At 68.8% G+C, this 222447-nt stretch carries 201 protein-coding genes, 1 tRNA gene, 1 other RNA gene and 44 pseudogenes (2 of these 247 cut by a window edge); 116 read left to right on the top strand and 131 right to left on the bottom strand.

All coding sequences use genetic code 11. The features are described from left to right. A pseudogene (gene istB, locus K6K41_RS13025) lies at window positions 1-167 on the top strand (IS21-like element helper ATPase IstB); it begins 563 nt to the left of the window's first position. Here istB and K6K41_RS13020 read toward each other — a convergent pair. From K6K41_RS13020 to K6K41_RS12965, 13 genes and pseudogenes are all read right to left on the bottom strand, one after another. Continuing rightward, a complete protein-coding gene (locus K6K41_RS13020; RefSeq protein ID WP_261405378.1) occupies window positions 151-585 on the bottom strand; it encodes a hypothetical protein in 435 nt (144 codons plus the stop codon). The pseudogene istB and the gene K6K41_RS13020 overlap by 17 nt on opposite strands. Beyond that, window positions 582-1157 (bottom strand): hypothetical protein, encoded by a 576-nt coding sequence (locus K6K41_RS13015; RefSeq protein ID WP_261405377.1) that lies wholly within the window; start codon window positions 1155-1157, stop codon window positions 582-584. Before K6K41_RS13015 ends, K6K41_RS13020 begins: the two co-directional genes overlap by 4 nt. Window positions 1158-1261: 104 nt before the next feature. Next, window positions 1262-1702, bottom strand: a complete 441-nt coding sequence (locus tag K6K41_RS13010) for a S8 family serine peptidase (protein WP_261405376.1) — start codon at window positions 1700-1702, stop codon at window positions 1262-1264. Beyond that, the gene (locus K6K41_RS13005; RefSeq protein ID WP_261405375.1) at window positions 1696-2016 is read right to left on the bottom strand and encodes a S8/S53 family peptidase; all 321 of its coding nucleotides are present in this window, start codon (window positions 2014-2016) and stop codon (window positions 1696-1698) included. Before K6K41_RS13005 ends, K6K41_RS13010 begins: the two co-directional genes overlap by 7 nt. 13 nt (window positions 2017-2029) lie before the next feature. Then, on the bottom strand, window positions 2030-3190 hold the full coding sequence (locus tag K6K41_RS13000; RefSeq protein ID WP_261405374.1) for a hypothetical protein: 1161 nt from the start codon (window positions 3188-3190) through the stop codon (window positions 2030-2032). Then, window positions 3120-4172, bottom strand: coding sequence for an AAA family ATPase (locus K6K41_RS12995; protein WP_261405373.1), 1053 nt, complete (start codon window positions 4170-4172; stop codon window positions 3120-3122). The genes K6K41_RS13000 and K6K41_RS12995 overlap by 71 nt, the downstream gene beginning before the upstream one ends. After that, the gene (locus K6K41_RS12990; RefSeq protein WP_261405372.1) at window positions 4169-4534 is read right to left on the bottom strand and encodes a hypothetical protein; all 366 of its coding nucleotides are present in this window, start codon (window positions 4532-4534) and stop codon (window positions 4169-4171) included. The genes K6K41_RS12995 and K6K41_RS12990 overlap by 4 nt, the downstream gene beginning before the upstream one ends. Before the next feature lie 860 nt (window positions 4535-5394). Further along, a complete protein-coding gene (locus K6K41_RS12985; RefSeq protein ID WP_261405371.1) occupies window positions 5395-6996 on the bottom strand; it encodes a hypothetical protein in 1602 nt (533 codons plus the stop codon). Window positions 6997-7716: 720 nt separating this feature from the next. Further along, a complete protein-coding gene (locus K6K41_RS12980) occupies window positions 7717-9315 on the bottom strand; it encodes a TniB family NTP-binding protein (RefSeq protein ID WP_261405370.1) in 1599 nt (532 codons plus the stop codon). A gap of 332 nt (window positions 9316-9647) precedes the next feature. Beyond that, window positions 9648-9995: a hypothetical protein gene (locus K6K41_RS31005; RefSeq protein WP_487308367.1), complete on the bottom strand. Its 348-nt coding sequence runs from the start codon at window positions 9993-9995 to the stop codon at window positions 9648-9650. A gap of 2 nt (window positions 9996-9997) precedes the next feature. Then, window positions 9998-10294 carry a hypothetical protein gene (locus K6K41_RS12975; RefSeq protein WP_261405369.1) on the bottom strand — a complete coding sequence of 99 codons (297 nt, stop codon included), beginning with the start codon at window positions 10292-10294 and terminating at the stop codon, window positions 9998-10000. A 41-nt stretch (window positions 10295-10335) separates the two neighbouring features. Then, window positions 10336-10950 carry a hypothetical protein gene (locus tag K6K41_RS12970; protein ID WP_261405368.1) on the bottom strand — a complete coding sequence of 205 codons (615 nt, stop codon included), beginning with the start codon at window positions 10948-10950 and terminating at the stop codon, window positions 10336-10338. Between the two features lie 39 nt (window positions 10951-10989). Beyond that, window positions 10990-12171 (bottom strand): annotated as a pseudogene (locus K6K41_RS12965) (IS3 family transposase). A gap of 72 nt (window positions 12172-12243) precedes the next feature. Here K6K41_RS12965 and K6K41_RS12960 point away from each other — a divergent pair. The 4 genes and pseudogenes from K6K41_RS12960 to K6K41_RS12945 all read left to right on the top strand — a co-directional run bounded on the left by K6K41_RS12960 (window position 12244) and on the right by K6K41_RS12945 (window position 14380). After that, the gene (locus K6K41_RS12960; RefSeq protein ID WP_261405367.1) at window positions 12244-12480 is read left to right on the top strand and encodes a hypothetical protein; all 237 of its coding nucleotides are present in this window, start codon (window positions 12244-12246) and stop codon (window positions 12478-12480) included. Next, entirely contained in the window at window positions 12477-12668 is a 192-nt protein-coding gene (locus tag K6K41_RS12955; RefSeq protein WP_261405366.1) for a hypothetical protein, read from the top strand. The genes K6K41_RS12960 and K6K41_RS12955 overlap by 4 nt, the downstream gene beginning before the upstream one ends. 84 nt (window positions 12669-12752) lie before the next feature. Beyond that, window positions 12753-13608, top strand: a pseudogene (locus tag K6K41_RS12950) (cytochrome b/b6 domain-containing protein). Continuing rightward, window positions 13605-14380, top strand: a pseudogene (locus K6K41_RS12945) (molybdopterin-binding protein). Before K6K41_RS12950 ends, K6K41_RS12945 begins: the two co-directional pseudogenes overlap by 4 nt. 298 nt (window positions 14381-14678) lie before the next feature. Here the strand turns inward: K6K41_RS12945 and K6K41_RS12940 are convergent. The 13 genes and pseudogenes from K6K41_RS12940 to K6K41_RS12880 form a co-directional block, all read right to left on the bottom strand. Further along, window positions 14679-14843, bottom strand: a complete 165-nt coding sequence (locus K6K41_RS12940) for a hypothetical protein (RefSeq protein WP_261405365.1) — start codon at window positions 14841-14843, stop codon at window positions 14679-14681. Window positions 14844-15046: 203 nt separating this feature from the next. After that, window positions 15047-15280, bottom strand: coding sequence for a hypothetical protein (locus K6K41_RS12935; protein WP_261405364.1), 234 nt, complete (start codon window positions 15278-15280; stop codon window positions 15047-15049). 19 nt (window positions 15281-15299) lie between these two features. Then, window positions 15300-15599, bottom strand: a complete 300-nt coding sequence (locus K6K41_RS12930; protein ID WP_261405726.1) for a hypothetical protein — start codon at window positions 15597-15599, stop codon at window positions 15300-15302. 238 nt (window positions 15600-15837) lie between these two features. Beyond that, a complete protein-coding gene (locus K6K41_RS12925; RefSeq protein WP_261405363.1) occupies window positions 15838-16422 on the bottom strand; it encodes a class I SAM-dependent DNA methyltransferase in 585 nt (194 codons plus the stop codon). Beyond that, window positions 16412-17113 carry a PIG-L deacetylase family protein gene (locus K6K41_RS12920; protein ID WP_261405362.1) on the bottom strand — a complete coding sequence of 234 codons (702 nt, stop codon included), beginning with the start codon at window positions 17111-17113 and terminating at the stop codon, window positions 16412-16414. The genes K6K41_RS12925 and K6K41_RS12920 overlap by 11 nt, the downstream gene beginning before the upstream one ends. Further along, window positions 17110-18216: an acyl-CoA dehydrogenase family protein gene (locus tag K6K41_RS12915; protein ID WP_261405361.1), complete on the bottom strand. Its 1107-nt coding sequence runs from the start codon at window positions 18214-18216 to the stop codon at window positions 17110-17112. The genes K6K41_RS12920 and K6K41_RS12915 overlap by 4 nt, the downstream gene beginning before the upstream one ends. Continuing rightward, window positions 18213-19244 (bottom strand): glycosyltransferase, encoded by a 1032-nt coding sequence (locus K6K41_RS12910; RefSeq protein WP_261405360.1) that lies wholly within the window; start codon window positions 19242-19244, stop codon window positions 18213-18215. Before K6K41_RS12910 ends, K6K41_RS12915 begins: the two co-directional genes overlap by 4 nt. Beyond that, on the bottom strand, window positions 19241-20140 hold the full coding sequence (locus K6K41_RS12905; RefSeq protein WP_261405359.1) for a glycosyltransferase: 900 nt from the start codon (window positions 20138-20140) through the stop codon (window positions 19241-19243). The genes K6K41_RS12910 and K6K41_RS12905 overlap by 4 nt, the downstream gene beginning before the upstream one ends. Before the next feature lie 68 nt (window positions 20141-20208). Further along, the gene (locus K6K41_RS12900; RefSeq protein ID WP_261405358.1) at window positions 20209-22305 is read right to left on the bottom strand and encodes a catalase; all 2097 of its coding nucleotides are present in this window, start codon (window positions 22303-22305) and stop codon (window positions 20209-20211) included. 14 nt (window positions 22306-22319) lie between these two features. After that, window positions 22320-23330, bottom strand: a complete 1011-nt coding sequence (locus K6K41_RS12895; RefSeq protein WP_346433446.1) for a glycosyltransferase — start codon at window positions 23328-23330, stop codon at window positions 22320-22322. A 564-nt stretch (window positions 23331-23894) separates the two neighbouring features. Then, window positions 23895-25022 carry an extracellular catalytic domain type 1 short-chain-length polyhydroxyalkanoate depolymerase gene (locus K6K41_RS12890; protein ID WP_428978601.1) on the bottom strand — a complete coding sequence of 376 codons (1128 nt, stop codon included), beginning with the start codon at window positions 25020-25022 and terminating at the stop codon, window positions 23895-23897. A 52-nt stretch (window positions 25023-25074) separates the two neighbouring features. Then, a pseudogene (locus tag K6K41_RS12885) lies at window positions 25075-25490 on the bottom strand (CopG family transcriptional regulator). A 173-nt stretch (window positions 25491-25663) separates the two neighbouring features. Continuing rightward, window positions 25664-25945, bottom strand: a complete 282-nt coding sequence (locus K6K41_RS12880; protein ID WP_261405355.1) for a hypothetical protein — start codon at window positions 25943-25945, stop codon at window positions 25664-25666. 392 nt (window positions 25946-26337) lie between these two features. Here K6K41_RS12880 and K6K41_RS12875 point away from each other — a divergent pair. The 7 genes and pseudogenes from K6K41_RS12875 to K6K41_RS12845 all read left to right on the top strand — a co-directional run bounded on the left by K6K41_RS12875 (window position 26338) and on the right by K6K41_RS12845 (window position 32798). Then, a pseudogene (locus K6K41_RS12875) lies at window positions 26338-26941 on the top strand (class I SAM-dependent methyltransferase). 13 nt (window positions 26942-26954) lie between these two features. Next, window positions 26955-27443, top strand: a pseudogene (locus K6K41_RS12870) ((2Fe-2S)-binding protein). Continuing rightward, a complete protein-coding gene (locus tag K6K41_RS12865) occupies window positions 27440-28195 on the top strand; it encodes a molybdopterin cofactor-binding domain-containing protein (RefSeq protein ID WP_261405354.1) in 756 nt (251 codons plus the stop codon). Before K6K41_RS12870 ends, K6K41_RS12865 begins: the two are co-directional and overlap by 4 nt. Before the next feature lie 38 nt (window positions 28196-28233). Beyond that, window positions 28234-29625: a xanthine dehydrogenase family protein molybdopterin-binding subunit gene (locus K6K41_RS12860; RefSeq protein ID WP_261405353.1), complete on the top strand. Its 1392-nt coding sequence runs from the start codon at window positions 28234-28236 to the stop codon at window positions 29623-29625. Window positions 29626-29642: 17 nt separating this feature from the next. Then, window positions 29643-30557 (top strand): SDR family oxidoreductase, encoded by a 915-nt coding sequence (locus K6K41_RS12855; protein ID WP_261405352.1) that lies wholly within the window; start codon window positions 29643-29645, stop codon window positions 30555-30557. A 97-nt stretch (window positions 30558-30654) separates the two neighbouring features. Next, window positions 30655-31395, top strand: coding sequence for a response regulator (locus tag K6K41_RS12850; protein ID WP_261405351.1), 741 nt, complete (start codon window positions 30655-30657; stop codon window positions 31393-31395). Beyond that, complete coding sequence (locus K6K41_RS12845; RefSeq protein ID WP_261405350.1) at window positions 31392-32798, top strand: sensor histidine kinase; 1407 nt, start codon at window positions 31392-31394, stop codon at window positions 32796-32798. Before K6K41_RS12850 ends, K6K41_RS12845 begins: the two co-directional genes overlap by 4 nt. Window positions 32799-32948: 150 nt before the next feature. Here the strand turns inward: K6K41_RS12845 and K6K41_RS12840 are convergent, their stop codons facing one another. Both K6K41_RS12840 and K6K41_RS12835 read right to left on the bottom strand, forming a co-directional pair. Then, on the bottom strand, window positions 32949-33602 hold the full coding sequence (locus tag K6K41_RS12840) for a response regulator (RefSeq protein WP_261405349.1): 654 nt from the start codon (window positions 33600-33602) through the stop codon (window positions 32949-32951). Further along, window positions 33599-35050 carry a HAMP domain-containing sensor histidine kinase gene (locus tag K6K41_RS12835; RefSeq protein ID WP_261405348.1) on the bottom strand — a complete coding sequence of 484 codons (1452 nt, stop codon included), beginning with the start codon at window positions 35048-35050 and terminating at the stop codon, window positions 33599-33601. The genes K6K41_RS12840 and K6K41_RS12835 overlap by 4 nt, the downstream gene beginning before the upstream one ends. A 157-nt stretch (window positions 35051-35207) precedes the next feature. On the opposite strand from K6K41_RS12835, the gene K6K41_RS12830 reads away from it, so the two are divergent. Next, the gene (locus tag K6K41_RS12830) at window positions 35208-35771 is read left to right on the top strand and encodes a DUF3280 domain-containing protein (RefSeq protein WP_261405347.1); all 564 of its coding nucleotides are present in this window, start codon (window positions 35208-35210) and stop codon (window positions 35769-35771) included. Window positions 35772-35863: 92 nt separating this feature from the next. Here K6K41_RS12830 and K6K41_RS12825 read toward each other — a convergent pair whose 3' ends face one another. The 7 genes and pseudogenes from K6K41_RS12825 to K6K41_RS12795 all read right to left on the bottom strand — a co-directional run bounded on the left by K6K41_RS12825 (window position 35864) and on the right by K6K41_RS12795 (window position 40550). After that, the gene (locus tag K6K41_RS12825) at window positions 35864-36109 is read right to left on the bottom strand and encodes a hypothetical protein (RefSeq protein ID WP_261405346.1); all 246 of its coding nucleotides are present in this window, start codon (window positions 36107-36109) and stop codon (window positions 35864-35866) included. 134 nt (window positions 36110-36243) lie between these two features. Next, window positions 36244-37122 (bottom strand): PhnA-like protein, encoded by an 879-nt coding sequence (locus K6K41_RS12820; RefSeq protein ID WP_261405345.1) that lies wholly within the window; start codon window positions 37120-37122, stop codon window positions 36244-36246. A gap of 90 nt (window positions 37123-37212) precedes the next feature. Continuing rightward, window positions 37213-37395 carry a CsbD family protein gene (locus K6K41_RS12815; RefSeq protein WP_261405344.1) on the bottom strand — a complete coding sequence of 61 codons (183 nt, stop codon included), beginning with the start codon at window positions 37393-37395 and terminating at the stop codon, window positions 37213-37215. 171 nt (window positions 37396-37566) lie between these two features. Further along, complete coding sequence (locus K6K41_RS12810) at window positions 37567-39027, bottom strand: helix-turn-helix transcriptional regulator (protein WP_261405343.1); 1461 nt, start codon at window positions 39025-39027, stop codon at window positions 37567-37569. 184 nt (window positions 39028-39211) lie between these two features. After that, a complete protein-coding gene (locus K6K41_RS12805; RefSeq protein WP_261405342.1) occupies window positions 39212-39430 on the bottom strand; it encodes a hypothetical protein in 219 nt (72 codons plus the stop codon). Between the two features lie 209 nt (window positions 39431-39639). After that, a pseudogene (locus K6K41_RS12800) lies at window positions 39640-39993 on the bottom strand (alpha/beta fold hydrolase); the annotation flags it as partial. Next, the gene (locus tag K6K41_RS12795; protein WP_261405340.1) at window positions 39942-40550 is read right to left on the bottom strand and encodes an alpha/beta fold hydrolase; all 609 of its coding nucleotides are present in this window, start codon (window positions 40548-40550) and stop codon (window positions 39942-39944) included. The gene K6K41_RS12795 and the pseudogene K6K41_RS12800, both read right to left, overlap by 52 nt. A gap of 179 nt (window positions 40551-40729) precedes the next feature. Between K6K41_RS12795 and K6K41_RS30420 the strand changes: the two genes are divergently transcribed. From K6K41_RS30420 to K6K41_RS12760, 10 genes and pseudogenes are all read left to right on the top strand, one after another. Next, window positions 40730-40849 (top strand): DCC1-like thiol-disulfide oxidoreductase family protein, encoded by a 120-nt coding sequence (locus K6K41_RS30420; RefSeq protein ID WP_428978583.1) that lies wholly within the window; start codon window positions 40730-40732, stop codon window positions 40847-40849. Between the two features lie 120 nt (window positions 40850-40969). Further along, window positions 40970-41101, top strand: coding sequence for a hypothetical protein (locus K6K41_RS12790; RefSeq protein WP_261405339.1), 132 nt, complete (start codon window positions 40970-40972; stop codon window positions 41099-41101). A 92-nt stretch (window positions 41102-41193) separates the two neighbouring features. Continuing rightward, the gene (locus K6K41_RS12785; protein ID WP_261405338.1) at window positions 41194-41589 is read left to right on the top strand and encodes a DUF427 domain-containing protein; all 396 of its coding nucleotides are present in this window, start codon (window positions 41194-41196) and stop codon (window positions 41587-41589) included. Window positions 41590-42118: 529 nt separating this feature from the next. Then, window positions 42119-42271: pseudogene (locus tag K6K41_RS30415) on the top strand (hypothetical protein); the annotation flags it as partial. Between the two features lie 214 nt (window positions 42272-42485). Next, a complete protein-coding gene (locus K6K41_RS12780) occupies window positions 42486-42746 on the top strand; it encodes a hypothetical protein (RefSeq protein WP_261405337.1) in 261 nt (86 codons plus the stop codon). Beyond that, on the top strand, window positions 42743-42949 hold the full coding sequence (locus K6K41_RS30410) for a hypothetical protein (RefSeq protein WP_261405922.1): 207 nt from the start codon (window positions 42743-42745) through the stop codon (window positions 42947-42949). The genes K6K41_RS12780 and K6K41_RS30410 overlap by 4 nt, the downstream gene beginning before the upstream one ends. Continuing rightward, window positions 42904-43812, top strand: a pseudogene (locus K6K41_RS30405) (PAS domain-containing protein); the annotation flags it as partial. The gene K6K41_RS30410 and the pseudogene K6K41_RS30405, both read left to right, overlap by 46 nt. Before the next feature lie 39 nt (window positions 43813-43851). Continuing rightward, entirely contained in the window at window positions 43852-44307 is a 456-nt protein-coding gene (locus K6K41_RS30400; protein WP_428978582.1) for a hypothetical protein, read from the top strand. After that, window positions 44268-44732, top strand: coding sequence for a response regulator (locus tag K6K41_RS30395; RefSeq protein WP_428978581.1), 465 nt, complete (start codon window positions 44268-44270; stop codon window positions 44730-44732). Before K6K41_RS30400 ends, K6K41_RS30395 begins: the two co-directional genes overlap by 40 nt. 247 nt (window positions 44733-44979) lie before the next feature. Further along, window positions 44980-45414, top strand: a pseudogene (locus tag K6K41_RS12760) (pyridoxamine 5'-phosphate oxidase family protein). A 195-nt stretch (window positions 45415-45609) separates the two neighbouring features. Here the strand turns inward: K6K41_RS12760 and K6K41_RS12755 are convergent. After that, a complete protein-coding gene (locus tag K6K41_RS12755; RefSeq protein WP_261405921.1) occupies window positions 45610-45903 on the bottom strand; it encodes a hypothetical protein in 294 nt (97 codons plus the stop codon). Between K6K41_RS12755 and K6K41_RS12750 the strand changes: the two genes are divergently transcribed. The 5 genes and pseudogenes from K6K41_RS12750 (at window position 45802) to K6K41_RS12735 (ending at window position 48538) form a co-directional block, all read left to right on the top strand. Then, window positions 45802-46218 (top strand): CopG family transcriptional regulator, encoded by a 417-nt coding sequence (locus K6K41_RS12750; protein ID WP_261405336.1) that lies wholly within the window; start codon window positions 45802-45804, stop codon window positions 46216-46218. The genes K6K41_RS12755 and K6K41_RS12750 overlap by 102 nt on opposite strands. A 29-nt stretch (window positions 46219-46247) precedes the next feature. Next, a pseudogene (locus tag K6K41_RS29485) lies at window positions 46248-46889 on the top strand (CE1 family esterase); the annotation flags it as partial. Between the two features lie 94 nt (window positions 46890-46983). Next, the gene (locus K6K41_RS29480; RefSeq protein ID WP_315855189.1) at window positions 46984-47448 is read left to right on the top strand and encodes a CE1 family esterase; all 465 of its coding nucleotides are present in this window, start codon (window positions 46984-46986) and stop codon (window positions 47446-47448) included. Between the two features lie 684 nt (window positions 47449-48132). Further along, window positions 48133-48303, top strand: a complete 171-nt coding sequence (locus K6K41_RS12740) for a hypothetical protein (protein ID WP_261405335.1) — start codon at window positions 48133-48135, stop codon at window positions 48301-48303. 34 nt (window positions 48304-48337) lie between these two features. Beyond that, entirely contained in the window at window positions 48338-48538 is a 201-nt protein-coding gene (locus K6K41_RS12735) for an HAD family hydrolase (RefSeq protein ID WP_261405920.1), read from the top strand. Here K6K41_RS12735 and K6K41_RS12730 read toward each other — a convergent pair. After that, window positions 48535-49720 (bottom strand): annotated as a pseudogene (locus K6K41_RS12730) (IS3 family transposase). The gene K6K41_RS12735 and the pseudogene K6K41_RS12730 sit on opposite strands and share 4 nt — an antisense overlap. Window positions 49721-49907: 187 nt before the next feature. On the opposite strand from K6K41_RS12730, the pseudogene K6K41_RS12725 reads away from it, so the two are divergent. The 5 genes and pseudogenes from K6K41_RS12725 to K6K41_RS12705 all read left to right on the top strand — a co-directional run bounded on the left by K6K41_RS12725 (window position 49908) and on the right by K6K41_RS12705 (window position 53312). Continuing rightward, a pseudogene (locus tag K6K41_RS12725) lies at window positions 49908-50607 on the top strand (SDR family oxidoreductase). 67 nt (window positions 50608-50674) lie between these two features. Further along, the gene (locus K6K41_RS12720; protein WP_261405334.1) at window positions 50675-50971 is read left to right on the top strand and encodes an I78 family peptidase inhibitor; all 297 of its coding nucleotides are present in this window, start codon (window positions 50675-50677) and stop codon (window positions 50969-50971) included. 181 nt (window positions 50972-51152) lie between these two features. Then, window positions 51153-52154: a TonB-dependent receptor plug domain-containing protein gene (locus K6K41_RS12715; RefSeq protein WP_261405333.1), complete on the top strand. Its 1002-nt coding sequence runs from the start codon at window positions 51153-51155 to the stop codon at window positions 52152-52154. After that, window positions 52054-52647: pseudogene (locus tag K6K41_RS12710) on the top strand (TonB-dependent receptor); the annotation flags it as partial. The gene K6K41_RS12715 and the pseudogene K6K41_RS12710, both read left to right, overlap by 101 nt. Beyond that, on the top strand, window positions 52578-53312 hold the full coding sequence (locus K6K41_RS12705; protein WP_315855224.1) for a TonB-dependent receptor: 735 nt from the start codon (window positions 52578-52580) through the stop codon (window positions 53310-53312). The pseudogene K6K41_RS12710 and the gene K6K41_RS12705, both read left to right, overlap by 70 nt. A gap of 1234 nt (window positions 53313-54546) precedes the next feature. On the opposite strand, the gene K6K41_RS12700 is transcribed toward K6K41_RS12705, so the two are convergent. The 5 genes and pseudogenes from K6K41_RS12700 to K6K41_RS12680 all read right to left on the bottom strand — a co-directional run bounded on the left by K6K41_RS12700 (window position 54547) and on the right by K6K41_RS12680 (window position 59228). Beyond that, the gene (locus tag K6K41_RS12700; RefSeq protein ID WP_261405332.1) at window positions 54547-56112 is read right to left on the bottom strand and encodes a hypothetical protein; all 1566 of its coding nucleotides are present in this window, start codon (window positions 56110-56112) and stop codon (window positions 54547-54549) included. A gap of 125 nt (window positions 56113-56237) precedes the next feature. Continuing rightward, entirely contained in the window at window positions 56238-57191 is a 954-nt protein-coding gene (locus tag K6K41_RS12695) for an acetyl-CoA carboxylase carboxyltransferase subunit alpha (protein ID WP_261405331.1), read from the bottom strand. A 136-nt stretch (window positions 57192-57327) separates the two neighbouring features. Then, window positions 57328-58053: a hypothetical protein gene (locus K6K41_RS12690; protein WP_261405330.1), complete on the bottom strand. Its 726-nt coding sequence runs from the start codon at window positions 58051-58053 to the stop codon at window positions 57328-57330. A 35-nt stretch (window positions 58054-58088) separates the two neighbouring features. Next, a pseudogene (locus K6K41_RS12685) lies at window positions 58089-58983 on the bottom strand (tyrosine recombinase). A gap of 38 nt (window positions 58984-59021) precedes the next feature. After that, on the bottom strand, window positions 59022-59228 hold the full coding sequence (locus tag K6K41_RS12680; protein ID WP_261405329.1) for a hypothetical protein: 207 nt from the start codon (window positions 59226-59228) through the stop codon (window positions 59022-59024). A gap of 165 nt (window positions 59229-59393) precedes the next feature. Here K6K41_RS12680 and K6K41_RS12675 point away from each other — a divergent pair, with 165 nt between their 5' ends. The 6 genes and pseudogenes from K6K41_RS12675 to pgm all read left to right on the top strand — a co-directional run bounded on the left by K6K41_RS12675 (window position 59394) and on the right by pgm (window position 66632). Further along, window positions 59394-60026, top strand: coding sequence for a shikimate kinase (locus K6K41_RS12675; RefSeq protein WP_261405328.1), 633 nt, complete (start codon window positions 59394-59396; stop codon window positions 60024-60026). Next, window positions 60023-61150: a 3-dehydroquinate synthase gene (aroB, locus tag K6K41_RS12670; RefSeq protein WP_261405327.1), complete on the top strand. Its 1128-nt coding sequence runs from the start codon at window positions 60023-60025 to the stop codon at window positions 61148-61150. Before K6K41_RS12675 ends, aroB begins: the two co-directional genes overlap by 4 nt. Window positions 61151-61273: 123 nt before the next feature. Further along, entirely contained in the window at window positions 61274-62182 is a 909-nt protein-coding gene (gene cysD, locus K6K41_RS12665) for a sulfate adenylyltransferase subunit CysD (protein WP_261405326.1), read from the top strand. A 190-nt stretch (window positions 62183-62372) separates the two neighbouring features. Beyond that, window positions 62373-64273: pseudogene (cysN, locus tag K6K41_RS12660) on the top strand (sulfate adenylyltransferase subunit CysN). A 124-nt stretch (window positions 64274-64397) separates the two neighbouring features. Further along, window positions 64398-64904 carry a retropepsin-like aspartic protease family protein gene (locus tag K6K41_RS12655; RefSeq protein WP_261405325.1) on the top strand — a complete coding sequence of 169 codons (507 nt, stop codon included), beginning with the start codon at window positions 64398-64400 and terminating at the stop codon, window positions 64902-64904. 78 nt (window positions 64905-64982) lie between these two features. Further along, window positions 64983-66632: a phosphoglucomutase (alpha-D-glucose-1,6-bisphosphate-dependent) gene (gene pgm, locus K6K41_RS12650; protein ID WP_261405324.1), complete on the top strand. Its 1650-nt coding sequence runs from the start codon at window positions 64983-64985 to the stop codon at window positions 66630-66632. A 390-nt stretch (window positions 66633-67022) separates the two neighbouring features. On the opposite strand, the pseudogene K6K41_RS12645 reads toward pgm, so the two are convergent. Beyond that, window positions 67023-68226: pseudogene (locus K6K41_RS12645) on the bottom strand (acyl-CoA dehydrogenase). A 134-nt stretch (window positions 68227-68360) separates the two neighbouring features. Here K6K41_RS12645 and K6K41_RS12640 point away from each other — a divergent pair. After that, window positions 68361-69440, top strand: a complete 1080-nt coding sequence (locus K6K41_RS12640) for a glycosyltransferase family protein (RefSeq protein ID WP_261405323.1) — start codon at window positions 68361-68363, stop codon at window positions 69438-69440. Continuing rightward, a complete protein-coding gene (locus K6K41_RS12635; protein ID WP_346433455.1) occupies window positions 69373-69627 on the top strand; it encodes a hypothetical protein in 255 nt (84 codons plus the stop codon). Before K6K41_RS12640 ends, K6K41_RS12635 begins: the two co-directional genes overlap by 68 nt. Before the next feature lie 69 nt (window positions 69628-69696). Here K6K41_RS12635 and K6K41_RS12630 read toward each other — a convergent pair whose 3' ends face one another. From K6K41_RS12630 to K6K41_RS12595, 8 genes are all read right to left on the bottom strand, one after another. Continuing rightward, window positions 69697-69969, bottom strand: a complete 273-nt coding sequence (locus K6K41_RS12630) for a hypothetical protein (RefSeq protein WP_261405321.1) — start codon at window positions 69967-69969, stop codon at window positions 69697-69699. A gap of 22 nt (window positions 69970-69991) precedes the next feature. Then, complete coding sequence (locus tag K6K41_RS12625; protein ID WP_261405320.1) at window positions 69992-70204, bottom strand: hypothetical protein; 213 nt, start codon at window positions 70202-70204, stop codon at window positions 69992-69994. After that, complete coding sequence (locus K6K41_RS12620) at window positions 70156-71253, bottom strand: KpsE/RkpR family capsule polysaccharide export protein (RefSeq protein WP_261405319.1); 1098 nt, start codon at window positions 71251-71253, stop codon at window positions 70156-70158. The genes K6K41_RS12625 and K6K41_RS12620 overlap by 49 nt, the downstream gene beginning before the upstream one ends. Before the next feature lie 59 nt (window positions 71254-71312). Continuing rightward, a complete protein-coding gene (locus K6K41_RS12615; RefSeq protein WP_261405318.1) occupies window positions 71313-71639 on the bottom strand; it encodes a hypothetical protein in 327 nt (108 codons plus the stop codon). Then, the gene (locus tag K6K41_RS12610) at window positions 71618-71869 is read right to left on the bottom strand and encodes a P-loop NTPase family protein (protein ID WP_261405317.1); all 252 of its coding nucleotides are present in this window, start codon (window positions 71867-71869) and stop codon (window positions 71618-71620) included. Before K6K41_RS12610 ends, K6K41_RS12615 begins: the two co-directional genes overlap by 22 nt. A gap of 288 nt (window positions 71870-72157) precedes the next feature. Then, a complete protein-coding gene (locus K6K41_RS12605) occupies window positions 72158-72547 on the bottom strand; it encodes a response regulator (RefSeq protein WP_261405316.1) in 390 nt (129 codons plus the stop codon). Between the two features lie 3 nt (window positions 72548-72550). Next, window positions 72551-73114, bottom strand: coding sequence for a hypoxanthine phosphoribosyltransferase (hpt, locus tag K6K41_RS12600; protein WP_261405315.1), 564 nt, complete (start codon window positions 73112-73114; stop codon window positions 72551-72553). Window positions 73115-73131: 17 nt separating this feature from the next. Then, entirely contained in the window at window positions 73132-73998 is an 867-nt protein-coding gene (locus K6K41_RS12595; protein ID WP_261405314.1) for an MJ0042-type zinc finger domain-containing protein, read from the bottom strand. Between the two features lie 172 nt (window positions 73999-74170). On the opposite strand from K6K41_RS12595, the pseudogene K6K41_RS31000 reads away from it, so the two are divergent. From K6K41_RS31000 to K6K41_RS12565, 7 genes and pseudogenes are all read left to right on the top strand, one after another. Beyond that, a pseudogene (locus tag K6K41_RS31000) lies at window positions 74171-74314 on the top strand (ATP-binding cassette domain-containing protein); the annotation flags it as partial. 8 nt (window positions 74315-74322) lie between these two features. Next, window positions 74323-74742: a cell division ATP-binding protein FtsE gene (locus tag K6K41_RS30995; RefSeq protein WP_487308372.1), complete on the top strand. Its 420-nt coding sequence runs from the start codon at window positions 74323-74325 to the stop codon at window positions 74740-74742. Between the two features lie 57 nt (window positions 74743-74799). Beyond that, the gene (locus K6K41_RS12585) at window positions 74800-75795 is read left to right on the top strand and encodes a cell division protein FtsX (protein ID WP_261405313.1); all 996 of its coding nucleotides are present in this window, start codon (window positions 74800-74802) and stop codon (window positions 75793-75795) included. Between the two features lie 224 nt (window positions 75796-76019). Beyond that, window positions 76020-76142: a hypothetical protein gene (locus K6K41_RS12580; RefSeq protein WP_261405312.1), complete on the top strand. Its 123-nt coding sequence runs from the start codon at window positions 76020-76022 to the stop codon at window positions 76140-76142. Continuing rightward, a complete protein-coding gene (locus tag K6K41_RS12575; protein ID WP_315855223.1) occupies window positions 76136-76582 on the top strand; it encodes a YdcF family protein in 447 nt (148 codons plus the stop codon). Before K6K41_RS12580 ends, K6K41_RS12575 begins: the two co-directional genes overlap by 7 nt. A 74-nt stretch (window positions 76583-76656) precedes the next feature. Beyond that, window positions 76657-77385, top strand: coding sequence for a lysophospholipid acyltransferase family protein (locus K6K41_RS12570; RefSeq protein ID WP_261405311.1), 729 nt, complete (start codon window positions 76657-76659; stop codon window positions 77383-77385). 71 nt (window positions 77386-77456) lie between these two features. Beyond that, window positions 77457-77966 (top strand): hypothetical protein, encoded by a 510-nt coding sequence (locus K6K41_RS12565; protein ID WP_261405310.1) that lies wholly within the window; start codon window positions 77457-77459, stop codon window positions 77964-77966. On the opposite strand, the gene K6K41_RS12560 is transcribed toward K6K41_RS12565, so the two are convergent. After that, a complete protein-coding gene (locus K6K41_RS12560) occupies window positions 77867-78421 on the bottom strand; it encodes a gamma-glutamylcyclotransferase (protein ID WP_261405309.1) in 555 nt (184 codons plus the stop codon). The two genes, K6K41_RS12565 and K6K41_RS12560, sit on opposite strands and share 100 nt — an antisense overlap. Before the next feature lie 124 nt (window positions 78422-78545). Here K6K41_RS12560 and K6K41_RS12555 point away from each other — a divergent pair, with 124 nt between their 5' ends. Next, window positions 78546-79586, top strand: a complete 1041-nt coding sequence (locus K6K41_RS12555; protein WP_261405308.1) for a DUF2125 domain-containing protein — start codon at window positions 78546-78548, stop codon at window positions 79584-79586. A 153-nt stretch (window positions 79587-79739) separates the two neighbouring features. Here the strand turns inward: K6K41_RS12555 and hemA are convergent, their stop codons facing one another. The 3 genes from hemA to K6K41_RS12540 all read right to left on the bottom strand — a co-directional run bounded on the left by hemA (window position 79740) and on the right by K6K41_RS12540 (window position 83902). Then, a complete protein-coding gene (gene hemA, locus K6K41_RS12550) occupies window positions 79740-80969 on the bottom strand; it encodes a 5-aminolevulinate synthase (RefSeq protein WP_261405307.1) in 1230 nt (409 codons plus the stop codon). A gap of 92 nt (window positions 80970-81061) precedes the next feature. After that, entirely contained in the window at window positions 81062-82732 is a 1671-nt protein-coding gene (locus K6K41_RS12545) for an ABC transporter permease (protein WP_261405306.1), read from the bottom strand. A gap of 147 nt (window positions 82733-82879) precedes the next feature. After that, window positions 82880-83902: a Fe(3+) ABC transporter substrate-binding protein gene (locus tag K6K41_RS12540; protein WP_261405305.1), complete on the bottom strand. Its 1023-nt coding sequence runs from the start codon at window positions 83900-83902 to the stop codon at window positions 82880-82882. A gap of 458 nt (window positions 83903-84360) precedes the next feature. On the opposite strand from K6K41_RS12540, the gene dapB reads away from it, so the two are divergent. The 3 genes from dapB (at window position 84361) to K6K41_RS12525 (ending at window position 87160) form a co-directional block, all read left to right on the top strand. Beyond that, complete coding sequence (gene dapB / locus K6K41_RS12535; protein ID WP_261405723.1) at window positions 84361-85167, top strand: 4-hydroxy-tetrahydrodipicolinate reductase; 807 nt, start codon at window positions 84361-84363, stop codon at window positions 85165-85167. 94 nt (window positions 85168-85261) lie between these two features. Beyond that, window positions 85262-85900: a 2,3-bisphosphoglycerate-dependent phosphoglycerate mutase gene (locus tag K6K41_RS12530; RefSeq protein ID WP_261405304.1), complete on the top strand. Its 639-nt coding sequence runs from the start codon at window positions 85262-85264 to the stop codon at window positions 85898-85900. Window positions 85901-86014: 114 nt separating this feature from the next. Continuing rightward, window positions 86015-87160 carry a TraB/GumN family protein gene (locus tag K6K41_RS12525; RefSeq protein WP_261405303.1) on the top strand — a complete coding sequence of 382 codons (1146 nt, stop codon included), beginning with the start codon at window positions 86015-86017 and terminating at the stop codon, window positions 87158-87160. A 3-nt stretch (window positions 87161-87163) separates the two neighbouring features. On the opposite strand, the gene K6K41_RS12520 is transcribed toward K6K41_RS12525, so the two are convergent. The 3 genes from K6K41_RS12520 to K6K41_RS12510 form a co-directional block, all read right to left on the bottom strand. Then, entirely contained in the window at window positions 87164-87385 is a 222-nt protein-coding gene (locus K6K41_RS12520; RefSeq protein ID WP_261405302.1) for a hypothetical protein, read from the bottom strand. A gap of 75 nt (window positions 87386-87460) precedes the next feature. After that, window positions 87461-87862: a type 1 periplasmic-binding domain-containing protein gene (locus K6K41_RS12515; protein WP_261405301.1), complete on the bottom strand. Its 402-nt coding sequence runs from the start codon at window positions 87860-87862 to the stop codon at window positions 87461-87463. 28 nt (window positions 87863-87890) lie between these two features. Beyond that, complete coding sequence (locus K6K41_RS12510) at window positions 87891-88460, bottom strand: penicillin-binding protein activator (RefSeq protein WP_261405300.1); 570 nt, start codon at window positions 88458-88460, stop codon at window positions 87891-87893. A gap of 391 nt (window positions 88461-88851) precedes the next feature. Between K6K41_RS12510 and rsmI the strand changes: the two are divergent. The 6 genes and pseudogenes from rsmI to K6K41_RS12480 all read left to right on the top strand — a co-directional run bounded on the left by rsmI (window position 88852) and on the right by K6K41_RS12480 (window position 93921). Beyond that, window positions 88852-89791 (top strand): annotated as a pseudogene (rsmI, locus tag K6K41_RS12505) (16S rRNA (cytidine(1402)-2'-O)-methyltransferase). A gap of 3 nt (window positions 89792-89794) precedes the next feature. After that, window positions 89795-90160: a YraN family protein gene (locus K6K41_RS12500; RefSeq protein WP_261405299.1), complete on the top strand. Its 366-nt coding sequence runs from the start codon at window positions 89795-89797 to the stop codon at window positions 90158-90160. Between the two features lie 14 nt (window positions 90161-90174). After that, on the top strand, window positions 90175-91131 hold the full coding sequence (gene gshB / locus K6K41_RS12495; protein ID WP_261405298.1) for a glutathione synthase: 957 nt from the start codon (window positions 90175-90177) through the stop codon (window positions 91129-91131). A 181-nt stretch (window positions 91132-91312) separates the two neighbouring features. Continuing rightward, a pseudogene (mepA, locus tag K6K41_RS12490) lies at window positions 91313-92181 on the top strand (penicillin-insensitive murein endopeptidase). Between the two features lie 82 nt (window positions 92182-92263). Beyond that, entirely contained in the window at window positions 92264-93430 is a 1167-nt protein-coding gene (gene metX, locus K6K41_RS12485; RefSeq protein WP_261405722.1) for a homoserine O-acetyltransferase MetX, read from the top strand. Window positions 93431-93456: 26 nt separating this feature from the next. Continuing rightward, window positions 93457-93921: a VOC family protein gene (locus K6K41_RS12480; protein ID WP_261405297.1), complete on the top strand. Its 465-nt coding sequence runs from the start codon at window positions 93457-93459 to the stop codon at window positions 93919-93921. Between the two features lie 22 nt (window positions 93922-93943). Here K6K41_RS12480 and K6K41_RS12475 read toward each other — a convergent pair whose 3' ends face one another. The 3 genes from K6K41_RS12475 to K6K41_RS12465 all read right to left on the bottom strand — a co-directional run bounded on the left by K6K41_RS12475 (window position 93944) and on the right by K6K41_RS12465 (window position 96610). Next, the gene (locus K6K41_RS12475) at window positions 93944-94459 is read right to left on the bottom strand and encodes a hypothetical protein (protein ID WP_261405296.1); all 516 of its coding nucleotides are present in this window, start codon (window positions 94457-94459) and stop codon (window positions 93944-93946) included. Window positions 94460-94568: 109 nt separating this feature from the next. After that, window positions 94569-95939 carry a sensor histidine kinase gene (locus tag K6K41_RS12470; protein WP_261405295.1) on the bottom strand — a complete coding sequence of 457 codons (1371 nt, stop codon included), beginning with the start codon at window positions 95937-95939 and terminating at the stop codon, window positions 94569-94571. After that, window positions 95936-96610 (bottom strand): response regulator transcription factor, encoded by a 675-nt coding sequence (locus K6K41_RS12465; protein WP_261405294.1) that lies wholly within the window; start codon window positions 96608-96610, stop codon window positions 95936-95938. The genes K6K41_RS12470 and K6K41_RS12465 overlap by 4 nt, the downstream gene beginning before the upstream one ends. A 350-nt stretch (window positions 96611-96960) precedes the next feature. On the opposite strand from K6K41_RS12465, the gene K6K41_RS12460 reads away from it, so the two are divergent. The 3 genes and pseudogenes from K6K41_RS12460 to K6K41_RS12450 all read left to right on the top strand — a co-directional run. After that, window positions 96961-97956: a DMT family transporter gene (locus K6K41_RS12460; protein ID WP_261405293.1), complete on the top strand. Its 996-nt coding sequence runs from the start codon at window positions 96961-96963 to the stop codon at window positions 97954-97956. 259 nt (window positions 97957-98215) lie between these two features. Beyond that, window positions 98216-99012, top strand: a pseudogene (locus tag K6K41_RS12455) (glucose 1-dehydrogenase). Continuing rightward, a pseudogene (locus K6K41_RS12450) lies at window positions 99005-100798 on the top strand (glycoside hydrolase family 15 protein); the annotation flags it as partial. The pseudogenes K6K41_RS12455 and K6K41_RS12450, both read left to right, overlap by 8 nt. Window positions 100799-101065: 267 nt before the next feature. Here K6K41_RS12450 and K6K41_RS12445 read toward each other — a convergent pair. After that, window positions 101066-101356 (bottom strand): YggT family protein, encoded by a 291-nt coding sequence (locus K6K41_RS12445; protein WP_261405721.1) that lies wholly within the window; start codon window positions 101354-101356, stop codon window positions 101066-101068. 244 nt (window positions 101357-101600) lie between these two features. Between K6K41_RS12445 and K6K41_RS12440 the strand changes: the two genes are divergently transcribed. Next, a tRNA-Ala gene (locus tag K6K41_RS12440) sits at window positions 101601-101676 on the top strand. 70 nt (window positions 101677-101746) lie between these two features. Here the strand turns inward: K6K41_RS12440 and K6K41_RS12435 are convergent. Then, on the bottom strand, window positions 101747-102562 hold the full coding sequence (locus K6K41_RS12435; RefSeq protein ID WP_261405292.1) for a class I SAM-dependent methyltransferase: 816 nt from the start codon (window positions 102560-102562) through the stop codon (window positions 101747-101749). 11 nt (window positions 102563-102573) lie between these two features. After that, window positions 102574-103518, bottom strand: coding sequence for a metal-dependent hydrolase (locus K6K41_RS12430; protein ID WP_261405291.1), 945 nt, complete (start codon window positions 103516-103518; stop codon window positions 102574-102576). Between the two features lie 317 nt (window positions 103519-103835). Here K6K41_RS12430 and K6K41_RS12425 point away from each other — a divergent pair, with 317 nt between their 5' ends. Then, window positions 103836-104345 carry a CYTH domain-containing protein gene (locus K6K41_RS12425; protein WP_261405290.1) on the top strand — a complete coding sequence of 170 codons (510 nt, stop codon included), beginning with the start codon at window positions 103836-103838 and terminating at the stop codon, window positions 104343-104345. A 66-nt stretch (window positions 104346-104411) separates the two neighbouring features. On the opposite strand, the gene K6K41_RS12420 is transcribed toward K6K41_RS12425, so the two are convergent. The 4 genes and pseudogenes from K6K41_RS12420 to K6K41_RS12405 all read right to left on the bottom strand — a co-directional run bounded on the left by K6K41_RS12420 (window position 104412) and on the right by K6K41_RS12405 (window position 107463). Further along, entirely contained in the window at window positions 104412-104618 is a 207-nt protein-coding gene (locus tag K6K41_RS12420; RefSeq protein ID WP_261405289.1) for a TOBE domain-containing protein, read from the bottom strand. Then, window positions 104615-105404: pseudogene (locus tag K6K41_RS12415) on the bottom strand (ABC transporter ATP-binding protein). The gene K6K41_RS12420 and the pseudogene K6K41_RS12415 overlap by 4 nt, the downstream one beginning before the upstream one ends. Continuing rightward, window positions 105401-106444: a FecCD family ABC transporter permease gene (locus K6K41_RS12410; protein WP_261405288.1), complete on the bottom strand. Its 1044-nt coding sequence runs from the start codon at window positions 106442-106444 to the stop codon at window positions 105401-105403. The pseudogene K6K41_RS12415 and the gene K6K41_RS12410 overlap by 4 nt, the downstream one beginning before the upstream one ends. Beyond that, entirely contained in the window at window positions 106441-107463 is a 1023-nt protein-coding gene (locus K6K41_RS12405) for an iron ABC transporter substrate-binding protein (protein ID WP_261405287.1), read from the bottom strand. Before K6K41_RS12405 ends, K6K41_RS12410 begins: the two co-directional genes overlap by 4 nt. A gap of 131 nt (window positions 107464-107594) precedes the next feature. On the opposite strand from K6K41_RS12405, the gene K6K41_RS12400 reads away from it, so the two are divergent. Beyond that, complete coding sequence (locus K6K41_RS12400) at window positions 107595-109976, top strand: heavy metal translocating P-type ATPase (RefSeq protein ID WP_315855186.1); 2382 nt, start codon at window positions 107595-107597, stop codon at window positions 109974-109976. Window positions 109977-110154: 178 nt separating this feature from the next. Here K6K41_RS12400 and K6K41_RS12395 read toward each other — a convergent pair whose 3' ends face one another. The 3 genes from K6K41_RS12395 to K6K41_RS12385 all read right to left on the bottom strand — a co-directional run bounded on the left by K6K41_RS12395 (window position 110155) and on the right by K6K41_RS12385 (window position 112425). Next, on the bottom strand, window positions 110155-110967 hold the full coding sequence (locus K6K41_RS12395; protein ID WP_261405286.1) for a hypothetical protein: 813 nt from the start codon (window positions 110965-110967) through the stop codon (window positions 110155-110157). Between the two features lie 105 nt (window positions 110968-111072). Then, window positions 111073-111858, bottom strand: coding sequence for a 3-hydroxybutyrate dehydrogenase (locus tag K6K41_RS12390; RefSeq protein WP_261405285.1), 786 nt, complete (start codon window positions 111856-111858; stop codon window positions 111073-111075). Window positions 111859-111984: 126 nt separating this feature from the next. Next, the gene (locus K6K41_RS12385; protein ID WP_261405284.1) at window positions 111985-112425 is read right to left on the bottom strand and encodes a YciI family protein; all 441 of its coding nucleotides are present in this window, start codon (window positions 112423-112425) and stop codon (window positions 111985-111987) included. 141 nt (window positions 112426-112566) lie between these two features. On the opposite strand from K6K41_RS12385, the gene K6K41_RS12380 reads away from it, so the two are divergent. After that, entirely contained in the window at window positions 112567-113934 is a 1368-nt protein-coding gene (locus tag K6K41_RS12380) for a DUF4832 domain-containing protein (RefSeq protein ID WP_261405283.1), read from the top strand. A 261-nt stretch (window positions 113935-114195) separates the two neighbouring features. Here the strand turns inward: K6K41_RS12380 and pnp are convergent. The 9 genes and pseudogenes from pnp to rimP all read right to left on the bottom strand — a co-directional run bounded on the left by pnp (window position 114196) and on the right by rimP (window position 125109). Then, window positions 114196-116409, bottom strand: a pseudogene (pnp, locus tag K6K41_RS12375) (polyribonucleotide nucleotidyltransferase). Window positions 116410-116697: 288 nt separating this feature from the next. After that, a pseudogene (rpsO, locus tag K6K41_RS12370) lies at window positions 116698-116987 on the bottom strand (30S ribosomal protein S15). 17 nt (window positions 116988-117004) lie between these two features. Further along, a pseudogene (truB, locus tag K6K41_RS12365) lies at window positions 117005-117932 on the bottom strand (tRNA pseudouridine(55) synthase TruB). Between the two features lie 170 nt (window positions 117933-118102). After that, window positions 118103-118525 (bottom strand): annotated as a pseudogene (rbfA, locus tag K6K41_RS12360) (30S ribosome-binding factor RbfA). A gap of 9 nt (window positions 118526-118534) precedes the next feature. Next, the gene (locus tag K6K41_RS12355; protein ID WP_261405282.1) at window positions 118535-118837 is read right to left on the bottom strand and encodes a hypothetical protein; all 303 of its coding nucleotides are present in this window, start codon (window positions 118835-118837) and stop codon (window positions 118535-118537) included. A gap of 408 nt (window positions 118838-119245) precedes the next feature. After that, window positions 119246-122035 carry a translation initiation factor IF-2 gene (infB, locus tag K6K41_RS12350; protein ID WP_261405281.1) on the bottom strand — a complete coding sequence of 930 codons (2790 nt, stop codon included), beginning with the start codon at window positions 122033-122035 and terminating at the stop codon, window positions 119246-119248. A gap of 57 nt (window positions 122036-122092) precedes the next feature. After that, window positions 122093-122788 carry an RNA-binding protein gene (locus tag K6K41_RS12345; RefSeq protein ID WP_261405280.1) on the bottom strand — a complete coding sequence of 232 codons (696 nt, stop codon included), beginning with the start codon at window positions 122786-122788 and terminating at the stop codon, window positions 122093-122095. 3 nt (window positions 122789-122791) lie between these two features. Continuing rightward, window positions 122792-124405: a transcription termination factor NusA gene (nusA, locus tag K6K41_RS12340; protein ID WP_261405279.1), complete on the bottom strand. Its 1614-nt coding sequence runs from the start codon at window positions 124403-124405 to the stop codon at window positions 122792-122794. 5 nt (window positions 124406-124410) lie between these two features. Then, window positions 124411-125109 carry a ribosome maturation factor RimP gene (rimP, locus tag K6K41_RS12335; protein WP_261405278.1) on the bottom strand — a complete coding sequence of 233 codons (699 nt, stop codon included), beginning with the start codon at window positions 125107-125109 and terminating at the stop codon, window positions 124411-124413. Between the two features lie 283 nt (window positions 125110-125392). Between rimP and K6K41_RS12330 the strand changes: the two genes are divergently transcribed. Further along, window positions 125393-125803 carry a diacylglycerol kinase gene (locus K6K41_RS12330; protein ID WP_261405277.1) on the top strand — a complete coding sequence of 137 codons (411 nt, stop codon included), beginning with the start codon at window positions 125393-125395 and terminating at the stop codon, window positions 125801-125803. Between the two features lie 175 nt (window positions 125804-125978). On the opposite strand, the gene K6K41_RS12325 is transcribed toward K6K41_RS12330, so the two are convergent. The 3 genes and pseudogenes from K6K41_RS12325 to ffs form a co-directional block, all read right to left on the bottom strand. After that, window positions 125979-126299: a YbaB/EbfC family nucleoid-associated protein gene (locus K6K41_RS12325; RefSeq protein WP_261405276.1), complete on the bottom strand. Its 321-nt coding sequence runs from the start codon at window positions 126297-126299 to the stop codon at window positions 125979-125981. A gap of 13 nt (window positions 126300-126312) precedes the next feature. Then, window positions 126313-128086, bottom strand: a pseudogene (locus K6K41_RS12320) (DNA polymerase III subunit gamma/tau). A gap of 205 nt (window positions 128087-128291) precedes the next feature. Next, window positions 128292-128389, bottom strand: an RNA gene (gene ffs, locus K6K41_RS12315) — signal recognition particle sRNA small type. A 69-nt stretch (window positions 128390-128458) separates the two neighbouring features. On the opposite strand from ffs, the gene nudC reads away from it, so the two are divergent. Next, window positions 128459-129364, top strand: coding sequence for an NAD(+) diphosphatase (nudC, locus tag K6K41_RS12310; RefSeq protein WP_261405275.1), 906 nt, complete (start codon window positions 128459-128461; stop codon window positions 129362-129364). Between the two features lie 180 nt (window positions 129365-129544). Here nudC and K6K41_RS12305 read toward each other — a convergent pair. The 3 genes and pseudogenes from K6K41_RS12305 to K6K41_RS30990 all read right to left on the bottom strand — a co-directional run bounded on the left by K6K41_RS12305 (window position 129545) and on the right by K6K41_RS30990 (window position 131682). After that, window positions 129545-130428, bottom strand: a pseudogene (locus K6K41_RS12305) (prephenate dehydratase). Beyond that, window positions 130425-131165 (bottom strand): 3-deoxy-manno-octulosonate cytidylyltransferase, encoded by a 741-nt coding sequence (locus K6K41_RS12300; RefSeq protein WP_261405274.1) that lies wholly within the window; start codon window positions 131163-131165, stop codon window positions 130425-130427. The pseudogene K6K41_RS12305 and the gene K6K41_RS12300 overlap by 4 nt, the downstream one beginning before the upstream one ends. Before the next feature lie 22 nt (window positions 131166-131187). Beyond that, window positions 131188-131682, bottom strand: coding sequence for a hypothetical protein (locus K6K41_RS30990; RefSeq protein ID WP_487308366.1), 495 nt, complete (start codon window positions 131680-131682; stop codon window positions 131188-131190). On the opposite strand from K6K41_RS30990, the gene K6K41_RS30985 reads away from it, so the two are divergent. The 14 genes and pseudogenes from K6K41_RS30985 to typA all read left to right on the top strand — a co-directional run bounded on the left by K6K41_RS30985 (window position 131667) and on the right by typA (window position 148226). After that, window positions 131667-132938 carry a c-type cytochrome gene (locus tag K6K41_RS30985; RefSeq protein WP_487308365.1) on the top strand — a complete coding sequence of 424 codons (1272 nt, stop codon included), beginning with the start codon at window positions 131667-131669 and terminating at the stop codon, window positions 132936-132938. The two genes, K6K41_RS30990 and K6K41_RS30985, sit on opposite strands and share 16 nt — an antisense overlap. A 191-nt stretch (window positions 132939-133129) precedes the next feature. Beyond that, window positions 133130-134998 carry an extracellular solute-binding protein gene (locus K6K41_RS12280; RefSeq protein WP_261405272.1) on the top strand — a complete coding sequence of 623 codons (1869 nt, stop codon included), beginning with the start codon at window positions 133130-133132 and terminating at the stop codon, window positions 134996-134998. Between the two features lie 167 nt (window positions 134999-135165). Then, window positions 135166-137077: pseudogene (locus tag K6K41_RS12270) on the top strand (extracellular solute-binding protein). Between the two features lie 61 nt (window positions 137078-137138). Then, window positions 137139-137456, top strand: a pseudogene (locus K6K41_RS12265) (endonuclease domain-containing protein); the annotation flags it as partial. Window positions 137457-137628: 172 nt separating this feature from the next. Further along, window positions 137629-138744 carry a microcin C ABC transporter permease YejB gene (locus K6K41_RS12260; RefSeq protein WP_261405270.1) on the top strand — a complete coding sequence of 372 codons (1116 nt, stop codon included), beginning with the start codon at window positions 137629-137631 and terminating at the stop codon, window positions 138742-138744. Between the two features lie 309 nt (window positions 138745-139053). Then, window positions 139054-140253: an ABC transporter permease gene (locus K6K41_RS12255; protein WP_261405269.1), complete on the top strand. Its 1200-nt coding sequence runs from the start codon at window positions 139054-139056 to the stop codon at window positions 140251-140253. Continuing rightward, window positions 140250-141874 (top strand): annotated as a pseudogene (locus K6K41_RS12250) (ABC transporter ATP-binding protein). Before K6K41_RS12255 ends, K6K41_RS12250 begins: the two are co-directional and overlap by 4 nt. After that, window positions 141871-142176 (top strand): annotated as a pseudogene (locus tag K6K41_RS12245) (NUDIX hydrolase); the annotation flags it as partial. The pseudogenes K6K41_RS12250 and K6K41_RS12245, both read left to right, overlap by 4 nt. Before the next feature lie 109 nt (window positions 142177-142285). Further along, the gene (locus tag K6K41_RS12240) at window positions 142286-142501 is read left to right on the top strand and encodes an NUDIX hydrolase (protein WP_261405919.1); all 216 of its coding nucleotides are present in this window, start codon (window positions 142286-142288) and stop codon (window positions 142499-142501) included. A 61-nt stretch (window positions 142502-142562) separates the two neighbouring features. Beyond that, window positions 142563-143063 (top strand): MmcB family DNA repair protein, encoded by a 501-nt coding sequence (locus K6K41_RS12235; RefSeq protein WP_261405268.1) that lies wholly within the window; start codon window positions 142563-142565, stop codon window positions 143061-143063. Between the two features lie 183 nt (window positions 143064-143246). Continuing rightward, entirely contained in the window at window positions 143247-143636 is a 390-nt protein-coding gene (locus K6K41_RS12230) for a hypothetical protein (RefSeq protein WP_261405267.1), read from the top strand. 38 nt (window positions 143637-143674) lie between these two features. Continuing rightward, window positions 143675-144907: an argininosuccinate synthase gene (locus K6K41_RS12225; RefSeq protein WP_261405266.1), complete on the top strand. Its 1233-nt coding sequence runs from the start codon at window positions 143675-143677 to the stop codon at window positions 144905-144907. Window positions 144908-144960: 53 nt separating this feature from the next. Further along, on the top strand, window positions 144961-146403 hold the full coding sequence (locus K6K41_RS12220; RefSeq protein ID WP_261405265.1) for a hypothetical protein: 1443 nt from the start codon (window positions 144961-144963) through the stop codon (window positions 146401-146403). After that, on the top strand, window positions 146400-148226 hold the full coding sequence (typA, locus tag K6K41_RS12215; RefSeq protein ID WP_261405264.1) for a translational GTPase TypA: 1827 nt from the start codon (window positions 146400-146402) through the stop codon (window positions 148224-148226). Before K6K41_RS12220 ends, typA begins: the two co-directional genes overlap by 4 nt. Before the next feature lie 62 nt (window positions 148227-148288). Here typA and K6K41_RS12210 read toward each other — a convergent pair whose 3' ends face one another. From K6K41_RS12210 to tsaB, 7 genes and pseudogenes are all read right to left on the bottom strand, one after another. Continuing rightward, window positions 148289-148630 carry a hypothetical protein gene (locus K6K41_RS12210; protein WP_261405263.1) on the bottom strand — a complete coding sequence of 114 codons (342 nt, stop codon included), beginning with the start codon at window positions 148628-148630 and terminating at the stop codon, window positions 148289-148291. Window positions 148631-148820: 190 nt separating this feature from the next. Next, the gene (locus K6K41_RS12205) at window positions 148821-149018 is read right to left on the bottom strand and encodes a hypothetical protein (RefSeq protein WP_261405918.1); all 198 of its coding nucleotides are present in this window, start codon (window positions 149016-149018) and stop codon (window positions 148821-148823) included. A 22-nt stretch (window positions 149019-149040) separates the two neighbouring features. Beyond that, a pseudogene (locus tag K6K41_RS30980) lies at window positions 149041-150677 on the bottom strand (transglycosylase domain-containing protein); the annotation flags it as partial. A gap of 595 nt (window positions 150678-151272) precedes the next feature. Beyond that, window positions 151273-153042, bottom strand: a complete 1770-nt coding sequence (olsA, locus tag K6K41_RS12195; protein WP_261405262.1) for a lyso-ornithine lipid O-acyltransferase — start codon at window positions 153040-153042, stop codon at window positions 151273-151275. 7 nt (window positions 153043-153049) lie between these two features. Then, entirely contained in the window at window positions 153050-153427 is a 378-nt protein-coding gene (locus tag K6K41_RS12190) for a Fur family transcriptional regulator (protein WP_261405717.1), read from the bottom strand. Window positions 153428-153589: 162 nt separating this feature from the next. After that, the gene (locus tag K6K41_RS12185; RefSeq protein WP_261405261.1) at window positions 153590-153841 is read right to left on the bottom strand and encodes a GNAT family N-acetyltransferase; all 252 of its coding nucleotides are present in this window, start codon (window positions 153839-153841) and stop codon (window positions 153590-153592) included. A 292-nt stretch (window positions 153842-154133) separates the two neighbouring features. Further along, the gene (tsaB, locus tag K6K41_RS12180) at window positions 154134-154808 is read right to left on the bottom strand and encodes a tRNA (adenosine(37)-N6)-threonylcarbamoyltransferase complex dimerization subunit type 1 TsaB (RefSeq protein ID WP_261405260.1); all 675 of its coding nucleotides are present in this window, start codon (window positions 154806-154808) and stop codon (window positions 154134-154136) included. A 76-nt stretch (window positions 154809-154884) separates the two neighbouring features. On the opposite strand from tsaB, the gene K6K41_RS12175 reads away from it, so the two are divergent. Further along, complete coding sequence (locus K6K41_RS12175) at window positions 154885-155271, top strand: DUF1801 domain-containing protein (protein ID WP_261405259.1); 387 nt, start codon at window positions 154885-154887, stop codon at window positions 155269-155271. 7 nt (window positions 155272-155278) lie between these two features. Here K6K41_RS12175 and K6K41_RS12170 read toward each other — a convergent pair whose 3' ends face one another. Both K6K41_RS12170 and K6K41_RS12165 read right to left on the bottom strand, forming a co-directional pair. Then, window positions 155279-155605: a DMT family transporter gene (locus tag K6K41_RS12170; protein ID WP_261405258.1), complete on the bottom strand. Its 327-nt coding sequence runs from the start codon at window positions 155603-155605 to the stop codon at window positions 155279-155281. Further along, entirely contained in the window at window positions 155602-156246 is a 645-nt protein-coding gene (locus K6K41_RS12165; RefSeq protein ID WP_261405257.1) for an FMN-dependent NADH-azoreductase, read from the bottom strand. Before K6K41_RS12165 ends, K6K41_RS12170 begins: the two co-directional genes overlap by 4 nt. An 87-nt stretch (window positions 156247-156333) precedes the next feature. On the opposite strand from K6K41_RS12165, the gene K6K41_RS12160 reads away from it, so the two are divergent. Continuing rightward, window positions 156334-157182: a LysR family transcriptional regulator gene (locus K6K41_RS12160; protein ID WP_261405256.1), complete on the top strand. Its 849-nt coding sequence runs from the start codon at window positions 156334-156336 to the stop codon at window positions 157180-157182. Between the two features lie 29 nt (window positions 157183-157211). Here the strand turns inward: K6K41_RS12160 and K6K41_RS12155 are convergent, their stop codons facing one another. Together K6K41_RS12155 and K6K41_RS12150 are read right to left on the bottom strand one after the other, a co-directional pair. Further along, window positions 157212-158183 carry an NADPH:quinone oxidoreductase family protein gene (locus tag K6K41_RS12155; protein ID WP_261405255.1) on the bottom strand — a complete coding sequence of 324 codons (972 nt, stop codon included), beginning with the start codon at window positions 158181-158183 and terminating at the stop codon, window positions 157212-157214. A gap of 13 nt (window positions 158184-158196) precedes the next feature. Continuing rightward, a complete protein-coding gene (locus K6K41_RS12150) occupies window positions 158197-158745 on the bottom strand; it encodes a sigma-70 family RNA polymerase sigma factor (RefSeq protein WP_261405716.1) in 549 nt (182 codons plus the stop codon). Between the two features lie 325 nt (window positions 158746-159070). Between K6K41_RS12150 and K6K41_RS12145 the strand changes: the two genes are divergently transcribed. After that, window positions 159071-159634 carry an invasion associated locus B family protein gene (locus tag K6K41_RS12145; RefSeq protein ID WP_261405254.1) on the top strand — a complete coding sequence of 188 codons (564 nt, stop codon included), beginning with the start codon at window positions 159071-159073 and terminating at the stop codon, window positions 159632-159634. Between the two features lie 131 nt (window positions 159635-159765). Here K6K41_RS12145 and K6K41_RS12140 read toward each other — a convergent pair whose 3' ends face one another. From K6K41_RS12140 to acnA, 5 genes and pseudogenes are all read right to left on the bottom strand, one after another. Next, complete coding sequence (locus tag K6K41_RS12140; protein WP_261405253.1) at window positions 159766-160155, bottom strand: DUF2794 domain-containing protein; 390 nt, start codon at window positions 160153-160155, stop codon at window positions 159766-159768. 65 nt (window positions 160156-160220) lie between these two features. Continuing rightward, a complete protein-coding gene (locus K6K41_RS12135) occupies window positions 160221-161258 on the bottom strand; it encodes an alpha/beta fold hydrolase (RefSeq protein WP_261405252.1) in 1038 nt (345 codons plus the stop codon). 10 nt (window positions 161259-161268) lie between these two features. Further along, window positions 161269-161799 (bottom strand): DUF1223 domain-containing protein, encoded by a 531-nt coding sequence (locus K6K41_RS12130; protein ID WP_261405251.1) that lies wholly within the window; start codon window positions 161797-161799, stop codon window positions 161269-161271. Then, window positions 161780-162094 carry a DUF1223 domain-containing protein gene (locus tag K6K41_RS12125; RefSeq protein ID WP_261405250.1) on the bottom strand — a complete coding sequence of 105 codons (315 nt, stop codon included), beginning with the start codon at window positions 162092-162094 and terminating at the stop codon, window positions 161780-161782. Before K6K41_RS12125 ends, K6K41_RS12130 begins: the two co-directional genes overlap by 20 nt. Window positions 162095-162299: 205 nt before the next feature. Further along, window positions 162300-164983: pseudogene (gene acnA / locus K6K41_RS12120) on the bottom strand (aconitate hydratase AcnA). Between the two features lie 329 nt (window positions 164984-165312). On the opposite strand from acnA, the gene ccmA reads away from it, so the two are divergent. After that, the gene (ccmA, locus tag K6K41_RS12115) at window positions 165313-165924 is read left to right on the top strand and encodes a heme ABC exporter ATP-binding protein CcmA (protein ID WP_261405249.1); all 612 of its coding nucleotides are present in this window, start codon (window positions 165313-165315) and stop codon (window positions 165922-165924) included. Window positions 165925-165986: 62 nt separating this feature from the next. Here the strand turns inward: ccmA and K6K41_RS12110 are convergent, their stop codons facing one another. After that, window positions 165987-166505: a PepSY domain-containing protein gene (locus tag K6K41_RS12110; RefSeq protein ID WP_261405248.1), complete on the bottom strand. Its 519-nt coding sequence runs from the start codon at window positions 166503-166505 to the stop codon at window positions 165987-165989. Window positions 166506-166597: 92 nt separating this feature from the next. On the opposite strand from K6K41_RS12110, the gene ccmB reads away from it, so the two are divergent. From ccmB to K6K41_RS12090, 4 genes are all read left to right on the top strand, one after another. Next, window positions 166598-167251, top strand: a complete 654-nt coding sequence (ccmB, locus tag K6K41_RS12105) for a heme exporter protein CcmB (protein WP_261405247.1) — start codon at window positions 166598-166600, stop codon at window positions 167249-167251. Window positions 167252-167523: 272 nt separating this feature from the next. Next, complete coding sequence (locus tag K6K41_RS12100) at window positions 167524-168285, top strand: heme ABC transporter permease (protein WP_261405715.1); 762 nt, start codon at window positions 167524-167526, stop codon at window positions 168283-168285. Then, a complete protein-coding gene (gene ccmD, locus K6K41_RS12095; RefSeq protein ID WP_261405246.1) occupies window positions 168282-168440 on the top strand; it encodes a heme exporter protein CcmD in 159 nt (52 codons plus the stop codon). The genes K6K41_RS12100 and ccmD overlap by 4 nt, the downstream gene beginning before the upstream one ends. After that, window positions 168437-169042, top strand: coding sequence for a DsbE family thiol:disulfide interchange protein (locus K6K41_RS12090; protein ID WP_261405245.1), 606 nt, complete (start codon window positions 168437-168439; stop codon window positions 169040-169042). The genes ccmD and K6K41_RS12090 overlap by 4 nt, the downstream gene beginning before the upstream one ends. Before the next feature lie 123 nt (window positions 169043-169165). On the opposite strand, the gene K6K41_RS12085 is transcribed toward K6K41_RS12090, so the two are convergent. From K6K41_RS12085 to K6K41_RS12075, 3 genes are read right to left on the bottom strand one after another with little or no spacing between them, the layout of a single operon-like run. Further along, window positions 169166-170839, bottom strand: a complete 1674-nt coding sequence (locus K6K41_RS12085) for a thiamine pyrophosphate-binding protein (RefSeq protein ID WP_261405244.1) — start codon at window positions 170837-170839, stop codon at window positions 169166-169168. Window positions 170840-170843: 4 nt separating this feature from the next. Further along, window positions 170844-171635, bottom strand: a complete 792-nt coding sequence (locus K6K41_RS12080; protein ID WP_261405243.1) for an SDR family NAD(P)-dependent oxidoreductase — start codon at window positions 171633-171635, stop codon at window positions 170844-170846. Next, window positions 171632-172948 (bottom strand): capsule polysaccharide biogenesis protein, encoded by a 1317-nt coding sequence (locus K6K41_RS12075; protein WP_261405242.1) that lies wholly within the window; start codon window positions 172946-172948, stop codon window positions 171632-171634. The genes K6K41_RS12080 and K6K41_RS12075 overlap by 4 nt, the downstream gene beginning before the upstream one ends. A 482-nt stretch (window positions 172949-173430) precedes the next feature. On the opposite strand from K6K41_RS12075, the gene K6K41_RS12070 reads away from it, so the two are divergent. The 4 genes and pseudogenes from K6K41_RS12070 (at window position 173431) to K6K41_RS12055 (ending at window position 177471) form a co-directional block, all read left to right on the top strand. Beyond that, window positions 173431-174705 (top strand): capsular polysaccharide export protein, LipB/KpsS family, encoded by a 1275-nt coding sequence (locus K6K41_RS12070; RefSeq protein WP_261405241.1) that lies wholly within the window; start codon window positions 173431-173433, stop codon window positions 174703-174705. Continuing rightward, window positions 174702-176180 (top strand): LTA synthase family protein, encoded by a 1479-nt coding sequence (locus K6K41_RS12065; RefSeq protein WP_261405240.1) that lies wholly within the window; start codon window positions 174702-174704, stop codon window positions 176178-176180. Before K6K41_RS12070 ends, K6K41_RS12065 begins: the two co-directional genes overlap by 4 nt. Before the next feature lie 272 nt (window positions 176181-176452). Continuing rightward, window positions 176453-176698 (top strand): annotated as a pseudogene (locus K6K41_RS30380) (polysaccharide biosynthesis/export family protein); the annotation flags it as partial. 107 nt (window positions 176699-176805) lie between these two features. Then, a complete protein-coding gene (locus K6K41_RS12055; RefSeq protein WP_261405238.1) occupies window positions 176806-177471 on the top strand; it encodes an SLBB domain-containing protein in 666 nt (221 codons plus the stop codon). Between the two features lie 7 nt (window positions 177472-177478). On the opposite strand, the pseudogene K6K41_RS12050 reads toward K6K41_RS12055, so the two are convergent. Together K6K41_RS12050 and K6K41_RS12045 are read right to left on the bottom strand one after the other, a co-directional pair. Then, window positions 177479-178457, bottom strand: a pseudogene (locus tag K6K41_RS12050) (beta-ketoacyl-ACP synthase III). Continuing rightward, window positions 178454-179720: pseudogene (locus K6K41_RS12045) on the bottom strand (adenosylmethionine--8-amino-7-oxononanoate transaminase). Before K6K41_RS12045 ends, K6K41_RS12050 begins: the two co-directional pseudogenes overlap by 4 nt. A 184-nt stretch (window positions 179721-179904) precedes the next feature. Here K6K41_RS12045 and K6K41_RS12040 point away from each other — a divergent pair. Next, window positions 179905-181068: a mechanosensitive ion channel family protein gene (locus tag K6K41_RS12040; protein WP_261405237.1), complete on the top strand. Its 1164-nt coding sequence runs from the start codon at window positions 179905-179907 to the stop codon at window positions 181066-181068. Between the two features lie 72 nt (window positions 181069-181140). Here the strand turns inward: K6K41_RS12040 and K6K41_RS12035 are convergent, their stop codons facing one another. From K6K41_RS12035 to K6K41_RS12000, 8 genes and pseudogenes are all read right to left on the bottom strand, one after another. Further along, the gene (locus tag K6K41_RS12035) at window positions 181141-181575 is read right to left on the bottom strand and encodes a hypothetical protein (RefSeq protein ID WP_261405236.1); all 435 of its coding nucleotides are present in this window, start codon (window positions 181573-181575) and stop codon (window positions 181141-181143) included. A 55-nt stretch (window positions 181576-181630) separates the two neighbouring features. Then, entirely contained in the window at window positions 181631-181897 is a 267-nt protein-coding gene (locus K6K41_RS12030; protein WP_261405235.1) for a hypothetical protein, read from the bottom strand. 162 nt (window positions 181898-182059) lie between these two features. After that, window positions 182060-183493 (bottom strand): homospermidine synthase, encoded by a 1434-nt coding sequence (locus K6K41_RS12025; RefSeq protein WP_261405234.1) that lies wholly within the window; start codon window positions 183491-183493, stop codon window positions 182060-182062. An 88-nt stretch (window positions 183494-183581) separates the two neighbouring features. Beyond that, window positions 183582-184052, bottom strand: coding sequence for a DoxX family protein (locus K6K41_RS12020; protein ID WP_261405233.1), 471 nt, complete (start codon window positions 184050-184052; stop codon window positions 183582-183584). Then, complete coding sequence (locus K6K41_RS12015; RefSeq protein ID WP_261405917.1) at window positions 184049-184576, bottom strand: hypothetical protein; 528 nt, start codon at window positions 184574-184576, stop codon at window positions 184049-184051. The genes K6K41_RS12020 and K6K41_RS12015 overlap by 4 nt, the downstream gene beginning before the upstream one ends. Before the next feature lie 24 nt (window positions 184577-184600). After that, window positions 184601-184827 (bottom strand): annotated as a pseudogene (locus tag K6K41_RS12010) (HvfC/BufC N-terminal domain-containing protein); the annotation flags it as partial. A gap of 4 nt (window positions 184828-184831) precedes the next feature. Continuing rightward, window positions 184832-185681, bottom strand: a pseudogene (bufB, locus tag K6K41_RS12005) (MNIO family bufferin maturase). A 66-nt stretch (window positions 185682-185747) separates the two neighbouring features. Continuing rightward, window positions 185748-186038: a BufA1 family periplasmic bufferin-type metallophore gene (locus K6K41_RS12000; protein WP_261405232.1), complete on the bottom strand. Its 291-nt coding sequence runs from the start codon at window positions 186036-186038 to the stop codon at window positions 185748-185750. A 201-nt stretch (window positions 186039-186239) separates the two neighbouring features. On the opposite strand from K6K41_RS12000, the pseudogene K6K41_RS11995 reads away from it, so the two are divergent. From K6K41_RS11995 to K6K41_RS11975, 5 genes and pseudogenes are all read left to right on the top strand, one after another. Then, a pseudogene (locus K6K41_RS11995) lies at window positions 186240-186759 on the top strand (sigma-70 family RNA polymerase sigma factor). Further along, the gene (locus K6K41_RS11990) at window positions 186756-186881 is read left to right on the top strand and encodes a hypothetical protein (protein WP_261405231.1); all 126 of its coding nucleotides are present in this window, start codon (window positions 186756-186758) and stop codon (window positions 186879-186881) included. Before K6K41_RS11995 ends, K6K41_RS11990 begins: the two are co-directional and overlap by 4 nt. Window positions 186882-186918: 37 nt before the next feature. Next, window positions 186919-187389 carry an NrsF family protein gene (locus tag K6K41_RS11985; RefSeq protein ID WP_261405230.1) on the top strand — a complete coding sequence of 157 codons (471 nt, stop codon included), beginning with the start codon at window positions 186919-186921 and terminating at the stop codon, window positions 187387-187389. Window positions 187390-187547: 158 nt separating this feature from the next. Next, on the top strand, window positions 187548-187946 hold the full coding sequence (locus K6K41_RS11980) for a hypothetical protein (protein ID WP_261405229.1): 399 nt from the start codon (window positions 187548-187550) through the stop codon (window positions 187944-187946). Between the two features lie 29 nt (window positions 187947-187975). Continuing rightward, window positions 187976-188110 (top strand): hypothetical protein, encoded by a 135-nt coding sequence (locus tag K6K41_RS11975; RefSeq protein ID WP_261405228.1) that lies wholly within the window; start codon window positions 187976-187978, stop codon window positions 188108-188110. Between the two features lie 78 nt (window positions 188111-188188). Here K6K41_RS11975 and K6K41_RS11970 read toward each other — a convergent pair whose 3' ends face one another. The 5 genes from K6K41_RS11970 to K6K41_RS11950 form a co-directional block, all read right to left on the bottom strand. Continuing rightward, a complete protein-coding gene (locus K6K41_RS11970; protein ID WP_261405227.1) occupies window positions 188189-188737 on the bottom strand; it encodes a GNAT family N-acetyltransferase in 549 nt (182 codons plus the stop codon). A gap of 116 nt (window positions 188738-188853) precedes the next feature. After that, a complete protein-coding gene (locus K6K41_RS11965; protein WP_261405226.1) occupies window positions 188854-190029 on the bottom strand; it encodes a type III PLP-dependent enzyme in 1176 nt (391 codons plus the stop codon). A 588-nt stretch (window positions 190030-190617) separates the two neighbouring features. Beyond that, window positions 190618-191238 (bottom strand): biliverdin-producing heme oxygenase, encoded by a 621-nt coding sequence (locus K6K41_RS11960; RefSeq protein WP_261405225.1) that lies wholly within the window; start codon window positions 191236-191238, stop codon window positions 190618-190620. A gap of 75 nt (window positions 191239-191313) precedes the next feature. Then, a complete protein-coding gene (locus tag K6K41_RS11955) occupies window positions 191314-192141 on the bottom strand; it encodes a calcium-binding protein (protein WP_261405224.1) in 828 nt (275 codons plus the stop codon). 61 nt (window positions 192142-192202) lie between these two features. Further along, entirely contained in the window at window positions 192203-194323 is a 2121-nt protein-coding gene (locus K6K41_RS11950; protein ID WP_261405223.1) for a TonB-dependent hemoglobin/transferrin/lactoferrin family receptor, read from the bottom strand. Window positions 194324-194987: 664 nt separating this feature from the next. Here K6K41_RS11950 and K6K41_RS11945 point away from each other — a divergent pair. The 5 genes from K6K41_RS11945 to K6K41_RS11925 all read left to right on the top strand — a co-directional run bounded on the left by K6K41_RS11945 (window position 194988) and on the right by K6K41_RS11925 (window position 199253). Continuing rightward, on the top strand, window positions 194988-195113 hold the full coding sequence (locus K6K41_RS11945) for a hypothetical protein (protein WP_261405222.1): 126 nt from the start codon (window positions 194988-194990) through the stop codon (window positions 195111-195113). A 148-nt stretch (window positions 195114-195261) separates the two neighbouring features. Continuing rightward, window positions 195262-196893, top strand: a complete 1632-nt coding sequence (locus K6K41_RS11940) for an OpgD/OpgG family glucan biosynthesis protein (RefSeq protein ID WP_261405221.1) — start codon at window positions 195262-195264, stop codon at window positions 196891-196893. Between the two features lie 240 nt (window positions 196894-197133). Continuing rightward, window positions 197134-198366: a bifunctional glutamate N-acetyltransferase/amino-acid acetyltransferase ArgJ gene (gene argJ, locus K6K41_RS11935; RefSeq protein ID WP_261405220.1), complete on the top strand. Its 1233-nt coding sequence runs from the start codon at window positions 197134-197136 to the stop codon at window positions 198364-198366. A gap of 246 nt (window positions 198367-198612) precedes the next feature. Continuing rightward, window positions 198613-199017, top strand: coding sequence for a (deoxy)nucleoside triphosphate pyrophosphohydrolase (locus K6K41_RS11930; protein ID WP_261405219.1), 405 nt, complete (start codon window positions 198613-198615; stop codon window positions 199015-199017). A 38-nt stretch (window positions 199018-199055) separates the two neighbouring features. Continuing rightward, on the top strand, window positions 199056-199253 hold the full coding sequence (locus tag K6K41_RS11925) for a Flp family type IVb pilin (RefSeq protein ID WP_261405218.1): 198 nt from the start codon (window positions 199056-199058) through the stop codon (window positions 199251-199253). Window positions 199254-199263: 10 nt separating this feature from the next. Here K6K41_RS11925 and K6K41_RS11920 read toward each other — a convergent pair whose 3' ends face one another. The 3 genes from K6K41_RS11920 to K6K41_RS11910 all read right to left on the bottom strand — a co-directional run bounded on the left by K6K41_RS11920 (window position 199264) and on the right by K6K41_RS11910 (window position 202627). Beyond that, window positions 199264-200313: a DUF1963 domain-containing protein gene (locus K6K41_RS11920; RefSeq protein WP_261405217.1), complete on the bottom strand. Its 1050-nt coding sequence runs from the start codon at window positions 200311-200313 to the stop codon at window positions 199264-199266. 35 nt (window positions 200314-200348) lie between these two features. Next, entirely contained in the window at window positions 200349-201227 is an 879-nt protein-coding gene (locus tag K6K41_RS11915; protein ID WP_261405216.1) for a methyltransferase domain-containing protein, read from the bottom strand. A gap of 143 nt (window positions 201228-201370) precedes the next feature. Then, window positions 201371-202627 (bottom strand): SAM-dependent methyltransferase, encoded by a 1257-nt coding sequence (locus K6K41_RS11910; protein ID WP_261405215.1) that lies wholly within the window; start codon window positions 202625-202627, stop codon window positions 201371-201373. Between the two features lie 74 nt (window positions 202628-202701). Between K6K41_RS11910 and K6K41_RS11905 the strand changes: the two genes are divergently transcribed. The 4 genes from K6K41_RS11905 to K6K41_RS11890 all read left to right on the top strand — a co-directional run bounded on the left by K6K41_RS11905 (window position 202702) and on the right by K6K41_RS11890 (window position 205340). After that, a complete protein-coding gene (locus K6K41_RS11905; protein WP_261405214.1) occupies window positions 202702-203487 on the top strand; it encodes a ComF family protein in 786 nt (261 codons plus the stop codon). 129 nt (window positions 203488-203616) lie between these two features. Continuing rightward, window positions 203617-203826: a glutaredoxin 3 gene (gene grxC, locus K6K41_RS11900; protein ID WP_261405714.1), complete on the top strand. Its 210-nt coding sequence runs from the start codon at window positions 203617-203619 to the stop codon at window positions 203824-203826. Between the two features lie 189 nt (window positions 203827-204015). Then, entirely contained in the window at window positions 204016-204888 is an 873-nt protein-coding gene (locus K6K41_RS11895) for a carbon-nitrogen hydrolase family protein (protein ID WP_261405213.1), read from the top strand. Continuing rightward, window positions 204885-205340, top strand: a complete 456-nt coding sequence (locus tag K6K41_RS11890) for a DUF1178 family protein (RefSeq protein ID WP_261405212.1) — start codon at window positions 204885-204887, stop codon at window positions 205338-205340. Before K6K41_RS11895 ends, K6K41_RS11890 begins: the two co-directional genes overlap by 4 nt. A gap of 187 nt (window positions 205341-205527) precedes the next feature. Here the strand turns inward: K6K41_RS11890 and ubiG are convergent, their stop codons facing one another. Continuing rightward, window positions 205528-206283 carry a bifunctional 2-polyprenyl-6-hydroxyphenol methylase/3-demethylubiquinol 3-O-methyltransferase UbiG gene (gene ubiG, locus K6K41_RS11885; RefSeq protein WP_261405211.1) on the bottom strand — a complete coding sequence of 252 codons (756 nt, stop codon included), beginning with the start codon at window positions 206281-206283 and terminating at the stop codon, window positions 205528-205530. 119 nt (window positions 206284-206402) lie between these two features. On the opposite strand from ubiG, the gene K6K41_RS11880 reads away from it, so the two are divergent. The 7 genes and pseudogenes from K6K41_RS11880 to K6K41_RS11850 all read left to right on the top strand — a co-directional run bounded on the left by K6K41_RS11880 (window position 206403) and on the right by K6K41_RS11850 (window position 214907). Continuing rightward, window positions 206403-207653: an aspartate kinase gene (locus K6K41_RS11880; RefSeq protein ID WP_261405210.1), complete on the top strand. Its 1251-nt coding sequence runs from the start codon at window positions 206403-206405 to the stop codon at window positions 207651-207653. A gap of 100 nt (window positions 207654-207753) precedes the next feature. Further along, window positions 207754-210025 (top strand): annotated as a pseudogene (ptsP, locus tag K6K41_RS11875) (phosphoenolpyruvate--protein phosphotransferase). A gap of 8 nt (window positions 210026-210033) precedes the next feature. After that, window positions 210034-211132, top strand: a pseudogene (gene prfA, locus K6K41_RS11870) (peptide chain release factor 1). Next, entirely contained in the window at window positions 211129-211977 is an 849-nt protein-coding gene (gene prmC, locus K6K41_RS11865) for a peptide chain release factor N(5)-glutamine methyltransferase (RefSeq protein WP_261405209.1), read from the top strand. Before prfA ends, prmC begins: the two are co-directional and overlap by 4 nt. 351 nt (window positions 211978-212328) lie before the next feature. After that, window positions 212329-213324 (top strand): DUF4167 domain-containing protein, encoded by a 996-nt coding sequence (locus K6K41_RS11860; RefSeq protein ID WP_261405208.1) that lies wholly within the window; start codon window positions 212329-212331, stop codon window positions 213322-213324. A 297-nt stretch (window positions 213325-213621) separates the two neighbouring features. Further along, window positions 213622-213774, top strand: a complete 153-nt coding sequence (locus K6K41_RS11855) for a hypothetical protein (protein WP_261405207.1) — start codon at window positions 213622-213624, stop codon at window positions 213772-213774. Then, window positions 213741-214907 carry an MFS transporter gene (locus K6K41_RS11850; RefSeq protein ID WP_261405206.1) on the top strand — a complete coding sequence of 389 codons (1167 nt, stop codon included), beginning with the start codon at window positions 213741-213743 and terminating at the stop codon, window positions 214905-214907. Before K6K41_RS11855 ends, K6K41_RS11850 begins: the two co-directional genes overlap by 34 nt. A 164-nt stretch (window positions 214908-215071) precedes the next feature. On the opposite strand, the gene K6K41_RS11845 is transcribed toward K6K41_RS11850, so the two are convergent. After that, complete coding sequence (locus tag K6K41_RS11845; protein ID WP_261405205.1) at window positions 215072-215548, bottom strand: GFA family protein; 477 nt, start codon at window positions 215546-215548, stop codon at window positions 215072-215074. A 162-nt stretch (window positions 215549-215710) separates the two neighbouring features. Next, window positions 215711-216478 carry an MOSC domain-containing protein gene (locus K6K41_RS11840; protein ID WP_261405204.1) on the bottom strand — a complete coding sequence of 256 codons (768 nt, stop codon included), beginning with the start codon at window positions 216476-216478 and terminating at the stop codon, window positions 215711-215713. A 248-nt stretch (window positions 216479-216726) separates the two neighbouring features. On the opposite strand from K6K41_RS11840, the gene clpB reads away from it, so the two are divergent. Continuing rightward, a complete protein-coding gene (clpB, locus tag K6K41_RS11835) occupies window positions 216727-219327 on the top strand; it encodes an ATP-dependent chaperone ClpB (RefSeq protein ID WP_261405203.1) in 2601 nt (866 codons plus the stop codon). A 48-nt stretch (window positions 219328-219375) separates the two neighbouring features. On the opposite strand, the gene K6K41_RS11830 is transcribed toward clpB, so the two are convergent. From K6K41_RS11830 to K6K41_RS11815, 4 genes are all read right to left on the bottom strand, one after another. Then, window positions 219376-220257 (bottom strand): glycosyltransferase family 29 protein, encoded by an 882-nt coding sequence (locus K6K41_RS11830; RefSeq protein ID WP_261405202.1) that lies wholly within the window; start codon window positions 220255-220257, stop codon window positions 219376-219378. 11 nt (window positions 220258-220268) lie between these two features. Then, window positions 220269-220604, bottom strand: coding sequence for a hypothetical protein (locus tag K6K41_RS11825; protein WP_261405201.1), 336 nt, complete (start codon window positions 220602-220604; stop codon window positions 220269-220271). A gap of 211 nt (window positions 220605-220815) precedes the next feature. After that, complete coding sequence (locus tag K6K41_RS11820; RefSeq protein ID WP_261405200.1) at window positions 220816-221496, bottom strand: M23 family metallopeptidase; 681 nt, start codon at window positions 221494-221496, stop codon at window positions 220816-220818. Continuing rightward, on the bottom strand, window positions 221436-222447 hold the 3' portion of the coding sequence (locus K6K41_RS11815; protein ID WP_261405199.1) for a hypothetical protein. Its footprint extends 392 nt past the window's final position; only the last 1012 of its 1404 coding nucleotides appear in the window; its start codon lies off the right edge, out of view — the gene reads right to left on this strand; the stop codon is at window positions 221436-221438. The genes K6K41_RS11820 and K6K41_RS11815 overlap by 61 nt, the downstream gene beginning before the upstream one ends.

The following is a 222447-nucleotide window of genomic DNA, read 5'->3' as shown; positions in this document are numbered from 1 at the left end:
TTTACGAGCAGACCTCGATCATCGTCACCACCAACCTCGCCTTCGGGGAATGGCCGAGCGTGTTCGGCGACGCCAAGATGACCACCGCGCTGCTCGACCGGCTCACCCACCACTGCGACATCGTCGAGACCGGCAACGAAAGCTGGCGCTTCAAGAACCGCGCCTGAGCTCCGTCCCAGACCCCAGCCCACTGGACGTCGATCCCGCCGACGCTGCGCAACCCCGACCAGCTCCGCGCCGGCGGGATCGACACCGCTCACCCAGCTTCAGGGGGTCAACATTGGACGCCGATAGAGGGTCAAAGTTCAGTGCCGATTGACAGATGGTCTCTCTCTTGAGCGTTTCGTCGGCTGCGATCTCTGCAAGGGGAACGATCGGCAGACGGTCCCCGCCGGTCTGGTCGATAAAGCCGAAAATCGCGTTGGTGCCCAAGAACGGCCGGTCGGACCCGAAGCCCCATCCCTGAGGCGCGCCGCCGTGAGGCGTCAGTTCGTCGGCCCGGCGGTCGTCGCCGATCAGCTTCAAATAGTCGATCACGCCCTGCAGGCTTTCGGCGCCGAGGCTGTCGTCTGCGTTGAAACTCATGATCGCCTCGCTCTGACCGCAACGCCTGCACGCGCCCGCAACTCAAGTTCCTGCCGGATTTCCTGATAGATGTCGGCCCGGATGGTGTCGGCGGTCTCGAAGCTGACAGCCAAGGCGTAGGGCGCGTCAACCTGATTGAACGCTGTGGTCTCCGCCATGGCCTGGACGCCGATCATGAAGCTCGACCGACTACGGAAGGGGACTGCCTTTCGTCCGTCGAGAACGGAATGAAACAAGGTTCCCTTCCCGCAGTGTCGGTGATCAGGCTGAACCACATTGGTTCGATCGACGCCCTCCCAGAAGTGGGACTTCCCTTCATCGTCAGTGACCACCAGTCGAATGGATCGCGGCGAGGCGGCGCTGACCCTGACGGGTGAGCTCCAAGCGAGCGTGACCGTGATGCGCCGGAGTTCGGCCAACGACGACAGGGAGTCGGGAAGCGGGATCCGATACTCGTGCCGGCGGTCGTTGCGCAGCGTGGCGTCGGCAAGCATCGTCACGCGATGGGCGGAGCCACTGATCACGCGGTCCACATCCGGTTCGCCATAGCCAAGAAACTGGGAGATCGCCACGCGGCGACGGTAGTTCGAGGTCGCGGCCGCAGGCGGATAAAGCCCATCAAGGTGATGGCCGATGTCTCCCCAAGAGCAACCATGCGCAAGTAGGCATTTCAGGATCACGGCCCTGGTCGATCGGTTACGCCCCGAACCTCACCGGTCACGGGTGGGATATCATCGAGCGCTTCGGCGATGCGGATGGCGTCCCGGGTCGCGAGCGCCGCGGCGTTGCTGGTCCCGCTCGAGCGCTGTGTACGATCGCGGCGTCCGCCACGCGTGTCCGGAATGGCCGCTCTCTGCCCGACTCCTTCGATCTCCTGACTGAAGACCTCGAGACCTGATGGCGTGACGCGCGCCCGCGCCGCCTGACGTCCGCCCGGCATCACAAGATCAGGCTTGATCGAGCCGCCGATACCGGTGCCGAGGCGCGATCCGAGATTGGTCATCCGCAGCGTGCCGAAGGGGTCGATCGCCGCGCCTGTGAAGGCTCCAGGGCCGGCGAAATCGCTGTGGAGCGCCCCGACGGTCAGGCTGTTGCACGACTGTGCGGGGCTCAGCACCGGGCGCGTGGCTCGCGCCCGCTCGAGTGCTGTGAGGATAGCCTCGGTGCGGGCGTCGGCCGTGGCGCGCCCGAAATCGGCGAGATTGGCGAACCGTCCAGCGGGAGGCCATCTTGCGCGTTTCCGGCGCTGACGATGAATAGCACGTTGTACCGGTGAGATAGGTAGTCGAGGAGCCTGCTCCAGTGACTGGCCCGACGCTCGAATGGCGAGTGCATGTCGCCGAGCGAGTGATTGATGATCAGCACGTCCGGCCCGACGGGCTCGCGGCCGCCGACACCTTCCTTCAGGGCGCGTACGGCGCGCTCGATCATTCCAACGGCGAGCTTATCGGTCGGGGTGTGTTCCGGCGAACCGTTCGCCGGAGAGGCGAGAACGGGCACGACAAGAAGCGTTCGGCCGAGCGGGGCGCGTGGCCGCCGTCGAGGTCGCCGTGAATGACGAGCGACGCCATCTGGGTGCCATGCATGCGCCGGTGAGAAGGGGCCTCGGCCGGCGCCACGTCGATTGGGTAGACGTCGATCCGATTACGCAGCAAATCGTGGTTTTCAATCGGAAAGCCATCGAGCAACGCGGCGATCGGAGCGCGCGTGTCGGGCTCCGTAGGAGCGCGCGGTCGACCGCCTCCAGAGGATCGCGCTCACTCGGGGGATGAGGTGAGAAACTCTGCGGTCGAACGACCATGACCTCGTCTGCGGTCGCAAGCGGCCCGGCGCGCTCGATCAACGCGAGGGCTTGCCTGACAGGCAGTTCGACGAGCGCCGCATGATACTGGATGGGCTCCAGCAGCACGCGATCGAGAACCCGTCCGTCGGCGGCCGCGACCTTGGCCTGGAACGCCTCCATTCGAGCTAACCGCACGATCGGATCTTCACGAAACCAGAGATCGAATTCGATGCGGACAGCGCCTGTCGGATTGCGGCGAATCTGGTCCTGCAGGATCGTACGGGTCCATTGGTCGATCCGGTCTTCGGCGCTCCACGATCTGATCACGTTCAGCGTGGCGAAGATCTGCCACCACTTGCCGTAGCCTTGTGGAGCCGGCTCCTGTGCCGTGAACGCTGTCCAAAGACGCAGGAGCGTTTGGAGCGCCTCGCGTGACGGCATCAACGCGTAGAGGCGAGGATCTGCGGCGACGGCAGGATCGACGAGATCCTCTTCGTCAGAGACGTTGTCGTTTCCGTCAGCGCCCTGTTCAAGCATCCACGCGAAGCCGAGCCTTCTGGCTTCGCGGGCGAAGTTTTGAACGCTGTTCTTCAGCTCCAGAACGAGGACCCGATCCGGAACGATCCGGTTGGGTTCGGCGGCGATGTCGACGCCGGCCTCGATGTCGTCGAGCGTCCGACTTAGCCGCTCGAACTCGCCGCCAAATCGCGTGGTCTGAGTTTCAACGGTCTCCCGAGGCCTGCGACGTCGATCAGGTGCTCCCGGAATCCTCCTCACCCGCTCCGAAGGATGCAATTTGAGGATCGGTCTTTCGGTCGGCATCACGTTGGCCCTTCGATGGCTCGAAGCGCTTGCGCCACCGCTTTAAGGTCAAGCGAATGGCGTCGGACCAACTCGCGTTCACGCCCGACAGCACAATCCTCCGTTGCACGTCGAGCGCGAACTGTTCAATCTCGGAAAAGCTCTTTCCCCGAAAGTTTTTGGCCAATCCCTCGAATTCAACGGCACAATCCTTAGGCGCATCGCGAAATGCGCTTTTGAGCCATGACGCCAGTTGCGCCTGGGTTGGATTGGGCATCGTCAGCCGCAGCTCGAACCGCCGCCACACGGCGCGATCGAGCAGTTCCGGATGGTTGGTTGCGCACACGAGCAGGACGTGAGGCGGTAAGGCATCGAACTGCAACAAGAGCGAACTGACGACGCGCTTGATCTCGCCGGTCTCATGAATGTCGCCGCGTTCTTTGCCGATGGCGTCGAACTCATCGAAGAAGATGACGCAGGGCGTCGTTGCGACGAACTCCATCACCGCCGAGATCTTGGAGGCCGTCTCGCCGAGGAAGCTTCCGACGATCGCCTCGTAACGCAGCACGTAGAGCGTCAGACCGAGCTCGGTTGCAAGCGCCTCCGCGAGAGAGGTTTTCCCGTTTCCAGGCGGGCCGACGAGAAGGACGGTGTGCCTGGGGGAAAGCGAGTTCGCGTAGAGCAGCTCGACGTTTTCGTGTTCCTGGCGAAGCTCGTCGAGTTCTTCGCGCGTGTCCTTCGACAGCATCAGATCGTCGAACCGCCGTCGCGGGACGATCTCGTGCAGCAATCCGGCGACGCTGTCGGGCAACCGCAGCGACGGCAGGCTCAGGCTAGCGGCGCCGCCGACCGCCTCGATCACGTTCGCCAGCCGCTTCGCGAAGGTGTGCTGCTGTTTCGCCTTCGCTTCTTCGGCGAGAGCCCGGACGGTTCTCTTCACCATAGAGCGATCGCCGGACGCGCCGGCTTCGGCTAACGAAAGAACGAGGTCGCCTCGACTCATGCCCGATCTCTCTTGTCAGCCTGAGGCTCGGTGAGCCGACCGCCGCGAAGTGTCGAAGCTGTTGCTATCAAAGCGTGCAACACCTTCTCGAACGAGGCAAGGTCCCGTTCCGTTATTTGATCAAATTGTTCCGTTTTAGAGCTCTTTTTCGGCTCTTGGTCCGAGAGGGCTTTGCGGATGCGCGCAGCTGTCTCGCCGGTGACGCGGCCGGTTTTGAATGCGCGATCGAGGGTCGACTTGCCGATCTCGAGAAGCCTGGATGCGCGCGAAACTCCGCCGCTCTCGCAAACGAAGCGGTCGAGCTGGGTTTTGAGCTCGCTGTCGGGGGAGACCTTAGGCATGGCTGGTTGTTTCATCACCATGAGAATGCGTCAATCCGAAAAATACGGAACATAACAGATCAAAACGGAACATCGGTTCTCGAACATTGGTCGACGGGCGACGGGGGCTTCGGTCCTTAGACGCTCCAACTCTCGGAACGCACGATCGGCGCCAGATGGTCTGGATGACGTCGAGGCGAACCGCGTGTCGACTAAACGCGATCGTGCGTCTAGGGCGCGAGGCGTCGAAGCATCGCGTATTTCTACTGAAATACGGCGATCCCCAAAGTCCTCAGAATTCAGCAGTTTTTAGCCCGTCAGACTCGGCTTTGTGAAATAGGCGCTCCCAGACTCGTTATTTGAGAAACTGGACTCAGGTAATCTGCAGGTCGCGCCCTAATAATCTCAATGAGTTAGCGAGTGGCCACGACTCAGGAATTCAGAAAAAGGACAGCGGGCCGGTGTAGAATATCTCAAATAACGAGTCTACATCAGAGAAGACGAGTCGTAAAAGGTATAAAGCTATGTCCGCGTCAATGTATGACCATACCTTTAACCAGCTGTTAGAGCAATGCGTTCAATTTTATGAAACTTCTGACCTGCTACGGCAGGCCAACTTACCCCAAGGTCTTTATTGTATTTTGCAACGGATGCTAGTGATACATCCACGTCAAACGTTACCCTAATCCATTCTTGAACAGTCTTTCGTGAGAGGCCAGGCTCTCCGCCCCTTATTCTGTCTGCCACGCTTTGGCTAAATATTTTTAATTCCGCCTTCTGTGGCTCGGTCAGTTTAGACAAAACCTTACGGTCTGTTGGCCACTCAAGTCCTGTTCGACGCACAAGAGCCGAGATGCTCTTCACGTCGTAATCGATTCCAAATTCGCGCTTCACAAAATCAACTAATTTGGATTGACTGATACGCTGGTCGTTGTCTTTTTGAGAGATGTATCTTTGAATCTCGACCTCAAACGCGTCACGTTGTGCGGCGTCAAGCTTACTCTTGGCAGTCTTTCTGCGCGAAACGTGAAATTGTACGCCTCTCTTTCGAGCCGAGAAACAGAACAGCTGAACAGTCTGTACCCCAATTCTTCATACAGACTATTGAAGTTGCGACCCTTTAATATCTCTATCAGAATCTTCAGTTGTGTAGCCTTTTGCGGCGGCAATTGATCAAGCAATCTCTCCGCATATGGAAGCGTCATATCCACAGGAACATTGAGGTATTGAAGCTGTGCGATACTTAGCGGCGTTATCGCAGCCCCAATGCCGCGATATTTTTTGACCCATGCACGAATGACCGCCTCGACGTCCTCGCGTTTATAGATGACGGGGCGGCCATTCCCGATCATTTCGACGCCAGCTTCAGCCAGCCACTTCGGAATGATCTTTAGCGCCAACCCGAGTTCGGCTGACAGAGCGGCCGCCGTCACATAGTTCTCCTTAAAGCGGCGAAGTTCCTGCTGCTCCAAGATCGCGACAGGCGGAATCGTGGCCGACTCGCTTGTCTGAACGATGTTCAGACGAGCGAGTTCTAGGGCCTTGCTCGCCCGGATTCCGTGGCTGGCCAGCACAGCCGTCAGCGAGGGTCCCGATCCGCCTTCTTTTTTCGGAAGCTGAGCGCCTAACCGCCGTCGGCACAGCATCCATCTCAGTCCAAGCCGAGTGGTTTCACGATTGAGGGTAATGATCGGCACGCTCCCATCCTCAATCAGCCCCAACGTCCTGTTCCATCCAACAATGCCGCCGCCGAGGAGTTTGACCGCAGCGGAGAACCGAATCGCGGTCGACCCTTGCGGCGACTGCATGCGAGCTTCGACGGAGGCCAACCAGGTGCGCCAATCCGATTCGGACACCCTTCCGGGCCCGAGCATCCTCTCGACGAGCGCAGAAGCGGGCCTAATGACGCCCCGCTCGATCAAGCTGGTGAAGACTCCCCTGGGCATCCCGCTCTCGGTTATAAGAAGGGTCATCGCCTTGGCGTCGCGCATTCCGGCGACCAAGGCCTCGACCGCGGCTCTGTCATACGCGCTGACGACTACCCCGCGCCCGACCCGAAGCTCCTGGAGAGGAAGCATTTTCCTGGCTGCGAACTTGCTCGGCGCGGTGGCGAGGAGTTCTTCCGACGACATGGTCTGGTCGCACCAACGCAGGAGGGTGATGGTGCTGGTTTTCCGGTCAGAAGCTCGGTACCGCGATCGATAGAAGCGCCCAAACCTCTCTTCAAAAAGAGCGGCCGTCGCCTCCCCGGAAATGGCCGGGTCAACCAGATCGTACAGCGCTCCTAGTTCGGTTCGCGCCGGCGATTGGGATGGCGCATGTTTGGCCTTCTCTCGGATCTCGCTCAAAAGATCCTCGAGATATTCATCCAGCTCAAGCAGCAGCCGGAAGCCGGTAGCCATGATATCGGGTGCGGTTTTCTCCGAAGCCCCTCGCGACAGACGTGTTCGGAGTTCCTTCGCCCGAGGATTGTGGATCGACTCCATCGCGAGCCCGAGCAGCATCGACGTGTGCCAGATCTCTCCGGAATCCAAGCTTTGGACATAGGCGGGCAAGCGTGCCCGAGATTGCTCGCGAACGAGAGCCGAGTGAGAAACGAGATTGGCTAAGGGGACGAGGTCCGCGAGCAGCGACGGGTGAGCCCGTTTTGCTTCACGTTCTCGGAGGTCGAAATCGCAGTAGTGACAATGGCATACCGAATTTCCGCGCCAGGCGAGCGCTCGGTTGCGTCGTGGGCACTTGGAGATCAAGACTTCGTGGGACTCTGGGCAGATGCCCAGATGCACAAGATCCCAGGCAATCCGATGAAAGGGGGCTTTCCGCAGCGAGGAAGGCACGGCTCGCCGGATCGTCGAAAGAAAGCTCGAACGCAGAACGACGCCATTGAACACTGAGAATTGGTGGCTCTGACAAGCGCGTGCGACGGGCAGATACATCCGAGCGCGGATTCCGTCGATCGGATGTCCTGCTGTCTCGGCGACAACCTGCGCTTGGTCCTCGAGCCAGGGGATCTGGTCAGGACTTTTCCCCTGAGCTCCAAGGGGTCCATCAGGGCGGTAAAGTGGGAGTGCCCGGACACTCCCACCATTCGCGTCAAGATGCTCAGTAAGCTCTCGCCGCTGAAGGGCGCCACGCGGTCGCGCAACGTCCCTGCGGACAAAACGAAGCGAAAATCCGATTGCAGGGACGCCGGATCGACGCCCCGGCTGTCGGCCGCGGCGGCGTCAATCAAACGATTCCTCCCATTCTTCGGTCCAAACCTGTTCGATCCGAGGCGGGGTTGCGGTCCTGAAGGGATTTACCGCTTTCGCGTCGGAGAACGCCCACATGCTGTCGAACGCTTCAGCGAAGATCTCGCGAGATAGCGTCGGCTGGTCTCCATTGAGCATCGCCTGGATGGCGGTCAGCTGCAGGAGCCGAGCCGTGGCGCCGGGATAACCCCGGGACGCTGCATGGATCCGCTTCGCCAAATCGAGCTTGTGAAGGTCGGACCGATGGAAGCCAGCGACCTGCTGCAGCTTCTCGTCAAACGTTGCAAGATAAGTTCGGTATAGCTGCCAGTCCGCAGCGTCGTCGTCGGCTGCGGCGTAGGGCTTGATCTCGAAGTGGTGATCGCTGCGCCCGACCAGGTGGCCATTCCGGCGGAAGATGCGTCGGGCGCGGGTCGTCCCGACCAACAGGATCCCACATGTGCCCGAGATCTGATTCAGCAGGTTCTGAATCCAGTCGGACACATTATGAGCGACCCGGCCTCGGTCTTTCGCGACGAGGCGCTGGATCTCGTCGATAATCAGTAGCTTCGTCTCGCGCCGGCGGATCGCCTTGGTGATGAGGGTCTGCTTGTAGGCGCCGTCGCCTCGAGACGGATTCATGTCCCCCAGGGCGTTCAGGATCGCCATGCCCAACGATGAGGTGCCGGTCCCGCTCGGAGTTTCGACATAGACGATCGGCATCTTTTCGGTCGCGACCTCCGGGTCCGGCATGAAGGCCGAACGGAACTCCTGGATGATTGTTGTCTTTCCGCCTCGTGTAGGGGCCGTAAGCGAGGCGCCGGCGTTGTCGCCGGTTCCGGTCGCGGTCTGCATGAAAAGCCGGATTTCCTTTATCCCTTTGATCGTCCGGTCATTCTGGATGCGGATAGCTTTTACGGCGTTGATGCGCGCGGCAAACCGTTCAGCGAATTCGTCGTAATCTTTGCGTTCAATCGTATCGATAACTTCACTCACCACCAATACTCCGAGAAGTGGAACCGAAACGGTTCGAAAGCACGAGTCGAGATCGTCATTCTCTGGCGAAGAATTGGCCGCAGGTGGCGCTATAATTGCTAGAGAAGATTTCGTAACAGGCGACTCCAGCGGCTTCGGATCCCCATCGGCCGCCGATTTCTTGCGTTGTTTCTTTGTGGCCGATTTGCCTGGCTCGATTATGAGCGTGTCGGCCGTTTCAAAAGCCGGTGCGGCCATGGTCGGCACAGTGATGACGTTTTCGACGGACGAGCTCGAGGTCTCGATTGCGATCACCGGTATTGAGCCTGGAGAGCCCCGTTGGGATCCGAGCCGCGAAAAACGAGCTTCATAGGACTTGGCCAATCCGGTCTGGATCGCCTCATGGACCGCTTCCATGAGTTCAAGACGTGTCCGCATCAGATCCTTGTAGCTTTTCGGATCGCGATCCCTTTTGCGGTTTTCGTCTTGGATAATCTTGTGTTGCCAGAGCGATATGCCTTTGGCGTATTCGTCCTCGCAGTGCAAGGGCAGATAAGTACCGTTTGGATGGAGAATATATATTGTTCCGATATCTGTTGGATCGAATCGGAATTTCACGCGTAATTTTGCTTTCCCGCAGCTTCGAGGACGGACGAAACAGTTGAACTGTTTCGATAGGCAAGGTTTTGATATCGGATGCCGGATCGTGACAGCATGCCATCAGCGTGCCGCGAAAGAACAACCTTCAGATCAGAGATGCGCTCCGGCATCTGATCCGATGCTTCTCAGTGCCTTCGATCCAAACGTTTTTCCGGCGTGCAGCCGATCGTACGGTTCTTGGCTTTACAGTAATCCTGAGTCAGCCACTTTAGGAAAAGAAACTGGAAGGTGTCGAACGACATCGACATTGTCTTGCGAGGGTCATATCGCTGTCTCGTAATTTCTTCGGACTACCGTAAGTCGTTCCCGGAAGACGATGCAGGAACGTAGTGTTGAGCGTTCTGAAAAAGCGCTCGATAATGCCTTTGTACTTGGGCGTCCGCACAGGCGACGTCTCGAGATCCCGAGTTCCGCGCAAGCGCGCGGGAGGGAACCGATGACCTCTTTCGCGTTGTCAGCCACCAACTTGAGCGGCAAGCCAGCCGCGCGCCAGTCGGCCTTGATACCCTTATACTTGGCGAATAAGTCGGTCTTCGGCGCGACGGCCTGTGGAGGCACATCATCACCGAGTAAACACTCGGCGGTTCAAATCCGATGTAATAGCCAACCGGATAGCGTGAATAAGCGTCGATCGCCATGGTCAGCCAGGACGGCCACCGCAAGGGAGGCTCGTCTGATCTTCGAAGAGCATCCAGTCATCGATCTTCGTATGATCGATGATGATCGTTTCCAGCGGACGCGTCGCTTCCGGCGCGACTTTCAGCGGCTTCATCATCTGGTCGGCGGCGCGCTTTCCAATGCGTAGCCGGAGGGTTCTGTAGAACGGGTGCTCCGCGATCCTTCGATGGATCGTCATCGGCGACGGAGTGGCGATCCGCTCAGCGCTTCCGAGGTCTTCGTTTCTCCGCGCAATCTCGCCGACGACGGCCTCGATCACAGCGGACGCCGGGAGCTGCTGCTGATTCAGGAAGACGAGCTTTATGCAATCCTGAATGATGTTTCCGCTTCGGGGTCGACGCCTTTCTTCCGACCTCGCAGTTCCTCGAATGAACGCATGGCCCTGAGGGGACGACGGCCGCCGACGCCGCGGGTCCTCAGCCATGTGAGCAGCGTTCTCCAGTCTGGCTTCACATCGTGGCCGTTCTCGGCGGCCACATGTTCGATGAGAGGGACAAGTCCGCGTTCGGTCTTAACCACGGGATTTGCGTCGAAGGCGACGCAGTAGGCGTGCCGCCACTCCGCCTTCGTCGTCTTCTCCGGCGGAAGAGTTTCGAGGGATCTCTCAGCTTCCTTGCGAAACTTGACCGGAAGCACGCTCCAGTCGCGGACGACGATGCGACCGGCGCGATAGCGATCGAGAAATTCGCTTTCCCTAAGGGTTTTCCGCTTGGCGTTCTCTTCGTCGTCGAAAGCGAAGCGGCCGTCGTCCAGCAGACGCGCGAAGAGATGGTTCCGGCCATCGATCTCGACGACCCCATTCTTACGCAGGCGCAAGTTCAAAGAGACGTCTTCGAGTTCGGCCAGCCGAGAAGCGGATCGGGCGTCAAACATTCTCAGGCTGTCCTTGACGTACGATGTTGCCGAGGCGATCACGATACTGGCCGGCCCCCATCGAGTGGTCCGGTTGGAATGTTAGTTCATGAGCGGCGCTGACGCGACGGTTGGTGTGGCCGGCGGAGCTGGTCGGGGTTGCGCAGCCGGCCATAGCGCGACCTCTGGCGCGGGCGGCCTGTAGCCGAGCGCCGAGTGTGGGCGGATGGCGTTGTAGTGCCGCCGCCAGGTTTCGATCACGGCCTTGGCCTCGGCGAGTGAGGAGAAGATCTCGCCGTTGAGAAGCTCGTCGCGGAGCCGAGCGTTGAAGCTCTCGCAGTAGCCGTTCTCCCAAGGGCTGCCGGGCTCGATGAAGGCAGTCCTCGAGCCGACGGCGACGATCCACTCGCGGACGGCCTTGGCCGCGAACTCCGGGCCGTTGTCCGACCGGATGTGGCCCGGCGCGCCGCGGAGAATGAACAGGTCTGACAGGACGTCGATGACGTCGGTCGACCTGAGCCTCCGCCCGATCCGGATCGCCAGGCATTCGCGCGTGAACTGGCTGCGCCGACCTTCGGTTCGTCGATCACGTTGAGCTCCTGAACTTGCGGCCGTCATGCGTCCGATCCTCGACGAAGTCGTAGGACCAGTGGTTCGGCCGCTCCGGCCGCAGCCGCACGCATGAGCCGTCGTTGAGCCACAGCCGCCCCGCTTGGGTTGCTTCGTCGGAACCTTCAGCCCCTCACGTCGCCAGATCCGCTCGACCCGCTTCAGGTTCACGACCCAGCCGGCGGAGCGCAGCAGAGCCGCGATCCGCCTGTAGCCGTAACGGCCATACTGGACAGCCAGCGCGACGATGTCGGCGGTCAGCGCCGCCTCGTCGTCGGGCCGCGTTGGGACCTTCCGCTGTGTCGATCGGTGGGCCGAGCACAAGGCAAGCACGGCGCTCCGTCACGCCGAGCTTGCTCACCACACGATCGACGCAGTCGCGGCGACGGGCGGGGCTGATCAGTTTCCCCGAGCTGCCTCCGCCAGGATCATCTTGTCCAGCGTCAGGTCCGACACCGCTCGACGAAGCCGGGCGTTCTCGGCCTCCAGCTCCTTCAGGCGCTTCACCTGGTCGCCCTTCAGCCCGCCATACTCGGTGCGCCAGCGATAGAACGTGACTTCGGTCACCCCGATCGACCGGATCGCTTCCGCGACCGGCCGACCTTGCGCGGTCAGAACCTCGACCTGCCGCAGCTTCGCGACGATCTCTTCAGGTGCGTGCCTCTTCCTCGGCATCGTTCAGTCCTCCACATGGCCAAAAGCCATACATCAGGGAGGACCACTTCTCAGGGGGCAGACCAGACGCCGGTGGCGCTTGAGGTGGTAATCTTCCCCGAAGCGATGCGCGGCACAGGCGAGGGTCATTACCCCTGGGACGAGATCGAAGACACGACCGTTTCCTCGGGCGGATCAAAGACCAAGAGCGCCATGACCAATGGCACGGTCAAAACGCAGAAGTCGGGCGGCGCGACCACGGAGAGCGCGATGACGAACGGTTCGATCAAGTCGAGCACGGCGCGGGCGGTGAAAAGACGATCGACGTGACCTACGACAATGGTCAGTCCAAGACCATCAAGGTCCCGCCGACCGCGCCGATCGTCACCTTCGAGAAAGCCGACAAGTCGATCGTTATGAAGGGCGCTCCCGTTTTCTCCATCACGACCCGCGACGGCGAGACCCTGAGCGCCCGGGCGGTCGCGATCGGAAAGGACGGCGTCGTGCCGCCGATGTAACGAAACCCGCGGCTCCATCGAAACGTCTGATGAGATCCTTGCAACGCCGGCCGGCGATATCGCCGGTCGGCCAGGAGCAGCTTGATGGCGACGACCAAAGCGGCTGAAACCGGAACGCAAGCCTCCGGGGCTCGCTGGGTGTTTCGGCATCCGGCGACGATTCGGATCGCGCATTGGGTCAACGTCGTCTGCCTGGCCGTGCTGCTGCTCAGCGGGCTTCAGATCTTCAACGCACATCCCGCGCTCTACTGGGGGCACGTCTCCCTTCGACACCCCGCTCGTGGCGATGACCGCGACCGAAACGGAGCCGCCGCGAGGCGTCACGACGGCGTTTGGGCAGAGCTTCGACACCACCGGTGTGCTCGGCGCGTCGAAAGACGCCGACGGGGAAATCATCGGCCGTGGCTTTCCCTCATGGGCGACTTTGCCGAGCTACCAAAGCCTCGCGGAGGGGCGGAGCTGGCACTTCTTCTTCGCCTGGCTCTTCGTGCTGAACGGCCTCGTCTATCTCGGCTATGGCGTGGCGAGCGGACAGCTTAGGAAACGGCTGGTCCCATCGGGTGATCAGCTTCGCCATATCGGCGCCAGCGTCATCGAGCACCTGCGCTTCCGCTTCCCGAAAGGCGAAGAGGCGACGCGCTACAACGTGCTGCAGAAGCTGACCTACCTCGTCGTCGTTCTGGGTCTTCTGCCGTTGCAGCTACTCGCCGGCCTTGCTTTGTCGCCCGGCTTCAACGCAGCGGCGCCTTGGGTGATCGACCTCTTCGGAGGCCGGCAGTCAGCCCGCACCATCCATTTCGTTCTCGCCAACCTGCTTGTCCTGTTCGTCCTCATACACGTCGCCATGGTTGTGCTCTCAGGGTTCTGGAACAACGTCCGCGGCATGCTGACGGGCTGGTTCCGGATCGAGCGAACGAACCCGTCGGGAGATCAGGCATGAGCCGCACCCTGAGCCGTCGCGCCGTCCTGCTCGGCGGCTCCGCGGCCGGCGCATCGCTGCTCGCAGGCTGTGACCAGCTTGGGCAGATGCCCTGGGTTCGTCGTACGCTCGAGGCCGGCGAAGACGCCAGCCTCTTCGTCCAGCGGACGATGCTGACGCAGCAGTCGCTCGCCCGGGAATACGCCGAGGCCGACATCTCGCCTTGGTTCAAGCCGAACGGCACGATCGACCCAGTCGACGAGGACTACAAGGCGCTCGTCGCGCGGAACTTCGAGGGTTTTAGGCTCAAGGTCGGCGGCTTGGTGGAGACGCCGCTCGATCTGTCGATCGAGGATCTCCGAAGGCTGCCGTCGCGCACGCAGATCACCCGCCATGACTGCGTGGAGGATGGAGCTGCATCGGCAAGTGGACCGGCGCTCCGCTCGCCGCGCTCATCGAGAAGGCGCGGCTGAAGCCGCAGGCGCGGTATGTCGTGTTCCACTGCGCGGACACGATGGAGAACGCCGAGGACGGCTCGCCAGTCCGCTACTACGAGAGCGTCGATCTCGTGGATGCCGTCCACCCGCAAACGATCCTCGCCTACGAAATGAACGGCCAACCGCTGAAGGTCGAGCACGGCGCGCCGCTCAGGCTGCGGGTGGAACGTCAGCTCGGCTACAAGATGGCCAAATACGTCATGAGGATCGAAGCCGTCGCCAGTTTCGACGAGATCGGCGGCGGAAAGGGCGGCTATTGGGAAGACAATGGATACGCCTGGTACGCTGGCATCTGAGCAATCTCCGGATATGTATTTATATGTATCAATATTCGTTCCGCTCGTTCTAAAAAAATATAATCCAGAATTTTACGCGCGATGAGAAACAAAAATCTCAGAGCTTCGTATTGTTAAATGACTGACGTCATTTCGGTCGCTTATTCGAGTGGTCCGAGCGGGCGCAGCATTGCTGGGCTTCACTGATCTCTCTCGTTTAAGTCCTCAAATAATAAGGAAACGTCATGACCTTCAAAAATATCTTCACGACCAGCGCCGCCGCAGCCCTGCTCGCTGCCTCGACCTCCTTCGCCATGGCTCAGGCCACCGGCACGGAAAACAACGCAACCAGCGGCTCGCAGACCGACGGGATGAAAATGAAGGACTCGTCTGGCTCGATGAAGAGCGAGATGAAGGGCGGCTCGTCGTCCGGATCGATGGAGATGAAGGGCGAGAAGCCGACCTCCGCCGGCAGCTCCGACAATCAGGCCAAGGATCTCCGCGGCCATAGCGAAACCCCTACGACCGGCTCTGGCAAGTAAATCACCTAGGTTGACTCATGCGCTCCGCCGGCGTCTCCGGTGGAGCGCTACAGCGTCTTGAGAAACTTGAAGCCTGCGTGCCCCTGCTTGGCGGAACTCGGCGATGTCATTGTCGCTTCCCCCGGTTATCGTCCGTTCGCCGGACTTAGCGCCGACGGATCACTTCGTCTGCAAGCGTAATGAGGCCGCGCGCTTCGAAGGCGTCGAGCCAACCACGCATCGGCCAGACGCCCCACTTCGCGTGAAACGTCTCTGCGTTTCGAAGAATGTCGTTGAGATGTTCGATTGGCGGATCGGACACCGGATGATGCTGATGGAAGGCCCCGGGTCCCGCCATCAGAAGCAACGGCAGACCTGAGGCTTTTTGCGCGAAACCCAAAGTCGGTGTCTTCGGCGCCTTAGCCGGTGAACGCCTCGTCGAAGCCGCCCAAGGCCGCGAAGCGATTGCGCCGAATCCCGAAGGCCAGCGACCAGAACAGGCCGGCGTTCGACTCCTTCGACAGCCCTGAAGTCGGGAACGGTCGCACCGGATGCGGCGCCCCTCTACGGATCAGATCGTCCTCCCGCCAAACCTTACGGGCGTCTTCGGGTCCGAGATAAAGCACTTCCGGGCAGATCAGCGCATCGTGGGCGCCGAGTGTCTCCGACATCGCGGCGACGAGGCGTGCGGCGGGGATGCAATCGACGTCGAGGAACAGGAGATGGTCATGCTGGGCGCTCGACGCCGCGCGGTTCGGGCGGCGGCCAGCGGTAGGCCCTCGCCTGCGATCCTTTCCCTGCGGACCGGGAAAGGTGTTTCGGGGAGTTCATCCGGCGCCCCGCCCATATCGACAATGACGAGTTCATCGGGCGGGAGATCGCTGCGCCTCAAACCTTCTATGAGGTTCGCCAGATGGCCGGCGCGGCCTTTTGCGAGCGTGAGGACGCTGAGGCCTGTCAACGCCGACGCCAGAGGTCGAGCCGGTACTGGGCTGCGCGCTCGGCTCGCAAGACCTCGGGGCCGCCCTCAAACCCTGCGCTCAAGCCTTCAACAGCCTCGTCGGCCGTCTGTGGATAATCGGTCTCACCGGTCCAATGGACCATAAGAAGCTCGCCGTCGATCGCCAGATGGCTGAGCAGCCAGGCGGCCGCGAGGGCTAGATCATCGCTCCCCCAGTAGTAGGCCACCTCGGACAGCACCACGAGATCGAAGCGGCAGTCGACCGGGGCATCGAGCGGGAACGTCATCCGCTGGACGCGGACATTCTTCAGATCCGCGCAGCGCTCACGGGCGCGGTCGAGCGCGGTCGCGCTGGCGTCGATCGCGAAAAGCTCGCGGGCATGCGCTGCGAGCCTGCGGGTGAGCACGCCGTTGGCGCATCCGACCTCGAGCGCACGGAGATATCGACGACTGCCTAAGGCGGCGATCGTGCGGTCGTATTTCGCAGCTTCGTAAGCGCTGGTCTCGAACCCCCATGGATCTGACGTTTCGGCGTACATGCGCTCGAAATAGTCCGGCGTCAGCGAGCGCTTATCCTCCATGGGCGGCGCTCCTCACATAAAGCAGGTCGAACGGCGGAGACTTGAAATGGCGCGTCGGTAGCCGAAAACCTTCGCCCTCGAGCGGAGTCGTCTGGCTGCGATGCGCCGCCAGCGCGAGGCGCCGCGGACCGGTCGGGGCGACGCCGGTGCGCAGCGCGCGATAGCTTCCGTCAGGCGGACCGTCCGCCCATACGAGATATTCGAACACGGCGAGGGGCAGGAAGGCGCGCTTCTGGAGCGCGTAGGCGAGGCGACATGCGGCCTCGTGATCGCAATGCGGCTCATGCAGCGCGGTGACCGCAACAGCGTCGACGCGCTCGCGGCGGCAATGGGCTGAGAGACGAGAAAGCGCGCGCTCGAACGCCGGCTCGCCTTCCGCCGGCGGAGCGGCGTCGGGCCAGTCGAGGAACGTCACCGCGGGCGCGGCGGGCGCGAGCCGCCTCATAGCGCGCTCGGCCTCGCGTCGCCTCAACGCGACAAGCATCGCGCGGCTGCGACCATCGGCGTGAGGATGCGACCCGGCGCCGTCGGTCACGAAGGCGACGCCGGCGAGCCGTCCCCGTCTCGCGGCGGTGGCGATCAGCGCGCCCGCCCCGATCGTCTCGTCGTCGGCATGCGGGGCGAGCACCAGCCAGCGCGCGGTCGCCCATTGACTGCGTGACAGCGGTTGGGCGGAGACGCCGGATGTCACCAAAGTTCGTCTCCTGCGCCCCAGACATCATGATCGAGCCACGCGATCGCCGCCTGATCACGCGCGTGGTCGGGCCCCGCCTGACGCAAATAGAGGCTCAAGTCGCGGGTGATCTTGTCGATGCGCTGCCCCTCGAACGCGCTGCGCGTGCCGGCGAGACGGGCGGCCGCCTCCATCGCATCGAGCGCGGCGCGTTCTACGACCCCGCGCGTCATCTGCACAAAGGGGACCGCGTCGGGGTCGTCGGCGGCGGCTCGGACCGCGGCCTCGCGGGTCCAGAGATAGGCGGTGCGCACCGCGGCCACCGCGGCGCCAAAGGTCGCGCGCTGGAGGGGATCGGCGCGCGCTCCGTCCGACATCACGTTTCTCGTCTCGACGAGCAGCGCCTCTGCGCCACCGAGTTGGACTGCACAGAATCGCCAGGCTCCCGCAGTGAAGCGCGGCTCGCGATCATAGTCGCCCGGCCCGCCGAGAAGATCGTCCTCGGTGAGACGCAAACCGCCGACGTCATATGTCCCGCTCATTGTTGCGCGCATGCCGCGAACCCGCCAGCTGGCATTGTCGGCGCGCTCGGGCGCGTTGGCGGGCACTATCGCAAGCCGCCGAAGGCCTTCCGCTGGCTGAGCCGTGATGACGGCGAAATCGATTCCGCCGGCCCCGGTCGCAAAGCGCTTCGCTCCTGTCAGCCGCCAGCCGAACGGATCCGCTTCGAGCGTGACGCCAGGCTTAGGTTCCGTCGCCCAGCAACCGAAGATCCGCCCGAGGCTCAGATCGTCTCTCAGGCGCCGTTTCTGCGCTTCCGAGCCATACCAGTTGTACAGCTTCAGGGCGTTCACGTGACCTTCGAAGATGCGGCCAAGGCTCAGGTCGGCGCGTCCAACGAGACGAAGGCAATCGAGCAAAGCAATGTTTTCCGCCGTCGGATCTGTGAAACGCTGCCCGCCGCACTCTTCTGGCGCGAAGGTCGCGTGGAGACCGCTGCGAACCAAAAGCGCCAAGCTGTCAGCCGGATAGTCAGGGGCCGCGTCATAGCGGGCGCCGAGTTCAGTCAGTGCGCTTGAGAGCATGTAGAGATGCAGGGCCGTGGACGGCATGTTTGTCATCGGCCCGCGACCTCGAGCAGGAACGCGGCCGCCTTCTCGGTTCCCTGCGAGTCGTGCAGGGCATAGATGCGCTGTCTATCAAGCCGCCGAGCGCGCTCAAGAACCTCGGGCCAGTCCGCAGCTTCGGGCCATTTGTCCAACACCACGGCGGCGTCGAGAGCGCGGAGACGACGTCCTTTGGCGACCTGCTCCCCATAGGGGCGCGGCTCAGGCAGGCAGACGAAGGGGCGCGCCGCGGCCGCGACCGCGCCGAGCACGCCGTCGCCCGCGGCTCCGATCACGACGCCGGCCTGAGCGATCTCGCGGTCAGCGTCGCTCACCCACCCAAGCATCTTCAGATTGTCCGGCACGACCGGGGCCGGTTTGACCGAACCGATGACCCGCCACCTGAGATCCGGCGTCGACCTGGCCGCAGCGGCCAGTCGCTCTCCGTCGATGACGGAGCCGCCGGCGCCGACCACGACCAGAACCACCCGGTCGCAAGGCCTGGGGGCCGCGCCGGGACCAGTGAGGCCAGGCGCATACCGGGTCTTGGCGAGGATCCAGTCCGCCATCTCCGGATCGTCCAGGTCGGCGTGAAACGGCGACAGCAACGCCCGGGCGCCCCGAAAAGCGTCGAGATGGGCGGGATCGTTGCGGTGTCCCGCAAGACGCACATAGATCGTCGGCGTCGCGCAGAGCCGGGCCAGCATCGCGGTTTCGACCGAAACATCGACCACGATCGCGGCCGGCTTCTCACGCGCGATCCACTCGACCATCGCAAGGTTTCGGGCGCGAACGCCGTCATGGGCGATGGGCGCGTAATGGAGCGCGTCCGGCCGTTCGGCTCCGCCGTCGAACCCCTCGAAAGTGTTGTCTTTCGTCAGACGGTCATCTGCGAGATCGATACGTCGAAAGGGCTCCGGTAGGTCGGCCAGTCCGGTGCCGATCAGGGTGAAGCGGTTCGGCGCGTGGGCGGCGATCGCCATGGCGCGCTGGCGGTGACCTTGCCCGTGATGGTGGACGTAATAGCCGATCGCGCCGCTCATCGGACTGTCTCCGGCTCAAGAGCCATGTCGCATGGCATCGGCGGCAGCGTCGGCTCGAGCCTTGCGATTTCAGCGTAGCCGTCTGGACGGCCGCGTAGCGCGCGCCGCCATTCGGCGCGCTCTCGCCAATGTCTGAAACCTGGCGCCGTCAGCGTCCGGGGACGATCGGGATCGCCTGAGAGCGCCACCATGGCCTCGGCCATGCCGCCCGCGGCACGGCCGACGAGCCGGGGCGAGACCTTGACTTGGACGTCGATTGGATGGGCCAGCCGACCTCCCATGGCTACAACGGCGTTCACCAGCGCTACGTCCTCGCCGAGCGGAACGACGGGGACGCCGCCGACCGCGCGATAGGCTTTTGCGGTGACCGCAAGACTGGCGCCGGTGTGGTCGCCGTGACGCGGCTGCGGGTCCCATGGCTTCGGGTCGATTTCGTCCTCGATCGTCCTGACGATCGCCCAATAGCGCGCGAGCAACGCCCAGCGATCGATGATCGCGGAGGCGGCGGGCTCATCCTCGTCGAGGGCGAGAGCGCCGCCGACGATGTCGGCGCCTGCGGCGATGGCCTTCAGGTTCGCAGCCACCCAATTTGGCGGCGGCCGGGCGTCGGCATCCGTTGTCAGCAGTACGCCGGTTCCGCCGAGCCGCCTGAAGCCGAGGTCCATGGCGCGCCGTCGGGCTGAACCAGCATGCGCCAGATCTTCCGGAAACACGTGCTCGTCAAGATGGATGTCCAATCGATCGACGTGGCGCCGGCCGACGGCCTCGATCACGTAGCGGGAGGCGTCGGTGGTGTTGTTAAGCGCGATCACCACTGGAATCGCACCGAGATGGTCTTGCGCCGCGAGGGCCGCGAGCAGCCGTCCGATGCGATGGACTTCATCGCGCGCCGGCACGCAAACGCAGAAGCCCCCGACGGTAATCGCCAGGGGCGGAAGATGCCGGTGGCTGGTCACGTCGGCGCTCAAGCGAGGATGCGGACGCTCGGCTCGCGATCCCACTGACGGGTGCGCGCCGGTGTGAGGAACGCATCCGCCCCCCCTCCAAGATCCACGACGCCTGCGTCAGGCTCGACGCCCGCCTTGTCGAGTAGGGGTTGAGCTTCCTCGGTATGGCCGATCGCCTTCAGATGACCGAAGGCGTCCTTGGCGAAGTCGACGGCCGCGCCTTCCTTCAGGAGCCCGGAACACCCGGCCTGGGACGCGACGATCGCGACCGCGTCGAAAATCACGGACGGCGCGCCCTGAAGCTGGGCGTCGGCCTTCAGCTTCTTGCCACCTTTGAGCGTCACGCCGCCGATCTTGAGCGCGACGATCTTGACCTTGGCGCCTTCACCTTCGGCCGCGGCCTTCAGCGCGTCTACTATCTTGCCGTCGGCGTCGTCGGTCACGAGCACGCCGATCTGCCGGCCTTCGAGCGTCTCGGGATATTTGCCGACGATGCGGAGCGCCGGCGACAGATCGAGGTCGATCGGCTCGACCGCGGCGTCCGCCTTTTTCGGCAGGTCGATGGCGAGCCCCGCGGCGACGCGCGTCGCGAGCTCCTCGTCGACATTCATGAGGTTGGCGAGCACGCGCAGACGCACGTGGTTGAGCGAAACCTTCGACAGCTCGAACACGATCGCGCTCGCGAGATGGGCCTGTTCCGGACCTGTCTGCGACCTGAAGAACAGACGCGCCTGGCTGAAGTGGTCGGCGAAAGTCTCCGACCGGATGCGAATCTTGGTCCCTTCGAGCGGGACAGCGGCCGTGCGGAAGCCGCCCTTCGGATCGGCGCGCGGGCCGCCGTCCTCTCCGGACTCGCTAAGGCTGTTCGGCTCGTAGTTGGCGCGGCCCTTCGAAACGTGCGTCTGCATCTGCCCGTCGCGCTGGAAGTTCTGGAACGGGCAGCCCTTGGCCTGGTTGATCGGGATCTGGTGGAAGTTCACCGTGCCGAGCCGAGACAGCTGGGTGTCTTGGTAGGAGAACAGCCGCCCTTGCAGCAGCGGATCCTCCGACACGTCGATTCCGGGCGGCATGTTGGTCGGCAGGAAGGCGACCTGCTCGGTCTCGGCGAAGAAGTTGTCGGGGTTGCGGTTCAGCACCATGCGGCCGATGATGCGGATCGGCGCGACCTCCTCGGGCACGAGCTTGGTCGCGTCGAGGATGTCGAACGGCAGCGCGTCGGCTTCTTTCTGCGTGAAGAGCTGGACGCCGAACTCCCATTCGGGGAACGAGCCGTCGGCGATCGCCTCATAAAGGTCGCGGCGGTGGTAGTCCGGGTCGGCGCCGGCGATCTTGACCGCCTCGTCCCAGCAGGTGGACTGCGTCCCGAGCTTGGGCCGCCAGTGGAATTTGACCAGCGTCGCGACGCCGTCCTCGTTCAAAAGGCGGAAGGTGTTGACGCCGAACCCCTCCATCATTCTGAGCGAGCGCGGAATGCCTCGGTCGGACATCGCCCACATGTTCATGTGGGTCGACTCAGGCATCAGGCTGATGAAGTCCCAAAATGTGTCGTGCGCGGAAGCCGCCTGTGGATAGCCGCTGTCGGCCTCCATCTTCACCGAGTGGATCAGGTCCGGAAACTTGATCGCATCCTGGATGAAGAACACCGGGATGTTGTTGCCGACGAGGTCCCAGTTGCCTTCGTTCGTATAGAACTTCACCGCGAAGCCGCGGACGTCGCGCGGGGTGTCGACCGATCCTGCGCCGCCGGCCACCGTGGAGAAGCGCGTGAAGACTTCCGTCTTCTTGCCGACCTCGGTCAGCACCTTCGCGGTGGTGACGTCGGCGAGCGACTCCGTCAACTCGAAGAAGCCGTGGGCCGCCGATCCGCGCGCATGGACGATGCGCTCCGGAATGCGTTCGTGGTCAAAGTGGTGGATCTTCTCCCGGAGAACGAAGTCCTCGAGCAGCGTCGGGCCTCGGCCGCCGCCCTTCAGCGAGTTCTGGTTGTCGCTTATCGGAACGCCGTGATTGGTTGTGATCCGGGCTTCGGGCACCGAGGCGGTCTGGTGAAGTTCGCCACCCGCGCCATGAGAGGCCTCAGCGGTCGGCTTCTTTGTCTTTTTGGCGTCAGCCATGATGGGCGTCCTTGTCAAACGGGGACCGGCGCGGAGATGCGCGCCGTAAGGTTCGCGGCGGTCTTGGCGGCCGCCCGGATCGGATGGGCGTGCCGGGTCAGGCGCTCGTAGATGAGCTCGTAGCCGTCGATCATCGCCTCGGCGTCGCAATGCGCCTCAGCCCGGCGGCGGCAGGCGCGTCGATCAAGCCGCTGGGCCTCAAGCGCCGCAGCCGCGAGCGATCCGACGTCGTCGGGCGTCGCCAGCACGCCGGAGAACAGGTCGAGGATTTCGGGAATCGCGCCGCGCGCGAAGGCCGCGACCGGCACGCCGCAGGCGAGCGCTTCCGCCACGACGAGGCCGTAGGGCTCCTCCCATTGCGGGGTGCAAAGAAGCGCTCGCGCTCCGCCGACTGCTCGCGACAGTTCGGGATGGGCGAGATGGCCGAGATAGACGATGTCGGAGCCGAGCCTCGGCGCGATCTTCTGTTCGTAGAAATCAGCGTCCAAGATTGGGCCGGCGATCCGCAACCTCGCGCCGATAGATCGGGCCGCGTCGATCGCGAGATCGAGACCTTTTTCGGGAACGATGCGGCCAAACCAGATCAAATAGGGCTCTACATCCGGCGTGGCCCGGAAAGCGAAGCGCGCCAGGTCGATGCCGTTTGTGACGACATCGTCGATCTTCGCGACAGGGCTCCATGCGTTGCGGATTGACTGCGACACGCCGACGAACACCGAACGAGGCGCAGCGCAGAGCCGCACGCCGCTTTCAAGCCAGCAGAACGGTGGCGTGTGCAGCGTCGTGACCATCGGGGCCGAAAGGGTGTCGGCCATCGACACGGGCAGATAGTGCAGCGAGTTGTTGTGAATGACGTCGAACGAGCGCCGTCGGAGATGGCTCATCAGGCTCAGATAGGCGTGATGCTCTTTGAAAAATGGAACGTCTGAGGCTTCCTCAAGCCCAAGTTCCGTCAACGCCGTCTCTTCGCAGATCGCCTCGAGGCCGATCCGAGGATCGGAGGCCGTCGAAGCGAACACCGTCACGTGATGACCTCGCCGCCGGAGGCCGCTGGCGAGCGAGAACGTGTGAGCCTCGAGGCCGCCAGCGAACGGCTCTGCGATCGGATGTCTCAAATGCGATATGACGCCAATACGCAAGCGATCGTCCTGTCCTAAAGCTTGAAAACAGCTGACGCGCACAGCGACTGCGGCGCATTCTCTGCGGACCGCGCGGGCGTGAAGTGAATCGGCCTAAAATCGAGGGCGCCCGAGCGGGCTTGAAGCGCCTTAAGTCGCCACCCAACGCGTGGGCGTCTTAAGAGCCAAATGTTTTGCAAGCAGTTCCGTTCCAAATTTATTTTGACATATTTGAAAAGTGCGTTTGCCTTGATAAGTTAAGCTGAAATTTATTTTGCGCGCCCGTGCTTTCTCCAGCTGGCCTCATAGATTTTAAATGATTGTGGCAAATATTACTTTTTTGAGTGCGAAGTATCGATTTAGCTGGAGCCGGCTCAGCAGTGTTCGCTTTAATCGCCTTCACACCCATGGCCGCGCGATTGAACGGATGATCTCGCCGATGTTGCGAGCCGGCGCGTGCATTCCGAAGCGTCAAGTTTTGCGGGTAAAGAACCGCATCATCTCCAAAGACGCGTCTGGCCCCATTGGGTCGACGAAGCTGCCGCCGGCCTTGCCGCCGGACCAGGCGTGTCCTGCGCCTTCCACCAGCCAGAGTTCGGCGATGGTGTCGCCCGCCTGATCCGCCATGGTCGTGATTGCAGCGGGGCGATGGCGCGCTTCTCCGGCCGGGACGCGCCGCGTCGAGATGGAGGCTGCGTCAGGCGTCGCCGCATCGAGGATCTTGGTCGCGTTCGATGGATGGACCGTCTTGTCGGCTCCGCCCTGAAATACGATGGTGCGGCCCGGATAGCGTGGTGCCCCTTGAGACTCTCGAGTCTTGCCGCCTCCGCCCATCGCCGCGAAAGCCGATGCGACGTCTTTGGCGGTGTGAGTAGGGAGCCCGGAATGGACGCCGACGGCGGCGTAGAGTTCGGGATAAGTCTCTCCCAACACGGCCGCCATGGCGCCGCCGGCTGAGAGACCGGCGACGAAGACCTGGCTGGGATCGATCCCGAATTCAGCGACGATGAACTGGGTCAGTCCGGCAAGGATCGCTGGCTCGCCGGCGCCCCGGCCTTGATGCTTCGGCTCAAACCAGTTCCAGCATCCGTTGGCGTTGTCGGAGCGCGTCTGGCCCGGATAGGCGACAGCGAAGCCGCGCGTCTCGGCGACGTCGTTCATGCCGGTGCCGCGCGCGAAGTCGTCCGGGTTCTGCGTGCAGCCGTGAAGCATGACGATCAGTCCGCGCGGCCGTGCGGGCGCGGAGGCGGGAATATAAAGTCTGTAGGATCTCGCGCCCGCCGCGCAGACGAAGTCGCGGGTTTCGAACCGGGCCCCGCCTGGAACGGACGTCTCGCCACGCGTCTTTGAACCGGACGCTCCCGACGATTTGGCGAAAGGATCAGGCGTCAAGAGGCCGCCCTTAAAGTGGCGCAGCGCGTCGCCGAGCGACAGCCCAGCCGCCTGAGACCAGCGGGCGTCATCGGCGCCGATCGCTTTTGCCCCGGACGCTGCGTCTGGCGCGGCGGCGACCTCCGGACGCCCGGCGAGGACGGCTTGAATCAACCTAGTGGCCTCTACGAGATTTTGGGCGCGCGTCTCTTTGGACGCCCGGCGCATGGCCGCAGCGAATGCCGTGTTCATGATGACGATCCTGGTTCGGACTTTTGGCCTAATGGATGCGGTCGGCCAGCGCGGCCTTGACCTCGGCGCTGGCCTGCAGCGCGCCGAGAACGGTGATGGAGCCGATGGCCGCGAGCGCGAGGTCGGGCGTGACGTCTGGTTCGATGCGCGTGAGGCCGACGACTTTTACGTGCAGCACTTCGCCGGCGGCTTTGACGGCCTCCAGGTCTGCGCGCGCATAGACCCGAAGGCCGAGTTCAAGGTGTGCCGGGCGATCGACTGCAAGACGACGTCGTCATGCGCGCGAAGTTGGTTGCGGATGGCTGTGCGGATGAAGTCGGCGCGGTTCGAATAAAACCCTTCCCGAACCAGGAGGTCTGCGCGGCCAAGATCGACGAAGCCCAGGTTGACCGTGATCTTCTCGGTCTCGCCGCCCTTGTCGCGCAGTGTCTGGCTCAAACCCATTCCGCAGTCTCCATCCATCTGGATGGCATATGGATGTTATTTAGATGGACGCAAGGGTCGGATTCCGCGAGGTCTTTATGATCGCCAAGCGTCATGAAGATCCCGGCGGTCGCCATGTGGGGGGACTTGCGACCGCCGGGCGGATCGGGACGTGCGGGCGGCCCGATCCGATTTCAGTTCGCCGTGGCGATATCCGGACAGACGCTGAGGTCGCCGCGCTGCCGCATGGGAGCGCAGGTGATCCGGGCGGCGCCAGGCGAATGGGCGATTGGCAGCCGGTCGCCCTTGGCGGCGCTGTTCGAGATCTCGCTCATGGTCCTGATCGGGTCGCCGCTCCCGGCGTAGCCCACCATCGAGGGCAGCGGCAGCAGCAGGAGCGCGAGCCAGCGCAGATGCCGAAGCCTCGACTTGCGCGGCTTGGCGGATGTCTTGGAGGTCGTCTTGGCGGTCCTCATGAGCGAGCTCCAGTCGACTGATCCGAAAGGGCAAGCGAACTGCCGCCGGCGCCTCGGCCGCGGCCTCCGAAGCGAGCAGGAGCGATGCGCCAAACACGGCGGCCCGGGCGACGAAGACGACGCAGGCGACGCTCAGTCTGGCGATGCGCATCCGCGCGCTCCCTCTTCGGCTCTGCGATGCGGAGCGTGACGCCGCCGCTATCGCTTTCGCCGATGATGATGGCGGGCCGCTCGGTTGCGGTGGATTGAGTGTTGTTAAGAAATGTTGCGCCGCCAGACCTTTGCCGCGCCGCAATATCTCTTAACAACACTCAATCCACGGCAACGTCCCGGCGCCTCACGGTCCGGCCTCGAAACGGCGAACCACCTTCGCCGCAACCGGGACCCGCCTGATGAGCGCAACGCTGACCCTCGACGGACTGACCTTCCTTCGCGAATGGCTCTCCGCGCCCTTGCGCGTCGGGGCCGTCTTCCGTCCGGCGCGACGCTCGCGAAGGCGATCACGGCCGAAATCGACGGGGACACCGGAAACGTTGTCGAGCTCGGGCCCGGCACAGGCGTCTTCACCCAGGCGCTGATCGAGCGCGGCGTGGCCGAACGCCGGCTCGCGTGATCGAGGCGGGTTCGGAATTCGCCGTGCTGCTCGAGGCTAGGTTCCCGCAGGCCACCACGCTCTGGATGGACGCCTCTCAGCTGCGCACGGTCGAGCTTTTCGGCGGCGACGCCGCGGGCGCGGTGTCGAGCGGTCTGCCCCTGCTCTCGATGTCGCCGCGCAAGGTCATTGCGATTCTCGACGGCTCGTTCCGGCACCTTAGGCCCGGCGGCGCCTTCTACCAGTTCACCTACGGGCCGAACTGCCCCGTTCCCCGGCCCATCCTCGATCGCCTCGGCCTCAAGGCGACCCGCGTCGGCCGCGCGCTCGCCAATGTCCCGCCTGCCGCCGTTTACCGGATCCAGCGCCGCTCCCAGCGCCGCCTGCCGGAAGGCTGGAGCTGAAGAGGATCAGGCCATGTCCCATTCCCTCATCGTCAACGGCGAAACGCGCCTCATCGAGGCCCGACGGCCGGACGCCGCTCCTCTGGGCGCTGCGCGACACGCTGAAGCTGACCGGGACCAAATATGACTGCGGCGCGGGGCTCTGCGGGGCCTGCACGGTCCATATCGACGGCCAGCCGATGCGGTCCTGCGCGCTCACGATCGAGGACGCCGCGGGGTGGAGATCGTCACCATTGAGGCGGTCGAAGGCCGCGAGGCCGAGGCGGTGCGCGACGCATGGGTGGCGCGTGACGTGCCGCAATGCGGCTTCTGCCAGTCGGGCCAGGTGATGAGTGCGATCGCGCTGCTGCGCGAGGTGCAGACGCCGAGCGACGCCGACATCGACGCGGCGATGAGCGGGAACCTCTGCCGCTGCGCCACCTACCCGCGCATCCGCGCCGCGATCCACGACGCCGCCGGGGAGCTGCAACGGCAGGCCGGCCGAGAGGAGGCCCGCCGATGAGCGCCGCCGTCGCCGAAAACCCGGCCGAGAAAAAGGGCCGCTTCGCCATGTCCCGCCGCCGGCTGATCCTCGGCGGGACGCTGGTCGGCGGCGCGATGGTCGTCGGCTATGCGGCCACGCACCCGGTCGAGGCGATCGGCTCCGTGCTGCAGGCAGGCGGCGGCGATCCGGAGCCAAGCGTCTTCGGACCCTTCATCCGCATCGACCGCGACGGCTGGATCACGGTCGTCAACAAGCAGCAGGAGATGGGCCAGGGCGTCCATGCGGGCCTCGCCGCGATGGTCGCCGAGGAACTCGACGCCGACTGGGACAAGGTCCGGGTCGTCGAGGCGAGCGGCAATTTTCGCGCCTATGGGCCGCAGTTCACGGCCGGATCCGGCTCGATCGCGGGAAACTGGGACGTGCTGCGAAACGCCGGAGCAGCGGCGCGGGCGATGTTCGTCGCGGCCGCCGCCGACCGCTGGGATACGCCTCGGGAGTCGCTGATGGTGCTCGACGGCGTCGTGTCGCATCTCGGCTCCGGCAAGTCCGCGAGCTTCGTCGAGCTGCTCGAGGACGCCTCGCGCCAGACGCCGCCCGACGCGCCGGAGCTGAAGCTTCCGGAAGCTTACCGCCTCATCGGCACCGACCGCGTGACGCGCAAGGACAGCCTGGCGAAGTCCACCGGCCGCCAGACCTACACGCAGGACGTCCAGCTGCCGGACATACTGACCGCCATGGTCGCCCGCCCCCGCGCTTCGGTGGGACGCTGAAGACTTTCGACGCCCGCGACACCTTCCGGATCGAGGGCGTGGTCGACGCCTTCGCGATCGGCGACGGCGTCGCGGTGCTGGCGAAAGACGCCTTCGCGGCGCGGCGCGGACGCGAAGCGCTGCGGATCGAGTGGGACGACAGGCAAGCCGAAAAGCGCTCCTCGCCAGAGCTCGTCCGCTGGTTTCGCGAGATCGCGGAGGGGCGGACCGACATCACGCCGAGCGCCTTCCAGACGAAGGGCGACGCCGAGGCCGCATTCGGGCCGGACGCGCTCGAGTTCGGGATCGACTTTCCCTATCTCGCCCACGCGCCGATGGAGACGCAGGACTGCGTCGCCCGCGTCAACGGCTGGGACGTCGAGATCCTGTCGGGCTCCCAGATGGCGACGGTCGACCAGATCCAGGCCGCGCGCGTCGCGCTGACGCTGCCGGGCAAGGTCGAGGTCAAGGTGCTGCCGGCCGGCGGATCCTTCGGTCGGCGCGGCGTCATGGCGGCGGACTGCCTCGTCGAATGCGTACGGATCGCCAAGCGCTCCGACGGCTACCCGGTCAAGCTGATCTGGACGCGCGAGGATGACATGACCGGCGGCTACTACCGCCCGATGGCGCATCACCGCGCCTGGGTCGAGCTCGGCCCGGACGGGTTTCCGGCGCGCTGGCGCCACCACGTGGTCGCGCAGTCGCTGCTGCCGATCGTCACCGAGTTCACTGCCGAGGGCGTCAAGGACAGCCCCTACTTCGCGGGCGCCTCGGTTGTCGACGGCAAGGTGTTCACGCCGAAATTCCCCGTGCCGGTGCAGTTCTGGCGCTCCGTTGGCCACTCCCACTCGGCTATGGCCATGGAGCACATCGTCGACCAGCTCGCGCGCCGCGTCGGCCGCGATCCGGCCGACTACCGGCAGGCGCTCTACGAGAAGGCCGGGGCCGCCAGACGCCTCGCGGTTCTCGCCGCGCTCCGCCAAAAATCTGGATGGGGGACGCTAATCGAGCCCGGATGGGCGCGGGGCATGGCGGTGCATGAGAGTTTTGGCACGGTCGTCGGCCAGGTCGCGGAGGTGCGGCTCGACGGTCCCCGCCCCTCGGTGCGCCGCGTCGTCGGCGTGGTCGATTGCGGCATCGCGGTCTCGCCCGGCCAGATCGCGGCGCAGATGGAGGGCTCTGTGGGCTTCGGCCTCTCGGCCGCGCTCCATGGCGCGATCACGCTGAAGGAGGGGCTCGTCCAGGAGACGAACTTCGACCGCTATCGCTGCCTGCGCATGAACGAGATGCCGGCGGTCGAAACCCACATCCTGCCCTCGACCAACCGCCCAAGCGGCATGGGCGAGCCGGCCGTGCCGCCGATCGCGCCCGCGGTCGCGAACGCGATGCTGGCGCTGACCGGCGAGCCCACTCGCGCGCTGCCCTTCGGACGCGGCGCCGCAGGCCTATGACGAGAGGAGCCCAGCCCATGGTGAAGTGGACCGCGGCCGACATGCCGTCGCAAAAGGGGCGATCGGCGGTCGTCACAGGAACCGGCGGGCTCGGCCTTGAGACGGCCCTCGCGCTCGCCCGGGCGGGCGGCGAGGTCATCATCGCCGGCCGCAGCCCTGAAAAGGGCGCCGACGCAGTGGCGCGCATCCGCCGGGAGGAGCCTTACGCCAACGTCGCCTTCAAGCAGGTGGATCTCGCCAATCTCAGGTCGGTGGCCTATCTCGGCGAACGCCTCGGCGACCAGCGCGACAGCCTCGACCTGCTCGTCAACAACGCCGGCGTGATGACGCCGCCCAATCGGCAAGAGACCGCCGACGGCTTCGAGCTGCAGCTCGGCGCCAATTATCTCGGCCATTTCGCGCTGACCGCGCAACTGCTGCCGCTGCTGAAGAACGGCCGCGACGCCCGCGTGGTCTCGCTGTCGAGCATAGCGGCCCGCAACGGGGCGATCGACTTCGACGACCTTAACGCCGCGAAGGGCTACAGGCCGATGCCGGTTTACAGCCAGTCCAAACTCGCCTGCCTGATGTTCGCATTCGAGCTTCAGCGCCGGAGCGCCGCCGGCGGCTGGGGCGTCACGAGCCTCGCGGCGCATCCGGGCATCTCGCGCACCAACCTGCTGCACAACGCGCCCGGCCGCTGGAGCGGCGCAGGCCTCGCCCGGTCCATGCTGTGGTTCCTGTTCCAGCCGGCGGCGCAGGGCGTGCTGCCGACGCTGTTCGCCGCCACCTCGCCTCAGGCCAGGCCCGGCACCTATTACGGCCCGGCGAGCCTCGGCGAGACGCGCGGGCGCCCGGCGCTGGCGAGAACCCCGCCGCAGGCGCTCGACCGGGCTGCGGCGGTGCGGCTTTGGCGCTACTCGGAGGCGCTCACCGGCGTGCGCTTCCCCTGAAAAGGCAGGGCTTCATAAAACAAAACATCTCTCGCCGTGACAGCGCACGGGCGGGCGTGAGACTTAAACTGCGACGACTGTCTCGCAAGGGCGTTCGATGACGATGCAGATGCAGGCCTGCGCGCCGGAGATGTCCGCGACCATCCTCCTCGTCGAGGATGACCGCGACATCGCCGACATGCTGGCCGAGACCCTGTCGCAGAACGGCTATACGGCGGTCTCGGCCCAGTCGGGCGCCGAGATGGACCGGCTGCTGCGCCGTCAGGCCTTCGACCTCGTGGTGCTCGACGTCATGCTGCCGGGCGAGGACGGCTTCAGCATCTGCCGGCGTCTGAGGGCGGAGATGCGCACGCCCATCATCATGCTCACCGCGGTGGCGACGGACGTCGACCGGATCGTGGGCCTCGAATTCGGCGCCGACGACTACGTCACCAAGCCCTTCAACACGCGCGAGCTGCTCGCCCGGATCAAGAGCCTGCTGCGCCGCGCGTCCTACGGATCGGAGCGGCCGGAGCGGCCGAAGACCATGTCCTTCGCGGGCTGGCGGATCGATCCCGTCTCGCGCACGCTTCTCGACGACGCCGGGTCGCAGGTTTTCATGACGACGGCCGAGTTCGACCTGCTGGTGGCGCTCTGCCTCAATGCCGGCCGGGTGCTGACGCGCGACCAGCTGCTGGCCCTCACCCATGCGGGCGTCGCGGGGCCGGTCGAGCGCAGCGTCGACGTCCACATCAGCCGCATCCGCCAGAAGATCGAGCCGAACCCGAAGGAGCCGAGCCTCATCAAGACGGTCCGGCTCGGCGGCTATCTGTTCACCCCGATGGTCGACGCCTCATGAGCCGCTGGCGCTCGCTGTTCCTGTGCGGCTCGATCCGCCGCCAGATCCTGTTCCTCGCCATCACCCCGGTGCTCGCCATGGTGATGATCGCGAGCCTCCTGCACAGCGCCGAGAACAAGGCGCCTTACGCCAGCAAGGTCGCGATCCGGATCCAGATGGTGACGGCCCAGTTCGCGGCGGCCACGACGCCCGAGGCCGCCGCGGCTATCATGGCCGCGACCTCGGCGACGGGGCTGAAAGTGGAGCGGCTCACGCCCGAGGCCGCGCGCGCCGAGCTTGCCCCGTCCGACAGCGACGATTGCGACGTCTTCGACATCCGCAAGGCGATGGGAACGTCTCTCGACGCCGAGGTCGTGCGGCGCATGGCCAGCGGATCGACCGTCGACGCCATCGCGGTGCGGCTCGCCGACGGCGCGACGCTCGCCTTCATGCCGGATCCGCGGCCGCCGCTGCCGCTGCTTCATCCGGAGCGGATCTTCTTCGCGATCAAGATCCTCATCATCGTGCTTCCGATGCTGCTGCTGTCGATCTACGCCGGCAGCATCATCATGGCACCGCTGACGAGGTTCGCCCGTGAAGCCCAGGCGCTCAGCCCCGACGAAGGCCCGGACCGGCCATTCGAGGAGGGCGGCCCGCGCGAGATCAGCGCGCTCGCGCGCGCGCTCAACGACATGCGGACGCGCATCCGCGAGATGATCGACGGCCGCACGAGGATGGTGCGGGCGATCAGCCACGACCTCAGGACGCCGCTGACGCGGCTGCGCATGCGCGCCGAACGCTCGACCGACGAGAAACTCCGCGACGCGATGCTGACCGACATCAGCCGCATCGACGCGATGATCGAGGAGACGCTGACCTATCTGCAGCGTGACGTCGCGACCGAGACCAAGACGCGCGTCGACCTGCCGAGCCTGCTTCAGACGATCTGCCACGACTTCGCCAACGCCGACCTGCAGGTCTCCTACGAGGGCCCGGCCCGGCTCGCCTTCGACTGCAAGCCGCAGGCGCTGGTGCGCGCCGTCACCAATCTCGTGGACAACGGCGTGAAGTTCGCGGGCGTGGTGGTGGTGCAGCTTGAGGCGCTGCCCGACGGCGTCTCCATCGAAGTGGCGGACGACGGCCCCGGCATCCCGAAGGAACTGCGCGCCAAGGTTGTAGAGCCGTTCTTCAAGGCAGACGCGAGCCGCGCCTCCGGAGCGCCCGGCGGGTTTGGCCTGGGCCTGTCGATCGTCCAAGAGATCGTCGCTGGCCACGGCGGGACCATGACGCTGCTAGACCGGGCTCCGAGAGGGCTGGTGGTCCGGCTCGACCTGCCGCCGCCCGCCGCCGCATCGGCTAGCGGCGCCCGGACCGACAGCCGCGGGAGCCCCGCCGGACAGATGGCGTCGCCGCTACGCATATGAACGCCGTCGCAGTAAGCGGACTATCTCGACGACCGCAATGGGTCAGCCTGGGACGAGGCCATCCGGCTGGGATGCGCCAAAAGCTGACGCTGACACTTCGCCCAAGAGCGGACGTCTGTCTCGACGCGGATTTCGAAGCCGCCGAATTGATCAGCTCGGCGCGGCAACCGCGGCCGAGGCGACCAAGCCATGGCGCATGCAGTAGTAGACGAGGTCGATATCGGAGGAGACGCCGAGCTTCGACTTCAGCGCGTAGTGGTAGTTCGCGACGGTCTTGGGGGTCAGGTGGAGCGCCGCGGCGATCTCCTCGGTCGACTTGGCGTCGACGATCATGCGCAGAATCTCGAACTCCCTCGGCGACAGTTGCTCGAAGGCGGGCGTGTCTTCCTCGAGGCGGCTCGCCGCCAGCACGGCCGAGATCTCGGGGCAGAGGGCGGGCCGGTCGCGGGCGACGTTCCTGACGGCTCCGACTAGGGTCTCGGGGTCGCTGCTCTTCGTGACGTAGCCCTTGGCGCCTGCTCTGAACGACTGGAGCGCGAAGCTGGCGTTGGCGTGCATGGAGAACATCAGGACGCGCGCCTTCGGGTCCCACTGCCGCAACTGCTTCACGAGGTCGATGCCGCCGCGGCCGGGCATGCTGATGTCCATGACGACCACGTCCGGCGAGGCTGTCTTGTAGAGCTGGTAAGCCGTGGCGGCCTCGCCCGCCTCGGCGACCACCGACATGTCGTCCTCTCGCTCGAGCAGGCGGCGGTAACCCTCCCGCACGACGGCATGGTCGTCGACGAGCATGACCTTGATCATGCGGCCTCTCCCTTTCGCTCGTCGTGGGGACCAGAGGCGGGGAACCCCACGCTTAGCTCGAACCCGCCGGTCTCCCTCGGCCCGGCATGGAAGTCGCCGCTCAGAGCGAAGACGCGCTCGCGGATGCCGATCAGCCCGACGCTCCCCGGCCGCGCGGAAGCCCAGTCCGGGCCGGGTCCCTCGCCATCGTCGGCGACCGTGAGCTCGATCCTTCGGTCCTCGCCGGGCAAAGGCGCCACGACGTTGCGCAACGTGACATGAACGTGCTTCGCGCCCGCGTGTCGCAGCGCGTTGGTCAGCGCCTCCTGGACGATGCGATAGGTGTGAGCGGCCGTCTCGGCGGGCAGGCCGTCAAAGTCGCCATCGCGCCGGAATGAGATAGCCGGGGCCCCGGCCGCAATACGGTTTTGCGCGTCGACCAGCTCCTGCAAACTCGTCACGAGGCCGAGCTCATCGATCTCAGGAGGCCGCAGCAGGACCAGCGTCTCTCGCAGCGCCCGAAGGGTCCCGGTGCCCATCTCGACGAACTCGTCGCACTCCTTTGCGACGGCCGGCGTGACCGCGCCTACGCTCTTGCGGATCGAGCGCGCGGCGACGCTGAGCGCCGCCAGCCGCTGGGCCACGTCGTCGTGCAGTTCGCGGGCGATGTGCGACCGCTCGCGCTCCTGCGCGTCCACGAGCTGCCGGGCGAGGTCTGCGCGTTCGCGCGTTGTGTTCTGGAGCTTGAGCGCGAGCTCGTTCAGGACCTGCGAGATTCGGTCGAGCTCGTTCAGCCGGAACGGCGGCAGGCGGTGACTGAGGTCGCCGTCCCCAAGGCGGTTGATGCCGACCAGGATCTCCTCGGCGGGCTTGAGGGCGTGATGCACGACGACGTAGACGAGGATGCAGAGAGCCACGACCATGGCGGTCCAGACGCCCAGCATGCGGGACAGCTCATGCCACGCCCGCTCGGCCACCGCTTCCGGCGCGATCGTCGCCCTGACCGTTCCCTTCGTCGCCCCTCGCGAAGCCAGCGCCCGCTCGGCGGTCGAGCCTTCGGGGAACAGCGCGCAGTAGCCGGCGGTGAACCAGCCCGGCGCCCGCAAGGACCGTTGGTCGGTGCCGGCGCAGACCGAGTTCCGCAGGGCGCCGTTGGGATGCAGTAGCTGGACGCACTGGCCGGGGCGGAGCGTGTAGTTCGTGACGGCCTCCCAGTCTGGGAAGCGGTCGGCCCGATCGAGCTGGGTCTCGATCCTGAAGAGCTGGGTCCTGAGGTGCTGCGCAACGGATCCGGCCGTGTCCTCGTTTTGCGCGTCCGCCTCGGTTGCAATGTTGCGCAGGGTGAAGGCCGCGGCTCCAGCCACGCACAACAGCGCCACAAGAATGATCCGGACGACGAGCGCCCACCTCAGGTCGATTGCTGTGCGGCGGCCAGGGCTCGGCCCGTTCGATGCGATCGGCTGGCTCATGGAGTTCCTCGACGGCACTACCGATAGCACGCGGTCGCGGCGCCCGGACGCTCGCCCGAGAAAGTCAGGCTTTTTGCCCAAACCTTCGGATGCCATCCGCCGTTCCGGAACCGGCGCCCGCGGCGGCATGCTCTCCGCAACGAAAAGGGAGAGCCCGATGACGAACGAACCCACCCCCAGAATGAGCCTCAAGTACTTCGGCGCGCCGCTGCTGGCGGCGCTCGCCATCGGCTTGGTGCCCGCGGCCGCTCGGGCAGAGGCGCCGATCTCGACCGCCGTGCTGAACACCTACTTCCAGAACGACCATGCCGAGTGGGTCCCGACGAGCGAGGCCGAGCGCAAGCGGATGTCGGCGATGGTCGACACCTTCAAGTCGATGCTCGAAAAGTCGGGCAAGTACAGCTTCAAGCCTGTCGATCCGGCTGTTCAGGAGCGGATCATGCAGGACCAGAAGATGGGCGAGTGCGCGGGCTGCGAGACGCGGTACGGCAAGGAGCTCGACGTCGATCAGGTCGCCTGGATCGAGGTCCAGAAGGTCTCGGAGCTGATCCTGAATGTGAACGTCTACATGACCGACGTGAAGACCGGGAAGCAGGTGTTCGTTAAGAGCGTCGACCTGCGCGGCAACAACGACGAGTCGTGGCAACACTCGATCAAGTTCCTAGTGAAGCGTTACATGCTGAACCCTGAGCAGTACACTCAGACGGGCGGCAAGTCCTAAGCGTTCGATCGGCTTGGCGCCAAAAGCGGAACTTCGATCCGCGCCGATAAGCAGACCTCGCTGAATCGCGTCGCGCCGGGCTGATCGTCCCCTCAGTCCACGGAATTATTCTTTCTGAGGCCGGCAGACATCTCGGCAGCGAGAGCGGACGCCTCGTCTTCCGTCAGGTGCATGAGAAGATCGCCCTGGTCATCCTCCGCGATCGCGCCCGACGGCTGGCTGAGCACAGCCCAAATGCGGTCGTTCCGGTCATGAAGATGGGCCGCGGTGAAATGGGTCGGAGGGACCGTTCGGGCGAGGAAATCAGGAGCCATCTCGCTATCGTCATCGAACGCCATAACCAGTCTCCTTCACATCAACAGCAGAGTTTTGGGGCGGGACGCCTGTTAGCGACCCCGCCCCCGGCGGAGGCGCATTGGGGCGGTCGCACCCCCACCTGCGCCCGGGCTGGGGGCGGCCCGGGCGGTTCGGGTCAGATCCGGCGGGCCGCGCGGGCAGTGCCGGCGACGCCACCGAACCAAGCGGCGACTGCCGCCAGCACCAAGGCGAGGAAGCCGAGCAGAGCGCCGCGAGACACGACCTTGGTGGCCGTGACCGCCGCGGCCTGCGTCTTCTGCCTGGCCTGCTCGACAGTCTGGCGGTAGCGCGCCTCATATTCGCTGACCTGCGTACGGGCCTGGTCTGTGCTGATGTTCTGCGCTCGTGCGACAGCGTCCGCGGCCCGGGTGCGGGCCTCGTCGGCCTTGGCGGGATCGCCGGTCAGGACGGCTTGAACAGCGGCGGCCGCGCCCGACTTGAGCGCTTCGGGATCCTGTCCTTCGCCCGCGGTCCGGACCTGGCGCTCGATCTCCTGCAGCGGGTTCATCGTCGCGACGGTCGGTGCCGCGGCCTGAATGGCCGTGGACGCGACGCCGCCTGCGCCGCCGATGACGCTCGATAGGCCGCCAAAGGCGCCGCCGATCAGCGAGCCGACCGAGGTCGTCAGAAGATAGAGGATCACGAGCGTCGTGGCGGCCCAGGTCGTGAGGCCATGAAGCCCGCCGACAGCCTTGATCGGACGGCCCGACACACGGCTAGATACATATCCGCCCGCGAACGCGCCGATTAGGCCGGCTACCAGATACCAAACGCCGCCCGCGATCGAGAACGCGCCCGCGGTCGGATTGTCGGACGTGCCGGGGTCGATGACCGCGGCTCCGATCCCGACGCCGAGCAGGTTGAGGACGAGCTGGACCGTCAGAGCCACGACGACGCCCGCGAAGACGGCGCCCCACGAAATCTGATTGAGGGCGGCGGTGCGGTCGTCGGCGTGCGCAAGCGCTCCGCCTCCATTGATGGAGGTGTCTGTCATGTCGCCCTCCTGGGGCTTTTCAGTTTTGGAAGGATGATTTCGTCCGGTGGCGGACGGGCGGGACGCGCACCGCGTCCCGCCAAGCTCAGGTCACTTCTTGAGAGCGTCCCGCGCGGCGTCGGCGGCCTTACCGACCGTGCCCTGGACCTTGCCCTCGGTCTTTTCAGCCTTGCCTTCGGCCTCGGTCGTCTTGTTGCCCGTCAGCTTGCCGATCGCTTCCTTGACCGAGCCCTTGGCTTCCCTGGCGGCGCCTTCGATGCGGTTCTTGTCCATGTTCGTCTCCCATCAGGATCTAGCGGCCGCCGGGTTGGCGCGCCGCCTTCGATGGAATGGAGATGGATCGACGCCACCTTCGACGATAGAACCGCAAATACCAGTCAGATTGGTATTCTGGGACCTGTCAGCGCGACGGCCGCCGCTTGCTTTCAACTGCCGCCTCGCCCGTCACCCTCGCTCGCGCGCCCAGACCACGGCGGCGGCTCGGCGGTTTACCCCGATTTTGCGGAACAGCGACGCCACATGATTGCGGACTGTGTTGGTCGACAGGCCAAGCCGGTCGCTCATAGCGACGTTGTCGCAGCCTTCGGAAATGAGGCCGAGGATCTGCCGCTCCCGGTCGGTCAGGTCGCCGATCCCGATCCCGGGGCCGGGCTTGCGGGAGGTCTGGCGGAGGTTGGCGAGCTTCTCGACCACGGTGCGGCTAAACCAGGATGTGTCTGCCATCACGCTCTCGATCGCCGCGATCAGCTCGTCCTCGGTCTTCTTCCGTTCGGTCACATCCTGCACGACCCACAGCACGCAGGCCTCGTCGTTGATCTCGACGGTCTCGGCCGACACAAGGCAATCAACCTCGGCGCCTTCCTTCGTCCGCATGACGATCGGCGCGTTCTGCACGCCGCGCCCATCCCGGAGATCGCCTTCGACCGAACGGCGAGCAGCAGGATCCGACCAGAGCCGGACGTCAGCCGCGGCGCGTCCGGTCAGGTCGACGTCGGAGTAGCCGCTTAGCGCCTCGAACGCCTGGTTGACCTCGATGAAAGCGTGGTCGGCAAGCCGCGTGATGGCGCCGGCCACCGGCGAGAGCCGGAATGACTTCGCGAAGCGCTCTTCGGTCTTTCGCAGCGAGATCTCGGCTTTTCGGCGCGGCTCGAGGTCGGCGAAGGTGAAGAGGATGCATGGCTCGCCGCCCACCTCGATCGGCTGCCCCGCCACGATGACCGCGCGCCCGGTCCCGTCCGGCAGCGGAACCTCCGCCTCCATCTGCGTGACCGCGCGTCCTTCTGAGATGCGCTCATGGGCGAGATCGTGGCGTTCGCCGCCTGAGAAGACGTCGAACTCGCGCACCGTCTTGCCGACAACCGTGCTGCGGTCATGGCCCGTCATGTCCATGAAGCCTTGGTTTACCCGCACGTAGACTTGGTCGGCGGCGCGGCAGATCAGGGCCGGCGCCGGATTGGCGTTGAAAGCGCCCTCGAAGCGATCTTCGGCCTCGAAGCGCTCGGTCTCATCCTTCACGATGAGGACAAGCAGCTCCGGCTCCCCGCCGCGGTCGACGACTACGAGGCTGCGGATGGTGTGCACCCAGGTAATGTCAGGGTCGGAAGCGGGAGACACCTCGACCGTCACGTCGTCAAATACCTCCCCTTCGATGACGCGGTCGAGGGGGTACTTCCCCTCCGGCAGCGGATGGTTGTTCCGGAAGCGCAGCCTGAAGCGCTGCCGGTAGCCATCGACGGAACCACCAAGCCCCTCGAGCTCCTCGATCCCATGCATGGCGAGCGCCGCCGCGTTCGCCCACGAGATCGATTGGTCCGGCTCGACCAAGATGATTCCGTCGGTCAGGCCGGCGATCACCTGCTGAAGCGCGGCTCGGTCTGTCTTGATCGCGGCGGTGGGGGCGTCCATCGACGGTCTCCGGGCTCAGCGCCGCTATCTGTGCTTCCAGCAAGGAATGGCCAGAAGGCCGGGCGAGGCTCCGGCTCTAGCTCCTCGACTGCGACGACCGCGGTTGCGTCATGTCATGTGGCGATCGGGCTAACGACCTGCGGCCGGGTTGGGTCGTGCTGTCGTTTTCTCCATGCGCTCGCGGCTAACGGAGCTTGGCGATCCCGATGCCGTCGAGCTTTGCGCGGTCCTTGATGGATTCCTCGCTGCGGATCAGCGCCTTTGAGATCGCCGTCAGCGCCATGCCCTTCCCGGCCAGTAGCTTTAGTTTCGCGAGCTCCTCACCAGTCCACGGCTGGCGATGCCGTTCAAATCGCTCTTTCACGAGCCGCTCCTGCTTTGTCCATATCTCGGGCGTTCGCATCGTTTATAGCAGCGATGGCAACGCGCTTGGCCGCAGGTGTAAACCAATGCCGGAAGTGTCCGGCAAATTTAAAGGGGCGCGACGACGACTGGCATGGCGACCCTCAGCACGCCTCGACGGACCCTCCCGCCTGGCGCGCCCAAAGTACGTCGGCCTGCTTGTCGCGACCTGCGCCGTCAGTCGGCGACGAAGCTCCCAAAGCCCAGCCCCTATTCCGCCAAGAAAGAGCGAAGCGCCCCGATCGTATCCTGCGGCGCTTCTTCGAACGGTACATGCCCGAGCGTCGGAAACGAGACGAGGCGCGCGGCGGGTAGCGCCTTGAGATAGTCGGCGGCGTTCGAGAACGGGATCAGCGCGTCCCGCTCGCCCCATAGCAGCAGCGTCGGCGCTTTAATCCGCGCCAGGGCCGGAGCTGGATCGAAGATCACCGTCTGCTCCATCGTCGCGATCATAGCCGCTCGGGCGCCGGGCGCGAGCAGCAGGTCGTAATACCGCTCGAACGTTGCGTCCGTCAGGCGCTCCGGGTCGCCGTACGCGGAGGCGAGCTGCGGGCGCACGAACGCCGCGGCAACACGCGGGTCATGATCTTGAGCATCGCCGGCGCCTCGAACCTCTGGCCGTAGGCGCGGCCTGGGCTCGCGAACCCGTCCGGCGAGATCAACACGAGCTTGTCGACGCGCTTGGGATGAGCGGCGGCGAACGCCCACGCGACCCGACCTCCCATCGAGTTACCGACGAGCGTCGCGCGCTGAAGGCCCAGCCGATCCATGAGCGCAAGGACAACGGCCTCCATCCGCTTTTGCGAATAGTCCCCTTTCGGATCCGGCCCCGTCAGTCCGGCACCGGGCAGGTCGAGCCGCACGACCCTATGGTCGGCCTCCAGGATCCTGGCCCAGGGCTCCCAGGTATGGAGGCTCGAAGCAAAGCCGTGGAGCAGCACGAGCGCGGGCGCGTCCTTCGGGCCGCTGTCGCGCACATGAAGGCGAAGACCCGCGACGTCCAGAAGATCGCTTGGCGCGGCAAGGTATTTCCGATCGAGTTCGGCGCGGGGTTTGTCAGGCGTCCACAGCCAGACGATGAGACACGAGACGAGGACCCCCAGCACGACCAGGGCGATCATCCAAACCGGCTTCATGACGCTCCTGAAAGGGCCGAGCCGCTGCAGCGGCCGCCCTGTGATCCCCTTGTCCGCCACCTTACTGCGGCTTTCAGGTCTTGCCGTTGTGGATCCGAACGCGGTCCATGAAACGTAGGCGAGAGAGAAGGCGTCCGGTCGCCTTAGCTTCGGAAAGGCGTTGAATGGCGAAGGTACTGGTCTGGTACGACGACGGGTGTCCGCTCTGCCGCCGCGAGATCGCGGTCATGCGGCGGCTCGATCGCCGCGACGCAATCGAATTCCGTCGTCGACCGATCCGATGAGGCCTGTCCGATTGATCGCGCCGCACTGCTTTCGCGGTTCCATGCGCGCGAGAACGGTCAAATCCTCAGCGGCGCAGCGGCGTTCGCCGCGATGTGGCGCGCGATCCCGATGCTAGGCCCTTGGGCCTGGTCGCCCGCAACCGCTTCGTGCTCGCAGGGCTCGAAAAGCTCTACGGACGTTTCCTGAAGGTCCGGCCGAGGCTCCAGCGCGCCTTGGGCGCGACCACTGTCCCCGGGCGGTCGACGAAGTGAGGCCGACGCCCGACCGACGACGCCCGGCCAGGAAAGCGTGGTCCTATCCGCGCCCTGCCATCGCCAAGGCCTGCGAGCGCCGCATCACCATCGTGCATCGCGGCGTCACGCTCGCCGACACGAGACGGGCGGTGCGGACGCTCGAGACCAGTCATCCGCCTAGCTACTATTTTCCGCCCGATGACATCGACCAGACGGCGCTCGCCCGCTCGTCTGGATCGTCGTTCTGCGAATGGAAGGGAGCGGCAAACTATTTCGACGTCACCCTGCAGGGCGAAATTTTCCGCGACGTCGCCTGGAGCTACGCGCAGCCGACCCCGGCCTTCGCGTTGCTGCGGGATCACATTGCCTTCTATGCCGCGCCATTCGACCAGTGCCTGATCGACGGCGAGCAGGTGACGCCACAGCCCGGTGGCTTCTATGGCGGCTGGATCACCCCCCGCGAGGCCGGACCATTCAAAGGCGTGCCGGGCAGCCGGTTTTGGTGACGTAGGAGCCGTGGGAGCTACGCCAGCTCGGAATGTTTGGCGCCGAGCTAGCGTTCGACTCGAGATCAGAGGCTTTCTGGGTTGCGCTTTGGGTCGATTATGAAACGGTCCAGGCGCCATTCAGCTCCAAGAGCGGTCGTCGACGCCTTGCTCGGGATGCAACCTTCGAAAGTCTGCGGAATGCAGCTTGTCGATGACGTGTAGCGCCTGTCCAGCTATTTTGATGGAGGGCGCCTCCTACGATCCGGAGGCCTTCGAACAGGGCAATTGGGTGCAGATTGCAGATAGAGATGCGGAAACCGGTCCGCGTCTGATCGGAGCCGGCGTCTCGTTCTCGCTCATGATTGGAGCAAGACGCCGCTTGGTCCAGTCGATGGCTGGCCGCAGGCGCTCCGCACCACACCGTCGAACTGATGCTCGCCTCCAGACAGGCCATGTGCCTCATCTGGGGGCCAGAGCTGACGCTGCTTTATAACGACGCCTACGCGCCGATCCTCGGCTTCAAGCATCCGCGGCTCTCGGACGGCCAATCCAGCAGGTCTGGTCGGAAGTCTGGGCGGACATCGAACCGCTCATTCAGAGGGCGCTCGCCGGCGAGGCCTTGGTTCGAGGACCTGCATCTCGTGATGCAGCGCAAGGCTACCGCGAGGACACTTGGTGGCAGTTCTCCTACAGCCCCGCACGAGACGACAGCGGCAGCATCGTCGGGATGTTGAACGTCACCACGGAGACGACAGCCAAGGTCAAGGTCGAAGCAGCCTTGCGCGCCAGCGAGGCGCGTCTGCGCTTCCTAAGTGAGCTCGATGAAGCGCTGCGCTCCTCCCGGGACGCGCCGGCCGCCATGCTTTCAGCCGCAGCGTTGCTTGCGCGGCGGCTCGACGCCTCTCGCTGCGCCTATGCTGACGTGGACGTCGACAACGACCGCTTCGTCATACGCAACGACTTCCGCCCCCGGCATTGCGAGTTCGACTGGCACCTACAGCCTGGACCTCTTCGGTTCCCGCGCCGCGGGCGACATCCGTCTGGGTCGAACGTTGGTGGTCGGCGATGTCGCGTGGGAACTCGCCCCAGAGGACGGTCGGGAGATGTTCCAGTCGATCGGGATCAACGCCATCATCTGCTGTCCGTTGATCAAGGATGGCGCCTCGCGGCCATGATGGCCGTCCACCAGGACCGGCCACGCGATTGGCGTGACGAAGACGTCGCCATCGTGGAAGCCGTGGTGGAGAGGTGCTGGGCGCATGTCGAGCGCGTCGGCGCGGAAGCGCGGCTGCGGGACAGCGAGGAGAGGCTGCGCCTTTCGGTCGAGCACGCGCGGAAATCGGCTTCTGGGATGTCGACCTTGTGCGCGACGAGCTGATCTGGCCGCCGAGAACCAAGGCGCTGTTCGGAATAAGCCCTGACGTGCCGGTGACGATGGCGGACTTCTACGGCGGGCTGCACCCGGAGGATCGCGACAGGACCAGCGAGGCCTTCGCGGCCGCCGCCGACCCAAGGCGGCGGGCGACCTATGACGTCGAATACCGCACGATCGGCAAAGAGGATGGCGTCGTCCGCTGGGTCGCCGCGAAGGGCCGCGGCGTCTTCGACGATACGAAAAATGACGTGCGCTGTATCCGCGTCGCCGGGACGGCCGTCGACATATCCGCGCGCAAACAAGCGGAGGAAGAGCTGCGCGCTCTGAACACGCTGCTTGAGCAGCGCGTGGCCGAGCGCACGCTCGAGCTGCGGAGGTTCCGCGACATCGTCGATGCGACCCGCTCGCCGATCTGCGCCTTCGATTCCGAGTACAGGCTCATCGCCTTCAACAAGGCGCACAACGACGAGTTTCGACGCGTCAACGGTTTCGACACGAAGCTCGGCGACGTGTTCCCCGATCTCTTCATTCCCGAGCAGCAGCGGGTCATGCGCGCGCTGATGGCCCGCGCGCTGAGCGGCGAAAGCTTCACCGTCGTCGAGGAGTTCGGGCGACCCGAGTTCGGCAAGCCATTCTGGAAATCACCTACACGCCGCTGCTGGACGAAGAGGGTCGTATCATCGGCGCTTTCCATCTCGCGCTCGATATCTCGGCTCGCCTTCGCGCCGAGGCCGAGCTTGAGAGCGCTCAGGAAGCGCTTCGCCAGAGCCAGAAGATGGAGGCGATGGGCCAGTTGACCGGCGGCGTCGCCCACGACTTCAACAATCTGCTCACTCCGATCGTCGGGTCCCTCGACCTGCTTCAACGTAGGGGCGTCGGCGGAGAGCGCGAACAGAGGCTGATCGGTGGCGCAATTCGTCGCCGAACGCGCCAAGACGCTGACTTCTCGCTTTCGCGCGCCGCCAGCCGCTGCAGCCGGTCCGGTCGACGTCGGCGGCCTTGTTGGCGGCATGGGGCCGCAGGTCCGGGTCGTCGTCGAGGTCGCCGACGATCTGCCGCCGGCGAAGGCCGATCCCAACCAGCTCGAGATGGCGTTGCTGAACCTTGGCGTGAACGCGCGGGACGCCATGCCCGATGGTGGGACGCTGCGGATTACGGCGAGGCAAGAGAGCGTCCGGACTCCTCGGGGCGACCTCAGGCGCGGTCACTACGTGCGCTTGTCGGTCGCCGACGGGCGTCGGGATGGACGCCGCGACGCCGCCGCGTCGAGCCGTTTTTTTCAACCAAGGGCATCGGCAAAGGCACGGGTCTGGGACTGTCGATGGCGCACGGTCTCGTGGCCCAGCTCGGCGGGGCGCTAACGATCCAGAGCCAGTCCGGCCTCGGCACGAATGTGGAGCTGTGGTTGCCCATCAGCTCTGCGGTGGCGAGCCTCGCGGAGGTTTCGGCTCCGCCGGCCGCCCCGGCCAGCCGCCGTGGCTTGGCGTTGCTGGTCGACGACGAAGAGATTGTCCGGGCAAGCACCGCAGACATGCTCGAAGAGATCGGTTTCCGGGTGCAGGAGGCGTCTTCGGCGGAAGCCGCGCTCTCGCTTGTTGCGGAGGGCGCGCGACCGGACCTGCTCGTTACCGACCACCTCATGCCAGGAATGAGCGGCGTTGAAACTGGCGCGCGCTCTGCGCGAGCGACTGCCCGACCTGCCGGTGCTAATCGTCTCCGGTTACGCGGAAGTCGAAGGGATCGCGCTCGATCTGCCGCGGCTGACCAAACCGTTCCGGAGCGCTGAGCTCGCGTCGAGCGTGGCGGCTCTGACGGTAGGGCCAGATAGCGCTTAGACGCTGGAATTCGAAGCGCAGCTTGGCGACGACGACTGACGAAAGCATCGCAGAGTGGCGGCTCAAGCTCGCAAACCCGCCCTATAGCGTCGGCTGTCCCGGGCGTCTCGCGATGAAAACCGGAGCCTGTTTCAGAGCGTACGGGAACGGTCTGAAGCGGTGTGGACTTCTACCTGACACAGGCTGGAGGAAGCGCCCATGAGTAAGTTAACGCTGAAGGACATCTCTTCGAAGATGGCCGACATCGACTTCTGCATGCTGTCCACCAAGGGATCGGTGGGTCAGATCGCAAGCCGGCCGATGAGCAATAACGGCGACGTCGCATACGACGGGGACTCCTGGTTCTTTCGCCTACGAAAACTCAGCCAAAATTCGCGAGCTTGAAGCTGACCACGCGTCTCACTGACTTTCGCCGCCGGCAAAGGTCTGCTCGGCAAGCCCGGCGTATTCATCGCTGTCGAGGGCGAAGCTACCCTGTTGCGAGATAAGTCAGAGTTCGAAGCACACTGGACGAAGGATCTGGAGATTTGGTTTTCGGAAGGGATCGACACGCCCGGTATCGTCCTGATCAAAGTCCACGCGAACGAGGTGGAATACTGGGACGGCAGTGAGAATGAGAAGGTCACTGTCTAGCGCCCCGGTCGCATCGAGGCTGCATGGCTTAGCGGCCTCAGCCGAAAGGTGAGATGCCAGTGTCAAGTGGCGCAACCCTGCGCGTACTTGTGGTCCGAAATCTAACTAGTCAAAAATTTAAACGACTGTGTGCGGGGTGCCGGGGCATGCTCGGATGATCTGATTCAGGGTAAAAGCCGCATGCCTGCGGGTCGTTCAGAGTCCCTCCGCGTTGCTTAAAGCTAGCGTGGCCGCGCTCCACCGCTCGATGCTTAATCGCAGAAAGTTGCCTTCAAGCGGCTCCGACGCTCGAAGTCCGCGACCATCGAACCGGACATTCATGTTGGTGAGGGCTTGCAGGACATCCATAAGACATCCATCTGACATCCATGCGGATGGAGAAACGTGATGCGCGCAGTTCAGCCAGTTCGCGACAAGGGCGGCGAGACAGAAAAGATCACCGTCAATCTCGGCTATGTCGATCTCGGTCGGGTGGATCTGCTCGTGCAAGAGGGCTTTTATTCTAACCGCACTGATTTCATCCGTACCGCCATCCGTAACCAGCTCGGCGCGCATAGCGACGCCGTCTCGCAATCGATCGCGCGGCACACGCTCGAGCTCGGCTTGCGCGATTACGACAGGACGGATCTCGAGGCCGTCCGTTCGGCCGGCGAAACGCTTCACATCAAGGTCGTTGGGCTCGCAAGGATCGCATCCGACGTGACGCCGGAGCTCGCGCTCGCGACGATCGGCTCGATCACCGTCCTCGGCGCGCTCCAGGCCAGCGCCGAGATCAAAGCCGCGTTGGCCAAACGCATCCACTAGGGCGAGGCGCCCGCCATAAGGACCATGTCATGAACACCGAGTTCGCCACGGCCATGCGCCGGGCGTCGCAGCAGATGCGCGCCCAAAATCTCTCCAAAGCCACAAGGCTGATCCAGGAAGCCCTGAACCGCCGTCCGTGGGCAGGCGAGGCCAAGACCGACGGGGCGGAGCTGCGTGTCGGTCTGCTGTCGTCGACATCGCAAGACAAGGTCGCGGATGCCCCCGGAGACGCTGTGCGTCCCACGCGGATGCGGCGGCCTCTCGGCGAGACCCTCGGCACCCTCAAGCAGGGCCGTCTGAACCCCGAAATCTTTGGCGGACTCCCAGGAATGGCTTTCTCGGGACTGCAAGCGAGTGCGGCGCCTCCGCGGCCTGAAGGCGCTCGTTTCGAGACGCGAAGCTTTACCTGCGCGGCGGGTGTTCGGTCCTACAAGGTCTATGTACCGGCATCCGCCAGGGAGCGCCCTCGGGGACTGATCGTGATGCTGCACGGTTGCACGCAGAACCCGGACGACTTCGCGCTCGGTACTGGCATGAACGCGATCGCCGAGGCGCATGGTTTTGCGGTCGCCTACCCGGCCCAGACCCGGTCCTACAACGCGTCCTGCTGCTGGAACTGGTTCGACCCCAAGGACCAGCGTCGCGACGCCGGAGAGCCGGCGATCATCGCGGGGCTGACGCGCGCGGTCGTCGCCGAATTCGGAGTCGATCCCGCTCACGTCTTCGTTTGCCGGTCTGTCGGCCGGCGGCGCGATGGCGGCGGTGATGGGAAAGACCTATCCCGAACTCTACGCCGGGGTCGGCGTCCATTCCGGCCTTCCGACCGGTGCCGCCACCGACGTGGCGTCCGCCTTCGCCACGATGAGGGGCGACGGAGGCGCCGGGCAAAAGACTAGAAGCTCACGTCCAGCCATGCGCACGATAGTCTTTCAAGGGACGGCCGACCAGACCGTCCATCGTTCGAACGCCGAGCGGATCGTCGCCAACGCGACGCCTGAAGCGGCATCGATTACGACCGAACTCTTCGCAGGGCAAGCAGGGCGCCGCGGATACACCCGAACGGTGATCGCCGATCCGGCCGGCAACGCAGTGGTCGAACAGTGGTTGATCGACGGGGCCGGACACGCGTGGTCGGGAGGTCGCTCTGGCGGCTCCTATGTTGATCCAACTGGCCCAGACGCCTCGGCCGAGATGATGCGATTTTTTCTCGGCATAACCGCAGCGCATTAGCAACTGCACGACGGCATCGGGTCTACTTTAGGCGCGGAGGCCCTTCGCTCCAGACAAAAGTCTTTCGGGGCATACGCCAAAGCGGACCCTCCGCACCTTCTTCGGCGCGGAGCGCCAAGTCTCAGCGGGCGACGCTGCCACGGCCTGCGCGACCAGCTTTTGCCCCAGCCGGCGTGCTCGAACCTAATCACGCGGCCTATCGGTCGATCAAATTTAGGCCACCTGCAAGCAGCGGGGTCGCTACATCATAGCCGAGCTTATTCTTTGCGTCCGTTATTCCGGCGCCTTGCTGTTGCGCCCCGATCAATACGATGTATTTAGTCACGAGATTCAAAGTCACGGCAATAATAGCGAAACTAAAAATACTCCTAATTATCTGTGGTCAGATCGCATTTCGTATCTCATTTGGATGTCGATCTGATCAGAAATACGACACTGACATATATTTAATTTATAAACCTGGAACATCCGCGTCAAAGGTCCGTTACTTTGTCGAAGCCGGCGGAACTCAGAGATTCAGATGGCTCCAAATTGACGAACTCCGTCGCCTCCGCCGCGTTCACGACCAAGTTCGCGCCCGAAAACGTATTCGGCATGCAGCGAAGCTTCCCTCCGAGACGTGGTCATGAGGCGGCCGACAGCAACTGGCCGCCTGCTCGCTACGGTCCACATTAGGAACAGCAAATGATCATGAAAACCAATACGCCTCCCGCCGGCGCGACCACGCAGGTCACCTCTGAAGTCGAAGCCAAAGGCGGAACCGACCGGCCGAGAAACATGCCGGTGGTCCTCATCGTGAGCATTATCGCCGCTTTGATCGGAATGGGGGCCGTTTGGGGCTTCGTATTTGCATGAGCGAAACTGAAGGTTTCGGGCCGGCAAAACTTCGATGCGCGACGTGACGCCGAAACCCTCGGCGTTTCTGTTCGATCTGGACGGCACGCTGGTCGATAGTGTGTACCAGCACGTGCTCGCCTGGAAGGATGCGCTCGACGCCGAGGGTATCGAGCTTTCGGTGTGGCGCATCCATCGCAAGATCGGAATGAGCGGCTGGCCGGCCCCCATCGAGTGGTCCGGTTGGAATGTTTAGTTCATGAGCGGCGCTGACGCGACGGTTGGTGTGGCCGGCGGAGCTGGTCGGGGTTGCGCAGCCGGCCATAGCGCGACCTCTGGCGCGGGCGGCCTGTAGCCGAGCGCCGAGTGTGGGCGGATGGCGTTGTAGTGCCGCCGCCAGGTTTCGATCACGGCCTTGGCCTCGGCGAGTGAGGAGAAGATCTCGCCGTTGAGAAGCTCGTCGCGGAGCCGAGCGTTGAAGCTCTCGCAGTAGCCGTTCTCCCAAGGGCTGCCGGGCTCGATGAAGGCAGTCCTCGAGCCGACGGCGACGATCCACTCGCGGACGGCCTTGGCCGCGAACTCCGGGCCGTTGTCCGACCGGATGTGGCCCGGCGCGCCGCGGAGAATGAACAGGTCTGACAGGACGTCGATGACGTCGGTCGACCTGAGCCTCCGCCCGATCCGGATCGCCAGGCATTCGCGCGTGAACTGGCTGCGCCGACCTTCGGTTCGTCGATCACGTTGAGCATCCTGAACTTGCGGCCGTCATGCGTCCGATCCTCGACGAAGTCGTAGGACCAGTGGTTCGGCCGCTCCGGCCGCAGCCGCACGCATGAGCCGTCGTTGAGCCACAGCCGCCCGCGCTTGGGTTGCTTCGTCGGAACCTTCAGCCCCTCACGTCGCCAGATCCGCTCGACCCGCTTCAGGTTCACGACCCAGCCGGCGGAGCGCAGCAGAGCCGCGATCCGCCTGTAGCCGTAACGGCCATACTGGACAGCCAGCGCGACGATGTCGGCGGTCAGCGCCGCCTCGTCGTCGGGCCGCGTTGGGACCTTCCGCTGTGTCGATCGGTGCTGGCCGAGCACAAGGCAAGCACGGCGCTCCGTCACGCCGAGCTTGCTCACCACACGATCGACGCAGTCGCGGCGACGGGCGGGGCTGATCAGTTTCCCCGAGCTGCCTCCGCCAGGATCATCTTGTCCAGCGTCAGGTCCGACACCGCTCGACGAAGCCGGGCGTTCTCGGCCTCCAGCTCCTTCAGGCGCTTCACCTGGTCGCCCTTCAGCCCGCCATACTCGGTGCGCCAGCGATAGAACGTGACTTCGGTCACCCCGATCGACCGGATCGCTTCCGCGACCGGCCGACCTTGCGCGGTCAGAACCTCGACCTGCCGCAGCTTCGCGACGATCTCTTCAGGTGCGTGCCTCTTCCTCGGCATCGTTCAGTCCTCCACATGGCCAAAAGCCATACATCAGGGAGGACCACTTCTCAGGGGGCAGACCATCTAGACTCGTGATTTCTGAAATTAGACTCGGGTATTTTGAAAAGTGAGCCCTCGAAATTTCAAAGGGTTAGATGCTGGTGCCGACTCGCCAATTTCGGGAAACTACAGCCTGAGGCAAGCGATGTCCCGAAAGGTCGCCATCGTCACGGCGGGCGGCAGCGGCATGGGGGCGCGGCCGCCCGCCGGCTCGCCGCCGACGGGTTTTCCGTCGCGGTGCTGTCGTCGTCCGGCAAGGGCGAGGCGCTGGCGGCCGAGCTCGGGGGCTTCGGGGTCACCGGCTCCAACCAGTCACCCGACGACCTCGCGCGCCTCGTCGACGGGACCATGGAGCGCTGGGGCCGGATCGACGCGCTCGTCAACAGCGCCGGCCATGGGCCTCGCGCGCCGCTGCTCGAAATCACGGACGAGCAATGGCATGCGGGGATGGACACCTACCTCATGAACGTGATCCGGCCCGTGCGGCTGGTCGCGCCGATCATGAAGGCGCAGGCGGCGGCGCGATCGTCAACATCTCGACCGCATGGGCGTTCGAGCCGAGCGCCATGTTCCCGACCTCGGCCGTGTTCCGGGCGGGCCTCGCCGCCTATGCGAAGCTGTTCGCCGACGCCTTCGCGCCCGACAACGTGCGCATGAACAACGTGCTGCCGGGCTGGATCGACAGCCTGCCGGCGACCGAGGAGCGCCGCGGCGGCGTGCCGATGGGTCGCTACGGCCGCGCCGAGGAGATCGCGGCGACGATCGCGTTCCTCGTCTCCGAGGGCGCGGGCTACGTCACCGGCCAGAACCTGCGGGTCGACGGCGGACTGACGCGCTCGGTCTGAGCCTTATCGACGGCCGCTTCGCGCAATATATGCGGACGATCGATCGGGGCCGACCGATGAGGCCGCAATGTCCGTCTTCGCCATCGCTATCCGTTCAGGTCTGGCCGCCACGAGTCTTCTCGCCGGCTGCCTGTTCGCCGCCGCGCTCGCGCAGGCCGCGCCGAAGGCCGGCGGCTGCGAGGACGCCAAGGCGCTCACTCTGATCGGGAAGGACGCGCCCTCCGACGCGGACGCCCGGAGCCTCACCGGCGCCCGCATGATCCGCCGGGTCGCGCCGGGCGACGCGGCGACGCTCGATTTCCGTCCCGACCGCCTGACGATCGAGATCGACAAGGTCGTGGTCGTCTCGACCCGCTGCGGCTGAACCCCTGACGTCTCGGCGCTCGGCGGCGCGGTGCGTTCACGCGCACGCGATCCGCCGCCGCCGCTCGAGCAGTTGACGTAACTTTATAACATTACCTATTGTCCGCCCATCGGGGTGCGGCCGTGAACGGCCGCGACAGCGGGGTTCTTCGGACGTCATGACAATCCAGAACGGCACAGGCGTGAGGCTCCGGCTTCTCGCGACGGCGGCGCTCGCGCTGATGGGCGGCGAGGGGGCCCGGGCGCAGTCCGCCACCGACCTCGACGAGATCGTGGTCGAGACCGCGAGCCCCATCGTCGGCGAGGCCCAGGGGCCCGATCCCCAGCGCGACCGGCAGGGCGTCCTGCCCGTCGCGCCGCATGTGTTCGCGCCCGTCACGATCCTGCCGCGCGACGAGATCGCCCGCCGCGGCCCGACGACGCTCGGCGGCGCGCTCGCCGACAAGCCGGGCGTCGCGAGCACGGGCTTCGCGCCGGGCGCGGCCGACCGGCCGATCATCCGCGGGCTCGAGGGGCAGCGCGTCCGCATCCTGGAGAACGGCCTCGGCGTGCACGACGTTTCGGCGCTCGGCGAGGACCACGGCGTGCCGTTCAATCCGCTGTCGGCCGACCGCATCGAGGTGATCCGCGGCCCCGCGACGCTGCGCTATGGTTCGTCCGCCATCGGCGGAGTGGTGAACGCGGAAAACGACCGCATCCCGCGCTTCGCGCCGCCCGGCGGCTTTTCGGCGGAGGCGCTCGCCGGGCTGTCCTCGGTCGACCGCGGGCGCTCGATCGCGGCGGCGGTCAAGGCCGGCCACGGCGACATCCTGTTCCACGCCGACGGCTTCGCCACGAAGAACGGAAACTACGACACGCCCGACGGACAGCAGGCCAAACTCCGCCGCCCGCTCCACCGGGGCCTCGGTCGGCATGTCGGCGGTGACCGACGAGGGCTTTCTCGGCGTCTCCTACAGCCACTACGACGCCTTCTACCACGTGCCGGGCGGGGAGGCGGCGGAGCTCGATACGAGGCTCGATCCGCGCCAGGACAAGGTCCAGCTCGAGGGCGAGCGGCGCTTCGACGGCGGGCCTTTCGAGGCCGTGCGCTTCTGGGCCAACGCCTCGAGCTATCGCCATCGCGAGATGGGCCTCGAGCACGAGGAGCACGACCACGGCGACCACGACCATCACGACGATCATGACCATGCGGGCGAGGACGTCGTCCACGGCGTGTTCCGCAACCGGGAGGCGGAGGCGCGGGTCGAGCTCCAGCATCGGCCGGTCGCGCTGTCGTTCGGCGCGCTGAAGGGCGCGTTCGGTATCCAGGCCGGGCAGGGCAGGCTGCGGACGACGGGCGAGGCCGAGACCCTCATCGCCCCGACCGACAGCCGAACCCTCGCGGCCTATGTGTTCGAGGAGGTCGACTTCGGCGCCGGCTGGCGCGTCCAGGGCGCGGGCCGCATCGAGCGCGCGCGCGTCGACGGGACCGAGACCATCTTCCCGGGCCTCGTCCCTGGCGGCGGAGATCCGGTGAGCCGCGGCCGGGTCCGCGACTTCACGCCCGTGAGCAGCCTCGGCGTGCTGAAGGACCTGCCGCACGGCTTCGTCGCGAGCCTCACAGCGCAATATGTCGAGCGCGCGCCAAGCGGCCTCGAGCTGTTCTCGCGCGGCCCCCACCACGCCCAGGGGCTGTTCGAGATCGGCGACCCGAACCTCAAGATCGAGGCCGCGAAGTCGATCGAGTTCGGCCTGCGGCGCGCCGGGGGCCGCTCCGGCTCGACGCCAGCGCCTACGCCACCCGCTTCGACGGCTTCATCTACCGGCGCCTCACCGGGATCGGCTGCGGCCACGAGTTCGAAAGCTGCGGCGAGGAGGACGAGTTCGACCAGAGCGTCTATTCGCAGCGGAAAGCGCGCTTCTACGGCGCCGAATTCGCGGCGCAGTTCGACGCGATCGAGGCCGGGCCGAACGTCTTCGGCGTCGAGGGCCAGTACGACTTCGTGCGGGCGAAGTTCACGAGTGGCGAGAACGCGCCGCGCATTCCGCCGCATCGGCTCGGCGGCGGCGTGTTCTGGCGCAGCCAGCACGGCTTCTTCGCGCGCGTCGGGCTGCTGCACGCCTTCGCGCAGGACAAGACCGGCGCGCTCGAGACGCGCACGCCCGGCTATGACGATCTGAGGGCGGAGGTGAGCTACACGCGCGAGTTCGACCGCGCGGCGACGCGGCTGAGCTCGGTGACGGTCGGGCTCGTCGGCCAGAACCTGCTCGACGAGCGCATCCGCAACGCCGCCTCCTTCAAGAAGGACGAGATCGTGGCGCCGGGCGCGAACGCCCGCGCCTTCGTGCGGGCGCGGTTCTGAACGGCCGGTCGCTGCGTAAGGCCGGACATCGGAAGGCGTATCGACCGCAGCCGGTCATCCCGGGCTTGCCCCGGGATCCAGAACCGACGCCCGTCGAGAGTTCGCGCGAAGCGTCTCGGTTCTGGATCCCGGCTCTTCGGCCGGGATGACGGCGGCGGTTCGGACGGCTCGCTGGATGGAGCGGCGGTGCAAGGCCGCGAGCGGGATCGGGTGAGGGACGGTTCGGGAAATAGCGACGGAAACTCCAGCCGGTCATCCCGGGCTTGTCCCGGGATCCAGAGCCGACGCCCGTCGAGAGTTCGCGGGAAACGCTTCGGTTCTGGATCCCGGCTCTTTGGCCGGGATGACGGGCGGAGGTTCGTGCGGCTCGCTGGAAGAGGCGGCGGCGCAAAGGCGCGAGCGGGATCGGGTGAGGGACGGTTCGGGAAATAGCGACGAAAACTCCAGCCGGTCATCCCGGGCTTGTCCCGGGATCCTGAGCCGACGCCCGTCGAGAGTTCGCGGGAAGCGCTTCGGTTCTGGATCCCGGCTCTTCGGCCGGGATGACGGGCGGAGGTTCGGGCGGCTTGCTGGACGGGGCGGCGGCGCAAAGGCGCGAGCGGGATTGGCTGACGGACAGTTCGTGAAAGAGCGGCGGAAACTCCAGCCGGTCATCCCGGGCTTGACCCGGGATCCAGAGCCGACGCCCGTCGAGAGTTCGCGGGAAGCGCTTCGGTTCTGGATCCCGGCTCTTTGGCCGGGATGACGGGCGGAGGTTCGGGCGGCTTGCTGGACGGGGCGGCGAAGGCCGCGAGCGGGATCGGGGGACGGGCAGGCCGTGAAAGAGCGCCGGGAACCCCAGCCGGTCATCCCGGGCTTGTCCCGGGATCCAGAGCCGACGCCCGTCGGGAGTTCGCGGGAAACGCCTCGGTTCTGGATCCCGGCTCTTCGGCCGGGATGACGGGCGGAGGTTCGTGCGGCTCGCTGGACGGGGCGGCGGCGAAGGCGCGAGCGGGATCGGGTGAGCGACAGTTCGTGAAAGAGCGCCGGGAACCCCAGCCGGTCATCCCGGGCTTGACCCGGGATCCAGAGCCGACGCCGCGGCGGGAGTCTGGAGAAACCGGATCGGTTCTGGATCCCGGCCCTTCGGCCGGGATGACGGCGGCGGTTCGGGCGGCTCGCTGGAAAGGCCGCGAAAGACAAAGGCCCGGAGCGTCGCCGCCCGGGCCTTTCGCCGTTCAGATTTCCGCGACGCTCATTCGAAGGCCGCGAAGGACGAGGTCACGCGCTGGTCGGGCTTCGGCGAGGCCTTGGTTCGGAACTGCTCGGGCAGGTTCGCGGAGCGGTCCTTGCGGGCGGGCGCGGCCGCGGGGGCCGGCGCGCTCACGGGCGTGACGGCGGACTCCGCCGCGGTCTCGGCCGGCTTCTGGCCGAACAAGCCGCCCATCCAGTTCATGATCTTGCCGCCCGCGCCCTCGGGGGCGGGGGAGGCCGCGGTCGCCATCACGGGCTGCTGCGGCGTGACCTCGCGCGGGGCCGGGACCGGAGCGGCCTTCGCGCCGTTCTGGGCGGCCTTGGCGCCGGTCGGGGCGGCCTTGGCGCCGTTTGAGGCGACCTGCGTCGGAACGGAGGCCGTCGACGCCGGGATCGGGGTCTCGGCCGCCGGCTCCTCGGAGCGGAACATGCGGGCGAACAGGCTGCCCTCGGCCTTCTGGGCCTGCGGGGCGGGCGCGGAGCCGTCGGTCGCGACCGGCGTCGTGAGCGCGACCTGCTGAGCGGCCTGCGGGGCCTGGCCGGGCTTGGCCGGCGCGACGGAGGCGAGCGCCATGCCGCCGCCGGCGGCCGGCGTCGCGGCGACGGGCGCGCCGGCGGCTTCGGGGGCCACCGCCGCCACCATTACGATCGGCTGGTCGAGCGTGCGGCGCATGCGGCCGTTCTGCGCGACGTATTCGGCCGCGATCGGCTCGCTCTTGGACAGCTGCGCGATCAGGATGTTGTCGGTCTTCTCCTTGGCGGCCACCGCGCGGGCGACCGAGGGCTCGACCTGATAGCTCGGGCAGCCGGCCGTGGGCTCGAAGCTCGAAAGCCCGGCGGTCGCGTTGAAGACGTACTTCTTGCCGCAGACGTCGACCTTCGGCTCGGCCTTGGTGACCTCGAAATGGTCGGAGCCCTGCTTGAGGTTCTTCCAGAACGCCATGTTCTTGTCGTTGCGCCGGCGCGCCATGTTCTGCGCCGTCATGCGGAACGGCAGCGCCTGGAACTGGAACGAGCGCTGGCCGCCGCGGAAGCTCTCGCGGGCCATGGCGTAGATCTCGCCCATCTGGTCGTCGGTCATGGCGTAGCAGCCGGCCGAGAGACAGTCGCCATGCATCATGACGTGCTGGCCGGTGCGGCCGAGCGAACGGTCATAGGCGTTGGGGAAGCCGATGTTGAACGACAGGTAGTAGGACGACTTCGGGTTCATCTGCGCGGGGCTGACCTGATAGAACCCCTCGGGCGCCTGCTTGTCGCCTTCCTTGATCTTCGGGCCGAGCTTTCCGGAGAAGCGGCAGATGTCGTAGGTCTTGAGCAGCGCGTAGCGGCCGTCGGTCCGGCGCTTCTTCCAGACCTCGGCCTTGGCCTCTTCCTTGAAGACGCGAACGAGCATCGGATCCGAGGGGCTCATGCCCTTCTCGGTCATCAGGGAGACGAGCTCGGGCTTCAGCGGCTGGGCCGATTTCGCGTTTGCGACGACGCTGGTCTCGCGGTCGGCGTTGCAGCCGGCGAGGGCCGTTGCGACGGCGAGCACGCTGACTGCCAGCGCGGCGCGAGCGACGGACATCGAAGGTCTCCCCCGAAATGCGGGTGTGGAACGACGTTCCTACCAACTAAAATAAATACCCTTACCCGCCCGTTACCGCAAGCGGACGACGGGCGCGCGACAGCCTCCCGGAGGAGCCTCGGATTCTAGAGGGTCCGGCCGATCCTGAGGAATTTCCGCCGGCGCTCGTCGCGGATCTGCTCGCCCGACAGGCTCGAGAAGCGCTGCAGCGCGTGGTCGATCGCCTCGCCGGCGGCGTCGATCGCCTTCTCGGCCGCGCGGTGGGCGCCGCCGAGCGGCTCCGGAACCACGCCGTCGATGACGCCGAGGCGCATCAGGTCGGCCGAGGTGATCTTCATGTTGGTGGCCGCGTCCTGGGCCTTGGCGGCGTCGCGCCACAGGATCGAGGCCGCGCCCTCGGGCGAGATCACGCTGTAGATCGCGTGTTCGAGCATCAGTACGGCGTTGGCCGTCGCGATCGCGATCGCGCCGCCCGAGCCGCCCTCGCCGATGACGACGGCGACGTTCGGCACCGAGAGGTTGAGGCAGGCTTCCGTCGAGCGCGCGATGGCCTCGGCCTGGCCGCGCTCCTCGGCCTCGACGCCCGGAAAGGCGCCGGCGGTGTCGACGAGCGCGATCACCGGCAGCGAGAACCGGTCGGCCATCTCCATCAGGCGGATCGCCTTGCGATAGCCCTCGGGCTTGGCCATGCCGAAGTTGTGGCGCAGGCGCGTCTCGGTGTCCGAGCCCTTCTCCTGGCCGATCACCATCACGGGGCGGCCGCGGAACCGGCCAGGACCGCCGAGGATCGCCTGGTCCTCGCCGAAGGCGCGGTCGCCGGCGAGCGGCGTGAAGTCCTCGATCAGCCGGCCGACGTAATCGACGAAATGCGGCCTGCTCGGATGGCGCGCGACGAGCGTCTTCTGCCACGGCGTGAGGCTGGCGTAGAGGTCGCGCATGGCGGCCTCGGACTTCGCCTGGAGGCGCTGCACTTCCTCTTCGATCGCGACGCTGTCGCCGTCCTCGCCGAGCGCGCGCAGTTCGGCGATCTTCGCCTGAAGCTCGGCGACCGGCTTTTCGAAATCGAGATAGCTTTTCATCTGCCCGGCTCCGCGCCGTGAGCGCCGGGGGGAAGGAGGCGTGGTCCTGCGGAGCGCCGGCACAGTTGTTCGCCGAAGGTTGAAAAGTCAACCTGCGCCGCCGCGATGGCGGCCGCCCGCATGACGTCGTCCCCGCTCATCTCCGTCCCTTGCGGCCGGCGCGGCGACGGCTTTCGGCGAGCGCTTCTGCCGCGGCGGCGCGCCGGGCGGCCCCCGCGGAGACCTTGGCGCGCTTCGCGCCGCCCGGCGTCTGCGCCTGCCGGTCCCTGAACCTCGCCTCCATGGAAAGCAGGTCGCGGGCGAGCAGCGCGGTCTCGTCGCCGCCCTGCGCGAGGCGGCGGAGCCTTGCGTCCCGGTCCGCCACGCCGCGCCGCAAGCGCAGAAGGCGAAACAGCGGAAGCCGGCGCTGCTGCGACCGGCGGCGGGCGAACTCCTCCGCGACGCGCCGCTCGACCGCTGTCGGATCGAGACGCAGGCCGACATACTCATAGAACGCGAAGGCCAGCGGCTCGTCCGAGAACCACCGGTCGAGCAGCCAGCCGGCGTCCGCCGGATCGAGCATCGGGACCGCGGCCTTGGCGGCCGTCTGGGCCTCGAGATCGCGCCAGCTCTGCGTGCGGGCGTGGCCGAAACGGCCGCCCGCCATGCCGTTCTCCGCGCGGAGCGCCCGTTCGACGAGCCAGGCCTTGTCGCGCCAGGCGCCGATCACGGCGATCGCCAGAACGCGCAGGCCCCACCATTTCGAGCCGAGCGCGGCCTCGACCTCGGCGCGGGCCTCGGACGTCTGCGGGAGCTCGCCGAGCGCGCGGATCCGCTCGGACATCTCGCGCAGCAGCGTCGGGGAGTTGGGCGGCCCGGTCATCGCCTGCGAATATAGGCCTGCGCGACGGCGCGGCCTCAGGCGCTCTCGTCGCCGAGCGGGTGGAGGTCGCGCACCATGGCGCGGGCGCGCTCGTCGAGCACGTGGGTGTAGATCTGGGTGGTGGCGATGTCGGCGTGGCCGAGCATCTGCTGCACGGCGCGCAGGTCCGCGCCGTTCTGCACGAGGTGGCTGGCGAAGGCGTGGCGCAGCACGTGGGGGCTGACCTTGTCGGGCGAAAGCCCTGCGCGCGCGGCCGCCGCCTTGAGCTCGCGGGCGAACGCCTGCCGTGTGAGATGGCCGCTCTCCCCGCCCGCCGGGAAGAGCCATGGGCCCCCGGCGTCGCGGCCGCGCGGCGTCGAGCGCGGCGAGATAGTCGGTCATGGCGGTCTTGGCGATCGGGGTCAGCGGCGCGAGGCGCTCGCGGCCGCCCTTGCCCTTGATCGCGATGACCGAGGCGCCGGGCCGGGCGGCCGAGCGCGGCAGGCCGACCAGCTCGGACACGCGAAGCCCCGCGCCATAGGCGAGCTCGAGCAGGCAGACCAGGCGGGCGGCGGCGAGCCTGGCGCGCGGCGTCGGCTCGGGGCCGGGATCGGCGGCGGCGGCGATCAGCGCGTCGAGGTCCTCGGGCCGCATCGTCTTCGGCAGCGGCCGCCCGCGCCGCGGCCCCTCGAGCGAGGCCGTCGGGTCGTCGCCGCGGATCGCGTCGGCGTAGAGGAACTTGTGGAGCTGGCGCACCGCCGAGAGCTTTCGCGCGGCCGAGGAGGCGGCGAAGCCCTGCGCCGAAAGATCCGCCAGATGCGCCCGGACGTCGTCGGCGTCCGCCGTCGCGGGCTCCCGGCCGCGCGCGGCCAGGAAGGCGGCGTAGTCCGAAAGGTCGCGCTCATAGGCGTCGAGCGTGTTCTTCGCGGCGCCGCGTTCGGCGCTCGCCATCTCGAGGAAAGCGTCGAGATGGCGTCGCGCCTGCGCCTTCACGGGGTCGCCGCCGCCCCGGCCGACGTCTCGGCGCCCGCCGTCTTCGGGTTCTTGGAGGCGGCCTCGACCGGCTGGGGCCGCAGCTTCTGCGCGGGAATCGTCACGCTCATGTCGCGGGCGCGCGGCGTGACGAAGGTCGCGAGCGCGTAGAGCGAGGCGTAGCCGAGAGCCGCGATGGTCGCGATCGCCGTCAGGAAACGCATGAGACTCGGCATGATGTCCGCCTGTGTGGACCGCCCAGCCTACCTAACCAGATAGGCGCGCCCGAGAACATAGCAGCATCGGCGGCGCGCCATTGTGTCGGGTCAAGCTTTAGGAATAGGTTGCGGCCCGCAAGCGCCCCCGCATGGCGCGTTTCGGTTCAACCTATGGCGGCGATGCAACAACTCGACGACGGACGCGCGCGACCCGACCTGCAGCATGGCGGCTCCGACGACCGCGACCTGACGCAGGTCCGCGAGGCGCTCGCCGGCCGATCGGTGGTGCTGATCGGCATGATGGGCTCGGGCAAGACCTCGGTCGGCCGGCGGCTCGCGGCGGCGCTCGACATGCCCTTCGTCGACGCCGACGCCGAGATCGAGCGCGTCGCCGACATGTCGATCCCCGAGATCTTCGAGCGCTACGGCGAGTCCTTCTTCCGCGACCGCGAGGCCAAGGTGGTGGCGCGCCTGCTGGAGGAGGGCCAGAAGGTGCTCGCGACCGGCGGCGGCGCCTGGATGAACCCTGACACGCGGGCGCGGATCGGCGAGGCCGGCGTCTCGGTCTGGCTCTCGGCCGAGTTCGACGTGCTGCTGCGGCGCGTGAGGAAGCGCGGCGGCCGGCCTCTGCTCGCGCGCCCCGACCCCGAGGGCACGCTGCGGCGCCTGGTCGACGAGCGCTACCCGACCTACGCGCTCGCCGACGTCACCATCCAGTCCCGCGACGCCCCTCATGAGCGCACCGTCGGCGACCTGATCGAGGCGCTTCGCAGCGCCCCGGCCCCGCGCGGGAGCGCCTCGTGAGCGCCGCGGCCCTGGCCGAACGGGTCGAGGTCGCGCTCGGCGAGCGCGCCTACGACATTCTCATCGGCCCCGGCGTCCTCGCGGAGACGGGCGAGCGGATCGCGGCGCTCGGCGCGCGCACGGTCGGGATCGTCACAGATTCGAACGTCGCCCCGCTCTATCTCGCGGGCATCGAGCGCTCGCTCGAAGCCGCGGGCCTCGCTCACGCGAGCGTCTTGGTCCCGGCCGGCGAGGCCTCGAAGCGGTTCTCCGAACTCGAGCGCGTCGTCGACGCGCTGATCGCCGCGCGGGTCGAGCGCGGCGACGTGGTGCTGGCGCTCGGCGGCGGCGTGGTGGGCGACCTCGCGGGCTTCGCGGGCGCGGTCGTGCGGCGCGGCGTGCGCGTGGTGCAGGCCCCGACCAGCCTCCTGGCGCAGGTGGACTCCTCGGTCGGCGGCAAGACCGGCATCAACTCGCCCCGCGGCAAGAACCTGATCGGCGCCTTCCACCAGCCGAGCCTCGTGCTCGCCGACACCGCGAGCCTCGACACGCTGCCCGAGCGCGAACTGCGCGCGGGCTACGCCGAGGTCGCCAAATACGGGCTGATCGACGACGAGCCGTTCTTCGCCTGGCTCGAGGCCAATCCGCGGGCCTGCTTCGTCGAAGGCCCGGACCGCATCCGCGCGATCGCGACGAGTTGCCGGGCCAAGGCCGCGGTGGTGGCGCGCGACGAGCGCGAGACCGGCGACCGCGCCTTGCTCAATCTCGGCCACACCTTCGGCCATGCGCTCGAGGCCGACGTCGCCTATGACGGCGCGCGGCTGATCCACGGCGAGGGCGTCGCCATCGGCATGGCGATGGCGTTCCGCTTCTCGGCCGCGCTCGGCCTTTGCGCCGCCGCCGAGGCGGAGCGCGTCGAACGCCACCTCAAGGCCGTGGGCCTGCCGACGCGCGCCGCCGAGATCCCGGGCGGGATCGGCGACGCCGCGACGCTGTTCGGCCACATGATGCAGGACAAGAAGGTCTCGCGCGGCAAGCTCACTTTCATTCTGGCGCGCGGCGTGGGACGGAGCTTCGTCGCGCGCGACGTCATGGCCGACGACGCGCTGGGATTCCTGAGAGGCGAGCTCGGCGAGGCGCGATAACCTGCGCGTGAAACGCCGCATTGCCTCCCGATTGCAAAATCCATTAAGTGCGGTTCGTCCCCCCGCACGCCTCTACGCCGATCGACTGACATCCCTGTCGGGCCACGAGAACGAAAGCCGCTGATGTCCTCAAACCTATCCGTGCATCTGAAGCGGCTCGAGGCGGAGTCGATCCACATCATCCGGGAGGTCGCGGCCGAATTCCGCAATCCCGTGATGCTCTATTCGATCGGCAAGGACAGTTCGGTGATGCTTCATCTCGCGATGAAGGCGTTCTACCCGTCCAAGCCGCCGTTCCCGCTGCTCCATGTCGACACGACGTGGAAGTTCCGCGAGATGATCCAGTTCCGCGACGAGACCGCCAAGCGCCTCGGGATCGACCTCATCGTCCACATCAACGAGGACGGCGTGAAGCGCGGCGTCTCGCCGATCGCCTCGGGCTCGAACGTCCACACCCAGGTGATGAAGACCGAGAGCCTCCGCCAGGCGCTCGACAAGCACGGCTTCGACGCGGCCTTCGGGGGCGCGCGGCGCGACGAGGAGAAGAGCCGCGCCAAGGAGCGCGTGTTCTCGTTCCGCACGGCCAACCACGCCTGGGACCCGCGCAACCAGCGCCCCGAGCTCTGGCGGCTCTACAACACGCGCGTGAAGCAGGGCGAATCGATCCGCGTGTTCCCGATCTCGAACTGGACCGAACTCGACGTCTGGCAGTACGTGCAGGCCGAGAACATCCCGGTGGTGCCGCTCTATTTCTCGGCGATGCGCCCGGTGGTGGAGCGCGGCGGCACGCTGATCATGCGTGACGACGAGCGCCTGCCGCTCGAGCCCGGCGAGACTCCGCAGGAGAAGCTGGTGCGTTTCCGCACGCTCGGCTGCTACCCGCTCACCGGCGCGATCGAGAGCACCGCGACGACGCTCGACGACATCATCGCCGAAATGCTGGCCTCGACCACGTCCGAGCGCCAGGGCCGCCTGATCGACAGCGACGAGGCCGGCTCGATGGAGAAAAAGAAGAAGGAGGGGTACTTCTGATGACGTCGCGCGACCGCCTCCATGATCGAACTGCGTGCTTCGAGACGCCCGCGAAGCGCGGGCTCCTCAGCATGAGGACCGGTCAGTTTTCGGATCTCCCCAACCATCCTCATGCTGAGGAGCCGATCGCAGGTCGGCGTCTCGAAGCACGCACTTCGCTTGTCCGTCTCGCTGTCGTGGAGCTGACCTCGTGATCCAGGCCGCTCCCGCCTCCACGACCGCGATCGCCGAATCGGCCTCCGCGAAGTCGCTGCTGCGCTTCATCACCTGCGGCTCCGTCGACGACGGCAAGTCGACGTTGATCGGGCGCCTGCTCTACGACACCAAGCTGATCTTCGACGACCAGCTCTCGGCGCTCGAGAAGGACTCGAAGAAGTACGGCACCACCGGCCCCGCGATCGACCTCGCGCTGCTCGTCGACGGCCTCGAGGCCGAGCGCGAGCAGGGCATCACGATCGACGTCGCCTACCGCTACTTCGCGACCGCCAACCGCACCTTCATCGTGGCCGACACGCCGGGCCACGAGCAGTTCACCCGCAACATGGCGACCGGCGCCTCGACGGCGGGCCTCGCCGTCATCCTGGTCGACGCCCGCAAGGGCGTGCTGACCCAGACGCGGCGCCACTCCTTCATCTGCTCGCTGCTCGGCATCCGCCATATCGTGGTGGCGATCAACAAGATCGACCTCGTGGACTACTCCCACGTAGCCTTCGCGGAGATCGAGGAGGAGTATCGCGACTTCGCCGAGCAGCTCGGCTTCGAGAGCATCACCCCGATCCCGATCTCGGCGCTGACCGGCGCCAACGTGTCGGAGCCCTCGGACCTGATGCCGTGGTATTCCGGCCCGACGCTGCTCGAGCATCTCGAGCAGGTCGACGTCGACACCGACCTCACCGAGCGCCCGTTCCGCTTCCCCGTGCAGTGGGTCAACCGGCCGAACCTCAACTTCCGCGGCTTCTCGGGCACGCTCGCGACCGGCCGGGTGAAGCCGGGCGACGAGGTCGTGGTGTCGTCCTCGGGCAAGACCTCGAAGGTCGTGAAGATCGTCACCATGGACGGCGACCTCGACGAGGCCGAGGCCGGCGACAGCGTGACGCTGACGCTCGCCGACGAGGTCGACATCGCCCGCGGCGACGTGCTCGCGCCGGTGGGCGACCGGCCGGACGTCGCCAACCAGTTCTCCGCCAAGCTGATCTGGATGGAGGAGGACCGGCTGTTCCCGGGCCGCTCCTACCTGCTCAAGCTCGCGACCAAGACGGTTCCGGCGACTGTCACGGCGCTCAAGCACAAGATCGACGTCAACACGCTCGAGGAGCTGGCGGCCAAGACGCTCGCGCTCAACGAGATCGCCGAGGTCAACATCGAGACCGGGACCGCGATCGCGTTCGACTCCTACGCCGAGAACCGCGACACCGGCGCCTTCATCCTGATCGACCGCGAGACCAACGCGACGGCCGGCGCCGGCATGATCATGCACGGCCTTCGCCGCGCGACGAACATCCATCGCCCACGCCACCACGGTCGACCGCGCGGCGCGCTCCCGCATCAAGCGGCAGAAGCCCGCGATCCTCTGGTTCACGGGGCTGTCGGGCTCGGGCAAGTCCACCATCGCCGACCTCGTCGAGCAGAAGCTCGCGGTTCGCGGCCAGCACACCATGCTGCTCGACGGCGACAACGTCCGTCACGGCCTCAACAAGGACCTCGGCTTCACCGACGCCGACCGCGTGGAGAACATCCGCCGCGTGGGCGAGGTGGCCAAGCTCTTCGTCGAGGCGGGCACGCTCGTGATCTGCTGCTTCATCTCGCCGTTCGAGGCCGAGCGCGAGCTGGTGCGCAGCCTCGTGGGCGAGGGCGAGTTTCCTCGAGATGTTCGTCGACACCCCGCTCGAGGTCTGCATCTCACGCGACCCGAAGGGGCTCTACAAGCGCGCGCTCGCCGGCGAGATCCCGAACTTCACGGGCGTCTCCTCGCCCTACGAGGCTCCGAAGGCGCCGACGCTTCACATCGTGACGGCCGAGGCCTCGCCCGAGGCGCTCGCCGACAGGGTGATCGAGGCGCTGATCGAGCGTGGCCTGATCGACCCGGCCTGAGCTCTCCGGTAACCCGACGTTCGCCATGCGGGCGGACGCGCGGGCCGCGTTAACCGGTCCGTGAGCGGGCCGGAACATCCTCTCTCCCCGACGCGTGGATCGCGGATCGGGGAGGCGTCGTCCTGTGATCAAGGTCGTACTTCTGGCGGCCGGCCTGTCGGTCGCCGCCGCCTGGCTCGCCGCGGACGGCATCCGCGCCGCGCTTCCGGGCGCGCCCTCCGCGCCGCTCGCGGCCCGCGCCACGCTCGAGGAGCCGCGCGCCGGAACCGCGACCCTGCGCGCCGACGCCGACGGCCATTTCCGCGTGGACGCCACCGTCGGCGGCAAGCGCGTGCCGATGCTCGTCGACACCGGCGCGACCGTGGTGGCGCTCTCCCACGAGATCGGCGAACAGCTCGGCCTCGTCTCTGGCCTCGACCGCTACGACGCGCGCGTCTCGACCGCCAACGGCTCGGTGGGCGCCAAGCGCGTCGTGCTGCGCGACGTCCGCGTCGGCTCGGTGAAGGTCGACGAGGTGGCGGCCGTGGTGCTGGCCCCCGGCGCCATGGACGGCGCGCTGCTCGGCATGAGCTTCCTCGGGCGCCTGCGCCGCCTCGAAACCTCGCGCGACCGGCTGACGATGGAGCGGTGAGGCGTAACGTCTCCGCCGCTTGAAATCCCAAGCGCCCCGGCCGAATTTGCTCCCGCGTTCAGTGAGGAGCACCGCCCCGTGTCAGCCGACGTCAGCCCGCTCGCCGGAAAACCCATCGAGCCGGAGCGGCTCGTCGACGTGCCCGCGCTGATGACGGCCTATTTCACCGCCCGGCCCGACATGGAGGATCCCGCCCAGCGCGTCGCCTTCGGCACGTCCGGGCACCGCGGCTCCTCGTTCGGCGGCGTCTTCACCGAGAGCCACATCGCGGCCGTGACGCAGGCGGTCTGCGACCATCGCGCCAAGGCCGGGATCGACGGGCCGCTCTATCTCGGCAAGGACACGCACGCGCTTTCCGAGGCCGCCTTCGCCACCGCCCTCGAGGTGCTGGCCGCGAACGGCGTCGAGACCCGGATTTCGGACGGCGCGCGCTTTGCGCCGACGCCCGCGGTGAGCCACGCGATCCTGACCCACAATCGCGGCCGGACCTCGGGCCTGGCCGACGGCCTCGTCATCACGCCCTCGCACAATCCGCCGGACGACGGCGGCTTCAAGTACAATCCGCCGAACGGCGGCCCGGCGGGCGGCGAGATCACCTCGGTCATCGAAAAGGCGGCGAACGCGCTGATCGAGGGCGGGCTCAAGGACGTGAAGCGCACGCCCTTCTTCAGGGCGCTCAAGGCGTCGAACGTGAAGGGCCACGATTTCCGCGGGGCCTATGTGGCCGATCTCAGGAACGTCGTCGACATGGAGGCGATCCGCGCCGGGGGGGTGAGGATCGGCGTCGATCCGCTCGGCGGCTCGGGACTGGAATACTGGGAGCCGATCGCCGAGGCCTACGGGCTCGACCTCACGGTCACCAACGCCGCGATCGACCCGACCTTCGGCTTCATGACCGCGGACTGGGACGGCAAGGTCCGGATGGACTGCTCGAGCCCCTACGCCATGGCCAAGCTGATCGAGCTCAAGGACCGCTTCGACGTCGCCTTCGCCAACGACCCCGACGCCGACCGGCACGGCGTCGTCGCGCCCTCGGTCGGGCTGCTGAACCCCAACCACTATCTCGCGGCCGCGATCTCCTATCTCGCCAAGCACCGGCCCGACTGGTCGGGGTCGCCTGCGATCGGCAAGACGCTGGTGTCGTCGAGCGTGATCGACCGCCTCGCGGCGCGGCTCGGCGTCCGCCTCGTCGAGGTGCCGGTCGGGTTCAAGTGGTTCGTGGACGGGCTCGTCGACGGCTCGCTGTTCTTCGGCGGGGAGGAGAGCGCCGGCGCCTCGTTCCTGCGCCGCGACGGCACGGTCTGGACCACCGACAAGGACGGCCTGATCCTCGGCCTGCTCGCCGCCGAAATGACCGCGGTGACGGGCAAGGATCCGGGCGAGATCTACAAGGGCCTGACCGACGAGCTCGGCGCGCCGATCTATGAGCGCGTCGACGCCCCGGCGAGCCCGGAGCAGAAGGCCAAGCTCAAGAAGCTGTCGCCCGCCGACATTCCCGGCGACAGCCTCGCGGGCGAGCCGATCCGCGACCGCCTCACCAAGGCGCCGGGCAACGGCGAGGCCTTCGGCGGCGTCAAGGTGACGACCGAGAACGGCTGGTTCGCCGCGCGGCCCTCGGGCACCGAGAACGTCTACAAGATCTATGCGGAAAGCTTCCTCGGCGCCGACCACCTGAAGCGCATCCAGAGCGAAGCCCGCGAGATCGTCTCCAAGGCGCTTGCCGGATGAGCGATGTCGCGATCGCCGTCGGAATGACGGCGGGCGTGATCCTGGTTCTCTTCGGGCTTCTTATGGCGTTGCGCCAGCGGCTGGAGCGGCGCCGCGGCCGCCCGGCTCGGCGCCGGCGCGATTCGGGCGACGCGGAGTCGGGCTCTGACTCCGGAACGATCCGGGACTCCGGAAGCTCGCGAGGCGATTCCGGCGGAGCCTCGCGCGACGGTCCCGACGGCGGCGGCGGATCCTCCGGCGGGGGCGGAGCCTCGAGCGGCTGGAGCGGCGGCGGGGACAGCGGCGGCGGAGGTGACGGCGGGGGCGGAGGCGGCGGCGATTGAAGCCGCCATGAAAGGCCGAACCCCTCCGCCGTCACGCCCGCGTAGACGCGGGCCTGACGGTCGCCGCTCAGAACGCCGAAAAGCCCGTCTGTGCGCGTCCCAGGATCAGCGCGTGGACGTCGTGCGCGCCCTCGTAGGTGTTCACCGCCTCGAGGTTCTGCGCCACCCGCATCACGTCGTAGTCGTCCGAGATGCCGTTGCCCCCATGGATGTCGCGGGCCTCGCGGGCGATGGCGAGCGCCTTGCCGCAATTGTTGCGCTTGATGAGCGAGATCGCCTCGGGCGCAAGCTCGCCCTTGTCCATCAGGCGGCCGGCGCGAAGGCAGAGATGGAGGCCGAGCGCGATCTCGGTCTGCATGTCGGCGAGCTTCTTCTGGACGAGCTGGGTGGCTGCGAGCGGCCGGCCGAACTGCCGGCGCCCGAGCGCGTAGGTTCGCGCCGCATGCCAGCAGAACTCTGCCGCGCCCATCGCGCCCCAGGCGATGCCGTAGCGCGCGCGGTTGAGGCAGCCGAACGGGCCCTTGAGCCCGGAGACGTTCGGCAGAAGCGTCTTCGGAGACCTCCACCCCCTCCATCACGATCTCGCCCGTGGGCGAGGCGCGGAGCGAGAGCTTGCCCTCGATCGCAGGCGTGGAGAGGCCCTCGGCCCCGCGCTCCAGCAGAAAGCCGCGGATCTTGCCGCCATGCGCCTCGGACTTGGCCCAGACCAGCAGGAGGTCGGCGATCGGGGCGTTGGTGATCCAGGATTTCTGCCCCGTCAGCCGGTAGCCGCCGGCGGTCTTCTCGGCGCGGGTCCGCATGCCGGAAGGGTCGGAGCCGGCTTCGGGCTCGGTGAGGCCGAAGCAGCCGATCGTCTCGCCGCTCGCCAGCCGCGGCAGCCATTTGCGGCGCTGCGCCTCGTCCCCATAGGCGAACACCGGATACATCACGAGCGAGGACTGGACGCTCATGGCCGAGCGATAGCCGCTGTCCACGCGCTCGATCTCGCGCGCGGAGAGCCCGTAGGCCACGTAGCCGACGCCCGCGCCGCCATAGTCGGCCGGCAGCGTCGCGCCCAGAAGGCCGAGCGCGCCCATCTCGGCCATGATCGCGCGGTCGAAACGCTCGTGGCGATAGGCGTCGCGCACCTGCGGCGCGAGGCGCGTCTCGGCGAAGCCGCGCGCGGTGTCGCGGACGAGCCGCTCGTCCTCGGCGAGCTCGCCTTCGAGGTCGAACGGATCGCTCCACTCGAACTGGCGTCGTTCGTCGGTCTCGGCGCGGCGCTCGTTCATTCCGTCGCTCCTGTGATCGGGGCCCGGCGGCGCGCTCATTATCGGGTCCGGCGGCGCAGAGAAAACTCCCGCGGCCGGGCGCGCCCGTGGTAGTCGCGTTGAGACGCTCATCTCCGGAGACGCCACGCTTTTCCATGACCCGCACCGTCCTCGACGTCACGCGGCTGCTCACCCGGGCGGGCCATCCGGTCGCGACCGGCGTCGACCGGGTCGAGCTCGCTTATGCGCGCCGGGCGCTCGCGCAGGAGGCCGCGCGCGTCGGCTTCGCGGCGATCGTCGGCCGCAGGGCCGCGCCGCTTCCGCGCGAGGACGTCGCCGCCTTCGTCGCCGCGCTCGACGCCAAATGGAGACGCGGCCGCGCGGGCGGGACGGCGACGGGCCGCCTCGAGGCGCGGCTCGGCGCGACGTTTCCCGAAACCGCGGACGCGCCGCCCGCGCCCCCCGGCAAGGACGAGGCGCTGTCGCGCGCGCTGCGGCTGCGGCTCAAGGCCATGACGTCGCTGCGCAAGCCCGCGGTCGCGGCGGGCGAGCGCTATCTCCACGTCTCGCACATCCGGCTCGACCAGCCCGAGGTCTTCGAACGGATCGCAAGCGCGGGCGCGCGCCTGTCGATCCTCGTCCACGACCTCATTCCGATCCGCTTTCCCGAATATGGCCGGCCGGGCGAGGACGCCCGCCACCGCCGGCGCATGACGACCGCGATCCGGACCGCCTCCACGCTGATCGCGAATTCCGCCGAGACCGCCCGCGACCTCGCGGCCTTCGCGCAGGAGATCGGCGCGGCGTCTCCGCCGGCGGTCACGGGGCTGCTCGGGATCGAGGCGGGCTTTTCGGCCGGCGCGCCGGCGCTGGCGGCTGCAAAGCCCTACTTCGTCGCGCTCGGCACCATCGAGCCGCGCAAGAACCATCTGCTGCTGCTCCATCTCTGGCGACGGCTCGCGGAGCGGCTCGGGGCCGACGCGCCGACGCTCGTCGTCGTCGGGCGGCGCGGCTGGGAGAACGAGATGGTGGTGGACCTGCTCGAGCGCTCTCCCGCGATCCGCGCCCATGTGGTCGAGGCCAACGACCTGCCGGACGCCGCGCTCGCGGCGCTCGTGAAGGGAGCGCGCGCGCTGCTGTTTTCCGAGCTTCGCGGAAGGCTACGGGCTGCCGCTCGCCGAAGCGCTCGCGCTCGGGGCGCCGGCGCTCGCGAGCGATCTGCCGGCCTTCCATGAAATCGCGAGCGAGCGCGTGGACTATCTCGACCCGCTCGACGGTCCCGCCTGGGAGCGCGCCGTGACTGAGCTGTTGGCCGCCGCCTCGCCGCGCCGCGAGGCGCTTGCGGCCCGCGCCCAAGGGTTCGTCGCCCCCGACTGGGACGCGCATTTCCGCGCCGTCGCGGACGCGACCGGCCTCGACTGAGCGCTGTCCGGAAACGAAAAAGGCGGGCCCTTCCGGGCCCGCCTTCGTCAGACGAGAGACGTGACGGCCTCAGGCCGTGTGGTCGCGGATGCCGTAGAAGATCAGGACGCCGATCGCCCAGGCGAGCGCCGAGCAGAGCAGCACCAGCAGCACCATCTGCAGCCGCGCCGGATAGAGCGAGTCCTCGGGCAGGTGCGGCTCGACATAGGTGGCGAGGTAGCGGGTCTGCTGTTCGGCGCGCATGCGGGCCGATTCGACCGCGGTGGCGGACGCCGTATAGGCGTTCGTCGCGAAGGTCTGTTCGGTCTGCAGCGCCTCGAACTCGGCGAGCGAAGCCGACATCACGCCCTTCTTCTTGAGATCGTCAAGCTGGGAGCCCGATCTTGGCCTTCTCCTGCTCGATCTGGGAGCGAAGGGCGTCGGCGCTCTGGCGCAACACCCGCACCGACGGCGCGTCCTTGTTGAGGAACGCGGTGCGGCCGGCGATGTCGGCCTCCTGCGTGGCGAGCTGCTGCTCGAGGCCCGCGATCAGCGTGCTGCGCGCGGTGGCCGCCGTGGTGGGATCGGTCTGGCCCATGCGGTCGCGATAGTCCTGCACGGCCTTGCGGCGAACTTCAGGCGCAGCTCCGCGCGCGACAGCTCCTGCTTGGCGAGCGAGATCGCGTCCTCGCGCGAGCGCTCGGAGAGCTTGTTGACGAGCTTCTCGCTCTCGCGGACCGTCTCGCGCGCGATCTTGAGCGCCTCCTCCGGTGTGAAGGCGCGCACGGTGAGCGTGATGGTGCTGGAGACCGGCTCGAAATAGACCCAGGTGCTCGAATTCCAGTAGTTCGTCAGGTGCTCGATCGTGTCTTCGAAATCGTAGGGCCGATACTTGGCGATGAAGTCGGCCTTGTCGTTCGTGTAGACCGCGCGCAGGTCGAGCGAGCGCTGCAGGTTCCCGACGAGCTGGGTGCTCTCGATGAACTGCGAGACGATGTAGCTGTCGCTGATCGTGCCCGCGTCTCCCGTGGAGCCGAGGCCCGTCAGCATGCTGAGCGCGTCGGTGGCGCTCGGGGCGGCGTCCGGGCCGCGCACGGCGAAGCGGGCTTCGGCGACATATTGCGGAGCCGCGATCAGGCCGTAGTAGATCGTGGCGAGCGCCGTCGGCAGCGCGATCGCCAGCATGGCCGAGATCTTGATGTAGTTCTTCTTGCCTGCGGCCACGCCGATCTGCGCGGCGGGCGGCGGCGGCGCGATCTCGCGGTCAGGATCGATCCGCGCAGGCGGATCGCGGCGCGGGAGCGCCACGACGGTGCTGGTGGTGGTGGGGCGCAGTCCGCGTTCGGGCTCGACGGGACGCGCCTGGTCGGCTGACGCGGCGGCGGCCGCGGCGGCGCGCTGCATCCGGCGGGCGGCGCGCGCTCCAAGGCCGTCGCCGCGTCCGCCGCGGGAAGGCTCCTCGGGCGCGACGGGCGCAGGCGCGGCGGCCTCGACGCGAGCAGACGCCGGCTCGACGCGCTCCGCCGGCGCGGCGGCCTGGGCTTGACCCCGCGCGGCGCCAGCCTCAGCGAGCGTCTTGAGTATCGACCTCGCCCGCGCGCCGAGCGGCACGTCTACGGCGACCGGCTTTGCGAGATTTTCTGTCATTCTGCCCGACGACCTTGGTTTCGTTCGCCCGCAGGAAAGCCTCGGTCGCTTCCCCGTAATTACCATAAAACGTCAGCGATCCTTGGTCGAGGGACCAATCCCGCGTCGCAAAAACCTTCAAGCGTCTCGGGTTTGGTCGTCGCCCAGATCACCGAGGCGTGCGACAGCCGGTCCCGAATCGCCGCGTCGACGTCGGCCGCAGTGTTTTCCGGCGCGCGCGGCAGCCTTTCGTCGACGAAGTACCAGTCGAACTGGAACGCGAGCGTCAATCCGAGGGCGAGCGATCGCCGGTCCGGACCGAGATACTGGTTCATCGGCTTGCCGCGCACCACCTTGACGCCGCTGAGGCGCGCGGTGATGCGCATCACCTCGACCGGATCGACCATAGACCTGTGCGAGGAAGTTTCGCGTTCTGGTTGACCGTCGCCTTGGGCTCGATGAAGTTCGTGTAATCGAGCGGCCAGCAGGTGGTTCCGACCCGGCGGATCGCGCCCTTGTCGGGGTCGTCGACGCCCGAGAGGATCTTGAGCACGGCGCTGTTCTTGGCGCTGTCGGGACCGATGAGCCCGATGCGGTGGCCGGCGGGAACGTCGTCGCGGCGCCCGCGAGCGTCCACTGGTCGCGCGAGGTCGCCTTCTTCTCGCCCTTCCAGACGTCGTGCAGCTCAAACATCGGGCGTTCTCCCGCCCGAGTTCCGCCGATCAGGCGCCGCCATGCGCGGAAGGTCGTTCATGCGGGTCAAAGACGGGCTCGCCTCCGAAACGTCGACGTGGGCTGCGTGAAGGTCGCGTACAAACCCCAACCGGCGGGCGAAATCATGACCCGTTCGGCGCAGACCTATCGATGCGAAGTCCCCGGACCTGATCATGGGCCATATTGCGCTGCGGTCAATCGGGGCGAGCACTTATGCGCTGAGACGCGTTTCTTCGGCGGCCGAGAGCGCTTCCGCGACCGCAGCGCGGATCTGGGCGAGCGAGAACGGCTTGGTGACGACGTCGTGGATCAGCGCGTCGAGCCCGGCGGCGCGCTCGCGCTGGTCGGCGTAGCCGGTCATCAGCAGGATCGTGAGATCGGGATAGTCGCGCGCCGCCGACAACGCGAGCGCGATGCCGTCCATCATCGGCATCCGGATGTCGGTCAGCAGAAGGTCGAAGGCGCCGCGCTCGGCGGTCAGCCTGTCGAACCCGTCCGCGCCGTCGATCGCCAGGACGACCTCATGGCCGTCCATCTCGATCGCGCGCTTCACGAAGGCGCGCACCGCGTCCTCGTCGTCGCACAGCAGGATGCGCGCCATGGCTCAGCCTCCCTGATCCGGTTTCGTTTCGCCGTCGTCGCCGACGTCCACCACGCCCACGAAGGGCAGTTCGCGATAGGCGTGGGCGACGTCCATGCCGTAGCCCACCACGAAGAGGTCCGGGCAGCGGAAGCCGACGAGATCGGCGTCGACCCGCACCGCCCGCTTGTTGGGCTTTTCGAGCAGCACGCAGGTCAGCACCTTGCGGGCGCCGCGCGCGGCCATGAGGTCCTTGGCGAAAGCGAGCGTGCGCCCGGACTCGAGGATGTCGTCGACGAGCAGCACGTCGCGGCCGGCGACGTCGCTGTCGATGTCGTGGACGATCCGCACCGCGCCGCTCGACACCGTGCCGTCGCGATAGCTCGACAGCGAGATGAACTCGACCTCGGGCGCGAGCCCTGCGGAGTGCAGCGAGCGGATGAGGTCGGCGGCGAACACGAACGATCCCTTCAGGACCGCGACCACGAGCAGCCGCTCGGTGTTCAGCGCCGCGATCTCGGCCGCGAGCTCGGTGTTGCGCGCGCCGATCGTGTCGGCGGAGAAGAGGACGTTGACGCGGTGGCCCATGGGGTCTCCTTGCGGCGTCAATGGCCGAGCGAGGCCATCAGGTCGTGGCGCGCGAGAAAGCGCACCGCGATCGCCTGGCCTTCCGCGGGCGGCGAGGCGAGGCGAGCGCGGAAGGTCGCGGTCTCGCCGGGCTGCAGCTTGGGGCGGGCCGCCACCGTCGTCCAGGCGTAGAGCTCGCGCTCGCCGCCCGCCGTGACGGCGAGCCGCAGCCGCGGCACGTCGAGCTCTCCGGCGGAGACGTTCTCGACGAGGCCGGTGACGAGCAACACGGGGCTGCCGTCGACGAGCTCTTCGGCCGAACGGACGTCCCGGATGGCCAGGCCGCGCACGTTCACTTGCAGTCCGAACGCCTCGTAGAGCGAGGCGAGCGACGGCGCAAGCCGCACGATCTCGACCCGCGCGCCGGCGAGCGCGCCAAGGGCGACGACGCCGATCGCGACCGCGACGGCGCTGAGGCGCGGACGACGAGGCGTGGCGGCGGCGCGCGGGCGCCCGCCCGCCGCGCTCGTCCGGCGACGACGGGCGAGATACCCGCCGACGCCCCGCGGAGCGCCGCGCGCCGGCTTCGGCGCGGCCCCGTCGATCCGCTCGGGGCGTTCGATCACCTCGATCTCGCTCGCTTCTTCGAGGCTGAGAATGGGTTCAGGCGCCGTCACGACGACGACCGGCGCCTCCAAGGGCTGCGCGACGACGGCCGGAGCCTCGGTTTCGATCTCGGCCTCCGCCGCGGCTTCCGGGGCGTCGACCGGCGCCGTCTCGTGGTCCGGCGTCGCGTACCATTCGTCGCGGCAACGCTGGCAGCGCACCTTGCGGCCGGCGCCAAGCCTGTCGGCCGGAACCCGGTAGCTCGCCTCGCAGGAAGGACAGGTGATCGACGTCAGCATCGGCGGTTTCGTCGGTCTCGGAAGCGGACACTGGGCGAAGATCGGCGCGGACGCATGTCGCCACGCGCGCTCGAGCCGTCGACGACCACGCCACTTTATCGTTAATGGCTCGTTAAAATCTCCGCGCCACAACGGTCGGAGCCGGTTTCGCCGGAGGCCAAGGACGCGTCACATGCTGCGTTTCGAGAATGTCGGTCTGCGCTACGGGCTGGGGCCCGAGGTCCTGCGCGACCTGACCTTCTCCATCGAGCCGAACTCGTTCCAGTTCCTGACGGGCCCGTCGGGCGCTGGAAAGACGTCGCTGCTGCGCCTGATGTTCCTCGCATTGAAGCCGACGCGCGGCCTCGTGAAGGTGTTCGGGCGAGACATCGTCACCCTGCCGCCCGGGATCTTCCCTCCCTGCGCCGCCGCGTCGGCGTCGTGTTCCAGGATTTCCGCCTGCTCGACCACATGACGACTTACGAGAACGTCGCGCTTCCCCTGCGCGTCTCCGGCCGCGAGGAGGCGAGCTACCGCGCCGAGGTGACCGAGCTGCTCGGCTGGGTCGGGCTCGGCGACAAGCTCGACGCGCTGCCGCTGGTTCTGTCGGGCGGCGAGAAGCAGCGCGCGGCGATCGCCCGCGCGCTTGTCGGACAGCCCGAGCTGCTGCTCGCCGACGAGCCGACCGGCAACGTCGATCCGCAGCTCGCGCGCCGGATCCTCCGGCTGTTCGTCGAGCTGCACAATCCGGCACGTCGGTCGTGATCGCGACCCACGACATCGCCCTCATGGACCTCGTCGACGCGCGGCGCCTCGTGCTGCATGACGGCCGGCTGCACGTCTACGAATGAGCGCCTCCCCCACGTCCTCGAAGGCGTCACCCGCCGCCGGCCGGCCGGCAAGCCCGCGTCGCGGCAGAACCGCAGGCTCGGGCCGATCGTGCCGTCGTCTTCGGTCTCGGGCCGCACGCTGCTGATCGTCATCGCGATCATGACCTACCTCGCCTCGCTGACGCTCGGGGCCGTCGACCTCACGCTCGGGGCGGCGGACGCCTGGGAGCGCGACGTCGTGCGCGAGACCACTGTGCAGATCCGGCCGGCGGAGGGCCGCGACCTCGACGTCGAGGCCGCGACCGTCGAGCGGCTGGCGCGCGCGACGCGCGGCGTCTCGGAGGTGCGGACCTATTCGAAGGACGAGACCGCGCGCCTGCTCGAGCCCTGGCTCGGCTCGGGCCTTGCGCTCGACGACCTGCCGATCCCGCGCCTGGTGGTGCTCAAGCTCTCGGCCGAACAGGCGTTCGACGCCGACGGGCTGAAGCAGGCGCTCGCCCAGGAGGCGCCGGGCGCGACGCTCGACGACCATCGCCGCTTCCTCGACCGGCTGGTGGCGATGGCCCGGGCCGTCGTGTGGCTCGGCATCGGCATTCTCGCGCTGATGCTGGTCGCGACCGCGCTTTCGGTGGTGTTCGCGACGCGCGGCGCGATGGCGTCGAACCGCGACATCGTGCAGGTGCTGCATTTCGTAGGCGCGCGCGACAGCTACATCGCCGGACAGTTCCAGAACCGCTTCCTGCGGCTCGGGCTCCGGGGCGCGCTCGTCGGCGGCGGCGCTGCGATCGCGACCTTCTTCGCCGCCGGCATGACGGCGTCCCAGGGGGTCGGCAGCGCGACCGTCGACCAGATGGACGCGCTCTTCGGCTCGTTCGAGATCGGCCTGTCGGCCTATCTCGGCGTCGCCGTCCTCGCATTCGTGGTCGCAGGCCTCACCGCCGCGACGTCCCGGCTCACGGTCTACAAGACCTTGCGCGCCATGGACTGAACCTGCATCTCGTCGGCGGCGACTGGACGCCGCGTCCGGCGAGGGCGCACTCTGGAGGCTCGAAGCGACATCGCGACGATGGCGACCCGGTCTGACAGCATACCGACGGAGCCGGCCCGCGGGCCGGACGCCTCGCCCTTCCGCAGGGCGCTGGCGACGCTCGCCGTGATCACGGGCGGCTGCGCGGCGCTGATGTTCGCCGGCTTCCTGCATTCGTGCAGCTGGTGCCGGGCGCCGAACAGTCGACGCCGGCCGCCGGCGACGGCATCGTGGCGCTGACGGGCGGCGCGGAGCGGCTGTCGGACGCGCTGCGCCTGCTGGCGTCGGGCCGCGGCAGCGGCTGCTGATCTCCGGCGTCCATCCCGAAACCACCGAGCGGGAGCTCGCCCGCGCCCAGCCGGATTACGCCGCTTTCGCGCGCTGCTGCGTCGATCTCGGCCGGCGCGCGCTCAACACCGCGGGGAACGCGGTCGAGACCCGCCGCTGGGCGGTGGGCCACGGCTTCCGCTCGCTCATCGTGGTGACTTCGGGCTATCACATGCCCCGCACGATGATGGAGCTCGCGCGTGAAATGCCGAACGTCGAACTGATCCCCTATGCGGTCGTCACCGACCGCCTCAAGGGCGAGCACTGGTGGCGGGACCTGGACACCGCGCGCCTGCTCGCCGGCGAATATGTGAAGTATGTGGCGGCGCTCGTCAGGGTCCGGCTCGCGCCGCGCCTCGCCAAGGCGCCTGTCGGGGCGGAGACCGTGCAGGGACCGGCTGAGCCGGCCGCCCGCTCCTGAGCGCGATCCTTCCCGCAGAGCCCGACGCCGCCGTCGAGCCTTACGCCCCCGGCGCGCCCCGCGCCGGCAAGACCGTGCGCAAGCGCGTCGTCGTCTTCAACGTCGCGATGGCGGCGCTCGTCTGCGCGGTCGCGCTCGTGACGGGACCGTTCGTGCTGATCCTGCCGCGCGGCGTCGCGATCTCGGTCGCCGACTGGTGGTGCCGCGCCAATCTCAAGCTGCTGCGCGCGCTGGTCGGCATCGACCTCGAGATCCGCGGCGTCGAGAACATCCCGAAGGGCGCGGCGCTCGTCGCGGCCAAGCACCATTCCGCGCTCGAGACCTTCGGCCTGATGCCGTCGCTCAGCGACCCCGCCTTCGTGCTGAAGCGCGAACTCACCTGGCTGCCGTTCTTCGGCTGGTTCCTGCTCCGCATGAAGATGATCGCGATCGACCGGAAGGCCGGGAGCGAGGCGCTCGTCCAGATCATCGAGCAGGCCAAGGTGGCGGCCGCCGACGGCCGGCAGATCGTGATCTATCCGGAGGGCACGCGCCGCAAGGTCGGCGAGGCGCCGCGCTACAAGCTGGGCGTCGGCCATCTCTACGAGCGGCTCGGCCTGCCCTGCCATCCGGTCGCGATCGACGCGGGCGTGTTCTGGCCCAAGGGCACGATCGCGCGCCGCCAGGGACGGGCCGTGATCGAATTTCTCGATCCTATCCCCGCAGGTCTCGACCGCGTGGCGTTTCAGGAAATGGTGCGCCAGAGGATCGAAACCGCGACTGAGGCGTTGGTGGCGGAAGCAAGGTACGGAAAGCGCAATTGAATCGCGCATTTGTATTCTATCGATAATTTGACTTTCGACAATTATAGTGTCCCTACTTGAGTAGGGTTGCCGTGAAGGTGATTCGTATGATCGAGGGCAAGTCCGAAGAAGGTCAGATCGACGCGCTCGCCGCCGCTTCGCCGGAGGCCGTGTCGCCGGAAGACGACGGCCTTGCGCTTGTGGCCCGGGAAGGCGGTTTCGAGGATCGCTACCGCATCTGGCGCGGGCGCTCGGGCCGCCGCTATCTCGTTACCGTCATGCCGCTCGGCGACGCGATGCGCGTCGAAGGCGCCATCGTCCTGCTCGTCGCGATCGAGCCCGGCGGCGGCCGCGAGATCGTCTGGGCCGGCCAGAGCGGAGACCTGCTCCCGGGACTCATGCTCTCGCCCGCCGCGCAGCTCGAAGCCCATGTCCACCTGCTCGCGGCCAATCCCCAGCGCCGCAAGGAGGCGCTCGAGGATCTCGTCAGCGGCACGCAGGCCTATTCCTCTGTGCTGACCGTCAACGCCGCCGCGAGCCAAGACAAGGTCGGATCGCCGACGCCGAGCCGGTCGAGCTCCCGAGCGGTGTTCACGACGTAATCGGGGTTTGGGCCTGCGAGCCCGACGCTCCCCGCGACGCGCTCCAGCGTCTCCTCCGGCGACAGCAGCCCGACATATTGCGGATGGTCGCGGTCTACCACATAGGCGACCGCTTCGACCGTGCGCCCGTCCTGCAGCTTCGCCGGCAGCATCGTTTCGAGATAGACCCGCGTCACGAGTTCGCGCTCGCGCAGATAAGCGAGCGTGTCGGCGACGCGCGCCGCCTCGACGCGAAACGCCACCCCGCAGCACGAACCGCCCTCGTCGAGCCCGAGCACGAGGCCGGGACGCTCGGGCGTGCCGCGATGGCGATGGGATTCGATGCAGAGCGCGCGATGATAGCCGTCGACGGTGGCGCAGGAGCGCTCGGCCGCCTCGAAGCCTGGCCGCCACATCAGCGAGCCATAGGCGAACACCCAGAGATCGATGTCTGTCGGTATTCCGCTGTCGGTCATCGGTCGCTCAACCGGCGCGAATCGGCGGGCGCTTGACGGCGGCCGACCCGCATGTCTCGGGTACCAGCCCCGCGCGGGTCCGGCAAGGTCGGCGCCGCGCCGCAGCATCGAGGTCCACCACGCGATGACGGACGCCGCCCCATCACCCGGCCCGCGCCGCGGGCGCTGGCGCCTCTTCGCGCCCACCCTGCTGCTGCTCGTCGGCTGCGCGGCGTGGACGGGCTTCTGGTTCTGGGCCGCGGGCCGCGCCGGCGAGGCGATCGACGTCTGGCTCGCCCGCGAGGCGAAGCTCGGCCGGACCTACGCCTGCGGCGGCCGCGACATTCAGGGCTTCCCGTTCCGGATCGAGGTCGACTGCCGCGACGTCAGCGTCCGGCTCGCGGCCGAGGGCGGTGAGATCGCCGCGACCGCCCCGCGATTCGTCGCGCTGGCGCAGGTCTATGATCCCAAGCGCCTGATCGGAATTCTCCACGGCCCGGTGGCCGGAACCGCGCCGGACGGGACGCGGATCGACCTGTCGTTCTCCGACGCGCGCGGAAGCGCGCGGGTCGAGGGAAGGACGGTCGAGCAGGCGTCGCTGCGCGTCGAGACCCCGCGCCTGACGATGGGCGGCGAAGAGGTCGGGACGGCGAAGGCGCTCGAGGCGCATCTGCGCCGCGCGCCCGACGCGGAGCGCGGCACCTACGACCTCGCCGCGGCGCTCGAGGAGGCGGTCTCGCCGTTCTTCGACGCGGCGCCGGTCGGCTCCGGACCCGTCGCCGCCGAACTCCAGATCCGCGCGAGCGGCCTCGAGGATCTGCATCCGGGATCGCTCCCCGACCGTCTGCGCCGCTTCGCCGAGGCCGGCGGACGGGCGCGCGTCGACCTGCTGAAGATCTCGCGCGGCGACGTCGCCGCCGAGGCCAAGGGCGAGGCGCAGCTCGACGTCGAGGGTCGGGCGAACGGCCGCTTCGACGTCACCGCGCGCGGCGTCGACAGTCTCGTCCAGTCCTTCGCGGGCGAGGAGAAGGGCGGGCTGTCGTCGCTGTTCGGGGTCGGCGCGAAGCTGCTGGGCAAGCCCGCCGAGCTCGACGGCAAGCCCGCCACCACCTACCGGCTGAAGCTCGACAAGGGGCGGCTGTCGCTCGGCCCCATCCGCCTGACGCGACTGCCTCCGGCGTTTTGAGCGGGCGGCGGCGCCCGTCATCCCGGCCGAAGAGCCGGGATCCGGAACCGGAACGGTGGATTGAGAATCCCGGAGCGCGTCGGTTCTGGATCCTGGGACAGGCCCGGGATGACCGGCGGGGGCTCGAGCGCCTCTGCGGCGTTGCGGCCTTACTTACTCTGCGGCCATCGCCTGGTAGCGGCGCGGCAGGTCGAGCTTCGACCACACCGCGTCGAGCGCGTCCGCGAGATCGCGCACCAGCGCGTCGTCGTGGAGCGGCGAGGGCGAGATGCGCAGCCGCTCGGTGCCGCGCGGCACCGTCGGGTAGTTGATCGGCTGGATGTAGATCCCATGGTCGGCGAGCAGCATGTCGGAGGCGGCCTTGGCCTTCTCCGGGCAGCCAACCAGCACCGGCACGATGTGGGTCTCGGACGCCATCACCGGCAGGCCGCGGCCCGCGAGCGCGAGCTTGGTCTGGTTGGCCTGGCGCTGGTGACGGTCGCGCTCGGCCTGGCTGCTCTTGAGATGCGCCACCGAGGCGCGCGCCGCGGCCGCGATCGCCGGCGGCATGGCGGTGGTGAAGATGAAGCCCGGCGCATAGCCGCGGATCGCGTCGACCACCGGCTGCGAGGCCGTGACGTAGCCGCCGATCACACCATAGGCCTTGGCGAGCGTGCCCTCGATGACGTCGACGCGGTGCATCACCCCGTCGCGCTCGGCGATGCCGGCGCCGCGCGGACCGTACATGCCGACCGCGTGGACCTCGTCGAGATAGGTCATGGCGTTGTGTTCTTCGGCGAGGTCGCAGATCGCGCCGATCGGCGCGACGTCGCCGTCCATCGAATAGACGCTCTCGAAGGCGATCAGCTTCGGCCGGTCGCGGCCGGCTTCCTTCAGCAGGCGCTCGAGGTCATAGAGATCGTTGTGCTGGAAAATCTTGCGCGCGCAGCCCGAGCCGCGCATGCCGGCGATCATCGAGGCGTGGTTCAGCGCGTCCGACAGGATCAGGCAGTCGGGCATCAGCCGCGCGATGGTCGAGATCGAGGCTTCGTTCGACACGTAGCCGGAAGAGAAGACGAGGCCCGCCTCCTTGCCGTGGAGGTCGGCGAGCTCCTGCTCGAGCAGGACGAGCGGATGGTTGGTGCCCGCGATGTTGCGCGTGCCGCCGGCGCCTGCGCCCACCTTCTCGGCGGTCTCGGTCATCGCCGAGATCACGCTCGGATGCTGGCCCATGCCGAGATAGTCGTTGGAGCACCACACCACGACCTCGCGCGGCCCCTCGGGCGCATGCCAGGTGGCGCGCGGAAAGTCGCCTGCTCGTCGCTCGAGGTCGGCGAACACGCGATAGCGCTTCTCGGTGTGCAGCTGTTCGACCGCACGGCGGAAAACGTCGTTGTAACTCATCGAACGTCCCATCCTGGGCGAGTTCATAATCATTCTAGGCCGAAATGTCGTCATCAGAAGGGATGACGGCGACAGATGGCCGCGCAGAATGGTTACGCAGGTTCCGGCGCGGCTGCTTGTGCGGGACCGGCCGCCGCGTGCGCCACCGCCGCGCGTCCGCTCGCCTTGGCGATGAGCGCCACGGGCGCCAGACCCACGATCACGATCGCGAGCGCCGCCACCGCGCCGCTCTCGTAGGACCCGCGCGCCGCCTCGCCATAGACATGGGTCGCGAGCGTCTCGAAATTGAGCGGTCGCAGCAGCAGCGTCGCGGGCAGCTCCTTCATGCAGTCGACGAAGACCAAGAGCGCCGCGGCCCCGATCGCGGGCGCGGCCAGCGGGGCGTGGATGCGCCACGCGACGCCCGTCGGGGTCTGGCCGAGGCTGCGCGCCGTGTCGTCGAGGCTCGTCGGTATGCGCGCCAGCCCCGCCTCGATCGCGCCCGCGGGGATCGCGAGGAAACGCACCACATAGGCGTAGATCAGCGCCGCGCCCGAGCCCGACAGCAGCAGGCCGGTGGAGACGCCGAGCCACTCGCGCGCCAAGCCGTCGACGGCGTTGTCGAAGGCCGCGAGCGGCGTCAGCAGGCCGACCGCCACCACGACGCCCGGCATCGCGTAGCCGACGCCTGCGGCCCGCAGCGCCGGCCGGGCCGGCGCGCCGCAGACGCGGACCGCATAGGCCGCCGCGAAGCCGAGCGCGACGGCTGCGGCGGTGGCGAGGCTTGCGAAGGCGAAGCTGTTGGCGGCTTCCCGGAAGAGTTCCGGCGGCATGCCGAAGGCGCGGACGCGGGCGAAGGCCTCGCCGGCGAGATGAAGCGCAGGCGCTCCGAAGCCGACCAGCACCGGCGCCGCGCAGATCGCGACGCAGAGCGCCTGGCCCAGAGGCCCGAGCTCGCGGGGGCTCGCGCGGCGGCCCTGCCGGGCGGAGCTCATCGAGCGCTGCTTTCGCCGCGCCCAGCGTTCGAGCGCGACGAGCGCGACGACGAGCGCCAGCATCATCAGCGCGATCTGCGCCGCGCCTTCGACGGAGGAGCGGTTCACCCAGGTGGAGTAGACCGAGACGGTGAGCGTCCGCACGCCGAGGAACTCCGCCGCGCCGACGTCGTTCAGCGCTTCCATCAGCGCAAGCGCCGCGCCGACCGCGATGGCGGGACGGGCGAGCGGCAGCGCCACGGTGAAGAAGGCGCGCAGCGGGCCGGCGCCGAGCGTGCGCGGAACCTCGAGCACCGCCGCGGACTGCATCGCGAAGGTCGCGCGGGCGGTGAGGTAGACGTAAGGGTAGAGGGTCGCGCCGAGCAGCAGGACGCAGCCGCCCATCGAGCGGATGTCGGGCAGGCGGAATTCGCGGGGGCTCGAAAAGCCGAGCAGCCATCGCAGCCCCGATTGCACGGGGCCGAGCGGATGCAGCAGGTCGGCGTAGGCGAAGGCCGCCACATAGGCCGGCATGGCGAGCGGCAGCAGCAGCGCCCATTCGAAGAGGCCGCGGCCCGGAAACCGGAAGGCCGCGACCGTCCATGCGGTCCCGACGCCGACGATCGAGACCACGAGGCCGACGCCGAGGAGAAGCGTCGTGGTCTCCTTCGCGGCCTGGGGCAGAACGAAGGACCAGAGATGCGGCCAGAGCTCGCCCGAGCCCTGCGCCGCCAGTCCCGCGAGCCCCAGGACCGGCGCGAGCGCGAGCGCGGCCGCGCCGAAACCTGCGATCAGCCAGCCCCGCGTCATCGAAGCCAAAGCTCCACCGTCATGCCCGCGTCTTCGCGGGTATCCACGACTTGCTCGTAAAGCGCGGTGGGCGCCCAAGTCGTGGATACCCGGCTCCGCCGGGCATGACGGCGTCCGAGCGACCTGAGCCCCACCAGCCGGACAAGGTCAGCTGTCGAAGCCGACCTCGTCGATCAGCGCGGCGGCGTCCTTGCGGTTCTTCGAGATGTCGACCAACGGGGTCTCGTCGATCTTGAGCGCGCCGAAGGCCGCCAGGATCGGGTCGACCGGGGCGCCGGCCTTCACGGGGTATTCGTAGTTCGCCTTGGCGTAGATGCCCTGAGCTTCGTCGGAGACGAGATATTCGAGCAGCTTCACCGCCTCGTCCTTGTTCGGGGCGTTCTTGGCGACCGCCGCGCCCGAGACGTTGGCGTGGGTGCCGCCGTTCTTGAAGGTCGGGAGCACGACCTCGATGGCGTCGGCCCATTTCTGCTGCTCGGGGCCGCTTTTGCCCGAGCGCATCAGCCCGACATAGTAGGAGTTCCCGATCGCGACCGAGCAGGTGCCCGCGGCGATGTCCTTGGCGCCGTCGCGGTCGCCGCCGGCGGGCTTGCGGGCGAGGTTCGCCTTCACGCCCTGCAGCCACGCCTTGGTGGCGTCGCGCCCGTCGCGGGCGATCATCGCGGCGATGAGCGAGGTGTTGTAGGGGTGCTGGCCCGAGCGGATGCAGACCTTGCCCTTCCACTTCGGGTCGGCGAGGTTCTCATAGGTGAGGCCCTTGGCGGCCGCGGCGTCCTCCTTGGCCACATAGGCGACGCGGGTGCGCATCGAGAGGCCGTACCACTGGCCGCCCGGATCGCGGAACGCGGCGGGGATCGCGCCGTCGAGCGTCGAGGACGAGACCTTCTGGCCAAGACCCTTGTCCACGAGGTCGATCAGGTTGCCGAAGTCGACCGTCATCAGGATGTCGGCCGGCGAATTCGCGCCTTCGGCGGCGACGCGCTCGGCCAGCCCCTTCTCGACGAAGACGGTGTTGACCTTGGTCCCGGTCTTTTCCGCATAGGCGTCGAGCAGCGGCTTGATCAGGCCGGGCTCGCGGGTGGTGTAGACGTTGACCTCCGCGGCGAAGGCCGGGGCGGCGAGGGCGCTGGCGAGAAGCGCGGCGGCGCCGGCGAGAAGACGTGCGGTCATCGGGTGTGGCCTTGGGTCCGCGCCTCCCCACGCCGCGCGCGGTTGCGGACCTTTGAGGCCACACGAGGCGTGATTTCCTTGACGCTCGGCCGAGGCGGAATCAATCGGCGCTCGGAAAGTTCAACGGTTTCGAATGAGAATGATTCAAATCAACAGGGGCGGCGGGCCTGCGCGCGACCAGCCTTCCTTCCTTCCTTCCTTCCTTCCTCCCTCCCTCGGAGAGGGGAGGGTGGCGCGCCGCGGAGCGGCGTGACGGGTGGGGTCGCAGGGCCTAGTGCGCCGCCGTCCTGCTCGATGACGCGGCGACTGCGCCCCTTCCTGAAGCGCACCCCACCCTAACGCTCCCCTGTCCCAGGGGAGGGAGACCCGGAGCCCGCTCCTCTTCTCTCGCTCCACGACCCATCCCCCTGCTATGAGGGCGCGCCACGCCGCGAAGTACGGAGCCAGTCGCCATGCCCATGCGCCTTGTCGTCGCCGGAGCCGCCGGCCGGATGGGCCGCGCGCTGATCCGCGCGATCGCGGAGACCGAGGGAGCCGAGCTGTCCGGGGCCTTCGAGCGCGCGGGCTCGGACGCCATCGGCAAGGATGCGGGCGAACTCGCCGGCGTGGGGCCGCTCGGCGTCGCGGTGACCGACGATCCGCTGCCGCTGGTCGCAGCCGCCGAGGGCGTCATCGACTTCACGGTCCCGGACGCGACAGTCGCGCTCTCCGAGCTCGCCGCGCAGGCCCGCATCGTCCATGTCATCGGCACCACGGGCATGTCGGAGACGAACCTGCAGCGCCTCGACGCCGCCGCGCGCCACGCTGTCGTGATCCGCTCCGGAAACATGAGCCTCGGCGTCAACCTTCTGGCCGGCCTCGCCCGGCAGGCGGCGCGCGCGCTCGGGCCGGAGTGGGACGTCGAGATCGTCGAGATGCACCACCGCATGAAGGTCGACGCGCCCTCGGGCACCGCCCTGCTGCTCGGCGAGGCGGTGGCCAAGGGCCGGGAAGTCGCCCTCGCCGAACAGTCCGTGCGGGTCCGCGACGGCCATACCGGCGCGCGGGTCGAGGGGACGATCGGCTTCGCGACGCTGCGCGGCGGCACCGTGGTGGGCGACCACATGGTGATCCTCGCCGGGCCCGGCGAGCGGGTCGAGCTCGGCCACCGCGCCGAGGACCGGATGATCTTCGCCCGCGGCGCGGTGAAGGCCGCGCTCTGGGGCAAGGGCGCCAAGCCCGGCCATTACGGCATGGCGGACGTGCTCGGTCTCGACCGGAGCTGACGTCGAGCGACGTCGCATTCTCTTCGCACTTGCGCTAAGGGAGCGGACAGCGCCCGCCCGCGCCTTCCCCGGCCTTTGCCCCTGGAGCTTCTCGATGCAGCGTCGCCTCGTCCTCGTCCGTCACGGCCAGAGCGAGTGGAATCTGAAGAACCTCTTCACTGGCTGGAAGGACCCGGACCTTACGGAGCGGGGCGTCGAGGAAGCCAAGGCGGCCGGCGAGCTGCTGAAGACCGAGGGTCTCGTCTTCGACGTCGCCTTCACGTCGAAGCTCAAGCGCGCCCAGCGCACCTGCCAGCTGATGCTCGACGCGCTCGGCCAGAAGGGCCTCGAGACCATCGAGGACAAGGCGCTGAACGAGCGCGACTACGGCGAGCTCACCGGCCTCAACAAGGACGACGCCCGCAAGACCTGGGGCGAGCAGAAGGTGCTGATGTGGCGCCGCTCCTACGAGGTGCCGCCGCCCGGGGGCGAGAGCCTGCGCGATACGGTCGCGCGGTCGCTTCCCTATTTCGTGCGCGAGATCCTGCCGCGCGTGTTGAACGGCGAGACCGTGCTGGTGGCCGCCCACGGCAACTCGCTGCGCGCGCTCATCATGACGCTCGAGCGTCTCACCCCCGACGAGCTTCTCAAGCGCGAGCTCAAGACCGGCGCGCCGATCATCTACGAGATGAACGCCGACTCGACCGTGGCCGGCTGGCGCGATCTCGGCGCGGCCGACGAAGAGGCCGCCTGAAGACCGTCGTCTCGACCTGACGATCGTCACGGGCCCAAGCGGTCCGTGGACGGGATCCTGCCCGTCCGAAATTCCGGTTGGCGAGCGGCGCGGCGCGGCGCATCATCCGCGCCGATGGCGGTTGCGACGGTCGAGCTCGACGGGGCCGGACGACGCCGGGCGCGCCGCACGACGCTCCTGGCGATCGCGCTCGCCTTGGCTTCCGCCGCTCCCGCGCTCGCGGGCGGACAGCAGCCCGCGGCTCCCGCGATGCAGGCCGGAAGCTGGCGCGAGACCGGCCCCTCGGCGGGCCCCGCCCCGAGCGATCAAACCCAGGCGCCGGTGCTGCGGGCGGCCGACTGCGTCGGCGTCGACCTCGTCAAATCCCTGCAGACGAGCGACGCCGCCGGCTTCGCCCGGTTCGAGAATTCGGCGCGCGCGGTCGCCAACGGCCAGGGGCTGCTGTGGCGCGTCGAAGGCCGGGGCTCGAAGCCCTCCTATCTCTTCGGCACGATGCATTCGAGCGAGGCGATCGCGAAGTCGTTCGACGAGCTTGTGCTCGCCGCGTTGCGCCGCTCTCGCATCGTGGCGACCGAGCTTCCGGGCGCGAGCACGCGCCGGGTCGCGGCGGAGCTGCGCCGGCTCGTGGCCAATCGCAGTTTCCGGCCGGGCGGCGACTCGCTCGGCGCGCTGTCGCCGGACCTGCGCGCGCAGGTCGAGGAGCGCATCGCGCGCGCCGGCATCCCCGCGCCGGTCGCCGAGCAGCTGCAGCCCTGGTATCTGGCGCTCGCTTTGTCGCGCTCGCGCTGCGGCCCGCCGCCGGCCGGCGTCGACACCGAGACGGCCGACGCGCGGATCGAGCGGCTCGCGGTCGAGCAGGGGGCGCGGTTGACGGGGCTCGAGACGCCGGCCGAGCAGGTCGAAGCGCTCGCCTCGATCCCCGACGAGGTCGCGCTCCGGATGATGCGCGAGGCGACCGAAAAGGGGCTGAAGCCGGAAGACGTCGAGAGCACCATCATGGGGCTCTATTCGACCCGCCGGATCGGCTATCTGCTGGCGATGCGCGGGCCCGACTGGGCGGGCGCCTTCGACGTCGACGGCTACGCCGAGTTCATCTCGTCCTTCATCACCCGCCGCAACGCCAGCATGCTGCAGCGGGCTCTGCCGCTGCTCGGCTCCGGGGAGGCCTTCATCGCTGTCGGCGCGCTGCACCTTCCCGGCGACCGAGGCCTCGTCCAGCTCATCCGGCAGGCGGGGTTCTCGGTGACGCGGATCTGGTGAGGCTCAGAGCGCCGCGAGGCGGTCCTGGGCTGGCGCGTCGCTCTGCTCGTGATCGGCGAGCGTGCGCAGCAGATCGAGCGCGAAGGCCCCGGTCTCGTGCATCGAGACCATGATGGCCTTCTCGCTGCGCTGGACGAGATCGGTCAGGATCGAGACCGCCTGCGTCGCCGTCTCGCAGGAGGCTTCCAGCTCATGGCCCAGAGGGCCGTATGTGACGTATGCCATGGCGCGGGACGCTGAGCCGAGTCGGCCTCCCGCACCATTACGTTTATGGCATACCAGTCATACACTCTCAGGTGGTCATTCGCTCTGGCCCGGCGCAACCGGCGGCGAGGCCTGCGCGGTCTGGCCGGAGAAGCTCGTGGGCGCCGGGCTCACCATCACGGCGCCGCCGGGCTGCACCTTGTAGACCGCGAGCCCGCGCTCGTTGCCGCCGTCAGACTTGAACCGGAACGCGCCGTCGACGCCTGAAAAGCCCGACGGATTGACGAAGGTGTCCGAGGTCAGCGCGCCCGCCCCTTGGGTCTTCACGAGCGCGGCCACGAGCGCGGTCGCGTCATAGGCGAGCGAGGCGGTGCGCACCGGCGAAGAGCCGTATTTCGCCCGGTAGCGCTCGGCGAAGTTCTTGTAGTTGCGGTCGTCGGGCGCTGCGTCCAGGCGCCAGAAAGGCTCTCGTCGCGCGCGATCGCCGGATCGTCCCAAAGCCCGGTGCCGAGCAGCTGGAGGCGCTTCAGGTTGACGCCGTTGGTCGCCAGCATGCCGACGACGGTCTGGACGTCCGAGGCCGAGTCGGGGATGAGGAGCGCGTCGGCCGGGGCAGGGCGCTCGAGAGCCGGGCGATCGCCTCCGACATCTTGGTCTTGTCGGACGAGTAATGCTCGAGACCCACCACGCGCCCGCCGGCCTTGGCGACCGCCGTCTGGAACGCGGCCTCGACAACCGAGCCGTAGCCGGTCTCGGGCAGCAGCGCCGCGAAGGAGCGTTTCCCCTGCGCGACCGCGTAGGAGACGATCCGCTGGACGTCGGACTCCGGCATGAAACTCAGCAGGAAGACGCCGTTGGTCGCGACGTTCTGGTCGGTGGAGAAGGCGAGCATCGGCACGTTGCGCTGCTTGGCGACCTGGCCGGCGCTCGCGACCGAATGGGCGAACAGGGGCCCGAGCACGAGCTTGGCGCCCTCGTCGGTCGCCGCGGTCGCGGCCGCGCGCGCGCCTTGCGCGGTGCCGCCGTCGTCCTTCACCACGAGCTGGATGTCGGGCGTGTTGAATTCCGCGAGCGCGAGCTCGGCGGCGTTGCGCATCGACTGCGCGGCCGCGCCGGCGTTCCGGCCGCGCTCTGCGGCAGCACGAGCGCGACCTTGACGGCTCCCTGGCCCACCACCGCGTCGAGCGGCTTGGACTCCACCTGCGGCGTCGGGGCGGCCTGGGGCATCGGGTCGAGCGCCGCCGGTCCATGCCGCTGTCGGAGTCGCAGGCCGCGACGAACGCGCACAGGCCTGCGACGATCGCGCCGCGCCACATCGGTCGCCAGTTGAGAAACATTACCGCCACCGCCAGTTCGACCGGTCGCCGCCCCGATGGCGACCGGCGAAAGACACCGCCCCGATGGTCAGTCCCGGGAGCCGCGCGGCCGGTTTGCGCCGCAGGCTTGGCCCGATAGACTTCGCCGTTGAGTACAAGACGAGCGCACCCATGCCAAGGCCCGCGAGCCCTCGCCCGGCTTCCGAAGACCCGTCCGATCGTCGACCTCCCGAAGCTCGCGGCTACGTCCTTGCGGGCTCGCGGGTGTCGCCGGGCGCGCTCGCTCCGGGCCTTCACGTCGTCGCGACCCCGATCGGCGCTCGCCGACATCACCATTCGGGCGCTCGAGACGCTGGCCGCCGCGGACCTCGTTCTGTGCGAGGACACCCGCGTCACCCGCAAGCTGACGAGTCATTACGGGATCTCGACGCAGCTTCAGCCCTATCACGAGCACAACGCCGCCGAGATGCGGCCGCGCGTGCTCGCCCGGCTCGCCGAGGGCGAGCGGATCGCGCTCGTCAGCGACGCCGGCACGCCGCTGATTTCGGACCCTGGCTACAAGCTCGTGAGGGACGCGATCGTCGGCGGCTTTCATGTCGTCGCCGCGCCCGGCGCCTCGGCGGCGCTGACCGCGCTGGTGGTCGCGGGGCTGCCGACCGACCGGTTCTTCTTCGAAGGCTTCTTGCCGCCCAAGCAGGGCGCGCGACAGGCGCGGATCGCGGAGCTCGTCCGCATTCCCGCGACGCTCGTGTTCTACGAGACCGGCCCGCGGGTCGCGGCCGCCATGGCCGATCTCGCGGACGGCCTCGGCCCCCGCGAGGCCGCGCTTGCGCGCGAGCTCACCAAGCGGTTCGAGGAGGTGCGGCGGGGAACGCTCGCCGAACTCGCGGCGCAGCTCGCCGAGGAGCCCGCGCCCAAGGGCGAGATCGTGCTGGTGGTCGGACCGCCCGGCGAGGAGGCGGCCCCGCAGGCGCAGGATCTCGACGCGGCGCTCGTCTCGGCGCTGAAGCGGGTCTCGCTCAAGGACGCGGTGGCGGAGGTCTCGGCCGCGACGGGCGTCAAGCGGCGGGAGGTCTACGCCCGCGCGCTCGACCTTGCGAAGTCCGACTGATCCGTGGCCGCGGCGCCCGAGCGCATCCGCGCCTTCCGGCTCGGCCTCTCGGCCGAATCGCGCGCCGTCTGGCTGCTGCGCCTCACCGGCTGGCGCATCGTCGCCCGGCGCTGGTCGGCGGGCGTGGGCGAGGTCGACGTCGTGGCCTTGCGCGGCCGCACGCTCGCTTTCGTCGAGGTCAAGGCGCGCTCGACGTTTCGAGACGCGGCCGAGGCGGTGACGCCGCGCCAGCAGGCCCGCATCCGCCGCGGCGCCGAAGCCTTCCTTGCGAAGCGGCCCGAATTCGCCAGATATGTCGTCAGCTTCGACGTCGTGCTGGTGGTTCCCGGCCGGCTTCCGCAGCGCGTGCCGAACGCCTTCGGCCTGTAAGAGATCCGGTCCCCATGAAGCTCCGCGTCGCCGTCCAGATGGATCCGATCGAACGGATCAACATCGCAGGCGACTCGACCTTCGCGCTGATGCTGGAGGCTCAGGCGCGCGGCCACGAACTCGCCGTCTACACGCCCGACCGCCTCAGCCAGACCGGCCAGCAGGTCCATGCGCGCGTCCGCCCCTGCGAGGTGCGCGATGTGGTCGGCGACCATGCCAGCCTCGGCGAGGAGACCCGCGTCGACGTCGCAAGCGAAATCGACGTCGTGCTGCTGCGGCAGGATCCGCCGGTCGACAACCTCTACGTCTCGACCACCTACATGCTGGAGCGCGTCCATCCGAACACGCTGGTGGTCAACGATCCCGTTCAGGTGCGGAACTCGCCCGAAAAGATCTTCGTGCTCGACTACGCGCACCTGATGCCGCCGACGCTCGTCACCCGCGACAAGGCCGAGGTCGCGGCCTTCCGCGAGGAGCACAAGGACATCGTCGTGAAGCCGCTGTTCGGCCATGGCGGCTCGGCGGTGTTTCGCCTCACGAGCGACGACCTCAATTACGGCTCGCTGCTGGATTTCTTCTCCACGAGCTTCCGAGAGCCCTGGATGGTCCAGAAGTTCCTGCCGAACGTGTCCAAGGGCGACAAGCGCATCCTGATGGTGGACGGCGAGTTCGCGGGCGCGGTCAACCGCGTTCCGGCGGCGGGCGACCTCCGCTCCAACATGATCCGCGGCGGAGCGGCGCACACCGCCGAATTGTCCTCGCGCGAACGCGAAATCTGCGAGACCATCGGACCCGAGCTCAAGCGGCGCGGGCTGATTTTCGTAGGCTTCGACGTGATCGACGGATTTCTGACCGAGATCAACGTGACCTCCCCGACCGGCATCCGCGCGGTGAAGCGTCTTGGAGGCCCGGACGCCGCGGCCGCGACCTGGGACGCGATCGAGCGTCGGGCGTCGGAGGCGCGCGGATGAGGCTGGTCGAGGCCGACTGCGTGCTTCGAGACGCCGCCCTGCGGGCGGCTCCTCAGCATGAGGGATGTCGAGGATGAAGTTTCTGCGTTTCGCGCAGCGCGCCGCGAATCCTCATGCTGAGGAGCCGCGAAGCGGCGTCTCGAAGCGCGCAGTTCGCCTGTGCGCCGCTTTCGCCCTGACGATGTCAGCGCCGGTCGCCGCGCAGGACATCACGCCGCCGGGCTATGCGGTGCCGGCGCTCAAATCCGTCGGACCCGGCACGCCTGCGAAAGAGCTGTTCGGCCGCGTCGAAAAACCGAGCCAGGGCCGCGAGGAGTCGATCGGCTTCTACTCGAACGGCTGCATGGCGGGGGCCAAGGCGCTGCCGCTCTCGGGCGCGACCTGGCAGGTGATGCGGCCCTCGCGAAACCGCTATTACGGCCGCACCAAGCTCGTCTCGTTCATCCAGCGCATCTCGAAGAAGGTGGCGGCCAACACGTCCTGGCCGGGCCTGCTCATCGGCGACATGTCGCAGCCGCGCGGCGGCCCGATGCTGAAGGGCCACGCCTCGCACCAGATCGGCCTCGACGTCGACGTGTGGCTGCGCCCGATGCCGACCGCCGAGATGAACATGCAGGCGCGCGAGCAGATCATGTCGACCAATCTCGTGGCCGAGAACCGCACCGACCTCAACGCCTACTACACGAAGAACACGCTGCAGATCATCAAGATCTTCGCCACCGACCCGGAGGTCGAGCGCGTGCTGATCAACCCGGCGATCAAGCGGCGGCTCTGCATGGACGCGGGGAACGACCGGGCCTGGCTGCAGAAGGTGCGGCCGGTCTGGGGCCACGACTACCACACATCCGGCTCGGCTGCTCGGGCAGCGACGCCTCGTGCAAGAGCCAGGCGGACGTCGTGCCCGGCGACGGCTGCGGCAAGGCGCTCGACTGGTGGTTCACGCCCGGCCGCCTGTTCCCGCGCCCGCCCAAGGTTCCGCCGAAGCCCGCGCCGCCGCTCACGCTCGCCAAGATGCCGGCCGCCTGCGCCGCGGTGCTGAACGGGCCGTGACAGCGCCGCTGGCGCGCCGACACGTGGGTCCGCGCCTTCCATGATTGACAGGAACGCCCCCGGGCGCTTCACCCTTGGCGCCATGAACGAGGCGACCATCGAGCTTTCAACGAACGCCGCCGCCCGCCGCGAGGCGGACGCGCCGCATTCGCTCGTCGCCGAATTCGCGGCGCCGCTCACGCTCGAGTCGGGCCAAAGCCTGTCCGGCCTGCGCATCGCCTACCAGACCTATGGAACGCTGAACGCGGAGAAGTCGAACGCGATCCTGGTCTGCCACGCGCTGACCGGCGACCAGCACGTGGCGAACGTCAGTCCCGTCACGGGCAAGCCCGGCTGGTGGACCACCATGGTCGGGCCCGGCAAGCCGATCGACACCGACCGGTTCTTCATCATCTGCTCGAACGTGCTCGGCGGCTGCATGGGCACGACGGGACCGGCCAGCACCAATCCCGCGACCGGCGAGCCCTACGGCCTCGACCTGCCGCTCGTGACCATCCGCGACATGGTCGACGCGCAGGCGATGCTGATCGACCATCTCGGCATCGAGTCGCTGTTCTGCGTAGCCGGCGGCTCGATGGGCGGCATGCAGGTGCTGCAATGGGCGGCGCGCCATCCAGACCGCGTGTTCTGCGCGCTGCCGATCGCGACCGCGCACAAGCACTCGGCGCAGAACATCGCGTTCCACGAGGTCGGGCGCCAGGCCATCACCGCCGATCCCGACTGGCGGCAGGGCCGCTATCTCGTCGAGGGCTCGACGCCCCGCAAGGGCCTCGCGGTCGCGCGCATGGCGGCGCACATCACCTATCTGTCGGAGCCGGCGCTCCAGACCAAGTTCGGCCGCAACCTGCAGGACCGCGACGCGCGCACCTTCGGCTTCGACGCCGATTTCCAGATCGAGAGCTACCTGCGCCACCAGGGCGCGAGCTTCGTCGAGCGCTTCGACGCGAACTCCTATCTCTACGTCACCCGCGCGATGGACTATTTCGACCTCGCGGCCGACGGCACGCTCGCGGGCGCCTTCCAGGGCACGAAGACGCGGTTCTGCGTCGTCTCCTTCACCTCGGACTGGCTGTTCCCGACCGAAGGGTCTCGGCAGGTCGTGCATGCGCTCAACGCCGCGGCCGCCAACGTCTCCTTCGTCGAGATCGCGACCGACAAGGGCCACGACGCCTTCCTGCTCGAGGTGCCGGAGCTGTTCGCCACCACCAAGGGCTTCCTGGACTCCGCCGCGAAGGTGCGCGGGCTCTAAGCGACGTCCGACCATACGGAGCCGTCATGGAAGATCCGTTCCGCCGCCCGGCCTTGGCGAGCGCCGTGTTCTACGCGGATCCCGCCGCGGCGCTCGACTGGCTCGAAAAGGCCTTCGGCTTCGAGCGCGTGATGGTGATCCGCGACGAAGCCGGCGCGATCGTCCATTCCGAGATGCGCCATCGCGGCGGGCTGGTCTATGTCGGCTCCGAATGGGCCGACTTCACCGCAAGCCCGGCTTCCGTCGGCGGGCGCTGCACCCAGATCCTCCACGTCCATCTCGACGAGGACGTCGACGCCCACTGCGCGCGCTCGCGCGAGGCCGGCGCCGAGATCCTGATGGAGCCGTCCGACCAGTTCTACGGCGATCGCGTCTATCAGGCGCGCGACCCGCAGGGCCATGTCTGGACCTTCGCCGAGCCGAAGCGCCATGTGTCGCGCGAGGAGGCCGAGGCCGCGAGCGGCCTCAGGATCGAGGGCTGGCCGGGCTGAGCCCAGCCAGCCAGCATTCCGATCAGAGCGTGAAGTCGAGGCTCGTCTTCGCCGTCCCGCCTTCCGGCGGCATCGGGAGCGGCACCGCGGAGCGGGAGCTGCTGCGGTTGATCAGGCCGCTCGACTGGCCGGCGCCCCAGTAGATGCTGGCGTTGGCGTAGACGATCCCTGCGAGGTTCGCGTCCGGCCAGGCGAACGGGATGGTGAGGACGCAGGTCGCCGTCGCGCCCTTGCGGGTGCTGATCATCGTCGCGTTCTCCTGGAAGGAGACGTTGTTGCTGTTGTTGTGCAGCAGGTAGCCCGAGCAGGTCGGCTTGGCGTCGGCCGGGATGTCCGACCTGATGTTGATCTTCACGGTGATCTGGACCTGGGACACCTTCACGCCCGCGGCCGGCGTGAAGCGTTCCTTGACCGCGGTCTTCTCGGCCGACTGGGCGCGCAGGATGTCGACGAGCTGCTGGACGGATTCGTCGGCGCGCGACGGCGCGGCGGCCGAGAGAACCGCGGCGCAGGCCGCGAGAGTGAGAAGTCTTTTCATGTCGCCCCCCAAAGCGCCCCATGCGCGGGGCGCTTTGGAATGACGGGAACGTGATCCCGCCGCAGTTCGTGAAACTGCGTATGCGGCGTCCTGTCCTACGGCCGGAGGGTCACGTCGTCCTGCGCGGCGCCGCCGAGGCCTCGGGAAACAGCAACCGCGCGCCGACGCCGCGCGGGGGGAGCGGCGCGATCTCGAACCGCGCGTCGTGCATCGCCGCGATACGGCGCACGATCTCGAGGCCGACCCCGAGCCCGTCGCCGAGGCGGGCCTGGCCGGGGGCGGCGATCTCCTCCGCGGCCGGCGCGTCGCGGCCGTCGTCCTCGACCGAGAAGGCGGCGCCGGGCCCCGCCCGCACCGTCACGGCTACGCCCTTTCCGCCGTGCCTCACCGCATTCTCCACGAGATTGCGGGCCGCGTTGCGGATCAGGCGCTCGTCGCCGTTCACGGCGGCGGCCCCATCCTCGACGAGCGCGATGGTCGCGCCCTTGTCGAACACCCAGGGGGCGACGCCGGCGACGACCTCTCGCAGCGCCGCCGTCAGGTCGACCGGCGCCGTGACCGGCCGGTCGGCGGCCTCGATGCGGGCGAGCGCGGTGAGCTGCTCGACGAAGGCCACGAGCTCGTCGAGCTCCGCGGTCGCGCGACGGGCGCGGGGATGGTCGACGCGCTCGAGCTCGAGCCGAATCGCCGCGAGCGGCGTGCGGATCTCGTGGCTGATGGCGGCGGTGAACAGCCGTTGCGCGGCGACGAGCTCGCGCACCCGCCCATAGCTTCGGTTCACCGCGTCGACGAAGCGCGCGACCTCGAGCGGCATGCCTTCGGCGTCGAGCCGCACGATCGGCCCGAGCGGGTCGAGCCCCCCGGCCGCCCGGGCGGCTTCCGAGACGGGCGCGAGCGAGCGCCCGATCGAATAGAGCGAGGCGCCGATCGCAAACGCCAGCGCGACGCCCGTGGGCAGGAGCATCTCCTCGACGAGTTCGGCGATGATGACGTTGGCGACGACGCCGTCCGGATCCTCGTCGATCGCCGCCTCGACATAGACGCTCCGCCCGCCGACGAGAACCTCGTGGCCGCCCTTGACCGACAGCGGGTAGCCGCTGTCGTTGCGCCGCATCCACGAGGAGGCGAGCGGCTCGTCGATCGGAAACGCCTTGGCGATGCAGGCCTCGTCGCAGCTTCGCCACAGCGTCGCGCCGTCAGGCCCGCGCACCCTCGCCGCGTAGCCGGTCGCCGCGCCGCCATAGCGGCCCGCGAGCCCGGGCGGCAGCTCGAACGTCACCTGCCCGTCGCGCAGCTTGACGCCTTCCGACAGCGCGTCGACCTCCATGTCGACGAGATGGTCGGCCATATGGTCGGGGTCGCCGAGATAGCGCCACAGCATCCAGGCCGACTGCGCCACCATGGCGATGAGCGCGAACAGCACGATCCGCCGGGCGACGACGCGGCCGAGCGTCTCGGGCCGCGACGGCCTGGCGGTCACCCGACCTCGCGCAGCAGGTAGCCGACGCTCCGCACGGTCTCGATCGCGGCCCCGACGTCGAAGGGCGAGAGCTTGCGCCGAAGCCGCGACAGCACGAGCTCGACGGCGTTGCGGCTCGTCGTGCCCTCGAACTCCGACAGCGCCTCCTCGAGATGGCCGGAGGTGACGACGCGCCCGACGTTGCGCATCAGGATTTCGAGCAGGGCGCGTTCGCGCGGCGACAGCTTCACCGGCTCGTCGCCGCAGAAGGCGGAGCCGGCCGCGGGGTCGAAGCGCAGCCGGCCGGCCTCGAGCACCGGCTGCGCCGACAGCGGCGCGCGGCGCATCAAAGCGCGGACGCGCGCCAGCAGCTCGCGGCTGTTGAAGGGCTTGGCCAGATAGTCGTCGGCCCCGGCGTCGAGCCCGCCGATCCGGTCGTCGACGCCGGCGCGGGCCGAGAGCACGAGGATGGGGGTCTGGTCGCGCGCCGCGCGGCGGGCGCGGATCAGCTCGACCCCGTCGCCGTCCGGCAGGCCGAGGTCGAGCAGGAGCGCGTCGTACTGGGCGACCGCGGTCGCGGCCTCCGCTTCGGCCATGCTGCCGACCGCGTCGATCCGCCAGCCGGCCGCGCGGACCGCCTCGGTCACGAGCTCTCGCAGGCGCTCGCTGTCTTCTATGAGTAGGAGCCTCATCGGCGCTATCGAACTCCGGCGCGCAAACGGTCTACGCCCCAGCCCCAGACCGTCTTTACGGCCTCCCCCGAAGAATTCCAGCCGCAGAAATCTCCGGCCCCCGACAGTCGGGCGACAGGATGGAGCGCTAAGGTCGCGCCGCGGTTCGGCCGGACGGCTTCCGGAACGGTCTCGCGTGGCTTCCCCCGCCCCGAAAGGGCGTCAAAGCGGATTCCCGCCCCTCTCCGCTGCGAAAGACGCGAGTCTGGCCCGGTCGCGGGGGAGCGGCCGGGCTATTCCGCCCGACGCGCGGCAGGCTTGCGCCGACGCCGCTGGCCGCCCCTGAGCGCGCGTGCTAGCGGCTCGGGACCATGTCGACGCCGCAGGCCCCAGCAACGCCCTCCGCCGCATCCGCGGACCCGGAAGCCGCGCGCCTGTCCGAGCCGGCGGCCGCGCCGCCTCCCGCGGCCGGCGCACCCTGGGCCGGATATGCGCTGGCGGCCGCGGGCGCGATCCTGTTCTCGGCCAAGGGCGTCATCATCAAGTTCGCCTATGCGGAGGGCGTCGACACCGAGACGCTGCTTGCGCTGCGCATGGGGCTCTCGGTCCCGGTCTATGTCGCGATCGGCTTCATGGCGGTGGCGCGCGAGGGAAGGCCCGCGGCGCTTGACGCGCGGATGTTCGTCGCCGTGCTGGGCGTCGGGCTGCTCGGCTACTGGTTCGCGTCCTACACGGACTTTCTGGGCCTCAACTACATCTCCGCGCCGTTCGAACGGCTGATCCTGTTCACCTATCCGCTGTTCACGGTGCTGCTCGGCGCGGCGTTCTTCGGACAGCCCTTTCGCCTTGAGGCGCTCGGCGCCTTCGCGCTGAGCTATGCCGGCCTCGCGCTCGTCTTCACCAAGGACATGACGGTTTCTGGCGCGGAAGCCACCCAGATCGGGGCTGCGCTCGTCCTGTGCTCGGCGGTCGCCTTCGCGCTCTACCAGCTGCTGGCCAAGCCCCGGATCGGCGCGCTCGGCCCGAAACTCTTCACCTGCATCGCGATGACGGGGGCGGCGATCGGCGCGATCGTGCAGTTCCTGATCCTGCGCGATCTGTCGGTGCTGTGGGAGCTCACGACCCGCGCGTGGGTCGTCGCCTTCGTGCTCGCCTTCGTCGGCACGCTGCTGCCGACCTTCCTGCTCTCGGCCGCCCTTCACAAGATCACCGCGCAGGCCAACGCCGTGATCGGCACGGTGAGCCCGATCGCGACGCTCGCGCTCGCGGCGGTTCTGCTGGCCGAGCCCGTGACGCTGATCGACTTCGCAGGCGCGGCGCTCGTGCTCGCGGGGGTGGGCTGGTTCACGCTGGCGGAGCGGAAGTAAGCGCGCACCCTCCCTCCCTCGAAGAGGGGAGGGCGGCCCCGGCGGAGCCGGGGTCGGGTGGGGTCGCTGGGCGTAGAGCTTAAGCAGTCCCGGATGTATCGGCGGCCATCGCCTCTTTCTGGCGCCCACCCCACCCTTACCCTCCCCTGTCCCAGGGAGGGAGGCGTCTCACGTCGAGAACCCATCACGAGCGGTTCAGGGAACGGGGCTCGCCCGACGGCCGTTGACCCCTCGCGGGACAACGACCTCCTCGAGGCTCATGCGGATTTCACTGGAAGGACAGGTGGCGCTCGTCACTGGCGCGAGCTCCGGGATCGGGCGCGCGACCGCCCAAGCCATGGGCGCGGCCGGCGCGAAGGTCGCGGTCAATTACCGCTCGCAAGAAGACGAAGCCAAGAACGTCGTCGCCGCGATCGAGAAGGCCGGCGGCGAGGCGATCGCCATCGGGGCCGACGTCTCCGACGAGGCTGACGTCGAGGCGATGTTCAAGGCGACGGCGAAACGCTTCGGCGCGGTCGACGTGGTGGTGGCGAACGCCGGCATGCAGAAGGACGCGGCCTCCGCCGAGATGAGCCTCGACGACTGGCGCAAGGTCATCGACGTCAATCTCACCGGCCAGTTCCTCTGCGCCCGCGCAGCGCTGCGCCGCTTTCGCGCGCAGGGCGACCGCGGGGTCTCGAAGGCGCGCGGAAAGCTGATCTGCATGTCGTCGGTGCACGACCTGATTCCCTGGGCAGGCCACGTCAATTACGCCGCCTCGAAGGCGGGATCTCGATGATGATGAAGACGCTGGCGCAGGAATTCGCGCAGGAGCGCGTGCGCGTGAACGCGATCTCTCCCGGCGCGATCCGCACCGCGATCAATGAGGAGGAGACCGAAGGCGAGGCGGGGAAGGAGCTGCTGAAGCTCATCCCCTACGGCCGCATCGGCGCGGCCGAGGACGTGGCCAACGCCGCCGTGTGGCTGGCGTCGGACCTCGCCGACTACATGGTCGGCGCGACGCTTTATGTCGACGGCGGGATGACGCTCTATCCGGAGTTCCGCGGCAATGGCTGAGCGCAAGGGCAAGGCGGCCAAGCCGAACAAGGCGAAGCCGCAGGCCGCCTCGAAGGCGCAGGCCAAGCAAGGCGTGGCCGCGCCGGCGAAGAAGCCTGCGCCGGCGAGAAAGCCTGCGGTCGCCATCGAGGACCATGCGCTCATCGGCGACATGGCGACGGCCGCGCTCGTGTCGCGGCGCGGCTCCATCGACTTCATGTGCTGGCCGCGCTTCGACAGCCCGACGGTGTTCGCCGCGCTTCTCGACGAGGACAAAGGCGGCGAATTCTCGATCCAGCCGGAGCTCGCGGACGCCCGCACCCTGCAGATCTACCTGCCCGACACCAATGTCGCGCTGACCCGCTGGCTCTCGGAGGAGGGCAGCGCCGAGGTCACCGACTTCATGCGCCCCGCCCGCGGCCGCGACGGCGGCGAACCGCAGGTCTTTCGCCGCGTGGAGGCGACCCGTGGGAACGTCCGCTTCCGCGTCTGCTGCGCGCCGCGCATGGATTACGCCCGCGTCGAAGCGCGGCCCGAAAAGGTGCGGGACGGCGTGGCGTTTCTCGCCGGCAACGCGGTGCTGCGGCTGACCTCGACGGTCCTTCTCGAGGTCGACGGCCCGGACGCGGTCGCCGATTTTTCGCTCGGGAAGGGCGAGGTCGCCTGGTTCGCGCTCGACGGCGGCGGCGAGGCCGCGCCGCTCGGCGACGACGCCGAGGAGGCGCTCGCCGACGCCGTCGGGTTCTGGCGCTCCTGGGCCGCGCAATCGACCTATAAGGGCCGCTGGCGCGAGACGGTGCTGCGCTCGGCGCTCGCGCTGAAGCTGATGTGCTCGCGCGACCATGGCTCGATCATCGCCGCGCCGACCTTCGGTCTGCCGGAGGCTCCCGGCGGCGTGCGCAACTGGGACTATCGCGCCACCTGGATCCGCGACGCCTCCTTCACGGTCTACGCCTTCATGAGGCTCGGCTTTCGCGAGGAGGCGCTGAACTTCATGGCCTGGGCCCATTCGCGGCTGAAGGAGAGCGAGGAAGGCCTCCTCATCATGTATGCGCTCGACGGCTCGACCGATCTCGAGGAGATCGAGCTCGACCACCTCTCAGGCTATGGCGGCGCGCGGCCGGTGCGCGTCGGCAACGCCGCCGTCGACCAGATCCAGCTCGACATCTTCGGCGAGCTGCTCGACGCCGTTTACCTCAACGACAAGTACGGCCGCGCGCTGAGCCATGACGGCTGGAACAGCGTGATCGCGATCGTCGACCACGTCTGCGAGCACTGGAAGGATCCCGACGCCGGCATCTGGGAGATTCGCGCCGAACCGCGCGAGTTCCTGCATTCGCGGCTGATGTGCTGGGTGGCGATCGACCGCGCCATACGCCTCGCGCGCCAGCGCTCGTTCCCCTCGCCCGGCGTGCGCTGGTTCGAGACCCGCGACGAGATCCACCGCGACATCTGGAAGACGTTCTGGGACGACGAGCTCGGCCATTTCGTCGAGAGCAAGGGATCCAAGGAGGTCGACGGCGCGATGCTGCTGATGCCGCTCGTGCGCTTCTGTTCGGCCACCGACCCGCAATGGCTCGCGACGCTCGACGCCATCGGCAAGAAGCTCACCGACGACAGCCTCGTGTTCCGCTACCGGCAGGATGACGGGCTACCCGGCCAGGAAGGCGCCTTCACAGCCTGCAGCTTCTGGTTCGTGGAGTGCCTCGCGCGCGCCAACCGCGTCGACGAGGCCCGAGAGAGCTTCGAGAAGATCCTCGGCTACGGCAACCATCTCGGCCTGTTCGCCGAGGAAATCGGCATGGACGGCAGCCACCTCGGCAACTTCCCGCAGGCGCTGACCCATCTCGCGCTGATCTCGGCCGCGCATTACCTCGACCGCGAGCTTTCGGGCGAACGGGGGCATGGCGGCCGTGAGCCGGCGCAGCCTCGGCCGTCATCCCGGCCGAGGAGCCGGGATCCAGGAACACGACCTTTCAAAAAATCTCTGCGCGGCCGGCGCGTCCGGATCCCGGGTCAAGCCCGGGATGACGGGCGTCGGCTCCAGCGCTCTGACGTGCGCCGCTCGTTCCGCTCAGAACACGTTCGGATAGAGGTAGAGCACGATCACGCGCTGGATCAGGAAGATCAGCAGCAGCACCACGATCGGCGACAGGTCGATGCCGCCCATATTGGGCAGCACGTTGCGGATCGGGCGCAGCACCGGCTCGGTGATCCGGTAGAGGAAGTCCCAGATCGTGGCCACCACCTGGTTGCGGGTGTTCACGACGTTGAAGGCGATGAGCCAGGACAGGATCGCCGAGACGATCAGGATCCAGACATAGAGGTTGAGCGCGAGCAGGATGACGTCGAGGATCGCTTTCATTCCTGGCGCAGTCCTTCATGTCCGGCTAGGGCGCGGCCGGGAGGCGGCCGCGGGGTCTCCCGTGATTTAGCGACCGCGGCGCAGCGCGGCAAGGCGGCCCGCGGTCACGAGGTCGGCGCGGACGGCGTCGCGGAGAGGCCTTCGCGCCACGCTTTGCGCATGGCCGCCGCGACGTCGCAGCGAAGCGTCTGTCGCGCCTTGACAGGGGTGGGGCCCGCCACCTAAATGGCGCGCCTTCGGACGCGGGGCCGTAGCTCAGTTGGGAGAGCGCTGCAATCGCACTGCAGAGGTCAGGGGTTCGAATCCCCTCGGCTCCACCAGCCTCCCGAACCTCCGTCTGAAATCGCCAAGTCTGCAAGCGACGCGCGCCAGCCGCGACGGGCGTCTGCTTCAGCCTGCCTTGCGGAAGCGGCGGGCGAGATAGACCACGCCGCCCTTCTTCAGCTCCTTGTAAAGAATCGAGCCCTGCGCGCCCGAGAACTCGGTCATGAAGCGGCGCGCCACCGGCAGCTTGATCATGTTGGCGCGCTTGCGCGCCTCCGCCGCGTCGAGCGCCCGGACGACGCCGGCCGAGATGTTCTTCGCAAACACCTGTTCGAGCCCGGACGCGGCGAGCTTCTGGTCGAGATCGGCCGCCATCGATTTCGCGCGCATGTCCGCGAAGGTGAACCAGCCGCCGGGCGCGAGCACCCGCGCGGCCTCGCGCGCGAAGGCCGGCACGTCGGCGTAGCAGTGCGATGATTCGATGTTGACCACGATGTCGAAGGAGCCGTCCGGAAAGGGCAGGCGCTCGGCGTCGCCCTGCCGGAAGGTCAGGCCCGGCGTGTCGGCGTTGAGACGTTCCGCGCGGGCGACCGTGGCCGGCGAATAATCGAGCCCGACGACCGAGGCCGGCGCGAAGTAGCGCGCGACGTAGCGCGCCCCGCCGCCGCGGCCGGAGCCGATCTCGAGCACGCGCGCGCCCGCGATCGGGAGCCCGTCGACGGCCTGATGGTAGAGCCCGATGAAGACGCGCTCGGGCTCGTCCTCGGGATTGAGCGCAAACGGCGTCTCGGGCGCGTAGCCGTAGTTCATGAAGCGCCAGTCGCCGTCGCGCCAGAAGCGCGACAGCGTGTCGTAGAGCCCGCGCCAGGCCCATTTGCGGGTCCGCGGAAAGGCGTCGCGCTCGATCAGGCGCAGGACATGGGTGAAGACGCGGCTCGCCAATGTCGCGTCGCTCAGCCCGCCGCCGCGACGGCGCCGGACGGCGGCTCCGCTCGGCTGCGCGCGACAGGCCGGAACTCGCGGTCGAGCCACTCCCGTCCCCTGGCGATGAGCTTGGAGTCGTCGCCGTTTCGCGGGTCGAACCACGGCGTGTAGTAGCGCAGAAGCGGCGCCGCCGTGTGGCGCAGGAGGCCGGGCTTGCCGAAGTTCGCCCAGAAGAACTTCGCCCAGAAGCGGAAGCCGGGCTTGACCCCGTCGGCGCGCACGTAAATCCGCACGTTGCGCAGGAAGATGAGCAGGAAGGGCGCGAGCACGGCGTTCATGGCCCAGACCCGGAGCCAGTAGCGCTTGAAGCTCGAAATGTCCTTCGTCGCGGCGTTCAGGACGTCGAGCGCCACGGCCTTGTGCTCCAGCTCCTCGAGCGCGTGCCACATCCAGAGACGCCGATAGGCCGGGTGCGCGCCGTCCATGAGGTGGGGCCGGCGCAGCAGCGCGGACGAGAACGACGCCGTCAGATGCTCGATCGCGCAGGTCGCCGCCAGCCGATAGAGCGGGTTCTTGAGCAGGCCGAGCGCCTGGCCGATGGGGCGCTCCATCTCGGCCACGTCGTAGCCGAGCGAGGCGATGGCGCGGTTATAGTCTTCGTGCTCGCGCGTGTGGAACGCCTCCTGCACCGCGTAGCCGTTGATCTCCTTCGAGAGCGCCTTGTCCTTCAACTTGCCGGAATAGTGCTTCAGCGAGCGGATGAAGAACCGTTCGCCCTCCGGCAGGAAGATCGACATCGCGTCGATCATCGACGTCTTGGCGATGTCGCCCGCGAACCAGTTGCGCGTGGCGTTTCCGGGGATGTCGAAGCGGAAATCGCGTGGAATGATGTCGCGTTCGTCGTCGCCGATTTCTGCGCGCTTCGACTTCGTCGACTCTCCCATATGCCCTGCCATTCCGATCAACTCGCTCACTCGTTCCACGCCGCCGACAGGCGGCGGGTCGTTAACTCAAACGTTATCGCAAATCCGTGGATGCGGAAACGCGGGGGCGGGTTCGGCGACGCGGCGTGATCGCCGCTCTAATGTCCCGGAGAACTGATGGGCGCGGCCCTTGACCCGTTCGGCCCGGCGGCGAGATAGCTCGGCCCGCCAGGCGCAGACTTGCCCGGCGAAGATTTGGAAGAGGCGCGGGCGTCGCAGTCCGCGTATCGGTTCGGAAGGAGCATCGATGACGAAGACGCGCTTCAAACGGCGCCGCCTGGGCGGGCGCGGGGCGTGCGACGTGACGCATGCGGTTTGAGATCGAACGGAAGTTTCTGGTCGCCAATGACGGCTGGCGCGCGGCCGCGACCGGCGTGCGCCGCCTCACCGACGGGCTGATCGGTCAGGCCGCGCGCGGCAAGGCGCGCGTGCGCCTTGAGCAGGACCGGGCGTGGCTGACGGTGAAGGGCGTGCGCAGCGGCGGCATCGCGCGTCCGGAGTTCGAATACGAGATCCCGCGGGTCGACGCCGAGGCCATGCTGCGCAACGTCTGCACCGGCTGCCTCATCGAGAAGGCGCGCCACAGCGTGCCCTACGCCGGGCTGACCTGGGAGGTCGACGTCTTCGGCGGCGCGCTCGCCGGCATCGTGCTGGCCGAGGTCGAGCTCAAGGACGAGGCCCAGAGTTTCGCCGCGCCGGACTGGCTCGGCGAGGAGGTGACGGGCGATCCGCGCTTCCGCCTGTCCCGTCTCCTCAACCTCTGCAACGGGTTCGAGGGGCAGGTGACGATGGACGACGTGCTCGCCGCGGCGGTGTGAACGCGTCCTTGACGCGAGGCGGCGGTCGACCCGCCGCCTCGCGTCAAGGACGCTTGGCCCGACGGATCAGTCGATCCCGATCATCACGTCGGAGGCCTTCACCACGGCGTAGGCCTGCTGGCCGACCTCGAGCTTCAGCTCGTCGACCGCCGCGTTGGTGATGGCGGAGGTGACGATCGTGCCGTTCACGTCGAGCTTCACATGCGCCGTCGTCGCGCCCTTCTGGATTTCGACGACCTTGCCCTTGAGCACGTTGCGGGCGCTGATCTTCATGGGGCTGTTCCTTCGTTTCGCATCGACGGCGCGACGATGCGCCGTCCGAGTTCGGGGACGTAGACCACCGAAACCGCGACGCCGTAAAGACGCATCAGATTCGTCGGCGTGATGACGTCTTCGGGCGCGCCCAGCGCCACGATTCCTCCATCGGCCATAAGCGCGACGCGGTCGGCGGCGAAGAAGGCGTGGTCGGGATCGTGGGTCGAAAGCACCACGGACAGGCCCCGCCCCTTGAGCGCGCGAACCTGCTGCAGCACCTTCGTCTCGTTGCCGAGGTCGAGGCTCGCGGTCGGCTCGTCCATGACGAGGATCTGCGGCTCCTGCGCCAGCGCGGGCGATCAGGACGAGCTGTCGCTCGCCGCCCGAAAGCTCGGTGTAGCTGCGCTTCGCGAGGCGCCCGATCCCGAGGCTGTCAAGCGCCGCGATGGCCGCCGCCCGGTCCGCCTCGCCGGGCTGGTCGAACAGGCCGACGCGCGCCGCCCGGCCCATCAGCACGACGTCCCGGGCAAGAAACGGAAAGAAGGCGGCGTGCGCCTGCGGCACATAGGCGACTGTGCGCGCGAGCTTTTTGCGCGGCCAGCCCGCCATGTCCTCGCCGGCGAACGTCACGCGGCCGGCCCTTGCCGGGAGAAGGCCGAGCAGCGTCTTGAACAGGGTGGTCTTGCCGCAGCCGTTGGGACCCAGCAGGCAGAGCGCCTCGCCGGCCTTGAGCTCGAGATCGATGTTCTCGCCGACGAGCGCGCCGCCATAGCCGGTCGAGAGCTTTTCGGCCGCGAGGCTCATGACCAGCCACGCCTGGCGGTCGCGAGCAGCCACAGGAAGAACGGCGCGCCGAGCGCCGCCGTCAGCACGCCGAGCGGAACCTCGATGGTGGCGACCGAGCGGGCCACGAGATCGACCGCGACCAGAAAGCCGCCGCCCAGCATCAGCGAGGCGGGCAGCAGTTTTGAGAAGTCCGGCCCGACCAGCATCCGCGCGACATGCGGCACGATGAGGCCGACCCAGCCGATGACGCCCGTGATCGAGACCGCGGCGGCGGTCATCAGGGTCGCGGCCGCGATCAGGAGCGGGCGAAGCACTCTCGTCTCCACGCCGAGCGCTTGCGCCTCCTCCTCCCCAAGCGTCATCAGGTTCATGCGCCAGCGCAGCAGCGCGAGCGGCGCGAGGCCGATCAGGATCGCGGGGAGGACTGAACCGAGGTCGCCGCGTGTGACAGAGGCGAGGCTCCCAAGCAGCCAATAGGTGATGGCCGGGAGCTGGTTGTACGGGTCGGCGAGAATCTTGATGAGCGAGAGCGCCGATCCGAGCAGCGCCCCGACCGCGACGCCCGCCAGCACCAGCACGAGGACGGGATCGCGCGTGCGGATCGCCGAGCCCACCGCATAGACCGCCGCCACCGCGCCGAGCCCGCCGAGGAAGGCGAGCGTCTGGATCACCAGCACGTTGAGCGACAGAAAGATGCCGAGCGCGGCCCCGAGGCTCGCGCCGGCCGAGACGCCCAGAATGTCGGGGGAGACCAGCGGATTGCGGAACAGTCCCTGATAGGTCGCGCCGGCGGCCGCGAGCGCCGCGCCGACGGCGAGCCCCGCCAGCACCCGCGGCAGGCGCACCTGCCAGATCGCGGTCTCGGTCGCGATCGGAAGGCCGGAGGCGAGCCCGAAGGGTTTTGTGGCGAGCACGGTGAGGACGTCGCCCGGCGAAGCGGCGTATTTGCCGGTGAAGAGCGCGAGGATCACCACCGCGACCAGGAGGGCGGCGGGCGCGAAGCGGATGAGGCCGAGAGTTCGCGCCGCTGCGGCCGCCGTGGCCCGCGCCTCGCTCACTTGGCCCCGCTCGCCCCGGCCAGCAGCGCGTCGAGGCGAGCGTCATCGAGCTCGACGCCATAGAACAGCTTGTAGAAGCGCTTGGTCTCGGCCCTGAGGTCGCCCGGGATCTTGTCGCCATAGAGCGACTTCGCGAGCCAGCGCACGCCGATCAGCCGATTGATCGCCGGCGGCGCGTCGAGCCAGCCGAAGGGCAGCGACGGCGCGGCGTAGATCCGCCCGTCCTGCACCGCCTTCACGCCCGACCACACCGGATCGCTTTTTGCGCGCGCGGCGAAATTGGCGTCGATCGTCACGATCACGTCCGGGTTCCAGCCGAGCACCTGTTCGGGCGACGCCCGCGACAGGCCCTGACCGCCCTCCACGACATTGTTGGCCCCGACCGCGTCCAGCGTCTCGACCGTGATCGAGCCTTTGGGCGCGGTCTCGAGCCCATCGGGGCCGCGCGCGTAGAACACGCGCGGGCGATCCGAGGGGACGATCTGCGCGACGGCGAGCGACAGGGACTCGAGCGTCTCGGAGGCGTAGGCCGAGAGCTCGATGGCGCGGGTCTCGCGGTCCAGCACCGTGCCGAGCGTCCGCAGCGCGGTCGCCGACTGGTCGAACGCGCCGTCGATCAGGATGTAGGGGATGCCGGTCTGCTTCTGCACCCGATCGGCGAGCGAGGCGTAGGTCTGGTCGACCGAGCCGACGTCGATGATGAGGTCGGGCTTGGCGGCCAGCACCGCTTCGATGTTGGCCGTGCCGCCGCGCCCGGCGATGCGGCCATAGGCCTTCAGCTCGCGCACCGCAGGCAGGAGATAGGGCTTCTCGGCTTCGCTCGGCGCGCGCACCCAGCCCGCCATCAGGTCCGGCGCGACCGCATAGAGCGCGACGGCGGCCGGGGGGCCGGCAGGGAACACACGCTTCGGCTTCTCGGGGATCTCGACCCGTCTGCCGGCGGAGTCGACGAACTCCTTGGCGGCGGCGGGAAGCGGCGCGAGCAGCAGCAGCGCGAGGAGGAGGAGGCGGGCGATCATGGTTCTGGCATTCTGGCGCGTCGGCGGCGAAAAGCCATTGAGAAACGCGTCATGAAGCTCGCTTGATCAGATACCCATGAGGGGTATATAGAAAGCGGTGCAATACCCCTTGCAGGTATCCCGGAGGTCCGATGTTCTATCACGCGCATCACGGCCATGGCGGCCACGCCCATTCCCATGGCGGCGGATGCTGCGGCGGCGGCCACGGGGCCGCGCCCGAAAAGGCCGTCGACCCGGTCTGCGGCATGAGCGTCACGATCGAGGGCGCGCGCCACAGCTTCGAGCACAAGGGCGAGACGCGGTATTTCTGCTGCAACGGCTGCAAGACGAAGTTCGAGGCCGACCCCGACAAGTACCTTGCGCCCAAAGAGGCGCGGAAGCAGCCCGAGGCCCCCGCCGGGACGATCTATGTCTGCCCGATGGACCCGGAAGTCCGGCAGGTCGGACCGGGCGCCTGCCCGAAATGCGGCATGGCGCTCGAACCCGAGGTCTTCTCGGCCGAGGCCGGGCCCAACCACGAACTCGCCGACATGACGCGGCGGTTCTGGATCGGCCTCGCGCTGGCCGCGCCGGTGTTCCTGCTGGAGATGGGCGGGCATCTGATCCCCGCGCTCCATCATCTCATCCCGCCCGCGTGGTCGACATGGATCCAGTTCGCGCTCGCCACGCCGGTGGCGCTCTGGGCCGGCTGGCCGTTCTTCCAGCGCGGCTGGGCGTCGATCGTGACCAGAAACCTCAACATGTTCACGCTGATCGCGATCGGCGTCGGCGTCGCCTACGCCTACAGCGTCGTGGCGGTTCTGGCTCCCGGCCTCTTCCCCGAGACCTTCCGGGGCCCCGACGGGACCGTCGCGGTCTACTTTGAAGCAGCGTCCGTCATCACCGTGCTGGTGCTGCTCGGTCAGGTGCTGGAGCTGCGCGCCCGCGACCAGACGGCCGGGGCCATCCGCGCGTTGATGGGGCTGGCGCCCAAGACCGCGCGACGCCTCAAGGCCGACGGCTCGGACGAGGAGGTCTCGATCGACGACCTCAAGGTCGGCGACCTGTTCCGCGTGCGACCCGGAGAGAAGGTGGCGGTGGACGGCCTGGTGACCGAGGGGCGTTCGCTGATCGACGAGTCGCTCGTCACCGGCGAGCCCGCGCCGGTCGCCAAGGATGCAGGCGATCCGGTGACGGGCGGCACGGTCAACCAGTCGGGCGCTCTGGTGGTGAAGGCCCAGAGGGTCGGCGCCGAGACGACGCTGTCGCGCATCGTCCAGATGGTCGCGACCGCCCAGCGCACCCGCGCGCCGATCCAGCGCCTCGCCGACGCCGTCGCGGGATGGTTCGTGCCCGCGGTCGTCGCGGTCGCGGCCCTGGCTTTCTTGGCCTGGGGGCTCTTCGGACCCGAACCTAGGTTCGCCCATGGGCTGGTGGCGGCGGTGGCGGTGCTGATCATCGCGTGCCCCTGCGCGCTCGGACTCGCGACCCCGATGTCCATCATGGTCGGGGTTGGCAAGGGGGCGGGGCTCGGCGTGCTGGCGCGCGACGCGCAGGCGCTCGAAAGACTTGAAAAGGTTGACGTTCTCGTGGTCGACAAGACCGGGACGCTGACGCAAGGAAAGCCCTCCGTGACCGCGATCGTCCCGGCCGAGGGGGTCGGCGAGGCGGAGCTGCTACGGCTTGCGGCCGCGGTGGAGCGGCCCTCCGAGCATCCCCTCGGCGCGGCGGTCGTCGCGGCGGCAGAGGGGCGCGGACTTGCGATCCCGGGCGTCGAGAATTTCGAAGCGCCGAGCGGAAAAGGCGTATCGGGCCGCGTCGAGGGGCGGTCGGTCGCGCTCGGAAACGCCAAATTTCTCAAGACGTTGGGCGTCGACGTCGCGGGGCTCGACGCGCGCGCCGGGGAGCTGCGCGCAGGCGGCGCGACCGTGGCGTTCGTCGCGGTGGAGAGTGTGGCGGCGGGCCTCCTCGCAATATCCGACCCGCTGAAGCCCACGACGGCGGACGCGATCCGCGCGCTGAAGGCCCAGGGCTTGCGCATCGTCATGCTGACCGGCGACGCGCGCGCGACCGCGGAGGCGGTGGCCGCACGGCTCGGGATCGACGAGGTGGAGGCCGAGGCGCTGCCTGAGGACAAGCACGCGGCCGTCGTGCGGTTGAAGCGCGAGGGCCGGGTCGTCGCGGTCGCGGGCGATGGGGTCAACGACGCGCCGGCGCTCGCCGCCGCCGATGTCGGGATCGCGATGGGGACCGGCGCCGACGTCGCGATCGAGAGCGCCGGGATCACGCTTCCGGGCGGCGACCTCGCCGGGATCGTGAAGGCGCGCAAGCTTTCGAAGGCCGTCATGGCGAACATCCGCCAGAACCTCGCCTTCGCGTTTCTCTACAACGCCGCCGGCGTGCCGATCGCGGCCGGCGTCCTCTATCCGGCGTTCGGCCTGACGCTGTCGCCGGTGATCGCGGCCGCCGCGATGGCGCTGTCGTCGGTGAGCGTCATCGGTAATGCGCTGAGGTTGAGGGCGACGGCTATTTAGCGCCGCCGCCCTCGTCCCGGACTTGATCCGGGACCCAGAACCGATGAGTTTTCAAACAATGACGACGCGCGCCGGATTCTCTCCGGAACGCGCGTCGGTTTGGGTCCCGGATCAAGTCCGGGACGAGGGCGGTGGTTCGAGCGCCCCGTCATGCCCGGCTCCGCCGGGCAGCACGGCCTCACTTCGGCTTGTCGGCCTGATGCTCCTGGAACTCCTTGAGGAATTCCGGCTCCAGCGGCTTGCCGTCGGCCTTGGTGGTGATCGCCAGAAACTGGTCGGGCGCGACGCCGCCGTCGGTCGGATCCTTGATCACCGGGCAGATCGCGTAGCGCAGCGGGTCCTCGAGCGGGCGCATGGTCTTGGTGACGTAGCCCTTCTTGTAGAGGTCCTCGACGTCGCCGACCGAGGCGATGATCGGGGTGCCGTCGAGGTCGGTCCCGTTCTTCTTCGCGAGGTCGGACAGCGCCTTCTTGCCGGACGCCGTCGTCAGCGCCTTCGGCGTGTAGCTCACCCAGACATGGAGCCAGAGGCCGAGCTTGTTCTTGCTGAAATAGCCGTTGCGCATGTCGAGCAGCACCGACTGGCGGAGCGCGCCAAGACCGAGCGGATCCGTGCCCTGGCGGGGAAAGACGTATTCGGGGCTGGCGTCGGCGATCTGGCGGGCCTTCTGGCCGGCGGCGTTCTTGGTGAAGGCCCCGTCGCTGAGGCCGCCCAGCACGGTGAAGAACTCGACGTTGCCGCTGTGGTCGTAGGCCGGCAGCGTCAGCAAGGCGCGCACCGGGCGCTGGTAGGAGAAGTTCGGCCTGGTCTCGGCCGCGAGCGGGCCGACCTGCCGGCGGCCGTCGATCAGCGCGGGGTCGACGCCGTTCTGCGAATAATAGGCGTCGGTGAAGTCGTAGAGCCGGTCCTCGACGTCGGCCTTCGCCGCGGTCGAGAGCGCGGCGCCGAACGCCGCGAGGATGAGAAGCTTGGAGGCGGCGCGGGCGCGCATGGCGGTGTCCTTCCGAAGGCGAAGCCTCGCGGAAGGTAAATGAGGGCGCCCGAGCGGAAGCTGACGCGGCGCGTCAGCTTCCTGTCAGCTTGGCGTGAGCGCGGCTCACTGCGCCGTCCAGCCGCCGTCCATGGAGAAGTTCGCGCCGGTGACCTGGCTTGCGGCGTCCGAGCAGAGGAAGGCGGCGAGCGCGGCGACCTGCTCGACGGTCACGAACTCCTTGGTGGGCTGCGCGGCGAGCAGCACGTCGTTCATGACCTGCTCCTTCGTGAGGCCGCGGGCCTTCATCGTGTCGGGGATCTGCGCCTCGACGAGCGGCGTCCAGACATAGCCGGGCGAGATGCAGTTGACCGTGATCTTGTCCTTGGCGAGCTCCAGCGCCGCCGCCTTGCTGAGGCCGACGATCCCGTGCTTGGCCGCCACATAGGCCGACTTGAACGGCGAGGCGACGATCGAATGCGCCGAGGCCGTCTGGATGATGCGGCCCCAGCCGGCCTTCTTCATGTGGGGGATAGCGGCCTTCATCGCGTGGAACGCCGACGACAGGTTGATGGCGATGATCAGGTCCCACTTCTCGCGCGGGAACTCCTCCACCGGCGAGACGAACTGGACGCCGGCGTTGTTCACCAGAACGTCGACCGAGCCGAAGGTCTCGGCCGCGAGCGCGACCATTGCGTCGATCTCGTCGGGCCTGGTCATGTCGGCCGGCGAATGGATCGCCCTGACGCCGAACTCGCGCTCGATCGCCTCACGCGCCGCCTCGATGTCCTGCGACTTGCCGAACCCGTTCAGCACGACGTTCGCGCCGTCGCGCGCAAGGCCGCGCGCGACCGCGAGGCCGATGCCGCTGGTCGATCCGGTGACGACGGCGGTCTTGCCCTTGAGGCTCATCGGGACGGCTCCGTGCAGCGAGGGATGGCGGGCGCGCGACTGGGCGCCCGCCGCCCAACCTAGCGTCCGCGCTGCGATGCGGTAGAGGGCGCGTGGCCGCGCCCATGGGGCTTCGCCGCCGAGGCGTCAGCGCTTCGGGTCGAGCGTCTTGAACGCGGCCTCCATCTCGTTCCATGTCTCGAGCTTGGCGTCGGGCGACGTCTGAAAGTCCTCGAACTCGTAGACTCGCCGGATCTCGAGCTCGACCGGCCCGTCCTCCTTGGGCCAGCGCCGCGCCCAGTCGAGCGCCTCCTCGCGCGAGGCGACCTCGATCATGGTGAAGCCGGCCACCAGCTCCTTGGTTTCGGCGAAGGGGCCGTCGGTCACGATGGGCTTGGCGCCGTCGCGCGAGATCGCGACCCGGAAGCCCGTGGCGCTCGGCCAGAGGCCGTCGCCGCCGCGGAAGACGTCGGCCTTGATCATTTCGAGATTGTAGGCCGCCATCGCCTCCATCAGCTCGGCCGAGGGGGCGGCGTCGGTCTCGGATTCGCTCTCCGGCGTCGCCTTGCGGATGATCATGAAGCGCATCGGTGTGGGTCTCCGTCGGGCGCGCGCCGCGCCCCGCGTCTGAAAGACGGCCGCCGTCAGTCGTAGCCGACATGTGAATGGCGTTTTTTCGCGAAGCATGGGAGGCCGCTTCACGAAGGCGAGAGCCGGAGGAGACTGGCGATGGGACGTGCTTCGATCTGGCTTGCGGCTCTGGCCGGGGCCGCGTGCCTCGCGCAGCCTGTGTCCGCCGAGACCGTGCGCCGGACCTATCCGGCCTCCGACCTCGAGATCCGCAATCCCGAGCGCGGCTTCTGGGCGTTCGCGGCGGACGACTTCGCGAAGGTCACCAAGGGCGATCTCGGCTATCTCCGATCGAAGGGCCTGACGCTCGCCTACGGCGTCGTGCGGCTCGACAAGTTCCGCAAGACGCCGCTGTCGGACGAGCTCCTCGCCTCGCTCGATCGCGCCTTCGAACGCACGCGCGAGGCCAAGCTCAAGATCATCCTGCGCTTCGTCTACAACTACCCGCAGGACGAACACGAGTACCAGAACGCCAAGGACGCGCCGCTCGACGTGGTGCTCGGCCATATCGAGCAGCTGAAGCCTGCGCTCGCCAGGAACGCGGACGTCGTCGCAGTGATGCAGGCCGGGTTCATCGGCGCCTGGGGCGAGGGGCACACCTCGTCCAACAAGCTCACCTCGCCGAAGAACAAGGCGGCGATCCGCGACGCGCTGCTCGCCGCGCTTCCCGAGGGGCGGATGCTGCAGTGGCGCTATCCGGCCGACGTGATCGACTGGTCGCCGGAGCCGCCGCGGCCCGGCAAGCTCGCGACGCTCGGCGTCCACAACGACTGCTTCATGTCGTCCAACACCGACGTCGGCACCTACGCGTCGAACAGGAAGCAGCGCGAGGCCCAGCGCGACTACGTGGCCAAGCTCAGCCGCGCGACGTTCTTCAGCGGCGAGACCTGCAATGTCGGCTCGAAGTCCGAGCGGCTGACCTGCGACGACATCCGGGCCGAAGGCGCGCGCTTCCATGTGAGCGCGCTCAACGGCGAATACAGCCCGAAATTCATCAAGGCCTGGAAGGAGGGCGGCTGCTACGACGAGGTCAGCCGCTCGCTCGGCTACCGCCTCATGCTGAAGGAGGCCGAGGCGGGCGACCGGGCGAGGCCCGGCGAGCTCGTCGAGGCGCGGCTGCGCGTCGCGAACGACGGCTGGGCGCGGATCTCCAACCCGCGCCCCTTCAAGCTGGTGGCGACCCATCGCGACAGCGGTCGGAGCTTCGAGGCCGAGACGTCGGGCGACATCCGCTCTGTCGAGCCCGAAAAGGCCTCGCCCAAGGGCTTCCGCTTCGCCTTGACCGTGCCGGCCGACGCGCCGGCCGGCGTCTACGACCTGTCCGCGGCGCTGCCGGACGCCGCGGCCTCGCTTGCGGGCGACCCGGCCTATGCGGCGCGCTTCGCCAACGGGTCGGGGGCCGACTTCGGGTGGGACGCGGAGACGGGCGCCTACCGGCTCGGCCTGACGGTCACGGTCGGGCCGTAGAGCGAAAACCGATCGCCGACGTCATGCCCGGCGGCAGCCGGGCATCCACGACTTTCTGGGAACGCGGAGCGCGACGCCGAAGTCGTGGATACCCGAGCAAAGCTCGGGCATGACGCGGCGGGTCGACGTGAAATCGTGACGCTTCAGCGGCCGAGGCGTAGGCGCGCGCTGCGGAGCCGCCCTCGCCGCCCGAAACGAAAGAAGGCGGCCCCAGGGGCCGCCTTCTCGATTTTGTTCAGCCGTCGAAACGGGCGCTGAGGATCACTCGGCCGCTTCTTCGCGCTTGCGGCGCGGGCCGCGCTCGCGACGGCCGCCGCTGCTGCGCTCCTCGCCGCCCTCGGACGCATCGCCCGGCTGCTCGGAGCCCGCGATGTCCTCGCCGGTGGTCTGGTCGACGACCTTCATCGACAGGCGCGTCTTGCCGCGATCGTCGAAGCCCATGAGCTTCACCTTGACCTTGTCGCCCTCCTTGAGGACGTCCGAGACCTTGGCGACGCGCTCCTGGGAGATCTGGGAGACGTGCACGAGGCCGTCCTTGGCGCCGAAGAAGTTCACGAAGGCGCCGAACTCGACGACCTTCACGACGGTGCCGTCATAGACGACGCCGACTTCCGGGTCTGAGGCGATCGACTTGATCCAGTTGAGCGCGGCGGTGATCGCCTTGGCCGTCGCTGGAGGCGACCTTGACCGTGCCGTCGTCCTCGACGTTCACCTTGGCGCCGGTCTTCTCCACGATCTCGCGGATGACCTTGCCGCCGGTGCCGATCACTTCGCGGATCTTGTCGGTCGGGATCTTGATGACCTCGATGCGCGGCGCGTATTCGCCGAGCTCGGTGCGGCCGGCCGAGATCGCCTTCGCCATCTCGCCGAGGATGTGGATGCGGCCGTCCCTTCGCCTGCGCGAGGGCGACCTTCATGATCTCCTCGGTGATGCCGGCGATCTTGATGTCCATCTGGAGGGCGGTGACGCCTTCCTCGGTGCCCGCGACCTTGAAGTCCATGTCGCCGAGATGGTCCTCGTCGCCGAGGATGTCGGAGAGCACGGCGAACTTCTCGCCTTCCAGGATCAGGCCCATGGCGATGCCCGCCACCGGACGCTTCAGCGGGACGCCCGCGTCCATGGCCGCAAGCGAGGCGCCGCAGACCGACGCCATCGACGAGGAGCCGTTGGACTCGGTGATCTCCGACACGATGCGGATCGTGTAGGGGAACTCGTCCGCCTTCGGCAGCATCGGGTGGACGGCGCGCCAGGCGAGCTTGCCGTGGCCGACTTCACGACGGCCCGGAGCGCCCATGCGGCCGGTCTCGCCCACGGAGTAGGGCGGGAAGTTGTAATGGAGCAGGAAGCGCTCCTTGTAGGTGCCGCCGAGCGCGTCGATGAACTGCTCGTCCTCGCCGGTGCCGAGCGTCGCGACGACCAGCGCCTGCGTCTCGCCGCGGGTGAAGATCGCCGAGCCGTGGGTGCGCGGCAGGACGCCGACCTCGGGGAGGATCGGCGGACGGTCGAGAGGTCGCGGCCGTCGATGCGGATCTTGTCGTCGAGGATGCCCCAGCGGACGATCTTGGCCTCGAGCTCCTTGAACACGCCGCCGAGCTTCTGCGGGTCGACCGGGTTCTCGACGCCCTCGCCGGAAAGCGCCTCGAGCGCCTTCTTCTTGGCGACGGAGACCGCGTCCTGGCGGTCCTGCTTCTTCTTGATCTTGTAGGCGGCGCGCAGGTCGTCCTCGACCAGGGCCTTCAGCTTCTCCTCGAGCTCCGAGGTGTCGGCCGGGGTGTGCTCGCGCGGCTCCTTGGCGGCCTTTTCGGCCAGGCGGATGATCGCGTCGATCACCGGCTGGAAGCCCTTGTGGCCGAACATCACGGCGCCGAGCAGCATGGCCTCTTCGGAGAGCTCCTTGGCTTCCGACTCGACCATCAGCACCGCGTCCTGCGTGCCCGCGACCACGAGGTCGAGGTCGGAGGACGGCATCCGGTCGGCCACGGGGTTCAGCACGTAGTCGCCGTCGATGTAGCCGACGCGCGCGCCGCCGATCGGGCCCATGAAGGGCACGCCGACAGCGTCAGCGCCGCCGAGGCCGCGATCATGCCGACGATGTCGGGATCGTTCTCGAGGTCATAGGAGAGGACGGTCAGCGTGACCTGGGTGTCGTTCTTGTAGCCGTCGGCGAACAGCGGACGGATCGGCCGGTCGATCAGGCGCGAGGTCAGCGTGTCCTTCTCGGTGGGGCCGCGCTCGCGCTTGAAGTAGCCGCCCGGTATGCGGCCGGCGGCGTAGTACTTCTCGGTGTAGTTCACCGTGAGCGGGAAGAAGTCGATGCCGGCCTTGGGCTGGCGCTGCGAGACGACCGCGCCGAGCACGGTGGTGTCGCCATAGGTGACGAGCACGGCGCCGTCGGCCTGACGGGCGACGTGGCCGGTTTCGAAGGTCAGCGTGCGGCCGGCCCATTCGATGGTTTCGCGATGAATTTCAAACATACGTCTTTGTCCTTGCGGTCTAAGGGACCGAAGGATGCCGTCGGGCTTTACGCTTGACGCCACGGGCAAGACGGCGGGGCGCTGTTGTGAGGGTCGGACGAGACGTCCGACGACAGCGCCCTGCGATCCTGCCCCATGACGTTCGGGCCCGATGGCGTCCCGGGTCCCTTCATCTGGTTCGACGCCGCCGCCCCATTGCGCCGGCGTCCTTCATGGGCAGTGCGCGCGGCGCGAAACGCGCCGCCGCGAAAGCGGAAAACGGCGGCCCTTGGGCCGCCGTTCAAAGCGTCAGCGGCGGATGCCGAGACGCTCGATCAGGGTCTGGTATCGCGCCTGGTCGTTGCGCTGACGTAGTCGAGCAGCGAACGACGCTGGCTGACGAGCTTCAGCAGGCCGCGGCGCGAGTGGTTGTCCTTGGCGTGCGACTTGAAGTGCTGCGTGAGGTTGGTGATGCGCTCCGTGAGGATCGCGACCTGCACTTCGGGGGAGCCGGTGTCGCCCTCTTTGACGGCGTACTGGCTGACGAGTTCTTTTTTACGTTCCGGGTGATCGACATCGTCTCTCTCGTTCGATCGGATTTTTGGGCCCGACCGGCTCAAGGCCGATCGAGATGGAAAATGCGTCGGGGATGAAGCTCGCCGCGATCGATCTCGCCGAGCGCGATCAACGCGCCGTCGGTCGTCACGGAGACCGGACCCCGATGCATCGGGGCGTCCCGTCCGCGCAGGAGCACCGGCTGTCCGTTGAGAAGCCGGGCGGCTTCCGCCCTGTCGACGGCGAGCGCCGGGATGTCGTCCAGCGCCGTCTCGACAGGAAGGAGAGCTTGGACGATGTCTTTAGACGTGGAAGGCTCCGCCCGCAAGCGTTCGAGCTCCTCCAGAGTCACCCGTCGTCTTCGGTGAACGCGCCGACCGCCGTCCGGCGGAGCGCGACGACATGCGCGCGGGTGTCGAGCGCACGGCCGAGGTCGCGCGCGATGGCGCGCACATAGGTGCCCTTGCCGCACTCGCATTCGAACACGGCGCGGTCGGCCGAGGGCATGTCGACGAGCTCGAGCCGCGTGATCTCGACCGTTCGCGGCTCGAGCACGACCTCCTCTCCGTCGCGCGCGAGGTCGTAGGCGCGCTCGCCATTGATCTTGAGAGCGGAGAATTTCGGCGGCGTCTGGCTGATCGACCCGATAAAGGCCGGCAGCGCCGCCTCGATGGCCTCGCGGGCGGGGCGGTTCTCCGAGATTGCGACGGGCGCGCCTTCGGCGTCGTCGGAATCGGTCTCGACGCCCCAGAGCACCTCGAAGCGGTATTCCTTCTCGCCGTCCATGACGAAGGGCACAGTCTTGGTCGCCTCGCCGAAGGCGATCGGCAGGATGCCGGAGGCGAGCGGATCGAGCGTGCCGGCGTGGCCGGCCTTCTTGGCCTGATAGAGCCAGCGCGCCTTCGACACCGCATGCGTGGACGTGACCCGACGGGCTTGTCGAGGATCAGCCAGCCGGAGATGTCGAGGCCTTTTTTACGGCGCGACATGGGCGGCCCTTTCGAGAATGAGCGCGACGTTGGCCGCTCCCCTCTCCCGCGTGCGGGGGAGGGTAAGGGTGAGGGCCATTTCAACAGGGCGCCGCCGTCCCCCCTCATCCCTACCTTCTCCCGCAAGCGGGAGAAGGGGCCCTTGCGTCGCGCCAGATCGGAGAGGCGGCTCAACGCTGCGTCTCCCCGTCCCCGTCGTCGTCGCCTGCGAGATCGCGGGCGACTTCGGGCGAGCGCAACAGCTCGTCGATATGGGCGCCGCGGTTCGAACGAGTCGTCGATGCGGAAGCGCAGATCGGGCGCGGACTTCAGCTCGAGACGCTTCACCACCATCATCCGCAGCTGCTTGCGGTTGGCTTCAAGCGCCTTCAGCACCTTGTCGCTGTCCTTGCCGCCGAGCGGCATGACGTAAGCCGTCGCGAGCTTGAGGTCCGGGGTCATGCGGACCTCCGGCACGGTGATCACGTGGGTCTCGAGCACGGGGTCCATGACCTCGCCGCGCGCTGGAGGACGTCGGCGAGCGCATGGCGGACGAGTTCGCCGACGCGGAGCATGCGTTGGGACGGGGCTTTCGACCCGGAATTGCGGGACATGGCGTCTCTTTAGGTCCGTGAGCGTTTTGAGGCGGATGGGTCGGCCGCGCGCCTGGCGGCGACCCGCAGGCCGAGCGCGCCGAGCAGCAGGAGGCCGCAGCCGGCCAGAAGATCGAGCGCGACCGCGGTGCGGCCGCAGCCCTCGGCCCAGGCGGCGGTCTCGACCGGGTGGCCGATCGCGAGTTCGTAGAGATCGGCGGCCGCGCGAGGAAAAACATCAGCCCGGCCGCGAGCAGCGCGGGCCAGAGCTTGCGGAAGGCGCTCGCCGCCAGGAACGCGACGGTCGCCATCAGCGCGACGAAAGCGAGCCACCCGGCGCGCGCCTCCTCGATCTTGTCGCAGACCTCGGCGGATGCGGGGCTGTTCGCAAGCGTCAGCGCTACGGCCGCCGCGGCGACCGCGCCGACGCGCGATCGGGCGCCTGGCCGAGGCGCGGAAAGGAACGGGCCGAACGGCCCGGCGAGGGAGATCATCAGCGTCCTTCTTCGCCTTCGCGGCCGCCCATCGGGGCTGAGCCGTCGGGACCGGGATCGGACCGGGACCGAGCGGATGGTTCAATCAAGAGCGGCGGAAAAGAAGCGCGTGCTTCGAGACGCGGCCTGACGGCCGCTCCTCAGCATGAGGGAGGAGTCTGGTTCCTCAACGGTCCTCATCCTGAGGAGGCCCGACAGGGCCGTCTCGAAGGACGCAGTCGCTTTCCGCAGCGAGCAAGCGGGCGCCTCAGAGCGTCCGCTTCACTTCCGTGACGCGGTAGCACTCGATGACGTCGCCGGCGCGCATGTCCTGGTAGTTCTCGAACGACATGCCGCACTCGGTGCCGGCGCGGATCTCCGGCGCGTCTTCCTTGAAGCGCTTGAGCGTCGCGAGCTTGCCCTCGTGGATGACGACGTTGTCGCGGATGAGACGGACGCCCGCGCCCTTCTGCACCACGCCGTCGGTGACGAGACAGCCGGCGATCTTGCCGACCTTCGAAACCGAGAAGATCTCGAGGATCTTGGCGTTGCCGAGGAACTCCTCGCGCCGCTCCGGCGACAGCATCCCCGACATGGTCGACTTAATGTCGTCCACGAGGTCGTAGATGATGTTGTAGTAGCGGATCTCGGTGCCGGTGCGGTCGGCGGCGTCGCGCGCCTCCTTCAGCGCGCGGACGTTGAAGCCGATCACGGCCGCCTTCGAGGCCGCGGCCAGGATCACGTCGCTCTCGGTGATGCCGCCTGCGCCGGAGAGCAGGATGCGGACGCCGACCTCGTCGTTTCCGACCTTCTCGAGCGACTGGACGATCGCCTCGACCGAGCCCTGGACGTCGCCCTTGATCACGAGCGGCAGCTCCTTGCGGCCCGCCGTCTTGATCTGCGACATCATCTCCTCGAGGCCGGACACGCGCACCGTGGCGCGCGCCGCCGCCTGCTCGCGCTTCTGGCGCTGGCGATAGTCGGCGATCTCGCGGGCGCGGGCCTCGTTCTCGACCACGGCGAAGCGGTCGCCCGCCTCCGGCGCGCCGTTGAAGCCGAGGATCTCGACCGGCGTCGAGGGCAGCGCCTCGGGAACCGTGCCGCCCTTGTCGTCGACCAGCATCCGGACCCGGCCCCATTCGGAGCCAGCGACCACGATGTCGCTCTGCTTGAGCGTGCCGCGCTGCACGAGGACGGTCGCCACCGGGCCGCGGCCGCGGTCGAGCTTGGCCTCGATCACGGTGCCTTCCGCGGTGCGGTCGGCGTTGGCCTTGAGATCGAGGATTTCGGCCTGCAGCTGGATGACCTCGAGCAGCTTGTCGAGGCCGTCGCCGGTCTTGGCCGACACCTCGACCTCGAGCGTCTCGCCGCCGAGCGACTCGACCTGGATCTCGTACTGGAGCAGGTCGGTGCGCACGCGCTGCGGGTTGGCGTCTTCCTTGTCGATCTTGTTGATCGCCACGATGATCGGCACGCCGGCGGCGCGGGCGTGGTTCACGGCCTCGGCCGTCTGCGGCATGACGCCGTCGTCGGCCGCGACCACCAGCACCACGATGTCGGTCGACTTCGCGCCGCGCTGGCGCATCGCCGTGAAGGCCGCGTGGCCCGGCGTGTCGATGAAGGTGATCAGGCCGCCGAGCGGCGAGGTCACCTGATAGGCGCCGATGTGCTGCGTGATGCCGCCGGCCTCGCCCTTCACCACCTTGGTGTGGCGGATGGCGTCGAGCAGCGACGTCTTGCCGTGGTCGACATGGCCCATGATGGTGACGACCGGCGGACGCGAGGTCTGCGCGCCCTCGGCGTCGGGGGCGTCGAACAGGCCTTCCTCGACGTCGGACTCGGCCACGCGGCGAACCGTGTGGCCGAGCTCCTCGGCGATCAGCTGGGCTGTGTCGGCGTCGATCAGCTCGTTGATCTTCTTCATGACGCCCTGCTTCATCAGCAGGCGCACGACGTCGACCGCGCGCTCCGACATGCGGTTCGCCAGTTCCTGAACGGTGATCGTCTCAGGCACCACCACTTCGCGGATCAGCTTCTCCTTGGGCTCCTGATGGCCCTTGCCGGACATGCGCTGCACGCGGCGGCGGTAGGACGCGACCGAGCGGGTGCGCTCCTCCGCGCCGCCGGTCGCGGCCGTGATGGTGAGGCGCGTGCGCTCCTTGGGAGCGCCCGCGGCGGCGCGGGCCGGAGCGCGCTGCTCGGGCTTGGCGGGCGTCGAGGGGCGCGAGGCACCGCCGCCGGGCCGGCGCACGGCGCGCATCGGCTCTTCGCTCTCGGGCGTGGTCGCAGGACGGCGGAAACCGCCGCCGGGACCGGCGGGCGCGCCGGCGGGACGCGGCGGACGGGCGCCGGCCGGGCCCGAAGGCCGGTCGCCGGGGCGCGCCGGACGGGCGTTGTCGGTGTGGCGGAACACCTGGGTCTCGGTCGGGCGGGCCGGCGCGGCAGGCCTCGGCGCGGCGTCGCGCTGGCGGTCGCGGGGCCGCTCCGGAGCGGCGGGGGCTGCGGCCGCCTCGGCGGGGGCGGTCTCCTCGCCAAGGCGACGGGAGGCCTCGACCTCCGCGCGGCGCTTGGCTTCCTCGTCGGCCGCGCGGCGAGCGTCTTCCTCGCGCTTGCGGGCTTCGGCCTGGAGACGCTCGCGCTCTTCGTTGGCCTCGCGGATGATCCGCGCGCGGGCGTCGGCCTCGGCGCGCTTGCGCTCGGCTTCGGCCTCGACCGCCTTGGCGCCTGCAAGCGCCTGGGCGCGGGCGCCCACCTCGTTGTTCGTCAGCGTGCGCAGCACGACGCCGGGGCTCGACGGCCGCTGGGGCGCGGGCTTCGGCGCGGCCGGAGCGGGGGGCGCCGCGGGGGCCTGCGGCTGGGGCGCGGGCGCGCTCGCCTGGCCCGCCGGCTTTTCGCCCGGGGACAGCACGCGCCGCTTCACCTTTTCGACGACCACGGCGTTCGTCCGCCCATGGCTGAAGCTCTGCTTCACCAGGCCGGACTCCGTCCGACCCTTCAGCGTCAGCGTCTTGGGGGAAGCCGTCAAAGTCTTGTCGCCGGTAGTCTTCGTATCCGTCATGCCCTGTCCGTTCTTACGGGCTCCCGCCCGAACCTCAGTTCGACGGCCGGGCGTGCGTCACGCCGGGCCAAGCCCATCGTTCATGCCTAGATAGCGCGCATATGCGTCGCATCGCGCGAGAAAGGCGGCGCTGACGGGGCCTGCGAGCAGCGCTGCATGTACCACATTCGACCGCCCCAACGCCAAGTCCAATTGCGGACCCTGGAACAGCCGCACGACCGGCGTGTCCGAAGACATGCCGAGCCGCCTCAAAACCTGTCCGAGCTTGCGAACGCCGTCTTCGCTGGCCTCGCTCGCCTCGATCAACGCGACGACGTTCTCTTTCGAGAGCGCCGCCTCGACTTTGGCGAAGCCCGTGATCACGAGCCCCGCCTTGTTCGCAAAGCCGAGCAGCCCGAGCGCGGAGCGCCCGATCAGCCCGGCCACCTGCTCGTCGATCGCGGGATCGACGGTCGCGGGCTCCTTGAAGCCGCGCGAAAAGGCCTTCTTCTTCACCGCGAGGCGAACGGCCTCTCGCGACGCCGTCACCCACACGCCCCGGCCGGGAAGCTCTCGCTTCAGGTCGGGGACCACCGTTCCGTCCGGCGCCCGGACGAAGCGGATAAGCTCGCCGACCGCCTTGACCTCCCGGGTCGCCACGCAGGTGCGCTCGGGCGCCCTGCGGTCGTCCTTCTCAGGCCCGGCGGGCCGAGCCGGCGCGTCGTCCTCGACCGCAGTCGGGTCCTCGTCCTCCATCGGCTGCCCCGCGGCCACGCATCACGCCTGCGCCGCCTCGGCCTCCGCTTCTTCGCCTTCCGGCGCGGGCGCAGGAGCAGGAGCGAGATCGGCCTCGGTGATCCAGCCCGCCTTGAGGCGCGCCTGCATGATCATGCTTTCGGCCTCGTCGCGCGAGACCTCGAAACCGTCGAGCGCGCCGGCCTCGCGGCGGGGCTCGGGACCCGAGCGGTCGATCCAGCCGACGAGGTCGTCAGTGGCGCAGCCCGCGAGGTCCTCGACGTTCTTGATGTCGTTCTCGCCGAAGGCCACCAGCATCGCGGTGGTGACGCCGGGAACCTCCTTGAGCTCGTCCTCGACGCCGAGCTCACGACGCTTCATGTCGTGCTCCGCCTCGATGCGGGCAAGATGGTCGACGGCGCGGTTCTGCACTTCCGCCGCCATGTCCTCGTCGAAACCTTCGATCGAGGCGAGCTCCATGATCTCGACATAAGCGAGATCCTCGATCGAGGTGAAGCCCTCGGCCGCGAGCAGCTGGCCGAGCGTCTCGTCGACGTCGAGCGCGTCCATGAAGAGCTGCGAGCGGGAGACGAACTCCTTCTGGCGGCGCTCGCTCTCCTCGGCCTCGGTCAGGATGTCGATGTCCCAGCCGGTGAGCTGCGAGGCCAGACGCACGTTCTGGCCGCGGCGGCCGATGGCGAGCGAGAGCTGGTCGTCGGGAACCACCACCTCGATCTTCTCGGAGTCCTCGTCGAGCACGACCTTGACGACCTGCGCCGGCTGCAGCGCGTTCACGATGAAGGTCGCGGCGTCGAGGTTCCACGGGATGATGTCGATCTTCTCGCCCTGGAGCTCCTGCACCACGGCCTGGACGCGCGAGCCGCGCATGCCGACGCAGGCGCCGACCGGATCGATCGAGCCGTCGCGCGAGATCACCGCGATCTTGGCGCGCGAGCCCGGGTCGCGGGCCACCGCCTTGATCTCGATCACGCCGTCATAGATCTCCGGCACTTCCTGGCCGAAGAGCTTGGCCATGAACTGCGGATGGGTGCGCGAAAGGAAGATCTGCGGCCCGCGCGGCTCGCGGCGCACGTCGTACACATAGGCGCGGACGCGGTCGCCGACGCGGAACAGCTCGCGCGGCAGCAGCTCGTCGCGGCGCACGATCGCCTCGCCGCGGCCAAGATCGACGATGACGTTGCCGTATTCGACGCGCTTGACGAGGCCGTTGACGATGTCGCCGATGCGGTCCTTGTACTCCTGGTACTGGCGGTCGCGCTCGGCGTCGCGGACCTTCTGCACGATCACCTGCTTGGCCGACTGCGCCGCGATGCGGCCGAAGTCGAAGGGCGGCAGGGTCTCGGCGATGTAGTCGCCGGTCTGCGCCGCCGGGTTCTTGCGGCGGGCGTCGTCGACCGAAATCTCGATGTTGTCGTTGTCGACCGCGTCGACGACGAGCATCAGGCGCGACAGGCGGATCTCGCCGGACTTCGGGTTGATCTCGGCGCGGATCTCGGTCTCCTGGCCGTAGCGCGATTTCGCGGCCTTCTGGATCGCGTCCTCCATCGCTTCGAGCACGATGGACTTGTCGATCACCTTGTCGCGGGCGACGGCTTCGGCGATCTGCAGAAGCTCGAGCCGGTTGGCGCTGACCATTGCGGTTATCTCCGTCCCTTTTCGGGTCCTTTGTCGGCCTTGGGGCCGTCGGTCTTCTGCGGCGCGTCGTCCGTTTCGGCGACGTCGTCGGCATCCTCGGGCGCGCGGCCGGCGGCCTTCGCGCGGCGCAGCGCCTCTCGGATCAGTTCGTCGGTGAGCACGAGGCGGGCTTCCGCGACGTCGCGGATCGGCAGCTTCACGCGCGCCGGCTCGTCCTTCTTGGCGTCGTCGCGGCGGAACAGGGCGAACTCGCCCTCCGCGCCCTCGATCACGCCCTTGAAGCGCTTCCGGCCCGCGACCGGAGCCTCCATCTCGATCTTGGCGATGTGGCCGGCCCAGCGGGCGAAATCCGTGACGCGCACGAGCGGCCGGTCGATGCCGGGCGACGACATCTCGAGATTGTAGGCGCGGTCGATCGGATCCTCGACGTCGAGCACCGGGGAGATCGCCTTCGAGGCGACCTCGCAGTCCTCGACCGTGAAGGTGCCGTCGGCGCGCTCGGCCATGATCTGCAGCGTGTAGCCGTCGCGGCCCGACGATTTGACGCGCACGAGCCTGAACCCGAGGTCCATCAGCGTCGGACCGACGATCGCGGCCACGCGCGCGTCGACCCCGCTCTCTGTCACGAGGCGGGGTTCGTCCAGGGGGCTGTCGACGTCGGCGGCGATGCCGGCTGCAACGAGATCCGAGATGGTCGGCTCCAAAGGGTAAAGCGCGTTTGGGGCGGGCCCTTCCGGACCCACCCTCGAAAGGCTCAACCGAGCCGATCGACGATGTCATTGAGTGAGGTCGATATACGCAAGGCGGGCGGGAATCGCAAGTCGGGGACACGCGCCGTCCCGGACCGCCGCAAGGCGGACCCGGGATCGCGACCCTGGAAAGGCGCCTCTTTCTGAAAGACGATCGGCCGGGATGACGCCCCTCGTCGCTTTGACGAGGCGCGTGGACGAGGCTAGCGGTGCGCCGTCATCATCAGGAGCTCTTCCCATGCCCGACGTCCGTTCGATCTGCGCCATTGGCCTGCGCGGCCAGATGGGGCTCAACGGCGTGCTGCCGTGGGAAGGCGAGCAGCATCCGGAGTTCATCGCCGACGTCGCGCGGTTCTTCGACATCACCCGCGGCCATGTGCTGATCGCGGGCGAGAAGACGATCACGGCGATCCCGGAGTTCGCGCGTCACGACCGGACGCTGTTCGTGATCCGCCGCTCGATGGATCCCGCGCAGGTGCTGGCGCAGTTTTCCGACCGCGTCGTCTATGTGGGCGGCGGGCCGGTGGCCTGGGGCGTCTACGCGCCCTTCATCCGCCACTGGGACATCAACCGGCTGCCCTACGACGGCGAGGCCGACCGCTGGTTCGACCCGCAGTGGCTCGTGGCGGGCGGCGCGGCGGCGGTGTGAAGCCTGCATCGGCGAATTGCGTGCTTCGAGACGCCCCGGCTTTTCGCCGAGGCTCCTCAGCATGAGGAACGTCGGGGCGCTGCAGAACTCTAACGGCCCTCATGCTGAGGAGCCCGCGCGAGCGGGCGTCTCGAAGCACGCAGTCGATCGATGAAGGGCTCTCTCTAGCCGATCGTCAGAACAGCTTCATGCCGGGAGGGATCGGGAGACCCGCGGTCAGCCCCTGCATCTTCTCCTGCATCGCGGCCTCGGCCTTGTTGCGGGCTTCGGTGTGGGCGGCCACGATCAGGTCCTCGACGATCTCGGCCTCGTCGGGCTTCAGCAGGCTCGGATCGAGCTTGATCCCGACGAGCTGTCCCTTGGCCGTCAGCCTGACGGTCACGAGGCCGCCGCCGGACGAGCCCTCGACCACCACCTGGTCGAGCTCGCTCTGGGCCTCCTGCATCTTCTGCTGGAGCTCCTTGGCCTTGGCCATCATGCCCATGAGGTCGCGCATCAAAGATCCTTCGTCAGAGGTCGTCGTCGTCTTCGACCGGAGGTAGGGCCTCGGCGCCGGCGGCGTCAACGGCGGCCGCTTCCGGCTCCTCGGCGCGCACGCGGATGTCGACGATCTTGGCGCCGGGCGCGCGCTCCAGAATGGCGCGGACATGCGGATGGGCCTGGACGCCGGCCATCAGCGCGGCCTCCTCGGCCTGTTCGCGCTCCTGGATGGTGGGCGCGCCTTCGCCCGAAACCACCGAGACCATCCAGCGCTGGCCGGTCCATTCCTGCGCCTTCTTCGCGATCGCGCCCGCGAGGTCGGGCGGAGCGTCGGCGGTCGGCTGGAATTCGAGCCGACCGTCCTCGAAGCGCACCACCCGCACGTGCCGCGACATCTGCGTCTGCAGGATGATGTCGCGGTGCTTGGTGGCGAGCGCGACGAGATCCTCGAAGCGCTGCAGGCGGATCCACGGCTCGGCCTCGGCGCGCGCCGCTGGCCGCGAATAGGCCTGCGGCGCCTGGGCGCTCTCCGGCGCGCGGGCGGCCGCGAAGGCGGGGCTCGCGCGGCCGGCTCCCGGGCCCATCGGCTCGGGGGCGGGATGGCCGCCCGAGGGGCCCGACGGCGGGCGGGGCGCGTCGTCGCCGCCCTGGCGTGCGAGCGCCCTCAGGGCCTCGTCGGGGGTCGGCAGGTCGGCGGCGTAGGCGAGGCGCACCAGAACCATGTCGGCGGCCTGCGCGGGCTTCACCGCGACCTGCGTCTCCGAAATGCCCTTCAGCAGCATCTGCCAGGCGCGCGAGAGCGCGCGCATCGACAGCTTGTCGGCGAACTCCTTGCCGCGCAGCCGCTCGCTTTCGGAGAGCGCCGGGTCGTCGGCGGCCTTCGGCGCGAGTTTTATCCGGGTGACGAGATGCACGGTCTCGGCGAGGTCGGCGAGCACGGCCGCGGGCTCGGCGCCGGCGTCGTGGCTCGCGCGGAAACCGTCGAGGGCGGCGGCCGCGTCGCCGCGCATCACGGCGTCGAAGAGGTCGAGAACGCCGCCGCGGTCCGCGAGGCCGAGCATCGCGCGCACGGCCTGCGCCTCGACGCGGCCCTGCCCATGGGCGATCGACTGGTCGAGCAGCGAGAGCGCGTCGCGCACCGAGCCCTCCGAGGCGCGGGCGATGACGGCGAGCGCCTCGTCCTCGATCGCGACCTCCTCGGCCGCGGAGATCTTTGCGAGATGCGCCGTCATCTCCTCGGCCTTCACGCGGCGGAGCGAGAAGCTCTGGCAGCGCGAGAGCACCGTCACCGGCACCTTGCGGAGTTCGGTCGTGGCGAACACGAACTTCACATGCGGCGGCGGCTCCTCGAGCGTCTTCAGGAACGCGTTGAAGGCGCTCGTGGAGAGCATGTGGACTTCGTCGATGATGAAGACCTTGTAGCGCGCCATCACGGGCGCGTAGTGCACGGTCTCCAGGATGTTGCGCACGTCCGCGACGCCGGTGTGGGAGGCGGCGTCCATCTCCACCACGTCGACGTGGCGCGACTCCATGATGGCGTCGCAGTGGACGCCCTTCTCCGAGAGGTCGACCGTCGGGCCGCCCTGTCCGCCTTCCGTCTCGTTTGAGCGCGCGCGCGAGGATGCGGGCCGTCGTGGTCTTGCCGACGCCGCGCACGCCCGTGAGGATCCAAGCCTGCGCGATGCGGCCGGAGGAGAAGGAGTTCCGGAGCGTGCGGACCATCGGCTCCTGGCCGATCAGGTCCTCGAAGCGCTGGGGGCGGTATTTTCGGGCGAGGACGCGGTAGGGGACGGGAGCGGTCATGCGCGGCGGACGCGAGCTGCGCGCGTCGGGACGCCCGCCGACGCGGGCTCCTCGGCTTGAGGAGCGGCGAGGGTCTCGGAAATCATCGCCCTGTCGGGACGGTTCGCCAGCAATCCAACGGTCCTCATGCTGAGGAGGCCCGAAGGGCCGTCTCGAAGCACGCAGGCCGTCGCCGCTTGCGGCAAGAGCCTCGCGATGGGCGAAAGGTGGGAGGCCGGTCGACGACCCGTGAAGGTCTCGTTAGGGCTGCTTCCTTTCGGACCTGACCCGGTTGGCGAGGAACACGCCCATCGCCAACCTCCCGGGCGCTATATGGCCCCGCGGCGGCCCCCCGCGCAAGGGCGGCGGCGGCGCCGATCAAGGGAACTTCGCATGAGCGACGAAACGCCCGAGCTCGGTTATGCGCGGATGCGCATGGACCGCATGGCGGAAAAGCGCGACGACGCCGCCTTCGTCGAAGCAGAGGCCGCGCGGGACGACGCGCGGTTTCTCGCCTTCGCCGGAGACGCGCTGGTGATGGCGGGCGAGGACGGCGGGCCCCTGCTCGACGCCGCCGCGCTGTCGGCGCTCGGGCCCTCGTCGCGCGCCGCCTATCTCGGCCGCCATCACGGCGCGCCGCGATTCGCCGCCAGCCTGACCGACGCGCCCGGCGACGACGACCTTCCGGCCTCGGACCTGCGCGCGCTCGCGGTCGAGGCACGGCTCGCCGGCGAGGCGCTCGCGCTCGGCGGCTACGCCAAGAGCATGGCGGCCTGGCACGCCCGCCACCGGTTCTGCGCCAATTGCGGCTCTGCGACCGACGCCGCGCCGGGCGGATGGCGGCGCGTCTGCGCCTCCTGCGGGGCGCTGCATTTTCCGCGCGTCGATCCGGTGGCGATCATGCTGGTGACGCGGGGCGACAGGTGCCTGCTCGGCCGGCAGGCGCGGTTTCCGCCCGGCATGTGGTCGTGCCTCGCGGGTTTCGTCGAGCCCGGCGAGACGGTGGAGGACGCGGCCCGCCGCGAGATCAAGGAAGAGGCGGGGCTCGACGTCGGCCCCGTGGCTTACGAGCTGTCGCAGCCCTGGCCGTTTCCCTCGCAGCTGATGCTGGGGGTGAGCTGCGAGGCGCTGTCGGACGAGATCACGCCGGACTTCGAGGAGCTCGAGGACGCCCGCTGGTTCGCCCGCGACGAGGCGGCCCTGATGCTGGCGCGCACGCATGGCGACGGGCTGTTCGCCCCGCCGCCGTCGGCGATCGCGCATCACCTGCTGAGGCGGTTCGTCCAGAGAGGCGGGTGAACCCACCCCTGTCCTTGTCCCGGACGTGATCCGGGACCCAGAACCGATGGGCGTTCCGAGAAGGGCGGCCCGGGTTCGGCGGTCGCTTCTGAAGCGGCGTCGGTTCTGGGTCCCGGATCACGTCCGGGACAAGGCGGCGGCCCCGCGCGGGCATGAGGGAAAGGGCGGGGTCGGCGCCCGTCACCGCCGAAGCGCGGCTTCCGTCTCCAGCGCCCGCGCGGCGATGCGGAACTCGTGGGCCTCGTAGACGCCCAGAATCGCGAGCTCGGAGGAGAAGAACTTCAGCTCGTCCAGCGCGCGCTTCAGGCCGGCGTCCTTCGGGTGCCCCTCGACGTCGGCGTAGAACTGCGTCGCGGTGAACTTGCCCTCGAGCTGGTAGCTCTCGAGCTTCGTCATGTTGACGCCGTTGGTCGCGAAACCGCCGAGCGCCTTGTAGAGCGCGGCCGGCAGGTTCTTCACCTTGAACACGAAGGTCGTCACCGTCAGCCCGCGGCCGGGCTTGGCCCAGTCCTTGGCGCGCGACAGCACCACGAAGCGGTGGTGTTGTTGGCGAAGTCCTCGATGTCTCGGGCGAGGATCTCGAGCCCGTACTCCTGCGCCGCAAGCGTCGAGGCCAGCGCCGCGCGGGTCGGATCGCCCGCGTCGCGGATCTCGCGGGCGGAGCCGGCCGTGTCGGCGCCGATGAGCGGCGTCAGGCCGAGCTTCCTCAGCGTGCCGCGGCACTGGCCGAGCGCCTGCACGTGGCTCTGGACGGTTTTCACCGTGTCGAGCGTCGCGCCCTGCACCGCCATCAGCTGGTGATGGATCGGCATGAAGTACTCGCCGATGATGTGGAGGCCCGCGGACGGCATCAGGTGGTGGATGTCGGCCACACGGCCGTTCGCCGAGTTCTCGATCGGGATCATGCCGAGCGCGCAGTCGCCGGAGGCGACCGCCGCGAGCGCGTCCTCGAAGCTCGCGCAGGGGACGGGCTCCATGTCCGGATAGACGTTGACGCAGGCGAGATGCGAATTCGCCCCGGCTTCGCCCTGATAGGCGATGCGGCCGCTTACAGCGGTGCTCATGACCGGGCTCCCGGCGCGAGCATCTCGCGGGCGCGCTCCAGATCCTCGTGGGTGTCGACCCCGAGCGGCGTCACGTCGACCTTCACGGCGTCGATCCGCATGCCGGCCTCGAGCGCGCGGAGCTGCTCCAGCTTCTCGCGGATCTCGAGCGGGGAGGGCGGCAGCTTCACGAAGCGCTCCAGCGCCTCGCGGCGGTAGCCGTAGAGGCCGATATGATGGAAGAGCGGGCCGGGGCCCGTCGGCGCCGTGGCGCGCGTGAAGTAGAGGCAGCGGAAGCGGCCGGGCGAGGTCTCGGTCCCGACCATCTTCACGACGCTCGGGGCGGTCTTCTCCTCCTCGCGCGTGATCTCGGCGACGAGCGTCGCGATGTCGACCTCCGGATCGGCGAGCGGCGCGAGACAGGCGCGGATCGCCTCCGGCTCGATCGTCGGCAGGTCGCCCTGCACGTTCACGATTACGTTGAAATCGCGGTCCGGATCGAGCGCCTCGAGCGCCTCGTGGATGCGGTCGGAGCCTGACGGATGGTCCGGCCGGGTCATCACCGCCTGGCCCCCGGCCGCGACCACGGCCTCGGCGACTTCGTCGGAATCGGCCGCCACCACCACCGTCCCGACGCCGGCCTCGACGGCCCTGCGCCACACGTGGACCACCATGGGTTCGCCGTGGATGTCGGCGAGCGGCTTCCTCGGAAGGCGGGTCGCGGCGAGCCGCGCCGGAACAAGCACGAGAGGGCGCATCGGAGCGCGGACTGTAGGCATCCTAAATCCAGACAAGCGGTGATTTTCGAGCCGGGACCGAGGGTTGGGAAATCAAGCCCTCAGCATAAGGTAGCAATGTGTCGCGGTCATAGCTGAGTTGCGACGCCGGATCAAAAGCGGTTAGCGTGCCGCCCGCCTTAGCGGGCCTGCCTTCGGCTCGCCCGCGCCAATGAAAACAATCAGGGACGGGACGCGCCGGCGGCGACGACGCTGCGGTCGGCGGACAGCCGGAGCGGAAATGGACACGTTTAAACTGAACAAGATCGCGGGCGCGGTGCTCGGCACGCTGACCGTATTGCTCGGCGTCAACGTGCTCGTCGAAGAAGTCTTCCACCAGAAGAAGCCCGAAAAGCCCGGCTACGAGGTCGCGGAGAAGAAGGAAGGCGGCGAGGCCGCAGGCGGCGGCGCAGCCGCGCCCGCAGGCGCGCTGGCGCTCCTTGCTTCGGCCGATCCGGCCAAGGGCGAGCAGTCGTCCAAGAAGTGCGCGGCCTGCCACTCCTTCGGCAAGGGCGAGCCCGCCAAGGCCGGCCCGAATCTCTACGGCGTCATCGGTCTGAAGCACGCCCACATGGAGGGCTTCGGCTATTCGGACGCCATGAAGAAGACCGCGGACAAGACGTGGGACTTCGAGAACATGGACCACTGGCTGGAGAACCCGAAGGGCTACATCCAGGGCACCACGATGGCGTTCATGGGCGTGAAGGATCCGCAGCGCGCGAACCTGCTCGCTTATCTCAACAAGAACTCCGACAAGCCGCTCGACCTGCCGAAGGTCGAGGCCAAGCCGGCGGCTGCCGGCGGCGCCCCGGCGGCGGGCGGCGGGCGGCCAAGGTCGCGGCGGCCGATCCGGCCAAGGGCGAGCAGGCGGCGAAGAAGTGCGCGGCCTGCCACTCCTTCGACAAGGGCGGCGCGGCCAAGGCCGGCCCGAACCTCTACGGCATCGTCGGCCTGAAGCACGCCCACATGGAGGGCTTCAGCTACTCCGACGCCATGCAGAAGACCAAGGACAAGACCTGGGACGTCGAGAATCTCGGCCACTGGCTCGAGAGCCCGAAGAACTACATCCCCGGCACCACCATGGCGTTCATGGGCGTCAAGAACGAGGACGAGCGCGCGGCGCTGGTCGCTTATCTCAACAAGAACTCTGACAAGCCGGCCGATCTCGGCGGCGCCGCGGCGCCTGCCGCCGGCGGCGAGAAGAAGACGGAAGCGCCGGCCGCCGCCCCGGCTCCCGCCGGGGAGCAGAAGGCCGCGGAAGCCAAGCCCGCCGAGCCGGCCAAGCCTGCCGAAACGGCCAAGCCCGCGGCTCCGGCCGAAGCCGCCAAGCCCGCCGAGCCGGCCAAACCCGCCGACCAGGCGGCGGCTCCTGCGGCTCCCGCTGCCAGCGGCGACGTCGTGAAGCTGCTCGCCTCGGCCGACGTCGAAGCCGGCAAGACCGCGACGGAGGCCCAGTGCGCGATGTGCCACAGCCTCAACAAGGGCGGCGAGACGATCGCGGGCCCGAACCTCTACGGAATCGTCGGCATGAAGCACGGCCACATCGCCGACTTCGAATATTCCGACGAGTTCAAGAAGCACGAGCAGGGCCCGTGGGACTTCGCGCTGCTGGACAAGTGGCTGGAAGACCCGGCGAAGGCCGTGCCCGGCACGATGATGGCGTTCCCGGGCGTGAAGGACGCGCAGGAGCGCGCCAACATCATCGCGTTCCTGAACAAGAACTCCGACAGCCCGGCCCCGATCCCCGGCAAGTGAGCCGATCGGCCTTGAGCTGACGATCTGACGGCCGGGCGGCGACGCCCGGCCGTTTTGCTTCTGGCCGCCTCACGATCGCGTCACGACGGCGCGCCGTCGCTCACACGTCTGGCGCGCCTCCTCTTTCGCGACATAATGCGGGACCAGACGGTTCTTCTCGTCGCGCCATCCGAGGACAAGCCCGCCCGCTCATGACGTTCCGCCTCGCCGCCGCCCTTCTCGCCGCCACGCTCGCGACCCTGCCCGCCGCGGCCCAGTCGCCCGGCGGGGCTCCGGGCGCAGGCGAATGGCGGCACGGGCTGTCGCTGCTCGGGGACGTGAAGTACCCGGCGGACTTCAAGCATTTCGACTATGTGAACCCGGACGCGCCCAAGGGCGGGACGGTCCGGCTCGGCGCGCTCGGCACCTTCGACAGCCTCAACGCCTTCGTGCCCAAGGGCAACGAGGCCGCCGGCCTCAACCTCCTCTACGACACGCTGATGACCGACGCGCTCGACGAGCCGGCGACCGAATACGGGCTGATCGCCGAAAGCGTGCGCTACCCGGCCGACTATTCCTCGGTCACCTATCGGCTGCGCCCCGAGGCGCGCTTCAACGACGGCTCGCCGGTGACGGCCGAGGACGTGGTCTGGTCGTTCGAGACGCTGAAGCGCATCGACCCCATGCGCTCCCGCTACTATCACGACGTCGCCAAGGCCGAGATCACGGGCGAGCGCGAGGTGACGTTCACCTTCGCAGGGCCCGGCAACCGCGAGCTGCCGCAGATCACCGGCCAGATCCCGATCCTGCCCAAGAAATTCTGGGAGGGGAGCGACGAGCAGGGCCGCAAGCGCAACATCGAGGAAGGCACGCTCGACAAGCCGCTCGGCTCCGGTCCCTATCGCGTGAAGGCCTTCGCGCCGGGCCGCTGGATCTCCTACGAGCGCTCTCCGGACTATTGGGCCGCCAAGCTTCCGGCGCGCGTCGGGATCTACAATTTCGACGAGATGCGCTTCGACTACTACCGCGACTCGACCGTGCTGGTGGAGGCCTTCAAGGGCGACCAGTTCGACTATCGCGAGGAGAACAGCGCCAAGAACTGGGCGACGGCCTACGCGTTCCCGGCGGTTCAGCAGAAGAAGGTGCTGCTGGAGAAGTTCGTCGACAGCCAGTCGGGCCGGATGCAGGGCTACGCCTTCAACATCCGCCGCGACAAGTTCAAGGACCCGCGGGTGCGCCGGGCCTTCAACCTGGCGTTCGACTTCGAGGAGATCAACAAGTCGATCATGTTCGGGCAGTACGTCCGGATCGACAGCTACTTCTACGGCACCGACCTCGCGTCGAAGGGCCTTCCGGAAGGCCGCGAGAAGGAGATCCTCGAAAGCGTCAGGGACAAGATCCCGGCCGAGGTCTTCACGAGCGCGTACAAGAACCCGGTGGGCGGCTCGCCCGAAAAGGCGCGCGAGAATCTGCGCGAGGCCGTGCGGCTGCTGAAGGAAGCGGGCTGGACCGTCTCGCGCGAGGGCGGCAAGGCGGCGCTCAAGAACGAGAAGGGCGAGGCGTTCAAGGTCGAGTTCATCTATGGCGACCCGACCGGCGAGCGGCTGCTCAGCTTCTACAAGCCGGCGCTCGAACGCCTCGGCGTCGAGGTGACGATGCGCCTGCTCGACGACAGCCAGTACATCAACCGCATCCGCAGCTTCGACTTCGACATGGTGACGGTCGGCTGGGGCCAGTCGCTGTCGCCCGGCAACGAGCAGCGCGACATGTGGGGAAGTTCTTCGGCCGACGTCTCGGGCTCGCAGAACTTCGTCGGAATTAAGGATCCGGGCGTCGACGCGCTGATCGACAAGATCATCTTCGCCAAGGACCGCGACGATCTCACCGCCGCGGCCCGCGCGCTCGACCGCGTGCTGCTCGCGCACAATTACGTGGTGCCGCAGTTCACGAGCATCGAGGACCGCACCGCCCGCTGGGACCGCTTCTCGCGCCCCGCCAAGCTTCCGCCGCGCGGCGCGATGTTCCCGACCGTCTGGTGGTGGGACGCCGAGAAGGCCAAGGCCGTCGGGGGCCGCTCATGAGCGGCCGAAACAGCGCCTCCTGTTCCCCTCCCCCTTGCGGGGAGGGGTTAGGGGTGGGGGTGGCTCAGAACGGAGCGCCGCCGGCGCCGCTCGACGCCGAACCCCTCGCCTCATCCGGAGCCACCCTCACCCTCCCCGCAAGGGGGAGGGGGGCGGAGACGTCGCGTCTGACGAGCACTCGCCGCGAAGCGCTGCTCTACGCCGGCGCGGCGGCGGCCTTCGGGCTCTTCCCCCGCGCCGCCCGCGCGCAAGCCGAGGGCGCTCCTGCCGCCCCTGCGGCCGCGGACGGCGACCCGAAGGCGTTCGGCCCCGAGCGCCACGGTCTCTCGGCCTTCGGCGAGCTGAAATACGCGCCCGACTTCACGCGGTTCGACTATGTGCGCGCCGACGCCCCCAAAGCGGGATCGTTCAGCACCTATCCGGCCACGACCTCGCTCAACCAGAGCCTCACCACCTTCAACACGCTGAACGCCTACATCCTCAAGGCGACGGCGCTCAAGGGATGGGCCTCACCTTCGACACGCTGATGGCGCGCCCAATGACGAGCCGGACGCGCTCTACGGGCTTGTCGCGAAGTCGGTCGCGGTCTCGGGCGACGGGCTCGCCTATCGCTTCGCGCTGCGCCCCGAGGCCCGCTTCCACGACGGCTCCAGGCTCACGGCCGAGGACGTGAAATGGTCGCTGGAGACGCTGAAGGCCAAGGGCCATCCACTGGTGGCGCAGGCGATCCGCGATCTCGAAACAGTGGAGGTCGAGGGCGAGCACGTGTGCGTGCTGCGGCTCTCTCCCAAGCGCACCCGCGACCTGCCGCTCCAGTTGGTCGCCCTCCCGATCTTTTCCAAAACCTACTACTCGAAGAAGTCGTTCGACGAGGCGACGCTCGAGCCGCCGCTTGGCTCCGGTCCCTACAAGGTCGGGCGCGTGGAGCAGGGGCGCCTGATCGAGTTCAACCGGGTCGCCGACTACTGGGCCAAGGATCTTCCTGTGAACGTCGGCCAGAACAATTTCGAGCGCGTCCGCTTCGAGTTCTATCGAGATCGCGACGTCGCCTTCGAGGCGTTCAAGGCCAAGGCCTATCTCTTCCGCGAGGAGTTCACGTCCCGCACCTGGGCGACCGGCTATGAGTTTCCCGGCGTGCGCGAAGGCAAGGTGAAGCGCGAAACCCTGCCCGACATTACCGCTTCGGGCGCTCAAGGGTGGTACTTCAACCTGCGGCGCAAGAAGTTCCAGGACGTTCGGGTGCGGAAGGCATTGAACCTCGCTCTCGACTTCGAATGGATGAACCGCAACCTGATGTTCAACGCCTACAAGCGCACGGTCTCGGTGTTCCAGGGCGCGCCCGAGATGATGGCGACGGGCAAGCCGGAAGGGCCTGAGCTCGCGCTGCTGGAGCCGTTCCGCGGCAAGGTGCCGGACGAGGTGTTCGGCGAGCCCATCGTCCCGGCGATCGCCGACGGCTCGGGGCAGGACCGGAAGCTGCTGCGTGAGGCGGCGGGGCTGCTGCGCGAAGCCGGCTACACGGTGAAGGACGGACAGGCGACCAACGCTGCGGGCGAGGCGCTGACCATCGAGTTTCTCGAGTTCGACAAGGGGCTCGACCCGCACGTCTCGAAGTTCATTTCGAACCTGAAGGTGCTGGGCGTCGCGGCCAACATTCGCCTTGTCGACGCCGCGCAATATCAGCAGCGCACCAACAATTTCGACTACGACGTCATCAGCCGGCGACTTACGATGTCGGACACCCCCGGTGAAGGCCTGAGGCAGATCTATGCGTCGGAGTCCGCGAGCCTCCCCGGTTCGCAGAACGCCTCCGGGATCGCCGATCCCGCCGTGGACGCGCTCGTGGAGAAGATCGTCGCGGCGACATCGCGCGAGAAGCTCAACCTCGCCTGCCGCGCGCTCGACCGGGTGCTGCGCTCGCTCGTCAGCTGGGTGCCGGCCTGGAACAAGGACACGCACACGCTCGCCTACTGGGACGCGTTTGGCCATCCGGCCGAGAAGCCGCGTTACGCGAGAGGCGCGCCGGAAACCTGGTGGTGGGACGAGCAGAAAGCCGCCGCCGCAGGGGTGAAGGCGTGAGCGGCGCGACGCCATCCCCCTCTCCCTTGCGGGGAGGGGTTAGGGGTGGGGGTGGCTCAGAATGAGGCGCGACGCCGAAGATGCGCGCCCTTGGGCGACGACGGCCGCCGCTCCTACACCGGTCATCACGCGACTTGCGCGCGCCCACAGAAGTCGGCCGACTGACGCTGAGAAGAAGCTCTGGCGTCTGCTGCGCGGCCTCGAACTCGAGGGCACGCACTTCCGGCGTCAGGTCGTCATCGGCGGTTACATCGCCGATTTCGCGTGCCGCCGCGCGAAGCTTGTCATCGAAGTCGATGGCGGCCAGCACTGCGAAAGCGTCACCGACGTCGCGCGCACGGCTGAGATGGAGGCGCTCGGCTGGCGCGTGCTACGGTTCTGGAACAATGAGGTTTTGCTCAATCCTCAAGGCGTTCGGGAATTGGTCGTCGAAGCCCTTCGATCGAACGTCGGCGCCTCTTTCGGGACCACCCACCCCCGACCCCTCCCCGCAAGGGGGAGGGGGGAACGGCGAGGCCGCTGCTGGCTCTTTCCGCGAGGCTCAGCTTTAAGTGCTCGCCTATGTCCTCCGCCGCATCGCGCTGATGATCCCGACGCTGCTCGGGATCATGCTCGTGTCCTTCGTCATCATCCAGTTCGCGCCCGGCGGACCGGTGGAGCGGGTGATCGCGCAGGTGACCGGGCAGGGCACGGACGCGACCGCCCGCGTCTCGGGCGGATCCGGCAACGACCTCCAACGCTCCGGCGACGTCCAGCGCGGCGGCTCGAACGACCCGATCAACTCGAAATATCGCGGCGCGCAGGGGCTCGACCCGGAATTCATCAAGCAGCTCGAAAAGCAGTTCGGCTTCGACAAGCCGGCGCCCGAGCGCTTCGCCAAGATGATCCGGGACTACGCCCGCTTCGACTTCGGGCGCTCCTATTTCCGCGACATCGACGTCGTCGACCTCATTCTCGAGAAGATGCCGGTGTCGATCTCGCTCGGCCTCTGGATGACGCTCATTTCCTACATGATCTCGGTGCCGCTCGGCGTCGCCAAGGCCGTGCGCGACGGCTCGCGCTTCGACGTCTGGACGTCGAGCGTCATCGTCATCGGCTACGCGATCCCGGGCTTCCTGTTCGCCATCCTGCTGATCGTGCTGTTCGCCGGCGGCACTTTCCTCGACTGGTTCCCGCTGAGAGGCCTGACCTCTGACAACTGGGACCAGCTCTCGCTCTGGGGGAAGGCGGTGGACTACGCCTGGCACATGGCGCTTCCGCTGACCGCGCTCGCGATCTCGGCCTTCGCCACCACGACGCTGCTAACGAAAAACTCGTTCCTGGACGAGATCCGCAAGCAGTATGTCCAGACCGCGCGCATGAAGGGCCTGACCGAGAACCAGGTGCTCTACGGCCATGTGTTCCGCAACGCGATGCTGATCCTGATCGCGGGCTTCCCGGGCGCCTTCATCGGCGCGTTCTTCTCCGGCGCGCTGCTGATCGAGACGATCTTCTCGCTCGACGGGCTGGGGCTCCTGGGCTTCGAGTCGATCGTCAACCGCGACTATGCGGTCGTGTTCGCCAATCTCTATATCTTCTCGCTGCTCGGCCTCGTGGTCGCGCTGATTTCGGACCTCTCCTACATGTGGGTCGATCCGCGGATCGACTTCGAGACGCGGGAGGTGTGATGCGGGTCCGGTCGCTCACCGCCGAACTGCGTGCTTCGAGACGCGGCCTTTCGGCCGCTCCTCAGCATGAGGGAGGGGTGTGGACCCTGAACGGTCCTCATGCTGAGGAGCCGTCCGCAGGACGGCGTCTCGAAGCACGCAATTTTCGGCAGGTGCGCCCATGAGCGGCGCCCCCTCCCTCCTTGTCCCGGACTTGATCCGGGACCCAGACGCGTCGAGGTCGAAGGATAAGACGCGGACGGTCGTGACTGCTGGAGTAACGCTGTCGGTTCTGGGTCCCGGATCAAGTCCGGGACGAGGGCTGCGCCCATGACCGACGCCATCGCATCTCCGCCGCCGACGCCCGGTTCCGCCCCGGTCCCGGCGCCCCGCGGAAAGCTCTCGCCCATCAACCGGCGGCGATTCGCGAATTTCCGCGCGAACGGCCGTGGCTGGCACTCGTTCTGGCTGTTCCTCGCGCTGTTCTTCGTCAGCCTGTTCGCGGAGTTCATCGCGAACGACAAGCCGTTCCTCGTGAAATATGACGGCGCCTTCTACACGCCCGCGCTGACCTCCTATTCGGAGACGACCTTCGGCGGCGACTTCGAGACCGAGGCCGACTATCGCGACCCCTATCTGCAGGATCTGATCAAGAAGTCGGGCGGCTGGATGGTGTGGCCGCCGGTGCGCTACTCCTACGACACGATCAACCTGAACCTGCCCACTCCTGCGCCCTCGCCGCCCACCTGGCTGCTCGACGACGCGACCTGCGCCAAGGCCGCGGCCGACCGCACGCCCGAGGGCGACGCCGCCAAGGCCGACGCCGCGGCGCCGCGGGCGAAATCCTGCGCCGACATCGAGTGGAACTGGCTCGGCACCGACGACCAGGGCCGCGACGTGTTCGCGCGCCTGCTTTACGGGTTCCGGCTCTCGGTGCTGTTCGGCCTCGCGCTCACCGTGCTGTCGTCGGTGATCGGCGTCGCGGCCGGCGCCGTGCAGGGCTATTTCGGCGGCTGGACCGACCTGTTGTTCCAGCGCTTCATCGAGATCTGGACCTCGGTTCCGACGCTCTACCTGCTCATCCTGTCCTCGGTGCTGGCGCCGAGCGTCTGGGTGCTGCTGTTCATCCTGCTGCTGTTCTCGTGGGTCGCGCTCGTCGGCGTGGTGCGGGCGGAGTTCCTGAGGGGCCGCAACTTCGAATATGTGCGCGCGGCGAAGGCGCTCGGCGTCTCGAACGGCGCGATCATGTTCCGCCATCTGCTGCCCAACGCGATGGTGGCGACGCTGACCTTCATGCCCTTCATCCTGTCGGGCTCGATCACGACGCTGACAGCGCTCGACTTCCTCGGCTTCGGCCTGCCGCCGGGCTTCCCCTCGCTCGGCGAGCTGCTGGCGCAGGGCAAGTCGAACCTCCAGGCGCCATGGCTCGGCGTGTCGGGCTTCATGGTCATCGCCGTGATGCTGTCGCTGCTGATCTTCGTCGGGGAGGCCGTGCGCGACGCCTTCGACCCGCGGAAGACGTTCCGGTGACCGCTCCCCTGCTCTCTGTCCGGGATCTCTCGGTCGACTTCGCCGTCGAGGGCGGGCGCTCGCGGTCGACCGGGTCTCGTTTGATCTCGCCAAGGGCGAGACGCTCGCGCTTGTGGGCGAAAGCGGGTCGGGCAAGTCCGTCACCGCGCTCTCGGTCGTGCGGCTCCTGGCCTATCCGGCCGCCGGCCACCCCTCGGGCGAGATCCTGTTCAACGGCGAGGATCTGCTGAAGGTCTCGGAGAAGGCGCTCCGCAAGGTGCGCGGGGCCGACATCTCCATGGTGTTCCAGGAGCCGATGACCTCGCTCAACCCGCTCCACACGATCGAGCGGCAGATCGGCGAGATCCTTTCGGTTCATCGCGGCTGGTCGAAGGAGAAGTGCCGGGCGCGCACGCTCGAGCTGCTCGCCCAGGTCGGCATCCCCGAGCCCGAGACGCGGCTCGGCTCGTTCCCGCACCAGCTGTCGGGCGGCCAGCGCCAGCGCGTGATGATCGCGATGGCGCTCGCCAACGAACCCGACCTGCTGATCGCCGACGAGCCCACCACCGCGCTCGACGTGACCGTGCAGGCGCAGATCCTGGCGCTGCTGAAGGAGCTGCAGGGCCGGCTCGGCATGGCGATGCTGTTCATCACCCACGACCTCGGCATCGTGCGCAAGATCGCCGACCGGGTCTGCGTGATGACGAAGGGCAGGATCGTGGAGCACGGCGAGACCGCGCGCGTCTTCTCCTCGCCCGAGCACGACTACACCAAGAAGCTGCTGGCCGCCGAGCCCAAGGGCCTGCCGCCGGCCGCCGACGCCGATGCGAAGGCGCTGGTCGAGGTCGCGGACCTCAAGGTCTGGTTCCCGATCAAGCGCGGCTTTCTGCGCCGGACCGTCGGCCATGTGAAGGCGGTGGACGGCGTCTCGCTGACGCTGCGCGAAGGCCAGACCGTCGGCGTGGTTGGCGAGTCCGGCTCGGGCAAGACGACGCTCGGCCTGGCGATCCTGCGGCTCATCTCGAGCGAAGGCCGCATCGCGTGGCTCGGGCAGGACATCTCCGGCTTCGGCTCGGCGGAGATGCGCCCGCTGCGCAAGAACATGCAGGTCGTCTTTCAGGATCCCTACGGCTCGCTCAGTCCCCGCATGACGGTGCTCGACATCGTGGCGGAGGGCCTCGGCGTGCAGGGCGCGCGGCTGAAGGCTGCGCAAAAGCGCGAGACGGTGGCGCGCGCGCTCGCCGACGTCGGGCTCGACCCGGCCTCCATGGACCGCTACCCGCACGAATTCTCCGGCGGCCAGCGCCAGCGCATCGCGATCGCCCGGGCGCTGGCGCTCGAGCCCTCGTTCATCGTGCTCGACGAGCCGACGAGCGCGCTCGACATGTCGGTGCAGGCGCAGATCGTCGACCTCCTGCGCGCGGTCCAGGCGCGGAGGAAGCTCGCCTTCCTGTTCATCAGCCACGATCTCAAGGTCGTGCGCGCGCTCGCCAACGAGGTGGTGGTGATGCGCAACGGCAAGGTGGTGGAGGCCGGCCCCGCGGCGCGGGTGCTGAAAAGCCCCGAGACCGACTACACCCGCGCGCTGCTCGCCGCCGCCTTCGACGTGGCGGCGGATCCGGGAAAGGCTGCGGCGCAATGAGCGACGAGGACCTCTTCGCCGCGCGACCCTCGCCCGCCGTGGTGGAGGGGCCAAGGCTCCTGTTCGACGGCTATCGCCGGCTCGAGGGCTGGCGCGCGAGGCTGCAGGCGGGCGAGCGCGGCGAGATCGTGCAGGAGCGCGAGGTGCTGCGCGGCGGCCCTTGCGTCGCCGTGATCCCGGTCGATCTCCGGCGGGGCGAACTCGTGCTGATTCGCCAGTTCCGCCTGCCGGCGCATCTGGCCACCGGCGCCGGCGACCTCGTCGAGGTGGTGGCGGGGCGCGTCGAGCCGGGCGAGGACCTCGAGGCGGCGGCGCGACGCGAGCTCATGGAGGAGACCGGCCTGTCGGCCGGCCGAAATCACGCCGCTGTTCTCGTTCCTGCCGACGCCGGGCATCGTCGACGAGCACGCCATGGTGTTTCTTGCCGAAGTCTCGTCGGAAAACCTGCCGTCGGAGGCTGGAGCCGCCGACGAGCGCGAGCTCACCCGCCCCTTCGCCGCCCCGATCGCCGCCGCCGTCGCCGCGCTCGACGACCCGCGGCCGCGCAACGCCTATCTGCTGATCGCGCTGCAATGGCTCGCGCTCAATCACGAAAGACTCCCTGAGATCCTTGGGCGCGCGCGATAGCGCCCGGCGCTGGCGTCCCTCGACGCTTGCGCCGTTCTCTTTTCGTGCCATACTCGAACGTATGGAGAACATCGACGCCCAGTCGCTGATCGGAGAGGACGCGCGGACCGTGTCGGCGACGACGTCGCTCTCGGGCGTCGCGGCCTCTCTCGCCCGGGGCGTCTGCCGGTACTTCTCCGCCGCCGGCTTTGGCTGCCTACTGGAGACGCCGTTGCGGTCGGGCCGGCGCGCGGACGTCATGGCGCTCGGGCCGAAGGGCGAGATCGTCATCGTCGAGATCAAGTCCGGCCCGCAGGATTATCGCACCGACAAGAAATGGCGGGACTACGCCGAGTTTTGCGACCGGTTCTACTTCGCGGTGGGGCGCGACTTTCCGCAGGCGCTCATTCCGCAGGAGACAGGGCTCATCCTGGCCGACCGCTACGGCGCGGCGGCGATTCGCGACGGGCCGTCGCATCCGCTCGCCGGCGCGCGGCGCAAGGCCGTCACGCTGCGTTTCGCGCGGCTCTCGGCCCTGAGGCTTCAGGCGGTCTCGGATCCCGAGGCGATGAAGGTTTTGTGAAGGCCGGAAACCTCTTCGCCTTATTTCGCCGCCCGAATGTCTCAATTCGGCGCGGTCCGCCGCAAATGCTTGAGTCAACGGTGATTCGAAGCCGCGCGTCGTGACCAAAGACACGACGGCCCGCGACGAACGCTTTCCTTTTCTTTCGCGTCGCCTCGATCGAGGGGCGATGGAGCCATGGTCATGTCCAACGACGACGTCAATGCGGTGGTTCTTCGTCTCGCCGTCACGCTGCAGCGCGGCGAGGATTCCGGCGCGGTCTTCACGGCGCTGATCGGCGCCGCGGCGACCGTCGCGGCCGATCTCGGGCTTGGCGACGAGACGCCGGACGAGCTGAAGCGCGCGATCGAATCCGTGATGGGCGCATGGGGATCTCCGCGCCGTCCGCCGCGCGGCTCAGGAGGCCGGCGCGACCGTCATCCCCTTTCGACCCGCCCGCGTCGCCTGAGGGGGCCGGATCTGGCTGACAGGAGGGGCCGAGCAGGCGCTCGGCAGGGCGCCGGGCGGGCGCGGAGGGCCGCGGGCGACGCGCGCGGCCTCGGAGGGGCTTGCCCCGCGGACGTCGGTGGCTAGAGTGCGCGCTCCTTGAAGTCCCCCGCACCGGAACCGAAATGTCCGAAGTCAAGCGCGTGAAGAAGGTCGTGCTCGCCTATTCCGGCGGTCTCGACACCTCCGTCATCCTCAAATGGCTGCAGACCACCTATGGCTGCGAGGTGGTGACGTTCACCGCCGATCTCGGCCAGGGCGAGGAGCTGGAGCCCGCGCGCAAGAAGGCCGAGCTGCTCGGCATCAAGCCGGACAACATCTTCATCGACGATCTGCGCGAGGAGTTCGTCCGCGACTTCGTCTTCCCGATGTTCCGGGCGAACGCGGTCTATGAGGGCCAGTATCTGCTGGGCACCTCGATCGCGCGGCCGCTCATCGCCAAGCGCCAGATCGACATCCTGCGCGCCACCGGCGCGGACGCCGTCTGTCACGGCGCGACCGGCAAGGGCAACGACCAGGTCCGCTTCGAGCTCAGCTACTACGCGCTCGAGCCCGACGTGACGGTGATCGCGCCGTGGCGCGAGTGGGACCTCACCTCGCGCACGCGCCTCATCGAGTTCGCCGAGCAGCACCAGATCCCGATCTCGAAGGACAAGCGCGGCGAGGCGCCGTTCTCGGTCGACGCCAACCTGCTGCACTCCTCGTCCGAGGGGAAGGTGCTCGAGGATCCCGAGCTCGCCGCGCCCGAAGACGTCCACATGCGCACCATCTCGCCCGAGGACGCGCCCGACCAGCCGACGCTCGTTCAGATCGGCTTCGAGAAGGGCGACGCGGTCTCGATCGACGGCGAGGCCCTGTCGCCCGCGTCGCTGCTCACCCGCCTCAACGAACTCGGCAGGGCCAACGGCATCGGCCGCCTCGACCTCGTCGAGAACCGCTTCGTGGGCATGAAGTCGCGCGGCGTCTACGAGACGCCCGGCGGCACGATCCTTCTCGCGGCCCATCGCGCGATCGAGTCGATCACGCTTGACCGCGGCGCCGCGCACCTCAAGGATGAGCTAATGCCGCGCTATGCGGAGCTCATCTACAACGGCTTCTGGTTCTCGCCCGAGCGCGAGATGCTGCAGGCCGCGATCGACCACAGCCAGTCCGGGGTGACGGGAACGGTGCGGCTCAAGCTCTACAAGGGCAACGTCATCGTGCAGGGCCGGTCGAGCCCGAATTCGCTCTATGACCAGGAGCTGGTGACGTTCGAGGACGGGGCCGTGGCCTACGACCACCGCGACGCCGCCGGCTTCATCAAACTCAACGCGCTGCGGCTTCGCACCCTCGCCGCGCGCCGCAACCGCGAACGCTGATCGGAGTTCAGGCCGGACGGGCGCGGCGAGATCCGCGCCCCGGCGACGTCACGATGACAGAAAACACCTCTCAGCATCAGGGCGCGTCGGGCAGGGTCTGCTACCTGCACATCGGTCCGCACAAGACCGGCACCACGTCGATCCAGAACGCGCTGTTCACCCATGCGTTGCGTCTCGAGGCGATCGGGCTGAGCTATCCGACGCTGTCGGGCGACAAGCCCGGCCGCCAGCGCCGCAACCACACGCCGCTCGCCCGCCTCGGCGTCATGCGCGCCGAAGACCTCAAGAGCGCGCCGTTCTGGAGCGAGCTCAGCGAGAAGATCGCCGCGACGTCGCACTCCATCATCGTCTCGACGGAGCACTTCGCCGACGCGCTGCGCGACCCGGCCCGCTTCCGCAAAACGATCGACTTCTTCCACGATCACGGCTTCCGCATCGTGGTGGTGGCCTATTTCCGCGACCAGCCGGGCTGGCTGAACTCCTGGTACACCCAGGACCAGCGCAACTTCATGTCGCGCCAGAGCTTTCCGGAGTTCCTCGACAGGGCGTTCGAGACCGGCCTCGTCGACCCCTGGGCGATCCTGCGCCGCTTCATCGACGACGAGCGCATCGAGGTGCGGGTCGTCTCCTTCGAGCAGGCGATCAAGAAGGGTCTGGCCAAGAGCTTCCTCGACGCCATCGGCGCGCCGGCGGATTTCGAGATCCCGGAGCCGCAGGCCTCCAACCCCAATCTCGGGGTGAAGGGCGTCTACGCCGCGCAGGAGATCATGCGCCGCGTCGGCTTCCGCGTCCGCTCGATGCCGAACTATCCGGAGCTCTATGAGAGCTTCAAGGTGATGATGAAGGGGCGCGACTGGGAGAAGTCCGCCTATGTCGGCGTCTCCCCGGACGACGAGAGGCGCATCCGCGACCGCTACCGCGAATCCAACGACGCCTTCGCGCAGGAATGGTTCGGAGCCGACTGGGCGTCGGTCTGCCCGCCGCGCCCGATGACCCAGCGCGAGTTCGACTTCGAGACCGCCGGCGAGGACGACCAGAGCGACGTGCTCGAGGTCATCGAGACCATGGTGGCGCTGATCCAGGGCGCGCCCGGAGACCTGCCGGCCGGAAAGCTCAAAAAGGGGCCGAAGGGCGGAAAGGGCGGCGGAAAGAACAAGGGCGCGGCCGCCAAGCTCGCCCGGGCGAGCCTGAAAAGACGGGGCCCGGCAAGTTGGGGGCCGGCAAAGCGGGCCCCGGCAAGAAGGGGCAGGGCAAGAAAGGTCCGGGCAAGCCGGGCGGCGGCCCGAAGGGCGAAGGCAAAAAACAGGGCCCCAAGAAACCCGCGACGCCTGTCGTCATCTAGCCGCGGCGTTAGCCTTTCCTCGTCTTCGCGCAGCCTTTCGGCGGGCTGCGCCTTGCCTTTCTGCGCGCGGCGCGGCATCTGTGGCGCCGCACAAATCCGAAGACCAGACGAGGACGTCCGCTTTGGCGCGGGCGGAAGGCTTACGTCCCCATGAAACTCCATAACGTCGCGATCATCGCGCACGTCGACCACGGCAAGACCACGCTCGTCGACAAGATGCTGTCCCAGTCCGGCTCGTTCCGGGAGAACCAGCGCGTCGCCGAACGCGTGATGGATTCGAACGACCTCGAGAAAGAGCGCGGCATCACGATCCTGGCCAAGGCGACCTCGATCGTCTGGAAGGACACCCGCATCAACATCGTGGACACGCCGGGCCACGCCGACTTCGGCGGCGAGGTGGAGCGCATCCTCTCGATGGTCGACGGCGTGATCGTGCTGGTGGACGCCGCCGAAGGCCCGATGCCGCAGACCAAGTTCGTGGTCTCGAAGGCGCTCAAGATCGGCCTCCGCCCGATCGTCGCGGTCAACAAGGTCGACCGGCCGGACGCGCGCGCCTCGGAAGTCATCAATGAGGTGTTCGACCTGTTCGCGGCGCTCGACGCCACCGACGAGCAGCTCGACTTCCCGATCCTCTACGGCTCGGGCCGCGACGGCTGGCTCGCAGCCTCGCCCGAAGGCCCGAAGGACGACGGCCTCGCGCCGCTGTTCGACCTGATCCTCGACCATGTGCCGGAAGCCAAGACCGAGCCCGGGCCGTTCCGCATGCTCGGCACGCTGCTCGAGGCCAACCAGTTCCTCGGCCGCATCATCACCGGCCGCATCATCTCCGGCACCGTGAAGCCGAACCAGACCGTCAAGGTGCTGTCGCGCGACGGGCAGGTGGTCGAGAACGGCCGCGTGTCCAAGATCCTCGCCTTCCGCGGCATCGAGCGCGCGCCGATCGACGTCGGCGAGGCGGGCGACATCGTGTCGATCGCGGGCCTCGTGAAGGCCTCGGTCGCCGACACGTTCTGCGATCCGCAGGTGACCGAGCCGATCCAGGCGCAGCCGATCGATCCGCCCACCGTGTCGATGACGTTCCTCGTCAACGACAGCCCGCTCGCGGGCACCGAGGGCGACAAGGTCACGAGCCGCGTCATCCGCGATCGCCTGCTGAAGGAGGCCGAGGGCAACGTCGCGCTGAAGGTGGAGGAGTCCAAGGACAAGGACTCGTTCATCGTCTCGGGCCGCGGCGAGCTTCAGCTCGCGATCCTGATCGAGACGATGCGCCGCGAAGGCTTTGAGCTCGGCGTCTCGCGTCCGCGCGTGGTGCTGCAGAAGAACGACGCCGGCGAGCTGGTCGAGCCGATCGAAGAGGTCGTGATCGACGTCGACGAGGAGCATTCGGGCGTCGTCGTGCAGAAGATGTCGGAGCGCAAGGCCGACATGCTGGAGATGCGTCCCTCGGGCGGCGATCGCCTTCGGCTGGTGTTCCACGCGCCCACCCGCGGCCTCATCGGCTATCAGGGCGAGCTGCTGACCGACACCAAGGGCACGGCGATCATGAACCGCCTCTTCCACGCCTACGGCCCCTACAAGGGCGAGATCGCGGGCCGCAACAACGGCGTGCTGATCTCCAACGAGTCGGGCGAGGCCGTGGCCTATGCGCTGTGGAACCTCGAGGACCGCGGCCCGATGATCATCGAGCCGGGCTGGAAGGTCTATCAGGGCATGCTGATCGGCATCCACAGCCGCGACAACGACCTCGAGGTCAACGTCCTCAAGGGCAAGAAGCTCACCAATATCCGCACCCAGTCGAAGGACGAGGCCGTGCGCCTCACCCCTCCGATCCGCATGACGCTGGAGCGCTCGCTCGCCTGGATCCAGGACGACGAGCTGGTCGAGGTGACGCCGAAGTCGATCCGCCTGCGCAAGCGCCTGCTCGACCCCAACGAGCGCAAGCGCGAGAGCCGCAAGGCCGAGAGCGAACTGGCGTAAGTCCGCCCGCCTAAGGACGTCAGGTCTCGCGCGCCCGGACGCGCGCGAGACCTTTTGAACTCTCAGCTCCGGCGCGGCGCGCAGAAACGTAGCGGGCCGACCCAGCCGCCGCTGGTGAGGAAGTCGATCCGCAGCCCGTTCGGCGCGTCGCTCGCCACCACGGTCTCCTTGCGGTTCGCCGAGCCGTCGCTGCACGAGCCCTTCCAGATCACGTCGCGGCCTTCGCGGCGGACGCTGTCGAACATGCACATCAGCGTGTCGTTCGCGATTCCCTTGGGCATGATCTTGTAGGCGTAGGGCGTGCCGCAGTCGGACGCGCTCGGCCCATTCTCCGACGATGGTGGGCGCGGCGGAAGCGCCGCCGCAAGCGCGAGGAAGACGAAAGCGGACGCGACGAGACGCATATTGGGGACCCCCGATTGGATAGGTCCCCATCATCACACCTCTGGATTGCCGCCGAATTTTCGAGATCGTGAGAATTCTAGCGATCGGGCGAAAATTGGCGCGAAAGGCAGGCCAAGCGTTCCGCCGCCCAACGCGCGGCGCGTCGCATGACGGTCAGAACTCGCCAGGGCGTCGCGCGCCGCCGCGCCGTCAGAACCCGCCGAACAGGTCCTTCAGAAAGCCGATCGGGCCGCCGTCGTCGCCGCGGCGTTCGCGATAGACGCGCTCCTCGCGCGGGCGGTCGTCGTAATAGCCCTCGTCGACGCGCGCGCTCGAATAGGGCTCGCCCTCCTGCTCGCGGCCGGGGCCGGCCTGATAGACGTCGCCGGGCTGCTCGTGCTCGTCCATCGGCGGGATCCACTCGCCGGCAGCTGGCGACCTGAACGCCCTGATGCGCCTCGCCCATGTAGCGGCTCCAGATCGAGACCGGCAGGCCGCCGCCTGAGGCGTGCTTGGTGGGCGAGTTGTCGTCGTTGCCGAGCCAGACGGCGGTGATCATGTGGGCCGTGTAGCCGATGAACCAGGCGTCGCGGAAATCCTGGCTCGTGCCGGTCTTGCCGGCGGCGGGCCATCCGGCGAGCTGGGCCGAGCGCGCGGTGCCGGAGCGCAGCGTCTCGCGCAGCATGGCGTTCATCATGCCCACGCGCGACGTGTCGACGACCTGCTTGGGAGCCTCGGTCTTGCGCTTGTAGAGCGTCTCGCCCTGCGTCGTCTTCACCTGGCGCACGATGTAGGGCTGGCCTCGAAGCGCCATTGGCGAAGGGGGCATAGGCCGCCGTCATCTCGAGCGGCGTGACTTCCGACGTTCCGAGCGCGATCGAGGGGTTGGGCACGAGCGGCGAGGTGATGCCGAGCCGCTCGGCGGTGTGGACCACGTTCACCGGGCCGGCCTCGAGCCCGAGCCGGACCGCCACCGTGTTGACCGACTGCGACAGCGCATAGGTCAGCGACATCGGCCCGCCGTACTTGCGGGTGTAGTTCTCCGGCGTCCAGCCCTTCAGCTTGAGCGGCGCGTCGGTGCGGATCGAATCGGGGTCGAGGTTCTCGGCCTCGAGCGCCGCGAGATAGACGAACGGCTTGAAGGCCGAGCCCGGCTGGCGCTTGGCCGCCGTCGCGCGGTTGAACTGGCTCTCCGAATAGTTTCTTGCCGCCGACGAGCGCCTTCACCGCGCCGTCGGGCGCGAGCGAGATGACGACGCCCTGGCTGACGCCGAGCTTGGCGCCGCGCTTGGCGATGCCGTCCTGCAGCGCCTTCTCGGCGGCGGTTTCGAGCTTCGGATCGAGCGTGGTTTCGACCACGAGGTCCTCGTCATAGACGCCGACGAGCCCGTCGAGCTGGTCCATCACCCAGTCGGCCGCGTAGCGACGGCCCCTTGCGGCTTGGGGGGCGGGGGAGGGCGGGTTCACCCGGAACGCCGTGTTGGCCTGCTCGCGGGTGATGTAGTTCTCGTCCGCCATCGCCTGCAGCACCACGTCGGCGCGGTTGCGGGCGGCTTCCGGATCGTGGCTCGGCGAGAGCCGCGAGGGCGCCTTCACCAGGCCCGCGAGCATCGCGGCCTCGGAGACGTTCACCTTGCGGATCGACTTGCCGAAATAGCGCTGGGCCGCGGCCTCCACGCCGTAGGCGCCCGCGCCGAAATAGACGCGGTTCAGGTACATTTCGAGGATCTTCTGTTTGCCGAACTTGCGTTCGAGCCAGAAGGCCAGAACCGCCTCCTGCACCTTGCGCTCCAGCGAGCGGGCGGGCGTCAGGAACAGGTTCTTGGCGAGCTGCTGGGTCAGCGTCGAGCCGCCCTGGGCGACGCCGCCGCGCTCGATGTTGGCCTTCACGGCGCGGGCGAGACCGAAGGCGTCGACGCCCCAGTGGTCGTAGAAGCGCCGGTCCTCGATCGCGATGAAGGCCTGCGGCACGAATTTCGGCATTTCGGCGAGCGGCACCGAGGCGCCGCCGGTCTCGCCGCGATTGGCGATCGGCTTGCCGTTCATGTCGGCGATGACGACGTTGGGCGGCCGCTTCGGGATCTCGAGATTCTCGAGCGGCGGCATGCGCGAGGCGTAATAGGCCACGACCCCGCCGCCGCCGATCGCGCCGAGGACGCCGAGCAGGATCATGAAGGTGATCGCGCGGCCGATCAGGCTGCGGCGCGGCCGTGACGGCGCGCGGCTGCGGGGACGCCTTCGAGGCCTTCGGACGGCTGCGGCCCATCACCCAGGCCCAATAGGACAGTTTTGGCCGCTCACCCACGCCGTCCTCCTGCGCGGGGCCGAAGTTCGGCTCGCGGCGTCCAGGTTCGAACGAGGGTTCGGCGGAGAAATTCGGTTCGCGGCGACCGTCGGCCCGAGGCTCGGCGCGCGGTTCCTGCGGCCGGGAGGATCCGTCCGCGGAGCCCGCGCCCGTCGGCCGGTCGTCGGCCGTGAGGCGGATGTCCGTCGAGCCCGATCCGGCCCCGAAGGTCGGCTCGCGCCGTTCGTCCCGCCCGGACCCGCGTCCGATCGCCATTGCGCCACAACCCCGTCAAACCGCACGCGCGGGGCGCCCGTCATGGACGACCCCTCCCTGGTTTCATCGGGTGCACTTTGAATGCGGCGGGTTTAAGGGGCGTTACGGCTCGATGCGGCGTTCGGGCCCAGGCGCGCGCCTGAGCTTTCGGGCCTCGTCGGCCGCCACGCGCTTGTGCAGGTGGACGAAGAACGCCGTGGCGAAGAGCGGCGTCAGCAGGTTGGCGAAGGGCAGCACGGCGAGCGCCGCCGTCAGCACGCCGCCCGCAAACACCTTGAGGCGGTTGCGCCGGCGCATCGCGGTCGCGTCCTCCGCCTCGCGAAACCGCATCGCCGCGAGCGAGAAATACTCTCGGCTGAGCAGGTAGCCGTTCACCACGAGCCAGGCGAAGAGATTGACGCCGGGGATGAAGATCAGGACCAGCAGCAGGAGGTTTAGTCCCAGCACCAGCAGGAAGAAGCGCGCCGACAGCAGCAGGCCGCGGACGAGCGGCACCGGCGTTCCGGGCGGGTCGTCGGGATAGTGCGTGCGCTCGACGATCTCGGCGACGTCGTCGAGGAAGAGGCCCGCGACCGCCGCGGTGATCGGCGTCACCAGAAACAGCATCCCGAACGCCGTGCCGAGGCCCGCGACGATGTGGGCGATCTGGTTGAGCGTCGGGTTCTGGAGGACCAGCAGCCGGTCGGCGAGCGCCTGCAGGCCGAACCAGCCGACGACGAGCAGCAGGAGGGTGATCGCGAGCGACTTGAACAGCACCGCGCGGAACGGCGGCGAGAAGGTCTGGCGCGCGGCGAGGACGGCGGCGGACCACATCAGAGGCGAACCCCGGGTGGCGCGACGTCGCCGCTCCCCTCCCCCTTGCGGGGAGGGTGGGGGTGGGGGTGGTTCAGGATGGCGCAGAAAGCGTCGGCGTAGAGCGACGTCGCCCTTTGCGCTTCGGTCTGAGCCACCCCCACCCCCGACCCCTCCCCGCAAGGGGGAGGGGAGAAGGCGGCGGCGCTCTCCGAAATACTCACGCGTGCTCGCTTTGCTGGACCGGCTCGCCCGCCTCGATCGCCTTCGCCCGGCGACGTCCTCGGCTTTGCGGCCGAGCAGGGCGTTGGTGGTGAGGCGGCGCACCTCGCGCTCGGCGACTGCGGCGAGGCGCTTGCGGTCGGTGCCGGCGTCGGCCCGCATGGTCTCGCCGAACGTCACGGTGGCGTCGATCGCGCCGTCGCGCAGGATCGACCAGAGGTGATGCGCGAAGGTCATCTCGCCGTACCAGGCGACGAAGGGGCGACCGAGTCGCCCGAGCGGCAGGCCGTTGCGATGGGTGTAGGCGACCGAGACCGGCTGGACCGCGATGCTGGCGCCGCCCGAGGCCGCGATCGCCGCCCGCGCGGCGCCGAGCAGCGAGGTGCGGAAGGCCAGCACCCGGTTTCCGTCGCTGGAGGTGCCTTCGGCGAACAGCACGACGGGCGAGCCCGCGATCATGCGCGCGGCCATCTCGTCATTGACCTGCGCGGTCGCGGTGCGGCGGGCGCGGTCGACGAAGATGGTGCGCTGAAGCCGCGCGAGCTGCCCGAACACCGGCCAGCCGGCGATCTCGGACTTCGCCACGAACGACATGCGGCAGACCGAGCCGAGAACCGGAATGTCGAGCCAGGAGGCGTGGTTCGAGGCGATCAGCAGCGGGCGTTCCGACGAGGGTTCGCCGATCACCTTCACGCGCACGCCCACCACCGCCATGGCGAAGCGATGGAACTTCATCGGCAGCGTCTGGGCGTGCGGCGAGTTCATCCGCATCAGCGCGAGCTGGATCGGGGCGAGCACGATGACGGTCGGCACGAGGACCAGCGCCGAGGCGATCGCGCGCAAGGGGCGGCGGACCATGTCGCGGTCAGTCCTTGTCGTCGATCGGCACGGCGTAGAGCTCGAGCCGGTGGTCGACGAGCCGATAGCCGAGCCGCTCGGCGATGGCGGCTTGCAGCGCCTCGATCTCCTCGTCGCGGAACTCGATGATCTTGCCCGAGCGTAGGTCGATCAGATGGTCGTGATGCTCGTCGGGCTGCGGCTCGTAGCGCGAGCGGCCGTCACGGAAGTCGAGCCGCGCGATGATGCCGGCGTCCTCGAACAGCTTCACCGTGCGGTAGACGGTCGAGATCGAGATGCGCGGATCGACCGCCGAGGCGCGGCGATAGAGCTCCTCGACGTCGGGATGATCGTCGGCGTCGGCGACCACGCGCGCGATGACGCGGCGCTGCTCGGTCATCCGCATGCCCTTCTGGGCGCAGATCGCTTCGATCTGGTCTGAAGAATGCGTGGACAATTGCGGGCGCCGTCCCGTCGAATTCCAGTTCCTGGGTCGCTCGTCGTCCCGGATCGGGAGCTTATAGGATCGCGCGGAGCCGGCGTAAACCGGTCGGAGGCCAAGCGGCCATCACGCCATTTCGAGCGCCATGACGCGGGCCGAGCCGCGCTTGCCGTCGGCGCGGGCGTAATAGGCCTTGCGGCGGCCGACCTGTTCGAAGCCGAAGGCGCGATAGAGCGCGAGCGCGGGCTCGTTGTCCTCGTCGACCTCGAGCACGACGCGGCGCACGCCCTGGCCCGCGAGCCGCCCGAGATGGCGGCCGAGCAGCGCCTTGCCGCCGCCCGCGCCGCGACGCTCGGCCGCGACCGCGATCGAGAGCACCTCGGCCTCGTCTTCGGCGACCCGCGAGAGCGCGAAAACCGAGCACCTGCCGGCGCCCCTCGCGCCTCAGCGCGCAGGCGACCACGGACCGGTCGCGCAAGAGCTGCTCCATCTCGTCGATGCTCCAGCCGCGCGCGAAGGCGCCCGCATGGATGTGCGCGAGCTCGTCCGCGTCGCCGGCGTCGGCGATCTCCACCGCCCAGGATTCGGGCCGCGCGAAATACGCGTCCCAGAACCAAAGCCACAGCATCGCGCCCCCGCGCCTTCGTGGTCCCGCCCCTGCCTTACCCGCTCAGCGTCGGGCGATTCGCCCCTGCGTCTGCGGATGCGCGTCGGCCGCCTTGAGGTAGAGCGGCTTCGGCGCGGATGTCGGAGCATCGCACGCCGCGCCGAGCCGCGCGACCCAGAGCGGGTCCGGCGCGTCGCCCGCGACCATTCGCGCAGACGGCGGCGCATGGGCCGCCACGAGCGCCGCGCCGGAGCCGACGAGGATCGCGGCGCCGTCGCCGAGCGCGCGGGCGGCGTCGCGGGCCTCGATCAGCCGCGCGGTGACGAGCGGGCGACCGTCCGCGGAGAAAGCCTGGAAGAAGACGCGCTCGTGCCGGGCGTCGATCGCGACCGCGACCGGGGTGGCGCCGTCGCCGAGCGCGAGCCAGGGCGCGGCGAGCGCAGAGAGCGTCGTGACCCCGACCACGGGGATCTTCGCCCCGAGCCCGATGGCGCGCGCGCAGGCGAGCCCGACCCGGAGTCCCGTGAAGCTGCCCGGGCCGACCGTGACCGCGACGCGCTCGATCCCTTCGAGGCCGCCGGCCGCCTCGAGCACGCGCGCGACCTCCGGCATCAGCGCCTCGGCGTGGCCGCGCGCCATCGCGATGGAGGAGACATGCGCGAGCGCGTCCGCCTCCGCCGTCTCGACGACGGCGACCGAGCAGGCCGAAAGAGCGGTGTCGACGGCGAGGACGCGCATCGCCGGTCAGTAGCAGGTTTTCGCGCGGAAAGTCCGCGCCTCGCGAGCGGCGCCGGCGCCGGCTATCGTCGCGCGCATGCGCAAGACGCCCGCCGCCGAAACCCCGGACGCCTATCTGGCCGCGCTCGACGGCTGGCGGCGGGAGCTCGTTAGCGCGTTGCGCGCGAGCGTGCTCGCCGCGGGGCGGCTCGAAGAGCGGATCAAGTGGGGCCACCTCGTCTATGTCTCGAACGGCCCCGTCCTGCTGATCCGCGCCGAAGAAGCGAGGGTGCTGTTCGGCTTCTGGCGCGGAAAGCGGCTGACCGGCGTCGATCCCGCCCTGAAGCCGAGCGGCAAGTACGAGCTCGCCACGCGAACGTTTCTCGAGGGCGACGGGGTCTCGCCCGAGCTCGTCGCCCGTCTCGTCGCCGAGGCCGTCGCGCTGAACCGCGATCTCGGCGATCCCACCGACCTGAAGCGGTGACCGCGGTTCAGCCCGCGAGCTTCAGGCCAGCGATGCCGATCACGATGACGCCCGCAAAGCAGATGCGGACCGGATCGAGCGCCTCGCCGAGGAAGGCGACGCCGACGGCGAGCGCGCCGACCGCGCCGACGCCGGTCCAGACCGCATAGGCCGGGCCGCGCGGGAGAACCTGCAGCGCTTTCGCCAGCATCGCGATGAAGGCCGCGAGCAAGACGAGCGAGACGACGCTCCAGAGCGGCTCGGTGAAGCCGTTGGAGCGCTTGGTCGCGAACGCCCAGGCGACGTCCGTCAGTCCCGAGGCGACGAGAAGGGCCCAGCCCCACGCCGCGCTCATCGGCCCGCTCCGGAGAAGGTCCGCGCCAGCGCTGCGAGCCGGTCGCGCGCGGCCGCGACTCCGGCCGCGACGTGATCCGGCGGCCCGGCGGTCGGCTGCACGGGCGCGACGACGGCGCCGGTGAGCCCGATGAAGCCAAGCGCCGCGCGCAGATAGTCGCTCGCGAAATCGGCGCGGCCGAAGCTCCGCCCGCTCGAGAAGTCGCCGGCGCTGGCGAGGATCGCGACGGTCGGGCGGGGCCGCAGCAGCGGCGCGTAGCCCGAGGCGGGATCGAAGCTGAAGCTCAGCCCCGGCTGGGTGACGAGGTCGATCCAGTGCTTCAGCCGGTAGGGGAGGCTGAGGTTCCACATCGGCGTCGAGATCAGCACCGCGTCCGCTGCGTCGAGCCGCTCGACGAGCCCTGCGACGCCGTCCCACGCGGCCTGCTGGGCGGGGGTCAGCGGCGTCCCGGCGAGGCGGGCGTATTTCGCCGCGAGCGCGTCGCCGTCGAGTTCGGGCAGGGGCTCGTCCCACAGGCCGAGACGGTCGATCTCGGCGTCGGCGGCCGACGTCGCGACCTCTGCGAGGAAGGCGGCCGCGGCCTCGCTCGATCGCGACGCCTCGCGCCGGGGCGAGGCTTCGACATGAAGGATACGGATCATCGGCGGGCTCCGCTTGCCGTGATGGGAGCCGCCAACGTAATTTGCGTCCATGAGACGTCATTGCCGTCAGATGCGAAGAGAGTTCGCATGAGCGCGAATACGTCGATCTCCCATGACGACGTCCGGCTCGTCGCGTCGATCGCCCGGGCGACGAGCATGCGCCGGGCGCAGGCCGCCGGCGGCGGGCATCTCGCGACGCTCTACCGGCGGCTGCGCGATCTCGAAGCGCGCATCGGCGGGCCGCTGTTCGAGCGGCGCGGCGAGCGGCTCGTGCCGACCGCGCGCGCCGAGCCCTTCCTCGACGTCGCGGCGGCGATCGAGGATCGGCTGGCCGAGGTCGAACGCCGCGTCGCCGCGCTCGACGACCGGCTGGTCGGACCGCTGACGGTGACGACGGCCGACACGCTGGCGCCGCGCGTCTGCGCCTGCCTGAAGGCGTTCGGCGAACGGCATCCGCAGGCGCGGATCGCGCTCGACGTCGGCGCGCCGATGCTCGATCTCGCCCGACGAGAGGCCGACGTCGCGATTCGTCCGACCACGAGCCCGCCCGAGACCCTGATGGGCCGTCGCGCCGGCTCGTTCGATTACGCGGCCTATCGGGCGAAGGGCGGCGCGGCGCCGGACCGGTGGATCGGCTATCACGGCGACGTCGCGGCGGCGCCGGCCGCGCGCTGGCTCGCCGAACACGCCTCGGAGGACGAGGTGGGCCTGCGGGTCAACAGCCTCTCGGCCGCCGCCGCCGCAGCCGCGCAGGGCTGGGGCCGCGCCTTGCTGCCGGACTACATGGCCGACGACAGGCTGGAGCGCGTCGGCGAGCCGATCGCCGCATTGAGGTCGGAGCTCTGGGTGCTGTTCCACCCGGACCTGCGGGCCAATCCGCGGGTGAGGATCTTCGCCGAGTTCGCCGCCGCGTGGTTCAGGAAGGCGCTGGCGTGACGGCGGCGGCGAGGTCGAGCGGAGCCGCCCTACGGCCGCACCAGGATCTTCCCCTTCGCCTCGCGACGCTTGATTCGGGCGATCGCCTCGGCGGTCTCCGCAAGCGGCAGCACCGAGTCGACAGGGGCGGAGATCTCGCCGTCGGCCGCCCAGTCGAAGATGCGGGCGAGTTCGGCGCGATGCGCCGCGGGCTCGCGCTCGGCATGGGCGCTCCAGAACACGCCGCGCACGTCCGCGCCCTTCAGCATCGGCAGATTGAGCGGAAGCTTCGGGATGTCGCCGGCCGCGAAGCCGATGACGAGATGCCGGCCGCGCCAGGCGAGCGCGCGCACGCTCGCCTCCGTGGCCTCGCCCCCGACCGGATCGTAGACGACGTCGACGCCGCAGCCGTCCGTCAGCTCCTTTAGCCGGCTCTTGAGGTCCTCCGTCGTGTAGTCGATGAGCTCGTCGGCCCCGCGCTCCTTGGCGAAGGCGAGCTTATCGGCCGAGGAGGCGCAGGCGATGACGCGGGCGAGCAGCTTGCCGATCTCGACCGCCGCGATCCCGACGCCGCCGCTCGCGCCGAGCACGGCGAGCGTCTCGCCGGCTTTCAGCGCGCCGCGGTCGGCGAGCGCGTGCAGCGTCGTGCCATAGGTGATGATGAGGCCGGCGGCCTTGTCGAGCGGAAGCTCCTCGGGCACGAGCGTCAGCTGTTCGGCCTTGACCGCGACCTTGCCGCGCGCCGCGCCGTAGCCGAGATAGCCCGCCACCCGGTCGCCCTCGGCGAGGCCCTCGACGCGCGCGCCGACCGCGGAGACGACGCCCGCCATCTCGCCGCCGGGCGAGAACGGCAGGTCGGGCTTGGTCTGGTAGCGGCCCGCGATGATGAGCGTGTCGAAGAAGTTGAGCGCCGCATAGGCGACGTCGACCACGACCTCGTCGTCGGCCGGAACGGGATCGTCGAGATCGACGAGCTTCAGCGCCTCGGGCCCGCCGAGTTCGACGCAGAGAACGGCTTTCAAGGGATCTGGGCTCTCAGTTGGCGTCCGCGAGGCCGTCCGCCTCGAGGCTGCGGCGCAGCCGCCCGAAGGCGAGCCGGATGCGGGATTTCACCGTGCCGAGCGGAAGGCCCGTGGCGTCCGCGATCTCGCTGTGGGAGCGCTCTTCGAAGAAGGCGAGGCGCACGAGGCGAAGCTGTTCGGCGGGCAGGCCCCGCATGGCGCGGGCGACGAGCGTTTCGCGCTGATGCGCCGCCAGCGCCTCGTCGGGCGTCGGCGCGTCGTCGACGGGCATCGCCGTCTCCTCGAGCTCGACCGACCCGCCGTGGGCGCGGCGCAGGAGATCGATGCGCCGGTTGCGGGCGATGCGGTAGAGCCAGGCGCCGACCGAAGCCTTGGCGGGGTCGAACTGGTCGGCCTTGCGCCAGAGCGCCACCATGGCGTCCTGCGTGATCTCCTCGGCGAGGGCCGGCTCGCAGCCGAGCCGCGCCAGATAGGCGCACAAGCGCGGCGCGTAATGATCGAACAGCTGCTCGAAGGCCTCCCGGTCGCGCCGCGAAGCGACGCGCGCCACGAGCGCCGCCATGACGGCGGCGGGGCGCTCCTCGCGCTGGGCGTCGGTCTCGGCCTTGGGCGTCGTCACGATCGGCTCGGCCCTTCCCTGGCGATGCGGGACGGCCCTCGTTCGGCGGGGCCGATCCGGCGTTTCGCGGCGAGTTAAGCACGCTTGCCGGCCCTCGCCTACGGCTCTTGCGTCGCATGGCCGTTTTCTAAACATTTACCATGATTTGATAGGACCAAGGTCCCGAAACCCGGGCTGCGCCGCCGTTGTGGGGCTTGGCGCCGGGCGCGAAGCGTCGTTTGAATGCGCCCGCCGTCCCGCGGCGCCGTTAAGAGACGAAAGCTGTTCCATGATCGACCGCGCACCGCTCCTCTTCGCCGCCGCCGCCGGAGCGGTCATCGCCGGGCTGTGGGTTTCCCCTTCGAGCGCCCAGGCGCCGGCCGGCGTGCAGCCGACGCAGATCGGCGAGTTCAAGGACTGGAACGCCTACGCGGCGCCGGTGAAGGGCGGAAAAGTCTGCTACGCGCTCGCCACGCCCCAGAAGTCGCGCCGCCGTTCCGCGCAGGCGCCCGAGGGGGCCTATTTCTTCATCTCGAACCGCCCGCAGGACGGGGTGAACAACGAGGTGAGCGTGATGCCGGGCTTCCAGCTGAAGGCCGGCAGCGAGGTCGAGCTCACGGTCGACGGCGCGACCTTCAAGCTGTTCACCCGCGGCGACGGCGCCTTCATGGGCAACAACGAGGACCAGGCGGCGCTCGTCGAGGCGATGCGCGGCGGCCGGCGCGACATGAGCGTCGAGGCGACGCCCTCCCGCGGCCGCAAGTCGACCCAGAGCTATTCGCTCTCGGGCCTTTCGGCTGCGCTCGACAAGATCAATCAGGAATGCCGGGCCGCGGCGCCGCGGGCGCGGTGAACTCCGTGTCCCGGACGTGATCCGGGACGAGAGCCGTCAGCTTCCCGGGCGGTCGGGCCCCGTCGCCCGCGTCCACGACGTTCCGGACGGCGGCGCCTTTCGGACGTCTCGTCACGTCCGTGACGACAGGGTCACGCCGTCACCAGCCTCAGCGTCTTCTTCTCGAGCACCGCGAGAACGCGGGCGAGGTCGGGGCCGCGCTTCAGGATGAGGCCGCCGGCCGCCACCACCGCATAGGCGCCCTGGCGGCGCGCGAGCCGCGGCGTCTTCTCGATCCGGTAGAGCGGGGCTTCGCTCGTGCGGCGGAACACTGAAAACACCGCCTGGTCGCGCAGGAAGTCGATGGCGTAGTCGCGCCACTCGCCGGCCGCGACCATCCGTCCGTAGAGGGTCAGGAGATCCTGGAGCTCGCGGCGGTCGAACGAGACCTGCGAGACGGCCGCGGAAGACTGCAGCGGAGGAGAGTCCTGCGCGCTTGCGGCGGCGCGGGGGATCAGTCGTATAGGCTCGGAATCGCTCATCGCGCCTCCCTCATCGAGCCGTCATGATCCTCCTCGCGGGGGCGCTTCGCAAGGCGTCCGCGGCGTCAGGGCGCAGTCTTGGCGGGCGAGGCCGAGAGCGCCTTGAGAAGGGCGGCGTCGAACTCCTCCGGCGCCTCGACATGGGGCGAGTGGCCCCGGCCTGGAAACTCGACCAGCGTCGCGCCAGGGATCGCCTTGGCGGCCGCCTTGCCGAGCGCGGCGTAGTCGCCGAGGGTCGCGGCGACCTCCTTGGGCGCGCGGTTCGCGCCCGGGGCGGTGCGATCGGTCTGGCCGATCATCAGCGTGGTCGGAACCTTGAGCTCCGGGAATTCGTAGACCACAGGCTGCGTGTAGATCATCTCGTGGGTCAACGCGCCGATCCACGCCACCTGCCTCGCGCCTGCGCCCTTGTACATGCCGGCGTTCATCTCGACCCAGCGGTCGTATTCGGGCTTCCACTGGCCGTCGTAATAGAACTTGAGCTGGTAGGCCTTCACGCTCTCGAACGTGGTCTTCAGCTCGGTTTCGTTGAGCTTGTCGATGGTGGCGTAGGGCACGCCCTTCGCCTTCCAGTCCTCGAGGCCGAGCGGGTTCACCATCACGAGCCGTTCGGTCGCGGCCGGGAACATCAGCGCGTAGCGGGCCGCCAGCATGCCGCCCATCGAGTGGCCGAGCACCACCGCCTTGTCGACGCCGAGCGAGGCCAGCAGCGCATGGGTGTTCTGGGCGAGCTGCTGGAACGAGAACTGGTAGCCGTCGGGCTTCGTCGACTTGCAGAAGCCGATCTGGTCGATCGCGACCACGCGGAAGCCCGCCTCCGACAGCACGCGAATCTGCCGCTCGAAGGTCGCGGCGCAGAAATTCTTGCCGTGGAGCAGCGCGACCGTGCGCCCGTTCGGGGTCGCGTCTCCCGAGGCCCTGGGCGCGACGTCCATATAGGCCATCGACATCGTCCGCCCCTGCGAGACGAACTCGAAGCGCTTCACCTCATGGGGATAGTCGAAGCCCTCGAGCTCGAGCCCGTAGGCCGGATGCTCGGCGGCCTTGGCCGCCATGGGCGCGGCGAGCGCCGCGAAAGCGAGGCCGATGCAGACGATGCGCATGCGAAAAAACTCAGTAGGGGTCGCCGAGCAGCCGCGACGTGGTGGTGGCGGCGGGCTGCGGCTGGGCCGCGACGGCCTTCGCCGCGCCGAGGATCGCGCCCGGCTTGCCGCCGTTGCCGGCCTGGACCAGCACCGCGACGCCGTCCGACTGGGCGTCGTCGCCCAGAACCTCGTCGGCCGCGATCTCGAAGCGCGCGGGGCCGCCGTCCCAGACGCCGAGACGGGTCATGTGGCGCACGACGTTGGCGTAGACGACCTTGCGGCCGGCGTTCTCGCCGCGGCCGATCTCGACCTCCTGGGCGCGGCGGAGCGCGAAGGCCCAGACCTCGCCATGGCCTTCGGCGAGCGCGCGGCGTGGACCCGACACCGCGACCTCGATGCGGCCGTCCTCGACCTCGAGTTCGACAGGCAGGGCGAGATCGCTCTTGCCCTGCGCGCGCGAGATCGCGGCCTCGACGGCGCGATGGTCGCCGCCCACCACGCTTTCGCGACCGTTGACCACGACCTGCGGGGTGAAGACCTTACGGTCGCCGCGCGACATGGCGTAGGCGCGCTGGCGCGCGGAGTTCGCCCGGGCTCGCCAGCGTGTCCTTCCAGCCGAGATAGTCCCAGTAGTCGACCGCGAGCGTGAGGACGAGTCGCCCTTCTCCCTTCGCGAGATCGGCCGCCAGGCGGTCGGCGGGCGGACAGGACGAGCAGCCCTGGCTGGTGAACAGCTCGACGACGCTGGTCGGAGAGCCGGCGCCCGCAGCCCCGACGCCGCGCGGCGTCTCCTGAGCCGCGACGGGCGCGGCCAGAAAACATCCGAAGGCGAAAACGAGGCTTGCTGCGCGCATGGGTCCGGCTGCTCCTCGGCGGGTGAATCGGGGCGGAGACGTCACAGTTTTATGGCGTCGCCGGGCCGTCATTCCACTCACAGCACGGCGAGGCGGCGCCGACTCGTGATCGGGAAAACGCCCTGCGGACCCAGGGAGCCACGCCCGGTCCTGACGATCCCGGACGGCGGCCTGGGGCCGCCGTCCGGAATGTCGAGCGATCGTCTTACGCCGCAAGGCTCCGCAGCACGTAGTGCAGGATGCCGCCGTTCTTGAAGTAGTCGAGCTCGTCCAGCGTATCGATCCGGCAGAGCAGCGGCACGACCTGCGTCTCGCCGTTCGCCGAGGTGATCTCGGCGTTCAGCGTGACGCGCGGCTTCAGCCCTTCGGCCAGGCCCTTGATCGTGACCGTCTCGTCGCCCTTGAGGCCGAGCGTCTGCCACGACTGGCCCTCCTGGAAGGTGAGCGGCACGACGCCCATGCCCACGAGGTTCGAGCGGTGGATGCGCTCGAACGACTGCGCGATCACGGCGCGCACGCCCAGAAGGTTGGTGCCCTTCGCGGCCCAGTCGCGCGACGAGCCGGTCCCGTATTCCTTGCCGGCGAACACCACGAGCGGCGTCCCTTCCGCCTTGTACTTCATGGCGGCGTCGTAGATCGGCATCTGCTCCCCGTCGGGGAAATGCTTGGTGACGCCGCCTTCGACGCCCTCCAGCATCTGGTTCTTGATGCGAATGTTGGCGAAGGTGCCGCGCATCATGACCTGATGGTTGCCGCGCCGCGTGCCGTACTGGTTGAAGTCCTGCGGGCGGACCTGATGGTCGCGCAGATATTCGCCGGCCGGAGACGCCTGCTTGATCGAGCCCGCCGGCGAGATGTGGTCGGTGGTGATCGAGTCGAGGAACAGGCCGAGGACGCGCGCGTCGTCGATGTCGGTGATCGCCTCGGGCTCGCGCTCCATGCCCTCGAAATAGGGCGGGTCTGAACGTAGGTCGAGGTGTCGACCCAGGCGTAGGTCTCGCCCTTCGGGGCGTCGATCTTGCGCCAGTTGTCGTCGCCCTTGAACACGTCGGCGTACTTCTCCTGGAACATCGCCTTGGTGACGCTCTCGCGGATCGTCGCCTGGACGTCGGCGGTCGAGGGCCAGATGTCCTTGAGGTAGACCGGCTGGCCGTCCGAGCCTTCGCCCAGCGGCTCGGTCGTGAGGTCGATCTGCAGCGAGCCCGCGAGCGCGTAAGCGACGACGAGCGGCGGTGAGGCGAGGTAGTTGGCCTTCACGTCCGGATTGACGCGGCCCTCGAAGTTGCGGTTGCCGGAGATGACGGCGCCGGCGATCAGGTCGGCGGCGTTGATCGCCTCGGAGATCGCCTCGGGCAGCGGGCCGGAATTGCCGATGCAGGTGGTGCAGCCGAAGCCGACGAGATTGAAGCCGAGCGCGTCGAGTCCTTCTGGAGGTCGGCCTTGGCGAGATAGCCCTCGACCACCTGGCTGCCCGGCGCGAGCGAGGTCTTCACCCAGGGCTTGGACTTCAGGCCCTTGGCGACCGCGTTGCGGGCGAGCAGGCCCGCGGCGATCAGCACGCTCGGGTTCGAGGTGTTGGTGCAGGAGGTGATGGCCGCGATCGTCACGTCGCCATGGCCGAGGTCGTAGTCGGCGCCTGCGACCGGCACGCGCTTGGCGGCCTCGCCCGGCTTCTTGAACTCGCCCTCGAGCGCGGCGAGGAAGCCCTGCTTGGTCTCACGCAGCAGCACGCGGTCCTGCGGGCGCTTGGGGCCGGCGAGCGAGGGCTCGACCGAGGAGAGATGTCGAGCTCGAGCACGTCGGTGAACACCGGATCGGGCGTCGAGGCGTCGCGCCACATGCCTTGCGCCTTCGAATAGGCCTCGACGAGCGCGATGCGGTCGGGGTCGCGGCCGGTTTCGTCGAGATACGCGATCGTCTCGGCGTCCACGGGAAGAAGCCGCAGGTCGCGCCGTATTCCGGGGCCATGTTGGCGATGGTGGCGCGGTCGGCGAGCGAGAGATGGTCGAGCCCGTCGCCGAAGAACTCGACGAACTTGCCCACCACGCCCTTCTTGCGAAGCATCTGCGTGACGGTGAGCACGAGGTCGGTGGCGGTGATACCCTCCTTGAGCTCGCCCGTGAGCCTGAAGCCGATCACCTCGGGGATGAGCATCGACACCGGCTGGCCGAGCATCGCGGCTTCGGCCTCGATGCCGCCGACGCCCCAGCCGAGCACGCCGAGGCCGTTCACCATCGTGGTGTGGCTGTCGGTGCCGACGCAGGTGTCCGGGTAAGCGACGGTCTCGCCGCCGAGCTCGCGCGTCCAGACCGTCTGGGCGAGATATTCGAGGTTCACCTGGTGGCAGATGCCGGTGCCGGGCGGCACGACGCGGAAGTTTTCGAAGGCCGACTGGCCCCATTTCAGGAAGCGGTAGCGCTCCTGGTTCTGGCGATACTCCTCCTCGACGTTCTTGCCGAAGGCGGCGTCGTTGCCGAAGAAGTTCACGATCACCGAATGGTCGATGACGAGGTCGACCGGGACCAGCGGGTTGATCTTCGAGGGCGAGCCGCCGAGCGCCACCATCGCGTCGCGCATCGCCGCGAGGTCGACGACGGCCGGAACGCCGGTGAAGTCCTGCATCAGGACGCGCGACGGGCGGTAGGCGATCTCGTACTCGCCCTTGCCGCGGTTCTCGAGCCAATCCTTGACGGCCGCGATGTCTTCCTTCTTGACCGTGCGGCCGTCTTCGAAGCGCAGCAGGTTCTCGAGCAGCACCTTCATGGAGAACGGCAGGCGCGCGACGCCCTCAAGCCCGTTTTTTTCCGCGTCCGGGATGCTGTAGTAGCGATAGCTCTTCGAGCCGGCCGACAGGGTTTTGGACGAACGGTAGCTGTCGGGATGGGACACGTGAGCACGCTCCTGATGTTGGCTGCGCAAGATCGCGAGGACGGACCCGTCACGCGTGCGCTGCACAAGATGGCTGTAGGGGCCGTTATAGGAGATGTTCGCCCGCGGTTGAAGCGGCTTGACGCCGTGACCGCCATGCGGTTTCGGCGCACTTTTCGACGCGTTCCAGAGCGGCTTTCGCCCGGTTTCCCGCCGAGTTGCGTCCATCTCCGCGACGCCCGGCCGGACGGCGACGCAAAAGACACGGCTTCAATTTTTTCTGAAACCAGATCGCTAGTTTTTCTGAATATGGGCGCGAGGGCGTCAGTCGCAATGGTCGCGGGGCGCTCATGAGGCTCGTTGCGAGCGACCTTGTCGTCACGCGCGGCGGACGCCCGGTGCTGTCGGGCGTCGGCTTCGCGGTTCCCGCCGGCGGCGCGCTCGCCGTCGTCGGGCCGAACGGGGCCGGCAAGTCGACGCTGCTGCGGACGATCGCGGGCCTGCTGAAGCCGCTTTCGGGCGAGGTGAGGCTCGAAGGCGAGGACGAGTTCGAGCCGCGCGAACGGATGCATCTGCTCGGCCATCAGGACGCGGTGAAGCCGGGACTGTCGGTCGTCCGCAATCTTCGCTTCGCTCGCGATCTGCTGGGCGGGGAGGGCGATCTGACGGCCGCGCTCGCCCGGGTCGGGCTTGGGGCGATCGCCGAGCTTCCCGGATCGACGCTGTCGGCCGGCCAGAAGCGGCGCCTCGCGATCGCCCGCCTGCTCGCCGCGCCCCGTCCCGTCTGGTTGCTCGACGAACCGACCGCGGCGCTCGACGCCGCAGGCCAGCGACTGCTGGGCGAACTCGTCGCCGAGCACCGCGCCAAAGGCGGCATGGTGGTGGCCGCCACCCATCTCGCGCTCGGTTTCGAGGCCGAGACGCTGGAGTTGGGGACGGTCGTGACTGTTCCCGCGGAGTAAGGCCGCGGTTCTCCCTCCCCTGTCACCAAGGGAGGGAGGCGGCTGACGGGAGCGTCCGGAAATCAGTCCGGAGTCGCCTTGCCCATCGCGTCGACCTTGACGTCCTTGTCGCCGTCAGCGGTCGCGACGTCGATCTCATAGGCGACCGCCTCGCCGTCGCGCTCGACCTCCGCGGAGGTCGCCTTGCCCTTGACCATGGCTTCGGCGGCCGCGATCGCGTCCTTGAGCTGGACCTGCGCCTTCTGGAAGTTCTCGGGCTTCAGCATCACGAAGTACTTCTCAAAGGTCTGCTCTTCCTGGCCCGTCACCTGCCCGGAATTCGGGTCGACATGGAACTCGGTGAGCTTGTTCCCGCCCTCGGCCAGAACCTTGACCTCCCAGCGGCCGCCGCCGTCGTCGTCGAAATCGGCCTCCGTGGCCTTGCCCATGCCGGCCTTCTCCGCCGCCTCGATCGCCTGCGCGATCCCGACCTTGGCGTTCTGCGCCGCAGAACTGTCGGCGAGCGCGGGGGAAGCGAAGACCCCGCCAAGGCCTGCGGCGAGCGCGAGACCGGCGAGGAACGGGATGCGTACGGCGGACATGACAGGAGTCTCCCTAGGGGCTATGCCGCTCTCGGGCGGCTTGAGATGAAACGCCGTCGCCGAGCACTCGTTCACAGGCCCAGTTCACGCTCATGCGTTCACCCGTCGCGGCCGTGCTGACGCGCGACCTCGCGCTCGCCCGCGGCGGCGGGGCGGGGCTCGGCGTCGTGTTCTTCCTGATCGTCGTCACGCTGACCCCCTTCGCCATCGGCCCCGACCTCGCGCTGCTGCGGCGGATCGGTCCGGCGATCCTGTGGCTCGGCGCGCTGCTCGCGACGTTGCTCGGCCTCGACCGCCTGCTGCAGGCCGATCACGAGGACGGCGGCCTCGATCTCCTCCATCTCGCGCCCGCCTCGCTCGGGACGCTGGTGGCGGCCAAGATTTTTGCGCATTGGCTGACCACGGGCCTGCCGCTGGTGCTCGCCGCGCCGCTCTTCGGCGTGATGCTGGACATCGCTTCGCAAGGGCTCGGCCGGGTGACGATCGCGCTGCTCGTCGGCACGCCCGCGCTCGCCTGCCTCGGCGCCGTCGGGGCGGCGCTGACGGTCGGCTTGAGGCGCGGCGGGCTGCTGGTGCCGGTGCTGATCCTGCCGCTGTCGATCCCGGTGCTGATCTTCGGCGTCGCGGCGAGCGGCGACGGGCCGGAGGCCTCCGGCGCGCTGATGGCGCTCGCCGGGCTCGCGCTCGGCTATGCGGCGCTCGGGCCGTTCGCCGCCGCAGGCGCGCTGAAGGCGCTCAGGGACTGAGGACCGCGCGTCCCGTCATGCCCTGCGAAGCGAGCCGAAATCGCGGATACCTGGCCTTCGGCCGAGCATAACTGCGGTGGTTCAAGCGATTGCGACGGAAGGACCGTTTCATCGCGCGCCAAGGCGTCCTAATTAGACGCGGAACAAACGGCGTCGTCCCGGCCGAAGCGAAGCGGAGAGCCGGGACCGTGCTCCGGAGAGGGCGCCTCAACCTGATGACGATCCCGGCCCGTCGGCTCGCGCCGCCGTGCGGGATGACGAGCGCTTCGCCAATGGGCCTGATCTCAGCCGTCTCCTCGCTCGCGAACCCTGCGCGCTTCAACGCCTTCGCGAGCCGCGCCACGCCCTGGCTCGTCGGCGCGACCGCGCTCGTGCTCGGGGCCGGGCTCTATCAGGGCCTGTTCGTCGCGCCCGCCGACTACCAGCAGGGCGAAACGGTGCGGATCATGTTCCTGCACGTGCCCTCGGCGTGGCTCGGCATGATGGGCTTCGTCATCATGGCGATCGCGAGCGTCGGGGTGCTCGTCTGGAAGCACCCGCTGGCCGACGTCTCCGCCAAGGCCGCGGCCCCGATCGGCGCGGCCTTCACCTTCCTCGCGCTCGCCACCGGCTCGCTCTGGGGCAAGCCGATGTGGGGAACCTGGTGGGTGTGGGACGCGCGGCTCACCTCGTTCCTGATCCTCTTCCTGATGTATCTCGGCCTGATGGCGTTGCGCTCGGCCATCGAGGAGCCCTCGCGCGCCGCCAAGGCCTGCGCGATCCTCACGCTCGTCGGCTCGATCAACATCCCGATCATCAAGTTCTCGGTCGACTGGTGGAACACGCTGCACCAGCCGGCCTCGGTGATCCGGGCGGGCAAGCCCGCGATGGACTCCTCGATCCTCATCCCGCTGCTCGTCTGCGCGCTCGGCTTCACGCTGCTGTTCCTGACGCTGCATCTCGTGGCGATGCGCACGGAGCTCATCCGCCGACGCCTGCGCACGCTGCGCATCACCACGGCGGCCGCCGCCTTCGTCCCGGAGCCCGCGGAATGACCGGCCCCCATTTCGGCTTCATCGCCGCCTCCTACGGCATCGGCTTCGTGGTCGTGGCGGGCCTCATCCTCTGGACATGGGTCGACCACCGCGTCCAGACCCGCGCCCTGAAGGCGCTCGAGGCCGCGAACCCGCGCCGCAGGTCCGCCCGATGAGCGAGATCCGGACGGGCGACGCGCCCCGGACGACGTCGGGCCGGCGCCGCTATCTCCTCATTCCGCTCGTGATCTTCGCCGCGCTCGCGGCGCTGCTCTACGGGCGGCTCTACAGCGGCGACCCCGCGGCGCTCCCTTCCGCCCTCATCGGCCGTCCCGCGCCCGACATGACGCTGCCCGCCCTCGAGGGCCTGACCCGCGACGGCGCGGCCGTGCCGGGCTTCTCGCGCGCCGACCTCGCGGCTGGCGAGGTCACGCTCGTCAACGTCTTTGCCTCCTGGTGCGGTCCCTGCCGCGACGAGCATCCCATGCTGATGCGCCTGAAGGATCAGGGCCTGCCGATCGTCGGACTGAACTACAAGGATTCGCCCGAGAACGCCCGGCGCTTCCTCGGCGGCCTCGGCAACCCCTACGGCAAGGTGGGCGTGGACGCCGCCGGCCGCGCCTCGATCGAGTGGGGCGTCTATGGCGTGCCCGAGACCTTCGTGGTCGACGGGCAGGGGCGGATCGCGTTCAAGTTCGTGGGGCCGCTCTCGGAAGAGGCGGTGCGCGTGAAGCTGATGCCCGCAATCGAAAAGGCGAAGGCCGGCGCGGGGAAATAGGCGACTGAACCTCAGCCCGTCATCCCGGGCCTGACCCGGGATCCAGAGCCGACGCGCTTCGTGAGCCTGGCTGGCCGGTTCGGTTCTGGATCCCGGCTCTTCGGCCGGGATGACGGCTGAGGTTTAGTCGCCCTTGGGTTTGCCTTCGCGGATTTCGTCCAGCGTCTTCGTCGCCGAGATGGCGTCGGGGTGGATGCGGACATGCACCACCGCGGGCCGGCCTTCGAGCGCGGCGGCCCGCGCGAGCCCGAAGGCGTCCGCGAACTCTCCCGCCTTCGTGACCGAAAACCCTTCCGCGCCGAAGGCCCGCGCATAGTCGGCGAAGTCCGGGTTCCGAAGCGCGGTCGCGAACGGCCGGTCGGGGAATTCGCGCTCCTGATGCATGCGGATCGTCCCGAGCTGGCCGTTGTCGAACACCAGCGCGACGACGCCGAGCCCGTACTGGACCGCCGTCGCGAGCTCCTGCCCGGTCATCAGGAAGCAGCCGTCGCCCGCAAGCGCCACCACCTCGCGCTCGGGATTGAGGCGCTTGGCCGCGATCGCGCCGGGCAGGCCGTAACCCATCGAGCCAGAGGTCGGCGCGGCCTGGCTTCCGTAGCGCGTGACGCGGTGGAAGCGGTGGAACCAGCCCGAATAATTGCCCGCGCCGTTGGTGACGATCGCGTCCGGCGGCAGCGTCGCGAAGGCCGCCATCACCTCGCGCATCTGGACTTCGCCGGGATGGGCCGGAACCTCGCGGGTCCAGTCGAGATAGTCGGCGCGGGCGGCTTCGGTCTCAGCCCGCCAGCCGATCTCCTGCGGCGGCTGGACGGCCTCGAGCGCCGCCGCGAAGGCCGTCGGCGAGGCGTTGATCGCGAGCGCCGGCTGGTAGACCCGGCCGAGCTCCTCCGGGTCCGGATGGACGTGGACGAGTTTTTGGCGCGGCGCGGGAACGGAGAGGACCTCGTAGCCCTGGCTCGGCATTTCGCCGAGCCGCCCGCCGATCAGCAGCACGAGGTCGGCGTTCTCGACCCGCTTGCGCAGTTTCGGATTGGGCGCGATGCCGAGATCGCCGGCGTAGCAGGCGTGGTCGGCCGGAAACAGCATCTGGCGTCGGAAGGTGGCGGCCACAGGCAGCGCGAACCGCTCCGCGAAGCGCTTGAGGCGGCCGACCGCGGTCTCCGACCAGCGAGATCCGCCGACGAGCGCGATCGGGCGCTCGGCGGCCCACAGCAGCTTCTGGAGCGCCGCCATGTCGGTGAGGCCGGGCCACGTCTCTGCCGCGACGACGGGCGGCGCGTCGGCGACCTCGGCGGCCTCGTCCAGCATGTCCTCGGGCATGGCCATGATCACGGGTCCCGGCCGGCCTTGCGTCGCCACGCGGATCGCGCGGGAGACGAGTTCGGGAATGCGCGCGGCGTCGTCGATCTCGACCGCCCATTTGGCGACGGACCCGAACACGGCGCGGTGGTCGAGCTCCTGAAACGCCTCGCGGTGGCGGAAGCCGCGCGCGATCTGGCCGACGAACAGGATCATCGGGGTCGAATCCTGCGCCGCCACATGCACGCCTGCGAAGGCGTTGGCGGCGCCGGGGCCGCGCGTCGCGAAGCAGAGGCCCGGCCGGCCCGTGAGCTTGCCGGCGGCGTCCGCCATCATCGCGGCCCCGCCTTCCTGCCGGCAGGTGAGGAAGTCGAAGCCCTTGGCCCGCATCGCCTCGAGCACGGCGAGATAGCTCTCGCCCGGAACCCCGAAGCCGAGCCTCAGCCCGTTGGCGAGCAGCGCGTCGACGAGAATCTCGGCGCCGGTGCGGGCCGCCACCGCCTCAACCCTTCGCGTCAGGCGCGATCTCGACCGGCACGCGCGCGAGGAACATGCGCCGCACGAAGCGCGGCAGCGCGCGGCCGGCCCGGATCGCCGCCACGATCTGCCAGGGGAAGGCGATGACCGGCGCGCCGCGCTCGATCTTGCGGCGGATGAGCTTTGCCGCAGCTTCCGCCGACATCTCCCAGGGCTTCGGCCCGAGATAGCGTTGGCTCATGTCGCTGGTGACGAAGCCCGGGCAGATGACGCTGACCGAAATTCCCTCAGGCGCGAGGAAGTCGCCGAGCGCCTCGCCCCAGGCCAGCACGCCGGCCTTGGAGGCGGAGTAGGCCGGCGTGTCGCCGACCGGCTGAAGCGCCGCGAGCGAGCTCATCACCGCGATGCGGCCGCGCTTGCGCGCGCGCATCGGCTCGATCAGCGGGGTCACGGTCGCGACCATGCCCTCGAGGTTGATGCGGAGCTGCCGCTGGGCGGTCGCGAAGGTCTCGGCGCGGCGGCCCGGTTCGAGGCCGCCCGACACGCCGGCGTTCGCGATCACGACATCGACCGGATGGGCGGCGTCGAAGGCGAGGATGGAGGCCGCGAGCGCGTCGGAGTCGACCACGTCCACGGACGCCGTCTCGACCGTCGCGCCCTTGGCCCGGCAATCGGCCGCGACCTCTTCGAGGCGGCCGGCGTCGCGGCCGATCAGCAGCATCGCGGCGCCCTCGGCGGCGTATTCGCGCGCGAGCGCCGCGCCGATCCCGCGACCGGCGCCTGTCAGGACGATCGAACTCGAAATGCGGTTGGTCACTCGCCCGGAACGACCGAGGCTGCGGCCGGCGGGTAGCCGCTCGTCCACTCGATCGCGGCCGGGCGCGCATGACCGACAGGGGCCATCTCGGCGAGCCGGGCGACCGAGTTCTCGACCGCGATGCTGATCGCCTCGCGCGAGTAGAAGCCGCCATTGAGCTGGGTGCGGGCCGCCACGACCTTGCGGAAGGCGGCCACGCGCTCCGGCTGCGGCGCGATCGGCGCGGTCCAGAAGCCCTCGAGCGTGCCCTGATGGGTCATGCCCTCGATGTCGTAGATCGCCTGACCGATGGCGATGGTGGGCACGCCGCGCTCGAGCGCCATGGTGCCCATGGTGCTGTTGACCACAACGACGCCGGCCGCGTTCTGGACGAGCTGGTCGCCGTCGCCGCCGTCGAGATAGACCAGGCGGTCGCCGAGGCCGGTGCGGTGGGCGGCGATCTGCGTCGCCTTGCGGCGGTTCACGAGGCCGTTATCGAGCGGATGCAGCTTCACCACGAGCTTGGCGTTGGCCGGCGCATGGGCCGCGAAGGAGCGGGCGACGAACTCCACCACCTCGGTCATCGCGCTGAACGGCGAATGCAGGCGGATCTGGTAGTCGCTGTCGAGCTGGAGCGGCAGCAGGAAGTAAGGCGCCTTGCCCCGGCGCAGCATGCGCTCCACCGCTTCGGCGCGGCGCGCCTCGGCCTTCTTGCGCACCATGCGGCCGAGCCAGCCGCCATACTCCACCAGGCAGTGGTTCGGGCGGTAGCGGCGATAGCGCGGGAAGAAGTAGGGGAAGAACACCTGGCTGAGATTGTAGAGCACGTCCCAGAAGGTGCGGGCGCGCATGTCGCCGGCGATCGGCGTCGGCTCGGTCGTCTCGGCGAGCTCGGAGGCGACGCGGTCGATCGTCTCGGGATCGCGCGGCAGGCCCGAGAAGCCGTTGACGCCGCCTTCCTCGAGCGTGATCCAGTTCGGCCGGAAGTAGCCTTCCTCGAACACGTGGACGCGCACGCCGCGGAGCTGGGCCGTGGCGATGGCGACGCGGTGATAGGGGCGCCCGTCGCCGAACAGGACGAGGTCGGTCACGCCGCGCTCGTCCATGAAGCGCGAGAGGAAGCCGCGCCAGTCCTCGAACGCGCCGCGATAGTCGACGGCGCCCGGGATGTTCCAGAACAGTCGATCGCCGAGGTTAAGATTGACGCGCGCGACGCCGTAGCCGCGCTCCTTGAGCGCGTGGCCGAGCCGCACGAAAAACGGAGACGCGAGGCCTTGCAGGAACAGGAACGTGCGGCCTGGCCGCCCCCCGGTCTGGTCTGCGCCTTCGGTCATAAAACCTGCCCGCGAACGAGCCCCGCTCGAACGCGGCCCCCGTCCTCTCGATGCCCCCGTCCGTCCGGTTGTTGCGATTGCGAACAATCGCTTCCGGATTCGGCCAGCCAAGCGTTGCATCCTCGGCCCTGCGCGGCTAGCGCTGGACCGTCGATCGCATAGACAAGCCTCGGACCAGCCATTTGAACCACAGCGTCGGGGAAGTCGCAATCATTTCCAGCCGGTTGCAGGAGAAGTCCGCGGAAGCCGAGGCGATCGCGGCGCGTCCGGTCACACGACATTTTGGTAGTCGTTCGATGATTACCGCAGTGTTAACGACCGCCGGAGACGATCGCGAAGCCGAAGCGCGCGATGTTGCGACTGCGAAAAAGGCCGCGCTGATAACGCTGTCCGTAAACCCCATAAGAATAGTCGAATTAGATCGGCGGAAACGGTCGCTGGGCTATCGGGCCGTCGGCGCGCCGCCCGGGCCTCCGCCCGGCTTGACCGCCGACGAGGCCGCCGAGGCTGTGGCGCGTCTAATCGCCACAACCGGGCCGGGTGAGTTGCTCATCGAGAGCGGCGCGGACCTGCTCGATCCCGGCCTCGTCTGGCTCGACCCCTACGACCGCCGCCGGATCCCGCTGTCGCGCGCGCTCGACGTCGCGCAGGACATTCTCGAGGCGCGGGCGCGGCTCGCCCGGCGCTCCTATGCGGTGGGGATCACGCGGTGGAAGCGCCCGTTCCTGCAGGGCTTCCTCGCCGGCCCCAACGGCGCGCCGGTGTTCGCGGCGTCGGCGCAGGCGGCGGCGCGGGACGCGGCCGGCGGCCATGGGCGGGTCGTCGCATGGGCGTCGCGGCCGACCGAGAAGGTCGAGGCGGCGGCGCGGGAGGCCGGCGCTCCGTTCGCGCGGCTGGAGGACGGTTTTCTGCGCTCCGTCGGCCTCGGCTCGGCCTTCGTCGGCCCGCTCTCGCTCGTGCTCGACGAACGCGGCGTCTACTACGACCCCTCGCGGCCGAGCGACCTCGAGGTCCTGCTGGCCGAGGCCGAGATCGGGCCGCGCCTCGTCGCTCGCGCGGCGGAGCTCCGGGCGCGGCTCGTGGCCGAGGCGGTCACGAAATACAATGTCGGCGAGGCCGCCGGCGCGGTGGTGCCCGAGGGGCGGTTCGGCGTGCTCGTGCCGGGCCAGGTCGAGGACGACGCCTCGATCCTCAAGGGCGCGGGCGCGACGCGCACCAATCTCGCGCTGCTCGAAGCCGCGCGGGCGCGGCGGCCCGAGGCCTTCATCGTCTACAAGCCCCATCCCGACGTCGTCGCCGGTTACCGGCGCGGCGCGGTGGCGGCCTCCGACCTCGCCCGCCTCGCCGACGCGGTGGTGGTCGAAGGCTCGATCGCCGCGCTCTATCCGCAATTCCGCGCGGTCGAGACCATGACGTCGCTGAGCGGCTTCGAGGCGCTGCTGAGGGGGCTTGAGGTGACGACCCACGGCCAGCCGTTCTACGCCGGCTGGGGCCTGACCGAGGATCTCGCCCCCCATCCCCGCCGCGGCCGGCGCCGCAGCCTCGACGAACTCGTGGCGGCGACGCTGATTCTCTATCCGCTTTACCGCGACCCGGTCTCGGGCCTGCCCTGCGGCCCCGAAACCGCGCTCGACCGGCTCGCCGAGGCGCGCGCGAAGGCCGATACGCCGAAGGGGCGGCTCCTGGCGCGGGGGCGCCACGCCTACGCGCTCGCGCGCCATCGCGTTCTCGGACCGATCGGGCGGCTTCTGCGGTGACCGCTCTCCTCGTCGCCTTCGCGCTCTCCTTCTTGGTCTCGCTGACGCTCGAGAGCCAGCCGCCGTCGCTTGGCGGGCTGCGCGCGCCGCGGCGGGCGCTCGCGATTCGCCTGGCGCTTCATCTTGCGCTGTTCGCCGGCGCCTTCGCGCTGTCCTGGCGTCCGTTTCACGCCGCCTTCGTCACGGTCGCGATCGCGTTCCTGTTCGGGGCGGGCAGCGCCATGAAGGCCCGCATCCTCGGCGAGCCGGTCGTGTTCTCGGACTTCGCGCTGGTGAAGCTCGCGATCCGTCATCCGCGGCTCTATTACGCCGAGAAGCTCGCGGAGCCGCGCGCGCTCGCCGTGTTCGCCGGGGTCGCGCTCGCCACGGTGGTCTGGTTCGCGCTGGAGCCGTCGATCCTGCCGCCGGGCGGCTGGGCGCTTCTGCCGGCCCCGGTTCTCGTCTGCGCGGCCGCGGTTCTGGCGCTCCGATCAAAAACCGCGTCGGACGTCGCGCGGGGGCTCGTCGGCGCCCGGCCGGACCTCGACGCGGACGTCGCGCGCTTCGGCCTCGGCGCCGCCATGACGCTGCACTGGCTGGTCTGGCGACGGCAGGAGCGTCCCTCGCCCGAGGCCCGGGCCGCGATCGCCTCGGCCCCCGTCCTCCGCGCAGGACAGGGGCCCGACGTCGTGATCGCGATCCAGTGCGAGAGCTTCGTCGACGTGGCGGCGCGCGGCGAGGCGGGGCCGGAGCTCGCCGCCTATCGCGCGCTGTCCAGGGAGGCGCTCGCCTGGGGGCGCTGTCGGGTTCCGGCGGAGGGCGCCTACACCATGCGCGCCGAGTTCGGATTCCTCACCGCGATCCCGCTCGGCTCGGTCGGCTTCGACGTGTTCGACCCCTATCTGGTGGCGGAGGATTACGCGGAGGCCTCGATCGGCCGCCGCATGAAGGCGGCGGGGCGGCGGACCGTCTTCCTCCACCCCTATGACCGCCGCTTCTTCGCCCGAGACGAGCTCATGCCGAAGCTCGGCTTCGACCGGTTCGTGGATCAGAGCGCGTTCTCCGAAAGCGATCGGTTCGGCCCCTATGTCGGGGACGCGGCCGTCGCGGAGGCGATTCTCGGCGAGGTGGAGGCGGCGGAGGGGCCGCTCTTCATCTTCGCCGTGACGATCGAGAACCACGGGCCCTGGGGGCCGGGGCGCCTGCCGGGCGTCAACGACGGCGCCGCCCAATACGCCCGCCATCTCCAAAACTCCGACCGGATGATCGGCCGGCTCGCCGAGGCGCTGAAGCGCCGGCCGGGCGGGGGACTGCTGTGCGTCTATGGCGACCACGCGCCGGCGCGCACGATCCATCCGGGCATGCCCGACCGGCGCGCGGCCGACTACATCGTCTGGGACGCGCGCGGGGCTGAGGCCGGGGCTGCGGGCGCGCGGCGCGACCTCGACGTCGACGAGGTCGGGCGAATGGTGCTTGAGCACGCTTCGTTAAGGTGAATGTTGCTAAAACGTCTCAGCGCGCCGCCCAAGCGATGGCGCAAATGGGGCTCGGCCCGCCCGGGCCCCTCGATCGGTTGGCAGCGCATACCTTCAATGCTAACCCGATCGCTCGGGGTTACGGGTTCGTGAGGAATTGATGCGGTCCAGCACGGTGTCCGGCCTGGCGATCATCGCCGCGGCCGCCGGTCTTCTCGCCGGCTGCTCTGCGATGCCGGCGGCGGGTCCGTCGACGCAGGATATCGTTTCCGAGAAGCAGGCGCTTCAGAACTATGTCCTGGTCAATCTCGACCCAGCGCGCCGTCGACATTCTCTCGCAATATCGCGTCACAGCCTTTTCCAGCCGCTTCGCGGCGCCTGCGCCTGCGCCGAGCCAGATCGTCGGCGTCGGCGACACGCTTAGCATCACGCTGTTCGAGGCGGGCCAAGGCGGCCTGTTCTCCAGCGAATACGGCGCCCGCGTCACCTTCACCCAGCGCGTCGACAGCGACGGCTCGATCACGGTTCCGTATGCGGGCCGGGTGATCGCCGGCGCGAAGTCGCCCCAGACGGTCGAGAAGGACATCGTGGCCGCCTCGAGGGCCGCGCGATCCAGCCGCAGGCGCTCGTCCAGATCACCGAGACCGTGCAGCGCAGCTACGTGGTCAACGGCGAGGTCGGCACGTCGGGCCGCAAGCCCATCACCCAGGCTGGCGACCGCATCCTCGACGCGATCGCCAACGCCGGCGGCGCCAGGCAGGCGACCTACGAGACCCGCATCACCCTGCAGCGCGGTTCGAAGCAGGGCTCAGCGATCATGAAGGACATGATCGACAACCCGGCCGAGAACGTCTTCGTGCAGGCCGGCGACCGGATCTACGTGACGAAGGATCCCGAGATCTTCCTCGCCTTCGGCGCGGTGCCGCAGCCCGGTCCGATCGAGTTCGGGCTCGAGAAGCTCACGCTGCTCGAGGCGGTCGGCAAGGCCGGCGGCCTGCTCGACCAGCGCTCCGACCCGGGCGCGTTCTTCGTGTTCCGCTACGAGCCGGAATCGGCCGTGCGGCAGATGAAGCCGGACTATCAGGGCTCGTACGGGGCCAAGGTGCCGGTGGTCTATCGCGTGAACCTGCGCGACCCGAAGGCCTATTTCTACGCCAAGGGCTTCACGATCCGCGACCGCGACGTGCTCTACGTGGCGAACTCCGCCGCCGCCGAGTTCAAGAAGTTCCTCGACATCCTCGGCTCGGTGCGCAACGTCGCCAACACCGCGACCGACGCGGTCAACCTGCCGAAGCAGCTCTCGGGCAACTGACGGCGTCTTAGGTCCTGAACACCAGGGCGCCGCCCGTCAGGCCAGCGCCCGCGGCGGTCATCAGCAGCGTCTCGCCTTTTCCAAGCGGCTTCGCGGCGTGCGACAGCGCGAGCGACAGCGGAATCGTGGCCGCCGAGGAGTTGCCGTAGTCGGCGATGGTGCTGACCATGGCCTCCTCCCGCACCCCGAGCTTGCGCCCGACGGCGGCGAAGATCCGGCTGTTGGCCTGATGCGGCAGGAAGCGGTCGACCGGCCGCCGCGACGCCGGCCTCATCGAGCGCGGCCTCGGCGCAACCGGTCATCATCCGCACCGCCTCGGTGAACAGGCCCCGGCCGTCGGTGATCGCCATCCGGGTGTCCTCGATCGGGACGTCGGCCGAAAACGGCCGCTCGCCGCCGCCCGCCGGGATGCCGACCAGGCCGTAGCCCGAGCCCTCGGAGGCGAGCGACTGCCCGGCGACGCCGGTCGGCTCGGCGCTCGGGCCGAGCACGAGGGCGCCCGCCGCGTCGCCGAAGAGCGCGGCCGAGCCGCGGTCCGCGAAGCTGATCCTGCGGCTCAGGATGTTGCCGGCGACGACGAGCGCCGCCCGGCCGCTGGCGCGGACCTGCGCGTCGGCGAGCGCGAGCGCATAGACGAAGCCGCCGCAGGCGCCCGCCATGTCGATCGCGCCGGCCTTCAAGCCGAGCCGATGGGCGACGAGCGGAGAGGAGGGCGGGAGCAGGCGGTCGGGGGTCGAGGTCGCAAGGATCAGCAGCGCGACCTCGGACGGATCGATCCCCGCCTCCCGGAGCGCCGCGCCTCCGGCCTCCACCGCAAGCCCCGACAGCGTCTCGCCGTCTTCCGCCCATCGCCGCTCGCGCACGCCCGTTCGCCGTTCGATCCAGCCGGGCTCGACGCCGACGCGCGCCTCGATCTCGGCGTTGCCGACGCGCCGCGCCGGAACGGCGTGGCCGAGGCCGAGAATGCGGGTTCCCGCCGCCCTCATCGCGCCGCCTCCAGCGCGCCGGGCACTTCGAGGATCGCGTCGTGCAGGCGGTCGAGCTCGGCCGCCGTCACGCAATAGGGCGGCATCAGATAGATGACGTCGCCGAGCGGACGGATGAGCAGGCCGCGCTCCAGGAAGAAGGCGCGCAGCCTCGGGCCGATCTCAGATAGATAGCCGGCGTCAGAAACCTTCAGGTCGACCGCCGCGATGGTTCCGCAGGTCCGCGCGTTCGCAAACCTCGGGTCGTCCTCGTAAGCCCGGACGCGCTCCGTCTGAGCTTGCGCGAGCGCCGCGACGCGCTCCGCCACGGGCTCGTCGCGCCAGACGTCGAGATTGGCGAGCGCGGCTGCGCAGGCGATCGGGTTCGCGGTGAAGGAGGAGGAATGGAAGAAGGTCTTGGCGCGGTCCTGCGACAGATGCGCCTCGAAGATCTCTTCGCGCGCGAGCGTCGCGGCGAGCGGGACGGCGCCGCCGGTCAGTCCCTTGGACGTGCAGAGGATGTCGGGGACGAGGCCCGCCTGGTCGCAGGCGAACATGGTCCCGGTGCGGCCCCAGCCGGTCATCACCTCGTCGGCGACGACGAGCGCCCCGGCCGCGCGCGATCCGCGCCATCTCGGAGAGCGCCTCGGGCCGATAGGTCAGCATGCCGCCGGCCCCGAGGATCAGCGGCTCGAGCACGAGCGCCGCCAGCGCGCCGTCGCGGCCGGCGCGCTCCAGCGCGTCATAGGCCGCCTGCTCGGCGCCGGGCTCAGGGAAGGGGATGCGCTCGACCTCGAACAGCAGCGGCGCGTAAGGCGCGTTGAAGACGCCGCGCGCGCCGACGCTCATCGTGCCGATCGTGTCGCCGTGATAGCCGCCCTCGAGCGCCGCGATCCGCACGCGCTTGAGGTCGCCGCGGTTCTGGAACGTCCCGAGCGCCATCTTCAGCGCGACCTCGACGGCGGTGGAGCCGGAGTCGGAGAAGAAGACGCGCGTGAGGCCGCGCGGCGCGACGCCGACGAGGCGTGAGGCGAGGTCTTCGGCGGGCGCGTGGGTCAGTCCTGCGAAGATGATCTGGTCGAGGTTCTCGCTCGCCTCCCGGATCGCCGCCATGATGCGCGGCTGGCGGTGCCCATGCGTCGTCACCCACCAGGACGAGATCGCGTCGAGGATCGCGCGGCCCTCGGCGTCATGAAGCCAGGCGCCCTCCGAGCGGACGATGCGCGGCGGGGCCGGTTCGACGGCGTGCTGGGTGAAGGGGCGCCAGACGGCGGAAGCAGACATCGGCTGAACTTGAGGGAGGCTGAAGGGCGCATCCCTATAGCGGGCCGACCCTCGCGCCAAGCCGTCCGAACGGCGCCTAAAATTTCTCGCTGCGGCGCACGCATTTTGTTCGCATCCGCGGGAACCCTCTGGAAGGGCGGTCCGTTCGCCCCCCATGCTGGAGGAAACACCGGGGATTTCCGCCATGGAGGATGTCGCGGCCGTCGTCGAGCAGGGCGCAGAGCAGCTGAACTGGCTGCCCGACTGGGCCGTGAGCCTCCTGCTGTTCGCCTGCGCGATCGCGATTCCGGTCGCGGTTCACGGCGCGATCTTCCGTCGCCTGCAGCGCAAGGTCGAGAACCGGTCGCTGTTCTGGCGCTCGCTGGTCCAGCGCACGCAGGGCCCGTCGCGGCTCGCGCTCCTGATCTTCACGCTCGGCGTCGCGATCGCGGCCGCGCCTCTGCCGGAGGTCGCCGTGGGGGCGCTGCGCCACGGCCTGCTGATCGCCACCATGGTGCTGATCGGCTGGACAGCGGTGACGGCGCTCCACATCTGGACCGTCGTCTACATGCGGCGTTTCAAGCTCGACGCCGAGGACAACCAGCTCGCCCGCAAGCACGCGACCCAGATCTCGATCCTAAAGCGCGCGGGCGTCACGCTCGCCTTCGTGGTGACGCTCGCGGCCGCGCTGATGACCTTCGACAGCGTCCGGCAATACGGCGTCTCGCTGCTGGCGTCGGCGGGCGCGGCGGGCCTCATCCTCGGCCTCGCGATGCAGCCGGTTCTGGCCAATCTCGTGGCCGGCATCCAGCTCGCCATCACCCAGCCGATCCGGCTCGAAGACGCCATCGTGGTCGAGAACGAATGGGGCTGGGTGGAGGAGATCACCAGCACGTACGTGGTCGTGCGCCTCTGGGACTGGCGGCGCCTGGTGCTGCCGCTCAGATACTTCATCGAGAACCCGTTTCAGAACTGGACCCGCGACGGCGCGTCGATCATCGGCACGGTGATGATCTATGTCGACCACTCGGCCCCGATCGCCGTGATGCGCGAGAAGCTCGAGGAGCTCGTCGCCGAAAGCCCGCTCTGGGACGGGCAGGTGGTCAATCTTCAGGTCTCCGACGCCAAGGAGTTCGTGATCGAGGTGCGCCTGCTGGTGTCGGCCGGCACCTCGCCCAAGGTCTGGGATCTGCGCTGCGAGATGCGCGAGAAGATGATCACGTGGCTGAACGCCGAACACCCTTACGCGCTGCCGCGCCACCGCGCGGACGTCAGCCACCGGGCCCCGGCGCCGGCGGCCGAGATGGAGACGCGCCCGGTGTTTCGGCAGCGCGTTCCGAAGCGCTCCGCGCAGCAGGAGCCGGCCTGAGGGGCTGAAAAACGTTCGGGCGGAGCGCCGGTCCGGCGCCCCGCCCGAGTCGATTTTTGGTCAAGACGATCGTCAGTCGAGCTTCTTGCAGGTTCCGTCGCCGATGAGCGTGTTGTCGTCGGAGGTGACGGTGAAGTTCAGGTCGCCGTCGGCCTTGTTGACGTGGACCATCCAGCCCGTGCCGCCTTCGACGCCCTGGATGATCTGGGCGTCGCCGACGACCGCGTAGGTCCCGATCGGTGTGATGTGCGGCAGCCCGTCGGCGGTGACGCTCGCGATGACGCGGCTTTCGAAGTTGACCAGCAAGCGGCCCGGCAGCTTCAGGTCGCCGAAGCTCTCGGTCTTCGAGCAGCCGCCCTCCTTGCAGAAATAGGCGGCCGCGATGGTGCAGTCCATCGGCCGGTTGTCGTCGTCGGCGGCCTGCGGGGCCGTGGGGGCCTGCGCGAAGGCGGGCTGGCCGAGCACGGCCGCGAGCGCGGCCGCGGCGAGGAATGTGGTGCGACGCATGTTTCAGGTTCTTCCCGAGATCGAGGTGTTGATCAGACGCGAGACGCGGCCGTCTTCAGTAGGGAACCGGGCAGGGCGGATAGGGCGGAGCGCCGCAATAGGACGGATAGGCCGGGGCCGCGTAATAGGCCGGGCCGCCGTAGTAGTACTTGACCCTCGGGCGGCGATTGGCGTCGGCGATCGCGGAGCCGACCACGGCGCCTGCAAGCAGGCCGCCGACGAGCGCGCCGCCGCGGCCGATGCGGGCTTCCGCGGGCTGGGTGGCGAGCGCTCCGGCGAGCGCCGTCGCGGCCGCGAGGCCAAGTGCAAGAGATCTTTTCATCGAAGGTCCCCCGATTGCTGTCGAATCACAGCGGGCGCGGAAGTCTACCGCCGGCGGATTTGCAGTCGCAAGTCCGGCCGGCGGTAAAAACCCCGAGATCGAAGGTCGGTTATTTTATGAAAATTCTATTTATTCGAGTCCGGAAGTATTCGCTGCGGGCGTTTAGCCCACAAAGAAGTTTCTGAACTGCCAGGGGTCGCTCTCGTCGATCTCCTCGGGGAACAAGCCAGGGCGGTTCTCGAGCGGCGTCCACTCGGTATAGTAGCCCTCGACCGGGCCGAGATAGGGCTTCTGGATCTCGAGGCAGCGCTTGAAGTCCATCTCGTCGGTCTCGACGATGCCTTCGTTCGGGTTCTCGAGCGCCCACACCATGCCGGCGAGGATCGCGGAGGTGACCTGAAGGCCGGTCGCGCTCTGATACGGCGCGAGCGACCGCGTCTCCTCGATCGACAATTGAGAGCCGTACCAGTACGCGCCCTTGGCGTGGCCGTAGAGCAGCACGCCGAGCTCGTCGATCCCGTCGACGATTTCGTCCTCGTCGAGCACGTGCAGGGTCTCCTGCGTCTTGCCCTCGGCGCCGAACAGCTCGTGCCACGACAGCACCGCGACGTCGGCCGGGTGGTAGGCGTAGTGGCAGGTCGGGCGATAGACGGCCTTGCCGTCCTCCCAGACGGTGAAGAAGTCCGAGATCGAGATCGACTCGTTGTGGGTCACGAGAAAGCCGTACTGGGGACCGGGCGTCGGGCACCAGGTGCGCACCTTCGTGGCGGCGCCCGGCTGCATCAGGTAGATGGCGGCCGCCTTCGGGTCCTCATGGGTCTTGGCGTTGGCCGGCGCCCACTTCTCATGCGTGCCCCAGCCGAGTTCGGCGGGCTGCAGGCCCTCCGAGATGAAGCCCTCGACCGACCAGGTGTTGAGGAACACGCCGCGGGGCTTGGGCTCGGCGGTGCGCTGGGTGTCGCGCTCGGCGATGTGCACGCCCTTGACGCCGATCTGGCGCATGAGGCCGGCCCACTCCTCGCGGGTCTTCGGCTCGGGCGCGTTGAGCTTGAGGTCGGAGGCGATGTTGAGCGCCGCCTGCTTGACGAAGAACGACACCATCCCGGGGTTCGCGCCGCAGGTCGACACGGCGGTCGGCAGGCCCTTGGGCGAGCGGCGGCGCAGGTCGAGCGTCATCTCGCGCAGCGCGTAGTTGGAGCGCTCGCTGGGGCCTTTGGTCTTGTCGAAATAGAAGCCGAGCCAGGGCTCGTTGACCGTGTCGATGTAGAGGCAGCCGAGCTCCTGGCAGAGCTCGATGAGGTCGGCGGAGCCGGTGTCCACGGAGAGGTTGACGCAGAAGCCCTGGCCCTCGCCCTTGGTGAGCAGCGGGGTCAGCAGCTCGCGATAGTTCTCCTTGGTGACGTGCTTCTGGATGAAGGGCACGCCGTATTCGTCGAGGATGTGCTTGTTGAGGTCGGACGGATCGATCGCGACGACCCGATCCTTGTCGAACTCGAAGTGGCGGTAGATCAGCGGAAGCGTGCCGCGGCCGATCGAGCCGAAGCCGATGATGACGATCGGGCCGGTGATCTTTCCATAGACGGGCCAATCGGTCATTCGCTCTCTCCTTCGGGTGTCGCTGCGTCGCGGCGCCGATAAACCCGAAAGAACGCGACGAATCAACGACAGCGCCTCGCGGGGCGGCTCAACGCCTCGCGAACAGCAGCCGATCGAGCGAGATCGCGCCCGGCCCGCGGGCGATCACATAGAGAAAGCAGGCGGCCCACACGCCGTGGGTCGGCCAGGCGTCGGGATAGACGAAGATCTCGATGACGAGCGTCATGGCGAGCAGCGCGAGCGCCGAGAGGCGGCTGGCGAGGCCGAGAACCAGCAGCATCGGGAACAGATGTTCGGCGATCGCCGCGCCATAGGCTGCGAGCGTCGGGTCTATCAGCGGCAGACGGTATTCGTCCTGGAACAGGAAGACGGCGCTGTCGGACAGGCCGAAGCCCGACACCTTGGTCTGGCCGGACTGCCAGAACACCGCGGCGGGAAAGATCCGGGCGGCGAGCGCCAGCGCCGAATGCGGGATGCGGTCGAGCAGGGCGACGAAACTCTCGGCGAGGCCGGAAAACCCGTGGCGGGGCCGGGCCTGAGCGGATGCGGCGTCGGTCATGGTTTGCTCCTGCGGCTTGGCCCCCGAAGCGCGGACGCAAGGCCCGCCTCGATGAGGCCGATGAGGTTTCGGGAAAGGTCGAAGTCTCGGGCGTCGGAAAGCGCCGTCTCGGCTGCGGCGTCGAGGGTCATGCCCTCGCCGAGCGCGCCAAGAAAGGCCGCGCCGCCGGGCGGAAGCCGCCGGACCACGACGTCGAGCGCCGGTCGGACGACGACGGCGTCCTCGGGCGCCCAGTCCTCGATCGGCCCGAGCTCCGCCTCGCCGGCGTTCATCGCCCAGATGGTCGCGACCGGATGGGACGAGCGGACGATCTCGACGCTCGGGTGAAGCGTGACGGCGATCCGGTCGAGCTTCGCGGGATCGAGCGCTGCGAAGGCGTCCGGTCCCAGCGGCTCGGCGTCGGCGGCGTGATAGGCGCGGGTGCGCGCCGCCTCGAGCCGCGCGACGTCGGCGAGATAGGGAAGCTCCTCCAGCCCCGGCGCCGCGGCGACGAAGTCCGGAAAGTCGTCGCCATAGGTCATCATGAGGGGCGAGCGGGGCGGGTGTTCCGCGACATAGGCGCGGGCGAGCTCCGCGAAGAACTCCTCGCCGACGATGCGGCCGACCGCGGGAACCGCGTTCCGATCGCGTTCGTGAGCGAGACCGTGACGTTGTTGCGGTAGACGGCGAAGCGCCGGATGGGCTCCGCGCCCGAAACCCGCGAGAGCGCGACCGGCGCCGGCGTCGCGGGATCGCGGAGCGCCTCGGCGAAGCGCAACTGGGTGAGGGCGGACATCGGCTCAGGCCGCCGGCCGGCGCGCGGCGCGCGCCAGAATCGCGTCGGCGCGATCGGCCTCGGCGCGCAGGATGGCCCAGGCGGGCACATCGTTGTCCCATTCGACCAGCGTCGGCGTGGGCCCGAGCCGCGCGACGACGTCGGCGTAGAGCGCCCAGACGGGGTCGACGACTTGCGCCCCATGCGCGTCGATCAGCAGCGGCGCGCCGGTCTCGTCTTCCTGCGCGTCATGGCCGCCGAGATGGATCTCGCCCACGGCGTGAAGCGGAAAGTCCGCGAGATAGCCTTGCGCCAAAAAGCCGTGGTTCGTGGCCGAGACGAACACGTTGTTGACGTCGAGCAGCCCGCAGCCGGTGGCGCCGGGCGATCTCGGCGAGGAACTCGGTCTCGGGAACGTCGCTTTCGGCGAAGGTCACATAGGTGGCCGGGTTCTCCAGCAACATCCTTCGTCCGAGCGCGTCCTGCGTCTCGTCCACATGAGCGCAGACGCGAGCGAGCGTCTCGGCCGTGTAGGGCAGAGGCAGGAGGTCGTTGAGGAAGGTTTCGCCGTGGCTCGACCAGGCGAGGTGCTCGGAAAAGCTCTCGGGCTCGTAGCGGTCGCAGAGCGTGCGGAGCCTTCTCAGGTGCTCTTTGTCGAGCGCGCTTGCGCCGCCGATCGAGAGCCCGACGCCGTGGATCGAGAGCGCATGGTCGCGCCGAAGGCGCGTCAGCATCGCGTGCGGCGGGCCGCCGGCGCCCATGTGGTTCTCGGCGTGGACCTCGAGAAAGCCCGAAAAGTCGTCGGCGAGAATGTCGGCGAAGTGCTGCGGCTTGAAGCCGAGGCCGGCGCAGGCCGGCAGGTGAGCCGAGGACATGGCGGCCTCCTTGCGATCAGGAAGAGGGCCGGGCGGCGGCCGTCCGGAGGCCGCCGCCCGAACGGGTCACATCTTGATCGGCTCGAGCGAGCCCATGCCCTTCGGCGTCTTCATCGCGACGCAGGAGCCCTTCGGCACCGCCTTCCAGGCGTTGCCCTGATAGTCGACCTTGGAGGTGCCGGCGCAGGTGGTGCCGGGGCCGGCGGCGCAGTCGTTCTGGCCCTTCATCGCGACGCCGTAGCACTTCTCCTTGCCGGCCATCTTGTCGTCGGCGGAGGCGGGGGCTGCGAGAGCGAGCGTCGAAAGCGCGGCGGCGAGCGAGCCCGCGAGGGCGACGTTGACGGTGCGACGGTTCATGGTGGTTCTCCCGTTGGCGAGCCGGACGCGGCTCGTGACAGGGACTTCGCGACCGGACGGCGCTTCGTTACGTCGATCACGCGTCCGTGCGGCGTCCGTCGCATTTTTTTTGCGGCCCCGCGTAACGTCCGGCCGCACGTCGCCGTAACGGCTGAACAGAGGGGTTGCGTGGGCGACAGGGAACGGGACTGGAGCGCGTGGATGACGTCCGCGCTGGCCGGCGACGCCGCCGCCTACCGCCGCCTGCTCGGCGCGCTCGCGCCGTTCCTGCGGGCGGTGGCGCGGTCGCGCGCAAGAGGCCTCGGGCTTGAACTGGCGGATGTCGAAGACGTGGTGCAGGAAACGCTGTTGGCGATCCATCTGAAGCGCGGAACCTGGGACTCGAGCCAGCCTGTCGGCCCGTGGGTCGCGGCGATCGCGCGCAACAAGATGATCGACGCCGCCCGCCGCCGCGGCCGGCGCGTCAGCCCTGCCGATCGACGATTTCTCCGAGACGCTCGCGGCCGAAGAGCCGGAGCAGGGGCTCTCCGAGCGCGAGGCCGACCGGCTGCTCGAGGTGCTTCCGGGCAAGCAGCGCGAGGTGGTGCGGGCGATCACGGTCGAGGGCGCGGACACCGCCGAGGCCGCGACGCGCCTCGGCATGAGCGAGGGAGCGGTGCGGGTCGCGCTGCATCGCGGGCTCGCCAGCCTCTCGAAGGCCTATCGGAGTTTCCGCGAATGAAGACCGAGGATCTCATCTCCGCGATCGCGTCGGACGCCGCCTCTTCCCCGCGGCGGCTCCGTCCCGCCTTCTGGGCGGCGCTTGGTCTTGCGGCGCTCGCCGCCGGGCGCTGTTCTCCGTGACGCTTCACGTCCGGCCGTCGACGGGGCGCTCGGCACGGTGCGCTTTCCGCTCAAATTCGCGCTCGTCGGGTGCTTTGCGGCGGCCGCGGGCTTCGCGGCGCTTCGCCTCGGGCGGCCGGGCGCGGATGCGAGGCCGGTTCGCGTCGCGCTCGCGCTCGCCGCCGGGGCGCTCCTCGCCGCGGTCGTGGTCGAGCTCGTCGCGACGCCGATGGGCGGCTGGACGACGAAGATCGTCGGCCGGAACTGGCTGCTCTGCCTCGCCAGCATCCCGATGCTGTCGGCCGGGCCGCTCGCCATCCTGATGGTCGCGCTGAGGCGCGGCGCGCCCGATCGTCCGGCTGCGCTCGGCGCCGCGGCGGGGCTGCTCGCCGGAACGGTCGGGGCGCTGTTCTACGGGGCGCATTGCGTCGACGACAGTCCGCTGTTCGTCGCCGCCTGGTATTCGCTGGCGATCGCCGCCATAGCGGCGGTCGGAGGCGCGATCGGCTCCCGGCTTTTACGCTGGTGACTTGCGGCGTCACTGTGCCGAAGCGGGATTCTCGGAACCTTTCTAATTAACCAAAGATTTAACTTAAGCGTTCTTCACCCTGCTCATTCATGGCGCGGGCGTCTGCGCTGCGTTACGCAAAGCTCGACGGCGCGCAACGCAGTCGGGGAGCATCGGGCATGTATCGGACGGCGATGACGTTGGGCTTGGCTGTCGCGGTCGGCCTGGGAGGCGTGTCGAGCGCCAACGCCGGACTTCTCGACTTCCTGTTCGGCTGGGCCAAGCGCCCTCCGGCCGCCCCCGTCGCCGCCGCGCCGCATCCGGACCTGACGCTGAGCCCGGCCAAGCCGCGTCGGACGGCGCGCGCCAAGCCGAAGACGCCTCGGGCGCCTGTCCAGATCAGCCCCAAGGACATGCTGGCCCGCACCATCGACCCGGCCAAGAACCCGAACTGGTATCTCGAGGATCCGACGCTTCGCCGCGGCGACATCCTCGTGCTGAGCGACCGGGTGCTGGTGTTCAAGGGCGGCCCGATCGGCGTCGCACAGAACTACGCGGCGCTGTCGAACACCTTCTGACCCGCAAGGAGCGGCTGGAGGTGGCGCTGATGACCGGCCACGCCTACGACCCGCCCGATGCTCGCGAACAACGGGCCGCGTCAGCCGAGCCTGCTGAAATCCGCGAGCCTGACCGCGCCGGCGCTGCCGCCGATGCTGGGGCGGCGCGCACGCCGCGGACCTGATCGGGCGTCGCGAACCCTTAAACGAAAAAAGCCCGCAGGCGCGCCTGCGGGCTTTTTTCTTCTCGTGACGCTCTCGCGTCAGGCCGCGATCGGGCGAGCCTCGACAGGGGCGGCCTTCGGCGCGAAGCGGATCGCGCCGGTCGCGCGCACGTCGCCCTTCGCGCCGTCGAGCGCGCCCTCGGCGAGCTCGAGCGCCAGGAAGCGCTCGCGCTCGACAGGGCCCGGCATCGCGAGCTCCTCGGTCGCCTCGGGACGGAAGCCGAAGCGCTCGTAATAGGCCGCGTCGCCCACGAGGATTACGGCCTCATGGCCGAGCTCCGCGGCCCGCGCCAGGCCGGCCCGCATCAGCGTCGAGCCGACGCCGCCCTCGCGGGCGTCCGACTCGACCGCGAGCGGTCCAAGCATGAGCGCGGGCCGCGTCGAACCGATCGACACGTGCCAGAAGCGCAGCGTGCCGATCATCCGGCCGGTCTCGTCCACCGCCTTGAGCGCAAGGCCACGCGCGGGCAGACGGCCCTCGCGCAGACGCTCGCAGGTCTTGGTGAAACGAGCCGAGCCGAAGGCGCGGTCGAGCAGGTTCTCGCGGGCCGCGGCGTCGCCGGCGGCCTCGTCCAGGACAATGGTCATGAAACCCTCCTTCAGGGGGTCAGACGACCTTGCGGGTCATTGTCGTGAGAAGAGCGATCCCCGAAACGTCGGGGATCTTCGGTTCCGTCGGCGATCCCCGGAGGGATCGTCTGGCCTCAGATCACCACCGAGGCCAGCGGCGCGAAGCCGTTGAACGCCACCGCCGCGTACGTCGTGGTGTACGCGCCCGTCGCCTCGATCAGCACCTTGTCGCCGATCGAGAGGCTGATCGGCAGCGGATAGGCGTTCTTCTCGTACATCACGTCGGCCGAATCGCAGGTCGGGCCGGCGAGCACGCACGGGGAGGTCGCCTCGCCGTCATGGGCGGTGCGGATCGGGTAGCGGATCGCCTCGTCCATCGTCTCGGCGAGGCCGCCGAACTTGCCGATGTCGAGATAGACCCAGCGGATCTCGTCCTCGGCCTGCGACTTCTTCGAGACGAGGATAACCTCGGCCTCGATGACGCCGGCGTTGCCCACCATGCCGCGACCCGGCTCGATGATGGTCTCGGGGATGCGGTTGCCGAAGTGGGCGCGCAGGGCCTCGAAGATCGAGTTCCCGTAGGCTTCCACCGCCGGGATGTCCTTCAGGTAGCGGGTCGCGAAGCCGCCGCCGAGATTGACCATCGCGAGCGAGATGCCGCGACGCTCGCACTCGCGGAAGATCTCCGCGGCCGAGGCCAGCGCCTGGTCCCAGGCGCCATTGTTCTGCTGCGAGCCGACGTGGAACGACACGCCATAGGCCACGAGGCCGCGGCGATGGGCGTGCTCGAGCACGTCCGCGGCCATCTCGGGCACGCAGCCGAACTTGCGCGACAGCGGCCACTCGGCGCCAGCGCCGTCGGCCAGGATGCGGCAGAACACGCGGGCGCCGGGCGCGGCGCGCTCGATCTTCTCGACTTCCTCGAAGCAGTCGACCGCGAACAGGCGAACCCCACGCGAGAAGGCGGCCGCGACGTCGCGCTCCTTCTTGATGGTGTTGCCGAAGGAGATGCGGTCGGGGCTGACGCCGGTGGCGAGCGCCATGTCGATCTCGACCACGGACGCGCAGTCGAAGCACGAGCCGAGGTCGGCCAGCAGCTGGAGGATCTCGGGCGCCGGGTTCGCCTTCACGGCGTAGAACACGCGGGTGTCCGGCAGCGCGCGGGCGAACTTCAGGTAGTTGTCGCGCACGATCTCGCTGTCCACGACCAGCAGCGGGCCGTCGGCCTGCGCGGTCTTGAGGAAGTTGCGGATGCGGCCGTTGTCGAGGGCGTCGAGATGGAGGTCATAGCGGCAGTCCCCAAAGCACAAGTGTGTCCGGATGGATTGGCGCTGCCCGTTCCCGCGCGCTTTGGAGACGCGCAGGTTCAGAGTTTGCGTCGTTCCGTGGCCCGCGACCTTGTGAAGGGTCACGAACCTTCGATCACGCCGTAGTCACGACAGCTCCGCGGACGTCATGTCCGGGATCTCGAAACCGTCGCCACGCTTGGATTGGGATGACCCGCTCCGCGCGCCCGGCAAGGAAGTAGTCGCCTCTTTAGTGTCGCCGGCCTTTGGACGAGCCGGCAGAGACCAAAAAAGCCCTCTACGTCGATGCTTCACGTCGCGTCCGCCACCGGAGAGGTGACTTAAAGCCGGTTGGAATTTCCGGCCATCGGGTTGCCCGGCGGGGAGTTCCCGCCTACCCGACACACGACACAGGCACGCGTTCATTGGGCAGGCGTGGAAATAAGGGCGTTCGACCCTCCACGCAAGAAAAACCTGAGCTTTGTGACAGGGTTTTTTATGACCGAAACGTTAACGTCGGCCGTGGCCGCTGAGCGTCTTGGGGCTCCGGCGGGCGAAGGCCTCCGCGCGCGGCGCGGAGGCTGTCATCGAAGGTGTTCCAGAGGTCGTCGGTCAGCGCCCGGACAGGGTCTCTTCGGCGATCGCGCGCACGCGGCCGAAGGCTGCGACGGCCGCGGCTTCGGCGCGGGCGTCCTCCTCCGGAGTGAGCTCGGCGGCGTTGAGCGCCTCGACGAAGCGGCGCCAGTGCAGGCCGCGACCCTCGGGGTGGGCGGCGAGGTGGCGCGCGCCGGAGGTCTCGTCGAAGCCGAGCTTCTGCGCGGCCTTGAACAGGAACGCGGCCCCCAGGCTCGATCCTTCGGCGACGTAGAGCCAGCCGAGCGCCGCCGGGACGTCGCGCGGATCGACTGAGGACGCCCCGAGCGCGGGACGCTCCGCGCCGACGGCGGCGAGGTCGAGGTCGATTTCCGCGAGCTTCGCCCGAACGGCGAGTTCGGGAACGAGCGCGCCGAGCGCGCCGTCGCTGTAGAGCGGCGCGATCTCGGCGTGGAAGCGGCGCTGCATCCGCAGGAAGAGCGCGTAGCGCTCCGGGCTCGAGAACAGGTCCGCGCCCATCATGCGCCCGTCGAGCGCCTCATGAAGCTCGTGGGTCGCGCCCTTCAGGCGCTCCGCGCGGGTCGGCGGCGGCGGAGGAGGAGCGGAGACGTCGGCCGGAGCGGCCTGGAGATCGGTCATCGCAAGAGAGCCCTTCTAGAAAAGAAAGCGCGCGGCGGCCGGAGGACCGGCGCCGCGCGCATCGTCGCCCGGTTATCAGGCGAACAGGAAGTCGCCCTGGTGCAGGTCTTCGAGACCGACGCCCTCGAGGGTGATCGAGTGCTTGGAGCCGAGTTCGATCACGACGTCGCCGTCGCCGTTCACCGAAGCCGAGTCAAGCATGTCCTGGAAGTCGTCGAACTGGCCGCCGACGAAGGAGATCACGTCCTTGCCGTTGCCGAAGTCGGTGATGACGTCGTGGCCCTGCTTGGCGTCGAACGTGAAGGTGTCGGCGCCCTTGCCGCCGGTGAGCACGTCCGCGCCCTTGCCGCCGATCAGTTCGTCGGAGCCCTTGCCGCCGTTCAGGACGTCCGCGCCCTTGCCGCCGTCGATGACGTCGTCGCCCTTGAAGCCCTTGAACGCGTCGGCCTTGCCGCTGCCCTCGAAGTTGAGGTCGGCGCTCTTGAGCAGGGAGAGCAGGACGTCGGTGTTGCCGCCCATCAAGTCGAGGACGAGCTTGTTGACGATGCCGTCGCCGCCGACGCTCTCGAGGTCGAGGCCGCTGAGCAGCAGGTCGCTGTCGGTGTCGAAGTCGCCGCCGCCGAGGTCGGTGACGCCGGTGCCGAAGTCGAGGCTGTCGATGGTGCCGCCCACGGTGTGGGTGAGGAAGTCATAGGCGAGGTCGCCGGCGTCGCCCGAACCGATGATGAACGCCTGGCCGTCGGCGATCGGAGGCGCGCTGCCTTCGCCCGACCACAGCGCGTATTCGTCGCCGCTCAGGCCGTCGCTGAACGCGCCGCGGCCGGCCGCCTCGAAGTTCGCGGCGAAGTCGGCGAGATAGGCGTTGAAGTCGACGCCCCCCGAAACCTTAATGTCGATGGCCATTGGTAGTCCTCCTCGATGTCCCGGATCATCCGGAACCAAGGACGTGCCGAGGCCTTCGCGCTCAGAAGCGCGCGGAAGCCCCGACGGTGAAGGTGCGGCCCGGCGAGGGAGACAGAGCGGAGCTCATCGCCTCGACATAGGCGACGTTCCGGATGTTCTCGACCGACGCGCGGACGGTGAAAGTGTCGTTGAACTTGTAGGACGCGTAGGCGTCGAGCAGCGTGTAGCGCTTGTACTGATAAGTGCCGAACGCGCCGAGATTGTCCTCGGGGACGACGTTCGTGGCGCGCCCGCCGACCGTCAGCTTGCGATCGAGGAAGCGCAGTCCGCCGTCGAGCGAGAGCTTGCGCTTGGGCGGCAGATAGATGTTCGTCAGGAAGCCGGTCGCGTCGTCCGGCAGATCGTAGTCGTCGCCGTACCGGCCGTTCAGGAACGAGGCGGCGCCGCCGACATAGAACGACCCGGCGTCGTAGTTCGCCTCGGCGTCGAAGCCCTTCAGCCGCGTCTTGTCCTTGAGGTTCACGGCGGTGTTGAGCCGGAAACCCTCATAGGCCGCGAGCGTGATGAAGTTCCGCACGTCCGTCGTGTAGACCGCGAGCTTGGCGCGGAACGCGTCGCCCTCCGCCAGGACGCCGTCATATTTGAGGTTGAGCCCGGCTTCCCAGGTCTCGGAGAGCTCCGGCTTCAGGTCGGGATTGGGCACGCTGAAGATGCCGCCGCCGATGTGCTGGCCGCCGATGAGGGCCTCCATCAGGTTCGGCGGGCGGTAGCCTTGCTTGTATGACGCGTAGACCTGCGCGCCCGTGACCGGCGTGATCGCAACCGTCGCAGTCGGCGAGAAGCGCCCGCCGGACTTGTCGACGGCGACCGGCACGCCGTTGGAGATCCCGTCGAACCTCACCGTGTCGCCGGTCATGTCGTAACGGTCGTAGCGGCCGCCGGCGATGATCTGCAGGAACTGGCCGTGATTCAGCTCGAGATTGGTGAAGACGCCGCCGACGCCGCGCTTGCCGACGGGGTTCGAGCCGTAGAACCACGACCCGTCCGGGTTGTCGGTCGGGTCCGCGCCGAACGAGGCGGTGGTGGTCTTGTCCCGGAAATACTCGCCGCCATAGGTCCAGGCGGCGTCGAACATTGGAACGCTGAAGCGGGTGACGTTGCTGAGCGACGCGCCGATCGTGTCGATGCCGTAGTCGACGTCGAAGGCCCCGTAGGTGGTCCGGGCCGGGCGATGCTGCGCGTTCTCGGTGCGGGTGAAGTAGACCTTGGCGTTGAGGTCGGCCGCGCCGTCGGCCGGGGCCCACCGATAGTCGGCGATCACGTTGTGGGTCGTGACCTTGTTGGTGTCGGTGTATTGGCCGTCGCCGGTGCCGAACTTTGCGTCGACGCCCGTGTAGGTCAGCTTGACCTGCTGGTCGTCGGCGACGTCGGCGCGGGCCTTCAGCAGCCACGACCACTGGTCCTGCGTGGTGAATTCGGCGGGTTCGCCCGCGCCTGAATAGACCAGCTCGCCGCGCGTGCCGGCCTTGTACTCGCCGAGCTTCTTGCGCCCGACGCCGGCCACGACCTCGAAGGCGTCGCCGATCTTGGTCGCGGCCGCGAGGCTCCCGTTGAAGTCGAAGGCGTTGGAGCCGGTCGTCGCGTTGACGCGCGCGCCCCAGTCCTTGCCGTCGGTCGCGAGGTCCTCGAACTCCAGCGTGCGGAACGTCACGACGCCGCCGATGACGCCGGCGCCGCCTGCGGTCGAGGTCGGACCCTTCTCGATCTCGATGCGGCTCAGAAGTTCGGGATCGAGATAAACGAGCGACGTCGCGCCGTGGCCGGACTGCTGGAAGTTCTGCCGCGCGCCGTCGATCGACATGTTCACGCGGCCCTGGTCCTGCAGGCCGCGGATGTTGACGTTCACGCCGGGATTCTGGCGGTCCATCACCGCGTCGACGCCGGCGACGCCGCGGAACAGGTCGGCGGCGTTTCGCGCCCCGCCGCGCGCCTCGATCGCCTCCCGGCCGATCTCGGCGACGCTCGCCGGCGTTTCGTAGATCGCGTCGGACGCGCCCTGCCAGCCGCGCAGCATCTGGCCGACGACGTCGATGCCGTCGAGCGCGACGGCGCCGTCTTCGGCCGGCGCAGGCTCGCTCGCCTGCGCATGCGCCGCTGTCGAAACGCCTGAGGCGACCAGCAAGCCGGCCGTCAGAACGCACGTCTTCGCCGCGGCGGACGCATGGCTCCGCCGCGCGCCCCCGATCCACACGGTCGCGCCTCAATGCTCACAACTGAAGGGGCCGGACGGGCGCGTTCCTGCGCTCCATCCGGCGTCAGGGTGTTAGCACGGCGCTCACGCGGCGCCAATAAGGCATTGATCTGACACAATAAATTCGAATTAGGATTATTCCATCTCAAAATGTCGGCCAAGTCGCCTCAATTTCATGGACCGAGTCTGGCGCGCCAGACGCCAGTCCGGGCGCGCGCGTCGAGCCCTGACGCGAACGTGTGCAAGACCGCAAGCAAGATCATGGATTTGCGCCTCGCGCGGAAAGCGAGGCCGCGACCGTCGCCGCGCGACCCACGACTGTGGGGCGGTTCGAATCGGCGTCGGCCGGGACGCGCCTTTTTCTGTGGCCGATCGGCAACGATCGGTCCCTTCCGGACCCTCGCGATCGCCCAAATTAGACCGCATTTGCTTTCGGAAACGCTCAATTTCGAACGGTTGCGTTTACGCCGCTCGCCAAGGCGCCAAATTTCGGCCGCGTGGAAACCCAATGGGCGGTTTCGCGTTCATGGAGGGATTGTTAGGGATCGCGGCCGCATCTTGCGTCGCCTGAATGTGAGCATTGAGCCTGAAACCGATGCGTGTCGCCATCTTCGTCTCGTCGATCCTCTTTGTCGTCGCCGGCGCCGCCGCGCTGCCGCCGTCCGCGCCCGCCAAGGCCACCGGCGTCCAGTTCCACGCTCAGGACGCTTACGGCCGCTGAGCCGACGGCCGCCGCGGCCGTTAACGCTCGCGTCTTCCGCAAAAGGTCATCGCCTCAATCGTCGTCCCTCGTTGCGGCTCCGCTTCCGGAGCGCATATGAGTGCGCGCGGACGTATCCGCGCCCCGACGACGACATGCGAGCCAGACGATGACCTCACGCCGCCTGCCCGACCTTGCCTCCGTCGCGACGCTCGACCGCCGGACGTTGATGCGTCTCGGCCTTGCGGCGCAGGCGGCGTTGGCGTTGGGGCCGCAGGCGTTCGCGCAAGGAAAGGCCGACGACCTCAAGTTCGGCCCGGCCGAGCCGTTCAGCTACGACATCCTGAAGAAGCTCGCGAAGGATCTGGCCGCCAAGCCTTACGTCGAGCCGGCCAAGCCCGACCTCGAGGTCGTCAAGCGCATCGACTATGACGCCCACGGCAAGCTGAAATACCTGCCCGAGCACGCGCTCTACGCAAACGCGCCGGGCGCCTATCCCATCACCTTCATGCATGTCGGCCAGTTCTTCCCGAAGACGGTGCGCATGCACGCCGTCGCGGACGGCAAGGCGCGCGAGGTTCTCTACGACCAGTCGCTGTTCGACATGCCGGCCGACAGCGTGGCCAAGACGCTGAAGGACCAGCCCTCCGCCTTCGCCGGCTTCTGGATCCGCGAGGCCAAGGACGAGGTGACGCCGAAGGGCGACTGGAAGACCCGCGAGCCCTTCGCGACCTTCCTCGGCGCCTCCTACTTCCGCGCCATCGGCGACAAGGGCCAGGTCGGCATGTCGGCGCGCGGCGTCGCGCTATTCCCGCAGCCGGGCGCGAACGAGGAGTTTCCGGACTTCATCGGCTTCTGGTTCGAGCCGGCGATGAAGGACGGCGAGCCCGTCACGGTCTATGCGCTGCTCGACGGCCCCTCGATCGCAGGCGCCTACCGCTTCCTCATCAGCCGCACCGGCGGCACGCTGATGGACATCGAGGCCGAGATCACGCTGCGCAAGCCCGTCGACCGGGTGGGTCTCGCCGCGCTCACCTCGATGTACTGGTTCTCCGAGACCGCGAAGCCCTACCTCATCGACTGGCGCCCCGAGGTCCATGACTCCGACGGCCTGGCGATGTGGACCGGCTCGGGCGAGCGCATCTGGCGCCCGCTCAACAATCCGCCCCGCATCATGACCTCGACCTTCTCGGACGAGAACCCGCGCGGCTTCGGCCTGCTTCAGCGCGACCGCCTCTACGGCAATTACGAGGACGGTGTGAAGTATCAGGACCGGCCCTCGACCTGGGTCGAGCCGGTGGGCGACTGGGGCAAGGGCGCGGTGCAGCTCGTGGAGCTGCCGACCGACGACGAGATCCACGACAACATCGTGGCCTACTGGATTCCGGAGAAGCCGTACCAGCCCGGCAAGACCGCCAAGCTCGCCTACAAGCTCTACTGGCAGGACGACGAACCCCATCCCGGCGCGCTCGCCAAATGCGTCGCGACGCGGCTTGGCCGCGGCGGCCAGCCGGGCCTGCCGCGCCCCATGGGCGTGCGCAAGTTCCTCGTCGAATTCCTCGGCGGGCCGCTGAAGGACATTCCTTTCGGTCAGAAGGTCGAGGCGGTGCTCTCGACCTCGCGCGGGACGTTCTCCTACATCTTCACCGAGGCCGTCCCGAGCGACGTTCCCGGCCACTGGCGCGCGCAGTTCGATCTCACCGTGCAGGGACCGGAGCCGGTGGAGCTGCGCTGCTACCTCAAGGCCGGCGACGAGGTGCTGAGCGAGACCTGGCTCTACCAATACCACCCGCCGGCGTGAGGGACGCTTTCTCCCCTCCCCCTTGTGGGGAGGGGCCGGGGGTGGGGGTGGTTCCGGAGAGGGTGGCGCCGGCGACGGCGCTCTACGCGCGACATTCGCGTTCCATTCTGAGCCACCCCCACCCTTACCCTCCCCACAAGGGGGAGGGGGCGTACACGTCGCGCCCGCCGCCCCCGCGTTCCAATCGTCATGCGAAGCCTGTAAGCGTCGCGAATCGTCCCGCGAGGAGCCAACCGCCCGATGTCGACCGCCGTCTCGCCGCTCGCCCCGAAATCTCTGCCGACGCTTCCGCCGGTGCGAGGCGTGAGGCTTGCGACCGCCGAGGCCGGCATCCGCTACAAGGGCCGCACCGACGTGCTGCTGGCGGCCTTCGACGAGGGCACGACGGTCGCGGGCGTCTTCACCAAGTCCCGCTGCCCCTCCGCGCCGGTCGAATGGTGCCGCGAGCGCCTCTCCGGCGGTTCGATCCGGGCGCTGGTGGTCAATTCGGGCAACGCCAACGCCTTCACGGGCAAGAACGGCCGCGCCTCGACCAAGCTGACGGCCGAGACCACGGCCAAGGCCGCGGGCTGTTCGGAAGGCGAGATCTTCCTGTCTTCCACCGGCGTCATCGGCGAGCCGCTCGACGCGACGAAGTTTTCCGGCGTCATGGACGGCCTCGTGGCGAACGGTTCGGAGGACGCCTGGGAGGCGGCCGCCCGCGCCATCATGACGACCGACACCTTCCCGAAGCTCGCCACCCGAACGGCCGAGATCGGCGGCGTGACGGTGACGCTGAACGGCATCGCCAAGGGCGCAGGGATGATCGCGCCCGACATGGCGACGATGCTGTCCTATGTGGCGACCGACGCGGCGATCGCCGCGCCCGCGCTGCAGGCGGCGCTCTCGGACGCGGTCGAGCGCTCGTTCAACTGCGTGACGATCGACGGCGACACCTCGACTTCCGACACGCTGATGGCCTTCGCCACGGGCAAGGCGGGCAACGCGACCGTGACGGACGCAGCCGATCCGGCCTTCGCGGCGTTTCGCTCGGCGCTTGAGGATCTTCTCATCGAACTCGCCCAGCTCGTCGCCCGCGACGGCGAGGGGGCGCGCAAGTTCGTCACCGTCGAGGTCGCCGGCGCCGAGAGCGACCTGTCGGCGCGGAGGATCGCGATGTCGATCGCCAATTCGCCGCTGGTGAAGACCGCGGTGGCCGGCGAGGACGCCAATTGGGGCCGGGTGGTCGCGGCCGTCGGCAAGGCCGGCGAGCCGGCCGACCGCGACCTGCTGACGATCAGCTTCGGCGACATCCGCGTGGCCCATCAGGGCGAGCGCGATCCGGCCTACGACGAGGCTGTGACCTCGGCCTACATGAAGAACGAAGAGATCACGATCGCGGTCGACATCGGCCTCGGCTCCGGAAAGGCGCGGGTGTGGACCTGCGATCTCACCGAGGGCTACATCCAGATCAACGCGGACTACCGGTCTTAAAGGTCGCTGGTTCTGGCGAACTGCGTGCTTCGAGACGCCCGGCTCTGGCCGGGCTCCTCAGCATGAGAGGCGTCGCGCGCGCCCGAAAACGCAGACTTCAGCTCAAACGTCCCTCATGCCGAGGAGCCTGCCCTTGCAGGCGTCTCGAAGCACGCAGTCCGTCTCCTCAGCTCCAAACGGCTCCTGAATCATGACGACTTCGCAACGCCTTATTAAGTCTTTGGGCGGCATCGTGGGGGCGCGGTCGTGACCTTCAGGCTCGTCCTCGTCGTCGCCTGCGCCCTCGTCGATCCGGACGGCCGCGTGCTCATCGCGCAACGGCCCGAAGGCAAGGCGCTGGCCGGGCTTTGGGAGTTTCCCGGCGGCAAGGTGGAGCCGGGCGAACGGCCGGAGCAGACCTTGATCCGGGAACTAGCCGAAGAGCTCGGCGTCGCGGTCGAGGAGCCCTGTCTCGCCCCGCTGACCTTCGCAAGCCACGCCTACGACGACTTCCATCTCCTGATGCCGCTGTATGTGTGCCGGCGCTGGGAAGGGACCGTCACCGGCCGCGAGGGCCAGGCGTTTCGCTGGGTGCGGCCCGACAGGCTCCGCGACTTTCCGATGCCGCCGGCCGACGAGCCGCTGATCGCGCATCTCGTCGACCTGCTCTGACGGCCGGCTCCCGCGACGGCGCGCCGGGGGACGTGACGATGAGCGAAGAGAAGAAGCCGAGGACCGGCTTCCGCAAGCTCCGGGCATTCTTGCGCGACGAGCGCGGCGCGACGTCGATCGAATACGCCATGATCGCGGTCGGCATCTCGATCGCGGTGGCGGCCGTCGTGTTCGGCGTCGGCACGTCGTTGAAGGTCGGCTTCTACGACAAGATGAACGCGGCGGTGACGAACTAGCCGTCGAGCCTCAGGTCTGCTGGTAGACCGCGACGACGCGGTCGAAGCGCCGCGCCGCGAGGTCGTCCTTGCGGATCACGAAGAACACCGTGCCTTCCGTGAACCTCGCCTGCATCCAGTCGCCGACGTCGGCCTGGAGCAGGAGCGTCCAGTCGCGCGCGGCGGCTTCGATCTCGGCGCGACGGCTGCGCCATTCCTCGCGCTCGAGATGCTGCTTGCCGAACGTCGTCACGACGACGGCGTCATAGCGGGGGTCGTCCTGCTCGGGCTGCGGCGCGCCGAGCAGCTGCTGGCGCCGCCACTTCTCGTCCGTATAGCCGTCGTGATTCTCCTCGATCGCGGCCTCGTAGGCCTCCAGCGCCTCGTTTTCGCCGCCCGTCACGGAGCGCGCCGCTTCGAAGATCTCCGGCAGGGCCGAAACCTCGATCGAGGCGACGCTCGGCAGCCTGAGCGTCGTCTGCAGCCGCATCGGACGGCCGGGCGCGTCATAGGCGCTGCCGCCTTTGCGCGCGGCCTCGACGTCGTCGTCGAACTCTTGCGCGAGCTTCACCCGCTCGGCCCGGTCGGCGTCGGCCGCTTCCTTGAGGTCGGCCGGCGGCGCGAGCCTCGCCAGCTGGTCGGGGGTCTTGTCCCAGATCACGCGCGCGACCCGCGAGCCGGTGTCCCACGGACCGATCGAGACATCGTAGAAGAACAGCAGCCGCCCCTCGGACGGCAGCGCCGAGGCGACCGGCCCGAGCCTGGCCGCCTCGCCGAGGTCGACCTGCGCGAAAAAGGCGTAAGGCAGGTTCCTGGCGAAATGCTCGAGCATCTCCTTGCCGGCGTCCGGCGAGCCGCGCTTGGCGATCGCCTCCGGGTCTTCCGCCGCCGCGGGGCGCGGCCATTCGGCGCCTGGGCCCATGTCGGGCGCGCCGCCGATGCGCGAACCGCCCAGAACGGCTGCGCCCGGAACCGGCGCGAACACGATCGCGGGGACGAGCGCCGAGACCACGCGCTCGAGCCGCGGCGGGTCGAAATGAGCGGCCAGAGCCTCGCGGGCGTGCGGAACGTCGTCGAACATCTCGTCGGGGCTCCCGGTCGTTGCGGTTCAGGCGTTCAGTCGTCCTTGGGCGGTCGCAGCGCATCGGCGAGGCGCGCCTTGGCGGAGCCGGGCTTCAGCGGCTGCTGCTGGCTGGCGTGCGGCGCCCAGCCCGAGGCCCAGACGATCTCGAAGGTCGCGCGCACCCGGCCGTCCGCGTCGGCGAAGCGTTCTGCGTAGACCTCTAGCGCGCGGGCGAGCGTGGCGCGCTTCAAAGGTCGGCGATTGCGCTCGACGAGCGCGTTGGTCGCGCCCCAGGCGCGAAGGTCCTGCATCAGGCCGATCGGCGAGCCGTAGCGCACCGTGACCTTGTCGACGTCGGTCACGGGGAGCGCGAGTCCGGCCCGCTGGAGCAGCGCGCCGACCGCCCGGACATCCGCGAAGGGCATGACGCGGGGACTGAGGCCTCCGTCGATCTCGGCCTCGGCGGCCGCGAAGGACTGGCGCAGCTCGGTCAGCGTGTCGCCCCCCAGAAGAGCCACGAGGAACAGCCCGTCGGGCCGAAGCAGCCGCCGGACCTGCGCGAACACGCCCGGCAGGTCGTCGGCGAACTGCAGCGCGAGGCCCGAGACGACGAGATCGAAGCTCTCGGCCGCGAGCGGAATCGCCTGCGGGTCGGCGACGAGATCGCCGCCGTCGCCCGCCTCGAACGCGGCGCGGACAACGCGTTCTGCGCCAGGGCGGGCGCGAAGGGCGTCGGCGATCGCCGCTCCGGGGCTTGCGAGATCGAGGGCGCGCGGAAAAGGCCGAAGCGTCGCGGCGAGGCGGTCGGCCATGTCTTCGGCGACGCGGGCGGTCAGGAAGTCGGGCCCGCCTCCGGCCGCCCGCGTGCGCCGGCGGGCCGCGGCGAAGGCCGCGCGGTCGAGGAGACGCGGGACGTCGGGGGAGGTGGTCAAAGCAGCGCCCTAAGAGCGCGAACCACCGCCGTCATCCCGGCCGAAGAGCCGGGATCCAGAACCGACGGCGCGGCCGAACTCTCCAAACGGCGTCGGTTCTGGATCCCGGGACAAGCCCGGGATGGCGGCCTGCGCATCATTCGTCAGCCCGCAAGCGCCTGCGCGCCGCCCGGCCGGGACGCTTGCCCGGCCTCGAGCCGCTTCTCCGCCTCGACCATGTAGTCGCGGGCGAGCGGCAGGGCGTCGACGTCGCGGGTCATCTGGATCTGGAAGACCATGTGCTTGCCGTAGCGGAACGAGAACTCGCTGATGAGGAGGTAGAACTCCCACATCCGGCAGAAACGCTCGCCCAGCATCGCAGCCGCCTTGTCGCGGTTGGCGGCGAAGCGCCCGCCCCAGGCCAGGCACGTCTCGGCGTAGTGCATGCGCCAGATCTCGACGTCGGTGACCCAGAGCTTGGACTGCTCGATCGCGGGCAGCGTCTCCGACAGCGCCGGCGCGTAGCCGCCGGGGAAGATGTATTTGCGGACCCAGGCGCCGGTCGAGCCCGGCCCGCCCTTGCGGCCGATCGAGTGCAGCAGCGCGACGCCGTCGGGCTTGAGGAGCGAACGGACCTTCTGGAAGAACTCCGGAATGTTCTTCAGCCCCACATGCTCGAACATGCCGACCGAGACGATGCGGTCGAACGGCCCCTCCACCTCGCGGTAGTCGCGGAGCTCAAACGTCACCCGGTCCGACAGCCCGCGCTCGGCGGCGCGCTGCGTCGCAAGCGCGTGCTGTTCGGTCGAGAGCGTGACGCCCAGAACCTCGACCCCGCAGTTTTCCGCGAGATAGATCGCCATCGAGCCCCAGCCGGAGCCGATGTCGAGCACGCGCTGCCCGGGCTTCAGGTCGAGCTTCGAAGCGATGTGGCGGAGCTTGGCCGTCTGCGCCTCGTCGAGGCTCATCTCCGGCCGGGCGAAATAGGCGCAGGAGTAGTTCATCCCCTCGTCGAGGAAGAGCCGGTACATCTCGTTCGAGAGGTCGTAATGGGCCTCGACGTTCTTCTTCGAGCGGATCGCGTCGTTCTTCGGCAGCCAGGCGCGGGCGCGCTTGGTCCAGGCGCGCAGGTTCTTCTGCACCGGCGTCGCCCGCAGGTTCTTGCGGTTGAGCGCATAGAGGGTGAGCAGGTCGCGCAGCGTTCCCTGCTCGAGCGTGAGCGTGCCGTCCATATAGGCCTCGCCCGTCTTCATCTCCGGATTGAGGAAGAGCTGATGATGGAGCTTGGCGTCGTGCAGCTTGATCGTGACCTCGGGCCCCGGCTGCTCGCCTTTCAGCACATGCGCCCGGCCGGCCGCGTCCAGGATGGTCAGCGACCCCATCTGGACGAAGCGCCCGAGCATGACGTTGACGATCTCCATTGACGTCTCCCGGCGTTCACGCGGACAGTCTTCGCGCACACCCTTTAGACCAGCCGGAGCGCGGTTTCGATCCCATGGGCGCAATCGAGGAGGCGGAACGAGCGGGCTTCGCGTCGCGCCTCGCCGGGGCGGCGCGGCTCGTCGGCCGCGCGGCCCGTGGCGTTCTCGACCTCGCGCTGCCGCCGCAATGCCTCGCCTGCGAGAAGCCGGTGACCCAGGCCGGCGGCCTCTGCGTCGCCTGCTGGGGCGCGCTGAAGCCAATCGAGCGGCCCTATTGCGAGCGGCTCGGCACGCCGTTTCCCGCCGATTTCGGCCCGGGCCTGCTGTCGCCCGCCGCCATCGCCAAGCCCCCGGCCTTCGACCGCGCGCGGGCGGTCGCGCGCTTCGACGGGACGGCGCGCGAACTTGTCCATCGCCTGAAATACGCCGACGGCGTTCATCTGGCGAAGCCGCTCGGCGCGATGATGGCGCGGGCCGGCCATGAGCTGCTTGGCGAGGGCGCGCTCCTCGTGCCGGTGCCGCTTCATCGCGGCCGGCTGTGGAGCCGGCGCTTCAACCAGTCGGCGCTGCTCGCCCGCTCGGTCGCGCGGATCTCGGGAGCGGAGCTGAAGGTCGACGCGATCGAGCGCGTGAAGGCGACGCGGCCGCAGGTGGGGCTGACCGCGTCCCAGCGCGCCGACAATCTCGCAGGCGCGTTTCGCGTCGCCGACGCGGCGGTCATCGCGGGGCGTCGGATCGTTCTGGTGGACGACGTCGTGACCACCGGCGCGACCGTCGACAGGCTGGCGCGCCTGCTGCGGCGCGCCCGCGCGGCCTCCGTCGACGTGCTGACTTTCGCCGTGGTTGTGAAGGAGGCGTGAGCCTCTATATCCTGACGCCTCCGCGCAATTTCGCTCGTGGTGGACGACGTCGTCCACCGCCGCCGTCGCGCCGCCGCCGTGACGATCTACAGCCATCGGACTGCCCCTTCGGACTGCCCCTACTGCCACATGGCCAAGGATCTGCTGCGCCGGAAGGGCGTCGCCTTCGAGGAGATCGACGTCGGCCGAGAGCCCGAGCGTCGGCCCGAGATGATCGAGCGCGCCGGCGGCCGGATGACGGTCCCGCAGATCTTCATCGACGGCGCCCATGTCGGCGGCTGCGACGACCTCCACGCGCTCGACCGCGCCGGCGGCCTCGATCCCCTGCTCGCGGCATGAAGGAGTTTCTTGCGATCAAGGCGCGACGTCTCCGCCCCCTCCCCCTTGTGGGGAGGGTAAGGGTGGGGGTGGTCCCGAATGGGGTGATGAAGGTCGGCGTAGAGCGGCGTCGCTCGCCGAGCCTTTTTCTGAACCACCCCCCCTCCCCACAAGGGGGAGGGGAGAGAGCGTCGCCTCCAGAGACCGCTCATGACCGAAAGAAAGTTCGTCGCGGCCTGCGTCCAGATGCGGTCCGGCAAGACCGTGTCGGCCAATGTCGACACGGTGGTCCGGCTCGCCCGCGAGGCCAAGGACGGCGGGGCGGCTTACGTCCAGACGCCCGAGATGACCAACGTGCTGGTGCGTTCGCGCGACGAGCTGTTCGACGTCATCCTGCCCGAGGAGGTCGATCCTGCGCTGGCGGCCTTCCAGGAGCTCGCCCGCGCGCTCGGGATCTGGCTCCATCTCGGCTCGCTTGCGATCCGGCTCGAGGGCGAGCGCGCGGCCAACCGCGCCTTCGTGATCGATCCCGACGGAGACGTCACGGCGCGCTACGACAAGATCCACATGTTCGACGTCGACCTGCCGAACGGCGAGAGCTGGCGCGAATCGCAGACCTATCGGCCGGGCGAGCAGGCGGTGGTCGCGGAGCTCCCCTGGGGCGGGCTTGGCCTGACCATCTGCTACGACGTCCGCTTTCCCACGCTTCACCGCGCGCTCGCCGAGCACGGCGCCGAGGTGATCGCCTCGCCGGCGGCGTTCACGAAGCAGACCGGCGAGGCGCACTGGAACATCCTGCTGCGCGCCCGGGCGATCGAGACCGGCTCCTTCGTGGTGGCGGCGGCGCAGGGCGGAAAGCACGAGGACGGCCGCGAGACCTTCGGCCATTCGCTGATCGTCGATCCGTGGGGGCGCGTGCTCGCCGAGGGCGGCGAGGCGCCCGGCGTGGTGCTGGCCGAGATAGATCTCGACAAATCGCCCGACATTCGGCGAAAGATCCCTTCGCTCGAGAACGGTCGCCGCTTCGGCGTGGCGCCGGCCCAGAGCACCCCCACGGTTCTGCGAGACGTCGCCTCCTCATGATCCGCTATGATTTGCGCTGTGGAGCCGGCCACGGCTTCGACGGCTGGTTCCGCTCGTCCGACGACTTCGACGCGCAAGGCGCTCGCGGCCTGCTGTCCTGTCCGGCCTGCGGCTCGGCCGAAGTCGAGAAGGCGTTGATGGCGCCGGCCGTCCGGCTGACGTCGGCGACGCCGGCCGAAACGCCTGCGCCCGCCGAAGAGACGCGGCCCGTCGCCCTCGTCGACGAACGCGAGACCAAGCTCCGCTCGCTGTTGAAGGAGCTTCGCGCCCACGTCACGGCGAACTCCGAAGACGTCGGCGACCGCTTCGCCGAGGTCGCGCGGCAGATGCACGCGGAGGAGGTCGAGAAGCGCTCCGTCCACGGCCGCGCCAGCGCCGACGACGCGCGGGCGCTCGCCGAGGAGGGCATCGAGATCCACCCGCTTCCGGGCTTTCCCGACGATCTGAACTGAGGGCTGCGCGGCCGGACTTTTGCGGCGCCGTCTCTCGACGTCGTGCGACCGAACCTCGCCGCGTCATCCCGGGCCTGACCCGGGATCCAGAACCGACGCCCTCGGCGAACTCCCGAACCGCCTCGGTTCTTTATCCCGGCTCTTCGGCCGGGATGACGGGCGGCGGGGTTCCGTCGGCCGCGAGACCTCAGGCGGCCCTCGCGGCCGCGAGCGCGTAGTTGACCGACATGTCGTCGGCCGGCGTCCAGGCGTTCTTGAGCGGATCGAAGCGGATGCCGCGCTGGTCGGAGACCTCGAGGCCCGCGGCCCGCGCGGCGAGCCTCAGCTCCGCGGGCGTCACGAATTTCTCGTAGGAATGCGTGCCGACGGGCAGCCAGCGCAGCACATATTCGGCGCCCACGATCACCAGCGCATGCGCCATCAGCGTCCGGTTGATGGTGGAGAACAGCGCGAGCCCGCCGGGCTTCACCAGCTTGCCGATCACGCCGACGAAGCTGTCGACGTCGACCACGTGCTCGACGACTTCCGACGCCACCACGATGTCGAACGTCGCGCCTTCCGCGACGAGATCCTCGGCTGCGCCCGCGCGATAGGCGATCTCGAGCCCGCTTTCGGCCGCATGGGCCCTCGCGACCTCGATCAGCTCCGGGGCGGGGTCGACGCCCGAAACCGTCGCGCCGAAGCGCGAAAGCGGCTCGGCCAGAACGCCCGCGCCGCAGCCGACGTCGAGCAGGCTCAGCCCCTCGAAGGGGCGCATCGCCGAGGCGTCGCGGTTGAAGCGGGCGGCGATCTGGTCGCGGAAGATCGCGACGCGCGCGGGGTTGAAGCGGTGGAGCGGGCGCATCGGCCCGTCGGGGTCCCACCAGCGGCCGGCCAGCGCGTCGAAGCGCGCCACTTCCCCGGCGTCGAGGCTCGCGGCGCGGGCCTGTGCGCTCTCCGACATTTGGCGTTCTCCTCCGGCGTTGCGTCTTGCGGCCTTGCCCGTCTATCTATAGCCGCGTTTTCGGCCGGCGGCTCCCGCCGGCCTTTTTCGATCACGGCCTGAAAGACAGTTCGCGTCCCATGTCCCGCATCGTCATGAAGTTCGGCGGCACCTCGGTCGCGAATGTCGAACGCATCCGCAACGTCGCCGCCCATGTGAAGCGCGAGGTCGACGCCGGCAACGAGGTCGCCGTCGTGGTCTCGGCCATGTCGGGCGCGACCAACCAGCTGGTCGCCTGGACCAAGGAGGCCTCGGCGATCCACGACGCGCGCGACGACGCGATCGTGGCCTCGGGCGAGCAGGTGACCTCCGGGCTGCTCGCCATCGCGCTGCAGGCGATCGGCGTGCCGGCGCGCTCCTTCCAGGGCTGGCAGATCCCGCTCCGGACCGACGCCGCCCACGGCGCGGCCCGCATCGAATCGATCGACGGCTCGGCGCTGATCTCGCGCATGACCGACGGCCAGGTGCCAGTGATCGCCGGCTTCCAGGGCATCGGCCCGGACGAGCGCATCGCAACCCTCGGGCGCGGCGGGTCGGACACGAGCGCTGTCGCGGTCGCGGCCGCGGTGAACGCCGATCGCTGCGACATCTACACCGACGTCGACGGGATCTACACCACCGACCCGCGGATCGTTCCGCAGGCTCGTCGCCTCGACAGGATCGCGTTCGAGGAGATGCTTGAGATGGCGTCGCTCGGCGCCAAGGTCATGCAGGTGCGCTCCGTCGAGATGGCGATGGTGCACAAGGTTCGCGTGTTCGTGCGGTCGAGCTTCGACGCGCCGGACGCCATTCAGTCAGGTCCCGACGGTGAGCCGCTGGGCACGCTTATTTGCGACGAGGACGAGATCGTGGAAAGCCAGGTCGTCACCGGCATCGCCTATTCCAAGGACGAGGCCCAGATCACGCTGCGGCGCGTGGCCGACCGGCCGGGCGTGGCCGCAGGCGTCTTCGGGCCGCTCGCCGAAGCCTCGATCAACGTCGACATGATCGTCCAGACGATCTCCGAGGACGGCAAGACCACCGACATCACCTTCACGCTGCCGACCGCCGACCAGGCGCGGGCGGTGGAGATCCTGAACGCCAAGAAGACCGAGATCGGCTTCGAGGCGCTCAACACGGAGACCGACGCCTGCAAGGTCTCGGTCATCGGCATCGGAATGCGCAGCCACGCGGGCGTGGCGGCCCAGGCGTTCGAGGCGCTCGCCAAGCGCGGCGTTAACATCCGGGCGATCACCACCTCCGAAATCAAGATCTCGGTGCTGATCGACACTGCTTTCGCCGAACTTGCCGTGAGAACGCTGCATTCGGTATACGGGCTCGACAAGGCCTGAGAGGCTTCGGCCAAAGCCTTTGACGTTTGCGCGCGGCCCCTTGGGCGCTAGGCTGTCCGCGCGGTAATCGGCGCGGTGCGTTCCATCCGGAGAGCGGAAGATGCGAGGCGCGTATGGCGGCCCGCGCGTGCTTTTGCGCCGGCTGCGCGAGGTCATGGCGGACCCGGTCACGGCGCAGGAGCGCCTTGACCGCATCGTCGTCCTGATCGCCGCCAACATGGTGGCGGAGGTCTGCTCCGTCTACGTGCTGCGCGTCGACGACCTCGAGCTCTACGCCACGGAAGGCCTCAACCGCGAGGCCGTCCATCGAACCACCATGCACAAGGGCGAGGGCCTGGTCGGCCTCGTGGCCGACGAGGCCGAGCCCGTGAACCTCTCGGACGCCCAGGCGCACCCGGCCTTCTCCTACAAGCCGGAGACGGGCGAGGAGATCTTCCACTCGTTCCTCGGCGTGCCGATCCTGCGCGCGGGCAACACGCTCGGCGTGCTCGTCGTCCAGAACAAGTCGCACCGCACCTATTCCGACGAGGAGATCGAGGCCCTCCAGACCACCGCCATGGTGATCGCCGAGATGGTGGCCTCGGGCGAGCTCGGTTCTCCGGAGACCGGGCTCGAGCCTGTCGGCCGGCGCCCCGCGCATGCGACCGGCGCGGCGCTGTCGGAAGGCATCGGCCTCGGCCATGTCGTGCTGCACGAGCCGCGCGTCGTGGTGAAGACCTTCATCGCCGAGAACACCGAGGCCGAGCTCAAGCGCCTCGACGCCGCGCTCGCGAACCTGCGCGCTTCGATCGACGTGCTGCTCGACGACGGCGAGGTGGCGCGCGCCGGCGAACACCGCGACGTGCTCGAAGCCTTCCGGATGTTCGCCAACGACCGCGGCTGGGGCCGGCGCCTGCACGAGGCGGTGCAGACCGGCATCACCGCGGAGGCGGCCGTCGAGCGCGTCCAGTCCGACACCCGCGCGCATGCAGCGCCAGACCGATCCTTATCTGCGCGAACGGCTCCACGATCTCGACGATCTCGCCAACCGCCTGCTGCGCGAGCTGACCTCGCCCGGCAAGGGCATGGCGCCTGTCGCCGCCGAGCTTCCGGAGAACGCCATCGTGGTGGCGCGCTCCATGGGGCCGGCGGCGCTGCTCGACTACGACCGCACCAAGCTGCGCGGTCTCGTGCTCGAGGAAGGCTCGGCCTCGAGCCATGTGGCGATCGTCGCAAGAGCGCTCAACATCGCGGCCGTCGGCCAGATCGAGAACGCCACGGGCCTGGTCGAGCCCGGCGACGCGCTGATCGTCGACGGCGTGTCGGGCGAGATCCATGTGCGGCCGACCGGCGACGTCGAGCGCGCCTATGTGGACAAGGTCCGCTTCCGCGCCCGCAAGCAGGAGCAGTACCGCGCGCTCAGAAACGCGCCGTCCGCGACCCGCGACGGCGCGCAGGTGAAGCTGCTGCTGAACGCGGGCCTCCTGGTCGACCTGCCGCACATTAAGGAGACCGGGGCTGCGGGCATAGGGCTGTTCCGCACCGAGCTTCAGTTCATGGTCGCGTCCTCGATGCCGAAGACCGCGGCCCAGCAGGCGCTCTATCGCGCGGTGCTCGACGCCGCCGACGAGAAGCCGGTGACGTTCCGCACGCTCGACGTCGGGGGCGACAAGATCCTGCCCTACATGCAGGCCGAGCCCGAGGAGAACCCGGCGCTCGGCTGGCGCGCCATCCGGCTCGGCCTCGACCGGCCGGCGCTGATGCGCACCCAGCTCCGCGCGCTGCTGAACGCCGGCGGCGGGCGGGACCTGCGCGTGATGTTCCCGATGGTCGCCTGCGTCTCGGAGTTCGAGGCGGCGAGCGACATCGTGCAGCGCGAGATCGCGCGGCTGATCAAGCACGACCATCCCCAGCCTTCCTCGATCGCGCTCGGCGCGATGGTGGAGGTGCCCTCGCTCCTGTTCCAGCTCGACGAGCTCCTGAAGCGCGCCGACTTCATCTCCGTGGGCTCCAACGACCTGATGCAGTTCCTGTTCGCCTCCGACCGCGGCAACGCGCGCGTCTCCGGGCGTTTCGATCCGATGAGCCCGGCGTTCCTGCGCGTGCTGTCGCACATTGCCGACCGCGCGAAGGCGGCCGGCAAGCCGGTGACGCTCTGCGGCGAGATCGGCGCGCGGCCGCTCGAGGCCATGGCGCTGATCGGCGTCGGCTACCGCTCGCTCTCCATGTCGCCGGCCTCGATCGGCCCGGTGAAGGCCGCGCTCGTCGAGGCCGACGCCGCCGAGCTCGAAGCCTTCGTGAAGCCGCTCGTCGCGAACGCCGACGGCGCTGCGAGCCTGCGCGGCGCAATCGAGGAGTTCGCCGTAAAGCGCGGGCTGCAGGTCGCGCCGTGAGCTCTGCGATCTCGAACGACCGGCTCGACGCCGTGGTCGAACGCTTCGCCAATGTCGACCATGAGCTCGGGACGACGAGCGACGGTCCCGCGCTCGCCAGGCTCGGCCGCGAGCGCGCCGAGCTCGCGCCGTCGTAGGCGATCGATGCGGCCTGGGACGCGAGCCACCGCCAAGCGGCCGCGATCCGCGCCGAGCTCGCGCCGATGCCCTGCGCCGCCGATGCCGCGCTCGCCCCGGCCCGGAGCTGCGCGCGCGCTTGGGAAGACGAGCGCGCCGACGCCGCGGCCAGGCTCGAGGCGGAGGTCGAGCAGCTCCAGATCGAACTGCTGCCGAAGGACGAGGCCGACGCGCGCGGCGTGATCCTGGAGGTGCGCGCCGGAACGGGCGGCGACGAGGCGGCGCTGTTCGCCGGCGATCTGTTCCGCATGTACCAGCGCTACGCCGACGGCGAGGGCTGGAAGGTCGACGTGCTGTCGATCAGCGAAGGCGCGGTCGGCGGCTATAAGGAGATCGTGGCCGAGATCGCAGGGCAGGCGCGTTCGGCCGGCTGAAGTTCGAGTCCGGCGTCCACCGCGTCCAGCGCGTGCCCGCGACCGAAGGATCGGGCCGCATCCACACCTCGGCCGCGACGGTGGCGGTGTTGCCGGAGGCGGAGGAAGTGGACGTCGCGCTCGACGACAGCGAGCTGCGCTTCGACGTGTTCCGCGCGCAAGGCGCGGCGGCCAGCACGTTAACAAGACGGAGTCGGCGGTGCGGGTGACGCATCTGCCGACCGGCATCGCGGTCGCGGTGCAGGACGAGCGTTCCCAGCACCGCAATCGCGCCCGCGCGATCGCGCTCTTGCGCGCGAAACTTTACGACATCGAGCGCGAGCGCGCCGACACCGCGCGCGCCGACGCAAGGCGCGTGCAGGTCGGCTCCGGCGACCGGTCGGAGCGCATCCGCACCTACAACTTCCCGCAGGGCCGCGTCACCGACCACCGCATCAACCTGACGCTCTACAAGCTCGACCAGGTGATCGAGGGCGAGGCGCTGGGCGAGCTCATCGACGCGCTCGCCGCCGAACAGCGCGCGCGGCTGCTCGCCGCCGAAGACGCCGTCGCATGACCCGGGCCGAGGAGGTGCGCGCGGCCGCCGCGCTGTTTCGCGAGGCCGGCTGCGACACGCCTGAATTCGACGCCCGGGCGCTCGCCGCCGAGGCGTTCGCACTTTCGCCCGCCGAGCTGATCGCCGGCGGGCCCGACGAGGCCGGCCCTGAAGAGCGCGTGCGCCTCGACGAGATGATCGCGCGGCGGGTCGCGGGCGAGCCGGTGGCGCGGATCATCGGCCATCGCGAATTCTGGGGCCTGAGATTTCGCCTCGCGCCCGAGACGCTGGTCCCGCGACCCGACAGCGAGACCATCGTGGAGACCGCGCTCGCCGAAGCCGGCGCCCGCGACCGCGCGCTGTCCGTGCTGGACCTTGGCGCCGGGACCGGCTGCCTGCTCCTCGCCATCCTTTCGGAGCGCCCGCACGCGGTCGGCGTCGGGATCGATCTTTCGCCTGCCGCCGCAGCCGCCGCGCAGGCGAACGCGGCGGCGCTCGGCCTTCAGGCCCGCGCGCTCTTCGTCGCCGGATCCTGGGGCGAGGCGATCGGGCGGCGCTTCGACGTCGTGGTGTCGAACCCGCCCTACATCGCGCGGCCCGACATCGCCCATCTCGACGTCGAGGTGCGCGCGCACGACCCTCACCTCGCGCTCGACGGCGGGCTCGACGGACTGCGCGCCTACCGGGCGCTTGCGCTGGGGCTCGAGGCTCTCCTGAAGGCTGACGGCGTCGCGGTTCTGGAGCTCGGCGCGGGCCAGGCGGAGGAGGTCTCCGAGCTGATGCGGGCCGCAGGTCTCGCCGTTCCGAGGGTCGTTCCCGATCTCGCCGGAACGCCCCGCGCCCTCGTGGTCAGGAGGCGACGGTAAAAAGGCCTTGGATTCCGTGAGCCTCGTGGCTATGTTCGGTGTCGGAATCATCCAGCGCCCGGCTAGTCTTGCGATCTGCACGAGAGCGCGGATGAATAATTTCAGCGCGATGTCGCCTCCGGCCCGGCCGGCGCGACGCGCTCTGGAAGATCGACGCAAAGCTTCGATCACGCCGCATCGCCGCGGGGGCCGAAAGGCCGCGCGGCGGCAGCCGCGACGGCGACGGCTCGCTCTGACGCGAACCGTCTCCACGCCGGCCGGCGCGACGAGCCCGTCGGTCGGACGCGGGGTCCGGGGCGTTAGAGCCGCGCGGATCTGTTCTCGAATAGGCGAGTGTCGAATTTGAACTCGATGAGGCAACAGTCGAAGCGCATCCGCGGCCGTAGCCGCGGCGGCGGCAACAGCGGCGGCGGCGGTGGCGGCAAGGGTCCCAATCCTCTGACCCGCAGCTATGAGTCGAACGGCCCGGACGTGAAGATCCGCGGAACGGCCGGGACCATCGCCGACAAGTACGTGCAGCTTTCGCGCGACGCCCTTTCGGCCGGCGACCCCGTCGCCGCCGAGAACTACATGCAGCACGCCGAGCACTATTACCGGATGCTCGCCGCCGCGCAGGCCCAGTACCAGCCGCACCAGACCTTCGTGCGCGCCGACGCGGACGACTTCGCGGACGCCGACGATGACGACGACGGCGAGGCCGGCGAAGCGAACGCCGCGCAGGCGAACGGCCAGCAGGGCGGCCATCCGCAACAGCAGCACGGCCAGCCTCACCAGCAGAACCGGCAGCACAACAACAACAATGGCGGCCGGCCGAACGGCTACAACGGCCAGCAGCCGCGCGACGGCGAGCGCCGTTTCGACCGCAACGACCGCCGCCCCTACGACCAGAACCGCCAGGACAACAATCGCCAGGACGGGGGTCGCCAAGACGCCGGGCGTCCGGACGGAAGCCGTCAGGACAACAACCGTCAGGATTACAACCGCGACGGCGGGCGTCCCGAGAACCGCGCCCAGCAGGGCGGCCGCGACGACCGGCCCTACCGCTCCGAGCGCGGCGACCAGCCCTATGAGCAGCGCGGCGAGCGCAGTCAGCCGCAGCCCGAGCGCGCGAACGGCGACGAGCAGCCGGATGTCGGCGGCCTGCCGGCCTTCATCACCGGCGGCGCGCCAGCGCCCGTCCCGGCCGAGGCTCCGGCGGTCGCTGCAGCGCCCCGCGCCCGAGCGCGCTCCGCGCCAGCCCCGCGAACGGCGGTCGGCCGCCGCGGCCGCGCCTGTTCCCGCGCCCGTCGACGCCGTCGAGCAGCCGGCCGTCGAGGCCGCGGCTGCGGCCGAGAGTTCGGTTCCTGAAGGAGACGAGGACGCTCCGGCTGCGGCCGGACGCACCCGTCGTCGCCGCTACGGCCGCTATGGCCGCGGCCCGGCCGCCGAGGACGGGGGCGAGGCCCAGCCGGCTCCGACCGAGGTCTCCTCGGACTAAGCGAAGCGAAATCAACGTCTGAGAGCCCGGAGCGGATCGCCGCTCCGGGCTTTTTTGTCGCATCGCCTGGCCGACTTTCGCCGCGCTTGCCGGGCTCCGGGGCCGCGCCAGTTCCGTTGCGCGCAACAGAGCGATCTTCGATCGCCGGCGCCCAGGACGGCATATCCATGAACACGATCGCGGCGTTGACGACGCTCAACTTCCTGATGGCCGACGTGCGCGACGGCCTCGGCCCTATCTCGCGATCTTCCTTCAGGGGCGAGGCTGGTCGCCGCTCGACATCGGCGTGGTGCTCACCATCGGCGGCCTCGCCGGGATGATCGCCACGACCCCGATGGGCGCCTTCGTCGACGCGACGAAGCAGAAGCGCCTCGTCACCATCGCGGCCGGCCTGCTCGTCTCGATGGCCTGCCTCGCCATCTTCCTTCACCCGACCTTTGCGGTGGTCTCGGTCGCGCAGGTGCTGACCGGGGTGGTGGGCGCGGTGATCCCGCCCGCGATCGCCGCCATGACGCTCGGCATCGTCGGGCCGAACGAGTTCTCGCATCAGATCGGCCGCAACGAGGCGGCCAACCACGGCGGCAACGTCGTTGCGGCGGTCGCCTGCGCGGGCTTTTCCTATCTCATCGGCATCCAGGCCGTGTTCTTCGTGATGATCGCGATGGCGGTCGGCTCGATCGCCGCGACGCTCGCCATCAAGGAAAGCGCGATCGACCACGACGTCGCGCGCGGCCTCGACAAGGCGGCGAAGGACGAAGGCGAGGGCAAGTCGGGCTTCGCGGTGCTGCTCAAGACGCCGGCGCTGCTGGTCTTCGGCTTCATCCTCATGCTGTTCCACTTCGGCAACGCCGCGATGCTGCCGCTGGTCGGCCAGCGCATCGAGGCGCTGGGTCTCGGCAACGCGGTGTTTTGGACCTCGGTGGCGGTGATCGTCGCGCAGGCCGTGATGGTGCCGATGGCGCTGCTCGCGGCCCGGATCGCCGAGCGGTTCGGCTACGCGCCGCTGCTGCTCACCGCGCTCGTCGCGCTCCCGATCCGCGGCGTCGTTGCGGCGGCGACGCCGGAGGCATGGATCGCGATTCCCGTGCAGGTTCTCGACGGGATCGGCGCCGGCATCCTCGGGGTCGCGACGCCCGCGCTCGTCGCCCGCATCCTGCGCGGCACCGGGCGCTTCAACGTCGGGCTCGGCGCGGTGATGACGCTGCAGGCGGTCGGGGCCTCGTTCAGCCCGACGGCCGCGGGCCTCATGGTGGAGAACGGCAAGGCGTGGCTGTCGGGACTCGGCGTCGAGGTCGGCTTCACCGGCTACGGCGTCGCGTTCCTCGGGCTGGGCGCCGCGGCGCTCGTCGCGCTCGGCCTCTTCTTCGCCGCCATGCGGACGCTGCCGCTCGAACGCGAGGGCGGGCATATGTCGCGCCGGGATCGCTCCGGCGCGGCGGCCGCCCCGGCGTGAAGCGCGAGCCTTGTCCCGGACTTGATCCGGGACCCAGAACCGTCGCGATTTTCAGGATCGAGCGGCGCGGTCGCGAAGAAAATGCCGGACCTGGTCGTCGCTTTTGAAGCGGCTCGGTTCTGGGTCCCGGATCAAGTCCGGGACAAGGAAGAGGCGCGAAGCGATCAGTCGGCTTGCGCGGCTTCGATCCGGGCGCGCTGCTCGTCGGTGAGGACGTCCGCCGGATCATAGGCGGTCTCGAACCAGGGAAGGCCGTCGGGGATGGCGACCCACGCCGCCTTGTGGGCGGTGAAGATGTGGATGTCGGGCGAAAACAGGTCCGGCTCGTCCATGACGCCGACTCGGAAGATCCTCAGCCGCTCGCCGAAGCTCGGCCGGTGCGACCAGAGCGCGCTGCCGCAGGCCTCGCAGCGGAACACCGGCCGGGCGTCCGGCGTCGATCCCGCCGGCGCGCGCGTCTCGACCGCCTCCCCACGGATGACTTCGAGCCGGTCGGCCTCGATCAGCGCGTTCGTCGCGAAGGCCGAGCCGCCGAGCCGCTGGCAGATCGTGCAATGGCAGCAATGGACGACGATCGGAGCGCCATGGACGCGGATGCGCACCGCCCCGCAGGCGCAGCCGCCGTCATGGGTCTGTTTCATCAAGCGAGCCTCTCTTGTCCCGGACTTGATCTGGGACCCAGAACCGATGCGGGTTCGTGATTCAAGCGAAGCGATGCGAAACCTCGTTTTGCGACGCCGCTCCGCCTGAAAAGCAGGTCGGTTCTGGGTCCTGGGTCAAGCCCGGGACACAGGGCTGGGCGCTTACGCCAGCCGGATCGCGTCGCCGACCGCGATTCGGCCCGCGGTGAGCGGCTCGGCGTAGACGCCGCAATCGGCGTGACCGAGATTCTGCTGCAGGAGCTTCGGGATCCGCATGTCGCGCTCGGCGGTCGTCGGGTCGACCTCGGTCGCGGCGCAGCGCACCGTGCGCTGGACGACCCGGAACCGCGCCTCGCCGATCAGAACCTCGCGGTCGAGCCAGTCGAGCTCCTCCCAGGCGCCGAATCCCTCGAAGTCCAGATTGCCGCGGAACCGAAGCGGATCCACGGGCGCGCCTGAAAAATCCTCGATCGCCGAGACGCTCGCGAGGTTGATGAGCGAGAGCACCCCCTTGGAAGTGTCCGAGAAGGTGTGGCGGCCGGGCGCGGGCAGCACCTTGAGCGGCCCGCGGAGCTCGTCGCCCATGAAGACCGTGAACCAGTCCGCGGCCTCGCTCCGGCCGGCTTCGCTCGACAGGTCGACGGAGAGCGCCAACGCGCCGTCGCGCTCGACCTCGAGCCTGTGGGCGGTGTCGTCGAACCGTGTCTTCAGGCCGGCGAGCCGGGCGTTCCGCATCAGACACAGGAACCGGGTCTTCGGCAGCTTGGCGGGCGCCGGATCGAAGCCCGAGGGTCCGTTCTCGATCGCGTAGGCCCGGTCGCCCGCGAACTGCCGGCCGGCTTCGACCTCGACGGCGTCGAGCGGCTCGGGCGACAGCCCCTTCACCGGATAGCGCCTCAGCGCCGCGACGCGTCCGACGGTCTCAGCCATGGTCGTCTCCATCCGGCCGGCTCGCCCCGGCCGTTCCGCCGCGGCCTGTGACGAGGCCGCGGTTTTTGTCTTCAGGCCGGCGCCATGCCCCTTTTGTTGCGAATTGGCAACACCCATATTCGCCGCAGCGGGTCGCCCGATGCGGGACCCGCCGCGTCGTCCGAGGGGCGGCGGGGGAGACTTGAGGCGCCGGCCGCGGAGGCCGATCATCTGGCAGCGGACACCGGCGCGCTCGGAAGGAGACGTGCATGAACCCCGAAATCTACACCGAACGCGTCCGCGGCTTCCTGCAGTCCGCGCAGACCGCGGCCACCGGCGCCGGGCACCAGCAGCTGCTGCCCGAACACATCCTCAAAGTTCTGCTCGACGATCCCGAAGGCCTCGCCTCGGGCCTCATCGAGCGCGCGGGCGGCCGCCCCGCAGACGCACGCGCGGCCGTCGAGGCGGCGCTGCGCAAGGCGCCGGTCGTGAAGGGCGGCGGCGCCGGCAATCTCTATCTCGCGCCCGCGACCGCGCGCGTGTTCACGTCCGCGGAGGCGCTGGCCAAGAAGGCGGGCGACCAGTTCGTCACCGCCGAACGGCTGCTGACCGCGCTCAGCCTCGAGAAGGACACCGATTCGGCGAAGGCTTTGGCCGCTGCGGGAGTCACCCCGCAGGCGCTCAACGCCGCGATCGAGGATCTGCGCAAGGGCCGCACCGCCGATTCGGCGACGGCCGAGAACGCCTATGAGGCGCTCAAGCGCTACGCCCGCGATCTCACCGAGGTGGCGCGAGAGGGCAAGCTCGATCCCGTCATCGGCCGCGACGAGGAAATCCGCCGCACCATCCAGGTGCTGTCGCGGCGCACCAAGAACAATCCAGTGCTCATCGGCGAACCCGGCGTCGGCAAGACCGCGATCGTCGAGGGGCTGGCGCTGCGGATCATCAATGGCGACGTGCCCGAATCGCTGAAGGAGAAGCGGCTGCTCGCGCTCGATCTCGGTTCGCTGATCGCGGGCGCGAAGTATCGCGGCGAGTTCGAGGAGCGGCTGAAAGCGGTGCTGTCGGAGGTCACCTCGGCGGCAGGCCAGATCATCCTGTTCATCGACGAGATGCATACGCTGGTCGGCGCCGGAAAGGCCGACGGCGCGATGGACGCCTCGAACCTCTTGAAGCCGGCTCTCGCGCGCGGCGAGCTGCACTGCGTCGGCGCGACCACGCTCGACGAGTATCGCAAGCACGTCGAGAAGGACGCGGCGCTCGCGCGGCGGTTCCAGCCGGTGTTCGTCTCCGAGCCGACCGTCGAGGACACGATCTCGATCCTGCGCGGCATCAAGGAGAAGTATGAGCTGCACCACGGCGTCCGGATCGCGGATTCCGCGCTCGTCGCCGCCGCGACGCTGTCGAACCGCTACATCACCGACCGTTTCCTGCCCGACAAGGCGATCGACCTGATGGACGAGGCCTCGTCGCGCCTGCGCATGCAGGTCGACTCGAAGCCCGAGGCGCTGGACGAGCTCGACCGGCGCATCATCCAGCTCAAGATCGAGCGCGAGGCGCTGAAGAAGGAGGACGACCAGGCCTCCAAGGACCGCTTGGGCAAGCTGGAGGAGGAACTCGCCGGCCTCGAGGAGGAGGCCGACGCGCTCACCGCGCGCTGGCGGAACGAGAAGGACAAGCTCGGCCGCGCCCAGGCGCTCAAGGAGAATCTGGAGAAGGCCCGCATCGAGCTCGAACAGGCGCAGCGCAGCGGCAATCTCGCCCGTGCGGGCGAGCTCGCCTATGGGCTGATCCCGCAGATCGAGCGCGACCTCACGGAAGCCGAAAAGCCCTCCGAGGGCGATTCGGCCATGGTCGAGGAAGTCGTGACGCCCGACCGCATCGCGCAGGTCGTCTCGCGCTGGACCGGCGTGCCGGTCGACAAGATGCTGGAGGGCGAGCGCGCCAAGCTGCTGCGCATGGAGGACGAGCTCGCCAGGCGCGTCGTCGGGCAGGGCGAGGCCGTGCAGGCGGTCTCGACCGCGGTGCGGCGCGCGCGCGCCGGCCTTCAGGATCCGAACCGGCCCATCGGCTCGTTCATGTTCCTCGGGCCGACGGGCGTCGGCAAGACCGAGCTCACCAAGGCGCTCGCCGCGTTCCTGTTCGACGACGACCAGGCGATGGTTCGGCTCGACATGTCCGAATACATGGAAAAGCACGCGGTGAGCCGGCTCATCGGCGCGCCTCCCGGCTATGTCGGCTACGAGGAGGGCGGGGCGCTGACGGAAGCCGTGCGGCGCAGGCCCTATCAGGTCGTGCTGTTCGACGAGGTCGAGAAGGCGCACCCGGACGTCTTCAACGTGCTCCTTCAGGTGCTCGACGATGGTCGGCTGACGGATGGGCAGGGACGTACGGTCGACTTCCGCAACACGTTGCTGATCATGACCTCGAATCTCGGCTCCGAGTTCCTCGTGGCCCAGCCCGAGGGCGAGGATTCGGACGTCGTGCGCGAGCAGGTGATGGGCGTGGTGCGCTCGCACTTCCGCCCGGAGTTCCTGAACCGGGTGGACGACATCGTGTTGTTCCACCGGCTGAAGCGCGACCAGATGGGGGCGATCGTCGACATCCAGCTCGAGCGGCTGAAGAAGCTGCTCGACGATCGCAAGATCACGCTGGATCTGAAGCCGGCCGCGCGCGAATGGCTCGCCGCCAAGGGCTACGACCCGGCCTACGGGGCGCGGCCGCTGAAGCGGGCGATCCAGAAGTACCTGCAGGATCCGCTCGCCGAGCTGATCCTGGCGGGCGACGTCAAGGACGGCGACCGCGTGCCGGTCGACGCCGCGGGATCCGGCCTCCAGGTCGGCAAGCGCGTGGTGGCGGCCGCAGCGTAAGCGGCCGCTCGTCGCCGCGACGGCCGATCGCGCCGTCGCGGCGACGCCTTATGATCCGGCGTCGGCGAACCAGCGGTCGAACAGCGCCCGCTCCGAGCGCCATTCATGGCGGCCGGCAGGGTGTTCAGCGTCGTAGTAATGCGTCTCCGGCGACGCGCCGAGCTGGTCGACCAACGAGAAGCCGTAGCAACGGACGTTGGCGAGCGAACCGCGTGCGTCCTTCATGGTCGCGAGCGCGATCAGCCCCGAGCTCGGCAGGCGGCCGAGCTCGCGATGGAGCGCCATGTTGATCCGGCTCGGCGTGAACGCCACGCGTTTCCCGACCGAGCGCATGAGGCGCAGGAACGCGCAATCCTCCGACACGGCCTGCATCTGGCGCACGAGGATCACGGGCGCGCGCGTCCGTGTGGCCCAGTCGTTCCAGTAGCGCGGCGCCATCATCTTGACGTCGCAGCGCGCGCCGTAGTCGGCCGCGTAGGTTCCGTCCTCCGGCGCGCCGTTGAAGCGCAGAGCGACGTCGTGATCGTCGATCTCCGGGCCGAGCCCGCGGCCGATGTCGCAGGGCGAGTTTCCGACAACCGCGACCCGCCGCGCCGAAGCGGCGAGATCCCCCCAGAACGCCGCGCTGTCGGCTTCGGCCTCCGCGACGAGACGGGCCGCCCCGGCCGCCTCGGCCGAAAGCGACGAGGGGGCGAGATCGAGCAACAGCCGGGCGGTGACCGCGTCGCTCTCGGCCCGTCCGGCGAGCGCCGGGAAGCGCTCCAGCAGGCGGGCGGTCAGGTCGGACGCGCCGGTCATGTAGACGACCGCGGAGAGCCGCTGGCCGATCGCCGCCTTGCCGTTCGATTCGTCCGCGAGTTCGTCGATCAGCCGCGCGAGGTCGGGCTCCGGCAGGCCGACGCGCCTGGCGGCCGCGATCCGCGCGCGCAAGGCCGCAAGCCTCAACTGCGGGGCGGCGCCCGTCCCGCGCGCGCGATCAGCGATAGGCACCATGGCTCGACGTTGCGCGACAGCTCCGCGAACAGCAGCAACGAGGCGAGTGCGTGGGGCCCGTTCGGCCGCCAGCCCGCCGCGTCGTCGTAGAGCTCGCCGCCGCGCGCCTGGTCGGCGGTCGCAAGGGCAGCCGCCGCGATCGCGCGCGCTCCCTCTCGTTCGGCCGGACGCGGCTCGCCGGCGAGCGCCGCGCGCGAAAGCGCATGAGGCGACGACGTCGCCCTCGCGCGCCGCCCGGAGCGCGCGCCCGAGGTCGTCCGGCCGCCGCTCGGCCCTGGCGACATAGCGCTTGGCGAGCGACATGACGGCCGCGCTCGGCTTGGCGGCCGGCGCCCAGCGGGCGAACTCTTCGTAGAACGGATGAGGCTCGATCATGAGACGGGGAGGCGGGCGTCTTGGGGAAACAGGTGGCCGCGCCGTGACGGCGTCGGACGCGTTCTGACGGCGGAGGTTTCGATCGCGAAGCCTAGCGGCCCTTTGCGGCGGTCGCGCGGGTCATCCGCCGCGTCCGCTCTCCGCGGCCGCCGCCCGCGCGCCGGCGGCGGGGCCGCGCCCGAGCAGCGCGTCGATGCGGGCGCGTTCGCCGTCGAACTTCGCCATCTCTGAGCCGTCGAGCTCGCGGCCGCGCGGAAGCTTGACCGTCATCGGGTTCACGAAGCGGCCGTTGATCATGACTTCGTAGTGCAGATGCGCGCCGGTCGAAAGGCCGGTCGAGCCGACATAGCCGACCACCTGGCCCTGCCGGACCCGCGCCCCGGCCGAAACGCCGCGCGCGATGCCCGACATGTGGTTGTAGGTCGTCTCGTAGCCGTTGGTGTGCTTGAGCACGACCTGGCGGCCGTAGCCGTTCGCCCAGCCCGACTTCTCCACCACGCCGTTGCCCGAGGCCACGATCGGGGTGCCGACCGGCGCCGCCCAGTCCACGCCCGTGTGCATCTTGGAGTAGCCCAGCACCGGATGGCGGCGGAAGCCGAAGCCCGAGCGCATGACGCCGCCGTTCATCGGCTTGCGCATGAGGAACTTTTTCGCCGACTTCCCATACTCGTCGTAATAGTCGACCAGCCCGTCGTCGTCGGTCTCGAAGCGATAGAACCGGCGCTGGTCGCCGGCGAGCTTCAGCGACAGATAGGCGACCTCGCCCTCGCCGCCGGGTTCGTTCGGGTCCGAATAGAACACCTCGAACCGTCGTTCGGGCCGACGGGCCGGTTGAAGTCGACGTCGTAGGAGACGATGCGCACCATCTCGTCGACGATGGCCGTGGGCACCTGGTTCTTGAGCGCCGCCTCGTAGAGACCGTTGTAGAGCCGCATCCGGCTCGGAACGCCGGGGCGCTCGACTTCGTCGGCGATCTCCTCGGCGGTCGGCTCGTCGGCGAGGTCGCCGATGTCGGCCACCGCCACATAGTCGCCGATGTCCGACGCCGCGACCGAGCCGACATGGCCGCCGTCGGCGTCGAACAGGCTGACGCGCACCGGCTGCAGGCGGCTGCCGCCCGGCGCCGCGGTGCGGCCCATCAAAACCTTGAGGCGCTGCCCCGGCATGACGGAGGCGACGCCGTAGCCGTCGCGGCCGGCGAATCGGTCGGCGATGACGCGCGCATCCTGCGGGGCGACGTTGGCGTCGCGCTCGAGCGCCGAGGCGAGCGATCCGCCTGCGGTGATCGCGACGGTGTTTTCGCCGGGCGTCGCGGCGCCGGCTTCGGCGACGGCGGATTTCGCCACCAGCGTCACGTTCTGCGGAGTCGGCCTCGGGTCGATGACGCCCGGCAACGGCAGCAGCGCGTCCTGCGCCGCATAGGCGAGCGCGCTCTGCGCGCCGGGCGCCATCGGCAGCGCAGGCTCCATGCGGGTCGCGAATTCGAAGGCGGCGGCCTCGCGCACGCGCGCCCGGACCTCCACCGGCGGGACCACCGGTCCCTCGTCCGGCGCGATCTGTCGGGCCGATAGGTCGCTCACCGTGAAGGAGAGATCGCCCTCGCCGTCCGGTTCGGCGACCGAGCGGTCACGATTGGCGGCCGCGAGCGTCTTCATCGGGTCGAAGTTCGGAACGCGGCCCGCGAACTCCGTCGGCTGACGGGCGAGCGGGGCGCTGACGCGCACGAAGGAGCGCATGCGCACGATCTCGCGC

It is taken from the genome of Chenggangzhangella methanolivorans (genome assembly GCF_019797865.1).
Classification (GTDB): Bacteria; Pseudomonadota; Alphaproteobacteria; order Rhizobiales; family Methylopilaceae; genus Methylopila; species Methylopila methanolivorans.
The sequence above is the reverse complement of the archived record's forward strand: the minus strand, read 5'-3'. Positions and strand labels throughout refer to the sequence as shown.

Coding starts and splice junctions, on each gene's coding strand:
- K6K41_RS13020 (WP_261405378.1), bottom strand. CDS start 585: ATGAGTTTCAACGCAGACGACAGCCTCGGCGCCGAAAGCCTGCAGGGC.
- K6K41_RS13005 (WP_261405375.1), bottom strand. CDS start 2,016: ATGATCGAGCGCGCCGTACGCGCCCTGAAGGAAGGTGTCGGCGGCCGC.
- K6K41_RS13000 (WP_261405374.1), bottom strand. CDS start 3,190: ATGCCGACCGAAAGACCGATCCTCAAATTGCATCCTTCGGAGCGGGTG.
- K6K41_RS12995 (WP_261405373.1), bottom strand. CDS start 4,172: ATGAGTCGAGGCGACCTCGTTCTTTCGTTAGCCGAAGCCGGCGCGTCC.
- K6K41_RS12990 (WP_261405372.1), bottom strand. CDS start 4,534: ATGGTGATGAAACAACCAGCCATGCCTAAGGTCTCCCCCGACAGCGAG.
- K6K41_RS12985 (WP_261405371.1), bottom strand. CDS start 6,996: ATGCTGCTCGGGCTCGCGATGGAGTCGATCCACAATCCTCGGGCGAAG.
- K6K41_RS31005 (WP_487308367.1), bottom strand. CDS start 9,995: ATGGCGATCGACGCTTATTCACGCTATCCGGTTGGCTATTACATCGGA.
- K6K41_RS12925 (WP_261405363.1), bottom strand. CDS start 16,422: ATGGAGGATAAGCGCTCGCTGACGCCGGACTATTTCGAGCGCATGTAC.
- K6K41_RS12915 (WP_261405361.1), bottom strand. CDS start 18,216: ATGACAAACATGCCGTCCACGGCCCTGCATCTCTACATGCTCTCAAGC.
- K6K41_RS12910 (WP_261405360.1), bottom strand. CDS start 19,244: ATGAGCGGCGCGATCGGCTATTACGTCCACCATCACGGGCAAGGTCAC.
- K6K41_RS12900 (WP_261405358.1), bottom strand. CDS start 22,305: ATGGCTGACGCCAAAAAGACAAAGAAGCCGACCGCTGAGGCCTCTCAT.
- K6K41_RS12890 (WP_428978601.1), bottom strand. CDS start 25,022: ATGCGCCGGGCGTCCAAAGAGACGCGCGCCCAAAATCTCGTAGAGGCC.
- K6K41_RS12880 (WP_261405355.1), bottom strand. CDS start 25,945: ATGAGGACCGCCAAGACGACCTCCAAGACATCCGCCAAGCCGCGCAAG.
- K6K41_RS12865 (WP_261405354.1), top strand. CDS start 27,440: ATGAGCGCCGCCGTCGCCGAAAACCCGGCCGAGAAAAAGGGCCGCTTC.
- K6K41_RS12855 (WP_261405352.1), top strand. CDS start 29,643: ATGGTGAAGTGGACCGCGGCCGACATGCCGTCGCAAAAGGGGCGATCG.
- K6K41_RS12850 (WP_261405351.1), top strand. CDS start 30,655: ATGACGATGCAGATGCAGGCCTGCGCGCCGGAGATGTCCGCGACCATC.
- K6K41_RS12845 (WP_261405350.1), top strand. CDS start 31,392: ATGAGCCGCTGGCGCTCGCTGTTCCTGTGCGGCTCGATCCGCCGCCAG.
- K6K41_RS12840 (WP_261405349.1), bottom strand. CDS start 33,602: ATGATCAAGGTCATGCTCGTCGACGACCATGCCGTCGTGCGGGAGGGT.
- K6K41_RS12835 (WP_261405348.1), bottom strand. CDS start 35,050: ATGAGCCAGCCGATCGCATCGAACGGGCCGAGCCCTGGCCGCCGCACA.
- K6K41_RS12830 (WP_261405347.1), top strand. CDS start 35,208: ATGACGAACGAACCCACCCCCAGAATGAGCCTCAAGTACTTCGGCGCG.
- K6K41_RS12825 (WP_261405346.1), bottom strand. CDS start 36,109: ATGGCGTTCGATGACGATAGCGAGATGGCTCCTGATTTCCTCGCCCGA.
- K6K41_RS12820 (WP_261405345.1), bottom strand. CDS start 37,122: ATGACAGACACCTCCATCAATGGAGGCGGAGCGCTTGCGCACGCCGAC.
- K6K41_RS12815 (WP_261405344.1), bottom strand. CDS start 37,395: ATGGACAAGAACCGCATCGAAGGCGCCGCCAGGGAAGCCAAGGGCTCG.
- K6K41_RS12810 (WP_261405343.1), bottom strand. CDS start 39,027: ATGGACGCCCCCACCGCCGCGATCAAGACAGACCGAGCCGCGCTTCAG.
- K6K41_RS12805 (WP_261405342.1), bottom strand. CDS start 39,430: ATGCGAACGCCCGAGATATGGACAAAGCAGGAGCGGCTCGTGAAAGAG.
- K6K41_RS12795 (WP_261405340.1), bottom strand. CDS start 40,550: ATGATCGCCCTGGTCGTGCTGGGGGTCCTCGTCTCGTGTCTCATCGTC.
- K6K41_RS30420 (WP_428978583.1), top strand. CDS start 40,730: ATGGCGAAGGTACTGGTCTGGTACGACGACGGGTGTCCGCTCTGCCGC.
- K6K41_RS12780 (WP_261405337.1), top strand. CDS start 42,486: ATGCTGACGTGGACGTCGACAACGACCGCTTCGTCATACGCAACGACT.
- K6K41_RS30410 (WP_261405922.1), top strand. CDS start 42,743: ATGATGGCCGTCCACCAGGACCGGCCACGCGATTGGCGTGACGAAGAC.
- K6K41_RS30395 (WP_428978581.1), top strand. CDS start 44,268: ATGGCGCACGGTCTCGTGGCCCAGCTCGGCGGGGCGCTAACGATCCAG.
- K6K41_RS12750 (WP_261405336.1), top strand. CDS start 45,802: ATGCGCGCAGTTCAGCCAGTTCGCGACAAGGGCGGCGAGACAGAAAAG.
- K6K41_RS29480 (WP_315855189.1), top strand. CDS start 46,984: ATGGGAAAGACCTATCCCGAACTCTACGCCGGGGTCGGCGTCCATTCC.
- K6K41_RS12740 (WP_261405335.1), top strand. CDS start 48,133: ATGATCATGAAAACCAATACGCCTCCCGCCGGCGCGACCACGCAGGTC.
- K6K41_RS12735 (WP_261405920.1), top strand. CDS start 48,338: ATGCGCGACGTGACGCCGAAACCCTCGGCGTTTCTGTTCGATCTGGAC.
- K6K41_RS12720 (WP_261405334.1), top strand. CDS start 50,675: ATGTCCGTCTTCGCCATCGCTATCCGTTCAGGTCTGGCCGCCACGAGT.
- K6K41_RS12700 (WP_261405332.1), bottom strand. CDS start 56,112: ATGTCCGTCGCTCGCGCCGCGCTGGCAGTCAGCGTGCTCGCCGTCGCA.
- K6K41_RS12695 (WP_261405331.1), bottom strand. CDS start 57,191: ATGAAAAGCTATCTCGATTTCGAAAAGCCGGTCGCCGAGCTTCAGGCG.
- K6K41_RS12690 (WP_261405330.1), bottom strand. CDS start 58,053: ATGACCGGGCCGCCCAACTCCCCGACGCTGCTGCGCGAGATGTCCGAG.
- K6K41_RS12680 (WP_261405329.1), bottom strand. CDS start 59,228: ATGCGTTTCCTGACGGCGATCGCGACCATCGCGGCTCTCGGCTACGCC.
- K6K41_RS12675 (WP_261405328.1), top strand. CDS start 59,394: ATGGCGGCGATGCAACAACTCGACGACGGACGCGCGCGACCCGACCTG.
- cysD (WP_261405326.1), top strand. CDS start 61,274: ATGTCCTCAAACCTATCCGTGCATCTGAAGCGGCTCGAGGCGGAGTCG.
- K6K41_RS12640 (WP_261405323.1), top strand. CDS start 68,361: ATGACCCGCACCGTCCTCGACGTCACGCGGCTGCTCACCCGGGCGGGC.
- K6K41_RS12630 (WP_261405321.1), bottom strand. CDS start 69,969: ATGTCGGCTTCGCTCGCCGAGTTCGAGGCGCTGCAGACCGAACAGACC.
- K6K41_RS12625 (WP_261405320.1), bottom strand. CDS start 70,204: ATGGGCCAGACCGATCCCACCACGGCGGCCACCGCGCGCAGCACGCTG.
- K6K41_RS12620 (WP_261405319.1), bottom strand. CDS start 71,253: ATGACAGAAAATCTCGCAAAGCCGGTCGCCGTAGACGTGCCGCTCGGC.
- K6K41_RS12615 (WP_261405318.1), bottom strand. CDS start 71,639: ATGGTCGATCCGGTCGAGGTGATGCGCATCACCGCGCGCCTCAGCGGC.
- K6K41_RS12605 (WP_261405316.1), bottom strand. CDS start 72,547: ATGGCGCGCATCCTGCTGTGCGACGACGAGGACGCGGTGCGCGCCTTC.
- hpt (WP_261405315.1), bottom strand. CDS start 73,114: ATGGGCCACCGCGTCAACGTCCTCTTCTCCGCCGACACGATCGGCGCG.
- K6K41_RS12595 (WP_261405314.1), bottom strand. CDS start 73,998: ATGCTGACGTCGATCACCTGTCCTTCCTGCGAGGCGAGCTACCGGGTT.
- K6K41_RS12585 (WP_261405313.1), top strand. CDS start 74,800: ATGACGGCCGGCTGCACGTCTACGAATGAGCGCCTCCCCCACGTCCTC.
- K6K41_RS12560 (WP_261405309.1), bottom strand. CDS start 78,421: ATGACCGACAGCGGAATACCGACAGACATCGATCTCTGGGTGTTCGCC.
- K6K41_RS12555 (WP_261405308.1), top strand. CDS start 78,546: ATGACGGACGCCGCCCCATCACCCGGCCCGCGCCGCGGGCGCTGGCGC.
- hemA (WP_261405307.1), bottom strand. CDS start 80,969: ATGAGTTACAACGACGTTTTCCGCCGTGCGGTCGAACAGCTGCACACC.
- K6K41_RS12545 (WP_261405306.1), bottom strand. CDS start 82,732: ATGACGCGGGGCTGGCTGATCGCAGGTTTCGGCGCGGCCGCGCTCGCG.
- K6K41_RS12540 (WP_261405305.1), bottom strand. CDS start 83,902: ATGACCGCACGTCTTCTCGCCGGCGCCGCCGCGCTTCTCGCCAGCGCC.
- dapB (WP_261405723.1), top strand. CDS start 84,361: ATGCGCCTTGTCGTCGCCGGAGCCGCCGGCCGGATGGGCCGCGCGCTG.
- K6K41_RS12530 (WP_261405304.1), top strand. CDS start 85,262: ATGCAGCGTCGCCTCGTCCTCGTCCGTCACGGCCAGAGCGAGTGGAAT.
- K6K41_RS12525 (WP_261405303.1), top strand. CDS start 86,015: ATGGCGGTTGCGACGGTCGAGCTCGACGGGGCCGGACGACGCCGGGCG.
- K6K41_RS12520 (WP_261405302.1), bottom strand. CDS start 87,385: ATGGCATACGTCACATACGGCCCTCTGGGCCATGAGCTGGAAGCCTCC.
- K6K41_RS12510 (WP_261405300.1), bottom strand. CDS start 88,460: ATGCGCAACGCCGCCGAGCTCGCGCTCGCGGAATTCAACACGCCCGAC.
- gshB (WP_261405298.1), top strand. CDS start 90,175: ATGAAGCTCCGCGTCGCCGTCCAGATGGATCCGATCGAACGGATCAAC.
- metX (WP_261405722.1), top strand. CDS start 92,264: ATGAACGAGGCGACCATCGAGCTTTCAACGAACGCCGCCGCCCGCCGC.
- K6K41_RS12480 (WP_261405297.1), top strand. CDS start 93,457: ATGGAAGATCCGTTCCGCCGCCCGGCCTTGGCGAGCGCCGTGTTCTAC.
- K6K41_RS12475 (WP_261405296.1), bottom strand. CDS start 94,459: ATGAAAAGACTTCTCACTCTCGCGGCCTGCGCCGCGGTTCTCTCGGCC.
- K6K41_RS12465 (WP_261405294.1), bottom strand. CDS start 96,610: ATGAGGCTCCTACTCATAGAAGACAGCGAGCGCCTGCGAGAGCTCGTG.
- K6K41_RS12460 (WP_261405293.1), top strand. CDS start 96,961: ATGTCGACGCCGCAGGCCCCAGCAACGCCCTCCGCCGCATCCGCGGAC.
- K6K41_RS12445 (WP_261405721.1), bottom strand. CDS start 101,356: ATGAAAGCGATCCTCGACGTCATCCTGCTCGCGCTCAACCTCTATGTC.
- K6K41_RS12425 (WP_261405290.1), top strand. CDS start 103,836: ATGCGGTTTGAGATCGAACGGAAGTTTCTGGTCGCCAATGACGGCTGG.
- K6K41_RS12420 (WP_261405289.1), bottom strand. CDS start 104,618: ATGAAGATCAGCGCCCGCAACGTGCTCAAGGGCAAGGTCGTCGAAATC.
- K6K41_RS12405 (WP_261405287.1), bottom strand. CDS start 107,463: ATGATCGCCCGCCTCCTCCTCCTCGCGCTGCTGCTGCTCGCGCCGCTT.
- K6K41_RS12400 (WP_315855186.1), top strand. CDS start 107,595: ATGTTCTATCACGCGCATCACGGCCATGGCGGCCACGCCCATTCCCAT.
- K6K41_RS12395 (WP_261405286.1), bottom strand. CDS start 110,967: ATGCGCGCCCGCGCCGCCTCCAAGCTTCTCATCCTCGCGGCGTTCGGC.
- K6K41_RS12390 (WP_261405285.1), bottom strand. CDS start 111,858: ATGAGCCTCAAGGGCAAGACCGCCGTCGTCACCGGATCGACCAGCGGC.
- K6K41_RS12385 (WP_261405284.1), bottom strand. CDS start 112,425: ATGCGCTTCATGATCATCCGCAAGGCGACGCCGGAGAGCGAATCCGAG.
- K6K41_RS12380 (WP_261405283.1), top strand. CDS start 112,567: ATGGGACGTGCTTCGATCTGGCTTGCGGCTCTGGCCGGGGCCGCGTGC.
- infB (WP_261405281.1), bottom strand. CDS start 122,035: ATGACGGATACGAAGACTACCGGCGACAAGACTTTGACGGCTTCCCCC.
- nusA (WP_261405279.1), bottom strand. CDS start 124,405: ATGGTCAGCGCCAACCGGCTCGAGCTTCTGCAGATCGCCGAAGCCGTC.
- K6K41_RS12330 (WP_261405277.1), top strand. CDS start 125,393: ATGCCCGACGTCCGTTCGATCTGCGCCATTGGCCTGCGCGGCCAGATG.
- K6K41_RS12325 (WP_261405276.1), bottom strand. CDS start 126,299: ATGCGCGACCTCATGGGCATGATGGCCAAGGCCAAGGAGCTCCAGCAG.
- nudC (WP_261405275.1), top strand. CDS start 128,459: ATGAGCGACGAAACGCCCGAGCTCGGTTATGCGCGGATGCGCATGGAC.
- K6K41_RS12300 (WP_261405274.1), bottom strand. CDS start 131,165: ATGCGCCCTCTCGTGCTTGTTCCGGCGCGGCTCGCCGCGACCCGCCTT.
- K6K41_RS12280 (WP_261405272.1), top strand. CDS start 133,130: ATGACGTTCCGCCTCGCCGCCGCCCTTCTCGCCGCCACGCTCGCGACC.
- K6K41_RS12255 (WP_261405269.1), top strand. CDS start 139,054: ATGACCGACGCCATCGCATCTCCGCCGCCGACGCCCGGTTCCGCCCCG.
- K6K41_RS12240 (WP_261405919.1), top strand. CDS start 142,286: ATGGTGTTTCTTGCCGAAGTCTCGTCGGAAAACCTGCCGTCGGAGGCT.
- K6K41_RS12235 (WP_261405268.1), top strand. CDS start 142,563: ATGGAGAACATCGACGCCCAGTCGCTGATCGGAGAGGACGCGCGGACC.
- K6K41_RS12230 (WP_261405267.1), top strand. CDS start 143,247: ATGTCCAACGACGACGTCAATGCGGTGGTTCTTCGTCTCGCCGTCACG.
- K6K41_RS12225 (WP_261405266.1), top strand. CDS start 143,675: ATGTCCGAAGTCAAGCGCGTGAAGAAGGTCGTGCTCGCCTATTCCGGC.
- K6K41_RS12220 (WP_261405265.1), top strand. CDS start 144,961: ATGACAGAAAACACCTCTCAGCATCAGGGCGCGTCGGGCAGGGTCTGC.
- typA (WP_261405264.1), top strand. CDS start 146,400: ATGAAACTCCATAACGTCGCGATCATCGCGCACGTCGACCACGGCAAG.
- K6K41_RS12210 (WP_261405263.1), bottom strand. CDS start 148,630: ATGCGTCTCGTCGCGTCCGCTTTCGTCTTCCTCGCGCTTGCGGCGGCG.
- K6K41_RS12205 (WP_261405918.1), bottom strand. CDS start 149,018: ATGGACGAGCACGAGCAGCCCGGCGACGTCTATCAGGCCGGCCCCGGC.
- olsA (WP_261405262.1), bottom strand. CDS start 153,042: ATGGTCCGCCGCCCCTTGCGCGCGATCGCCTCGGCGCTGGTCCTCGTG.
- K6K41_RS12190 (WP_261405717.1), bottom strand. CDS start 153,427: ATGCGGATGACCGAGCAGCGCCGCGTCATCGCGCGCGTGGTCGCCGAC.
- tsaB (WP_261405260.1), bottom strand. CDS start 154,808: ATGCGCGTCCTCGCCGTCGACACCGCTCTTTCGGCCTGCTCGGTCGCC.
- K6K41_RS12175 (WP_261405259.1), top strand. CDS start 154,885: ATGCGCAAGACGCCCGCCGCCGAAACCCCGGACGCCTATCTGGCCGCG.
- K6K41_RS12170 (WP_261405258.1), bottom strand. CDS start 155,605: ATGAGCGCGGCGTGGGGCTGGGCCCTTCTCGTCGCCTCGGGACTGACG.
- K6K41_RS12165 (WP_261405257.1), bottom strand. CDS start 156,246: ATGATCCGTATCCTTCATGTCGAAGCCTCGCCCCGGCGCGAGGCGTCG.
- K6K41_RS12160 (WP_261405256.1), top strand. CDS start 156,334: ATGAGCGCGAATACGTCGATCTCCCATGACGACGTCCGGCTCGTCGCG.
- K6K41_RS12150 (WP_261405716.1), bottom strand. CDS start 158,745: ATGGCGGCGCTCGTGGCGCGCGTCGCTTCGCGGCGCGACCGGGAGGCC.
- K6K41_RS12145 (WP_261405254.1), top strand. CDS start 159,071: ATGATCGACCGCGCACCGCTCCTCTTCGCCGCCGCCGCCGGAGCGGTC.
- K6K41_RS12140 (WP_261405253.1), bottom strand. CDS start 160,155: ATGAGCGATTCCGAGCCTATACGACTGATCCCCCGCGCCGCCGCAAGC.
- K6K41_RS12135 (WP_261405252.1), bottom strand. CDS start 161,258: ATGCGCATCGTCTGCATCGGCCTCGCTTTCGCGGCGCTCGCCGCGCCC.
- K6K41_RS12130 (WP_261405251.1), bottom strand. CDS start 161,799: ATGTCGCGCGGCGACCGTAAGGTCTTCACCCCGCAGGTCGTGGTCAAC.
- K6K41_RS12125 (WP_261405250.1), bottom strand. CDS start 162,094: ATGCGCGCAGCAAGCCTCGTTTTCGCCTTCGGATGTTTTCTGGCCGCG.
- ccmA (WP_261405249.1), top strand. CDS start 165,313: ATGAGGCTCGTTGCGAGCGACCTTGTCGTCACGCGCGGCGGACGCCCG.
- K6K41_RS12110 (WP_261405248.1), bottom strand. CDS start 166,505: ATGTCCGCCGTACGCATCCCGTTCCTCGCCGGTCTCGCGCTCGCCGCA.
- ccmB (WP_261405247.1), top strand. CDS start 166,598: ATGCGTTCACCCGTCGCGGCCGTGCTGACGCGCGACCTCGCGCTCGCC.
- K6K41_RS12100 (WP_261405715.1), top strand. CDS start 167,524: ATGGGCCTGATCTCAGCCGTCTCCTCGCTCGCGAACCCTGCGCGCTTC.
- ccmD (WP_261405246.1), top strand. CDS start 168,282: ATGACCGGCCCCCATTTCGGCTTCATCGCCGCCTCCTACGGCATCGGC.
- K6K41_RS12090 (WP_261405245.1), top strand. CDS start 168,437: ATGAGCGAGATCCGGACGGGCGACGCGCCCCGGACGACGTCGGGCCGG.
- K6K41_RS12075 (WP_261405242.1), bottom strand. CDS start 172,948: ATGACCGAAGGCGCAGACCAGACCGGGGGGCGGCCAGGCCGCACGTTC.
- K6K41_RS12040 (WP_261405237.1), top strand. CDS start 179,905: ATGGAGGATGTCGCGGCCGTCGTCGAGCAGGGCGCAGAGCAGCTGAAC.
- K6K41_RS12035 (WP_261405236.1), bottom strand. CDS start 181,575: ATGCGTCGCACCACATTCCTCGCCGCGGCCGCGCTCGCGGCCGTGCTC.
- K6K41_RS12030 (WP_261405235.1), bottom strand. CDS start 181,897: ATGAAAAGATCTCTTGCACTTGGCCTCGCGGCCGCGACGGCGCTCGCC.
- K6K41_RS12025 (WP_261405234.1), bottom strand. CDS start 183,493: ATGACCGATTGGCCCGTCTATGGAAAGATCACCGGCCCGATCGTCATC.
- K6K41_RS12020 (WP_261405233.1), bottom strand. CDS start 184,052: ATGACCGACGCCGCATCCGCTCAGGCCCGGCCCCGCCACGGGTTTTCC.
- K6K41_RS12015 (WP_261405917.1), bottom strand. CDS start 184,576: ATGATGACCTATGGCGACGACTTTCCGGACTTCGTCGCCGCGGCGCCG.
- K6K41_RS12000 (WP_261405232.1), bottom strand. CDS start 186,038: ATGAACCGTCGCACCGTCAACGTCGCCCTCGCGGGCTCGCTCGCCGCC.
- K6K41_RS11990 (WP_261405231.1), top strand. CDS start 186,756: ATGAAGACCGAGGATCTCATCTCCGCGATCGCGTCGGACGCCGCCTCT.
- K6K41_RS11980 (WP_261405229.1), top strand. CDS start 187,548: ATGTATCGGACGGCGATGACGTTGGGCTTGGCTGTCGCGGTCGGCCTG.
- K6K41_RS11975 (WP_261405228.1), top strand. CDS start 187,976: ATGACCGGCCACGCCTACGACCCGCCCGATGCTCGCGAACAACGGGCC.
- K6K41_RS11970 (WP_261405227.1), bottom strand. CDS start 188,737: ATGACCATTGTCCTGGACGAGGCCGCCGGCGACGCCGCGGCCCGCGAG.
- K6K41_RS11960 (WP_261405225.1), bottom strand. CDS start 191,238: ATGACCGATCTCCAGGCCGCTCCGGCCGACGTCTCCGCTCCTCCTCCG.
- K6K41_RS11955 (WP_261405224.1), bottom strand. CDS start 192,141: ATGGCCATCGACATTAAGGTTTCGGGGGGCGTCGACTTCAACGCCTAT.
- K6K41_RS11945 (WP_261405222.1), top strand. CDS start 194,988: ATGCGTGTCGCCATCTTCGTCTCGTCGATCCTCTTTGTCGTCGCCGGC.
- K6K41_RS11940 (WP_261405221.1), top strand. CDS start 195,262: ATGACCTCACGCCGCCTGCCCGACCTTGCCTCCGTCGCGACGCTCGAC.
- argJ (WP_261405220.1), top strand. CDS start 197,134: ATGTCGACCGCCGTCTCGCCGCTCGCCCCGAAATCTCTGCCGACGCTT.
- K6K41_RS11925 (WP_261405218.1), top strand. CDS start 199,056: ATGAGCGAAGAGAAGAAGCCGAGGACCGGCTTCCGCAAGCTCCGGGCA.
- K6K41_RS11920 (WP_261405217.1), bottom strand. CDS start 200,313: ATGTTCGACGACGTTCCGCACGCCCGCGAGGCTCTGGCCGCTCATTTC.
- K6K41_RS11910 (WP_261405215.1), bottom strand. CDS start 202,627: ATGGAGATCGTCAACGTCATGCTCGGGCGCTTCGTCCAGATGGGGTCG.
- K6K41_RS11905 (WP_261405214.1), top strand. CDS start 202,702: ATGGGCGCAATCGAGGAGGCGGAACGAGCGGGCTTCGCGTCGCGCCTC.
- grxC (WP_261405714.1), top strand. CDS start 203,617: ATGGCCAAGGATCTGCTGCGCCGGAAGGGCGTCGCCTTCGAGGAGATC.
- K6K41_RS11895 (WP_261405213.1), top strand. CDS start 204,016: ATGACCGAAAGAAAGTTCGTCGCGGCCTGCGTCCAGATGCGGTCCGGC.
- K6K41_RS11890 (WP_261405212.1), top strand. CDS start 204,885: ATGATCCGCTATGATTTGCGCTGTGGAGCCGGCCACGGCTTCGACGGC.
- ubiG (WP_261405211.1), bottom strand. CDS start 206,283: ATGTCGGAGAGCGCACAGGCCCGCGCCGCGAGCCTCGACGCCGGGGAA.
- K6K41_RS11880 (WP_261405210.1), top strand. CDS start 206,403: ATGTCCCGCATCGTCATGAAGTTCGGCGGCACCTCGGTCGCGAATGTC.
- prmC (WP_261405209.1), top strand. CDS start 211,129: ATGACCCGGGCCGAGGAGGTGCGCGCGGCCGCCGCGCTGTTTCGCGAG.
- K6K41_RS11860 (WP_261405208.1), top strand. CDS start 212,329: ATGAGGCAACAGTCGAAGCGCATCCGCGGCCGTAGCCGCGGCGGCGGC.
- K6K41_RS11855 (WP_261405207.1), top strand. CDS start 213,622: ATGAACACGATCGCGGCGTTGACGACGCTCAACTTCCTGATGGCCGAC.
- K6K41_RS11845 (WP_261405205.1), bottom strand. CDS start 215,548: ATGAAACAGACCCATGACGGCGGCTGCGCCTGCGGGGCGGTGCGCATC.
- K6K41_RS11840 (WP_261405204.1), bottom strand. CDS start 216,478: ATGGCTGAGACCGTCGGACGCGTCGCGGCGCTGAGGCGCTATCCGGTG.
- clpB (WP_261405203.1), top strand. CDS start 216,727: ATGAACCCCGAAATCTACACCGAACGCGTCCGCGGCTTCCTGCAGTCC.
- K6K41_RS11825 (WP_261405201.1), bottom strand. CDS start 220,604: ATGTCGCCAGGGCCGAGCGGCGGCCGGACGACCTCGGGCGCGCGCTCC.